The sequence below is a fragment of the Secundilactobacillus mixtipabuli genome, from assembly GCF_002217925.1.
In the GTDB taxonomy this organism is placed as follows: domain Bacteria; phylum Bacillota; class Bacilli; order Lactobacillales; family Lactobacillaceae; genus Secundilactobacillus; species Secundilactobacillus mixtipabuli.
In genome coordinates this window covers 1-230,686 of the sequence record NZ_BCMF01000001.1, presented here as the reverse complement: position 1 = coordinate 230,686, position 230,686 = coordinate 1, and the positions used below count along the sequence as shown (strand labels likewise).

Sequence of the window (230,686 nt, the reverse complement as noted above, 5' to 3'; positions counted from 1 at the left end):
ATGACTTCCTCATGTGGCCAGGGTTACCTGAAAGCAAACAGGTTTTTGAGACGTTAAAGAAAACAATGCAAAAAAACGACCAGTAATCACTGGCCGTGTTTGCTTATTTACGGTCCCGTTCAGCCACTTTTTCACTGCGGGCAATTAAGTCAGCAAAAAGGGCTTTGGAATCCGCGTGGTGTTTGTACATGTTTTCAGGATGCCACTGAACGGCTAAAATCTGATCGTTATCAACAGATTCAAAGGCTTCAATCACATCGTCATCCGCACGGGCAGTCACTTTAAGGCTGTCCGCCACTTTATCAACGGCTTGGTGGTGACGGGAATTAACGTAAGGCCTGCCACCGACGAGTTTGAAGAGCCGACTGCTTGGATCAACAGAGATGTGATGGGAGGGCATGTTGCCTGCAGCCTCTTGGTTATGCTTCAGCGTGGCCTCAGGATTCTCTGATAAATCTTGATAGATGGTGCCGCCCAAACCGATATTAATGAGTTGCATGCCACGACAGATACCAAAAATAGCTTTCCCTTTTGCAAGCGCCTGTTTGAGTAACTCAATCTCAAAAAGATCGCGTTTGCGGTAGGTTAAGCCCAGCTTTTCGTGGGGTTCCTCACCAAAAAAGGTGGGATCGACATCAGCACCCCCAAGAAAGGCGACACCATCGAAAAGCGGCAGGTAATCAACAACGTCTTCAGGATCGACGCTGGGAAAAATAACGGGAACACCGCCGGCCTTCACGACGGCCTCAATGGCGGGACGAGGGGCAAAAGCAGCGTTACGTTCGTTAATAATGTTAGTGGCTTCTTCTAAAGTATCAGCTGGCAGAGCAATTCGTGGGCGCAAGGCGGCGCCTCCTTTTCGATTAATAGGTTGGCACTAATTTAGCAGATAGGAAAGAAAAATGCAAGCAAGGTGCGGAAGTGGGGATTTCGATACAGCATAACGCTGTTAAACCTTAATTTACGACTGAAATTATTTAACATTCCCCTCAAATAGGGTTACATTAGTAGTGTAACTAAAATTAGACGAGGTAAATGAAGATGGCAATGACAGAACGACAAATGATTCAAGAAATTTTGAATACGGTAGATGTAATCTACGCATTTGAAAACGTTGATGAAGACGCTAAAGAATATACCCTATTGGTTACGCAACAGGATAACGATAACCGTCCGATCGAAAAGGTCAACGCGGAAATCAAGAAGTACTTCCAAGAAGCAGATTTTAACTATAAAGAAGAACTGAACCCAACGAATACTGACAAACCTGCTGATATTCGTGTCGTCATTAAACGATAATTAAGTCAAACAAATAACCCTCGCGCAGCTGATGCTGTGTGGGGGCTATCTTTTTTTGGTTAAAATAAAAACCATTCCGCTAACTTTGACGAGTCCCGGAATGGTTTTTACATTCTAAACATGTCACCGTCATTAACGGCTCTGCAAGGAAGTCCTATGTCTAGTAGGGCTTCTTTTTATATTGTCATTATACCATGCCACCACGTTGACATGGTCGTTTAAGCATGAAAATATGACTTAGAAAGATTAATAATTGTCTGAGATTACGTCATAATGAATGACATGAACTTTGTGAATGTGATACAGTAAGACTAGTTTTGAAACCGTTTACTTATCACAAAGTTGGAGGGATGAGTTGCTATGGCAATGAAGCAGCCGGAACATTATATACTCGCAATCGATCAGGGGACTTCCGTGACCCGTGCCATGTTATTTGACCACACAGGTCGGAAAGTCATTGAAAGTCAAAAGTCATTTCCACAATACTACCCGCATAATGGCTGGGTTGAGGTTGACGCTAACGAACTTTGGAACTCTGTTCAATCGGTGATTGCGACTGCCTTGATTGATGCTGGGGTCCACCCGGAGTACATTGATGGCATTGGGATTTCAAGCCAACGTGAAACCACTGTTATCTGGGATAAGGCAACCGGTCAGCCCATTTATCACGCGATTGGCTGGCTGTCGAAGCAAACAGCACCGATTGCCAAACAGATGGTGGCGGATGGCTATTCTGATATGATTCATGAGCATACCGGTCTGGTGATTGATTCGTACTTCTCTGCGACGAAGGTTCGCTGGCTGCTGGATCACGTTCCTGGTGCTCAAGAACGGGCTGAAAAGGGCGAATTGCTCATGGGGACCGTGGATAGCTGGTTAGTTTGGAAGCTGTCAGACGGCCAGTTGCACATTACTGACTATACCAACGCCAGTCGAACGATGATGTTTAACATTCATGATTTAAAATGGGATGATGAAATCCTGAAAATCTTGAATATCCCAAAGCAGATGTTACCGGAAATTCACTCCTGTTCTGAAGTGTATGGGACCACTAAAAATTATCAATTCTATGGTGTTGAAGTCCCTATTTGCGGGTTAGTTGGTGACCAACAGGCTGCCTTGATCGGTCAAATGGCGTTCAAGCCCGGCGAGGTCAAGAACACGTATGGTGATGGTGCCTTCATCGTGATGAATACCGGCGATAAGCCACAGTTGTCGAAGCATAAGCTGCTGACAACGATTGCTTACGATTTAGATGGCAAATTAACCTATGCCCTTGAAGGGTCAATTTTCGTGGCGGGGACAGCGCTGAACTGGTTGCAAGAAACCATGAAGATCATTGATAACGTCCCTCAATCTCGGCAGGTTGCCATGGAATCTACCAATGATGACGAAGTCTATGTTGTCCCGGCTTTTAACGGATTAGGGGCGCCATACTGGGATCAGGATGCCCGTGGCGCGGTCTTTGGACTGACCCGCGGAACGAACCGCAGTGACTTTGTGAAGGCCACTTTACAATCCATTGCCTATCAGACCCGGGATATTATCGAGACCATGCGCCAAGATACCGAAATGCCAGTAGTGGAAGTGCTAGCCGATGGTGGTGCATCGCGTAACCGTTACTTGATGCAGTTCCAAGCGGACATCTTAAACTTGCCGATCGTGCGTTCCAGTGAGGAAGAAACGACAGCGCTGGGTGCAGCGATTTGTGCCGGCTTAGCGATAGGCTACTGGAAAGATCTAGACGAAGTCAGCAAGATTCACGCGGCTGGCAGAACCTTTACACCGGAAATGGCAGAGGAGCGCCGTGCCCACCTCTATGATGGTTGGCAGATTGCGATCAATGCTACCCGGGCGTTTAAACCGCGGCATTAAAAACAGAACAGAAACTTTAAAAGACCTATCACTGGCAAATTCAGTGATAGGTCTTATTACTTCAAATCAAATGTGATTTTGTTAGTCATGCAATCATGTAGCTATAAGCTGCTAAATTGGTTGCTCGTTTTCGTTTTTAAGTCGTAGCGCTGCTTCCCACAAACAAACGAGGACGGCCATGAACACCGTTAGGGTGAGCGGAATAGCGGACAGTCCCATGCCAATCAACAGGATGCCGGGCGCATCGTCTAGTTGGGTAATGGTGTAGATGAAAGGCAGCCACAGCCAAAAGCCCACCGTGACAACGGCTAGCGACCATTCTATTCGCTTAAGGTTGGTGACTGCTTCTAAACTAAAAGCTTGGTTACGGTCGATGTTGCCTAATAATCGTTCGACAAAGACTGCTGCAGCTAAAAAGCCAAGAATGGCAAGATAGAGTCCAATTCCTAAAATCACAACCACGGGGGCTAAATGGTGGGGAGCTTGTTCAAACATTTCTTTTAACATAATCGAGAAGGGAAATACACCGACAGCAACTGCTAAGAGGGCTAAACCGCCAATCAACAGTCGCAAAAACCAGGTCCATTTACGCATGAGAAATGCCTCCAGACGTTTATATATTGGCATTAGTATAGCAGATGCGTCATCAACCAACGATAAAGAATTGAATAAGGTTTTCAGGTCAAAGCAGAGAATATAAAAAAACGTCATCCCGAAAAATTGCGGGATGGCGCTTGTCTTTACTTTGCTGCTTTTTCTTTAGGTAAATAGCCGCTTTTTTCCAATAGATCCTTTGAGCGCTGTGTTGCGGGCTTAAAACCACGGTTGAATAAGTGGCGGAAGTACATCAGATTGTACAGGTAACCCCAAACAAAGCTCAGGGCAAACTGAAGGATACTGGTGACGGTACTAAAGGTTTGTATGGAGGTAAAGTGAATGGAGTAGAGTCCTAAGACGATTCCTAAGTTCACACCAATCATACAGAGAAAGTTGTACCAATCCCCTCGAAAAATGGGAACCAGGAAGGAAAAGAGAAAGGTTGTGTATGAAAAACCGACTTTGCCGATTCTAAGGTCGCCATTATCCTCTTTTACAACGGTGGCGTAGTTAGGTGGTAATGGAAGGCCGTTTGGTCCTTCGTTATTATCATTCTCGCCTTGATCGTCGTTTCCAAATGGATTTTGCATTTAACCCCTCTTTTCTACACTAAATCTTTTAAAAGTCAAAATTGGTCAAACTGTTTATTCCACTATGATAAGCCTAAATGCCAATTTTGGCTACCACTAAGCACGGGTAAATTTCACAACGGCTTCGCAACGGGCGGTTTGTGGCATCATATCCACTGATTGAATGTAGTCCACGTGATACTGCTCGGTTAATTTTACTAAATCACGAGCCAGAGTGGAAGGGTTGCAGGAAATATAAACAAATTGCTTTGGCTTAGCACTTAAAATGGCGTTGATCAGGCCGTCATCTAAGCCGGTCCGTGGCGGATCGACAATCAGTGCGTCCGGTCTGAAACCTTCACTGAGCCATTTAGGAATAATGGTTTCGGCAGTCCCGGTTTCGTAGTGCACATTGTCGATGCCGTTAATGCGTGCGTTCTCGTTGGCATCGTCCACTGCATCAGCAATGACATCCATCCCGCGGACTTCTTTAGCAGCGTGGGCAATTGACAAACCGATAGTCCCCACACCTGAGTAAGCGTCAATCACGGTTTCATTATCCGACAGGTTGAGTGCTTTCAGGGCTTCATCATAAAGCCGAACGGTCTGGTAAGGGTTCAACTGTAAGAAAGCGCGGGCAGACAGGTTAAACTGCAGACCGTTGAGTACTTCTCTGATTTGCGGTTTACCGGCTAATAATTGGGTCTTCTCGCCCCAGATCAGTGACGTTTTGTCGTTGTTGATGTTTTGCATAATCGAAACGATTTCGGGGAACTTCGTCAGCAGTTGGTCGACCATGTCAGCTTCTTGAGGGAAGGGTGCTTTTGCTGTGACAAAGACAACTTGGACTTCACCAGTGCCTTCAGCAACTCGCACGACAACCGTCCGCACGAGGCCAGTTCCACTTTTTTCGTCATAGGTGTTGACGTCCAGTTCTTCCATTAAGTCGACAACGCCACGCATGACACGCATGGTCGCTGGCATTTGAACGGAACAAGTTTTTAAATCAACGAGATCATGGCTGCGTTCGCGGTAAAGGCCGGCGATCACATGGCCGTCAGCATCACGGCGAACTTGGAACTGTGCCTTATTCCGGTATTCGTAGGGGTTATCCATGCCAATCGTGGGCTTTAATTCGAAATGGCGATAACCTTTAGGCTGAAATTTTTCCAGTGACTGTAAAACCACGTCACGCTTAAAATCAAGCTGGGCAGGATAAGCTAAATGTTCCAGCTCAAAACCACCGACCTCGGCGGCATAATCATCACGAGGCTTGACCCGGTCTGGACTAGGTGTTTTAAGCCGATGAATTTTGGCTGTCAGAAACGAAGGCTTGATGCCGGTGACTTCAGCAACGATGACTTCTTCTGGCAGGGCACCCTTAACGAAGACCAGCTTACGTTTGAAGTAGCCGATTCCTTCACCATTGATTCCTAAACGTTTGATGGTGAGTGGGAAACGCTGGCCCAGGGTGACTTGAACGCCGGCCTGTTGTTGGGGGCGGGGTCGGTGATTATTTGAATGGTGATAACGGTGTTGCGATTGATTTGTATTCAATGATTTTTATCCTATCTATATTGTGTTGAGTAATCTCACGTCTTCCGTATTGTAGCTTAAAAGAGCGGTCCAGCACAAGCTGAACCGCTCTTTTATCATTGAAACTTAGTTTTATGCTTCATAATAGTGGTACTTGATCGTGTAAGACTTCAAGTCACCTGGATGTAACGTGATGTCACCGAAGCCATCGTGATTAATGGCATCAGGCAACGTTTGTGCCTCAGTAGCTAAGGCATTGTATGGCTTGCTGTCATCAAATGGGTTAGCGGTAAAAACAACCAAGGCGTTACGGTCTGAGTAGATAGCAACGTGACGATTGCTTGCTTTGTCACTCAAAACAGCGATTGGATCACTGTCGCTTGGCTTAACTTCGTAAATATCATCGATTTCTTTCTTATCGTACTGTGACTTAATGTCGGCGAGGGCGCTAGGCACATCGCGAGCTTCTGAGAAGTCGTAGCCGGTACCTGCGAGTTTGGTGAACTTGCCCGTTGGGACTTTATCAGGTGCTAAGTCCAAACGACGGGTACTGTTGATCTTCAGCAGCTGATTGTCCAAAGTCTTTTGACCCTCTGTGAGATTCCAGTAAATGTGGCAGGTTGGGTTGAATAAGGTGGTTGCTGTCGAAGCTGCACTGAAGTTGATCGACACATCGTTGTCGTCGTTAAAGGTGTAGGTGATCCGGGCATCTAAATCGCCAGGGAAGTGGTCTTCGGAACTGGCAATGTTACGTGAAAATGTCACGCTGGCATCGTGTTCGCGAACGGATTGTTCAGCTTTCCAAACTAGGTTAGCGAAGCCGTGAGGACCACCGTGTAAGGTGTTGTCGTTTTCGTTAGCGTCAAAGTGGTATTCTTTTCCATCAATAGTGGCTTTGGCTTTAGTAATCCGGCCGGCGACCCGTCCAATTGACATACCTAGGCAAAATGGCGTTGTTTCGTAGTCTGACAGTTTATCGAAATGAGCGACCAGCGGGTGATCGTTGACGTTGTAGTTCGTCCAAGTTGCACCAAGTTCACTGACCTGGATGAAGTTACCAGCAGCATTGGTAATGGTGTAACGATTAATATTTTGACCGTTATGTTGACCAAAAACATCGGCTGTAATTTGCATAAATAAATCCTCCTTGTGTAAACGCTTTATCAACTAGTATTATACGCTTTCTGGCCGGAAAAATTTAGTAAATATTTTTTGAAAATGGGTGAAAGCTAGTTCTTAACCTTTTCCCAACAATTTCTTCACAGTTTCGAGATATTTAACTGATATTCTTATTATCGTAATAGCAAGGTTGCTATTTTCGAAAGGATTGATAGAAATGTTACTTGATAATTCAGAGGTTGAGACCATTGCCGTTCAGTTAGTGGACGTGAGTGAGTCTAAGATGACCGCCAAAACCGAAAACAACGAAATGATTCAAATTAAACCCAGCGCTATTGCTAAGAACGATAAATCTTTCTGGCAAAGTATGAAAGATATCGCTAAGGCTAAAATTTGGCTGCCTGTTACTAAAGGCACCCATCAATTGCTGCAATACGATTGGTTAAGTGCAACACCCAGTCTTTAAATTTGAAGTTTATAGGTCTAGGCCATCTTCAAGTCAGTTGACTTGAAGGTGGTTTTTTTAGTCTTGATTTTAAAATTAAATTTGAGACTTAAAACCGTTTGAAAAGTGTTTAAGGGCAACCCCAATCTTTCGCCACTTATAGAACGGCTTAACGAGTCAAAAAAATGATTGAGTAGACACATAATCCCTTGTCGGAGTAACAGTTGTAATTTGCTCAATTATGTGCATGACACTGATTCTTTGTAAGTATGGAATTTTATAATTAATGGGGGTAACTAACTCGTGAAAGCCCTTAATATAAGGAACTTATCAGAATAATATCATTAACATTATATTGACTATTTTTATAAATGAAGCTATATTTGATACCTTGTATCTATTGGGGATTTAATTTAATTAACTTAAAGGAGGACTTAATTATATGACTAGTTTAAAAAAGTTTAGTACAGTGCTCATGAGTGCGGGGATTCTGCTAGGTGTTCTGGCAGCGCCTGTTGTAGGGCATGCTGATTCACAGAATTCCCCCGTAACCGCGAATGTTGCGCAAGATCCTAAACACGGCTCACTGAGCATAACACAGGTACCAGATTTCACTTTTCAATCTAACATTGTCAATGATGGTACAGCTGCTGGGTCTGCCGATAAAGATTTAACCATCAATGACGCAACAGACTCTGCATCTGGGTGGACGCTTTCAGCTCAGCTAAATGCGTTTAAAGCAAACAAGGAAGGCGCACTGTTTAATATCAGTGGTGCTTACATGGGACTATCACCTAAGATAACTGCAACAGGTAATTCTACAGTAGGGACGGCACCAACGCCTGCTTCAGCAACTTTGAATGGCGGTGCGACTAATGCACCTATTGTTGCTTCTGCTCTAAGCGCTGAACAACATAAAAACGCTAATGGAACTGCTGACGGCATTGGTGAAGGCATTGGTACGTGGAATATTGCATTTGCCCCGACGACACTACATGCGACCTTTCCAATGATTGCAGCCACTTACAGTTCTACAATCACTTGGACGTTAACTTCTGGCCCAACTTCCGATGTAGCGGCAACGCCAACTAAGTAATATGAAAAAAGGACTTAAATTAGTTTTCATTACACTGATGTTTGTTGCAGGTATCTTCAGTTTTACTCATGTTCCAGCTAAGGCTGCGGTCAATGACTTTCAGGTGAAAGCCATTCTGCCAGCTAACAATAATCCGCAGGCAAGTTACTTTGATTTAAAAGTGAAGCCGAAAGCTGAACAGACGTTGCGTATCCGGATCACTAACAATAGCAGTAAACGCCAATTGTTTAACGTGAAATCTAATAACGCAACGACGAATTCCAACGGGGTCATTGATTATTCCCTGCAAACGAAAAAGGATGCTTCAGCAACTACCTCGTTTTCTGAAATGCTGGGTGATCAAACGGGCAAACAGGTTTCGGTTGCCGGTAAAAGTAGTGCAATCGTTTCATTTAAACTGACAACACCCAAGCAGCCGTTTGATGGAACGGTTCTTGGCGGGTTCGTCGTTTACTCAGCGAGTGCTGCTGAACAAGCTCAAAAGAGCAATCAAAGCAGCAATTTAGCACACTACGTTATTGCAGCCCGGCTAGTGGAGTCGACTAAGCAGGTCACACCAGACTTGGCTTACCATGGGACTAAGTACGTGGGCGCCAATGGTTTGCCAAGGATTCAGGTTAATTTACAGAACACGCAGCCGACTATTATTGGTGATGTTCATCTTAAAGCCACGGTGACTGGTGAAGGTCATCAGACGGTGGCTAAAGTGAACCAAAAAATGCTTAATTTCGCGCCCAATTCAAGTTTTGGCTATCAAATGCAAACCCTGAATAATAAGGCCCTTAAGCCTGGTCAATACCGGCTTAACATGACGGTTAAGGGTGATAATGGTTCTTGGAAATTTGATAAGCTATTCACGGTTTCTGACAAAGATGGCAAAGCAGCTAAGATTGTTCAGCCAGCCACTAACTGGAAACAGATTATCATGTGGATCATCGAAGGCCTAGCTATTCTAATCGTGTTAGGCTACATCATTAATAAATTCCGCAAGTGGATGAAGAAAGATTAACCATTTTACGTAAGCCTAATCGCTTGCGTCTAACTTTAAAAAAACGGTAAACTCAGGGTTGTTAAGACTTGAGTTTACCGTTTTTTAGCATAAAGGAGGTTAATTATGGCTCTAACAGACACTTATACACTTAGTAACGGCACCAAGATTCCGGTTGTCGGTTTCGGTACTTGGCAGACACCAGATGGTGAGGTTGCTTATCAATCCGTATTGACCGCTTTGAAGGCTGGTTATCGCCACATTGATACGGCTGAGGGTTACGGCAATGAAGCGAGTGTTGGCCGTGCCATTCATGATTCTGGCATTAAACGAGAAGATCTTTTTGTCACCACCAAACTTGATAATTCCGCACATGGTTATGAAGAAACGAAGCAGGCACTGGGCGAGTCATTATCAAAACTAGGTCTGGAATACGTTGATCTCTTCTTGATTCATTGGCCTAATCCGATTGCCTATCGTGACCAGTGGGAAGAAAAGAATGCTGAAACTTGGAAGGCCATGGAAGAGGCCTATGAAGAAGGATTGGTAAAAGCAATTGGCGTTTCGAACTTCCGGCAAAAGCACCTGGATGCTTTGTTGAAAACGGCTAAAATTACGCCAATGGTCAATCAAATTTTCCTGAACCCGTCCGACTTGCAGCCAAGCGTTGTTGAATATAACGATGCCCACGATATTTTATCCGAGGCGTACAGTCCATTTGGAACGGGTAAGATCTTCCAGATCGACGGACTAAAAGCGATTGCGGAAAAGTATAACAAGTCCGTGCCGCAATTAGTGCTGCGCTGGCATTTACAGCATGGTTTCCTGCCATTGCCTAAGTCAGTGCACACTGATTATATTCAGGCCAACACTGATATTTTCGACTTTGAAATTGATGAGACTGATATGAAGACGATTGATGGCTTCCGCGGGGCTTTCGGGCTGGCGGAGGATCCGGATACGGTACCGTTTTAGAATGAAGTTTGTGGAGCTTGACCCGGTGGGTTGGGCTCTTTCCTTTTATGTAGAGTAGTTGGGTTCCAGCAAGCAGAGACTTGCACCTCACAGGTGAGCAACATAAACCCAGGCCCGGGGTTTACGTCACTCCCCTGTTAGGCTCCAGTCTCTAACCGCTTGCTTCCACACCCCTTTTCTTAGTCGGGCTACAGCAAGCAGAGACTTGCACCTAAGGCAATTCCGCCATAAATCCAAGCCCGGGATTTTTGCCGAAAGTACCTTAGGCTCCAGTCTCTAAGCGCTTGCCTTCACACCCTTTTTCTTTTACAATTAACCCAAACAACACGAGGGGTGTCCCACTATTTCTTTGGGGCTGAGATGTGCTTGCACTATCCCTTTGAACCTGTAAGTTCAGACTTGCGAAGGAACGTGTTCAATTCGGGCCGGTTTTGCCGGCACAGAGTCGAGCTAACGTTTTGATAGCTCGGCTCTTTTTTTAAGACTGACTGTTGTTTGTACTTATATTCTGGGAGGACTTTTTTCATGAAAATTGATTTACTGAATCAGATTCGCGAGACTAATCCCGTTGTCCTTAATATTTCAAACTTTGTGACCGTTCAAGATGTCGCTAATGGTATTAATGCCATTGGAGCTTCACCGATTATGTCTGAAGAAATTGCTGAAACCGATGAGATGGTTGGTATCAGTAACGCTGTTGCCTTGAATCTTGGAGCCTTTTCAAAGCCGCAAGTGGACCATATTCTTGCTATGGGTAAAGCTGCCAACGCGCAACACAAGCCTTTAGTTATTGATCCGGTGGCAGTTGGGGCTATCAGCTACCGTAAGAAAGTGGCTTTGGACCTCATGAACCAGTTCCAAGTTGACGTGATCCGTGGGAACGCCGGTGAAATTGCTGCGTTGGCAGGTGTTGCTTGGGATGCCAAGGGTATTGATGCTGGTTCAGGTAACCAAGACGTGGTGGAAGTCGCTAAAGCTGCTGCTAAAAAGCAAAACTGCGTGGTCATTCTCAGTGGTGAAACGGATGTGATTACCGACGGCGAACACGTCGCTCGGGTTTTCAACGGGACCCCGTTATTCCAGTTGCACGTTGGGTCTGGCGACATGCTCAGCAGTATCGTGGGTGCCTTCTGTGCGGTCAGTGATGGTGATTACTTTGAAGCTGCTCAAACGGCTTGCTTGGTGTTTGCTTCAATCGGTCAGATTGTTGCCGACCAGTTGAAAGAAGAACGGCCCGGTACATTTGCTGCTCGTTTAATGGACGAACTGCATCTGGCAAGCGTCGCTGACATTGAAAAAATTGCTCAATTTGACTGAAAGGTGTGACATTTAAAATGGCTGAGGAAGTTAATTCATTTCCACAAACGTTAACCATCGCGGGGACTGATTCAGGCGGTGGTGCCGGTGTGATGGCAGATTTGAAGACCATGCAGGAACGCCACGTGTTTAGTGCAGCGGTCATTGTTGCTGTAACGGCACAAAATACGATTGGCGTGCAGGACTTCGCTGCGTTATCCAAGAAACTCATTGACGAACAGTTCGCTTCAGTAGCTGGCGATTTGGCAATTAAAGCCTGCAAGACGGGGATGCTGGCGGATGCTGAACACGTTGAAATTGTCGTCGAGAACTTAAAAAAGTATGACTTGGGGCCACTGATTGTGGATCCCGTCATGATTGCGAAAGGCGGCGCGCCATTACTGGCTGATGATGCCATTGACGTGGTTAAGCGTGATTTATTACCGTTAGCAACCGTAGTCACACCCAATTTGCCAGAAGCAGAACGGCTGACGGACATGACAATCAAAACACCAGAAGACATGCAAGCGGCTGCTCAAAAACTGCGGGAAACGGGCGCCAAAAACGTGATGATCAAGGGTGGCCACGGTGATACGGAAAAGGTAACTGATTACGTTTTACTGGAAGATGGCAAAGAATTCTGGCTCAGCGCGCCACGGGTTGACACCGTGCGCACCCACGGAACTGGTGACACTTTATCCAGTGCTATGACTGCTGAAATCGCAAAGGGTAACGATATTGAATCGTCCATTCGAGTCGCCAAAGACTTTGTGGAAGCTGCTATTCGCAACACGATTCAAGTCGGCCATGGTCATGGGCCTTTGAACCATTGGGCATATGGAGAGGAGCATCCTGGCAAATGAAATTTAAACCAGAAATGTTAAAAGCTTACTTTGTCTGCGGTTCTCAAGATGTGCCTGAAGGCCAGTATGAAACGATTGTAGATGCTGCTATTGAGGCTGGCATTACCGCTTTTCAATTCCGCGATAAAGGTCAGGACTCAACACTTAGCCCAATTGACCGCGCTGCAATGGCAATGAAACTGCGTGGGCGTTGTGCCGAAGCAGGCATTCCCTTTATTGTGGACGACAACGTTGAGTTAGCTAAGCAAGTCAACGCTGACGGCATTCACGTGGGACAGTCGGATGAAAAAATTCAACAGGTGGTTGCTGAAGTCGGTGACCAGATGATTGTTGGCCTGTCTTGCTCCAACGCGGAGGAAGTTAATGCGGCTAATGCCATTGAGGGTATCGACTACTACGGTAGTGGTCCGATTCACCCAACAGGATCCAAAGCGGATGCTGATCCAGTCATTGGTTTTGATGGGCTAAAGCAGCTTGTTAATTTGACTGAGCGGCCAATTGTTGCTATCGGTGGTATCACTGTTGATGATTTGGGTGAGATCGTTAAGACTGGTGCTGCTGGCTCAGCCGTGATTTCACTGATTGCCCAAAGTCATGATATTCCGGGTGTTGTGAAAGCAATGTTGCAAGCATAATGATGATTAGAGAGTGTGATACAACTCTAAAGTCTAGAGTTGCATGGCACTCTTTTTATTGGATTGACAAGTTCTCCCGTTAGATTTAAGCTTTCCCCAACAAATAGAGACTTTAGTAAGGGGTGTGTAAAAATGGCAAAACCAATCATTGGAATCCCGGCTGAGTACCAGCTGGTGCGCGACTTATACCGGAATACGGTAAATCAGGGTGAAGTAGCGGCAATTATTAAAGCTGGCGGTGTGCCGGTATTGATTCCCACCCGTGAACCCGATTTGGCTGTGGCCTATAGTGAGCTGATCGATGGGTTGCTGTTGCCCGGCGGTCCAGATGTAGCACCACGCTTCTTTGGTGAAGAACCGTTGCCAGAGATGGGAGAGGCTGACGACCGGTTGGATGAGACCGAAATAGAATTGATTAATTTGGCGTTTGCGGCTAGAAAACCAATGTTGGGCATTTGTCGCGGGGCACAGGTGATTAATATCGCGCTGGGTGGCGACATTTATCAGGATATTGGTACGCAAATCGATCATCAAACTTATCAGCACCACCAAAAAGCACCCCTCGATCAAGGATCGCACTACGTTGATTTTGCGGAAGGTTCCAAGTTGCAGCAGATCTTTCGCGGTCAGCGGCACGTGTTGGTCAATAGTTGGCACCATCAAGCCGTCAGAAAGTTAGCACCGCAGTTAAAGTTAACGGCCAAGGCTGGCGATGGCGTGGCGGAAGCTGTGGAGAGCAAGGATAATGATTTGATTCTAGCCGTTCAATGGCATCCGGAGTTGATGTACAGGAAAAATGCGGATGAGTTCGCGATTTTTGAAGACTTTATTAGACGGGTTCGTGAAGCATAAGCTATTAAAGCAGCTTGGAATTATTGATTCTAGGCTGCTGTTATTAAATTTGCCGTTAATAATCTACGTAGTTAATGTAATAACCTTAGTTAACGGTAATAACTAAGGGATAAATTATTAGAGTAATTTATCCCATAATGATATACTGAACCTTTAGAAAGGACTGAGTACTATGGTAAACATTATGCCAGTTTCAGAGCTGAAAAATTATGGTAAAGTACTAGACACAGTGGGACCAGAAAATCCTGTGTTTTTGACTAAAAATGGTTATGGAAAATACGTTGTTATTGATTTGGCAGATTACGAAGCTTTTGAAAAATTCACGAAAAGTAAGCAATTAGCCCAAATTTTAAATCAAGCTGAAAAAAGTGGTACTCGGCCGTTGAGTGAGGTTGCGGCGGAATTGTTAAAGTAGTGAGCTATAAGTTAGCTATTACAAATGATGCTGCATCAGATTTACATTCAATACAGGAATATCTGACGGAATATTTTGGACAAAAGACTGCTGAAAAAAGTATTTCGAAAATGATTGCGCAATTACAAAAGTTGGAAGCTTATCCTAAAATGGGGACTAATGCTGGGTCTATTGATCATCAATTAGAGCCGTTTCGCTACCTGCGTGACAAAAGAAATACGGTATTTTACAAAATTGATGAGGGACAGCAAAGAATCATCATTGAACGGATATTTGACAATCGAGAAAATATTATTCGTGAATTGAATGATTATTTTGACATTAATATCTCTTTTGACGATATGTAGCGCTTTAAGTAACCTGTTGAATGGCTAATAATCTACTCTTAAAATAGTTGACTAAGTGTTGGAAGAAAGACTGTGTATAAACAATCGCAGTCTTTTAATTTTTCGGTAAATTAAGACTAACTTATATTTCATTCATTTCACAAAATTGCACTCCTAGGCTTTTTGCGAGATAATGAAAGCGGTAACAAAAATACAGGAGGCCTTGATTATGACTAAAGTCTATTTATCAGCTCAATTACCAGAAGTGGCTACTCAACAACTGCAAAAAGCAGGGTTGGATGTTAGTGCCTATGAAGGTGAAGGTTTGATTTCTCACGACGAGTTACTGAAGAACGTCAGTGATATCGATTTCTTGATCACCCCATTGTCAACAAAGGTTGATAAGGAAATCATTGATGCTGCACCAAAGCTGAAGTTAATCGCGAACTTCGGTGCTGGGTTCAACAACATTGACACTGCCTATGCCAAGGAAAAGGGCATTCCAGTAACCAACACACCAGCGGTTTCAACGAACGCTGTTGCTGAAGTGACGATCGGCCTGATGCTGGCACTGAGCCACCGGATGGTTGAAGGTGATCAAAAGATGCGTAACGAGGGCTTCCCTGGCTGGGCACCACTCTACTTCTTAGGTCATGAAATTGCCGGGAAGACACTTGGTATCTTCGGTCTAGGTAACATTGGTAGTGATGTTGCTCGGAAGGCTAACGCACTGGGCATGAACGTTCAGTACTACAAGCCAAACCGTCTTTCTGACCCAGAAGAGCGTTCAATGAAGGTCACCTACAAACCATTGGATGAATTAATTAAGACCAGTGATTTCATCACCATTAACGCACCGCAAACACCTGAAACTACGCACAAATTTGATGCAGCGGCCTTTAAAGCAATGAAGAAGACAGCTTACATCGTTAACGTTGGCCGTGGCCCAATCATTGATGAAGCTGCTTTGCTGGAAGCTTTGAAGTCTGGCGAAATTGCCGGGGCTGCTTTGGATGTTTACGAAAAGGAACCAAAGGTCGACGATGGCTTCAAGTCATTGAAGAACGTTGTTTTGACGCCTCACGTGGGTAATGCCACCGTTGAAGCACGTGACGCCATGGCTAATATTGTTGCTGGCAACGTTCTGTTGGTCAACAGCGGTAAAGACGCTAAATTTATCGTTAATAAATAAAAACTTTTCCCACCACTCTGCGATTTGAACGCGACCGCCAAGAAAAAGACTTGTATTTTAGCAAGATTAAAGTACAATGAGATTATAAAAATGCTTCACAGAGAACCGGAGAAGGCTGAAAACCGGTAGCATTAATATGGCAGAAACACTTGGTTGCGCAACCAATATCAGCGATTAGAGGCAGTTCGATACGAACTGTGAACTTGGGTGGAACAGCGTTACGACGCCCCTTGGACCTCAGATAATGAGGTACTAAGGGGCGTCGTTTTTGCGTTCAGAAGAGGAGTTTGTTATGAAAAATAAGGATCAAAAGCTATCGCGCTCGTTGCAAAGCAGGCATATTCAGATGATTGCGATTGGTGGGGCGATTGGAACTGGGCTGTTTTTGGGTTCTGGTAATGCCATCCACACATCCGGTCCGTCAATTATTCTCGCTTATTTGGTCGTCGGCCTATTCTGTTTCTTCATGATGCGGGCCATTGGTGAACTTTTATTGTCCGACCCAAGCAAGCATTCTTTTTTGGATTTTGTCAGTGAATATTTAGGGGATCGAATGGAGTTTGTGACTGGCTGGCTGTACTGGTTTTGCTGGATCAGTCTGGCCATGGCGGATCTGACCGCAACCGGGATCTACATCAAGTTTTGGTTCCCGTCGATTCCGCAATGGGTGGCACCGTTCGTGATCCTCATTTTCCTTTACCTCACCAACCGAATCAACGTCAAAGCGTTTGGTGAAATGGAATCCTGGTTCTCAATGATCAAAGTGGCCGCCATTATTATCTTGGTGGTTGTCGGTTTCGCATTGGCTATTCTGCACACTGAAGTGGATGGTCAAACGGCGTCCTTCAGCAACTTAGTCAGTCATGGTGGCTTCTTTCCAACTGGCGGGTACGGTTTCTTGATGGCGTTTCAGATGGTTGTCTTCGCCTTTGTCGGCATTGAAATGGTGGGGCTGACTGCTGGTGAAACCAATGACCCGGTAGCTAATTTACCTAAAGCCATCAATAGTTTACCAATCCGAATCGGTTTGTTCTATGTAGGTTCAATGATTGCCATTATGAGTGTTTATCCCTGGAACAAGATCACGACCACTGCCAGTCCCTTCGTTCAGGTGTTCTCTGGTATTGGAATTGCCGGTGCTGCTGGTATTTTGAACTTCGTTGTGTTGACCGCTGCTTTGTCCGCTACTAACAGTTGCCTGTTCAGTACCAGCCGGACGTTGCACGCGCTGAGCTGGGGTGGCAACGCGCCAAAGAAACTAGCCACCCTCAATAAAAGTGGCGTGCCAACTAATTCGTTGAATTTTTCAGCGTTAGTCCTGTTGGTTATTGTGGTGCTGAACTACTTGATGCCAGCGAGCGTCTTCGTTATGATCTCCGGGGTTTCAACGATCAATTTTGTACTAGTTTGGGTCATCTTGATTTGGTGCCATATTCGCTACCGGCAGGTCCATCCGGAAGGCGCTCAGACGTTTCAGATGCCAGGTTACCCGTTCACGGATTGGCTCAGTTTGATTTTCTTCATCGGTGTGCTGGTCTTCTTGCTCATTAATGGTTCGACCCGAATCTCCATGATTATTTCACTGGTCGTGTTCCTCGTTATGCTGGGCGTTTACGAACTCATTTACCGGCCACGGCGGCAGAATAGCACTAAGTCCGCAAAGTAGTCAGTTGCAAATCTCCTCCAAAAATGACACTATATTAAAGTGATTCAGTCAGTTTTAAAGGTATAAATGAAGGAGAATTGATTTTGATTAAACATATTTTTTCCGATATGGATGGCACATTGCTGAATCAGCATGGCAGAGTTTCGGCTGGCAACAAGGCGGCTATCCAAAACGCGGGTATCCCGTTCACCTTGGTATCCGCCCGGTCACCAAGACAGATGATGGACGCCATTGACACTCTGGCGTTATCCGCACCGCAGATTGGCTTTAATGGCGGCTTGATCTACCGGGTCAAAGACGGGCAGCTTCAAGTCATTGAAGATACCCCCATAGATGGCAACGTAGTTAAACGCGTTGTGGATCTAATGGCAGCCAATTTTCCCACCACTGCACTTAGCCTGTTTGGTCTCTCTAACTGGCAAGTGACCCGTGTGGATGACGGCGTGGCCTTCTTTGAAAAAGATATGCCGCAAAAGCCAACGTTACTTGATCAGGACGCTTTTTGGCAAGCGCCGGAATCAATCTATAAAATGACTTTTTGTGTTCTCAAACCAGATGTGATGGACGGCATCGTTAAAATGCTGGCAGCAGCGGACTTACCAGGCGTTGCCATGCAGAAATCCAGTGATATTTACCTGGATATTACCGCGATGGCAGCTAAAAAATCACGCGGTGTCGAATACATTGCCAAACGTGAGCAGTTAGATTTAAACGAAACCGCGGCCTTTGGTGATGGTCCAAACGATATCCCAATGCTGAAACTAGTTGGTATGCCAATCGTCATGGCGAACGGCTTACCAAACGTCAAAAAAGTTGCCCGCTACCTGACCACTGATAATGAGCATGATGGTGTAGGTCAGGGAATCGAAAAATTCGTGCTGGCTAACTAAAGTTACTTGTATAAAATTAAAAGCACTACCAGTGCTCAACAAGAGTGATGGTAGTGCTTTTAGTTTGGCGAAATGATCAGTCTAATTTGAGGAAGACGCTTGATTATACGAGTGATTTGGTCAATGTGATTGCTGGCACACCGTCTTCTTCATAAGGTTCCGAAGCCACTTGATAACCCTGACGTTCATAGAAACCCTGAGCTGTCATTTCACTGTGAATGACGGACTTGGTGTAACCATGCGCCATTCCGTAATCTTCCAGCGCTTTGATGACTTTTGCACCTAAGTGTTGGCCACGGTAGTCTTTAAGGGTGGCAATTCGACCTGGTCGCATGGTGGTATCGTCAATCGTCTGGAATCGGCCAGTAGCGGCTGGCTGACCATCATCGGTATAGGCAACCACGTAAACTCGGTCAGGTTCATCGTTATCATCGAACTCATCTTGCATAGCGATAGTCCGTTCCAAGACAAAAACGTTCATGCGGATGTAGAGTGCAGCAGCATGATTCCAAGGTTCTGATCCAGTATGAATTTCCATAATAAGGACTCCTTACAGTTTTTTATTGGTTTAAGTATACCCTTAAACTTAAGTCAGATTAAGGGGCATTTCGTTGCGTAAAACAGACCACTCGTCGTGGGGTCGCTCCGGAACTATTTTTTCGGGAACCGCCGAAAAAAGGATTTCCTGCGTCTCCCGTAGTAGTAAGTGAGCCAAGGACACTCACTAACTACTACTCGCACCACGAGTGGTCTGTTTTACTCCACTGCATTTGAATTTGAGCTCTATTGGCTACTGCACTGTTTGGTTGCTGTCGCAAATTCTGAAACATAACTGTAAGAAAATAAGGGCTTCACATGTAATATTACTGGTAAGTAATATCCGAGTTAGTTGTCAGAATGAATTGCAGTACAGAAGCGGAGCCGGGCGGGCAATTCGTGGTGTCGATGTCACTTGACTACCGTTCTTTGGTAGTTTAGTGACATGGGAGATGGTGGAGATCCGCCCCAAGCGTAGCGCAGGTGCTAGCTTCACCACGACCCACTACGGGTTGCCCGCCCGGCGAAGCGAAATGACATTTTTAGTGATTCAACCCCTAACAAATAATGCACGGCACTCATTTGAGGGTTAGAAGTTTCTTATGATTTGCGTATTTCGTACCATAACGGCTAATAATTCGGTAAACTTAACTATGGGTGAGAGGGAGCACACTTGCCCCCACCCCTTAAATTATGATTAAATACCAGTAAACCACTATTCTCAAGTATGGAGGCAAAGATGAGCAGTATTTTATCTGTGCAAAATTTAAATAAAAGTTTTGGCAACAAGCACGTCTTGCATGATGTCTCGTTTGACTTAAAAAAAGGCCATATTGTTGGCTTAATTGGTCCCAACGGTGCGGGGAAGTCAACCTTGATGAAGACGATGCTTGGCCTGTTTAATTATGATTCAGGCAGCGTCAAGATTGCGGGTGAAACGGTCACACCGCAAAAACATGAATCATTGTCAAAAGTTGGTGCACTGATCGAATACCCCGGTATTTACCCGTTCTTAACCGGTTGGGATCATCTGCAGCTGTTTGCGGATGGTGACCATCAGCTGATTCACATTCAAAAAATCATTTCCCAGTTAAATATGGATAGTTATATTAAGCGAAAAGCAAAAGGCTATTCATTGGGCATGAAACAAAAGTTAGGAATTGCTTTGGCGCTCGTTAACTTTCCTGATCTAGTGATTCTGGATGAACCGATGAATGGGCTGGATCCGCAAGCTACCAAAGATTTGCGTGACTTGATCATCTCGGAATCCCAAAAGGGAACGACCTTCTTAATTTCGTCACATATTCTGAGCGAATTACAACGGCTGGCGCAGGACCTGTTGATCATTGATGAAGGCAGTATTGTCCAGCAGACCACGATGCATGAATTGTTGGCGTCGCAGGGAAAGCAGACGATTATGCTGATGACCAGTGATGACAAAAAGGCGCGCGAGCTGCTGAAGAAAGCCAAATTTCAAACGACACCCGACCCCCGAGTGGAAGTGGTGGCTAAGGATGATGAAACGATGCCGGAGGTTTTGCGACTGCTGATCGAGGGCGGGGTCGATGTGTTAGATGTCACCCGGCTGGAAGGCAATCTGGAAAGCTCATTGCTGGAAGTTTTGAAGCAGAGCCGCATCAAGAAGAGACTAGCCGAAGAACAGGCAGAATAGGAGGGGCGCACCTTTGTACACATTAGTAAAACAAGAAAGTTTTAAATTAACCAAGAAAGTTAGTACGTGGATCAGCACGGGATTCTTAGTGGGTGTTGAAATTTTATTTGCCTTTTTGTCGCGCATTTATCCGCAAACCTTTGTTCCGGCTAACATGTTTGAATCGTTGTATTTTGCGCGGCCAATCATCATTTTCTACATGATTGCGGCGGCTGCGACGATCATTACCATGGAATTTCAGTATGGCACCATGAAACAGGTCCTTTATCGACGGTATTCGCGTGGCCAGATATTGGTCAGCAAGTGGTTAGCTATTTTTCTATACACCCTTTATTGGTATGTGATCAGTACCGGCGTGGCACTATTGTTGAAGGCAATGCTGTTTCATCATACGTTGAGTATCCACCAGGGAGCTGGCGACGGGATGTCGATTTTTACCAGGGGACTGGCAATTTCAGCAGCTAGTTTTGTGAGCCTCTGGCTGTTACTGAGCGTGGTCTTTCTGCTAGCCAATTTGTTTAGAAATTCCGCGGCGGCTGTTTCTGTTGGGATCATCGGCTACTTTGCCGCGTACATCGTGACCCAGCTGTTAACCATCCTGATTCAAAAGTGGGATTGGGCAAAATGGAACCCTGTCACGATGACGCTGTACCCAAGCATGCTGGCACGACCGGGTTACTATCAGCCACTGCTGAACATGCAGGGGTGGCAGATGCTGCTAGGCAATTTAATTTACATCGCGCTCTTTTTAGGTATTGGGTATTACGTCTTTAATCGCCGGAACGTTTAGAGTCGTTAAGATTGATTGAAAAGAAGCCTCCGTATATAATGTGTGTATACATTATATACGGGGGTTTTTGATATGACAGTTAAAAGTCGAAAAGTTGGGAATGCTTTAGTACTAACAATTCCGGCCGAATTAAAAGTACCACAGAATACAGAATTTGAACCTTACGTTGATGAAGCTGGTAATGTGATTTTTAAAAAAGTAAAATCGCCATTAACTGCGGATGAAGCTGAGGATATTCATACTTTTATGGATCAATTCCAACCGCTACTACAAAAACTTAAGGATCGTTAAGAATGAATTATTTGACTCGTAATCAGTTGCAAGAAATTAACAAATATGCGGTTATTTCTGTAGGTGGTTTTAATTATGGCGTTCAATCCGAAGCCGCCTTGGAAGTGATTATTAATCAACCTGCCCAAGTGGTTTTTGGTCATGAACTTTATGCATCTATTTGGCTTAAAGCAGCTTTCATTTTGCAAAAAATTACTAAAAAGCATGTTTTTGTTGATGGTAATAAGCGAACTGCTATTATGGCTGCTTTATTTTTCCTACACATTAATGGTTATCGACCAAAAGATTTAGAGCTCATTAATCATTCTGATGATTTTGTTTTGGCAATCACGAATTCACCGGACAATGAGGATACGATGCTTGAAATTGCAACATGGCTTAAAGCCTGTCATCGTCGATCTTAAATACAGATCCTATTAATATCAACACACTAAGAAGCCCCGCAATCATCAGCTCAATGGATGATTGCGGGGCTTTAGTGGTTTATTTACTGAAACAGACTATAATTTGGCCTTTTCCACATCGCTTTCCATCTGGTAAACGACCTTTTCGAACACCCGCCGTAATGGCATGATGAGCGTGAAGAAGAGAACGAAGAAGAACAGGAACAGCAGGTCATGGCCGATTACGCCCCAATTTGGCGTGGTCATAACCTCGCGGAAGAGCTGCATTGCGTAGGTGAACGGCATGAACGGCGCTACCGCTGCCAAGTCTTTTGGCACGACTTCCAGTGGATACATGCCGCCAGTTCCGAACAGTTGGACGAGCATCATCAAAACGATGACCACTTTCCCAGCGTTTCCCAGCATAAAGACCAGGTTGAACATGATGATGGCAAAGGTGAAACTGGCTACGTAAAACGCTAGCAGGAACAAGAACCAGTGCTCAGGTCGGACACCTAGCAGAATTTCACCGATCCAAGCGAAGGTCGCCTGCGCGAAGCCCATTCCCAGATAGAGGGGCAGTTTGCCAAGATAAGATTCCAAATGATTTGGTCGCTTGAGGCCGTTCTTATCTTCTGGCAAAATGTACTCCCAAGCCAAAATGGTCGACATCAATAGCATCCCAACCCATAATGCCAGCACCGTGTAGAACGGTGTGACTTGCCAGCCGAAGTGTTTCATTGGGTAGACTTCTTTAGTTTGCAACTTGATGGGTGACGAGAGGATCGATGATAGGCTTGGGTCTGTGCCAAGCAGTTTGATCAAGGCATCCAAGTTCTTGCTGTTTAGGAAGCTCATCTGTTTATCCAGCGACTGCAACTTCCCTTTGATTTTATCTAAGCGACTGCTAATATCACTGGTCTGTGAGGCCGTTATGGAACCGGCATCCGCCATTGCTCGCAGTTCCGGAATCACTGAGCGCATGGATTGAACCACTTGGCTGTTGCCATTCAGATTCGCATTTAGTGAATTATTGAGGCTGTTTAAGGCGGGGCTAGTAGTAGCATTAAAGTTCGTATAGGCAGTATCTAGGGCAGTATTTAACGTGTTGGCGCCTGCCTGCAGTTCTCGGATCAGCGATTGCTGTTTCGAGGTTGAATGGGTGCCACGTAAACGGCTAACCAACGCCTTTTGACGGTCAACGCTCTGTTTGGCTTTGGCCACTGAACTGATCAGCGCGTTAGTCCGGTTGTTTGGCACGAAGTTATTAATAATATCCAGCATGCGCAGGGTATCACTCAAACTGTCGTTGATCCCATTCAGCAGTGACGTGGCTGAACTAGTGGTACTCCGCAGCGTGGTCGACGAGATGTGACCGGAAGGCAGTCCGTTGAAGCTATTTTGCAGCCGGGTACCTTGAGTTTGCAGCCGGTTGATACCACTGCCGAGATTCGACTGCAGTGATTGATTCAATTGCTGGGTCGCGTTATTTAATCCCTTGGTGTTATTGACGACAGACTGTAAATCATCGATTTGTGACGAGATCTTTGGTAAATCCGATTTCATCGTCTGCAAAGCAGCTCGAGTCTTTTGATTGGTCTGGTTAACATCGTTAAGCGTGCTTTCCGTCTTATTGATGGTATTGATGGCATCGGTTAACGACGAGCTGATCTGCAGAATCTCAGGCTTTTTGGTTGCGATGGTAGCGCCAGCGGAATTGGCTGCTTGGAGCGCAGTTTTGCTGGCAGTCTTGATGAAGTTTTGCCGGATGTTATCCGTTAAGCTGTTCTTCGCCTGGCCGATGATCTTGGTGGCGGCTGGGTTTAATTTTTCGTTAGACTTATAAATAATTGACGGTTTTTGCGGGTCAGATGTGGCAAAGGTGGTTAGCTTAGAAGAGAAATCGTCTGGGATCTCAATCATGGCGTAATATTTCCCGTTTTCCAAACCGTTGTTAGCTGACCAGTCATTGGTAAAAATCCAGTGAATATCATGGTTCTTGTGCAGCTGTTTGGTGATCTGGTTACCAACGTTTAGGGGCTGTCCCTTCAACGAAGCTCCTTCATCATTATTGACCACGGCAATCTGCAGCCGGCTCGTATTCTTGGGTGAATAAGGGTTCCACGACACCTGAATGTTTAGGACCGCGTAAAGCATTGGAATGAGGGCAAATGCCAGTAAGGTCACCCAAATAGACTGGGTATGAAAGATATTATGGAAGTCTTTTTTTATCAGGTTAAAAATGTTGCGCAGCATATTGTCCTCCGATAGTTAGTTGATCAGTAAAGTCATAATGTTTCTATATTATAGCGCTTAACGCTAAACCAACAAAGTACATAAGGAGACTCTGATGAAAATCCCTAGGTTAGGGCACATCAGAGTCTCTTTTGGAATCACTAGGCGTTGGTATGAGTCAGTAAACCGGCAATCAGGGGTGATAATTTACTATTCAAATTATTCAAAGCCTGCACCGTGTTGTAGAGATTGTTGACGCTGGTGGAGAAGTTATTTTGAAGCATGACAATGATTTGGTTTAATTTCGCAATATCTGAACTGTTGTTGATCTTGTTTTGCAGCTCAATTAGGTTGTTGATCAGTGTTGGTAACGTGGTGTTGCTGTTAACGGCCGTCAACAACGCCATGATTTGATTATGTGTCTTAGTGGAAGTTGAGTCGATCAGGTCAACAAGCTGGTTGATTTGGCTCAGCTGCTTTTGCGTATCCACTACCCGGACAAGGTGACCGCGCCAGATCCAGCCTTTCACCTTACCGTTGCCGTTTCTAACGTAGTAGTAAACGGCTTTGTTGCCGTTGGCTTTCCGAACGGTGTCAGATTTATAAGTGTAGAAGATGGTAAATGGATAATTATCAGCGTTGTGCGCCTTCTTGGTCAGGCTTGTGCTGGTGTAAAGATAACCGCTTACCGCGTGGTAGGGTTTAGTCGACAGCGTCCGCGAGGATAATACCTTGGCGCCTTTGCTCTTAGCTGCTGCGGGGGTGCTGAAACTAAAGACGGTCAACAGACCTGCGAATAATGCGATGATCAAAAATGGTTTCTTCATTATAGGGGATGCTCCTTTATATCAATTAATCATTTCAGTTTGGCTGGTGGCCGTTGAACAGTCAGCCAGCAACGTTATATTTGAAAATAGTATAACATCATTTATCCGAAATTCCTGTAATCTCCTTGAAACAAGCTCCTGAAAAGGGGTAAAGATTGAAATTTCACTCGTTTACTTGTCGCTTATTTCGATATATTTTAGTACAATTTACGATAGAATGTATTGTTTCTCGAAACTGTAGTGATGTTCAGTATAGTTCCGCCAATGCTTGAAATCCGCCAGTTTGTCCCCTAGAATATGTAACAGTATGCTAAGTTGGTCCATTTGGCCGAAACGCAACGAATAGAAGGATGGTTTAAATGGAAAACATCAAAGCAATCTATCAACGTGACTTAAAGGCGATGCTCACGTCACCGCTCGTGATCGTCATGATTCTGGCGCTGTGCATCTTGCCAAGTCTTTATACGCTGATCAACGTCCGGGCCATGTGGAACCCGTATGACGTTTCCGAAATTAAAAATATTCCCGTTGCGGTGGTGAACCACGATACCGGGGCCAGTATTGCAGGGAAAAACCTCAATGTTGGTAAAACCGTTGTTAAGACGCTTAAAGAAAAACCGGGGCTGGACTGGCAGTTTACTTCGGCTGAAAAAGCGGATGCCCGTGTAAAAGAAGGCAAATACTATGCGGAAATCATTATTCCTAGCAATTTCTCCCAATCGCTTGCCAGCATCGCTAGTGACAATCCGCACCGGGCTAAGCTCATTTATAAAGCGAATAGCCGGGATGCACCTATGGGTGGTAAGATCACTGAAACGGCTGCTAAAACACTGGTTAGCCAAGTTCAAACAAACTTCCTGGAAACGGTGAATACCACCTTGTTTTCGAAGCTGAACGTTTTGGGCGATAAAGCTAAGAGTCAGCAAGGGCAGATCCTTGCTTTGAAAGACTGGATCATTTCCCTCAGTGATTCCATGGATCTTGCAACCGGCGCCTTAGGCGAAATCAACCACACGTCAACCAACATGCAGGCAATTTTGACCGGGTTAAAACCCGTGATGTCAGCCTCACAGAACGTGGACGTGTTGCAACAGAGTAATTCGGCCACCATGGCGTCACTGCACAGTGTTCAAGGTTCCGTTAATAAGGCGTTTAGTAGCCTGAACACGAATTTGAACAGCGCCACCGCTAGCGCTAACCGCTTGAACAGTATCGTTAAGCAGTTGAACCGCTCGGCCAGTTCTACCAATAAGAGTGCCGTTAACGACATGCTGAACCGTGCCATTTCGCAGGTTGATTTGCTAAAGGGGCAAGTGACGCCGTTACAGTCATTCTTAAAGAGTATCAACGGGCAATCTCATTTGGCAGCGATTAGTGGCCTGAATGATAACTTGGGTAACGTTGTCTCCCTATTAAACACCGAGAAGTCGCAGCTACGATCACTGAAAGGGACCTTGGATCGTCAGGGACGGCTGACATCCGGTGATATCGCCAGTGCGGCTAACAATACCCACCGGATTACTATTGGCATGAATTCAGCGCTGAGTCAGTATAACAGTTCCGTTAAAACCCACTTGGATGGGATCAGCGGCAGCTTGATCTCAGCTGTTTCCAAGTCACAGTCAATTCTGGGTGAGTTGAGACAGGCTAAGGGAATTAACGAAGATTATCTGAACAATGCGATTCAGGGTAATCAGTTAATTTCGCAAAGCAGCTCCAACCTCGAAAGTAAGCTGACCAGTTATCAGGATGATATTCAAAACATCGCTAATCAGTTGAAATTGACCAGCAACAACGACATTGTGAGTGTCATCACGGTGCTGCAGAATAATCCGAAGACCATGGGCAATACGCTGGTCTCGTTATTCAATGTGAAAAATCAAAGTATCTATCGTGTGGGCACCTTTGGGGCGGCCTTCCTGCCAACCTACGTCTGCCTGTCGATTTGGATCGGCTGTACCATGCTGGTCATGATTCTTCACACCACCATTCCCCGTGAACAGCGCCGGTTCCACAACATGACCGTTCACGAAGAGTTCTGCGGCAAGTTTCTGACCTTCCTGACGTTATCGCTGATTCAGACTATGATTATTATTTTTAGCTCGATTCTCTTCTTACGTGTACAAGTGGAAAGCGTCTTTATCATGGTGCTTTTCGGGGTGCTTTCTTCACTGCTGTTTACGGCCATCATCTACGGATTGGCCGCGACCTTTGGCAACCTTGGGAAAGCCATCGTCATCTTCCTGGTGGCACTTCAGCTGGCAGGGTCTGGCGCGCTGTATCCCGTTCAGCTTGATCCAGCCTTCTACCGTGTTGCTTACCGGCTGGCACCATTTGCTTATAGTGTTGGCGGTTTCCGTGAAGCGGTTGGTGGACCGAATATGCAGACGGTCTTTATTGATGCCATCGTGTTGATCATGATGTTTATCGTCACCTTTATGCTGGGGTATTTCCTGAAAATTAAAGCGCAGGACTTTACCAAACGGATTCTGTCGGACTTTAGTCGGACTGGGATTGGACAGTAAAATTAATTTTAGATCGATTTAGATGAGTCTTAGGATGAATTTCCTAGGGCTCTTTTTGATGTCCTTTGGGTGTCAAGTGGTTTGTGGGTCCGCCTTCGGCCGCCCGTGGGTTGCTCTGCTGTGAAGGTGCTGTAAGGGCTAAAGCCCTAACAGCACCTTCACAGCAGAGCAACCCACGGGCGGCCTGCGGCTACAGTCAGTTAAATCAGTTAAATTGAGAACAATTATATTTTGTAACCGCTACCATCACTGAAATGCTATACTTTAAACATAAGAGAGGTCTACGGAAAGGAAGTATGATGATGACGGATCGTTTGAAGGATAAAGTGGCTATTATTACTGGTGCTGGTTCAGGGATGGGAGCTGCCATGGCACAGTTATTTACCCAAGAAGGGGCCAAGGTGGTGGCCGTCGATTTGAATCTCGAACGGCTGAATGGTGTTGTCGATGGTATTAACCAGAAAGCACCTGCTGCAACAGCGGTGGAGGCTGACGTTTCGAAGTTGGCAGACGTCCAAAACTTCTTCAAAGTTGCTTTGGATACTTACGGGAAAGTCGATATTGTTGTCAATAACGCCGGTGTGATGGACAATATGGCACCAGCTGGCGACGTTACCGATGAGATGTATCATAAGGTGATGGCCATTAATACAGACAGTGTTCTCTATGCAACGCGAGAAGCGATTAAACTCTTCCAGCCGCAGCATTCTGGGACTATCTTGAATATTGCTTCCGTTGGCGGCACGAACGGCGCACGAGCCGGAATTGCCTATACAGCCTCGAAACACGCGGTTGTCGGGATGACCAAAAACACGGCTTATATGTATGAAAATGATGGGATTCGGGTAAATGCCATCGCCCCTGGTGGCATCAAGACCAACATTGCTGAGTCTATGAAAGGAATCGATAAGGCTGGTTATGAACGACAAGCAGCTGGTATGGGAACGTCGCCAGAGCTTGGAGAAGCTTCGGAAATTGCTCAAGCTGCCTTATTCCTGGTTTCAGATGAAGCTTCTTATGTCAATGGCGCAATTTTGCCGGTGGATGGCGGCTGGACCGCATACTAGGTTAAATTTAATAGCATAAAGCGTTTAGGCTTCGCAGTTTTGAGTCGATTGACTTGATTCTGTGAAGCTTTTTTATGTTTGACGGGGAAGCTCAGAAACTGATAAAAATCAAGTGTTTTCGGGCATATTTTAATACAAAATAGTTATTGAAATGCATATTATCGTATAGTAATATTGAACCTTGAGATAACTAAAACCCCGTTAAATTGGCGTTTAAATGAGAAGCTTGTTAGAGACAACTAATATTATAAATGAATAATGAATATAAAATACCCATTTCTAGTGTCTAAAATGAGAGCGCTTTTCTTAGTTTCTCATGAAGGTTATGAGGGGTTACTTGATATAGTCAGTCTTTATTAAAAAGTATCACATATAAGACAGACAAAGTTGGGGAAAACTCATTGTCTTTTTACTTGACTGGTTAAGGGTTCATTTAGGGGGATCTGAACGTTATCTCGTACCATTGGTGTTGATGTTTGTCGGCATAAGAGAGGAAGGCAGGTGATGATAGGTGAAGCAATGGCGGTTACTGATAGGTTGCATTTTACTGCTACTCACGGGTTGGGGGAGTTTAATGAGCGAACCCAAAACTGGCGTTGCGGCGGTATTAGTTAGTGTCCAGCTACCCGAAACGAGTCGCGTAAGTAATCAGTCCGTCACGATGAACGTTTATGGGGTCGATAAGCGAGTTTATCGCGGAAGGGATTGGCAGCAGCTGCAGAAAAATGTCGCTGGAAAGCCACCGTTAGCGATTAACCAATTTGTCAGGCAAAAGAAGTTGAAAGCCATGACGGTGGTAAGCGGTCAATCGACGATTCAGTTTAGGGGTCAGCCTAGCCAAGCATATTTACTGGTCCAAAAGACCAAGTTAACACCGTTTGTGGCGCAAGGCTGGGTCCAACCGCTAATGCTGAGAGCCAATGATCAGATGGAAACGATTGAAGCAAAAGGAACCACGGTTGTCGAGCAGCCTTATTTTTATAAGTACGGAACGGGAAATGATGGTACCAAACGGCCTTTAGCCGGCGCCCAATTTGTGTTGACTCAGGTGGTTGCTGGCCAGCGGTTGTATCTGACTGAGAGTGGCGACTGGAGCGGTGTTCAAACCGCAACAGTTCAGCGGTTTAGTTCAGATAAGGCGGGATGCGTTCGCTATGATGGCCCAACGCTTTCACCCGGTGATTATGAATTTCAAGAGGTTGAGGCACCAACGGGCTATGCTATCGATCAGGCGGCACAACATGTTAGCGTCCACGTGCCAGCTAGTGGACAAATTCAGGTGCAAGCCACAGCTTTAGAGCCGCTAGTAGTAGATCGTGTCCCAGCCATTTCAGCTTCACAAGAAGCACTTCGGGTCTATAACCATCAGCTGCCAACCACTGATACATCAGCAACTGAAGACCAGCGCGTTAATGGTGGCACAAATAAGGGTCAAGTCACCGTTTCGCAAAAACAGCATGATCAAAAAGCGCGGTCGGCGAAACGAAACACACCGTTTTGGCTACCGCAGACAAATGAAGAACGAACAAGTTTAGCTGTTGCTGGCGGGCTTATCATCCTCGTCGCAGCAGGGTTGCTACGTCACTATAAGCACACATACACTTCCAAGAAGGAGCGTTAAGTTAATGAATAAATTAAAACATATCATGGCGGCATTATTATTGGTATTACCACTGGCGTTTACTGGCCTAACCAGTGTTCCCAGTGCTAAAGCGGCTAGTCGTCAAGACACGACTTATATTCGGTTGCACAAGCTCGCTTTTAGTGCAGACAAGCCTTTACCAGAGTTACCAGCAGGCGAAGCGTTATCTGACGAAAAGCTTCAGGGTGGTACGCCACTGAAGGGGGTTGAGTTTACTGTTTACGATATCACCAGGAGCTATAACCTGTTATCCGGTGATTCAGCAACCCGTCAAAGTAAGATTCAGAAGAATGCAGTTAAAGCTGCAGCTAGTGGGTATCAATTTGGCGATCCCAAAATAACCAACGTTAGCGGAACGGCTGACTTTGCTTTACCCGTGAAAAGTGAGCATGAAGCGGGTAAAAATGCCGTGTATTTGATTCGCGAAACTAGATCAATGACTGAGGAATTCAATGGTAATCAGTCAGTTGTTAAGACTGCTGATCCAATCGTTTTGGTGATGCCACTTAATCAAACCAGTACTAAAGATGATCCGTTGCACATCTATCCTAAAAACCAGACTAAGAAGACACTGACTAAAGATTTAAACAAGCTGGATAGTCTCAGCAAAATTACTGATGCAAAAGACTCAGCCGTTACAGATGCTGTTTTGGGTTATGGGGATCTAGTGAGTTATACAGTCAGCGTTGTTGTGCCAACTGACATTAAGTCTTTGAGTCGATTTGATATTACCGATACCCCAGATGCTGGGCTGAATATTAATACTGCTACTATCAAGGTTGTTGATGAACAAAAGACACCTGTGTTTGGTTTGCAATCTCCTACACTGAATCATGATGGTTCGTTTACGCTTCATTTTGACCCAGAATCACTCGCCAAATACGCCGGGAAAACGCTCCTGATCACTTACGACGCAACGGTTAATCAAAAGTTGGTACCGGGTAACACGATTAACAACGCTATTAGCTTAAACAACCAGCCTAAAGTTCATGGGACTACCCCAATCACCACGGGCGGTGCGAAGTTTGAAAAGACGGATGCTGATACGGGTGATGGGTTAAAAGGTGCCGAATTCTTAGTAACCGACAAGGACGGTAAACAATATCTGACGGATTCGGGTAAAGGTTATGAATGGAAAGCCCTGCCTGCTGGTTTTGATAATGAAAATTACGACCCTGAAGCTTTAGCGAAGAATGCCGTCATCCTGACTTCAGGAGACAATGGTCAGTTTGAAATTACGGGGTTAAGTTTCGGTGATTATTCATTGACCGAAGTAAAAGCGCCCAACGGCTATAAGCTGTTAACCGAACCACAAAATTTTAGGGTCGACAAGGATTCATACCAGGAAAGTAACGTCTTAAAAATTACCAATACTGTGGCGAATAATGGCTTACCGCACACCGGTGGTATGGGGATCTATATCGTTATTCTCGTCGGTGCGGCCATCATTGGTGCTGGCATTTTCTTCCTCAAACGCAGCAAACGCCACGAAGAAATTTAAACTATTATTTTAGTTAAAAGGGGGATTTCACGTGCATGAATCAAAGCCGCAGCGACCACGAGTTACCATTACGCATCTTATTGGCAGCATATTGCTGATCGTGGGCGTGGCTATTGCGCTGTACCCCTTTTACGTCGGTTCACTAAACGATCTGCTGGATCAGCAACGGATGGAGCGGGTTCAGCGGCAAAATGAAACGAATGCTAAACAACGTCTGGCTGCCTTGAAGCATGATAATACCAGGGGAGAACTGGCGAATGATACCAGTCGTGATCCATTCTCTGGGTTAAGCAAGAAAACCGCCGTGAATCTAAAACGGGACATGGTTGGTACGGTCACGGTCCCCAAGTTAGCACTCACTGTCCCAGTGTTTAAGACGCTGAATGATGCTTCATTAGAAGTTGGTTCTGCTGTGGTACCAGGGACATCGATGCCCACGGGCGGACGTGGCACGCATACCGTTGTTGCGGGTCATCGCGGCCTAGTTGATCGCCGACTTTTTTCTGATTTAAACCGGGTCAAATCAGGGGACCTCTTTGTTTTCAAAATCTACGGTAAACATTTAGCCTATCGCGTGTTTCAGATTCAAGTCGTTGAGCCTACTAATACCAGTACTTTGAAACGCAAACCAGGGCAAGACATTGCGACTTTATTGACCTGCACACCGTATATGATTAACTCACACCGGTTGCTCATCACGGGTAAACGAGTGTCGTATACACCAGCAGTTGCCAAGGATGTTAGTCAAGCTAAACTGACGGAAAAATGGCAGCAGATTGCCATTTTACTTGCCTGTATCCTAGCCATTCTTGCGGTATTGAGATTGATTTGGCGTCAAATTTACCGTTCGATGTTGAAGCGGCGCAATTTTACATTGCAATTTCAATGCCTCGATACGGCTGGTCAACCGGTAGCCGGTGCGACGTTTGAGTTGCGAAAGCGAAATGGCAAGGTGCTTTACCGTGATGGCAGACCGCTGACAGTGACGTCTGATAGCACCGGTCATTGTTTGATTGAGCATTTGCCGGGAGCTATTTACCGCTTAGTTTGGCATGATCCATTGACTACTTATCTGCGAGTAGGTGTTAAGCGGCTTAAACAATCAGAGATGGCGTTTTATCCCCGCAAAAAGCAGTCTCATCTTGTAAATACGCAAGAAGGGCAGTGGCAGGTTTTAGTTGAGCGTTAAGGATTAATAATGAAGGGCTTCGGAGAATTTTTCTTCGGGGCTCTTTTTGTGTGATTATCGCCTACATCCGTCAGCGAGTTCACCACTGTGGGGACCGGTGAAAGCCTGAGAAGCGGTCTTTCACCTCGCATTCAAGCCACGCCAAACCCGCGCGTCTTGAATGTCGCCCCGTGGTGTAAGGGCAGAAGCCCTAACACCACCTTCACAGCAGGTGAACTCGCTGACGGTTTCCGGCTAACGAAGCTAAAAAAGGACCGCAACCCCTTAAAGGTCGAAGTCCTGATCAGCATCTTTAATATTTTGTTCGTTTAATGCTAGCGTCTTAATACGATTATTTAATGCTTCCACACTATAGTTAGCAATGATATTTTCGAACTGAGAAGCATCATGGGAAATCCGTGAAGTTTCCAATGCGTTCATATAAGCGGTACGTTCTTTTGCGTTTGGCTGGATGTTAACGATTGGGTACCCAGCTTGAGGAAGTGCCATATTCATGAGTAATCGTGCGGTTCGACCATTACCATCTTCAAAGGGATGAATTGAGACAAATCTTTGGTGTAAGTCGGCAGCATACTGAACGGGATGTAATTGCTTCTGAGCAGTTCGTGACCAAGTAATTAAATCATCCATTGCCGGTTGGATTTCAAATGGCTCAACATACGGATGATTTTGTAACCCATTCGGCCAGACAAGAATTGCACGATAACGGGCAGCAGCACTCAAATCTTTAGCCGTTTTTGCGGTGACAAAACGGTTTAAGTCACGAATGACTTGTTGGGTAAGAGGTTGCTTGCGACTAACTAAATCCATCATGTAATTATAGGCATCGTTTAAATCTAACGTTTCTAGAACATCTTTTATCGGTGTTCCCTGAGAAGTTAGGCCAGTTTGTAAAATTGAAGTTGTTTCGTAACGTTTTAAGGTGTTACCTTCAATGGCATTTGAAGACCATACATGTTCATATCGAATCTGCGCTTCTAAAATTTCGTCTTGCTTCTTAGATAGAGATTTATAACTATCCATCTTTTTCTTTAAGACAGTTAGGTCACTTTGAATTACCTGAGAGAAGGTCAAAAATATCACCAGCTTCTTGTCTTTGATATCTATACTCTACTGAATGCTGAGGGTGAAAGCAATTCAAAAGTAGTTGTGCCTACACCCGTCAGCGAGTTCACCGCTGTGGAGACCGGTGAAAGCCTGAGGAACGGTCTTTCACCTCGCATTCAAGCCACGCCAAACCCGCGTGTCTCGAATGTCGCCCCGTGGTGTAAGGGCAGAAGCCCTAACACCACCTTCGCAGCAGGTGAACTCGCTGACGGTCTCCGACTAATGTAGTTATTAAAAAGGTACCTGAAGGAAAATTTCCCTCAGGTACCCTTATGGTTATTAAATTAAACTTCCTGTTTAACAGCTGGCAGGGTTTCAAACTTTTCACGGATGAAGCCGGCTGATTCAGCTAATTTTTGTTCCTCTGCGTCTGTGATTGGTAGGCGGAGTGCTTCAACAATACCGTCTTTGCCAACGATGGCTGGATGGCCAACGTACGTGTTGTACTTGTCGCTGTAGCATGAGCAAGGGCAGGCCAAGTTAGCATCATCTAAAACGGCACGGCTTAATTTAACGGCACAGGTCGCAATCGCATAGCTGGTATAACCTTTGCCGGAGTGAACAGCCCAGCCACCGCCACGAGCCTGACGTTCTAAGTCTTCAAGGTCGAGATGACGTTCTTCGGCTAATTGTTCGATCGGTAGGCCATTGACGGAAACGGTGGACCAGACAACAAATTGTGATTCACCATGTTCGCCTAGGGTGTAGCCAGACACGTTCTTCGGATCCACGTTGAAGTTTTCACCAACAACTTTTTGCATTCTGGCGGTATCGAGGAAAGTTCCCGTTCCCAAAACGCGGTTAGCAGGTAGGCCAGTGGCTTGTTGCAGGTAGTAAGTGATGCAGTCACAAGGATTCATGACATCGATCAGGACACCATGGAAGCCAGAAGCTTTAATTTTTGGTGCGATGTCTTGGACAATTTCACGGGTGTATTCAAATTCAGCCCAACGGTTGCCACTAGCATGGTCCAAGGCGTGAATATTACCGGAAGTGACGAATAAGATGTTGGTGTCGGCTAATTCTGAGTAGTCGTTGATCTTGATCGTGGTGTGGGAATCTAGTCGTGCTTGTGTATCCTGTAAATCTAATTGCTCAGCACGAGCCTTTTTCTCATTTTTATCGATTAAAATTAATTCATCAGCTATTCCTTGACAGACAAGGGTATAAGCGACTGTTGCACCAACGTGACCGACACCGATAATTGCGTATTTTCTCATATGTATTGCCTTCTTCTAATTAAAATTTAATATGTGTTAATGCTATTAAGATACCAGTCGATTGTTGCGTTGTCAACAACACATTCATGAATAATGAATGACAAAATGAAAAGAGCCTTGAAATATCAAGGCTCAGCAGGGGTGATTTCTTTATAAAAAGCCACCCTGCAATAAACTTTGGCGAGTTTAGGGTGACTTCGTGTCGTCTGTAACTTACCACCGTTCTTGAAGCGGCTGTAAGGGGATCAGTGTGCAATCACTGATCCTTTTTACGTGTAAAGTATAGCATATTCTGATTACTCTGGTAAAATAATCAGGTTCAATCGAACAAAAAAGCCGCCTGATCAACAGATCAGACGACTTTTTATCTTAGGGCGGTATGTGGGACTCGAACCCACGCGTGCCGGAACCACAATCCGGTGTGTTAACCAAACTTCACCAATACCGCCATCACAACAATAACCATGATACCATAAATCGGGTGAAGTTGAAAAGTTAATTTTAATTATTTTGCAGAAGTATCGCCGTTTTTGTCAGTCTCGTCGTTTTGAATCATGCGTAAAGCCCGTTGATATTCGCTTACGGACTGAGAAAATGGTTCCCAGAACTGCGGCGTAACAGCGTCTGCTTTACGAATCTCAACTCCTAGGGCAGTTGGGACGAGATCAACATCATCGCCTTCACTGAGTTCGAGCTGCTTCAAAAGTTCATCGGGGATTTTCAAATAGAGGTCCCCGTTTGCGTTACGTTGAATTTTGCCTGATTGAGCGTCCATTACTGCCAGCCCCTTTTCATCCGGTGGATTTTAGCTACATTATACGGCAAAATGCGGGTGGTGGGTATAGCTGGCGAGAATTGTTTTAATAATCTGGAGCGCAAAAATGCTAGGCGCTAACCAGCACTCAATTTTGACTGACCATTAACCATTTTCATTTTGAAACTATCTTTCTTGGAAACTTGTCAGCAACCAGTTCTTCCCCAATCACCCTAGCTATTTACGCAGATAAACAGCAGTTATTCTCATTGCAGTCTGCTTGCTTTCACAGGTTCTTGTGTTACACTATGGCTATCCTGAAAGTGAACGAGTACGATACCGAGTTGTGGAACTTCCTTTGGTTTGAGAAGGGGGCAATGGTCGTGGCTAAACGCTACGTTGTTACCAAGCCAGACGAGCACATTGTACACCGGACAGATAGCCTACAAATGGTTACCCAAATTACTAAGCGCCCGAAATGGGTCGTGGAACAGTATGTAAATAGTGACAAGTTGCTTGATGGCTGGAAAATAGTCGATCAAAATCGAGCGGCAAGTTAAACGGAAACGACTACCAGTATTTTTGCTGGTGGTCGTTTTTTTGTGTTTGAAGTCCTTGTCAGTGGTGGGTATAATAAGATAAAAGTAAAATTAACGAACAATTTAGTATAAAAATATATTGTAGTTCGTGATTATTCAACACACATTAAGCGAGGTGGACCACTATTTCATATTCAACAGTCATCGAAGGGGCAAGTTTCTCGCCATCTTCGCAAACCGAAATTAGTTATCAGGCACGGCAACTCATCTGTTTAGACAATAACGGGTATATCGCTAGAGTGATTGCGCACACTGACCCAGATTATGCGACGGTGAAGCAGACGGCACAGGCAAATGATACCTTGACGACGCTGCAGCCGAATCAGTATGTTTTACCCGGCTTTATTGACCTGCATATTCACGCTCCGCAGTGGCCCAACGCTGGACTGGCGTTAGACCGGCCGCTAAATGAATGGCTGGATACCTACACGTTCCCGTTAGAAGCCAAGTATCAAGACACCGACTTTGCAAAATTAGTTTATGATGGTCTGATTCAGGAACTACTGGCAAATGGCACGACCACCGCACTCTACTTTGGCACGATTCATAATGCCGCAAACTTGGAACTGGCTAAGGCCTGCATTCAGTATGGCCAGCGTGGCTTTATTGGCAAGGTAGCCATGGACAATCCGGAGCAGACACCCGATTATTATCAGGACGCCTCAGCGCAAGTGGCCGTTGATCAGACCGAACAATTCATCCACCAGTTAAACGAACTCAATCAAACGACTGACCTGAAACAAACGCCGGTCATCACACCACGGTTCGTTCCTAGTTGCACGCCAGCCAGCCTTCAGGGGTTGGGTGACTTAGCCCGCAAATATGATTTGCCGGTTCAATCACATTGCAGTGAAAGTGATTGGGAAAATGGCTACGCGCTGGAACACTACCACATGCGCGACGCCGATGTTTTAGATCACTACGGTTTACTAACGGATAAAGCGGTTATGGCGCATGGCACACTGCTGAATGACCATGACTACGACCTGTTCTCTCAAAAACAGGTGGCTATCGCGCACTGTCCCATTTCAAACGTTTACTTCGGTAACGCGGTGTTGCCCGTTAACCGGGTGTTAGCTCATCACATCAAAACGGGATTGGGTACGGACATTTCTGGCGGTTATTCGCCAAGTCTCTACCAAAATATCCGGCAGGCGGTGATGTCGTCACGGATGCTTCAAGATGGCGTGGATAATCAGTTGCTGCCTGATAAGCGTGGGGTAGATGGGAGCGCCATTAGCGTTAAAACCGCCTTTTACCTTGCCACACTAGGTGGCGCTGAGAGTCTGCACCTTCAAACGGGTAAGATTGCTGAAGGCTATTTGGCGGATCTACAGGTGGTTTCAATGCAAAATGATTTTCAAACTGAGACCACTGATAATATCTTCGAGAAGTTGATGTATCAAACTTCAAAGGCAGATATTAATCAGGTGTACGTGCAGGGGACACGGGTTAAATAGCAATGCAGGGTTTCAAAAAAGGCCATCTCAAGTCGAGATGGCCTTTTCATATACTATTTTGAAACGTGTTCAGGTGAGCAGAGACTTGCACGTAAGCCACTCATGGCAAAAATCCCAAGTTCAGGATTTTCACCATAAGTAACTTACGCTCCAGTCTCTATCCGCTCACCCTCTATTTCTTATACTCATCCAAATCCAACACAATAAAACTAACCGTTTGTCCTGGCTTGGTTTTAAGTTCGCCTGGTGTGCTTGGAACCGGTAGTTCATCATCTGATTTTGCCAGCTTAGTGCCGACTGCTTCAGCTGCCTTTTGCGCTGCGTCATCGTTTGCTGTGCCCATTACCTTAACGCCGGGCACGTCTGGAACCGTGACTTGAACACGGTTGATCATTACTGTTGGGTCGAAGATTGCTGGATATACAAGCCGTTGAGCCATGAGATAGCCTCCTGAATTTGAGTTACAATTTAAATCAACTCCTCTATTCTACCGAAGATTACACGTGATTTCAAAGTTTTCGTGAATTCGGGTTGACACTTTTGCCCGCTGATTTGTTTGTATAAGTGTAGGGCGTTGGCCAACACTTACAAAACTAACTAACTGGAGTGATTTAAATGAATACTATCTGGAATAAAACTAACTTGGTTCTGATTATGATTGACGAAAATGACAAGAAGATTCGCTACACTTACAACAACTTGATTGAAAAACCTTCTGATGATCAAATTACGAAGTTTGCTGCTGTGATTGAAAAGTTAACTGGCATGTCATTCTTTACTGCCTACGTCACCACTACTGACAACAAAACTCAAGCCGCTTAAGCCACTTACTCAAAGGAGATTAGCTCATGAATAACGAAGAAAAGACAGTTTTACAATTACGTTTTACAGGTTCAGACGAAAAGGTGCACACCTTTAGTTTTCCAAAGGCGGTTTCTGGTTTAACGAGTGAAACAATTGCTGAGGCAATGAACACGATCGCAACTCTTGACCTCTTTCACCGGAAGGGTGTAACCCTCTACGTGACTGCCGTCAGCGGTGCATACGTCAAAACCACTACGCAAGAACTCTACACGGTCTAACCAGTACCGCCCCCAATTTATTCTCTACAACATGAACGGTCGGGGGGCGATATTGATGAAGCGACAATTGATTATCGCAGCGCTGGTCTTTTACGCGGCGCTGCACCTGAAAAATACTGAATTGATCATGTTGGCGTTAAGCCTCTGGTCGATCCACTAAATAAGATTGGTCAACTGGCGTGAATTTGACGCTGGCTGGCCAATCTTTTTGGTTACATTCAGCCCGTAAAATCAGTGTTGAGAAAATTATTTTCACAAAACCGAGGGACTTTGATAGCTTTAATTCAAAATTCAGTCTACAATGGAAGAAGTTTTAACGGTGTGTCGTAAGACTACCGTTAATATTGTCTGGCGCGTTTTACCCATAAAAAACGTTTCAGACTGAGTCACAATCCCCAACAATATATACATCAAGCACTGGGCGTGGAACCGAAAGATAGACGCCTATGCAGGTGGCGATAGGCAGTGCCGGCGTTATGGGTATATTATCCTCCCTTAAAGATATATAGGCCTCATGCCTTGCCAACGGTCAAAACCGTTTCTGCTGTATAGGTAGATCTCGTGCATCCAAGCGATGACACACTTTTAATTTTGCGGGCTTCAGGCCACTATGGTGGTGCTGAGGTTGTTACCCAACTAAGAGACCTTTTCTCTTATTCATGTAGGGAAGGTCTTTTTTGATGTCTAAGTGCTACACTAATAGCGAAAGACTTTAGATTGGGGATATATAAATGAGTCAGAAAAAGATGCTCACGTTGTTGGTCGCTGTTGTGTCACTTGGTACAGGATTGTCGTTTCACCAGACGACTGCTCATGCACTTGCCAGTCATTGGGCACATAATCATTGGGTGACAATCAAGAAAACGGTTAAGGTTCAGAAGATTAAGATTGTGAGCCCGATGTACAAAAGTCGGGCGGTGAAGTCTTATAAACTCCATCGTGGCGCACACTACAAGTTAGGCCACTACGATACCAACTACTCATGGGTACTTAATTCTGGGCGATTTAATTCCAATTCACATTACACGTATATCGTTCAGCGTGGCTGGAACGACGCTAGCTGGTTCAAATTTAGATAAACTAAATTAAAGGTCATTGCATAGTTATCCCTGTAACAATTAAACGAAAACGGGGTAACACGATGGCTTTTTTTGATCCAATTGATTCTTTAGCACCAATGTATCTCACGTATTCCGGCTTAATTCGCCACGACGAGCGCGAAGAACAGCCGTACCAGATGTACATGCCAGTCGTTGATCAGACGGTGGCTGGTAAATCAGTGTATGATGTGCTGACTCGAGGGCGAGAAATGATCGGCACACTGCTGATGGAACGGATCATGAATCACGAAGATCTGCCCGAACCAGAAGACACGTTGCCAATTGGTGATGCGGATGAAATGCCGACTTTCATCAATGTGGAGTTGGACCGATTCAAGCATTTGATTGCGCCAAAAGAAACCGTCATTCGCCCAATGAATGCGCTGAAGCAGCCTAAACAAGTCTTGTCCCAAGTGTACGATTTCCAACCCGTCTTCATTACGGAAGATGGTATCGGCCGCTACGTTGTGATCAGCATGAAGGATTATGACATGTTCCAGAATACGATTGGCATGGTGCTGGATAAGCAGGATATTGCGGATGCGATGGAAGATTAGAGTGCGAAGGGGAGCGGTTTGAGACTGGAGTCTAAGGCGCTTCTGACGGAAGGCACGTTGGTCTTTGACGTGGGTTCTGTCGGAAGTGACTTAGATGCAAGTCGCTGCTCTCCTGAACATGTTTCAACAAAGTAGAATTAAAAAACAATCAAAAAGAGCTAGAGGCAATTCGTCTCCAGCTCTTTTGTCATACATACAATCTTACTTCTGATCCATAATCAACAGTTGCTTATTCCCAGTAATATAACGTCCATTAGTGAGCTCGAACCGAGTCGCACGACCCCAGTTCACGACACGTTTTACTCTTAACTTAGTGCCTTTCTTGTAAGAACGGACCTTCTTATTCGAGGAAAGTTTTACATCTTTGTAGCTGTTCACACGGTTACTCAACACCCGCACTTGGCGGACTTTGTTAGAACGGAAATGACTATCCGCTACATAAGATGAGCCTGCAGTGATGTAACCGCCATCAACCTTGTAACGCTTCTTGCCGTTATTGTCGTAGGCAATCCCACGTACCCGGAAACTTGCTGCCTTAGCCCGGCTTTGTTTCTTGTATGAGCGAATCGGACTAGTCAGGGAAACGTTTCGGTGCAGCCTCATACCACGTTTAGCGTAGACAGTGTGAGGGCGCTTTTCTTCTGGTTTAGGCTTAGTTTGGTTACTGTTCCCATTATTATTCGAGTTATTATTGTCTGGCTGAGTACTATTATCGGTGTTTCCATTGTCTGTGTTATTCTCATTTCCATCAACGTTGTTATTTCCATCTGTACTTTCTTTGAATGGATTAATAGTTAAAGAGTATCTCTCAATTGAATAGTCACCTGGTAGTGAATTTCCATTATTTAATTCAGTATTTATAAAAAGTGAGATACGGCTTGTATTAGTAGCACCGGTAATTTTTTTCTTCGTATTATCGGCATGCAAGGTGATATTGTTTACTGGGTAGGAATCGCTTCCTTCATCAAAGAGTATTTTTGTTAGTACAGAATGTTCATCATCAGTTCCTTCAAAAAATTTTGGGCTTAAATCATCAAACTGAATCTCGCCTTGTTCATTAGGCTTAATTTCGTGTGAAATTCTTTGATCCTTAAATGCTTCTGTATGAACAGTAGTATCTGGGTCTAAATGAATTTCCATCAAGGAATTATATTTAAATGCTCCGGATCCAATACTATCGATTTGTGGCAGATTTAGTGTTTTTAATTTACTGTACAGAAAAGCGGACTCGCCAATAGTTTTGATTTTGGGGAGTTCTAAATTTTCAATGCTGTTCACACTAAAGGCGCGTTCATCAAGAGTAACAGCTTTTGGAAGTTTTAATTCTTTGATGTTATTGGTATTAAAGGCACGTTCACCAATAGTAATGGCACTTGGAAGAATCACATCTGTAATATTGTTGTTAGCAAATGCCTGTTTACTAATATTAGTAGCACTTTGAAGTTCCACCTTATCTAGATTATTTGACTGAAAGGCATTTTCGCCAATATTGGTAGCGCTTGGGAGTTCCAACTTTTCAATGCAATTGCCATAGAAAGCGTCTCTACCAATTGCGGTGGTGTTTGGTAGCTCTACTTCTGTAATCATGTTTCCAAAGAAGGCGAAAGCACCAACATAGTCAATGTTTTGAGGCGACATAAACTTGATCCCTTTTATTCCAGAAGCTTCACTTGGACCCCCCCAAGGCATAGTCTGAAAAAATACCTGCTGCTGCGTATTCTGCGCTGGCAATTCCCTTTATGGTATTGCCATTACTATCATTGGCTGGGATTACTAGTGTGCCACCATTTAATAAGTCTTGCTTCTGGTTATCTTTCCATTCAACAGCTGAAATATAATGGTTGTCATCAAGTGTAATCTGGTTTGCTCCTAAGACAACCTCCACACCGCGTACGCTTGTTTTTTTAGCTATACCGCTTATAGTTAAACTTGATGTCGGTGTTGTATCAGATGCTTCCTGAGCTACAGCCGACAGAGAACTAACATTGGTTCCAAGTATCATTCCAATAGCTAACGCGCTACTGAATAGTTTAAGACTCTTTTTCATAATAGGTAGGTCCTCCTTCATGGGGGGCTTAGCAATCCAACATTTAGTTTCTAAAACCAGCATATCAAATCAACAATACCACTCACCACTAAAACACCATGACTTCACAGAAGTTTGCGGGTTTGTACAAAGTTTGGTCACAGACTGATTTTCAGTGGAGCACACGAAAAGCCAGAAGCAGGAGATCTGTTTCTGGCTTTTAAGATTCTTATGCCTAATCGTTTAATTCTGATCCATAATCAACAGTTGCTTATTACCCGTAATATAACGCCCGTTAGTTAATTCGAACCGAGTCGCACGACCCCAGTTTACAACACGTTTCACTCTTAATTTAGTGCCTTTCTTGTAAGAACGGACTTTCTTATTCGAGGAAAGTTTCACGTCCTTGTAGCTATTCACACGGTTACTCAGCACGCGTACTTGGCGTACCTTGTTAGAACGGAAATGACTATCCGCTACATAAGAGGAACCAGCAGTGATATAACCACCGTCAACTTTGTAGCGCTTCTTGCCGTTCTTGTCGTATTCAATACCACGTACTCGGAAGCTGGCTGCTTTAGCCCGACTTTGCTTCTTGTATGACCGGATCGGGCTAGTCAATGAAACATTCCGGTGCAGCCTCATGCCACGCTTAGCGTAAACAGTGTGAGGCCGTTTTTCTTCTGGTTTAGGAGCCGGTTGTGGTTTAGTTTCGTTACCATTATTACCACCACCGTTGCCAGTATCTGGGTTGGTGCCGGATTCGTTACCATTATTGCCATTATCAGGTTGGCTTCCGCCATTACCACCACCGTTACCATCAGGACCAGGACCAGGGGCTGGTTGTTCGCGGGCATTTACAATTAATTTAGCCGAACCGTTAAGTGCGGATATAGGACTTGTTCCATGAAACAACTCAACAGTAGCAGTTCCACCGTTTTCCGAATTGACCTTTAACTCTTGGGAATCCTCTACAGTGATATTATCTGCATCAGGACCTAGGGAGTTTATTGCATTAACGGTAGCCATATTATGTTTATTGATACTGAATGTGAGGTTTAATTTATTAGCAAGCTCATCCACAGAAATTGTTGATTGGTAATCAAAACTTAAGTCACCCCAATTTTGGCTAAGGAACGCGTCAGAATTGATTTGAGGATTATATACAGATCCTTTAAGTGCAGTGTCATCCAATTCATAATCTTCGTTAATGACGACAGTCTTAAGTTTGTTATCAGCAAAGGCTTCTGCATAAATTAGCTTGATGTTAGGTAGTTTGACCTCCGTCAACTGATGACCCTTAAATGCTTCCTGACCAATGTATTCAATATTTTCTGGATTCTCAAAAACAACCTCTTTCATACCTTCGCTGTCTCCAGCTTCAGCGTTCAATTCTTCTTTACTAAATGCAAAATGATCAACACCTTTAATGACTTTACCTTCTTTATCTACCTCTGGGATTTCTAAGGTACCACCTTCTAATAGGGCTTCTTTTTGTCCATCGTTCCAAGCAACATCAGAGATGCAGGGAACGTTATTAAAGCCGGCAGTCGTAATCTGATTAGGATCTAACCGAACTGTTTTTTTATCCGGAACACTCGGTTCTTCCAACGCACCAAGTTTGGTCATACCGGTAGACACCGTTGTGCCTGCTTCCTGTTGCGCTGCTGCCGACAACGAACCAGCACCTGTGCCAAGCATCATGCCCAGCGCTAATAGACTACTAAATAGTTTAAGACTCTTTTTCATAACAGTAGGTCCTCCTTCATGGGGGGGGCTTAGTGATCCAACATTTAGTTTCTAAAACCAGCTTAACAAATTCCCAATACCACTCACCAGCAAAACACCACGACTTCACAGAAGTTTGCGGGTTTGCGCAAAATTTAGTCACAAATAAAAGCAGCACCCGACAATAACACAACTGTCGGGTGCTGCTTATTCAGGTTTACTATTCTCTCACCAACAACGCTTCCGGATACTTCTTCTCCACAAACGCCTTGATTGTTTCAATCATGCGCTGAGTAGACGGTGCCTTGGCCTGCACCGCCGAAGTTGCCAGCCCAATCGACCGGTAGAAGGGGTGCTCAAACGGATAAACGGCCACGTCACCCGTAATCTTCTGTAACGCCAGCTCCGGCAGAATGCCTAATCCCAGTCCGGCTTCCACCATGGCGACGATTGATTGATCATCAATGGAGAAGTGAATCAGGTTTGGCTGAATGCCGTAGTAGTCCAGCGCCGCTTTAGTATCACGGTCATAGTCACCGGACTGCAGGATGAAGTCGCGGTCTTCCAGATCCGCGTTGGTGACGGACTTCTTGTTCCTAGGGATAAAGCCCTTCGGCGCCACACAGTAGATTTCATCTTTGACCAGATTATCAACGATGAGATTCTCACTGACGGGCATCACCGCAAACCCCAGATCTAGCGTCCCGTTCTTCACGTTTTGCACGATCTCGTTGAACCCTGATTGGCTCACCGCAATGTCGATATTAGGGTATTGCTTCTTAAATGACTGAATGATGGGTGGCAGCCAGTTGATGCAGACGGATGAGAACGCACCAATCCGAATTGAACCAGCATTCAACCCGTTAATATCGGCGGCCTCCTGTTCCAATCGCGCCTGACTGTTCAAAATCTCTTGGATGATGGGTAAAATCGTCCGGCCGTTGGCAGTGAGCTCAGCACCGGATCGGGAACGGATGAAGATGGGGAAGCCCAGTTCAGTTTCAAGTTGGGTAATCGAATGGCTGACCGCACTGGGCGTGACGTTCAGCTTCAAAGCAGCTTTTTGAAAGGTACCTTCTTGGATCACGGTACTAAAAACTTGGTAAGCAAAAGGAATCATGAAACGGCCTCCATTAAATCAAATCAACGACCAATTAAAGTTTGCTCATACATTAACAACATGGGTGAACTATTTTCACCTAAAAGTGAACAGCTTGAGCTATACGAACACTAACAAGAAGTATACCATAAAGGCAAATCAGTAAAATAACAAGTCTCACAATATGAAAGTTGAGGGTTTTAATATGGATAATAAACTATTTGCAACACGTGTTCAGCCTGAGGTGCCATCACGGTTAGCCGGACTGTTCCCAGTCATGAATTACGAGGACGCGATCAAGTTTACTGCTGGTGCGCCAGCGGAGAGTTTATTTCCTGCAAAAGCCATGCAGCAGGCTTACTTAGATGCCATGGCAGCAGAAGGCAACCACACCTTTCAATACCACACGGTAGATGGCCCCGTAGAACTCCGTGAGCGGTTAGCTCAACGTGCCATGGATAAGATGCAGATTGAAAATGTCACTGCTGAAAACGTCATGTTGACAGCTGGCGGCCAGCAGGGAATCGACCTCGTGGCTAAAGCACTGCTGAACAAGGGTGACGCCATGGTGGTTGAAGCACCAACCTATGTCGGTGCCTTATCTTCCTTTGATATGTACGAACCTACCTATTATGAAGTCGAATTAGAAAACGACGGTTTAAACACTGATCAGCTGGAAGCCACCTTGAAACAGCACCCTGAGATCAAGTTCCTCTACACCGTTTCTGACTTCCATAATCCAGGCGGTGTCACCATGTCACTGGAAAAACGGCAAAAAGTCGTCGAACTTGCCAACAAGTATAACTTTATCGTACTGGAAGATACCCCGTACCGTGACCTGCGCTATACGGGCAAATCACTGCCAAGTATCAAGCACTTTGATACCGAAGGCCGCGTTATCTTCCTATCAAGTTTTTCTAAAGTGCTAATGCCAACGTTGCGGACTGGCTGGTTAGTGGCTGATAAGACGATTATCCAACAGCTCTATAAGTTGAAGGAAGCCGCGGATCTGGAAGTTCCAAACATCACGGCACAGGCAATCAATCACTTCTTGGCGAATAACAGTCTGGATGATCATATCACTAACCTGAATAAGGAGTACCTGGTGCGGATGCAAGCCATGATCGACGCTTGCCAGAAGTACCTGCCAGAAGGCGTGTCTGCTACTAAGCCAGAAGGGGGCTTCTTCACCTGGGTAACGGTGAACGACGCCATCAACACCACGGATCTCCTATATAACGAGGCAACGCCTAAGCAGCATATTGCTTACGTGCCTTCCAAGAACTTCTATGCCTACAAGGATCACACCAACGGCATGCGGTTGAACTTTACCGGTCTCACACCAGCCGAAATCGATGATGGGATGAAACGATTGGGCACATTATTGGCACATGCGGGACAATTAATATAGAAGCAACTGGTAAATACAGAAGAAAATTTTAGAAATTTAGTCAATCACAAAAATAAATTAAATTATTTTTAAGCAGTAATTTCAGCTTTTCTTGCATAAACTTTCGCCCCCAATTCTTAAGAATAATTTGTAATATTAATGTTACAGATTATGACACCATAATATGTTAAAGGGTCGCAAAACCATGCATGTATGGGCTTTCATAGCGATTTATCATTTTGCACTTATGTGAAAATATTACAAGCTGGCTACAAATCAAGCAGAATTCTTGAAGACAGTAGGGTGATGAGTTAGACTCATTTATAGAGTTAAGCAACTCTTATACAACCTTCAAATACAAGTGTGAGTATTATTTTACTTAACATTTGTTTGAATATTGTGTATACTGTTTATGCTTGATGAGTTACATAAATATATGTTTGGAGGAATTTCACATGCAATCTAGTTTAAAGAAGTCTCTTTATTTAGGTTTAGCTGCAGTTTCATTTGTTGCCGCTGCTGGCGCAACAACTGCTAACGCTTCAGCTAAAGCTGCTACAGTGAAGTCAGATACTACTATGACCACTGCTGCAACATCACGTAACGTTACATTAACAGGTACTAACGCTGTTTACACTAAGCCAGGTACTGTTAAGGGTGCTAAGGTTGTTGCTTCTACTGTTACTGCTAAGAAGCTTGCAGAATCAAACAAGGGTGCTGCTAACTTCCGTGCATACCGTGTAGCTGTTACTGATCGTGGATCAGTTTACTACAAGGTTGTTTCATTCGACGGTGCATACCGTGGATATGTTTACGGTGGTAAGGCTACAGACAAATTTGCCGGTGGTGTAGCTGCTTACAACACTACTAAGGATGCTACTGCTCCTAAAGCTACTGACACATTCAACTTAACTGCTACTACTAGCAAGGATGCTAACACATTGTTCTATGCTCAACCAGCATACGCACAATACAAGATTGGCCGCGCTACTGTTAACGGTTCTGTATTAGCTGCTACTGACAAGTATGCCGGTGCTTCATTCACTTTTGACAAGGCCGTCACTACTTCACGCGAAGGCGAAACTTGGTACGAAATTGCTTCTACTAAGTTAAGCAATGGTACTACCACTACTGAACTTAATGGCGCATGGGTAAAGGCTTCTAACGTTAAGAACCCACAAGCTGACCCAGAAGCTACTAACGATAACAGCATCAAGGTTGTTTACCAAGGTTCAAACGGTAACGTTGTTGCTGGTGCAGACAAGACATTCGTTACTACTGCAAACACTAAGGCTAACCAAAAATACACCCACGAAACTAATGGTGCTGGCTTAAGCCTTGATAAATTTGCTGAAGCCAACGTTCCTGCTGGTTATGCATACAAGGGTCTTGTTCCTGATGCTTCATACTTTGGCGGTACTGCTCGTGCCTTAGTTGCCCAAGCAGCTACTTCAAAAGTTGATTTGTATGTTATGGATGGTAATGTAGCAGTTCCATTTACTACTACTACCACCAGCAAATTAACATTAACTCCAACTCAACAAAAGGAATACCTCTACGGTGCAACTGCTGATACTGTTCCTGCAGAACATCTTGCTGGTGCATTTGCTGGGCAAAAGCTTTACTCAGCAGCTAAGAATGCTGATGGCAAGTATGATGTTTATACTGTAAGTGCTCAAGACACAAAGGATGCTAACAACAACGTTAAGTTTGGTCAAAACGTTCGCTTAGTTCTTGTTAAGGGTACTGCCGTTGACAGCATTCCTTCAACTACTCCATCAGAACAAGGTAACTCTGATTTCTTAAACTAATTAGTTAGTTTAAGCTAATTAAGTTCTTTGTTAGCAAAGGAACCGACTCACTTATGAGTTGGTTTCTTTTTTGTCTTAGTAATTTTTTGTGTCATTTTAAAATCGTATTGGTGATTCGTATGCACAGTCGCAATTTTGTGGCTGTGCTTTTTACTATTTCTAGATTACATAATTACAACTAAATCAACTTATGGTATTACGAGCATCGTGGAAGTTACGACTTAGCACCTAGTATTAAGGTCAACACTTAGTTACGCTTTTTGGAGTACTATGTTGACAAGTATTTAAACTAACTCGACCTTAAATTGATAGTGTATATGACATACAATGTTCGGGCTAACGCGCTACCTAGAAGTCTGATATTTTTTGCCTTGGTGATTTTGTATATTATTTTGGGGTCCATTTAAAGAAAAATCCAAAAAATTTCTGGTATGGAGACTTGCCCACACTTGTAGTTTAAGTGGATATAATAGACATTAGAAAGTAATTTTCCAGTTAGTAAAATGGATAACAGAAAGTTTCATGAAATCGATTGATTCTGCTGTTTCAATGATAGAATATAAATAAATGGGTTTCAGGAGGGAAAAACATGGGTATTCGAGATTTATTTCACGGGAAATCGAATTCAGAAATTATCAAACGTAATGAAAAAGAGAATAGTAATGTAGAGGAAACACAAGTTAATCAATCCGCAAGTCAAAATCAGACTAGTGTTGAGGCCAGTGACCTTGAAACAGAAGAGCAGAAAGACTCAGAGGAAACTTCCATTTCAACATTTAAGGATGAACTAACTAAGGTAGCTCAACAATATAACGGCCAGCGTGAATCTTTACAAAGCTTACTATTTGACAAACAAACGAGCATTCAAAAAGAGGCTGATCAGCTTAACACTGAGAAGGCCAATGCTCAGAAGTTAGTTGATGATGCTGGTACCCAGGTAACTAAGATTCAAAACGAAATGGAGAAGGAAACTCAGGATGCGTCTGCTCCGCTAGTTAAAAAGCAAAGTGAGCTGAGTGCCAAAATTAAAGAAAATCAGGACCAGGCGGGTTCGTTAATTGATCAAGTGCAGGAAATTAATGAAGAATTAGCTGGTCTTAACAAGAAGCAACAGCAACTGGTTCAATCCGAAAAGGATATTTCAGCTAAGTTTGAAAGTGAAAAGGATCCGGCTGTGATTGTGACCTTAGCGGATCAGTATCGGGATGATATTGAGAACAATAAAGATGAACGCGAAAAGAATGCGACCACTATTTCTGCAGTAGAAGAGAAACAGCAGGATTTGAAGAGCCAGCTGCAGACAGTGCGCGATAAATTGACGACTGACCAAAAAGAACTCCGGGATGTTAATAATCAGTTGGAAGAAGTTCAGCTTAAAATAGCCTCTGACGATGAGGGACGTTCTAAGCATCTGGATGCTTTAACGCAAGAATTAACCAAGAACCAAGATGAATTAGCTAAGCTACAAGGTCATTTAGACGAAAAGAACAAAGAACTGGCGGCTGCTAATCAAGAAATCGCTGGTTGGTTGGGTGTGTCAGTTCCAGTTAAGCAGCTGAAGTTTGGTGAAGATTCCGAGATTATCGTGGATATGGATGGTGTGGACGATGAGCAGTTTGCCCAACTCAAGTCAGCGATAAAGGTGATAACTGACCGTGGCGCTGGTCGGATTGGCTTATATACCAGTCAATTTAAACTGAACTTAACCAGCCAGATTGCGAAATGGACGACTGAATTACAAGTTAAGGGTGGCGTGGTCTCGGTCTACAACCCACTGTATAGTCTGCAGCATCAAGGCGAGTTAGGCGCTAAGTATCAGTTGCCGGATAACGCCGTTACTGACGAGTGGAACGATGATCACACGGAGCGGACGCTGGTATTGGATAATGGCTGGACACTTAAGGCGCACTATTTTGATCAGAGTGATGCCGTTTCTACGGTTGATTCATATAAGGGTGACCACCTAGCAGAAAGCAGTACGCTGACTAGGGAAGGTCAACTGACCGCTAACCGCTTTTATAATGATGATGGCACTAAGAATCGCGATGAGTATTACAGCCAAAGTGGACTAGGTATTTTGAACGTGCGGTACGAACAAGATGAACTGATCCAAGTGGAGCTGTTAAACGCGGTGGGCATGCAGGTGCAGGCATTTGATAGTATTGATGGCTTTGCTGATTGGTGGCTGAAGACTCAATTCAATCAGAGCGGTCTACTGTTGGGTACACTCAATAACGAACACTATCGTGAACTGTTGCGTGTGACGCATGGCGAGCCGATTGCTCTGGTTACTGGTTCAGATATGAAGCGTGATGAATTTACGGACTGGACGAAGGCGTTATCAAAGCAGCAGTATCTGGCTGATAACTATGCTACTAAGATGAAGCTGATTCAGGCGTTGAATCAACCGCTGACGATTAGTTTGATGGATCCGCGGAATTTACCAGTGTCGTTGGGTGTTCCGGTTGGTGAATAGCGGCTGTTAAGGTTGTATAAGTTGTGTGTAGAAAGTCATTCTATTGGATGGCTTTTTTTGTTGTGAACAGATTATGACCAAACCGGCAACTCTTTGTGAAGTCATGGTATATTGCTGGCGTTTGTTTTAGCGGAATTGTTATATTGGAATTACAGAAAGTTGTTGAGATTCACCACAGACCCCCCACAGGAGGATTCATGATGAAGAAAAAAATTAAGTTGTTTAGTAGTGCGCTGGCGATTGGGATGTTACTGGGAGCAGCAGTGCCAGCGATAACTGGTGCTAATACACCCGCTACATCTGTTCAAGCAAAGGATAAGAACAGCAGAATTGAGTCAGTTAAAAACACTACGAACAGTAGAAATAACCGAGCAGTGCCAGTAAATATTACAGCAAGTGATGTAACTATTGATGCAGATACAGGCCGGATTACAGATTTTACCAATGCCGAAAAAGCTGCTTTATTATTGGCTGGGGGAGAGTTAGTTATTCCTAAATCAATCACAAAAGATAGCCAAAACATTCCAATTACAGGAATTGCTGATGCTCAGAGTAAGGAAGGAGGACCAGGTTATGAACTAGGCGTATTCGACCAGGCATACTTGAGTTATCTCACTGACAAAAACGGGCCAGGAATTAGCAAGATAACTTTTGAAGAACCTAATCATATTAGATATATTGGCGAATATGCTTTCTGGGGTAATCAATTAACTAAACTCACTCTGCCAGTAGCTACTGAGATTGGCGAAGGGGCGTTCGCGAATAACCAATTAACTACACTCAATTTGCCAGCAGCTACTGAGATTGGCGAAGGGGCATTCGGGGGTAACCAATTAACTACACTTAATTTGCCGGAAACTACTGAGATTGGCAAAGAGGCGTTCCGGGAAAACGCACTAATTAGTATCAATTTGAACAAAGATGTAAATGTTAATCCATTTGCATTTACAAACCAGGATATCTCGCATGAGGTAATGCCCAACAAAGATGGTGAAATTGGATTTGCTGCTTTGAAGCCGACGTTATTAAAAAGAACCGACGATCAGATTAAGGCAGTATCCAGGGTTGCTTTTGATGGCGAAGAATCAATTGAACTCGAGAATGGTGTTACTTTACAGGCAGATAATGATAACAAAAAAATAACCGGTGCTAGTCATCCCGTTCAATATTCAGCTGGTCTAGATATGGACTTGGAATCTGAGGGTCCGCTACCGGGTGACTACTCTATTAGCTCGTATAGTCTTACCGTTAATCCGTTTAAAGAAAATCCTGGCGGAAATGGCGGTCTACCTGGCAATGGGAATAGCGGCAACGACACCGACACTAATCCAGATACTGGCAATGGTGGCGGCAACGATGGTAATGAAACGAAACCGCAGCCAGTTCCTAAGCCAGAAGAAAGACGGCCTCACACCGTTTATGCTAAACGGGGCATGAGACTGCACCGGAACGTTTCATTGACTAGCCCGATTCGATCATATAAGAAACAAAGTCGGGCTAAAGCAGCCAGTTTCCGAGTACGTGGGATTGCCTACGACAGGAACGGCAAGAAACGTTACAAAGTTGACGGTGGCTATATTACTGCAGGTTCCTCTTATGTAGCAGATAGTCATTTCCGTTCTAACAAGGTGCGCCAAGTACGAGTGCTGAGTAACCGGGTGAATAGTTATAAGGACGTGAAGCTTTCTTCGAATAAGAAGGTGCGTTCCTACAAGAAGGGTACCAAGTTACGAGTGAAGCGCGTGGTGAACTGGGGTCGTGCGACTCGGTTCGAACTGACTAACGGACGTTATATTACGGGGAACAAGCAACTGCTGATTATGGATCAGAAGTAATTTAAACAACAAATCACTCTGTACTTGGGTGGTTTGTTTTTTATGAACAGATTATGACCAAATCGGTAACTCTTTGTGAAGTCATGGTATATTGCTGGTGTTTGTTTTAGCGGAATTGTTATATTAGGATTACAGAAAGTTGTTGTGACTCACCACAGACCCCCCGCAGGAGGATTATGATGAAGAAAAGAATTAAGTTATTTAGTAGTGCGTTGGCGATTGGGATGTTGCTGGGAACGGGCGTTGGTGCTATGTCATCTGTAGCACAGCATGTTCCAGGAACGACGGTGACGGCTAAAGCGTCCACCTCAAGAGCACAGTTAACGGCAGATCAGCTAAAAGTTAACAGTGACGGAAAAATTACTGGTCTTAAAAATGATGACCCAGATGCTAATGCTGAGTTTATTGCAGCTTTAAAAGAGGGGCATTTAACTATTCCAAAACAGGTTGAAGGCCCTGATGGAGAACCCGTTATCATCAAAGAGATTGATGTTTTCCGGGATCCTGATAGCTATGAATATACCGGTGTATTTTCAAAAGATAACTTGATAGACGTATTTAACCTTGAAAATTTTGATGGCCTAAAAACAGTCACGTTTGATGACGATAGCCAGATAAACTACATTGGAACCTATGCTTTTGCAAACAATCAACTTACAGATGTGGTACTTCCTGAAAGCTTGGACACAATTAGCGTTGGTGCATTCCAAAATAATCGGCTTACAAATGTTAATTTTCCTGATTCAATTAAATCAATTGAGGATGAGGCCTTTATAAATAATCAGCTACAAAGTGTAGAGCTAAAGGCTATTGAAAATATTTATAATGAGGCTTTTGCGGAAAATCAAATTAAAACTGTTTCTGTCAATAAAGACTATGAATCTAGCTCAGAGATATTAGGTTCAGTGAATAACCCCCGTATTTTAGCAAGCGCATTTACAAACCAAGACTGGGATAGCTTAACAATGGATTACAACACGACAATTTCGAATGAAAGTCTGGTTGGCGGGCTTGGCCTTACCTATGAAGTAAATAATCGTGAATATAAGTACCTCGGGTCAGTGGAAGATATCAATGACGCCAATAATATTGATTGGCATGATGATGGATTAACCGTGACATCTAATGGTGGTGGAAACGCGGTTATTGATTTTTCACTTAGTGGAGTAACATCGGATTCTTGGAGAACTCTTATGACAGGCGCTTTCAAACTAAACGTTAATCCGAAATCTACCCAAGGAGGCGGAAGCCAACCGGACAATGGGAATAACAGTAACGAAACTGACACTAACCCAGATAACGGAACGGGCGGTGAATCCGGAAACAACAACGGTAATGAAACTAAACCGCAGCCAGCACCTAAACCAGAAGAAAGACGCCCTCACACCGTTTACGCTAAACGGGGCATGAGACTGCACCGGAATGTTTCCCTGACTAGTCCAATCCGGTCATACAAGAAACAAAGTCGGGCTAAAGCAGCCAACTTCCGGGTACGTGGGATTGCTTATGACAAGAATGGTAAGAAGCGTTACAAAGTTGACGGTGGCTATATTACTGCAGGTTCCTCTTATGTAGCAGATAGTCATTTCCGTTCTAACAAGGTGCGCCAAGTGCGGGTACTGAGCAACCGTGTGAACAGCTACAAAGATGTAAAACTTTCCTCGAATAAGAAAGTCCGTTCTTACAAGAAAGGTACAAAGTTAAGAGTAAAGCGCGTGGTGAATTGGGGTCGCGCGACTCGGTTCGAATTAACTAACGGACGCTATATTACAGGTAACAAGCAACTGTTGATTATGGATCAAAAGTAATTTAGCTAAGACAACTACTCAGTAATTGGGTGGTTGTTTTTGTATGAACAGATTATGACCAAATCAGCAACACTTTGTGAAGTCATGGTATATTGCTGGTGTTTGTTTTGGCGAAATTGTTATATTGGAATTACGAAGAATTATTGATGTGACTCACCACAGACCCCCACAGGAGGTTCATGATGAAGAAAAGAATCAAGTTGTTTAGTAGTGTGTTGGCGATTGGGATGTTGCTTGGTACTGGAGTTGGCTCCTTATCAGCTGTTACACAGCAAGAACCGTGGACAACGGCGGTGGCTAAAGCAAGTATCAAGGCATCAGACACACGAGCTGGCGAATCAGTTACCCTGGAGAATAACGAAATGATGGTCGCAGATGGTATTATTACAGACGCTAATTTAAGTAAAGGGCAAAAAGAAAATTTACTTGATGGAGGCATACTGATTATTCCAGAAAGTTACGATAATGGGTCCGGGGCACCAGTACCTATTACAGGAGTTGGTCATGCGGTATTTTCAAAAGACAATTTAGGAGGGACTAGGGAGAATGAAGGAATCAAAAAGGTGATTTTTGAAAATCCTCAAGGAATTGACTATATTGGTGATCGCGCTTTTTATGACAATGAAATAACAGATATTAATTTACCTAATGTTGAAACGATTGGTGATTACGCTTTTTATAACAATGAAATAACAGATATTAATTTACCTAATGTTGAAACGATTGGTGATTACGCTTTTTATAACAATGAAATAACAGATATTAATTTACCTAATGTTGAAACGATTGGGAATTCTGCTTTTTATAAAAATGAATTGACAAATGTTAATTTACCAAACATTAAAACGATTGGCTATGCTGCATTTACAGAAAACAAGATTAAGAGGATCTTAATTAACGAAGGACATCCTCATAACAGCGATGCAGACATAGGCACCGTTGAAAATCCTCAAATTCAAAATGAAGCGTTTGGCAACCAGTTTTGGCATGGAGAAGTAATGCAGTTTACTTATCAGCCAACTATTTCGTACCAGAATCTCGTTAAAGAATTAGGCTTGGTTTTTAAGGTGAATGGGAACGACTATTTAAATGAAACACGTTTTAAAGGCAGTGTTGTGATTGAGCATGCAGATAATATCGATTACTCAGACGACGATCAACAAATTATTGTCACCTCAGAAGAAGGTGGAATTGCATATGTCTGGATGGATATACTTGATAAATCTCAGGAGGATAGCTCCACTTATTATCTATATGGGTTACTCGGTTTAGCCGTCAGCGCTAAAAATGGTGGTATTGATCCTAATCCACCAGTACCAGGTCCAGAAGACAACAATAAACCAGATACCAGCAACCCCGACACTGGTGACAACGAGTCCGGCAATAACAACGGCAATGAAACGAAACCGCAGCCTGCTCCTAAGCCAGAAGAAAAACGGCCTCATACCGTTTACGCTAAACGTGGGATGAGATTACATCGGAACGTTTCACTGACGAGTCCGATTCGCTCATACAAGAAACAAAGCCGGGCTAAAGCAGCAAACTTCCGAGTACGTGGGATTGCATATGACAAGAACGGTAAGAAGCGTTACAAAGTTGATGGTGGTTACATTACTGCAGGTTCATCCTACGTGGCAGACAGCCATTTCCGGAGTAACAAGGTGCGCCAAGTACGGGTGCTGAGCAACCGGATCAATAGCTACAAGGATGTGAAGCTTTCTTCGAACAAGAAGGTCCGTTCTTACAAGAAAGGCACTAAGTTACGTGTGAAGCGTGTGGTGAACTGGGGTCGTGCGACACGGTTCGAATTGACTAACGGGCGTTATATCACGGGTAACAAGCAACTGTTGATTATGGACCAGAAGTAAATTAGCTGGAACGCAAGCAAGTCGCTCAACTCATAAGAGGGTTGTGTGGCTTGCTTTAATGTTTAAACTGATTCACACTTATGGATCTACAAGAGTCATAGTTTTCTTAAAATTAGAATATAACATAGCAACAATGTGTGTGACGGCAACTGTATTGATCATGGCAGAATCAGGGAACTATGGAAGCTTACTTCGATTTTAGCGTATATTAAAAACATGGGAATGATGATAAAATGAAAGTGCATTTTAAAATTACAGTAGGAAAAGGGATCTGTAGGATACTGCATGGAATTACTTTTGGGAAAGATGCTTAGATCAAGGGCAGAGACGATAAGTTAAGGGATGATATGTACATATTTACAGTGTCAATAGCACCTTTTACATTATTTGTCAATATATTCGAAATGGATTTGATTTTCTCGAAATTTAATTATGAATAGGGGCCTGATTCTCCTAACCACGCAGGTTTCAGACATAAAAAATAAATTCGAATATATTCGAAATATATTCGAAAACATTTAAAAGGATGTGTACATGGTGTCGAAATTTCCGTTTACTGACTTTCGTTCCGAAACGTTTTCAGTACCCCGAGAAGGTATTACACTTGAATATAAAACTGCTGAGTTTAGCCTTCCAAAGGCTTTCTGGGAAACATATAGCGCATTTGCAAACACCGATGGCGGTGTAATTTTCTTGGGTATAGCTGAGGATAAGTCAAAGGGTCAATATAATATTACAGGTGTTTCCAACCCAAATGATGTAATAAAGACACTTTGGAACGAATTAGCAAATAAACAGATCGTAAATCATAACATCTTACATTCCGATGATGTTTTTCGTCTAAAAGTTTTTAAGAAAGATATTATTGAAATTCGAGTTCCCAAAGCTAGTTACGATTTAAGACCAATTTATTATAAAAATCGTGATAATACTTATGTGAGAACTGACGATGGTGACAGGATTGCCACACCTGAACAATTTAAATATATGGTGGTTGACTCTCAGGAGCAAATAGATACAGAGTTGTTGAACAACTATGATATGGATGATATCAATGAAGAGACTGTCAAAGAATACAAACAATTATATGCTAAAAATAAGAACGACCCCAGTGTACTAACTCAAGATAACTATCAATTTTTGATTGATAAGGGTGTTTTTAGAAGAGACCGTTCCACAAGTGACAAAACATATAAGTTAACTGCTGGTGGCTTGTTGTTTTTTGGCAAGTTAAATGCCATCATTAACCGATTTCCTGGTTTTCAAGTTGACTATGTGAAAAAGAAGAATGTAAGTTCTGTAGATTGGATTGATCGGGTCTCTACAGGTGATATGAACTTTGAAGACTTAAATCTCTTCTCTTTTTATCAAATTGTAGAAAAGAAAATCGCTAATGGTATCCCTGACAAGTATCAACAAGATGAAAATCAGACTCGGGGCTCATACTTCAGTGATATGAAGGAATCTGTAAAGGAAGCAGTTGTCAACTCATTGATGCATGCTTACTATGATGCTGATTTTCCTGTGAAAATTACTGACTATGATGATTACTTTGAGTTCTTTAATCCTGGAGAGATGAGAGTTACCAAGGAAGAATTTTTACGTGGTAGCGTTTCTAGGGTTAGGAATTCAGTTATAGCTACGTTATTTCGACGCGTAGGTATTGCAGAACGAGAAGCAAAAGGCGGACGAACTATTGCTGAAACTGCTATCAATCATCATCTTAAATCTCCAGAGATTACGACAAAAGCTGATTCGACAAAAATCGTTCTTTGGAAAACGGATTTGCAATCAAGTCTACATGGCTTAAACAGTCTTGAAAAAGCAATTACAGAATTTGCCATTGAGCACCCCGCATTCTCCATCCCAGAGATGGCAAAAGAAATGAAGAAAAAGAGTGCCTATAAAGATTTCAGTACTTATAAGTTCAGATCAGCCACTAACAGTTTGACAGACAAACAGATCCTCGTCTTCTTTGGAAATGGAAAGGCGAGAAAATATTACTTAAAAACTGGAACATCAGCAGCTGATTTAAGTAGAATAAAATTAATTAAGTTTTTGGAGAATATGCCACATTAGGTTTGCCACCAGAAATAGTGCTTATGTAACCTTTATAGGTGGACTAATATTTTCGCTTGTTAAACTAAGTTAACCTAATTGACTACTTTCATTACAGGAACCTTGCATATTAATTAAGAGTTCTCAATATCTTCTCATTATAGATTTTAAGTGGTAGAATGAATTTAGTTAATCAAGGGGATTAACTGAAGGGTATTGTAACTACAAAGGAGTGTATTAAACTAATGAAATCAAGTTTGAAGAAATCATTGTATGTTGGTTTAGCCGCTGTTTCTGTACTTGCCGCTTCGGGCTTTGCTGCTCAAAACGCTAGTGCTAAGTCTTATGCTTATGTTACTAAGCCAGAATACTTCACTACTGCACCAGAATCACGTAACGTTGTGCCTACTGGTGGCAACGCATTGTACACTAAGCCAGGTACCACCAAGGGTGCCCGTGTGATTGCTTCTACAACCACTATGGGTAACTTAGCTAAATCAGTTAAGTCAACTGACTTCTTCCGTGCATATTCAATCGTCAAGACTAACCGTGGTTCCGTCTACTACAAGGTTGTTTCATTTGACGGTCGTTACCGTGGCTGGATCTATGGTGGTAAAGATGACACCAAGTTCGGCGGTGGTATCACACCTGCAACCACTACTAAGTCAGCTACAATGCCAAGTGTAACTACTGGCTACACCATTGCTGATGCTTCTAAGAACACTATCTGGACTGCTCCTAAGAACACCCAGTACAAGGCTGCGAAGATCACTGGCTTTGATTCAACCGATACCTTTACGGTTACCGGTGCTGAAACTAAGGCTCGTGAAGGTTCACTTTACTACCAAGTAAAGGATGACCAGAAGCCTTCAGTTACTGGCTGGATCTACTACTCAGGCCTTAAAGCACCACAAGGCAACACAGTTAAGGTTAACTACGTTGATAAGACTACTGGTAACAGTGTTGGTACCAGCTCACTTTCATTCGATAAGAATGCAAGTTACACCAACGCTACGACTACTGATAACTTGAAGAGCATCCTTAGTGGTGTACCTTCAGGTTATGTTCCTTACAGCAACGATTACGGCGGTTCAGCTTCATTTGATAACCGTGATGCAGCTGCTATCGCTAAGAACGGCGACACGGTCACCTTTAACGTTAAGCCTGTAGCTACTAACACCACCAAGGCAATCAAAGTTACCCTTGTTGATCAAAGTGGTAATGCACTTAAGTTGAATCCTAATGACCAAGCTGCTGCTGATGCTTCAGGTGCTAAGGCTGCTTTCCAAGTTCCAGCTGGTAGCACGATTACTGCTAACGATATTCAAAACATCATCATTGATGCACACCTTACCAATGTGCTAGATAGTCTTAACAATAAATACCAATTTGTAAGTGGTTCAGATACACCAACGACTACGAGTGATGCTGGTAACACCATTACCGTACGTGCCACTTATCAACTTGTTAAGTAATCGTTAACTAAATTAGATTTTAAAACGTCGCCGCTTGGCGGCGTTTTTTGTCAGAAATAGATTAACGGCTGGAACTAAAATGAGGTCGTTAAAAAAGGAGTGTTATTGATATGAAATCAAGTTTGAAAAAAACAGTAACCATTGGGTTAGCTGCTGTTTCAGTCCTGGCTGCATCTGGTTTTGCTGCAACCACTGCTAGTGCTAAGTCATATGCTTATGTCACTAAGCCAGCTTACTTTACCTCTGCACCAGAATCACGTAATGTGGTGCCTACTGGTGCCAAAGCTTTGTATTCTAAGCCAGGGACCATTAAGGGTGCTCGGGTGATTGCTTCAAAGACAACAATGGGTAAGTTAACGATCACGCCTCGTTCGACCGATTACTTCCGTGCCTACGCCATCGTTTCCACTAACCGTGGCTCAGTCTACTACAAGGTGGTTTCGTTTGATGGCCATTACCGTGGCTGGATCTATGGTGGTAAAGATACCACTCAGTTCGGTGGCGGGATCAAATCCACTGACACCACGAGACAGCGGGGGTTACCAAGTCAGACAACGGGTTATACTATCGTTGACCCATCCAAGAATACGCTCTGGACGGCACCGAAGAATACGCAGTATAAGGCTGCTAAAATCACTGGTTTCAAGTCAACGGATACGTTCACGATCATTGGTGCTGAAACTAAGGTGCGTGAAGGGTCACTTTACTACCAAGTTAGAGATGACCAGAATCCATCAGTGACTGGCTGGATCTACTACGCTGCTGTGCGAGCACCACAGGGTAACCTCATCAATATCAAATACGTTGACGAGAGCAACGGTAATCTAGTAGGTAAAGGTACGGTTCCGTTTGATAACAGTACAGCGACGACTGATTTGTCGACGCCTGCTAATATGAAGAGCATCATCGACGGCTTGCCTTCAGGCTTTATTCCTAATGACAGTAGCGATGGCGGTGCTGCTTCACTGTTCACTAAAGTCGTTAAGAATGGCTCAACCGTTATTTTCTATGTGAAGGATGATGGCAGTCACAGTACTAAAGCAATCAAAGTTGTTCTTGCTGACGAAGGTAACCATGCTATTACGCTGAATAGCCATGATCAAGCTGCACTGGATGCTGCGGGTGCTAAGGCTGCCTTCCAAGTTAAAGCTGGCCAAGAAATTAACTTTACGGATGTTGAAAACATCATCAATGACGCTGGTCTGGCCCACTTAGTTGATAACTCGGGCACACATTACAACTTCGTTAGTGCTGCAAATACGCCAACAACGACTAACGATGCTGAGCAGACGATCACTGTCCGTGCAACATATCGTGCTGCAAACTAATCGCACAATGATTAGCATTTGAAACGTTGCCTTCGGGCGACGTTTTTTTATTGTCTAAAAAAGGACACTTAATATTATGTGTCCTAAAAATAGGGCTAATATTTTGAAAACGGATGAAAAAGATTATTACTTTTTAGCATGTCAAATGTAATTGAAACTGTTTACATTTGAACGTAAATATTTCACAATATCCGTGTATCCCTGATATATTAGGCTTTCAAGCTTAACGGAGAATGTTACAGTAAACTGAAAATTGGTTTTCATAAAATAAATTAATTTTGAAAAAGTGTTGTATTCACCAAATGGGGGTGCTATAGTCATCCTCGTTGCGTTGGTTATTGGGGGTCAATAATCAACATGGGAACAACGATTTAATTTTCACCGTAACATGGTTTAGCAATTTTATATATGACGCAAACACGACTCTCTCTCGTGTGTTATATTTTTGGAGAATTTTGATAGAAAAAGCTGATTGTCGAGACACTTTAGAATATAAGGAGACTTTCAGTTTATATGAATAATCGTTTAATGGGTACTTTGTTGACATTTGTTGCTGTCGTTGCAGGTTTGAGTTTTGCTACACCAAGTCACGCCAGCGCAAAGGTTGTTACTGATGCCGATGCTACAGAAGCTGTTAAAACAGCCGTTTCATTTGGCACTGCCAAAGCTGATGGCGGCGCTGCCACTGGTAAAGCCAGTTTGACACCTGCTGCTAAGCGTTGGGCAACCACCACAATCACCTATAAAATCGCCAGCGGATCAAGTTATTACAAGTCCGTTTGGAGTTCAGCTGTTAAGACCTGGAACCGTAGCGGCGTGGTTAAATTAGTTGCCACTTCCGGTAAAGCAGACATTACCTTGTCAAATGCAAACTCACCAATGGGTAAAAATGATTCAACCGTTGGGATCACTTATTCGTCATACTTTAACGATAAAACAATGAACGGCCTGGCTGTGATGGCCAGCGCCAAATCATACGTTTACACCAACGTTGCCAACCGTTATCACTATTCAAAGGGTGAACGGACCAACGTTGCCGAACATGAATTAGGCCATGCTTTAGGCTTAGAACATAACGTCGGCAAGCACAGTGTGATGTATTACGCTACCAGAGATCAATCCGTATCAAAGCCTGATGTTAATGGTTTGATTCACAGTTACCGTTAATAAACAATTTAAATTAGAAATGAAATATCCATTCCGGGGGGGATGGGTATTTTTTTGTATAAGGCTGTGGCACAACTCGGTAGATTCCAGAATATAATAGCAAACGACGTTATTCCGATGGGCTTTATCGGGATGGCGTCGTTTGGTGTTATATGGCCGGAATCTGAGTTGTAGAGCAGGCTAAGGCTATATTGACGTAATGGACTAAAGTAAATTTTAGAATGTGTGTGCATCAAGAAATGATATTAAATCCTTGTCGTTATAGACCTATGGCGCAACGATTTAATTCATCCTCAAATTGAGCCGGAGTTGATAGCTTCATAAGCGCCAGAATATGGTATACTTCAGGTAAATCCAATTGAGGAGTTTACATATGATGAAAGTGAAACACGCAATTGCAGCACTGCTGCTTGGCCTTTCCGTCGGTGCCGGTACACTGGTTACCAGTGCTAACGGTGCCAGCGCTGCTACTTATGCCCAGGTCACCAAGCTGACCAAGGTAAGCTACTACACGACATTGGGGCCCAATAGCTCGCAGAACTACGGCGTATACGCTACTGGCGGTTATCAGACGTCAGCTAAGAACATGACGCCGATGAGCTACGGCCGTAACTTTGCTGGTAAAACCATTCATATTACCCGTGAGGAGAATGCGAATGGCACGACTTGGCTGAAGTTTACCTACAACCATAATCAGACTGGCTGGATCAATCAAAAGGCTACCGATACGTCAACGTATAAACTATATGCGCCACTGATCGGTCAGCGTCCGGAATTACCAACCGGCTGTGAGATCACGGCTACGGCAATGATGCTGCAGTTCGGCGGGGCCAAGGTCACGAAGACGAGCCTTGCTAAAGAGATGCCACGCAGCAGCAATCCCAACAAGGGGTTTGTCGGCAGTCCTTACAAGACGAGTGGCTGGTACGTTTATCCCGGCGGTCTCATGGGCGTTGTGAAAGCCCACATGGGCACCGCCAAGAACATGACGGGTTACAGCCTGACCAGCATTAAGAAACAGGTCCGCCACAATCATTTGGTCGTGGTCTGGGTCGGTCATTTTGACGGCTTCAGCAACCACGCACTGACGGTGACGGGGTACTCTAAATCCCGGATCTACTACAACGATCCGTGGACGAAGAAACGAACCAGTATGACCAACAGTACGATGACGTCACACCGTAAACTAGATGCAAATCGCGCACTGAGTTATTAATTTTAAATTAGTGGGGGGATTATGAGTATGAAGTGGAAATGGATTTTTGCGTTAAGTCTAGGAGCTGCCGTGGGGATGGCAGGAGCTACCACTCAAGCGTCAGCTTACCAGAACCCAAAGGGCTACTATCAGGTTCAAGACAAGCAGATCAAGCCTTACGGCAAGGTCGGCTACACGGTCAAACGGGGCTATGAAGGTATCAAGACCTGGAAGATCATGAAGAAGATGCATACCTTTGGTGGCTACGATAAGTACAATACGGCGACCTATTATCAGGTGAAGAATTTCCAGCGTAAGCATCATTTGAAAGCGACTGGGGACGTGGATGAAGCCACCTGGGTCAAGATGGGCTTTTCGAAGTCCTCTTGGACCAGCATTGACAGCTACGTCGCACCGCTGAAAGTGACGACTAAGAGCAGCCGTAAAGCTCACGTTGAGGCAATGATTAAGCAAGCCTACAAGTATAAGGGCCGCCCTTATCTGGTTGGGTCATCATCCAGTCCTAGCTACGGGGTGGACTGCTCCGGCTTAGCCATGCAGGCACTGTATGCTGGCGGCATCAACCCAGCACCCATCAGTTCCATCAACCATGCTCACCCAGGTAACGAGTGGAATTCTCGTAACCTGTGGGCTTCAAAGAAACTGAAGCGGGTAGCTTATAAGCACCGTGAACGCGGCGACTTGATCTTCTACTATGAACCAGGGACGCATGTCATCTGGCACGTCGCGATTTATCTTGGCGGTAACCGCGTCATCGAGTCATGGCCACCACGTGTTATGGTTCAACCAATCCGCAACGGTCAGCGGTCAGATATTGCTGGCGTTAAGCGGCCATTTCTATAGACGATAAGTGAAGGGTTCCCTGTTGGGGAGCTCTTTTTTTGTCGTTTGATGGAGGTGGCTTTTAGGGGAAAATGAGTGTTCTTTTAAAAATGAAACGGTATGGCAAATCTGAATTAATTTCAGGAATGTTATACTGGCGATTTTGAAATGGTATATGCCACTATTTGGACGCAAAAAAAGATCAGCAACGGGATAGGCTGCTGATCCTTTTTTTGAGGTAATTTCTGTCATAGCAATCACTTTAGGGGTGGTGATTACGAATGACTTGAACGTGTTCGATGAGCATTCATCAACCGAACAACCTAAGGTTATCATATTTAATTTCAAAATACAAGAACATTTGTTCGATTTTATCTTTTATGATATTAGGTAGAATAACAGTTGTCCAAGGCATTCGCCTGACACTTTCTGTCGATCATAAACGACGCACACAACCAACAGGAGGATTCCCGCATTGAAACAAGCACAGAACATTTTTGACAAACCAGCATTTGCTAAGAAATTCCACCAAAGCAGTATTCGTTACAAGTACGCCGTTGAGATCCAAGCCTTGCGAGCAGAGGCCGGTTTGACGCAAAGCCAGCTCGGTGAACTGATGAAGGTCCCGCAATCATCAATCGCCCGCTGGGAAAACGGCGGCACGAATATCACGATTGAAACGCTGGCTAAAATTGCCACCGCGATGAACAAAGAATTAACCATCAATTTCCAATAATCTTTGCGCATATCAAGCAACATATCGGGTAAATATGGTAGAATGACCCTAGATAGATTGAGGAGTATTGCATAAAAGTAATACGTTGTTCAAGGGGGCCTTCTAGGTATGAAAAAACTGGGTATTATGATGGTTGCAGCGATGTCGTTTATGGGTGTAATCGCCGCTGCACCTGCGGTAACAACGCCGACTGCACAAGCGAAAACGAAAATAGCGATTGTTTCGAAAAAGTCAATGAGTACGCAAAAGTACCAGATTGACCAATCGAAAGCAAAGAAAGCTTATGCTTATAAGAGTGACATGAAGAAAAAGGCATTCAAGCTTTCTAGCGGCCACAATACGGTTTTTTATGCGAAGGCTCAAGAGACGGTAAAAGCTGGCAAATCAAGCCGGGTTTACTATTACATTAAATCTTCAACCAACAGCAAGATGGCGGGCTGGGTCTGGCACGGTTATTTGATGAAGCCCTTGATGGCGAAGTCATCCTTAGAAAAGTTAGTGGCAGCAGGTCAGGATCTGAATCCATCATCGACGATCTTGAAACAGCCAGCTGCATTTTACAGTGCTAACCGGGCTTATCTCCGCAAAGAGTTCAATATGACCGGCCAGTTGACCAACTTTAAGAATCATCAAGCGCGGGTCTATGTTGCTAATTCAGCATTGAAGACGTATACCCAAAAGGCCATGAGTGTTTGGAACAAAGCACTCGGCCGCACAGTCTTTGTCAACGGCAGTTCCTCCAAACACGATTTAGTTGTCACAACTAAGGCTTCTAAACAATGGGATGGATTGAACGATGGCGAACATCTTTACATCAGCTCAACTGAATTGAAGGACAAGTCCTACATGGACAGCGTGGCTGATACGCCAGAAATTCGGGCACTGTATAATCAGTATGAAAACGTGGCGGATGCTTATAAGCGCGCGCCAAGTGACTCTGCTGAAAAGGATGCTTACTTGGCTCAAGGCCACACCCTGTATGACCAGTTAGTTGCCGCCCAAAAGGCTGCTGCACCAAGTGCTACCGCTTATTGGGAAGGTGTGATCATGCATGAACTAGGCCATTCACTTGGCTTGGATCATACGCCATACCTGACGGACATTATGTACGCTGAAACCAGCGATGATGGCTTTAGTTCTAGCGTGAACGGCAAGTACGGCTGGGATACCCCTAAGGATCCTAACGATTCACGGCTTGAATCACCATCATTATCCAGCCGCGATATTAACCGGGCAAAGTTAGGCATGGAACTGGGTTACTGGTAAAATTTGAATATGAGATGAATAAACCTGATAATCAGCAAGTTAGCTGATTATCAGGTTTTTTGATTTTACGTAACCTTTACACAACCAAAACGGATTCAACACACTAAGGGCGTATACCTAAGTTGAATCATTAGAAAGGCTAGTGGAGGCGATCGTGATGGTGTTAGGGAAGATAATCGTTGTTGGATTGTTATTATTGGGGTTAAGTTTGCCAGTCACTGTCGGTGCCTCTACGACTAATCAAACGGCTGAACCGGTTATCACAAAGATGAACGCACAGATTCAAGTCGGTAATCGAGAGAGCCAAATTAAGTTTTGGCAGACCAATAATCCCCGTGAGCGGCAGGCAACGATTGACGGTCTCGCCGCGTTAATCGGGGTTGGCTTGGCGGCCACTTGGGCACGCCGACGGTTCTACTAATTAAAAATGGCTCACTATGAAGGATGCGCCTCTTTCATAGTGGGCCATTTCGTATTTGTGAGTGCTGGTTGATTGGTTATTCACCGACTAGCCACTTGTAAAGTCGTTGCAGGCCACTTGGCCGTTCATTGTGCGGCAGCTTGACCACGATCAGATTAACCGAGTCACCTAACCGAACGTTTTTGAGAGCTTTGATATTCCTCAAATCCGTTTGGTCAAACGAGTAATCTAACGGGATGTGATCGTTCACGCCACTGCCGGCTTCAATAATGTCGCTATTGAAAATGTCCGTGACATCAGATCCATAACCGGAAGCGTGACTAGTAGACCAGTAGTAGGTTCTCAGTCGATGACCTCGCGGAGTCACAAAGTGGACGGTAACGTGCTTATTCAGCATTTGATGCGTCCGTGGCAATAATTCCCCAGACTGAAGATTGCGACCCCTGGTCAAAAGCGATAGTCCAAACACGGCTGACAGACAAACGATAATCAGGGCAACAGCAGTATGTCTCTTAGAAATTCTGGGTGTCACGCTGCACCTGCTACTGATAAACTTATAATAAGTTATCAATTATTCTTGCTTCTCCCTATCCTGCCTCGCATTGAATTCGCTAATACAGTTGATGTGATAGTCCACAAGCGTTAATTCCCGGCTAGCCACCGGTACATGCTTTGAGGCCCGTGTTAGTAAGCTAATTCAAAGTTTTCAGTATCCCTGATATTCAGGGCCGCATTAATATCGCGATCTGCGGTATAACTACATTTAGGACATTGATAGGTTCGCTCACTTAGCTTTAAATCAACTTTTTTATAGCCACATTGATGACATAACTTAGAAGTTGGTTCAAACCGGCCAGTTAAGTGTACTGGAATGCCTAATTGCTGGCACTTAGCAATTAATTTAACCCGAAAATTATAGAATCCTTGATAACTAACAGCTTTAGCTAAATGCCGATTTTTCATCATACCCTTAACATTCAAGTCTTCTAAGGCTACCCACCGCGGTTTGGTTCTCACCACGGTGGCAATAATCTTATTTTGATAGTCTGACTGAATGTTGGTTAAACGTTGATACAAGCGTTGCACCTTCCGCTGAGTTTTAGCTAGATTTAAATCAGTAGCAGATTTCCCTTCTTTCTGTCTTCTAGCTTTCAGTGCTTGATACTGACGGGACATTTTTCTTTGCATCCTTCGTAGACATTTTCTGATGCGCCTTACCCGACTGCTTTTATTCTGATTAGGATACAAAGTACCATCATTTAGAATGGCAAACTCTTTTAGACCAAGATCAATGCCAATTGGTTCACCAGTTAATTCTAACTTTGGTAATTCAGCTTGTTCCACTAAACAGGTCAAGTAATACCGGCCAGCTTTGAATTTAATCCGACCTTGTTTAATCACAAAATGTTCGGCATTGGTGGGAATATAGCCGAATTCTTTGAGACGGACCCAGCCGAGCTTGGGTAACTTGATCCGATGACGTTCGCAGGCAATGATTTGCGTTTTGCTGTTTTTAACAAAGTAGTAACTGCCCTGACCGCGTTTAAACGAGCGCCAATGTGGAAAACCACTCAGCTTCTTAAAGAACCGTTTCATAGCCATATCCGCATCAATAAAGGCCTGTTTAACTGATTTGGCATATAAATCCTTGATCCACATGTCATCGGGATTGGCTTCAAGGTATTCATGGTTAAACCACTTACTAAAGGCATACGCGTTCAAATAATAATAACCTTGTTCGTAGCGTTGTTTATTGATGTCTAAAAATAAATTGTAAGCCCAGCGACTTCCGCTAATGTGGTTGTCAATCTGCCAGGCTTGCTTTTTTGTTGGCTTAATTTCGACTTTATAGGTGAGTAACATCAGTGGTTCCGCCTTATTGAATTTAATCACCAAGGTAAGGTGTTATTCATATTATACGGGATGGCTTTATCTCAAAAAGCCTTTTAATGAAATTCCTATAAATCACTACATATAAGCTATCAGCTAATACAGAAAATATACCGCCTAACTTTAACCTTGATATATCTTTTACCAGACTCATAAGAATACGTATAATAAAGAAGCACCACTTTACAAAGATTGATATCCTTTTACAGCAAAACAGTTACTATTCACACCTCCTTTGCGTTCTACACTATTAATTCTTAGTATCGCAAATAAATGTAGTCAAACTAAGGTTAATGTTTGAAGAATTCATGAAGAGGTCGTGACGGTTATTAATAATTAAATGAGAATTATTCAATTTCGAGTGTTTCCAGTATAGAACGGAAAAATAATATGTTATTCTACCCTGGCATCACCAATACAATATTAAAGGAGTTATATTGATGATTAGATTTCCAGATGTTTTTGGCACCACCGATGAGTTCAGAAACCGGGTGTATGAGCAGGGCTACATGGACATTGAAACGGTTCGGCCAGAAGATGTGCTTGATGCTGAGTATGACCGAAAATGGTTGCCGGACTTTCGACAGGTATTTGCGATTATCAACATTGCAGGTGAGCAGGGGGACTTTAATTCCATTTTACTGATGGCCAATAAGCGGTTGGTTAAGTGCCGGCTGTCACCTAATGTGCTGATCAAGCGATTAAAGCTGCAGTTCGTATTGGACGCGCATGCGGATGTTGGTGGCGTGGCAAAAATCGTCGGCGTCAAAAAATTCGTGCCGTACGTGTGCGGTGATTTCCTGCTGGTCCCGGTTGGTAAGCGCAATGCAAGTAACAATAGTTGGGTTCGGGTGTACACATCTGGAGAAATATGGGAGTATATTGATCTTAAATCTCTCATTCATTATCCTTCGATTTCAGTCGTGCGAATACCGCATAGCGAACAAGCGATGATCAAACGACGAGGCAAATGTCTGGATATTTTGAGATACTATCAGAAAACGGCCGCGTGTATTTCCACCACAATTGCGTTACCAGATGAGCTGTCAGAAAAAGAAGTCCGGGATTTTGTGACGCGTAAAAATGCCCTTAATTTAGAACAGTTAAGTCGCAAACTGGCGGGATGATGCTACCCCATGACGCGAAGATTAACGAATGAGTTTTTGAACAAACAAAATGGCTGCTGAGTTACAAATTGGCCTAGGTCATTTACGATATGAACAGATAGGGTGAAGTGTTTAACATCTTCAGAAAATTTGCGTTGAACGGATACTGTTATGAGATGAGTGATAAAAAGCGCTGTTAGCGCTTTTTTTGGTGGCTTGTGATTTTGCTATTCTATCCTCGACCATAGCGCTATGGATCACTTTTAAAAAGGGGTTCATATAATGGATAGAACAGCACAAGCAGCTTTTGACTTTTTAGCAGAGGACGACCACCAGCTCATCATTTACAGTGCGTTAAAGAAACTGGGGATTCGTCAAAATGACGCCCGCTTTGAGGACTTGGTTCAGGAAGGCTGGTTGCTCTTTGTCGCAATTTATCAGAAGTACCCGCAAGAGCCGACTGAATTACCGAAACAGTTTCTGGCGTATGCTCACCAGGCGTTATATCGGCGATTTTTGAATCAGCTGCAGGCTAAGCAACGTGAAGCCAGTCATCTGGAGAGTGGTGAAGTTGATTTATCCGGCGTACCGCAAACCCTGGACGTGGTAGCAGACACTATCGATACCGATTTGTTAAAGGGCTGGCTTGGCCAATGCAACGAGGCCGAACGCCGCTTCTTGATCGACCGGATCTATTATCAGCTGACACCTAGTGAAATTAGTCAGAAATGGGGCGTTTCCCGCCAAACCATTTACAAGTGGCAGAAACGGATTCGGAGTAAATTAATGGATCGCTAACACGAACGGTACCGTCATTTCAAGAAAAATGCTCTTCATAATAATGTTACAAAAAGTGCAAAACGTGTACACAACTATTTGGTATGTTGAATATATTGAATAGGTCAGCGCTTATGCACAGGAAACGGAGGCATTCTTATGAAGAAAGTACTGATCCAAGTGGTTTCAGTGATCACGCTTGTGTTCGGAACTTGTTATCAAAGCGTGCTGGCACTGGCAGATGATAGGTCTAGGACCGAATTATCTGGCGTCCAGCTTAGCGATTCAGAAGGTAATAAGTTGCACCAAGTGAAGGTCAACGAAACCAGTGAGCTGGAAATGACGGTGACGGTGAACAATAAGGATGGCGAAAACGCGAAGGGTGGCGCAGCAATGTGGCTGCCCGAAGACCAACTGGAAGTCCTTAAAGATGAGGTGAAGGCGGAGTCTGCCGTGGCGGATACTAACGCGACCCTGATCTACGAACGCCGCAAGAAGGAACAACCGCAGCTGAAGTGGAAGAACGTGGAAACCACCGCGACTTTCAAGCTGAAGCTGCCGGTTCAGTTCAAGGAAACGATGACGAAGATGATCCTGCCAGTAGCTTTGGGTACGCAACGTGCTTACCTGCAGCCGCTGACAGTGGTCAAAGAAAATACCAATGAAGAAGATATGGCACAAGCTGGCAAAGCAACTGAACTGCCAGCGAACCTATTACAATCTCTAACGTCATTTATTGCCTCGCAGGAGGCTCAGCAAGCAGCCCAAGCTGAAGCACCTGTGAAGGACGTTGCTAAAGATGATGCTGAAGATCAACGGCAGGCCGATAAAAAGGCTGAACAGGATGCCGAAGATCAGAAGAAAGAAACTGCCAAGACTGAAGACGCGCTGAAGAAGAACAGTAAATCTGTGACGGCTGAAAGTAAGTCGGATGGTGCGGAACGGGAAGGGCAGAGTAAGAAGGCGACTCGCGCTGGCACAGACTTAGGAAAACTGCTTAAGGAAAACGCGGGCGAGGGTGTCAAAAGTAGTTTGTTTGATTCAGTATCGATTGAAGCTAATGGCGAAACTCACAAATTAACTCCCGGTGAGCCGCTAGACGTTAGCAGCCTAAAAGATTTTAAAATCTACTATAACTGGGATTCAGAATCACTTTTAAAGAAACTGGGCGGTTATCAAGTTAAAAACCAAGACTTCTACACTTTCTACATTAAAGGGATGGCAGAAGTTAAAGGTAGCAAAGGCGGATCACTTGCTCATGATGGTGAAGTTTTCGCCACTTGGGCACTTGAACCTGGTGATGATAGTGAAAGCCAAAAAGTGACCATTACCTTTGTTAACGAAAAAATGAATGCAACGGCAGTTGACTATGAGTTAATGCTGGAACAAACATACACGGGTACTGGTCCAATTGATTTTGAATACAATGGTGAATCAAACTGGACAATCGATCCGATAGAAACCAAAGCACTGCTATCAAAGGAAGGCAAGTTTATTGGCAATCGGCAAATCGAGTGGACAGTTGAATTAGCAGTTAAGGGAGAAAAGGTCAAGTATAGCGATCTCGTGCTGGAGGATTTGATTAACCCTAAAGGCGATAAACATAGCTTTGTAAAAGGCGGCTGGCAAGCTTTTAATGACGATGGCGAAGATATTTCTGACAAGTTCATAGAAGCTGACAGCAATAACGCTAATAAGCTGATTCTCAAGGGTAACGATAATTTAGAGGTCGACACGAACATTACGTTCAAGGTGCTCACAACTTACGATAAGATTGCGAATGGCACATTTTGGAACGAAGTTGGCGGTCAAATTAGTAAGGACATCGAGCTAGAAAAAGATACTGCTTCTGTATCAACTACTCGCTTAGGTAAAACCGCTACAAATTATAATCCTGATACGGATACTTACTCATGGGAAGCAAAAATTGATTTCAATATGGATCAGTTTGGCAACGAAGAGCAAGCTATTGAAGCTATCAGAGAAATGGTATTAACGGATACATTGAGTGGTTCGCATGAATTTGCGAAAGGCTCGATGCCAGTGATTATGATTGGTGGTAACGATGTTACTACTAGTTTTGTTAAGGATCCCCAAAGCAGCAGTACGCAACTAATTCTCAAACCAGCAAAACCAGCTGAAGATTCAGACGAAGATCCAGCTAAAGAATTGTATGAACTGCTGAAGGACAATAAAACAATTACTCTGGCGTACGACACAAAAGAAGTTGCTGGTAAAGTTGGCGATGTAAAGAATCAATTCACGCTTGAACTTTTTGGTAAAACTTCTAATGTGGAAATTCCGAGTAACGATGGCGGATTAATCGTGAAGGAAGGTGAACTTTCACGAGAAGTTCATCAAGATGGTAAAGCGCACATTAACTGGAAGGTAACGGCCAATGCTGGAGGGCGTGCATTCACCACACTTACGGTTGTGGACCTACTGCCAGAAGGTGTTGATTACACCGACGTTCATAACATTAAAGTATTACCATCAGGTGGTAGTGTAACCATGACTGAGGGTACCGTTAAAGATACCAGTGAAGTTGGCGGTAATAATCCGTTTAATTTTAGTTCAGACAAAAATGATACTGATCGAAAGGCAATTCGATTTGTGTTTGATAGCAGTTTCTCTAAAAAACAAATTGAAATCACCTTCGATACGGCTCATGAATGGGGCAGCTTATCACATACCAATCGTGTAGGTGCTGCAACTGATGAGGGCCATTATGATTATGGTCAAAAAGAAGCCTTTATCGATGGAAAGATCCGCGATGGTTCAGAGAAGAGCGGCGCCTTAAACCTTGATAAAGAAAACGGTATTAAAGGTAATAACTCTGTGACCTGGAATGTTAAATTTGGGAGTCACTTAAACCATTACTTTGGTAAGGGTGCGGGACAAGTTGACAAGGTTACGATCACAGATACTTTGAATACTAAGAGTCCTCAATACCTGAAGTTTATTGATTCAGGCTACAAGTTGTATGCCCTGAATGAAAAGGGCGAGGACAGAGCTCAACTGACAGAAGATGAAGACTATGTATTGACATGGACAGATGACAATGCTGATCAACGAACATTTACCATTGAATTTACGGATAAGGTTTCAGATCAGAAATATGCTAACTTTAGGCTCGAATTTGATACACCAATTGACATTGACGCGTGGAAGAAGGGTGATGAAAAGCCATCCTCAATTCCTAAGAATCATGAGTTCTGGAACAAAGCGCAAGTCAGTTATGGAGACGTCGACCTAAAGGCAGTTGAAGCGCATGAGTCTGTAAGTTCCGATGGTATTTATGGTCAAAAGAGCAGCCAAAAAGGCAAAGATACCAACACGATTGATTGGGAAGTTGTGCTGAATGCATTTGGCGAAGATATTGGTTATCCAGTTATTACTGATCAATTGTCGGATGATCAGATGCACTCAACCAAAGAATCAGATCTGGAACTTGCCTTTGTGGAACCACTGTTTACAGCGAACGGTGACGGCTTTAACGTTGGGGTAGTTCCTAATGGGAACGAAATCAAGTTGGTAAAAGATAGGGACTATGAGGTCGCTTATAACTCCAACACCAAGTTTACTATCCAGTTAAAGATCAAGGTTGACCGGCCACTAGCTGTGAGATACAAGTCGATTATGCTGGAACAGGCGACTCAATATAAGAACCACGTCAGTATCGAAGCCGGTAGTCACTCTTCTGACTACGAAGGAGATATCGATGGAACAGGTAATGCCTTCATGAAGAGTTGGGGCCTCCGGTTCCGTAAAATTGACGGGGTTACCGGCGAGCCTCTCCCAGGCGCAACCTTCCAATTGCAACAACGGATTGGTAACCATGGCGAATGGGAAAATGCAGTCGGAATGGACGGTAAAACCATTGATCCAATGACCTCTAATCCAGAGGGATATATTTACTACTATCTACTGGGTACATTGGCAAATTATAGAATTGTCGAAGTATCGCCACCGGATAACTACTCTGGTCAAATGGCACCGCTAGATTTTAACGAAAAATCAGCTAAAGAAGATGGATGGGATAAGCAAGCCTATGAATTTAAGAACTATCCAACATTACCAGCTAATTTGACAATTAGTAAAGCCACTCAGAATCTCGATGAGGATAAAGAATTTGACTTTGAGGTTCGCACAGTTGATGAAAATGGTAATGTGGATACTCAGCTTCAAGGCACTTACAAGCTTTTCGAAGGTGGCGAAGTAACCTTCCGGAATGGTGTTAGTGAAACAATCACAGTACCTGCTAATGATAAGCTGACAATTATTGGCTTACCACTTGAAAAGTTTGATGCTAACGGTCAGGAGTCACCTCAGTATTACGATGTACGTGAAACCAGTGATCGAGATGACTTTACAACTCAGATTACCGTCAACAAAGGAGATCCAATTTGGGGTAAGAAGACTGAACCATTTAAGCTGAACCCAACAACAGCATCTCCAGTGACAGTTTACTTTAAGAACACGGCTGCCAAAGGTGACCTGGTTGTTAACAAGACGGTTAGCAGCGAAACTGAAGGTGAATTGGATAAAACCTATAAGTTCACGATTGTAGCTGATCCAACCGATAAAGTTAAAGGGAACACGTACAGGAATGAAGGTAGTAGACCAGGCGACCTGAAGTTTAACGATGCAGGTGAAGCTACCTTTAGCCTACGAAATAACGAACAGCTCAGGTTAGTTGGCTTGCCAGAAGGCGTTAAGCTTACGGTAACTGAAGAAGATACTGGGATGACCACGACTTGGTCGATCAATGGTGAGGACTACACTGAGGGTAATTCTGGCTCAGCTGTGATCAACACTAATAACCCCCAAACCATCGACGTGAAGAACAGTACGCTCAAGTCAGGCCAGCTGCAAATTACCAAGGGAATTGCTGGTAATATTAAAGCAGATGAAGAGTTCGAGTTTGAAATCAAAACCGATTCTAAAAACGATGGCACATACCCAGCTATGAAGTACACCGTTTCCGGCGGACAATCTGGATTACCTGAAAAGGTTAGATTTACTAATGGTGTAGCTACAGTAAAATTAACCGGTGATCAGGGTATTAGAATAAGAAACTTACCGCTGGGTGAAAAATTTACTATTGCGGAAAACTTATCTGATGATTCAGATCCAAACATTGAAACTTCTTGGAAGACAGCTACTTCTAGTAGCGAAACAGAGAAGATTCCTACTATCACATTGACGGATCCTGATGATATCGAGAGTGTAAAGTACACTAATGCGTTGCCGCATGGTTCATTAGAGTTAAACAAGCGGGTATTGAACCAGTTACCTGGTGATCAGGCGACTGAATTTAAGTTTACTATTCAGGCGGCTGAGGACTCTATAGACAAAGTCAAAGAGCAGACATATGCGGTTGATTCGAATATTGCGGGGTTAAACAAACTTCGCTTTAATGACAAAGGTCAAGCAACCGTTCATATGAGTGACAAGGATAACGTGAAGATTCTCGGCTTACCAGTAGGTATTAAGCTACAGGTATTTGAAGAGAAACATCCTGACTTCAATGTCAGCCATAACATTGACAAAGAAGACGAAAAGGAAGATGCAGATACCGATGATATTAAGATCCTGGATGGCGAAGAAACCGCTGTGAACTACACGAACACTCGCTCCGACAACGGTAACCTGGTGCTAGAGAAACGGGCGCAAGGCTCATATCCAACAGATGAGAACGTTAACTTTACCATCAGAGCACTTGAATTAGATGAAGACGGCAAGAATGCTGAAGAGCTGACTGGTAAATTCAACGCTACTCTGCGAGACACAAATGGTGAAACGCGTGACATCAAGGTAACCTTTACAGATGGCAAAGCACCGGTTTCAATCAAGCCGGGTGAAAAGCTCGAAGTGAAGAACTTACCAACTGGTAAATATCGGGTTATTGAACATGAAGATGAGACAGTAACTACCACTTGGGAAGTTGGCAACGATACAGGCACTAGCAAAACTTCCGGTAAGATTACCGTTGATAAAGATGCTACTGCACACGTACGTTTCACTAACAAGTTAGCTACCGGTAAAATTGAGTTGAACAAGTTGGTTGCTTCTCATGACGAAGCGGATAAGGACAAAGAATATGAGTTCAAAATCCAAGGCATCAATGCTTCTAAAGACACGGTAGCTAACAAGGAATACGATATTGATATTAGCGGAACAACCGAAAAGAAGATTGAATTTGACGAAAACGGTGTTGCTCTAGTTTCTCTGAAAGCTGACGATAAGGTAACAATCTCTGGTTTACCAGAAGGCGTTGAGTTAACGATTAGTGAAACAGAGAAACATGGTTTAACGGCGACATGGAAAGTAAACAATATCGGTGGTTTCCAGGAAGAGACTGATGATAATCTTCCAGAAGTCACTATTGTAGAAGATAAGACTCAAGTTGTTCAGTATCGGAACGTTCGTAAAGTTGGTAGTCTTCGAGTAGATAAGGTCGTTAAGGGCGCTTACACTGATGACCACCACAAGTTCAAATTTAATGTGGCTGCTCAGAAAGAGGATAAGAATCCGGGTACTGATACTGACGGTAACGAAGGCGAAGATACTGATGGTAATGAAGATGGTGACACTGAAGGCGGTGACACTGATGGTGAAGATGACGCCGATAAGTGGATCACTAATACGGGCTTCAATGGCGAGTATGATTTGAAGATCTACGACAGTAATGGCCAAGTGACTGCTACCAAAGTTCAGTTTACTGACGGTGTTGCTAAACTTGAACTTAGAGCAGGTCAGTACGCTGTGATCGATAACTTACCGTTGAATGATGAGGAACGGTTCCAAGTTAATGAAGTCGATCCTGAAATTACCAACATGTCTACAACTTGGGCTATCAATAGCGAAAAACCAGAAAATGGCTTAGTAGCTGACCCAGTTGTGTTGGATGAAATTAACCAGCAAAAGGTGGTCTTTACTAACAGTGTTGAAACGGGCAACGTGGTTCTTGGCAAGAAGCTGACGGGTGCCATTACTGACGCTGACAAGAACCAACAGTTCGAATTCACGCTGGACGTACAGACTGAGGATACAGATAATGACGGTGAATGGAAGACGGATGAGGCGTTTGCGGGTACCTACACTGCAACCAGAACTGATGCTGATGGGCATCAGATTACGAGTAACGTGACCTTTGTGGAAGGTCAGCTCAAGGTTCAGTTGAAGGGCGGCGAACGGCTGCAAATCAGCAACTTACCGACAGGTACGCGCATGATGATTAGTGAAACTGTTGACGGCGACTACGAAACAAGTCATCAGATTGACAATGACAGCATCGTGCAGGGTACTATGACTGAGCAGATGACGATTGGCAACGGTCAGATGCATTCAGTAACCTTCATCAACGATCGACCAGTTGTTCCTCAAATGGCTTGGTTATCCTTAACTAAGTCAGTATTGGGTGAAAACGGCGAACGTGATCGCGAGTTCGAATTCAGCATTCGGTTCCTTGACGATCAGATGAATCCGTTGACTCAGACGATTGAATACGTGAAGACTTCCGCGATTGGCGGGATCGAAACGGGTCAGTTGATGCTTGAAGCGGATGGCAGCAGCACGTTTACTCTGAAGGATGGCGAAACAATTCGCTGGAACGTACCGAACGGGACTCACTATCAGATTACTGAAAGTGACTACACGGCGGATGGTTACCAGACAGGAATTAGTCAAGGCCAAGCACCAGAACGGGAAGGCTTAACGGCAACTGGAGTGGCAATGACTAACGACCCAGTGAGCGCTAAGGTGGTTTACTACAACCGCAGCATCACACCTCCTGAAGAAGAACCGCATACGCCAGAAGAACCAGATACAACTGATCCAGACTTTGTGCCACCAGCACCAGAATCAGGCATTACGACTGATTCAAGCACCCAAACCGGCGCTACACCGCAGGCCCATACAAGTAACGTTGGTACCACGGGTAGCAAAGGGTTCTTACCTCAAACTGGTGAATGGTTGGCAAAGAACTGGTTAGCGTTATTAGGCCTTGTCATTTTGCTGAGCATTGTGGGCTTAATGGCTAAATCACAACGCAAAAACGATTGATCAGGTTTCTAAGAATAGCTAACTGACGTATTTCAGTGAGTCAGATCAGCAGGGACCCCAGCATCGGTAAATGATGCTGGGGTTTCTTGTATACCAGAGCAGTTATACTTCGCTCTTGACCGCCCCCTAACAAACGCATAGAATAACATCTGGAATTCAAGTTAATAAAACTGTTTTACTAACTCAGGAGGAAACGTATGAAGACTCAAGATGAACTCAAAAAAATCGCTGGCTACAAGGCCGCAGAACTGGTTGAAGACGGCATGACTGTCGGCCTTGGAACTGGTAGCACGGTGCGTTACTTATTGGATGCGTTAGGCGAACGGATTAAAAAGGACGGCGTACATTTTACTGGTGTACCAACTTCTAACCGGACGGCTGAATACGGCCGCAACCTTGGTATGGAAATTAAGTCATTGGACGACGTTGATACCATCGACATTACCATTGACGGTGCCGACGAAGTTGACCCACAAATCAACGGTATTAAGGGTGGCGGCGGTGCCCAGACTTGGGAAAAGCTGGTTGCTACGAACTCGAAACAGTGTGCCTGGATCGTTGACGAAAGCAAAGTTGTTGACCAATTAGGCAAGTTCCCACTACCCGTTGAAGTGCTGGCATACGGTCATCACCAACTGGTTAAGCGGTTGGCTGACTTGGGCTACAAGCCAGAAGTTCGTCAAAAAGATGGCCAATTGTTCCACACGGATGAAGGCAACATCATCATTGACCTTCACTTGGGTAAGATTGCTGCACCTTATGATTTGGCGGATGAATTAAGCAATATGACCGGTGTTGTTGAACACGGATTGTTCTTGGATATGACCAAGACGGTCGTTATCGGTACTCAGGATGGCGCGGTCGTTAAGACAAAATAAGTTAAAAATATTGGGGCAATGATGGTTTCCGTCCCAACAGGATTTTAAGCAGCTCAATGGCTGGTCAATCATGACTGGCTGTTGGGCTGCTTTACTGTTATATCGGGCTTTATTGGCCCTCAATAATGGGTGTATATTTCGCTAAAAAATTTGGTGTTTTTGTGTTGTAACCGGTTACATTTCATGTTATTATATAACCGTGGAAGAGATAAGAAGCCGGTACCAGGACGTTCCAAGTTGTAGAGTTTTACCGATTATGTATTGATCCCGTTTTGTAGATCGAAACAAATGATTGGCAACAAACAGCAAAGACGTTTGGTTCCAACTGTTTAAAGTTTCAGAAACAACGAAACAAGGTTCAAGAGTTTCACAGGATTCACAAGGTTCATAGTTTTAAAGGTTTCAAGGTAACATGATTCATCAAGTACCATGTTTCACGCGAGGATTTCTAACGAACGCTAGCCACCTAAGGTTTTTGTTCCACCACTAATTGAATATGAGTCATATGCTTAGCGTTTCTGCTAAAACGTGCGAATATCTTAGATGTAGTGATATTTTCTTAGGGGTTACAAAGGGTTCGAATGTGATGTAGGCTGGGTCTATACGATGGTTATGTAATAACCTCCTGAGTGTAGAGAGTCGAGTTCATGAGATTCAAAAAGTTTCAAAGTTTCATCTCATCTAGTTAAACGGTAATTGAAACTGATATGTCATTGACAAGACTATTACGGCAGTTGGCTAGAAATAAGTATATGAGGCGATAGATTATCAATTTAATGTTTACGAAGCGGGTAAGCTGGTTAAACGGTTTCGTCTCTTCCAACAAAGTTTCATAAGGGCTCAAGGATGAATGAACCAATAATTTCAACCTTGAGTCTACTTTTTTTGGCTCATTTTCGATACGACCTATTTAGTAATCATGGTATAATGTAATTCCTTGGCAGGGGCAACATTCAAGGGGATCATTCCACTTGGAAAAAGGATTTACTAACCACGTTCTGGATAGTAAATCCTTTTTAAATTCCCCTTTAATTGAGCTATACCACGCTTTTTAGAGGGCTAATAAGGCTAGTTTTACTCATCAAGTTTTAACTTATACCGTTTTACTTGATAGATTTTTCGAATGTGTGTTTACGGAAACCCTTAAACAGGGTAAAATGAGTTTTGCTTACTTGTTTATTTTAAAGAGGTAAGTGGTGGTTACTACTGAAGTTGTGTGGATCTGTCCGAATGTTTATGAAAGCGCTGAACTTTTCTGTCGTTTGGTACGAAGTATTGTGCCATTATTCTGATTTTAAGTAACGGGCGATTTGAACGGTTGCGTTTCTTTCATAAAAGGTTGGGCGGTTGCGCACAGCAAAAATACGAAAGAAGGTTTATTTTAATGTCGATGTACTTAATCGTCAACATTATTGGGGTTTTAGTTTATCTAGGTATCGCTTTCTTGTTCTCAAAGAGCAAAAAGACGATCAACTGGAAATCAACTGCAATTGTCCTCGTTCTTAACTTGGTCATTGCTTGGATCTTAACGAGTTTCTCTTGGGGCCGTGACGCCGTTCAGGCTGCAGCCAACGGATTCAACTGGTTAGTCCAAGTGGCTTACCAAGGTATCGTGTTCGCCTTACCTAACTGGGTAACGCCACAGTTCGGCGGGACTGCTAAGTCAATGAACTTCGTTACAAGTGCATTGCTTCCTATCCTACTGATCGTGCCAATGTTTGATATCTTAACTTACATTGGTTTCCTGCCTTGGATCATCAAATGGATCGGCCGCGGTTTATCAGCTATCACTGGTCAACCAAAGTTCGAATCATTCTTCTCAGTTGAAATGATGTTCCTTGGTAACACTGAAGCCCTAGCCGTTTCACGTCTTCAAATTCAATCAATGCGTGCAGAACGTAACGTCACATTGGCTATGATGTCGATGTCATGTATTACTGCTTCCATTGTGGGTGCTTATACTCAAATGGTTCCTGGTAACTACGTTTTGACTGCGATTCCTTTGAACATTTTGAACGCTATCATTGTGACTAACATCTTGAACCCAGTTAAGGTGACCGATGAAGAAGATACCATTGCCAAAATTGGTGGCGGTTCTGATGCTGAAGAAGCTGAAATGGAAGGCGGCAAGAAGGAACCATTCTTCTCATTCTTGGGTGATTCTATCTTGGGTGCCGGCCGTTTGATCTTGATCATCGCCGCAAACGTTATCGCCTTCGTTGCCTTAGCTGCATTGATCGATAAGTTGTTAGGCCTGATCAACCCATGGTTATCACTTGAACATATCTTGGGGATCATCATGTTCCCATTTGCATGGTTGATGGGTCTGAACGTACACGATGCGTTCCAATTCGCTCAATACATGGGGACGAAGTTAGTCACCAACGAATTCGTTGTTATGGGTAAGATTGCCCCAACAATTCACAACGTACAAATGTACGGTGCTCACTATCAAGCACAATTGACAGTCTTCTTGACTTCATTTGCTAACTTCAGTACGACTGGTATGATTATCGGTGCTTTCAAGGGCTTGGCCGACAAACAAACTAACGGTTTGATTTCTAAGAACGTTGGTTACATGTTATTGTCTGGTATCTTGGTATCACTCTTATCTGCTGGTATCGTGGGCTTATTTGTTTGGTAATCACCACTCACGCATAAGTCGATTAATTTAGTTTTAAAACCACAAACAGCCCGGATCGATGAATATTTCGGTCTGGGCTGTTGTGGCCTAGGGTGTCGAAACTGGCCTAGGTCAGCTGAAACCCATCGTTTGGAATAACGATGCAACCCCGATCACAACCGTCTCAACGACGAAAGGATAGGGATTATTTAACATGAAACAAGCGCAACAACTTGAAGCGAAGAATCGATTATCGCTCTTACAAGTGTGGCAGAATAAGACACTACTGAAGCAAGAAATCATTGCGGGTTTGACGGGTTTCTTCGCCATCTCGTACATCATTATTGTGAACCCAGTGATTTTAAAGGACGCCGGCATTCCCACTGACCTCAGTGTGTTTGCGACAATTATCAGTTCAGTCATTGGCTGTTTGATCATGGGCTTCTATGCGAATGCCCCAGTGATTTTAACGCCGGGGATGGGGGTCAACGCCTTTTTCACCTATACGATCTGTGCCACCATGGGCATGTCTTGGCAGGTAGCGGTGGCAATTTCAATTGTGGCCAGTGCCATTTACGTCATCGTTGCCTTTACCAGTTTGAGTTCAGTACTGGCCAAGGCGATTCCCGCTTCACTAAAAAGTGGGATCACTGCTGGGATCGGGTTATTCTTAGTTGAAATTGGTCTGGAAAAAGCCGGGCTGATCGTTGCTGGGAAGAATTCATTGATTGTATTGGGTAATATGACCTCGCCCGCAACGTTATTAGCCATCTTCGGCATTTTGCTGAGTGTGGTGTTATACCTACGGCAGATACCTGGCAGTTTTTTGATTGGAATCGTCGTGACCACCGTTCTTGGTGTCGTGTTAGGCATTCGTGATGATGAAAGCGTCTCGGTTCATTTATCACGGTTAGCCGACTATCATCAAATCGTGATGCACGGTGACTTTTCCAAGGTACTGACCATTCCGTTTATTTTGGCAGCTTTCTCGATGACCATGATCCTCGTGTTTGAATCCATGGGGCTCTTGCAGGGAATCCTGCCTGATAGCCGGAAGTTCAAGAAGGCCTTTCGAGCCAGCTCCATTACCGCACTGATTTCCGGTGGTCTTGGTACCAGCCCAACTGTGGCTGCCGCCGAGAGTGCTTCGGGGATTGAATCCGGTGGTCGGACTGGTGTCATGGCAATCACTGCTGGTGTTTTATTCGCCATTTCTATGTTCTTCGTTCCGTTGTTGGCGTACGTCCCGCAAGCCGCAATCGCACCCGTGATCATCATCACCGGCGCACTCATGATGGAATCCATTGGTTCTATTGACATGAACGACTTTGCTGCTTGGTTCCCGGCGTTTCTGATTATTGTGCTGATTCCGCTAACCAACAGTATTTCAACTGGTTTGGCTTTCGGATTCGTCTTCTACCCAATTTTAAGATTGGCTAGCGGCGATGGCAGAAATGTCAGTCCAGCAATGTATTTGTTAGGCGGATTGTTTCTCATTGATTTGGTTTTAAGTGCTTTACTACATTAAAAAAATTTAGTACGGAGGCTTATTATTATGACAATCAAAATTATCATGGATACCGATCCTGGTATCGACGATGCAGCTGCAATTACCATGGCTATCAACGATGACAACATCGATTTGAAGCTGATCACTACTGTTGCCGGTAACGTTACGGTGGACAAGACCACGAAGAACGCGCTTAAGTTAGTTCGGTTCTTTAACTCCGACATTCCAGTGGCAGCCGGTGCCAAGCAACCATTGATCAAGCCATTCGAAGATGCTGCTCGGATCCATGGTGAATCAGGAATGCCGGGATACGATTTCCCAGAAGATTTGCCAAAGCCAATGAATAAGAGTGCCGTTGAAGCACTTCACGACGCCATTATGGCCAGTGACGAAAAAATCACGCTGGTACCAACGGGTTCGTACACTAACATCGCTTTACTATTCTCTGAATACCCAGAAGTTAAGGACAACATCGAACGGATCGTTGCCATGGGTGGTTCATTAGGTAAAGGTAACATGACCAGTGCCGCTGAATTCAACGTCTTCACTGATCCTCATGCTGCCCGCATCGTTTACAACTCAGGTGTGCCAATCGTGATGGTTGGTTTGGACATTACCATGAAGGCCTTGTTAACACCTGCAAGCCTTGCAAAGTTACCTGAATTAAACGAGACTGGCCGCATGTTGCACGATATCATCATTCATGATGGTGATAACTCAGACAGCGGTATTGCCATGCACGATGTCAACACCATCTTCTACCTGCTTCACCCAGAAGCAATCACCACTGAAGACATGTGGGTTGATGTTCAAACCGAAGGCCCAGCAATGGGTGAAACGGTTGGTGACATTCGTGGTGCTTACCACGATGGCAAGATCAACGCCTCTGTATGTGTCGACATCGATGCTGCAGCCTTTAACAAATGGTTTATTAACGAAGTTTCAAACATTTCAAAGTAATTTAATTTAGTTTTTACGCTGTTTATACCACTATACAAATAATGAACCGCACTAAGCTGTAAGGGGCTTGGGGCGGTTTATTTGATTAGAAATTTGGTGGACCGTTTCCAATGACGGGAATTGTCTAGTATAATGAAACAGTATGTGGATAGTTAATAACCCTCGAGCTTTCGCTCCACTTCAGGCGCTTTGGGGCTGGAACGCGGTGGCTCGCTCCGGAGCTAATTTGAGGCTATTCGCCTCAAATGGATCTCCTCCGTCTCGCGTGATACTAGGGTATCTGCCAGGGCTTCGCCACTGTCAGCTACCCAGTATCACCGACACCGCTGAGCCCCAGCGCCTTCCGTTGCGCTGATATTGTGAGGGGACTGTTCTGCAGAAGCGTATTTGCGTCAGCAACCCTGCAGTTTGGTTGCAGAAGGTCAGCTGTGTAAATGCAGTGGAGCGTTCAGGGTAAATCGTGGTGTCGATGATGTTAGCGAGCGTTTCGTGCTCGGTTACATCATCAGGCGACGGAGGAGATCCGCCCCAAGCGAAGCGCAGGTGCTAGCTCCGTAGCGCCTGCACGACGAGTTACCCTGAACGTGAAACGGAATGGGCAGAAGCACAACTCAACACAGTAGAATTGCATGTGATGATTAGCTCCAGAACGCCTGCATAATGAGTTACTCTGAACACAGAATGGAATGGACTAATAACTTATCCCAAATTACCCACTAAAAAGTTCGAAAAAGCAAGCAATAACCACGTGTAAGAGCTTGCGTACATACCATAATTAATGTAAAGTATACTAGAGCGTGAAACAAAGTGTTTCACAGAATCCATTAGGAGATTTCAATGAATAATAACCAGTTTATTGCTGCGTTAAAAGCTCAGGGGATTACGGTTTCTGAGCAACAAATGCAACAGTTTGACCAGTATTTTAAAATCCTGGTCGACACTAATCAGCATCTTAATTTAACAACCATTACCGAACGAGGCGACGTTTATCTGAAGCACTTTTATGATTCAATAACGCCCGCCTTTTATGTGCCTGAGTTACGCACTGAAGCATTGACCCTTTGTGACGTCGGTGCGGGAGCCGGGTTCCCATCACTACCGATGAAGATCCTGTTTCCCAATCTGAAAGTCACCATCGTTGATTCATTAAATAAGCGGATCAACTTTTTGAAGGATTTAATTGCTGATTTAGGCCTTGAAGGTGTGAGTGTCTATCATGCCCGAGCTGAAGAGTTTGGTGGCAAGCGGTCCGAACATCGTGAAGCTTATGATGTTGTTACCGCACGGGCAGTAGCACGGATGAGCGTGTTGAGTGAACTATGCCTGCCACTCGTTAAGCTGCACGGTCAGTTTATCGCGCTGAAAGCACAGCAGACCGAAAACGAGCTGGCACAATCTAAGTCGGCCATTGCTACACTTGGTGGCAAATTAAACTTGGACCAATCGTTTACGTTGCCTGAGTCTGGGGATGAACGCCACATTGTGGTCGTAGATAAGGTTAAGCCAACGCCCAAGCGCTATCCACGGAAGGCTGGGACGCCTAACAAGGAGCCGCTCGGTAATTAGTTAGAAAGGGGGACGATTAGGATGGCGTTTTCATTATTTGGTCACGATAAAAGCAACCAGCAAAATAATGAAAGTATCAAGCAAAAAGTAGTTATGGTACCGATTGATGCCATTGTACCCAACCGGTTCCAACCGCGGCACGTCTTTAACAAACGCAGTATAGACGAACTGGCGCAAACCATTTCTGATCATGGCTTACTGCAACCAATCGTTCTACGGGAATATGAACCGCATCAGTACGAGATCATTGCCGGTGAGCGGCGCTTTCGGGCAGTCAAAACGTTAAACTGGCGTGAAGTGCCAGCAATCATTCAATCGTTATCTGATGATGAAACGGCTTCACTAGCACTGATTGAAAACTTGCAACGAGAGGGATTAACCCCGATTGAAGAAGCGCAGGCTTATCAGTCCTTGATGAAACTGAATAAGCTGACGCAAAGCCAGCTGGCCGAAAACGTGGGTAAGAGTCAGTCCTTTATTGCTAATAAGCTGCGGTTATTGAAGTTAAGTGCGCCCGTTCAAGACGCGATTATGAACGAAGAAATTAGCGAACGTCATGGTCGTGCGTTACTTGCAGTTACGCCTAAGCAACAGGTGCAGCTGCTGAAACGAATCGTTAGTGATCATTTGACCGTTCGTGACGCAGAACGGCTGATTCAGCGGCACCGTGCAAAGGCCAAGCCAAAGCCGAAAATTAAATCCGTTTCGGCTGATACCCGAGTGGCGGTCAACACCATCAAGAAGTCATTGAAGATGGTCACCAACGCTGGTTTAAAGATCAAAACAACGGAAGAAGACAACGACGATAGTTACCGAATTACTATCGATATCATAAAAAAATCATAAAGGAGTGACGAAAACTGATGGCAGATATCATTGCGCTTGCAAACCAAAAGGGCGGTGTCGGTAAGACAACGACTTCCGTAAACCTAGGTGCCGGATTAGCTAATCTGGGTAACCGAGTTTTGTTAATCGATATTGATGCACAAGGGAACGCAACTAGTGGAGTTGGGATTGCCAAGTCCTCCATTTCAAAGGATATTTACGATGTTCTGGTCAATGAAGAGCCGATTACTGATGTGATCTTACATACAAGTCATAAAGATTTAGACATTGTGCCAGCAACGATTCAGCTCTCTGGTGCAGAGATTGAGCTGACGGCTCAAATTGCCCGTGAGACCCGTTTATTAGATGCCGTTAAAACCATTGAGGACCAATACGATTTCATTTTGGTGGATTGTCCGCCTTCGTTAGGCCTATTAACCATCAATGCCTTTACGGCCAGCAACTCGATTTTGATTCCCGTTCAAAGCGAGTACTACGCGCTGGAAGGCCTGAGTCAATTGCTGAATACCATTCAGCTCGTGCGGAAGCATTTCAACCCCAGTCTTAAGATCGAGGGTGTGTTGCTGACCATGTATGATGCCCGTACCAATCTGGGCCATCAAGTTAATGAAGAAGTGAAAAAGTACTTTAAGGACAACGTTTACGAGACGATTATTCCACGTAACGTCAGGTTATCCGAGGCGCCTAGCCACGGCTTGCCAATTATGGATTATGACCCGAAGTCAACCGGTGCACTCGTTTATTCGCAACTCGCAAAGGAAGTGGCAGCTGCTCATGGCAAACAAAAATAACAAGGGGCTTGGACGCGGCATTGAAGCATTGTTCGCGGATAATAGCGTTGACCCAGAAGTAGAAACAGTGATCGATATCAAACTCGATCAGATTCGGCCGAACCCGTATCAACCACGGCAGAAGTTTGACCAGACGGCCTTGAAGGACCTTGCCCGTTCGATTGAAAAATCGGGTGTGTTCCAGCCCATCATTGTCCGTCAGCCAGATCCCGAAGTCTCTCGCTATGAGATTCTTGCAGGTGAAAGACGTGTTCGGGCATCTCGTTTGATCAAAAACGAAACGATTCCGGCAATTGTTCGTGAAGTGACAGAACCCCAGATGATGGAGATCGCTGTCATGGAAAACTTGCAGCGTGAAGATTTGACTCCGTTGGAAGAGGCCGAAGCTTATGAAATGCTCATGAGCAATTTGAACATGACGCAGGCCCAGGTTTCGTCACGGTTGGGTAAGAGCCGGCCATACATTGCTAACTACTTGCGGTTATTGGGCTTGCCAAAGCAAGTCAAAGAACTGCTGCAAAAGAAGCGGCTTTCAATGGGGCAGGCGAGAACCCTGCTTTCGCTGAAGGACCGTTCACAGATGGTCAGTCTTGCTAATCGGGCAGCGGATGGTAAAATGACCGTGCGTGCTTTGGAAGGCGTCGTCAATAAGATGAACGGCCAGGCTGCGGCTAAGCCAAAGAAGCGGATCAAGCAGAAGTCACCTTACCTGCGTGCAGGTGAAAACGTCCTTCAAGAGAAGTTCGGGACTCAAGTGACGATCAGCGAGGCTAAAGAAGCAGGCCAAGGTAAGATTGAGATCGAGTATTTGTCAGATGACGACTTAAGCCGTATCTTAGACATTCTCGACGTACATTTAGATTAGGAGTGATTCGATGTACGATTTAGGTGATTTAGTTGAAATGAAAAAACCGCACCCATGTGGCGTAAACCGCTGGGAGATCATTCGGATGGGCGCTGATATTAAAATCAAGTGCACCGGTTGCGGCCACATCGTGATGCTGAGCCGTCGCGAGTTCGAAAAAAAGCTGAAAAAGGTTTTAGAAAAGAAACCACAAACTGACTAAAAAGGAAGAGTGAGACTTTACTATGTCATTAACAGCAGGAATTGTCGGCTTACCAAACGTTGGTAAGTCAACCTTATTTAACGCGATTACCAAGGCAGGGGCAGAAATGGCGAACTATCCATTTGCCACCATCGACCCTAACGTTGGGATGGTTGAAGTGCCAGATTCACGGTTAGACCGGATTCAAGAACTGATTCCGGCTAAAAAAGTCGTGCCAACCACCTTTGAATTTACCGATATTGCCGGCATTGTTAAGGGTGCCAGCAAGGGTGAAGGTTTAGGGAATAAATTCTTGGAAAACATTCGTCAGGTGGATGCTATCGTGCACGTTGTGCGGGCATTTGACGACGATAACATTACCCACGTTTCTGGTAAGATCGACCCAATCGATGATATTGAAACCATCAACTTGGAATTAGGTTTATCAGACCTTGAAGCCGTTGATAAGCGGTTGGCTAAGGTTCAACGGGCAGCTAAGGGTAGCGATAAAGAAGCTAAGGCTGAATTGGCTGTTCTGGAACGCATCAAGCCAGTTCTCGAAGCCGGCAAGGGTGTTCGGACGATGGACTTCAACGAAGACGAAGCGCCAATCGTGAAGGGCTTATTCCTGCTGACCAGCAAACCAGTCCTCTACGTTGCCAACATTGCTGAAGATGATATGGCTGATCCAGAAAACTCGAAGTACTTTAAGGATATTGAAGCCTACGCTGCTAAGGAAGGCGCACAAGCCATTGCCGTTGCTGCGGAAGCTGAAGAAGAAATCGCCGAATTGGATGATGATGAAAAGGCAGACTTCCTAGAAGCTGAAGGCGTCACAGAACCAGGCTTAAACCGTCTGATCCGTGCCTCATACAAGCTCTTAGGCCTAGAAACCTTTTTCACGGCTGGTGGTAAGGAAACCAGAGCTTGGACCTTTAAGAAGGGCACCAAGGCACCACAAGCGGCCGGAATCATTCACTCTGACTTCGAACGTGGTTTTATTCGCGCAGAAGTGATGGCTTTTGATGATTTGGATAAATACGAATCAGAATCAGCGGTTAAGGATGCCGGTAAATTAAGAGTTGAAGGTAAAGATTACGTGATGCAAGATGGGGATATTGTGGAGTTTAGGTTCAACGTCTAGAGTGTGGAACGAGACGTTTAGAGAGCGGCGTGTAAGTTAATGCTGGCAAAAATCCCGGTTTTTGGATTTATGCCAGCATTGGCTTACACATAGCTCTCTGTCTCGTGGAACACGTTTCGGCTATGTAAAAAGTCCACGTAGTCCCCCCAAAAAAAAACAACTAAAAAAGGAGATCCCAAATTGAGCGAAAACGAAAATGAAAAGCGCAATGCAGGCGTTCAGCAGCGTAAACGGAATGCAGCTGTTCACCAGGATCGGAATAGTACGGTCAAAAACGAGCGGGCTGCTTTCGATAACATCGGTTTGACGAAGCGGAACGCGGACTATATGTTCCGATTCAATCAAGCACTGCAAGCCACTAAGTTAAATCCTGAAAAAAAGGCCGAAATCGTTAAGACAACGACAGCGGAACTTTTAGCGGGCCAAAAAAAGGGTAAAACCGCACGTAACCTATATGGTAGCGATGTGAATGCCCGGATCAAAGAGATTATTGAAGGCCCTAAGCGCCCAGCTGGAACACCAGATCCATACTGGCCAAGTACGTTGTATAACGGGCTGAACTTCTTTACGATCTTTAGTTTCATGTTTGGGATTATGTTCCTACTTACCCCAGCACAAAAGGGTGCTCAACCAGTCGGCATTTTGTCGATTCTGTTGTCATCTGTCATCGCTGGCTTAGCATTGCCATTGATCCCACGGATTTTCGATTCAAAGCGGGAACACCGTTTTTCACTTTGGATTCGAATCGCTGGTTCAGTTGCCTTTCTGGTTGTTTGGTTAGGCCTGTTCTCAATGATGGCCTTATTACCAGGCTATTTGAACCCAATGATCGGCGCATGGCCAATGATCGTCCTTGGTGTCGTCAGTGGTTTGGCCTCAATTTTGGTCAAACGGCAATGGAAATTAACGCAAGGCTTTTTCGGCAGCACCCCTCAGCGCCGTCGTTAAAATGAAATCGTAAGCTGCAACCAGTTTGATGGGTAATCCATCGGACTGGTTTTTTATGTTTTTTGAGGCAGCACTGGGGCATTCAAACCATCATGAACGAAGATCAAACAATAATTATAATTAGTCCCAAATCATTGAGAAAATCAGACTAAAACCCGAACATTTCAGCCGAATTGATGAGATTTTACGCTAAAATCTTACAAGTTCATGAGAATCCTTGCATTTTCTGAAAGTCGCTGGTATATTACCAAACAATACAAAAAAAATAATAAGGGGCGTTCATTTCAATGACTACTAATTGGGATTCGAAGTTTCAAAAACAAGGGATTACTTTTGATGACGTATTACTTATACCTGCAGAGAGCCATGTTTTGCCAAACGATGTCGATTTGAGGGTCCAGTTAGCTGATAATTTGAAATTAAACGTGCCGTTCCTCAGTGCCAGTATGGATACTGTAACGGAATCTAAGATGGCGATTGCCATGGCCAATAACGGTGGCTTAGGTGTGATTCACAAGAACATGTCTAAAGAAGCCCAGGCTGGTGAAGTGGCTAAAGTAAAGGCTGTTACTAGCGATAAGATTCGTAAGAACGCAGCACTAGATGACCAGGGCCGTCTATTGGTTGCCGCAGCAGTTGGGGTGACCTCAGACACCTTCGAACGGGCTGAAGGTTTACTGGCTGCCGGTGCGGATGCTATCATCATTGACACGGCTCATGGCCACTCAGCGGGTGTTCTTCGCAAGGTTGCTCAGATTCGTGACCAATTCCCAGATGCCACTTTGATTGCTGGTAACGTTGCTACTGGTTCAGGTACCCGAGCATTATTTGAAGCCGGTGTTGACGTTGTGAAAGTGGGTATCGGTCCCGGCTCTATCTGCACCACCCGGGTCGTTGCCGGTGTCGGTGTTCCTCAATTGACAGCCATTTACGATGCTGCCGAAGTTGCGCAAGAGTTCAACAAGCCAATCATTGCTGATGGCGGGATCAAGTACTCAGGTGATATCGTTAAGGCCTTAGCCGCCGGTGGTAACGCCGTGATGCTTGGTTCGATGCTTTCAGGAACTGATGAAGCTCCTGGCGAAGTCTTCGAAGACAACGGCAAGAAGTACAAGACATACCGTGGTATGGGTTCATTGGCAGCCATGGAACATGGTTCAGCCGACCGTTACTTCCAAGGTGGCGTGAACGAAGCCAACAAGCTGGTGCCAGAAGGCATTGAAGCCCGGGTTGAATACAAGGGCAGCGTCGACGACATCATTTTCCAAATGGTTGGTGGTCTACGTTCCGGCATGGGTTACACCGGTTGTGAGACCGTTCAAGACCTCATCAACGATGCACAGTTTGTTCGCATCTCAAACGCCGGTTTAGTTGAATCACATCCACATGATGTGCAATTAACCAAAGCAGCACCTAACTACAAATAATTAAGTCTAAAACTTTCGGAAGCCCAAGCGGTCGTCATCAAGACGCCTCTTAGGGCTTCTTTTGTTTATTCTCGAAATCTGCTGTAAAATTTAATGAGAACCTTAAGTTACTGGAATAATAATGAATGCCGGCCTATCTTTTGGTAAGATAGACCTAAGCAAACGGGGAAGCTGCACGCTGCTCACGGATTGCGCATGAATAAATGGTGCGGCCATTTTAGTTGATCGATCGAATGATAAGGAGAACGTAAAAATCATGAAAATTTTAGTTGTTGATGACGATAAAGAAATTGCCCAATTACTGGAAATCTACATTAAAAACGAAGGCTACGAGCCCATTACCGCGTACAACGGTAAAGAAGCACTGACGAAGCTGCACACGACACCGGACATCGGTTTGATGATTTTGGACATCATGATGCCTGAAATGAGCGGTATCGAAGTGATCAAGGAAGTTCGTAAGGATTCAGAACTGCCTATCTTGATCCTGTCAGCCAAAACGGATGATATGGATAAGATTCAAGGGTTAGTTAGCGGCGGTGATGATTACGTCACCAAGCCATTTAACCCACTAGAAGTCATGGCCCGAGTTAAATCGTTGCTGCGGCGAGCTTCAGATCACGTGACTGATGAAAAGCCGGATGTGTTAGACATTGGCTCACTGACCATCAATAAGGACTCCCATGAAGTGAAAACGTTATCCGGTAAGCTGGTTAACCTGACCGCTTTGGAATTTGGTATCCTTTACTTATTGGCTAGTCATCCTAACCGGGTCTTTTCAGCGGATGAAATCTTCGAACGGGTTTGGCGCCAGGAATCGATTGTTTCGGCCAAGACGGTCATGGTGCATGTTTCGCATCTGAGAGATAAGATCGAAGAAGCCACTGGCGGCGAGAAGGTCATTCAGACGGTTTGGGGTGTCGGCTACAAGATTGAAACACACTAGGGGAACTATGAATACAGATAGCAAAGGTATGAAACTCACAGCAAGAGAAAAAAGCGCGCTGATCATGGAAGGTATCGTGACCGTCGTGCTTTTGCTGTTGCTTAATCTTTCGGTGATCGTTCTATTAAATGAAATGATTCAAACCAATCCGGGGTTACAGGATGGGATTTTCATTATTAAACGGTCGATTATTATCGGCCCATCGCATTATCAACTCTGGAGCTGGGAAAACATCTTTATCGTGCTGATGGTCGTATTTGACGCCGGCGTTGTCTACTGGCGGCTGATTCGGCGTTATCATCAAATGCAACTGCGGCACATTATTGCTGAACTGCACTATATCGCGAACGGCCACTTTGATCACCGAATCCCGTTTACGATTAAGGGTGAAACGCAACGCGTAATCACATCAGTCAACGCGCTGGTTGATTCCGTCATCGCCTCAATGGATGAGGAACGGCGGATTGAAAAGTCTAAAGATGAACTGATCACAAACGTCAGTCACGATTTACGGACGCCACTGACCTCCATTATTGGTTACCTGGGCTTAGTCGAAGATCGTCAGTATCATTCTGAAGACGAATTATTAAAGTACACTAATACGGCTTTCAATAAGGCCAAACAGATGAAATCCTTAGTGGACGACCTGTTTGTTTATACCAAAATGCGCCAGACCGATACACCGCTGTCGATTGCAACGCTGGATATTGGTCAAATGTTAGAGCAGTTAGCTGCCAGCTACGAACTGGAAGCTGGCGAGAAGGGCATGACGATCAATAGTGAGGTGCCTGATGAACCTATGCAAATTGAAGCTGATGGCGAAAAGCTCGGCCGGGTCTTCAATAATTTGATCACCAACGCCCTGAAATACGGCGAAGGCGGTAAGCAGATTAATTTGCGTGCTGAGCAGCCCAATGACGAAGAAGTGGTGATCAGCGTTGAAAACGACGGGAAGAAAATTCCCGAAGCAGCGTTATCACAGGTGTTTGAACGATTTTACCGGGTTGAAGGTTCCCGTTCAAAAGCGACTGGCGGTACTGGGCTAGGCTTGGCCATTGCCCAGAGTATTATTAGCCGTCACGGCGGTTATATCTACGTGACCTCAACGGATGAATTAACGCGCTTCATTATTCATTTACCTGTTAAAAACGGCACTCAGCTAAAAGATACGCATCAAAAATGAAACATTGGAGGAAGTTATGACAGTCAAATCTGCCAAAAGTAGCCTGCAATTCGGGCTATTTTTGTGTGTTTTTATAGTGACGTTAATGGTCGGCGGGATCAGTGTGAGAGCTGCAGCACCCAATTTACAGGTCAAGTCAGCAATTGCGGTTGATGCTCAAACCGGGCAGGTGCTTTATCAGAAAAACGACCAGCAGCCTTTGCCCATCGCGTCCATGACCAAACTATTATCAACGTACATTGTTTTAAATGAAATCAAGGCTGGCCGCATGCATTGGAATCAGCGGGTCACCGTTAGCCCTGAAATTGCTAAAATGAGTCGGAATAAGGATCTAACTAACGTGCCACTTAGTGCTAACCGAAAGTACACGGTTCGTGATTTGTTTCAGGCGAGTCTGATCTCATCGGCTAACGGTGCCATTTCTGCACTGGGAAACGCCGTGGCCGGTAATCCGCACCGCTTTATTGATAAGATGCGGGCCACTGCCAAACAATTACATTTGACCAGTGCCCATCTGATAACAGCGTCTGGCGTGACAAACGGTCAAGCGGGGAAGTTAGGCTATTCAACCTTAGCCAAAAACGATGAGAACACGATGTCCGCTAGAGACGTGGCGCGCTTATCGCAGATTATTTTAAAGCAGTACCCAGAAATTCTGCAGACTACCCGATTGAGCAAATCGTGGTTTGATAAGGGTCACAGCGATGAGACCCGGATGAATACCTGGAATTTGATGCTGAAGGGTCAGAGTCAAGCCGATGCTCATTTGCCGGTGGATGGTTTGAAGACTGGGACGTCAAAGGCTGCGGGCGGTAACTTTGCCGGCACCGTTGATCGTAATGGTCACCGTATCATTACCATTGTGATGCACGCACAGAATAAAAAGACGGGTGATCCAGCCCGTTTTGTTCAAACGCGCCACTTGATGAACTGGGTGTATGCAAATTATCGGCCTGTTACCCTAAACGCACAGACGTATCAGTTAAGCAACGTTAAGGTCCCAATGGGTAAAAGTACCACCGCTGAAACAACCGTCGCGGCCCCAACCACGATTTGGCTTGGCAAACAGCAGTCAAAGGATCAACTTAGCTCCAAAGTGGTGATTGACGCTGAGCACCGGCAAAAAGGTGGGCTGAAGGCACCACTAGCCGCGAACACGCAAGTCGGTCACGTGCAGCTAATGTTAGCGTGCAGACCGATTTCACAACTGAATGATAACGGGACTTTGAAACTGCCAATTAAAACGATTTACAGCATTAAAGAAGCAAATTGGATCGTTCGGACTTGGCGTAATTTTGTATCTCTGTTTTAAGGTATAATTGATTGCCTGGCTTACTAACGAACTTTATAATATATTGTACCAATATTGTTCTAATATTCCTTAATGGGCTGGAAAATGTAAGCGGCATTTATTGTTTTTTTGTCCAGTTAACTTGTGAAAACACCGTAGGAAAACAGAATGAAACATGGTAAAATGACGTTGTATTGTGTAATTGTCGATTTATGGAGCGGATGCGCGACTTCGATGTGGAAGGGTTCCGGTATGGCCGACTTTTCTTAGTTTAAGCGTGCTTCGGCAGATTGGAAGTTGTTAATTAGACGTTGCTCCCTAATCGTCTGCTTTGCCACTCTACCTTTTATGGAGGCATCATTCTTGACAAAACAAGTGCCAAACCCTAACGAGCCCAAATGGCGTTCAACACTCAACGTTGCAATGCCATTGAACTTAAGCTACATACCAATCGGATTGGCTTGTGGTGTGCTTTTGCATGCTGCGGGATTCAATACGATTTTAACCGGGCTTGTGTCAATTTTTATTTTTTCAGGCGGTGCGCAATTCATGATTGCGTCCATGCTGACGATTAATGCACCATTGCTATCCATCGTATTAATGCTGTTCTTCTTGGAGTTGCGGTATGCGTTACTCGGCTCAAGTTTATCTAAATACCTGATGGGCACATCAGAACGGTTTAAGTTCATTTTTGCAGTGTCGATGAATGATGAAAACTACGCGGTCAACTATTTGAAGTTTGCAACTGATAAAAAATGGACGCCGCGAGAAGCCTTGATGGTTGAACATTATTCACTGCTCTTTTGGACGGTCAGCAACCTCATCGGCAGTTTAGTGGGCAGCGCGCTAAAAATCGATTTAACCGTTGTTCACTTTGCCCTTACCGCGCTGTTCCTCTATATGATCATCATGCAGGTCAAGAACCGCCTGACGATTTTTATCGGGTTGATTGCGGCAGTGCTGGCGGTATTCTTCCTAGTGTTGACAAAGAGCACGTTGGGACTGGTTATTTCAACACTGATCTCCTCGTTTATCGGGTTTTCTTTGGAGCATTACTTACGGCACAAAAAGCCGGGCAGTCATTTCCTATATAAGGTGAGAAACCCCGGTAGTAAGGAAGCATCAGCTGAAGAAGAGTCGGACGAGGGTTAGTTAATTAGGAGACAGATATGGCAGCAGTAAATCACTGGAACACAACGCAACATCTTGTATTAGTTATCTTGGGGTTCTTCGTGGCCTTTGCACCACGTTATCTTCCCATCAAGATTTTTACCCAGCGTAAAATTCCGGAATGGTTCAACGAATGGATGAAATTTATTCCGGTATCGCTGTTTACCGCACTGGTCGTGAAGGACGTGTTTGTGACGCCAACTTATCAGTTCGATATTGTGCATCACACACCAGAAATCATTGCCTCAGTTATTGTGGGCTTAATTGCCTACTTTACGCGGTCAATGGCACTTTCAGTAGTGGTGGGGCTCGTCAGTGTCTTCTTACTGGCAGTCGTCTTGTAAACAAATCTAAAGTTAAAATTTTTCGGCTTTAAAGCCATATGAAGCGTGAAGCAGTGCAGTCATTTAGTTGACTGGACTGCTTTTTTACGTTTTGGATAATCTTATCAATCGCTACTGCCGTGGGAATTGCAACATGTTATAATGAGAAATAAGATACCTGAAAGCGGGAGGAATTACTTTGAAAAAGTGGATCTGGACCATCGTGGCAGTTGTCGTCATTTTAGTTATTGGCGGGGTGACATTTACCAGTCATCATATTACCCAAAAAGCCTATACAGCGGCCATGACGACTGGTAAGACGGCGGTCAGCAAAAAAAACTATTCAGTTGCTGAATCGTCATTCCAAGAAGCTTTGCGTCATCGGACCAACGATAAGGTGGCCAAAGGCTATTTGACGCAGACACAAAACTTCGTGTCTGCAGAATCGGCTATGACCGACCATGAATTTAATGTGGCTAAGGCCAATTATACGAAAGTTAAAAAAGCCAAAACAGGACTTTCAACTTTGAGTAACCGTGCGAAAACAGCATTGAAGATCTTAAAGACCGTTCAACTGAAGGCCGAAACGTTCCAAGATGTTTACGACCAAGCTTTAACTCAGAATCAGGGGCAATCTTACGAAGCTTCTAACGCTACGTTGGACCGAATCTTTAAGGATACCGCAGCACAAGAAGTCTACTATACTGACATTTACAATAAAGCGGTTGAACTCCGTAGCGCCAACAATAAAGCCATTAAAAATGGCGGTGACGGTACTGGCGATGGCAGTGCCGTCGATAGTTCAAGCTCGACTAGTGATCATTCAAGTAGCTCCACACCTGGATTGACGGATGCCGAAAAGGCCGCAGTCAAAAACTATAAGGGGTCGAACGAATACACCGTTAAAAAATCACAAACTGAGATTAATGGTAAACCTATCACCGCAGCTCAAATTTCAAACGCTCGGAAAATCTTGTCTTCAATCGGTGTGCCATCGGGCAGTTTTTCGGATCAAGATATTAGAAGTGGTTTGATTGCTGCGCACAAGGCAGGTATTTCGTTTAAAGCCTATGCAGAGAAAAATTACAAGTAACGAAATGGTCCTTGTTTGACCACGTTTGTATGTGGTGGACGGGGCTATTTTAATTGATTGACTAGAGGGGAGGGGCGCTATGAGCTTATATCAGCGGTTTATTAAAAATGTTGTTCTAAGGCGTTGGGTCGTCTTGGGGATCTTGATCAGCGTGCTTTGGCTGGTGAGGTCCGAAATGAGTAAGATTTTGCTGACGTTTATCTTTACGTATTTAATCGTTAGCTTGATCAGGACTATCCAGCAACGCGTTAAGATTCCGTACCAGTTCATCGTCATTGTGGTTTACGTCTTACTGATTGTTGGCCTCTATTTGGGGATCACCATTTATATTCCTAAGATTACCGCACAGGTGGTTTCATCTGTTCAGTCGATCTACACGTTTTACCAAAATTCAGCTAATGACACTAACCAGACAGTTAGACTGGTGTCAGACTGGATCGGTAAATCCAATCTTTTGCCACAGGTGCGAGGCAGCTTGAAATTACTGGTTGATTACATTACCAGTATTGGTTCATTTGGTGTCACCATCGTGCTTTCCATCATTTTGAGCTTCTTTTATACGATTGAGCTCAAACCAATGAACGCCTTTTCCAAGTTATTCCTCAGCAGCGATTATGGCTGGTTCTTTCAGGATGTTTCCTATTTCGGCCATAAGTTTGCCGATACCTTTGGGGTGGTTTTGGAAGCGCAATTTCTGATTGCCTTGTTCAACACAGCGGTCACAACGATTGGTTTGGCGTTCCTGCATATTCCACAATTACTGGCCGTGGCTATCATGATTTTCATTTTGAGCCTGATTCCCGTGGCTGGGGTCATTATTTCAGCTATTCCCCTCAGTATTCTCGGTTATGCGGTCGGCGGATTTCGGGATGTGATCACGATTTTGATTCTGTTGCTGGTCGTTCATACCCTTGAGGCCTACGTTTTAAATCCTAAGCTCATGTCCAGTAAAACCGAACTGCCAATTTTTTATACGTTCGTGGTATTATTGGCTGGTGAAGCCATGTGGGGCACTTGGGGATTGATTGTCAGTGTGCCGATCTTCACTTTCTTCCTGGATATTCTGGGCGTTAAAAAGGCGCATGGTTTATACGTTGCGCCACAAGAGTTAAAAGAAAAAATCAAAGAACAACGGAAACGCTGGAAGTCGGATGACTAACAGTGCAAACGTTGACTAACAAATTGGAGGCTTTATTTTGAAAAAGACACTTTCATGGTTGATACCCGTTGCGGTTGGCCTATTACTAGCTCTCGGTATTCGTTTCTTATGGCTGGTGCCCATCAATGTTTCTGGTGCGTCAATGGAACCTAATTTAAAGAACAACCAACACGTTGTGGCGGTTAAAACCGCTCCCGTTAAGCGTTACTCCGTGATTGTTTTTGATGCTTCAGGGGTGGATGCAAACGCGGCACCAAAGGAAAATTACGTTAAGCGTGTGATTGGTCTGCCAGGCGATTCGATTCGTTACAGCAAGACTGGTAAATTGTACGTGAACGGCAAGTATCAAGCTCAAAACTACATTTCAAAGTATCAGCAGCAAGCCGGCACGGTTGCCAGCTATAAAAACGGTTTTAACCTAGTTTCTGCAGCTCGTCAAAACGACTGGAGCAATAAGTGGAGCCTCGCCATTGGTAATAACCGGATCAACAAAGTGCCAAAGAACTGCTACTTCGTACTAGGTGATCATCGGAGCGTTTCAGAAGATAGCCGAGTATACGGGTTCGTGCCAAAGAGTAAGTTGGTCGGTGTTGTGAAGGTTGGTTTCTGGAAGAGTAACCATAAAATCATTAACAATTACCAGAATTAATCGGCCAAAATATTTCACAAATAATTAATCTGTTTAAGCGGGTTCAATCTACGAAAGGATTGGACCCGCTTTTCTAATGTGAAAAGCGAATTGGTACTGGAATTACCGTTCATTTGGTGTAAAATAGTTTGGGTAATTAAAAGAAGAAAGAGGTATTTAACTAATGGCTAAATTAGTATTGATTCGTCATGGTCAAAGTGAATGGAACTTATCTAACCAATTTACTGGTTGGGTTGACGTTGACCTTAGTGATGAAGGTGTTAAGCAAGCTATCAACGCTGGTAAGTTAATCAAGGAAGCAGGCATTGAATTTGACTATGCTTACACTTCTGTCTTAACTCGTGCCATCAAGACTTTGCATTATGCTTTGGAATACTCAGACCAACTCTGGATTCCAGAAACCAAGACTTGGCGTTTGAACGAACGTCACTACGGTGCATTGCAAGGCCAAAACAAGGCTGAAGCAGCTAAGAAGTTCGGTGACGAACAAGTCCACATCTGGCGTCGTTCATACGATGTTTTGCCTCCATTGCTGAGTGCTGATGATGAAGGATCAGCAGCTAACGATCGTCGTTATGCTAACTTGGATCCTAACATCGTACCTGGTGGTGAAAACTTGAAGGTTACCTTGGAACGGGTTATGCCTTTCTGGGAAGACGAAGTTGCACCTAAGTTGTTAGATGGCAAGAACGTCATCATTGCAGCCCATGGTAACTCATTACGTGCCTTGAGCAAGTACATTGAAGGTATCTCAGATGAAGATATCATCAACTTGGAAATGAAGACGGGCCAACCAGTTATCTATGACTTCGACGAAAAGTTGAAGGTTTTGGGTAAGAGTAAACTCGGCTAGAGTGTGGAAGCAGGCGGTTAAGGAGCGGCGTGTAAGATGATATTGGCAAAAATCCCGGTTTTGGATTTATGCCAATATTGACTTACACATAGCTCCTTGCCTGCTGGAACACGTTTCAGCAACACAAATTTAAAATTAACCAAAAGTGGTCACTAACGGGCGTTTCGTCTGTCCCGTGGGTGATCATTTTTCTGCGCTAAATTGCGTAAAACTGGTTAATGATGGTAAGAATAATTAAAAGTCACAGAACGGGAGAGAAATTAAGTCTTGAATAACGAAACAGAAGTCAGTCAACGAGAAATGTTAAAAATCATTGGTATCTTTAGAAAAAATGGGTTTAAGGGTGAATACGAAACCTTTACCCGGTCTGAAGAGAGTGAAGACGAATTTTTAGTTGTCGTCACGGATGAGAATACCCATATTAAGGGGTTATTCAAAGCTGATATTGCGAAGGGCTTAGTTTCGTTCCAACACGTTTTAACTGATTCAGATACGGTTGCGTAGTCAATAACGACAGAGTTAACAATCCTCTGAAGTTCGCCAGTCAACGAGTTCAGAGGACTTTTTTTGTCGCAAAATAACTGTTACAAACAAATCAACTATAAGAATGGGATGGCATAAAAGAGATGCATCAATTAATGGCAGAGTTTATGGGCACAGCACTAATGATTTTATTCGGGGTGGGTGTCCATGCTGGCACAGTTTTACACGATACAAAGTACCATGGTTCAGGGCATCTATTTGCGATCACCACTTGGGCATTCGGTATTTCAATCGCCTTATTTATTTTTGGTAACGTTACGATCAATCCAGCAATGGCCTTCTGCATGTATTTATTAGGCAAAATGAGCTTTATTACATTTATCGAAACTTCTATTTTTCAAATTGCAGGCGGCATTGTTGGTGCTGTGATCGTGTACATTATGTACGCAGATTCATTTAAAAACTCTTACGATAAAATCGATCCAGTGACGATCCGTAACATTTTCTCAACGTCACCGGCTGTCCGGAACTTACCCCGGAATTTCTTTGTGGAATTTATCGACACATTCATCTTTTTGACTTCAATCCTAGCAATTTCTCGCGCTAACTCACCAGAAGTTGTGCCAATCGGTGTTGGTCTGCTGGTTTGGGCAATTGGTATGGGTCTCGGTGGTCCTACTGGTTTCGCAATGAACCAAGCACGTGATCTTGGTCCACGGATCGCCCACGCCATTTTACCAATCCAGAACAAGGCTGAAAGCGACTGGCAATACGGGTTACTGGTACCAGGGATTGCACCATTCTTTGGCGCTGTGGCAACAGCATTGTTTGCTAAGTTTTATTTAGGTATTTAATTTCATTCAATGTCTATCAGATATCAAAAAGAAGCTCAATTCATGACGAATTGAGCTTCTTTTGCGTTATTTTGAAACGATTATTTTTACGTTTAGTGGAACTGCATCCCGCCATCAACTTCGATGGTTTGACCAGTAATGTAATTTGAATCTGGACCAGCCAAGAAGGAAACGGCGTTAGCAACATCTTCTGGTTCGGACAAGCGCTTCAAAGCGATGTCCTTTGCGAAGGTCTGCATGCCCCATTCATCGTCTTTGCCGGCATTCTTACCAACTTGGTGAGCAATGTCAAACATCATTGGCGTCTTAACGATACCTGGTGCGTAGGCGTTAACCGTGATGTTTTCTTCGGCTAAGTCACGGGCAACAACTTGTGTGATCCCACGAACGGCAAACTTAGTACCACTGTAAAGGGCCAAGTTAGGGTTACCGACAACACCGGCTTGAGAGGTGGCGTTGATGATCTTGCCACCCTTGCCGTTCTTCTTAAACTGTTCATGAGCGGCTTGGATGCCCCAAATATCACCGGCAACGTTAACGTGATAAACTTTGTCGAATTGTTCTGGTGTGATGGTATCGATTGGCGTAGTTGGGCCAAGGCCAGCGTTGTTAACCAAAACATCGAATCCGCCTAATTTTTCAGCAGCTTCTTTAACTGCTGCAAAGAAGCTGTCACGGTCACTAACATCAACCTTGACGCCAATGGCTTTGCCACCGCCGTCATTAACTTCTTTGGCAACTTCGTTAGCTGTATCAGTGTTTAAATCAGCAACTGCAACTGCGAATCCATCTGATGATAAACGCTTAACAATGGCTTTACCAATACCTTGTCCGCCACCTGTAACAAAAGCAACTTTACCGTTAAGTTCTGTCATTCGAAACGCCTCCTAAAAGTAGTTGTATCACAACACTATTAGAATAGCATAATTACCAGAGTATTGAAAACGATTACACTTCTTTGATGAAAAGAGCTCAAATTAGTTATTTCGGCCATCGGGGGGTGACAAATTGCTGGAAAATGGGATGTAAAACCAACTCTTTAATTGGTCGAGACTTTTTAGTTTGAACTGTTGATAAAAATCAGGTAAACTACAATTGATTTATTGATATTAGTATTTTGAATAGTGGAGTTAGGTATGGATTATACCAGTAGGGGGGCTTTAAAATGAACCAGCCAAAGATGATCAAGCAGCTTTTAATTTCCAGTACAGTTTTGGGCAGTTTGCTGATGGTAGGGGTTACACAGGCTAAAGCAGACGAGGGACAGACTGATACAGCCAGCGCAGCGACAACTGAATCAACCACTGATTCAACGAGTATCAGTGATAGTTCGGTTACGTTACAGTCTTCAACTGAACGTACAACTAAGGTAAGCACTGAATCGAACCCAGTGACGAAAACGACTGAAACAGATGCTGATCAGACGACGGTGGAGGAACAACCGCAATCTGAGCAGTCTAATGATGCGACCAATCCGGCAGTTAGCCAGAAGAGCGCTGAACAGTTACCAGCGCCTGAGCAGGTTACTGCACCAGTTGCGCAAAGCAGGATGACCACCTTTAAGGCGGTTAAGTCAGACGTTTCTGCCAGTGTTGTAAAGGCCGATATCGACTTAACGGCTCAAGAACCGGAGATTCAAGCGGGTGAGTCAGCTAATTTTAATTTGAAATTATCAGTGAGTGGTATTAATCAAACCATGAATGAGCAGCGTTTGGTGATTGATTTGCCACAGGATTTTAAACTGAGCGATGGCCTCGACTTAGCAATTGATGGGATTACGCCAACGCTTAGCACAGACGGTACGCAGCTGATTTATTCCTTTACAGCACCCATTAATGGTTTGTCAGTTGCCAAGAAATTCGTCTTTTCGACAGCTAACCAAGCGATTATAAATGGCACGCAGATTACTATGGGGGCTACTTATTTTGATGGAGATACCCAACTAGTCCAAGCGGATAAACAAAGCGTGACCGTGCAATCAACTGCGCAATACGGGGTGACTAACCGGATGATTGGGACGCTCGCCCAAGATGAAGACGGGAACATCTTGCTGGACGAAGACGGTAACGCCGTTATTAATACAAAGATGTTAACCGGATTGCCTGGCGATCTACTGGTTTATCGGGTGGGTATTTCGGCACCAAAGAGCACGTTGGGACAAGCGTATTTCAAACCAGGGTCAACAACGAGCCTCAAATATTTGATTCCGGCTGGATTATCATTCGTAAGCGTGGATAACTCAACAGTAACACCAGTGGTCCAAACTTCCGGCGGTGGTCAAACATTACTGACCTTTAATATGACAGCGCCAAGTTTAGAGGATCAGCTGGCCGCTACCGACAACTTGTTTAACGCTTATTTCAACATTGTGCTTCGAATCAATAAAGACACCAAAGCACTGACTAAGTTAACAACTCAGAGTCAGGTAAATGCAACTTCAATCAATGGCGAAAGTACAACTTCAAAAATTGCTAACAGTACCATTCAGGTTTCGGCTAATGCGAAGACGCCAATTACGCCAACGGATGGTTCTGTATTTGTTCAGTATCACTGGGGTCCTGCAGATGGTGAGGGAAATCTAACCAAAAAAATTGGCAATGTTGACCCAACGGTTTATCCCAATGCCCAACTGGCATTTTTGATGCAAACTGGACCAGAAGACTTTGATTACCTTGATACTGAGTTTCCTATTTATGGTAGAGCCATTACCAAGTATATTGCGACTTATAATGTTGACCCACATTTAAACGTTGATTTGATGCAAGTGACCGCGCCAAGTTCGTATGTCGAAATTCCTGAACAGTCAATTTATGGGATTCAGGTTCCGCTGGTTGAACAACCAGTAGCGGATGTTTACGTTCGTTATCAAGACGAGAGTGATTTTGAAACGACCCCAATTATGACTGATCTGACAACGACCAATGGCGACGTTGATATGTCGCAATACGTGGACAACAATCGTGGTGTGGCGCAAATTCAGTTTGTTTATAAAGTCCATCCTCAAGGTCTACAAACTAACACGTATTTTAAGATGTCGCCTAAGGCCGGCTACTTTGGTAAAGTATCCAACGACTTCACGGTTGAAATTGCCGGCGGTAATAGTGCTGCTTGGGAAGATGTGATTTATTCTAAAGATGGCGCTATTGTTCAAGGAAAAATTGATGGCAATAACGTTATTACACCGAGTCGTCGAACTGGTACGGATGTTCATCAGTATGATGACCACGGATATTTGGTAGCAGAAGGTTCCGCGGATGATACGCGAGCAATCTATAATCAATACATGGCGCCCCAAACGGCAGAAATCGTAGCTCCTGCCGAGAACATGCCACGGGTGCTCAATGAGAGCCTGAACTTGCTGAATCAGCAGAACGGATTGGCGACCTCTGGTGACAATACCTTACAAGTCATGGTGGAAAATAACCAAGCTTCCGTTCAAGACTTTAGTGGTTTGAAGTCTTACGTTTTCCTACCAAAAGGGATGACCTACACCGGAACGGACAGCAACGTGACGGCCAAGCAAGTCGATAACGGCACGATGCTGACTATCAACTGGGATGCCACCAGTTTGGCACCAAATGATCAAAATAAGCTTGATTTAGCTGTCAATATCGCTCCTGAATTGAAATTACAGTCGGTAACGCCTGCTGTATATTCAACCGTGACTGAAAAGGATACGGTGGCGCCCGCTAACCTAGATCCAGATAGTCCTTCCGCAGTGCAAATGGTACCGGATAGCAGTGATATTGATGGCAACTCTGATACAGCAAACGTCTTTGTGTTACAGCAACGCCTATTGTTAGCAACGGATTCTAACCAAATTCACGTGGCCGCCACCGCTACTAATAATGCTGGTGAAACCAGCATGGTAGTCTCCACTGAAATTGGTCAAGATGCGCAATATGGGCTTTCGTTCACACCACAGTCAGATGGCGGTTTAACTGACGTGACCATTATCGGCACACTGCCAACTGTTGGCGATACCGCTGTAACGGATCCGGATCAATCCCGTGAAACGACCACTGCAGTCACCATGACTGGACCAGTTGTGTTGCCGGATGCTTGGCAAGGTTTGGCAACGGTTCAGTACGCGCTGGCTGCTGCTCCTGATACGTACGTTGACGAATCAGCAGTGAGTGATTTTAGCCAAGTAGTTGGTTTCAAGTTGTCATATGACGGTGATAGCTATCTGCCAACGACAGATACATCACAGCTAAAGGTTCCAGTGAAAATGTCACTTTCAGCTCAGAAAGATCAAGTAGCCTACATGAGTTTCTCAGTGGCTGCCAATGGACTGGCTGCCACTGAAGGAACGAAGGCTGGGTTAATTAGCCTAGGTACTGGACAGACCGGACCTGGAATCTGGGTGAAGTCGAATACGGTGACCCGGACGATTGAATATCGGGATCGGTCAACGAATGAAATCATCGCGCCTTCCGTTACTCAACAAGCAGTCGTGACTCAAACGAGTGTCATTGATCCAGAAACTGGTGAGGTTGTACCAGGTGAATGGGTATTAACCGATGGCGGTTGGATTGCCGTTAAGTCGCCAGACCTTTCTGCACAGGGGTACGGGTTCGCTAGCCAGGATGTTGATGCGGGCACGGTTGATGGGGATACCGAGAACACCACCGTTACCGTCTTTTACGATAAGACGACGGGGCCATCAACCCCAACTAACCCGACGAGTCCAACAGGTCCAACCAACCCAAACAATCCAACTAATCCGACACCCCCAACGACACCGCAACAACCGGAAGTCTTACCGGGGCGTCCGGATAACAACGTGGTAACGGGTGAGCAAACCACTGACCCCGAGCAGGTTACCTCAAATCGTGAACAAGTGAATGGTAGCGTTGATAACGGTAGTCAGGCTGGAACGGCTACGGTTAGTGAAGCTGGCCAAGCCACTAATGCGACTGCTAAAACGGCAGTAACCTTACCTCAAACGGATGAACAGCAAACACCACTTGGTTTATTAGGACTATTAATGGCGACAATCCTTGGTGTGTTTGGGGTTGAACGTAATAAGCGACGTGAACGTTAAATTGCGGTAGATGCCAGAAAAATTTAATCGTCCAGATTACAGAAATGCAGTCTGGACGATTTTTAGGTCATTTAGGACATTTAGTATGACTTCTAAAACTTCAATGTGATTAGTTGATACAATGCCAATATCTGACCTACTTTCGGTATACTACTTTAGTAGAGCAATTTAGTGACGGTTGGCAAATCTAATTGAAAAGGTCTGATGCCTATGAGTGTAAGCACTTGTAACGCACATTCTGGAGAAAGGATAAGCCATTTTGTCTTGGATTGGTTTTCTCATTGTTTTGGTTGGCAAAATTACGGGATTGATTTTAGCGGTTACCGCGCTAGTCTATGCTGTAATTAAACTGATTGATGCAATAAGGAAACTCAAAAATAGACTAAAATAAAAAACCGTTCCTACAACTTTGACAGGTTCGAACGGTTTTTGTATAAAACTGCCACCGTCAATAACGGCTCTGCAGGAAGTCCCACGCCAATGGGACTTCTTTTTATATCCTGATTATAACATGTCGATAGTGAGGCTGAAAGCAAAATCCTCTGCAAGCAAAAAGGACAACGCTACCGGCTAGCAGGCATTGTCCTTTTACACTTGATTAGTCAACTCGCGGAGGCTGATCATCAGGGGTCACCTTGTCCACTCCGGTTGAAACGGCTGCCTTGGTTTTTCGTGCGCCTTTATTAACGGCGTTTTTGGTCTTATTGCCAACTTCGCCGACCTTATCTTGCAGGCTAACAGAATCACGTTCATATTCTTCTCGGGTTTTAACGTCAACAACGGTAACATTGACTTCAATCACATCTAGACCAGTCATGTCATTAACGTGTTTAACAACGTCCTGTTTAATTTTTTCGTATAGATCAGGAATATCAATGCCGTATTCGGCAACGATGTCCAAATCAACAGCAACTTGCTTCTTACCAACTTCTACGTCGACGCCGGACGTCTTGTCATTGGTATTCACTAATTTGTCAGCAACGTTAGCGAAGAAACCACCATCGACAGTGAGCAAGCCATCAATATGCTCTAAGCAAATGCCAACGATCTTTTGTAAGACCTTGTCCTCATAGGTTAATTCGCCTTTGATTTCTGGTTTGAGGTTTTTGCCTTCAGTGCTTTTAAGAGTTCCTGGTTTGTTGAGTGTTGTGGTTGGCATTAAACGTCCTCCTTTAACGTGAGCTAATTAAAATAATCATCTAGTAGACCGGTTTGTGAAAGATACAGTCCGGCAGCTGTGCCGATACCGATTAGCAGTAGCAAAATCAGTGTCTTCCAAAAACCAATCGTGAGTAACAACATGGCGAGTACTAAACCGGTGACGCCACCGATAATGGGCCAGCGGTAAAGCTTGAGCAGTTCAGGCACGGGCAACGCCTCCTTTAAACGACACGGGGCTGATTAGACTTGCGGTTGCGTTTGTAATCCGTCAAATGAATCTCGATTTTACGGTCGTGATCAATTCCCAATAGCTGTTTGAGATCTTCTTCCAGCCGTTTTGCATATAATGTGGCTTGCAATTTAGCATTAGAAGAAGGGCGCAACGCACCATTGATCTTGACCTTGATACGATTCTTTGAAAGCTTAGTGGTAACTTTTGGATCGCTGATGAAAGGTTCATGCTGTAGTGAGGAAAGGGTAAAATTATCAATGGCCTTTTTCGTTACCCGCAGCTGGCCATTATTGTGACTTGTGCGGTATAACTGAAAGGTTTTGGGCCAAAGCGTAATGACGAAGAGACCGACAATCAGCACAACGGTTAGCACTAAGCCACCCCAGAAGAGGTAATTTTGACTAATCGCCTGCATCGTACCAGAGTCTAGGAAGCCTAAGTGTAACGGCTCACCGACCACGGACCAATTGAGCAACATCAAGCCTAAAGACAACGGTATTGCGAGAACAATTAGGATCGCAAGTCCCGTTTTAGTTAAGGTCTGCAAGTTATCACCACCTTTCTTAGTAAATCCATCATAACAAGGGTTGATAGCTGATTTCTAGGAAGATACTAATTTATTTATTATAATAACGATAATATATTTTTATGATATCATGGATAATACATTTGGAATATTTTGTCGCGTTTTCAGACAATTTGGGGTTTAATTTGTCACTTTAGGTTTGGGGTCGCCAACGGCTGGATCAAGTTTCAGACGGAAGAGGGTATCACTCTTCTCTGAGAATGGCAGGCCGTCCAAGTACAGTTCACGATAGGTGTCCAAATGGGCCCGTTGAAAACCAGCCTCTTCAATCGCTGCGTTAAGAGCCTGCAGTGTTTTGGCATGCGGGCCAATCTCACCGTGACCAGTTGCTTGAATTTCAGTGCCTTCAGCCAGTTGTTCAAAGTGAATTTGGTCTGAAATGGCCTTTTCCCAGTTAGCATATTTTTTAGCGGTTTCGAAAATATCCTGGTGGATGAACAGGGGCTGTTTGAGCCAAATTTTAAATTGTTCTTCGGTGCCGCCAACTGTCCAAACCGCTTGAATAGGGTACGGTCGATAAGGTTTAAAACCAGTGACCTCAATACCGATATCTTGGCTATCAGCAATGAGAGCCGCCACTTTTTCCACTGCTTCAGCTAAGAGAATGAAGTTGTCATCTGCAGTGTGCTGCGTTGCCTTACCCTCAGCGGTAATGTAGCTACGGGTGGTTAATTCAACGAGTGTTGGTTCTTCTGAGCGCTGATACTCAGCGGTTTCATACGTTTCCCAGTTAAACATGTTGCGCCTCCTTATTTGTGTACAATAACGGTATAGGATAGTTTTAATGTGTCGTCATTTTAGTTCAATTGGGGAGGATGCACCACTAACTAGGCTTGTTTCGGACAAACTGTGACATTATTATTCGTTTGTCTGATCAAGTGATTTTTTTGACGTTACTGGCCGTGCCCCCTATACTTGAAGTGAAGACTATGTAAGCGCTTTATTTAAGGGGGTGATACATTGACTTTATATAATCCATTAACAGCTAATCTGACCCACTACCTCTTTTTTACGGGCAAGGGCGGTGTCGGCAAAACGACGATGGCCACTGCCACTGCGGTGCAGTTGGCGGATGCTGGTAAGCGAGTGATGATTGTTTCCACCGATCCAGCCAGTAACTTACAGGATGTTTTTGAGACTAAATTGAGTAATCAGCCTCAATCAGTCCCTGGTGTTAGTGGGTTGGATGCCGCTAATTTTGATCCAATCGTGGCCGCTAATGAATACCGGGAGAGCGTGGTGGCACCGTATCGTGGCGTCTTACCTGAAGCTGCCATTCAAAATATGTCTGAACAGCTATCGGGATCGTGTACGGTTGAAATTGCGTCTTTTAACGAATTCGCTAAGTTTTTGACAGATCCGACCATCGATCAGAAATACGATGTCATTATTTTTGATACCGCACCAACCGGGCACGCTTTGCGGATGCTGCAGTTGCCATCGGCTTGGAGCAATTATCTGGACCAGAATCAGGAAGGGGCTTCCTGTTTAGGACAACTAGCTGGTTTGGGTGAGCAGAAGGCAACGTATCAGAAGGCGGTCGACACTTTAAATGATGCCAACCTTACCACTTTATTGCTGGTTTCAAGACCGCAGTGGGCTTCACTCGTTGAAACTGAGCGTGCTGCTGAAGAATTAGCACAGATTGGTATGACCAACCAGCAGTTAATTATGAATGGTGTTTTGGAACACCCTACCGATGAGCCATCGCAGGTAATCTTTGATCAGCAGCAAGCCGATTTACGGAATATGCCGACTAGCTTACAATCATTGCCAAGTGCGGAAGTACCGTTGCGTGCTTATAACGTGACTGGGATAGCCAATATTCGTAAAGTCTTACAAACGCAGCAGCCGTCTGTGACTGCCGAATCAAGTCCCCAGACGCAGTTTCCTTCTATTGATAAAATCGTTGATGATCTGATTAAACAGAATAAGAAAATCGTCTTTACCATGGGCAAGGGCGGTGTCGGTAAAACCACGGTTGCCATTCAGCTGGCTAAGAAATTGGCAGCTCATCACAAAAAGGTTCACCTTGCCACGACGGATCCTGCTGATCATTTATCACTATTCAAAATCGACGATCCGGCAATTACTGTGAGCCATATCGATGAAAAACAAGTTTTAAAACATTATCAGGATGAAGTATTGGCTAAGGCCAAGCAAACCATGTCGGCGGACGACGTTGACTACATTGCTGAAGATTTACGTTCGCCTTGTACCCAAGAAATCGCGGTGTTCAGAGCATTTGCGGACGTGGTGGCGCAAAACGACAGCGACATTGTTGTCATTGATACTGCACCGACCGGGCATACCCTGTTACTGCTGAATTCCACCGAAAATTACGCTGAAGAAGTTAAACGTACGACGGGTGAGGTGCCGCAAAACGTGTTGGATCTTCTGCCTCGTTTGCAGGATCCTAAACAGACTGAAATCATCACCGTGACACTGCCGGAAACAACTCCGGTCTATGAATCCCTGCGATTAAACGCTGACCTTGACCGGGCTAAGATGCCGCATAAATGGTGGCTTGTCAATCAAAGCCTATTAGCAACTCAGACCACCGATCCGGTATTACAAGCTCGGGCAAGCAGTGAATTGAAATGGATCAACCAAGTTAAGGCTGTTTCAAACAGCTACTATGCCGTTGAAAAGTGGCAGCCAAATTTTGAGCAGGTAAATTTAACCTTTTAAGTAAGGTCGTGAATATAATGAAGAAAGTTGAAATCTTTGAACCGGCGCTGTGTTGTCCAACAGGGTTGTGCGGTCCGACCGTGGATCAGAATTTGGTTCGGTTAACTGCCATCCAGCGGTCGGTCAATCACAGTGGCAAAGCGATGATCGTTCGTCGAAACTTAGCTCAGAACCCGAATGCCTTCGTGCGCAACAAACAGGTGGCTGAGTTATTGAAGACGGATGATATGGCCTGTCTGCCAATTACCCTGGTAGACGGGGTGGTAAAGAAAACGGGTGCTTACCCGACTAATGAAGAATTGATCGGCTACACTGGTGTTGCCACTGAGCAAGTAAAGACACAATAGGTTTAAAACTCCCTCTCGTAAGTCATATTACGACGGGGAGTTTTTGGGTAACTGGGGATCAAGAATCGTGTTGTCTTGAAGGGTGAAAGTGATTGAGTTTCGCCCTTTTTATCGATAAACTAGGGATATAATAAGAAGCCGATAGTCACGTTAACCGATAACCACTCTGCCATACAACAGAAAGGATGTTACCGATGAAGCCTAAATTGATCTTTGCCACGGTGCTGGCATCATTATTACTGGTTGGCTGCAGTTCTAATAGAAACTCACAGTCGAGCCAGAGCAGTCAAACATCGTCTAACCAAACGAGTCATAGCCAATCGGCCGCAAGCAGTCAGTCCTCATTGCAGGCTGATGTGAGTGAGGTTAAAGTCCCGGTGGCAACGGCCATCAAAACGTACCAGCAAACTTTTGCGGATACTCAAATTACGGATCTTTCAGTTGAACGGGAACTGGGTCGCTACCAGTACGAAATCGACGGTGTTGACGATAACCAGGAACACACGTTGAAGCTAGATGCTAACAGTGGCAATGTTATTTCTAAGAAGAGTGAGCGGCTGGACACGGATGAGGCCAATGGCGTAGAACGCCGGGAAGCTTTGAATCTAGATCATTTAATCAGTCTTAAACGGGCTGTGAAAATGGCTCAGTCACAGGCAAAGGGGCAAACGGCAACGGAGGTTTCCATTGATAAAGAAAATCAGCAAACCTATTGGGAGATTCAGTTCGACCATCAAGGACGCGAAACCAGTGTTAAACTCAATGCGCAGACGGGTCACTTATTAGAGGTAGAACATGATGACTAGTTTTTTTCTGAAAGCGCTTGCTCGGATGGGCCTGAAAGCGTATATTAATTTTGAATAGGGGGCATGACTGATGAAAAAAAGGTTAATGACTGCTGGCGTATTATTTGCTGGCTTGGGTATGACAGGCGTTGGAGCTAGTGCAAGTAGTTATGGCACAACTGCAAAATCTGTTAGAGGGACTTGGTATTGGACCACTGGACATTATCGAGGGGTGACTGCCGGTCAGCAAGTGACCTTTACGACGAACAAGGTCTATTGGCATCCATTTCCCAGTGGTACCGGTAATTTTGGTTATTTACCTAAGATCAGCAAAGTCCATGGCTGGTATCGAATTAATCTTGGTACAGCAGCAAAGCTCTCTAAGAACAAGAACCAGGCCCTCCGAGCTAGTGGCTGGACTAAATCAGACTACATGTATTTTCGCAAGGCAACGCATAAAGTTAACGGCAAAACGCAAGCCGTTCTCTTATGGAATGTAACTGGTTCGAAACTGAAGTCAGCGATGATTATGACACACCACAAAACAATGTTGCATAAAGGGCAGCAAACCGTTTCTGTAAAAGCAAACGGTAGCTACCACTATTAGAAGTAAATTTAAAAAAAGGTCGCAAAGCAGAAGCTTGCGACCTTTTTTTACCGCTTATCTCACTAAATAGACCAGTTATTTCCACGGACTAGCTATCAGCAAAGAATGCGAATAAACTGATTTTGAAAGGAGAGGAAAAACGTGGATGTCCTCTTTAATCTAGCCAAGAAATTTGTTACACCATCGATTAGTATCAACGCCCAAAAAGAGAGCCGCGAGTTAATTCAATTGTCGATTGAAATTGATCGGCTGGTCAATAAAATGACCATTGTCGGCTACCAGGATAATCGGTAAATCGTGGTGCCGTTTTACCGTATTATTCGGTTCTACACGCAAGATAAGCACGTGGTTTGCGAAACGACAGCTGGGACGTACCGGGTTCGCCAACGGATGTATGAGTTAAGAATGCAGCTTTCTGAGGCAACGTTCATTTCCGTTTCCAATGCCGAGGTTATTAGTAAGTCAGCTATTGAGTCGTTTTCATTGACTGGCAGCGGCAGTTATCAGATTAACCTAACGAGTGGAGCTAGTACCTATACGTCCAGGCGCTATGTGAAGCAAATCAAGGAGGCCTTTTTAAAATGAAAGTTATCGCACACGTTATTTCAGGAGCGGTAATCGGTATCACCGTTGGGTTTATGATTGCGCTGGGCTTTTCGGTGCTGAATCACACGGCAACCTTTATGCCGTCAACACCAGAGTTTGTGGCGCGGTTCAGTAATAATTTAGCGGCAACCGTTGCTTCCACTGGTTTGTGGGCACTGATAGGCATCGTTTTTGAAGTTGCCAGTTATTTGGTCTTTGTCAGAAGTCAGTGGAGCATCACCCATCAGACAATCGTGCATTTTATCGTGACCTATGCCTGTTTTACACCATTAGCCATTATTGCTGACTGGTTCCCAGTTCAAGATTACCTGATTTCATATACGATTGCATTTGTGATTATCTACCTGATTGCGTGGTTCAGTTCCATGCAGATCGCTAAAGCCAAGGTTCGTCGTTTGAATCAGTTACTGAACAACAATCAATCGCAACATGATTGAAAATAAAATAAGAAAGAAAAAATTGAAATTAATTGAAAATTAACTACCACATTTCTTCCATACATAGTATGCTTTAAGCACGAGAAAACAGATCAGTTTCAGATTCTCGGATATTGCTTGAAAATGCGAGTTTCATTGCACTTTTATTAATTGGACCGTATCAATTTAAAAAGTTGTTGACTTTTTGGTAAAAATTGGTATTATTAATAAAGCAAATGGACCATAACGATTTTTCGTTAATTGTCAGAAGTACAGCTATTTAAATGAAGGAGTGTATAATTTCATGGCAGTAGATTATGATTCCAAGTCATACTTGGAAAAAGTTGACGCCTGGTGGCGTGCCACAACGTATCTTTCAGGTGGAATGATCTTCCTGAAGAACAACCCATTGTTCTCAGTTACTAACACACCAATCCAAGCGGACGACGTAAAAGTTAAACCAATTGGTCACTGGGGTACTATCTCAGGACAAACGTTCCTGTATGCCCATGCCAACCGTTTGATCAACAAGTACGGTTTGAACATGTTCTATATTGGTGGCCCTGGTCATGGTGGCCAAGTTATGGTTACTAACTCATACTTGGACGGTACTTACACCGACGCTTACCCTGAAATTACTCAGGATCTTGAAGGTATGTCACGTCTTTACAAGCGGTTCTCATTCCCTGGTGGAATTGGTTCCCACATGACTGCTCAAACTCCTGGCTCACTTCATGAAGGTGGCGAACTTGGTTACTCACTTTCACACGCAACTGGTGCTATTCTGGATAACCCAGACCAAATCGCCTTTACTGTTGTTGGTGATGGTGAAGTTGAAACCGGTCCTGCTATGACTGCTTGGAACTCAATCAAGTTCATCAACCCTAAGAACGACGGTGCCGTTTTACCAATTCTTGACTTAAACGGCTTCAAGATTTCCAACCCAACTCTCTTCAGTCGGATGAGCGACGAAAACATCGCTAAGTTCTTCGAAGGCCTTGGCTGGTCACCTCGTTTCCTTGAAAACGATGATATCCACGATTACATGACTTACCACGAAAAAGCTGCTAAGTTATTTGATCAAGCTATTGCTGATATCCAACAAATTCAAAAAGATGCCCGCGAAAACGGCAAGTACGAAGATGGTACTATTCCAGCTTGGCCTGTTGTTATCGCTCGCTTACCAAAAGGTTGGGGCGGTCCTACACACAACCCAGCTGGCGAACCAATCGAAAACTCATTCCGTGCTCACCAAGTTCCACTTGGCTTGAGCCAAAAGAACCTTGCTGAATTACCAGAATTCGAAGCTTGGATGAACTCATACAAGCCAGAAGAATTATTCAATACTGATGGTTCATTGAAGGCTGAAGTTGCTGACTTTGCACCTAAGGGTGACAAGCGGATGGCAGCTAACCCAGTTGCTAACGGTGGCCGTCGTCGTGGCGAAAAGCCTGCTATGCTTGACTTGCCTGACTGGAAGAGCTTAGCTAACGACATCACTGCTGACAACCGCGGTACTCAATTACCAGATGGCAACCGTAACATGGATATGAATGTTCTTTCTTCATTCTTTGCTGGTGTTGCTACCAAGAACCCAACTTCATTCCGTGTATTCGGCCCTGACGAAACCATGTCAAACCGTCTCTGGGATATGTTCAAGATGACTAACCGTCAATGGATGAGCAAGGTCAAGGAACCTAATGACCAATACGAAGCCCCAGAAGGCCGTATTTTAGATGCTCAATTGTCAGAACACCAAGCTGAAGGTTGGCTTGAAGGTTACACTCTGACTGGTCGTCAAGGTATCTTTGCTTCTTACGAATCATTCTTGCGAGTAGTTGACTCAATGACGACTCAACACTTCAAGTGGATCCGCCAAGCAGCTGCAGAACCATGGCGCAATGATTATCCATCATTGAACTTGATCTCAACTTCAACTGTATTCCAACAAGACCACAACGGTTATACCCACCAAGATCCAGGTATGTTGACCCACTTGGCTGAAAAGAAGTCTGACTTTATCCGTCAATATCTTCCAGCCGATGGTAACACGTTGTTAGCTGTCTTTGACCGTGCCTTCCGTGACCGTCAAAAGGTTAACCACATTGTTGCTTCTAAGCAACCTCGTCAACAATGGTTCTCAATCGACGAAGCTGAAGAATTAGCTACTGAAGGTATCAAGGCTATTGATTGGGCTTCAACTGTTGCTGAAGGTGAAGATGCTGATATCGTCTTTGCTTCTGCTGGTGTTGAACCAACGATTGAAACTTTAGCTGCTATTGACTTGATCAACGATGCATTCCCATCAGTTAAGATGCGTTATGTCAACGTTGTTGAACTTGGACGTCTTCAAAAGAAGAACGGCCCTCTGAACGCAGAACGTTCATTGTCAGATGAGAAGTTCACTTCACTCTTCGGTCAATCAGGCACACCAGTTCTCTTTGGTTTCCACGGTTACGAAGACTTGATCGAATCAATCTTCTACGAACGTCAACATGCTGGTGCACACGTCCATGGTTACCGTGAAGATGGTGATATCACCACCGCTTACGACATGCGTGTATACTCACAACTTGATCGTTTCAACCAAGCTAAAGATGCTGTTAACACCTTGATTGCTAATGGTGCTATCGACGAAGCTGCCGGTAAAGCCTTTGACAAGAAGATGGATGACATCTTAGCAAAACACTTCAAGGTTACTCGTGACGAAGGTCGCGACATTGAAGAATTCACTAAATGGGAATGGACTCCTTTGAAGAAGTAATTTCTTCTACGGATGACTGAACATTTAAAAAAGCACCGACTCAGAAATGGGTCGGTGCTTTTTTGCGTAAAAATCCAACTTGAATTTCTACTTCAGTCAAGGGATACTCAGTAGTAGAAGAACCAAATGGGGAGGGTGCATATGAGCTACATTGAAGTGCAAAATGAATCAAAAATCTATCAAACGGGTGAAACTAAAATTATTGCCAATAACCAACTAAGTTTTACCTGTGAGCAGGGACAGTTAACGGTGATCTTAGGCCCTAGCGGTGCTGGTAAATCAACGGTACTGAATATTTTAGGCGGCATGGATACGCCCACCAGCGGTGCCGTTTTAATTGACGGTGTTGATATTGCTAAGTTTAATGACCGTCAATTAACGGCGTACCGGCGTAGTGATGTCGGGTTTGTTTTCCAATTCTATAACCTGATTCCGAACCTAACGACTCGAGAAAACGTGGAGCTTGCCAACTCCATCGTTGATGATGCATTGGACGCTGAAGAAACGTTACGGGAGGTTGGACTAGGCAATCGATTAGATAATTTTCCCTCCCAACTTTCTGGTGGGGAACAGCAGCGGGTGGCGATTGCTCGGGCATTAGCTAAAAATCCCAAATTACTACTATGCGATGAACCTACTGGTGCTTTGGATTATCAGACTGGGAAGCAAGTTTTGAGTTTACTTCAAACAGCAAGCCAGCGGGATAATAAAACGGTACTGATCATCACACATAACGCTGCGATTGCTAAAATGGCCGACCGAATTATTCGGATTAATGATGCCCAAGTTCGCTCCGTTGAAGATAACCCGTCACCAGTTCCTGTTGAACAGATTGAGTGGTGACCATGATGACACCCATGACAAAAAATATGTGGCGGGAGATTGCCGCCAACAAGGGCCGGTTCATCGCCATCATTTTGATTATTTTATTGGGAACGCTGATTTTTGTTGGTGTGAAGGCTGCTGGTCCCGGTTTGAACGATTCAATGGCTACGACGGTTGAAGCCCAGCATTTGAGCGATGTTCAGTTGTTTTCGACCACTGGTTTTACGGCCAAAGACGTTGACACTGCCGAGCAAGTCAGTGGTGCGCAAGCGGAAATCAGCAAGTTTAAGTACGTGACGGGTGGCAAGAACGAAGATGTAGTTGCCCTTTACGGATATCAACCTCATGCGCAACAGAATCAGCTGAAATTGCGCAGCGGGCATTTTCCACACGCCAACAATCAAATCGTGCTGGATGAATGGGCTAAACGTGAATATGGTTATCGGATAGGTGATATGTATCGCTTTAATCAGCAAGCTAAACTCAGACAACGGACCTATCGCATCGTCGGTTTTGCCGATTCACCTCGCTATATTGATTACAGCACTCGTGGTTCAGCCAACGTTGGTGACGGCACGGTTCGCTATTTTGCTTATCTTCAACCTAAGCAACTGAACCTACCGACAGCGACCCTTCTCACAGTCCGGTTTAAGTCATTGCAGTCACTAAATACGTTTAACGATGATTACCAGACTGCCGTGAATAAAAAGGTGACGGCTTTAAAGCGGGCTTTTAAACCCCAGGCTAGAGAACGCCAACAGCAACTGTCAGCAAAGATCAATCGTTCTTTTGAACCGCAACAGAAAAAGTTAACGCAAGCGGTCAAACAGTTAGCGCAGCTAAAACAGGCGGCTGGCAATTCGGCAGTTCTTCAGCAGCAACAGCAGATATTAGAGAAAAATCAAGCTAAGTTAACCGCGGCGATGAAAGCAGCAGCTGCTAAAACGCACACCGTTTATACCTGGCAGACGCGTGAAGATTTACCCGGCTTTACGTCCTTTGGGGATACGTCGAATCGGATTGCTGCCATTGCTAATGTATTTCCAGTCTTCTTTTTCCTGATTGCGGCGCTGATTACGTTTACCACAATCACGCGAATGGTGGAAGAAGCGCGGCGGCAAATTGGGACTTTCAAGGCGCTAGGTTATACGAAGTGGGCAATTGCCCGCAACTATTTGAGCTATGCCTTAATGGCGGGTTTAATTGGCGCTGTTCTTGGGAGCGTGATTGGCAATATCACGCTGCCGCGACTGGTTATTTCCATGTATCACATGAGCATTCCCATGATGACAACAGTGCCTGTGATGTGGGGAGTGATTGCATTAGCCGTTGCCTTTTCACTAATTGCAACGGTGGGGGCAGCTGTTATTGTGGTTCGGCGTGAATTAGCTGAAAAGCCGGCTGACTTAATGTTGCCGCGGACACCGAAATCAGCAAAACGCATTTTGATGGAACGAATGACGCCGTTGTGGCGCAGACTCTCCTTTAATCAGAAAGTTTCATATCGAAACCTGTTTCGGTATAAGAGTCGCATGTGGATGACCATTATTGGGATTGCCGGTGGTACTGCGCTGATTTTAACCGGATTTGGACTGAATGATTCGATCGGGTCAACCGCCAGTCAACAATACGGCCAAATTTTTCATTATTCAGCGACGGTCTCATTGGCTCACGATAATCAAAGTCAAAAAGCAATGCGGGTTTTGGAGGGCACTAATCATTATCGGGGTGCCGCAAAGGTGCACATGACAGCAGGTAAGGTAAAGGCCAACGGCGATCAATTGAGTGACGTTAATCTTGTAACGCCGAAGGATCAGCAGCAGTTCAAAAAATACGTCACTCTGAGCCATCCGCTAACGGGAAATGGATTGGTGATCAGTCAAAAAATTGCTTCTGAGTTGAAGGTTAAGGCAGGGGATAAGGTTGACTTCATCACTGCAGCGGGTCAAAAAGTAACTTTGAAAGTCACCGCAGTTACGCCAAACTACATGGGCGTGTTTGCGTATATGACTGCCAGTGCTTACCGGCATGCTTTCAATGCACCGCCCGCGGTGAATACCTTATTGGTGAAGCTAGACCGTCAGTCCAGTCAACAGCAAAATCAACTGGCACGGCAGCTGATGGAACACGGCGATGCGTTAGGGACCAGTTTTGCTTCTGATCAGGAAACGACGATTAAAACCATGAGCAGCTCGATGAACGTAATTGTATTGATCATGATTTTGCTTTCCGGTGTTTTGTCGTTTGTCGTTCTCTACAACCTGACTAATATCAATATTTCGGAACGGATTCGTGAGTTATCAACCGTGAAAGTACTGGGGTTCTTTGATGGTGAAGTAACGATGTACGTTGCACGGGAAAATATCTTACTGACCGTCTTCGGCATTATTTTGGGCTACGGCGCTGGATGGGGGTTACTCAGCTTTATCCTCAATCAGGCGACAACTTCACAAGTGGTCTTCCCAGTCATTATTCGCTGGCCGGGCTACGTGGTGGCAACGTTATTAATGGTGCTGTTTACACTGATCGTGATGTGGGTCACCCATCAAAAGTTAAAGCATGTAGACATGGTGGAGGCCTTGAAGGAAAATTAATTTTAATGAGAAATAAAAAACGTCAGCTCGATTAAGAGCTGGCGTTTTGCGGTATTGAATTAGTTTTCGGATTGCGGCGAACGGGCCTTCACAATTTCGGATGCCACGACGCTCAGAAACATGATGGCAGCGCCAAGGTACTGCTGTGGTGATAAGATTTCGCCAAGGGTGAAGAAGGCAAAGATGGCAGAGAAAATGGGCTCCAACGAATAAATCAAACTGACGGTGTCTGGCGCCAAGTAATTTTGAACCTGGGTTTGAGCCACAAAGCCAAAGGCGCTGCAGATGAGTCCGAGTGCTAAAACGGCGCCCCACTGAGAAGCGGACTTCGGGAGCGTAATGCCGTTCATCATGCCACCGAACAGTAGTCCTTCCACACCGGCGACGCCCAGTTGCCAGATGCTCACACTAAACGTGACCAGGTGTTTTTTGGCTAGAATATCTGAAGCCATAATGTAAACAGCGTAGATTGCTGCACAAATCACACATAGCAGCGCGTTGAGATCCAGCTGCAGGTCAGCGCCGTTGGCCACCAGTAAGTATAATCCCAGTACCACTAGGATGGTGGTGATGATTGTGCTTAGGCGAGGGAACCGCTTTTTAAGTACCGCTTCAAAGAAGGCCACAAAAACGGTGGTGGTACTTAACAGGAAGCCGGCAGTGGAAGCTGCGGTATGCCGGAGACTGATCATGACAAATGTAAAAGCACAGAATAATAGGGTTCCTAAGATAAAACTGGCCAGCAGTTCACCGCGGGAAGGGCGTTTCAAAATCCGCGCAAAAATTAACAGGGTTGCTAAAAAGGCAACCGTAAAGCGTAAGCCAACCAGAAACAGCGGGGCGACACTGATCAGTGCAATCTTCATCCACATATAGGATGCCCCCCAAGAAGCAGTGACCAGAAACATGAGCCAAAAAGCGCGTTGACGATTCATATGTAACATCCTTTAATATAGATTTTATGTCATAACAATTTTACACTAGTTGACAGGTCGATGGTATGAGTATTCTCAGGTGTGATTGAAGGTCATCAAGGTTATCGTGGATTCTGAAAAGTGGCATAATATCTTATGAAAGAGATTTTTTACGGTGTTTAGCGTTTAGGAGTAAATGATAAGGTGAGAGATATGAAAAAATTAATTATCGGTTTGCTGGTGGTAGTTGGTCTTACGATTGGCTTGAGTACACCGATTACGCAATCCTTTTCTGGGGTGGAAAACGTACGGGCTAGTCATCAAATTAAACTGCACGGGGCTAATAATGTGCGTGACCTCGGGGGGTATCAAACTGCGACGAAACAGAAAGTTAAATCCCGATTGCTGCTTCGTTCGGCCAAGTTAGCTGACTTAACGGGTAAGGATGAACAGTTGCTGGTAAGGCGATATCGGCTTAAAACGGTTGTTGATCTGCGCACACCCGCAGTCATTAAGCACACACCGGATGCCAAGATTCCAGGTGTTCAGCTTTTGAAAGATCCAGTGGTCTCTGACAAAACCATGGCCAGTGTTAATCGCATTGCGACGGTGAGCGGCTCAAAATCAATGGTGAAGTTGTATCAATCATTTGTCACAACGTCACAGGCACGACATGCTTATCGTCAGTTATTTTTGCAATTGTTAAAGGCACCAAGCAATCGGGCTATTTTATGGCACTGCAGCGCGGGTAAAGACCGTACTGGATTTGGGACAGCGTTGGTTTTGACCGCACTTGGCGTACCACAAAAGACGGTTTATCAAGATTACCTCGCTTCTAATACCTACAACAAGGCACTAATCAGCCATCAACTGTCAGCGCTGAAACAGCAAGGCGTTTCAAGGCAGGCGATTGAGAGGAAAAAAGAGACGCTGGTGGTCAAAAAAGTCTATTTGGATGCTGCATATGAAGCGGCTGATAAAAAGTATGGCTCTATTCAGGACTATCTGACTAAGGGATTGGGTTTGTCAAAGCAAAATATTGCCCAGTTAAGGCAGCACTATTTAAAGTAGAAACTGTCAAAGTAATGAGTGGGTGCTGGTTAGGGCTTGTCGATAAGTAAATTAATATCAGCCAGTGATGAACTCTGTTACTGGACTAGCTAAGAATGTGACCATGTTTGCAATGTTATTTGGTTCAACCGTCCGACCTAGAGGAATAGTACCAACGTAGATTGTAAAAAGCGATGAACTGGGAATAGAAGTAGTTCATCGCTTTTTAAATATAAATCGTCAAACAAGCAGATTTAGCGTAATTTGATATCGCCGCCGTCGACCATCAGTGTCTGTCCAGTCATGTAAGAACTAGCGCTGCTAGCAAGAAATAGTGCAACTGATCCAATATCAGTTTCAGGATCTCCCAGACGATGTAGTGGAATACTGTTAACTAAGTGCTGATACTGCTCTGGCGCAGCTTGTTTCCACTGTTTCACGCCTTCTGTTTCGGCAATTGGTGAAATAATGTTGACGCGGATGCCATCAGCAGCCCATTCGTTTGCGGCTACTCGCGATAAACCACGGATGGCCTCTTTGGCAGCTGCGTACGCGGCTTGAGTTGGCTGGCCATTGAGACCGGCACCAGAAGCAAAGTTGATTACGCAGCCTTTGACTTCTTTTAAGTGGGGATAGGCCAGCTGCATCAAATGCCAGGTTGGATAGAAACCGGTGTTCATCGACAACGCCAGATCGTCGTCTGTTAAAGAAGTAAATGGTTTTTGTTTTGAAGCATGTGCATTATTGATTAGAACATCCAGTCCGCCAAACGTATCAAGTGCAGTTTGAATGATTTTCTGATCTTTTTGTGGCGAAGAAATATCAGCATTGAGGGTTTTAATGGTGCCTAATGACGACAAAGCTTTTTCTGCCTTTTGAAGCGCATCATCGTGAATGTCAACAATTAAGACTTTCGCACCGGCTTTGACGAATGCTGTTGCCATCCCAAAACCGATTCCACCAGCGCCACCGGTAATAATGACACTCTTGTCTTGCACATCCCATTGAACTGTCATAGTTTATGCCTCCATAATATAATGTTTTGCATAAAGCACCATACCATAAAGTTGGTTCAATTGTAAGCGTTTTCTTTGAAAGCTTTTGTACCTGTCAATATAGATGCCTTTGAATATAATCAGTCATTAACATAAATAATGATTTTTGGAAGAAAATTACAGTAGAAAAAAATAATAAGGGTTATGTTGAACCAAATCCGTTTGGTCCTTTTGGTTTTTGAATGTCACTGTAAATAACCAATTGTGCACAAATTAAATAAAACACAAGTATATTTTTTAACACTGGTGAATGAGTATGTTATATTAAGCTTAGCGTGTGGATAAAAAATACGTCTTCTAATTGCATTTAAACAGGTTATCCAAGGAGGATATCTCAATGAAATTACAACTTACCGATGCCGCAGTTAAGTGGTTTGAAGATGAAATGAATGTGGGTCCTGATAAAAACGCAGCGATTCGCTTTCATGGTAAATTATATGGCCGTACTAAGGTTCACCAAGGCTTTTCGATTGCCTTGGCAAGAGAGCTCGACCCACACAATTTTGGTGTGAAAGTCGTTAAAGACGGTGTGACCTTCTATATTGAAGAAGACGACCTTTGGTTCTTTAAGGGTTACGATCTTGATGTGGACTATGATGCAGAGAAAGATCCTAACAACGTTCAGTATACTTGGAAAGAAAATGGCGAACTGTAACGGTTGAGCCATAACTGTTGAATTAAATATCGATTAAAAATGGACCAATTTAGAGGATGGCGGGAAGTCGCCAACTTTAGATTGGTTTTTAGTGTTTGAAAAAATTGGATTAATCATTATCAGCCTAAGGGGCAGGACTAGTACTTTGCTAGCATTCCCTGTATAATCTGTGGCAAGACAAAACAGCGGGGTGGCATCAATGAAACGTGTTTACTTTTTGTGTACCGGTAATTCCTGTCGCAGCCAAATGGCGGAGGGCTTTGCCCGAACGTTGCTTGGCTCTGAATGGGAAGTTCAGAGCGCCGGCGTTGAAACCCATGGTCTCAATCCGATGGCTGTGCAGGTAATGAGTGAGGTTGGCATCGATATTTCGAACCAGTATTCCAAGCTGATTGACACTGACTATCTGAACAGTTGCGATGTGGTTGTCACGCTCTGCGGTGATGCTCGGGATAAGTGTCCAATGACACCACCTCAAGTGAAACGGGTTCACTGGCCGTTAGCAGATCCGGCTCAAGCTACGGGTAGCGAGGCGGATAAGCTACGGGCATTCCGTGATGTTCGCGATGACATTCAGCAACGGATCCAGAACAGCGAATTATTGAAATAAGGTACGAAAATAGCGCTTGCTACCGGTTAGATGACTGGCAGCAGGCGCTATTTATATTATTCAGTGAAGCCAAACCAATTTCTCGTGGTACGAGTAGCCGTTAGCGAGTGTTCTTTGCTCGGTTACGACTACGGGAGACGGAGAAGATCCGCCCCAAGCGAAGCGCAGGTGCTAGCTTCGGAGCGACCCCACTTCGAGAAATTGGTTTGGCGGAACGGGATATTAGCACTGAGTAGATAAAAGGCACCCTCTAGGTTTAGTTTCTACCTTGAGGGTACCATTTTGCTGACACTGTTTTGATTTTATCTGGCCGAAACGTGCTGCAGCAGGCAGAGAGCTGCACCTAAAGCCAATTACGGTATAAATCCAAACCCGGGATTTTTACCGCAATCAGCTTAGGCTCCGCTCTCTAACCGCCTGCTTCCGCACTCTAATGCTACATAGCCGAAACGTGCTGCAGCAAGCAGAGACTTGCACCTAAGTCACTTCCGACATAAATCCAAGACCGGGATTTTTGTCGAAAGCGCCTTAGACTCCAGTCTCTAACCGCTTGCTTCCGCACTCTACAACAGATGAATCCCCGCCGCTTCACACTTATCAATCATTTCTTGAGGCCACAGAGATGCTTGCACTTCACCAACGTGAGCTTTACCCAATAGCAGCATGCACAGCCGTGATTGGCCGATCCCGCCACCAATGGTGTATGGAACTTCTTCGTTTAAGACCATTTGGTGATATGGCAACTTCAAACGATCTTCCGCACCAGCAATCTTTAATTGCTTCTTCATGGATTCGGCATCGACCCGGATACCCATGCTGGAGATTTCAATCTTTTGGTCTAGTGGTTCATACCAGAAGATGATATCGCCGTTCAATTCCCAGTCATCATAGTCAGGTGCCCGGCCATCATGACGTTTGCCACTCTTCAAGGCGCCACCGATCTTCATGATGAAGACGCAACGAAGTTCTTTAGCAATTAAATCTTCACGCTCCATAGGGGTCTTGTCTGGCCAACGGTCTTCAAGCTCCTGGGTCGTAACAAAGTGAATTTCATCAGGTAAATGATAAACGGATTGTGGGAACTTGTACCAAACTTCGTGTTCCATGTGCTTGATGACTTTGAAGATTTGACGAACAGTATGCTTCAAGGTCTCAACGGTACGTTCTTCTTTGGTGATCACTTTTTCCCAGTCCCATTGGTCCACATAGGCAGAGTGGAAGTTGTCCAGATCTTCGTCTTTACGGATGGCGTTCATGTTGGTGTAGAGGCCTTCATGAAGTTTGAAACCGTAACGCTTCAAAGCGACACGCTTCCACTTAGCCAGTGAGTGGACGATTTCGATTTGTTCGTCGCCCATGTCTTTCATGGTAAATGAAACAGGTTTTTCAACACCGTTTAAGTTATCGTTTAAACCCGTTTTCTTTTCAACAAACATTGGTGTCGAAACACGAGAGAGGTTTAATTCTTTACGGAATTCATCTTGGAAAGTTTCCCGGATGTAACGAATAGCGTCCTGTGTTTCGTGCAGGTCTAACTTTGAGTCATAAGATTTTGGAATAATTAAATGCATGGTACTCGCTCCTCTATAATAGATTTGGAATAAAATAAAAGAAGCCTTTTATCCCTAAACCAAGGGACGAAAGACTTCATTTCGCGGTACCACCCAAGTTGCCTATCTATAGATAAGCCACCTCAATATGCATACTAACATACGCTCCGATGGTAACGTTTCGGTGACGGCGAAGCTTACTGCTAAGTGGTTCAGCCCGCAACTAAGAAAGTGTTATTCGGTAAAGCCGATTACTGATTGGGTTCGCACCATTTCCCAACTCACTGATAGTTCGACTAAACGTACTTGTCTTTCCTACGTTTTTTAATCTCTAATCAGTATCTTACCATCTTTTCATAATTTGTAAACAAAATTCCTAAGATTTTCTTGAGCGCAATCAAATTGTCCCTTTGCCATTAGTAGAAGAAAATCAATTAAAAAGGGCAAAAATATTTTTAGCCGGTGATATCAATTTGACGAATTCTCATCATCATTGGCTTGTATTTCCGCCTATTTCGCTTTAAAGTTGCTTTAACAATGAACGATAACTCATAAAGGGGACCTGACAATGACAAAACGAGTGATCTTGATTACCGGTGCATCCAGTGGCATGGGATATGCCGCAACTGAACTGTTTGCCAAACATGGCTGGCACGTCTATGCGGGAGCACGGAGAGTTGAAAAGATACCGACTGGTCCGAGTATCCAGCCATTACATTTAGATGTGACGGATGCTGATTCGCGTCAGCAGTTTGTTGAGGACGCTTTAGCCGATGGGTTACGCATTGATGTGTTGCTTAACAACGCTGGTTACGGCGAGTTTGGCCCAATTGAGGAAGTCGGCCTAGATAAAGTTCACAAACAATTAGAAACCAACCTCGTCGGTGCGTCGGAGTTAACCAAGCTGGTACTGCCGCAAATGCGCCAACAGGGTTCTGGCCGGATCATCAATAACTCCTCAATCGGTGGCGATGTCTACTCGCCGCTTGGTGGTTGGTACTATGTCACTAAGCGTGGTCTGAACGTCTGGTCCGACGTGTTAGATACCGAAATTCGGCAATTTGGACTTCGGTCAATCATTATTGAACCCGGCGGTACCGAATCGTCTTGGTTAGATATTGCCATGAGCAATGCGCTTGATAATTTAACGGCTGGTTCACCGTATACACCATTAGCTGAAGGAACGCGAAAGTTGCTGGGCGGCATGCTGAAGACTGCCGAAGCGACCTCCGAGGATCTTGCCAAAGTCTTCTATCGCGCTGCAACGGAACGTCATCCTAAGCGCCGCTATTACTTTGGTTTAACGGACAGAATGCTGGCGCGTTTTGCTCGTAATCACCCAGGCATGTTCCATGAAGGGATGAGTTTGATTGTCGGTCGGCTCACCCGAAATAAGTCATAATTTGAGATTTTAATGAAGTTCCGTAAACGCAAGGCTATTTGTCTGGTGGTTGCGGAACTTTTATTTTGGTAAATGACACACTCATTTAACGGTCATAGAAGGCTTGTGAGACACATTTGGAACAGCGTCATATCAGTAAAGAAAGCGTTAACATTTACTATTGCTTTTTCCCATAGTTGACCGTATGATTAAATTGTGAATCAATAGTTGTTGTTGTCAATTGTTCAAGGAGGCCACAAGCATGAAAGCAGTTCGAATTTATGGCGAGAAGGATATTCGCGTTGAAGACGTTGCAATTGCAGACCCAAAGGATGACGAAGTTCAAGTTAAGGTAGCTTATTGTGGAATTTGCGGCAGTGATCTACATGCTTATCTGGAAGGCTGGGGATTACCTACAGTTCCCAACCCATTAACGGGTAAGACTGTACCGATCACATTAGGCCATGAATTTTCAGGTGAAGTGGTCAAAGTTGGTCAGGATGTCTCAGACTTGAAGATTGGCGACAAGGTTGCTATTGAGCCATTACTTGCTTGCGGCAAATGTGAGAACTGTCGTAAAGGGGACTACAACTTCTGTAATAACGCCGTTGGGCCAGATGGCTCAGGGAACTTCCTGGGCTTCTCACAAGATGGCGGTTTTGCTGAATTTGCCAACGTACAAGGTGTCTTTGCACACAAGTTACCAGAAGGCCTGGATATTAAATTAGGGGCAGTGGCTGAACCAACGGCTGTGGTTTACGAAGCCGTTAAACGCAGCGGCTTGCGCGAAGGCCAAAACGTGGCTGTCATGGGTGCCGGCCCAATTGGCCTACTGATGGCATTATTGGCTAAAATCAGTGGGGCCAACAACATTTACATTGTCGATGTTTCCGAAGTTCGTCTTCAAAAGGCCAAAGAATTAGGCATTGAAAAGACGCTGAATCCTAAAGAAGTTGACGTTAACGAAGAAATTCGCAAGGAATTGCCAAACGGTGTTGATATCACCTTTGAATGTGCCGGCGCCCAAGCAACCTTTGATACGGCTTTAAAGGTCACTAAACGGACGGGTACGTTACAAGTTGTCGCGTTATTTGGTCAAGACGTTTCCATGAACATGACCGATGACGTGATCATGCAAGGTATCAACATCATCACGACACTTTGTTACAACAATAGCTTCCCAGCAGTATTGGGAATCATTAACAATAATCAAGCTGATTTCAGAAAGATTATTACCAAAGAAATCGGACTGGATCAAGCCCTTGATGAAGGGATTAAGGCATTAGCTGAAGACAAATCACAAGTTAAGATTTTAGTTTCACCAGACCTTTAATCGGGTTTAAATAGCCAGCAGTCAAGAAACCAATTCGTCGCGAATTGGTTTCTTTTTTGATGCAGAAGGTCTTGTAACTGAACGCTAGTACAATTTCAAAACTGAAAATTTTTCTGTTGCTAACTGCTCATAAGGTTGTATCATAAATACATCACTTCCTAACCATTAGGAAGTAAGATTGTTAGACAATCTAAAGTATTAAAACTAAAATATAGCTATTAGATAAGAATTGAGAAGGTAAACAATGTGAAAGAAATCAACCAACAAGTATTTGAAGGCGAACGGGCCTTATTTAAAGCGCACGACCTCAACATTAAAAATAGCACGTTCCAAAATGGCGAATCACCACTGAAACACAGCCGCCATTTGACTATTGAACACAATATTTTCAAGTGGAAATACCCACTGTGGTATGCGGATGATATTAGCGTTTCGCAAAGCACGTTAAAGCTGGAAGCCCACGCAGGCATCTGGTACACCAAGAACTTAAAAATGGATAACGTGATGGTGGAAGCCACTAAGACCTTCCGGCACGTTGACCATGCGGAATTATCCAATATCACCATGAGTAACGCTGCGGAAACTCTTTGGTGGTGTCAAAACGTTAAGTTGGATCATATTACAGCAACTGGCGATTATTTTGGCAAAAACTGCGAAAACGTGGTGGTGGATCACCTGAAGTTGAGCGGCAACTACGCGTTTGACGGTAGTAAAAACATTGAGGTGCATCACTCAACCTTTGAAACGCATGACGCGTTTTGGAATTGTGATAACGTGACGGTTTATGATTCAACCCTGATTGGTGAATACCTTGCTTGGAATTCCAAGCATATTCGGTTTGTAAACTGCTGGATTGAAAGCGACCAGGGGCTTTGCTACGTTGATGATCTGACCTTGGAGAATTGTTCACTGGTGAATACTGATTTAGCGTTTGAATATTGTACGGATGTTAATGCTGATGTGATTACCACTATTGATAGTGTCAAGAATCCAATAAACGGTGTGATCAATGCGCCAGCAATCGGTGAAGTGATTCTTGATGATCCAGAAATTGATAAATCAGCGATAAAAATTAACGTTAGGAGAAAAACGGCATGACGGATTTTTCAGAACTTATTGATCGGCGTCACACCAATTCAGTCAAGTGGGACGTCAAGGATAACGAACTGCCGATGTGGGTAGCGGATATGGACTTTCGGACCTTACCAGCCATTGTTGAGGCCATTCAGGAGCGGTCTAAAAGCGGAATCTTTGGCTATGAAGAAGTGCCTCAAGCTTACTTTGATGCCGTTCAAAGCTGGTATGAAAAAGAACATAATTGGCGGCCAGAAACGGCTTGGATGATATTTGCGACTGGTGTTGTACCAACGATTTCGTCAGCTGTTAGACGATTGACCAACGTTGGCGATAACGTGTTAATTCAAGCACCAGTGTATAACATCTTTTATAATTCAATTTTGAATAATGGCCGGCATGTTCTTTCCAGTGATTTGGTGTTAGATAATCAAGGTCGCTATCATATCGATTGGGATGACTTGGAAAGCAAGATGGCTGAACCATTGACTACGATGATGATTTTATGTAATCCCCATAATCCGGTGGGCATGATCTGGCCAGTAGAAACGTTAGCTAGAATTGGTGAGCTGGCTGCTAAGCACCATGTGGTGGTTTTATCAGATGAAATTCACGGTGATATTACTGCACCGGATAAGGGTTATACGCCGTTTGCCTCCGTTAATCGGATTAACGAACAAAACAGTGTGACCGCGGTATCGCCAAGCAAGACATTCAATGTGGCGGCGTTGCATGCTGCCACTGTGATCGTGCCAAGCGAAGCCTTACGTGCAATTGTTAATCGCGGCTTGAATACGGATGAATTGGCAGAACCCAATTCCTTTGCAATTCCAGCGACGATTGCGGCCTACACGTCTGGGCATCAATGGGTCCATGATTTACGAGCCTATATTGAGAAAAATAAGCAAACTGTCGCGAAGTTTGTGGCGGAGAATATTCCTAGTGTAAAAGTCATTTCTGGTGATGCAACGTATCTTGTTTGGCTGGATACCAGTAAAGTGGGGATGCCATCTGACAAGTTAGAACAGTTTATTCGTCAAGAAACCGGCCTGTATCTTTCTGATGGTACGGTGTATGGTGGCGATGGCCAGCAATTTCTGCGGATGAACGTTGCCTGTCCTGAAGAACGGTTAATGGATGGGCTAAACCGCTTGAAAAAAGGCATTGCCGCGGCTAAATCACTTTAAGCGATAACGTAAATCTATTAACTATTGCATAGATGCTAGAACCCAAAAAATAACCCTCATCCTGATTGATGTTTTCGGGATGAGGGTTATTCGTTTTCAATTAACAGTTACCGATATTGGCAAAAATACCCTGTTTAAAGGCAGCCAAAATATCTTTTCCGTTTGCAATGAGAACGTTATTGTCCAGTAATTGACCATTATTAGTCAAGCTGATCATGGCTTTTTGGTAATCCAGTTTTAAGCCCTGACCAAGAAAATAGACGTCATAATCAGAGGTGTAAAGCGATAGGCCAGCGTTATTCTTCAGCTGTACAGTGTATTCATCGTCTGGCTGGTCTAACACCACGATGGTGAACTTAGTGCCGATACTGCAAGCACCGCCTTGAAGTGAATATTTGCCGCCAGCGTCATCAGTGATCAGCAGCAATGTTTTATCAGCGATTTGTTTTTGTTTTAATACCTCAATAACTGCAGGGGTAAGCGTAATTTCGTTCATTATCAACACTTCCTTTAGCTAGCAGTTTACGCTGAAAAACAGGTAAAATCAATTGTGCACGGTTAAATTTTGTCGCGACTATTTAATGTACCAACCCAAAATAGAAAATGACGGCCAGGCCTAAGATGATTCGGTACCAGCCAAATGCCTTAAAGTCGTTTTGTTTGATGTAGTTCAAAAGAAATTTAATTGATAAGTAGGCCACCACAAAGGAGACAAGCATCCCAGTGATCAAAACCGCCGCTTGCATGCCCGTGAAAGTATTGCCATGAATCAGGTACTTAGTGATTTTTAGCAAGGAAGCACCAAACATGGTCGGTATCGCCAAGAAGAAAGAGAATTCCGTTGCCACGTACCTTGAACTGCCAACGAGCATTGCGCCAAGAATAGTCGCACCAGAGCGTGAGGTACCGGGAACCAGTGACAAGATCTGAAAACAGCCAATCAAAATGGCAATTTTAATGGGTAGCTGATTTAAATTGGCAAAATGCGGCGAACGGTGATGATTAAAGGTCTCAATCAGAATGAACAGCACACCATAGAGAATCAACGTTGCCGAAATGACCTGCCAGCTGGTGAGATGGGCATCCATCCAGTCATTTAGTGGTAAGCCGATAATGACGGAAGGCAGAACAGCTAGAATCACCTTCGCCCACAAAATCCAAGTTTGCTGTTTGGCCAACTGATCTTTGTTGCGGGCTACCGGGTTCAATTTATTGAAATATAGGGCAATTACTGCCATAATGGCCCCGAATTGTATGACGACCATAAACATATTGATGAATGCCGTTGATTCATCGAGTTTGATAAATGCGTCTGCCAGATAAAGGTGACCGGTTGAACTGATGGGGAGAAATTCGGTTATCCCTTCGATCACGCCTAAAATAATCGCTTTAAAAAGTTCAATCAAGATGAAAACCTCTTCCGTTATAATTTGTGCTCTGACTAAGTTTACTGAAACAATGTAAACTTACCCCTTGGAATGTGTAAAAGTTGTGTAAAGGTTATAAAAGCCTGTTTTCACCCTGTTTATATTTTTTTAGTAAAAGATACATAAACAATTTGGTGTTCGATTTGATGGCATATATTAGGGTATGTTCCAATATAATAGTAATTTAGGAGTCGTTTGCATTTACAGCCTTGCATAGCTTGTTATAAAATTTAATTATTAGGTAAATCCACCCAGGGGGGGTTAAATAATGGCCTCATATGCACGCTTAAGAACCCGGAACCAGATAACGACAGCAATGCTGACCTTATTAAAAACTCACCGGATTGAAAACATTGAAGTTACTCAGATTTGTGAAGCCGCATTTATAAAACGCAGCACATTTTACCGATATTTTCATGATAAAATCGATTTGACCGAGGGCGTCCTTGATAAAATCCTCGAAGACTGGTTAAGTGATGGTAAAAAAGAGCATACGCCTGCTGAAATTGCTGACTTTTTTATGGATAATTATGATGTGCTCTCTCATTTGAGAGTCGATCCGAACAACCGTCATTACGCAGAAAATCACCAAATTTTACAAAAATGGCTGATGACGCATATTACAGCGGAAAATCAAGATTCACCAGCGGTCATTTATCGGATTAGAAAATCACACGATCCGATGTTATTAAGTACGTTCATGTTAGAGGGCGTTTTTGGTGTGCTAGGGCAGGCTGATTTGTCCAACCAGCGCGACCGTTTACGGCTTAAAGCATTTTTAGTTGAAATGATCGAAAAAATCGTTCAAGTTCAATAATTAAGCAAAAAGAAACCTGGTGTCCAGTCGCTGACTGTTCACCAGGTTTTTTTGATTAGTTTGTTTTAGGTGCCCAAAAGGTGGTCATTCCTTGTTTATACGTGATGGCATCCTCAATCAAATGATGAAGTAAGGTTGCATCAATCTCGGTTCCCCAAGCAACGTGGAACTGACGCTTTGTTGCCCGATAGCCTAACACTTTAATTTGCGTCAGATATTTCTCGAAAATTGGGGCTTCTACTGAAACGGCCATGTCTTTGCTGGCAGCCGAGAAACCAATGATAAAGGTATCGTGGTCGGTAAACATCGGCTGATTCCACGCGATGCGCAACGCTAACTGTGGGTATTGCGTTTTGATACTATCAAGCAGTGCGCTTAACTGTTGTGCGTTTTCTGGTTTACTGATTGAAGCCAAGTATTCGGCTAACGTTTCATACTTTGCCATAGACTCATCCCCCGTAATTTTTCATCAGTATAGCGAGTTCTCATTTAACTTGCAACAGCGAGTCTGGCAACGCTAAAGGCTCACGATTTTGGTGCTGACCGACTGGATGAAATCGCGGTCATGTTCTGTTATGAGCATTGTGGGCTGGACGGTTTGAATGAGCGTTGTGAGCTGTTCTTGGTTGAACACGTCTAGGTAATTCAAAGGTTCATCCCACAGGTAAAGACTAGTGGGGGTCGCTAAGCTGGCCGCCAGTTCCACCTTTTTTTGCTGGCCGGCTGATAGCTGTTGAATGGGGGTGTTGAAGGTTGTACGAGGCATCCCCAATTTTTTCAGGTTGTTCAATAGGGCTTGATAACTCAGTCCGCGCTTTTCAGCAAACTGAGTTAGCGTTCCCACATTATCCGGGTAATGCTGACGGACTAGGCTCCGCTTCGCATTTTCCGTGAGTTGAATTTCACCGGTGACCTCACCCTTGAACTGCCCCAAGATAGCAGCAATCAAAGATGATTTACCACTGCCGTTTGGCCCAATTAGAGCTAGCCGGTCGCCACGATTGAGTTCAAAGCTAATTGGTTTTGAGAATAACGGCTGACCATCATAGCTGAGTTGAACGTTTCTGACCCAGAGTAAGGTTTCATGGTGGTCTGGCTGATAATTCATGGTCAACGGGTCAACGGGTCAACGAACTCGACGTTTTGCAGTAATGATTCTTTATCAGTGATTGCTTTATCCATCCGGTGTTCCAGATTCTTGGCCTTTTGCATGACCCGCGCAGAACGCGCGCCAATAAAGCCGGTGTCATAGACAGCACCGCTGCCTTTTTTATGGGGGTTGCCGTATTTGTCAGCTTCGCGGGAATGGCTCCATTGCCGTTTACTAGCGGCAGTTTGTTTTAGCCGGTCGATATCACGCCGCAACTTTGCCTGTTCAGCGTATTCCGATTGGTCTTTTAACTGTTTGGCTTGAGCATATGCTGAATAATTACCCTGAGTCAAAACCAGCTGCTGCTTTTCAATCGTCAGGGTATGGTCAGTGGCAACATCTAGGAAATGCCGGTCATGTGAAATGGCGATGAAACCTTGCTGGGCCTGCTTTAAATAAACCGCAATCTGATCGCGGCCCCGGATATCCAGATGGTTCGTTGGTTCATCCAATAGTGGAAAACCAGTCTGGCTAGCAAAGGTTGCCGCCAATAAGACCTTGGTCTGTTCGCCACCCGAAAGGCTTTCGTATGGCCGGTACAACAGGTCATCATCCACATGCATGAGAGACAGCTCACGTTGAATTTCCCATAATTCAGCTGTGCTTGCTTCGGTAGCAACGACCCAAGCTTCTTTCGTGGGATCTTTAACCGGCTGCGGAAAATAGAGCGGTGTCAGTGGCATCGTGATGCTGCCTTGACCGCTGAGTTTTCCGCGAATCAGATTCAGTAGGGTGGTTTTACCACGGCCATTACGGCCAGTCAGGCCTAATTTCCAACCACTGTCAAAGGTTAAATTCTGGTTGGTAAACAGGTTATCCTGCCCAGGATAAGCGAAGGTTAAATGAGTGATTTGAATAGTCGACATATGATGTCCTCCAGTTTCTTAACGGGCACCGCGGCAGTTTTTGGGCATTAAAAAAACACCTGAGAACAATTCTCCAGGTGCTTTGCGCATAACGATGATGCGTTTAGGCTCGCTAGAGAAGGTCTAGGTCAATGCCAGAACTGCACAGTATTCCCCTTTAACGGAAATCGCGGTGCTAGGTTCTAACGGTTGACTTAGATCTTCAATGGGCGAGGCCTCCTTTGTTGTGTATGAAGCTAAATTAACATGCTTAGTGAGCTGCTGTCAACTGATTGAAAAATTTAGATGACAAACAAATAGTAATTTTCCGTTTTAATCAGCTTACTAGTTGGTCTGACGTTAACAGTTCATTATGCGGACTTGTTGGTCGAAGAATTATCCAATCTAGTAAAGGTTGTTCGGGAACTTTTAAAAACCATCAAAAAAGACCGCTGACAAAACTTTTGGCAGAAAGTTAAGCGGTCTTTTTGACTAAATAACAGCTAGCCGTCATTAACGGCTCTACAGTGAGAGACGTTTGAACGTCTTTCACTTACATAATGAGTTTATCATCAATTAGACGACATAGTCAATTAAGTGAATATGTCAAAACAAAATTAATTTTCGGGCTTGCCGAATTTCTGCCAATGCTTTGCCAAATATTCGGTGGTCAAGCTAGTTGGCTTTTTCACCAGTTCTAGCGGTTGCCCAGCAGCCACAATTCTCCCGCCAGCAGCGCCACCGCGAGGCCCCATATCGATGAGATAATCGGCGTTTAGCATCAAGTCCACGTCATGGGTGATGATGAGGATCGTGGCACCATTGATGCGTAGGCGGTCAATGATTTGCAACAGGGTTTGTACGTCTAGCGGATGCAGGCCGATCGATGGTTCATCGAAAACGAATAGGGTACCAGCCTGCTTCTTGGTCAGGTGAGAGACCAGCTTCAACCGCTGGGCTTCACCGCCAGATAACGTTGGGGTGCTTTCACCCAAGTGAAGGTAAGCGAGGCCGACTTCCTTGAGTTGCTTCAACTGATGTTCAATTCGCGGCACGTCCTTAAAGACGGGGATGGCTTCTTCAACGGATAAATTCAATAAATCGACGATAGAATAACCATGCCATTTAATCTGCTGAATCTCGTCCTTATACCGAGTGCCATGGCAAACGGGGCAGACTTCTTCCATATCTGGCAGGTACTGGATATCCAAAGTAATATTTCCCAGGCCTCCGCAGTTTGGGCAGGCACCCTGCTTATTGTTGTAAGAAAAGTAAGCAATGCCGTACCCCTTAGCTTTTGATTCAGGCAGGTCGGCAAACATATGCCGCAGGGCGTTCATGATATTGGTGTAAGTTGCTAGCGTTGAGCGGGCGTTTTTACCGACTGGGCTAGCATCCACGCTGACAACATCCTGCAGATCCGTGGTCAAGGCACTTACTTGCTGCGGTAATTGCTGGTGCTGTTTTTGTGCTCGAATGGCGGGTACTAGCGAATCGATGATCAAACTGGTTTTACCAGCACCAGAAAAACCAGTAATGGCAGTCACTTTATTATCCGGAAAAGTAGCTTCAACGTGATGCAAGTTGAAATGGTCACTGATTTTAACGTGAGTAGACTGGCCCGTCGGCTTCTTAGCCGAGTGCTTGGTTTGCAAAATGTTCGCTCGTCCGGAGATGAATGGCCCAATGAGCGATTTGGGATTGGCCACTAATTGATTTGGCGTACCTTGCGCGATGACTTGGCCGCCTTCATCACCAGACCCAGGACCGATTTCAATCACCCAATCGGCGGCTGAAATGATATCGACTTCATGATCGACAACCACCAGAGAGTTACCTTGAGCGATCAGCTGACGGAAAACGTTGATCAATCCCTTAATATTATCGGGATGCAGACCAATGGAGGGTTCGTCCAATACATAGAGTACCCCAGTGGTTTCGGTCCGCAACGTCCGTGCTAGCTGGATTCGTTGTAATTCACCGGTAGACAAAGTGTTACCGCTACGAGAAAGGCTAAGGTATTCCAAACCTAACTCAAGTAATGGGCGTAAATTATCATCCAGTTCAGTAAAAAGAATTTTGGCTAATGAAGCCATGTCAGCGGGTAAAGCTGCCTTAGTGTCAGCTTCCCATTTGGCTAAATCACTGAGTTGCATGTCAGCGACTTCAGCGATGTTTTTGCCACCGACTAACTGCTTCAAACGTTCCGGATTCATCCGGGAGCCGTGGCAGGTCGGACAGGTTGAGAAGTGGTAAAACTGGTTGATTCGAGCAATTGAACGTTCACTAGTGACTGACTCCAGCGAATCTTCAACAGCAGCATAGGCATTTTCGTACAGTGCATTGTCCATGTGGAACACTCGGCCAGTACCAGAACTGATATTGACCGGATGGGTTTCTTTTTTACCGTGAAGCACGATTTCTTTTTCCTTATCTGACAGTTCTTTGTAAGGCACATCAGTCCGGACACCCAAAGTAGCCACGACCTTGGGCATGAAATTTCGGCCGGGCAAGTGCCATGAACCCACTACCCCTTGGTCAATGGTAAGGTTCTCGTCACCAATCAGTTTAGATTCGTCTAATTCCCTGACAACGCCCAGTCCGTGACAAGTGGGACAGGCGCCAGTGGAATTGAATGAAAAATCCTCGGCACCGTTAGCCATAAACCGGACGCCACACGTTGGACAGGTGATCATGCCCATGTCATCGCCGGCCAAATCCATCTTTTGGGCGATTTCGATTGTCGGTGGCAGTCGGTGACCGTTGGGACACACGACAGAGCCTAGTCGAGAAAAGATTAGACGAACGACGTTAAAGGCCTCTGTTAGGGAGCCTACCGTAGAGCGTTCTGAAGGAATGGTCGGCCGTTGTCGCAGTGCTAGTGCTGATGGTATATGTTTGACTGATTGAACCTGAGATTTTTTGTTTTGCGCGATTCGGCGCCGTGTGTAAGTGGATAGGGCGTCTAAGTATCGTCTGGAGCCTTCAGCGTAAAGAATTCCCATAGCAAGCGAACTCTTACCGGAACCGGAAGGGCCAGAGATGGCAACAAATTTATTTAACGGGATATCAACGTCGATGTTTTTCAGGTTATTGACGTTCCCGCCGCGAACTTCGATATGATCAATTGGTTGGACCACGTGAGCACCTGACTTTCTGTCTATTGAATGGTTCTATTCTAACGTAAAATTGATTCTGATTAAAATAGACAGGTTAAAAATAAGTAACATAAATCAATAATGATGATTAACATAAAAAAATAATTATCATATTTGTAGCGTTCAATACACAGTATTTGCTATGCTGGGATTATAGAAAATTGATGGTCAGTTAAGTCGATAAGGAGGTATTACTATGGGTTTATTATGGTCACTCATTGTTGGCGCGATTATTGGCGCAATTGCAGGAGCAATCACGAACCACGGTGCCGCCATGGGCTGGATCTCGAATATTATTGCCGGACTATTAGGTGCGTGGCTAGGTCAGGCATTACTGGGTACTTGGGGTCCAAGCTTAGCGGGGATGGCACTGATTCCTTCGATAATCGGCGCTGTCATCCTGGTTGTAATCGTATCGATCGTTTTAGGACTACGAAAAGATAAGGCCTAATGAAAGGTGGCTGATAGCATGGATGCCATTCAATCCGTATTTAAATTTATGGTTGCCAGTACTCTGATCGTCGGCGGCGTTCTCGTTGGCGGAACGGTATTTGCAGCTAAGAAAGTTGATTCGATCGGTGACGCGATTCAAAAGAAATTGCACCGGTAATCAACAATCAAAAACCGTACTTAGTTAGTACGGTTTTTTATTTTGACAGGGTTAGGTGGTAAAATGGAAGAGAAATCAAAACCGCTAACAACTTACTTGATAAATCGAGTAAAGTTATTAATACAACTAAATGAACAATCTGTCTCAGAAATCTAGAAAGATTCTAATTTACCCTTTAAATTAGAATCATTACATTGTACAATGAACTTGTAGCAAATTCTAAGGAGGTTTTCGAACATGAGTTTAGTAGGAAAACAGATTGAAGAATTTAAAGCACAGGCTTATCAAAAGGGCGAGTTTATCGATGTTACCGATGCAGATCTAAAGGGACACTGGAGCGTTGTGATGTTTTATCCAGCTGACTTTTCATTTGTCTGCCCAACCGAATTGGAAGATTTACAAGATCAATATCAAACCTTACAAAGTTTAGGCGTTGAAGTTTACTCAGTGTCTGAAGATACTCATTTTGTCCACAAGGCATGGCATGATGAATCGGATGCTGTGGGTAAATTGCAATACGCCATGATTGGTGATCCATCTCATCAATTAGCTAAGATGTTCGACGTCTTCGATGAAGAAGCCGGTCTCGCACAACGTGGGACATTCATCTTGGACAAAGACGGGGTTGTTCAGTCACTAGAAATCAATGCTGACGGCATTGGTCGGAACGCTGCTGAATACATCGACCGCATTAAAGCGGGTCAGTACGTTGAATCCCACCCAGGTGAAGTATGTCCTGCTAAGTGGAAGGAAGGTTCAGAAACCTTAACCCCAGGCCTCGATCTTGTTGGTAAGATTTAATGTTAGATGACAAATTAAAACAACAGCTGAGCAGTTATTTACAGTTGCTTCAGCAACCAGTGGTCTTTACGTTAGACGCTGGTAACTCGGCAAATGGTACTAAGGTCCGCGACTTCTTGAATGAAGTGGCGGCCTTGTCACCTAAGCTGTCGATCGCTGAAGGTTCACTGAAACGCCAGCCCAGCTTCACGTTGGACGCTCAGGGCGCAGCACCTTCTGGGATTACCTTTGCGGGGATTCCACTAGGCCACGAATTCGAGTCCTTCGTATTGGCACTCTTGCAGGTTTCCGGTCACGCACCGAAGATTTCAGAGAAAGTCCGTCAACAAATCGAGGCAATTGACCAGGACCTCCACTTTGAAACCTTTGCCAGCTTGAGCTGTCATAACTGTCCAGACGTGGTACAAGCGTTAGATATTATGAGTTTGCTGAATCCGCACATTACCCACACCATGATCGAAGGCGGCATGTTCCAGGATGAAGCAGAAGCTAACGATATTATGGCCGTGCCAACCGTTTTCTTGAACGGTGAAGAATGGCACAACGGCCGCGCAACGTTGGAACAGCTGGTTAACAAGGCACAGGGGAAAGCCGCCGTTGCTGCAGTTAACGATGATGTTTCTGACAAGACTTATGATGTTTTGATCATTGGCGGCGGTCCCGCTGCCGGTTCAGCCGCAATCTATTCAGCCCGTAAAGGCTTATCCACTGCGGTAGTCGCTGATCATATTGGCGGCCAGCCCCTTGAAACCGTTGGTATTGAGAATTTGATCGGTACCGACTACATCGAGGGTGAGCAGCTGATGCAAAACATTCAAGCGCAAATGACGAAGTACAACGTTACGCTGATCGACGGTCAAACGGTCACTGGTCTGACTGAAGGTTCACCCGTTCAGGTTCAATTAAAGGGTGATACCACGCTGAAAGGGCGAACGGTCATTATCGCAACTGGTGCGCACTGGAAGAATATCGGTGTGCCAGGTGAAAAAGAATTTCGCAATAAAGGCGTTGCTTACTGCCCTCACTGTGATGGACCGCTATACAAGGGCAAAAACGTTGCCGTTATTGGTGGCGGTAATTCCGGTGTTGAAGCCGCAATCGACTTAGCTGGGATTGCTAAACACGTTTCCGTGCTAGAGTTCGGACCGAAGATTGCTGCGGATGCTGTGCTGGTTGAAAAGGCTGAGTCCATGGCTAACGTTGAGCTTATCACCAACGCCCAAACTACCAGTATTGAAGGCGATGGCCGGGTCAATGGTTTAGTTTACACGGATCGTTCAACCGGTGATTCCAAGTCATTAACCGTTGACGGTATCTTTGTTCAAATTGGTTTGGTTCCTAACACAGGCTGGTTATCCGAATGCATGGATATGGATAAGCAAGGGCAGATCATCGTTAACGATAAGGGCGCTACCAGTTTAGCTAACGTCTTTGCTGCCGGTGACTGCACCAACTCTGCTTACAAGCAGATCATCATTTCCATGGGTTCCGGCGCTACCGCAGCCCTCGGCGCTTTTGATGCGCTTGCACGTGAGGTTTCGGTTAACGCTTAATGATGTTATTTAAGTCATGATTTACTTTCCTTGGAAGTAGACCATGACTTTTTTAATGCCACCTTCGGGACCCGTGCTTCAGTCTGTTGTGGGGACCGGCAAAAGCCACTGTCTTTTGCCTCGCATTTAAGCCACGCCCAGCCCGCGTGTCTTAAATGTCGTCCCGTGCTGTAAGGGCTAAAGCCCTAACACCACTTTCACAACTAACTGAAGCACAGGCACCTACGGTTAATGGTGAATTCTAAACTAAAAATTTAATTCGTTGGCTACTTCCGCTGGCAGTAGACGGTCATCTCGGCGTCCGGGTTTCGGTCTGCTGTTGGGGACCGCTGAAAGCCTGAAAAGCGGTCTTTCACCTCGCATTCAAGCCACGCGCAGCCCGCGTGTCTTAAATGTCGTCCCGTGCAGCCCTAACACCACCTTCACAGCCAGCTCAATCGCGGACGCCTACGGTTACTGAGTGGGTGACGCATCCAAAAATGCCGGTCACGGAGTTATCCGCGATCGGCATTTCGATTGTCTTGATTGATTTGAGTTTACAATGATTTAAGCTGGGCCATTACTTTTTGGGGGAGTTTCAGTTCAGCAGCTTGAATTGCATCGTCAATGTAGCTGGTTTTGCTGGCGCCTAGCAGTGCTGTGGTGATACCTGGTACTGAAAGGACACCCGCAAATGCTAATTGTGACATTGGCGTGCCGGTTTGATCTGAAATTGCCTTTAATTTTTCTACGGCTTGCTGATCGTCGTCGTTGAAGTACTCTTTAATCAACGGTTCGCCATGTGCGGCCCGGCTGTTACTTGGCATGGCACCGTTTAGGTACTTACCTGTGAGAACGCCACGAGCCAGTGGACTGTATGCTAAGAAGCCCACGTGGGAGCGCTGAGCCAGTTTTAATACATCCTGATCATCGTGTTTGCTGAGAATATTGTAGCGGTTCTGCAGAGAAGTCAGCGGATTCAAACGACGGTCTTTGATAATGGCCAGTGCTTGTGTCAGTTGATACTCAGTGTAATTAGAAACGCCGTAGCTGCGAATTTTACCTTCATCGACCAGCCCGCTTAACGTGGTTAAAGTTTCGGCTAACGGGGTGTTGTTATCGAATAAATGTGCTTGATATAAGTCAATGTAGTTGGTTTGCAGACGCTCCAAAGATGAGTCGACCTGTTGGAGAATGTGGTCACGTGATAATGACGGATTACTCATGACTGGGTTCGTATTCGACCCCACCTTAGTTGCCAGCACGATTTTTGAACGGATGCTTGGGTTGCGTTTAAGCCAGTTACCAATGATGGTTTCGGAGGTGCCGTCCCCGTAAGCCGGTTTTTCGTCTTGACCGGGTCCATAGTAATCGGCGGTGTCAATTAAATTAATCCCACTGTTTACAGCATGGTCCAAAATTGCATCTGAGTCTGCTTCTGAGATCCACCGACCAAACGCCATGGTCCCTAAGCCGATTTGAGAAACGTTTAAATTACTGTTACCTAATTTGACTGTTTTCATATATACACTCCTATTTTTCTGGTTGATCAGCAGAGACCGAAATATCCCGCACTTGTTTGAAGCCTGCTAAGGACTTGGTGTACTTATCGATGGCCATGTCGGAAGCAAATTTACCCAAAGGTAAGCGCAATGGTAATTGTGCGTAGTTGTTAGTGACTTGATCGTAAATGATTTCGGCAGCTGCATCCGGATCGCCAGCTTCATGATGCGCGTTGGCGTTATTCTGTTCAATTGATTCAGCAAATTGCTGGTAGTCGGTTGTGGTTGGCAGGGCTTTTTGTGAAGAACGGCCAGCCCAATCAGTCCGGAAACCGCTTGGTTCGATCAGTAGGACTTTGATATTTAAATCCTTCACTTCCTGTGCCAGTGATTCGCTCATTCCCTCAACAGCGTACTTGGTGCCGTTATAGAAGGAAAGGGTTGGAAATGAGAAGAGGCCCGCAATCGATGAGAAGTTGACGATGACACCGCTGCGTTGCTGACGCATAGTGGGTAATACTGCCCGAGTCATATCAGCTAAGCCCCAAACGTTAACATTGAACATGTATTCAACGGCGTCGCGGTCACTTTCTTCAAAGGTGCCAAAGTAACCTAAGCCAGCGTTGTTGACAAGCACGTCAATGCTACCAAAACGGTCGTTAACTTGTTTGACGACTTGGTTGATTTCATCTTGGTTAGTGACATCTAGTGTCAGTTTTTGAATCTGCCCATGATCATATTGATCTAAGTAATCAAGCTGATCTGTGTGACGGGCAGTCGCTACCAGGTTGAGATTAGGCTTTTGTGCCAGTAAAGTAGCTAGTGAGCGACCAAAACCAGTCGAGGTTCCCGTGATGAGCCATGTTTTATTTGCCATATGATTTACTCCTTTTAAGTTGCTAACTCCATTTTAGTTCATTTGATCACTTTTTGAGTCATTCATCATCTAATTTTGACAATTCAGCTAGAAGTGATGCCTTGATTGGCTGAATTACGTTCGGATTGTAGACATCATAGAAGATGCAGTTGTGAAAATGCGTGGCGGGTTCGATCCCCACGTAGCGGAAAGTGACGGTCAACGGTCTCAGTAAATCTGAGACGGTCAGTCCTTCAGTGAGCGGATTACCTGGCGCGTAAGTGTCAGCGACTGCCGCCAGCGTGGTGACGTAGCCAAACTGCTTGCCAGGCATTAGCGCCACTGGCTGACCGTTTTCGTCAGTATCGTAAAATTGGTGCAGAGCGAAGACGTCATCGATGTAACGCTTCAATCCCCACGGTATGGCATACCAGTAAAGCGGAAAGTACAGCAGAATTAAGTCTGCCCAGCGAAACTTGTCGGCTTCTTCGCTGGCTTTATAAGTTGTGATTGCCGTGACTTTCACTTCGTTTTGCGGAGAGAGTTTTTCTCGACTGATATCAACTAGGGTTTGGGTCAACTTACCGCCAGCATCGGGGTGCGGCGTGTATCCATTGATCAGTAAAATGCGCATCAAGTCCCACTTCCTTTACAATTATCATATCATTTATACCGGGTTGATTGATGGTCAATAACTTGCAATTAAGCGGTGGTCGTTAGATTAATTTTACCGTACGGCTTGCATTCTCCAAAATTATGGTTATAATTTTAATTAATATTTAATGTTGGACTTACAAACAAGTAGCGCTTTATCTGGGTGTCAGAAAGTTGGCGGTTGCTGCGAGCCAATCAGGGTAAAGTTGACGAAATACGTAGACGTCGACGATGGTTACCGCTAGAATCCATTATCTTCTGGTGAGTGGTGTACGATAACGTACACAATTTGGGTGGTACCACGGTAGAGTCTGATCGTCCCTGTTGCAATGATGCAATGGGGGCGATTTTTTATTTGGGAGGAGCATTCTTATGAGAACAACTAGCGGTGGCATGACACGATATTGATCGACCAGGTCGGATGTCATAACGAACAACTAAAAGGGAGATCAATATTATGCAAAAAATCAAATTAAGTTTAAGAGAAGCCATTATTATGCTGGTCATTATCCTAGCCATCATGGGGTTAGGGGTGATTCGGTTAGGTCTGTCACCACAAGTGCCTGTTTTACTGGCCATTACAGTAACGATTTTCTGGGCCAAGTTTAAGGGCCTATCCTGGGATGATATCAATCACGGGATTAAAGACGGGATTGATAAGGGGATCATTCCCATCGTGATTTTTATCTTGATTGGTGCGATGATCAGTACCTGGATCGCTGCTGGGACGATTCCAACATTGATGGTGATTGGCTTTAAAGCAATTAGTGCCCAATGGTTCTTACCAACCGTTTTTCTGGTTTGTTCATTGGTGGGTGCTGCGGTTGGCAGCTGTTTCACCGTTGTTTCCACCGTGGGAATTGCCTTCTTTGGTATCGGTGTAACGATGAACTTCAGCCCCGCCTTAGTTGCTGGCGCGGTTATTTCCGGTGGTATCTTCGGTGATAAATGTTCACCGTTGTCAGAAACCAATAACCTGGCCGCTGCCGTGGTGGATACGGATTTATTCGATCACATGAAAACTATTTTGTGGTCCACGTTACCCGCAGCAGCCATCTCAACCGTGGTTTTTGCCTTACTTGGCTTTGGTCATAATCAGGCTAATTTCGCAAAAATTAATACGACGGTTGCCGCACTGACACAGGATTTCCATATTTCGTGGGTTGCCCTTATTCCAATCGTCCTAGTGTTTGTCTGCGCCGGCTTCAAGATGGCTGCTATTCCAACCATGTTATTAAACGTACTGGTATCAGCTGTTATGATGTTTATCAATAATCCTGCGTTAAACGTCACTAAAGCCAGCAATATCATCACCAACGGTTTCGTAGCCAAGACGTCAAACGCTGAAGTTAATCTGCTGTTGTCACGGGGCGGCATTGTTAGTATGATGCCAACGGTAGCGTTGATCGTCCTGACACTTTCGTTAGGTGGTCTACTGGTCAACTTCGGGTTAGTCAGTGCCGTGATGACACCGCTAGCTGCTCATTTGAATTCACACGCTAAGCTAGTGACTGCGGCGTTAGCCACCTGCATTGGTATCAACATCTTTGTTGGGGAACAATTCTTATCCATCATTTTACCTGGCCGTTCATTTAAACAGACCTTTAATAACGGTGGTTTGGAAAGTTCAGCTCTTGGCCGAACATTGGAAGATGGCGGGACGGTTCTCAACTACTTGGTGCCTTGGGGTGTCGGCGGTGTCTTCCTCGCTAACACGCTGGGTGTACCAACGATGTCATACCTGCCATTCGTGTTCTTCAGCTTACTTTGTCCAGTGATGTCATTGCTCAGCGGCATTACCGGTATTGGGCTTCACGTGAAGGCCGAAGGTGCGGAAGTACAGGCATAATGATGACGATTTAACTGACTATTTAGATGATAAATGGTACACTTACGGTAGATAAACGAAAGGACGGATGACTCATGGCAGAGAACTTAACTAAAGAGGAACTCAAGCAATATGATGGTAAAGATGGTCATAAGGCATATGTTGCAATTGATGGCACGATTTATGATGTAACGAATGTGGCTGCATGGCCAAACGGCGAACATCATGGAAATGGTGCTGGTAAGGACTTGTCTGAGGCCATCATGGCTTCACCACACAAGAAGAGTGTGCTGGCCAAGTTACCGGTTGTGGGGAAATTAATTTAGAGCAGAGCGTGTAACAACTCGGGTTGATTCCAGAGTGTAATACAAATAAAGCGTGGTTCCTGGGTTTGGGAACCACGCTTTATTTGTATTACACGGCCGGAATCAGAGTTGTGGAACGCGTTTCGGCAATGTAGCCGCAACGAAATGGCCGAAATCAGAGTTGTGGAACGCGTTTCGGCAATGTAACAATCACCAATCATTGCAGAAATTTCTGTCTAAATAAGGTAAACTAGAAGTAATTAAATGGCTTATGGAGGTGCTAAATGACCATATCTAAGAAATCATTTGTATGGGGTACTGTTGTGGTCGCCCTTTTCTTAGCTTGTCTGGTTTATCCGGGACAGATTTTCGGAGCGATTGGGAATCTCATATCAGTGCTGAATCCATTGATATTAGGCGGTGTCATGGCCTATGCTGTGAATCTGCTGTCCCGTGAATTGGAGAAGTGGTTGTGGCCGCATGCCGGTCAGAAGTGGGCGCAAGGGTTACGTCGGCCACTGGCGATTTTATTTGCGCTATTGATCATTGTGCTGATTATAGCTGGTGTCATGCGGTTGGTTATCCCGCAATTTATCGAGGCTATCAATAGTTTCTTTAAAACGGTGCCAAGTACCGTCAACGATTTGACACACTGGCTTAATCGAATTGACCAGGAGCACACCATTAGCAAGCGTATTACGGATGCCACGTCTTCTTTTAATTGGAAATCAATTGAGGCTAAAGCAACTAAGTTTTTGACGGCTGGCGCTTCTGGTCTCTTCAGTTCGACAGTGAATATCTTCAGCAGTATTTTTTCCGGTCTATTTAACTTTGTTTTAGCATTTGTCTTCTCAATTTATCTCATTAGCGGTAAGGAAAAGATCGGCGGTTGGCTCAATCGGTTGATGGATGACTTTTTACCTGCAAAATTGGTGGCTAAAACTCATTACGTTCTGAGTGTGACCGATAAAATGTTTTCCAGCTTCATTGCCGGACAAGTTTTGGAAGGCTTTATTCTGGGGACGTTATGCACGTTGGGGATGCTGTTATTCCAATTTCCAGATGCACTGTCAATTGGTGCGTTAGTCGGTGTGAGCGCCTTAATTCCAATGATTGGTGCCTGGATCGGTGGCGTGGTCGGTTTTGTGTTGATCGCTGTTACTTCACCGATTAAAGCCATCTTGTTTGTGGTGTTCATCATCATTTTGCAGCAGATCGAAGGTAATCTCATTTATCCTCGAGTGGTTGGTGGCACCATTGGCCTACCCGGAATTCTTGTGTTAGCAGCGATTACCGTCGGCAGCGGATTAGCTGGCATCGTCGGTATGATGCTGGCAGTTCCCATTACGGCGACCCTATATAAATTAATGCGCAATGCAACGTTTAAAAAAGAGGGTATTTTGAAGGAATGACCTCAAACTAAAACCGCTAGAATGATTTCTATGATCATTCTAGCGCTTTTTTTGTTGGTTCATTACTTTTATATAGACTAATCGCGTTCCACAACTCAGATACCGGCCGTGTAAGTAAATTATAGGCCGTATCCCCCAAAGGACGGGGGATACAACCTATAACTCACTTACACTCTGGTATCTAAACGAGTTGTTCCACGCACTGGTATCTAAACGAGTTGTTTCACGCACTAATCAAAGTGTCGCCAATCTTTATCCAACAGGTATCTGGCAACGAACAAGCCTAGTGGTAAGAACAGAATAATTAGGGCTGCCCGAGTTAGCCATAGGGCGCCATTACCAATTTCATTGAGTCCAATATCATAGATCCCACGATAGATAAACAAGCCGGGGACCATGATCACAATCGAAGGGACCGTCAAAGAAATTCTTGGATAACCGTTTGTTCGGTTGATGATTGAAGCCAATAGGCCAGCGACCAACGCACCGCAGAAAGCGGCGGCAGGAGCGGGAATCGTATTAAAGTCGACTAATTCCAGACGCAACGTATTTGCCACCGCGCCGATTAACCCAGAAGTGATGGCCAGTTTTTGCGAGCTGTTAAACATCATGGAGAAACCGTACACCCCGAAGAAACTTGCTGGCAAACGCAGCAGTAGGAGGATGATAGGGCTTAAACCGAGTGGCACAAAGTTTTCTGGTTGGAAATTAACGATGAGGGCAATTAACCACCCACAAAGGGTAGCGACACTCGTGATCATAATGGCATATGTCAGCCGTTCAAGGCCAGAACGCATATCTAATTTTGATAAATCCAAGAAACTGGTGATAAAGGGGAACCCTGGAATCACAAACAGCATGGCGCCGATGTATCCTGCCTCGTGGTTACCTGATATGGGATAAAAGAACTGTAACCCCTTAAAAGCGAGGAAGTACGTAATTTCAGCAATGCCCACACTGACAGCAATACCTGAAATGGTGGTGAGCTTTCGCTTGCCCATTTCACCACGGACCCAGTTCCCAATGCCAGCGCCAATAAAGGTACAGAACATTTCAATCCAGCCGCCGCCCAGCAAGAAAATAAAGGAAGCACAGGCAATCGCGGCTGCTAGGCCTTTAACGATAGGAGAATAATGGCCGGGTGTCTGCTGAATTTTATCCAATTTACGGTGCAGTTGATTAAGTGTCAAATCGCCGTATTTTTGATCAAACTGACTCACAAATGTTTCGAGGACAAACAGCCGATCCGTATTTACGCCGGTATTAGGCAGCGCCAAAATTTGGGAGTAGCTGTGTCCTGTATCAAAACAGGTGTAGTTGATGGTCGTTAAGCCAATATCTGCAGAACAGGTCAGATTCAGCACGCGGGCAACGGTGTTCATTGCGTCACGGACACGCCAGGCCCCAGTACCACAGGAAAGCATCATGATCCCAATTCGGCCAACGATGGATGCGCGGGCTTTGACGCGTGCCTGCTTGATTGGCGTGTCCTGGTTTGGTGCGAAATTCTGCCAGGGAATCGCCATATGATGCTGATCTGATGGCACGTAGCGCTCAGATTGTTTTCCTTCTTCAGTCACCTTAATAAAAACCTCCAATAAATAAACTTCTTACATTATAGACATGAGTGACCCATTATCACAAGCTAACGCTGATATGTTATTGTAGTGTTGTGTCAGGTGAAAGGAGAAATGTCATGACAACTGAAGAAAAGATAATGGCAGCAACGAAAGAACTGGTTGTTTCCCAGCCGTTTGACAAGATAACGGTGACAACCATCATGGCGGTTACTGGGATGCGACGGCAGTCATTTTATGATCATTTCCGTGATAAATATGATGTTTTGGCCAAAATCTATTCTACTGAAGTTAAAGCAGCGGTGAAGTACTGCGGTAATTATCGATTTTGGCCGCAAACGTTGTTGTCGATGCTGACTTACTTCGACCATAACCGCTCCTTTTACCAAAACGTTTTAAAACTGGATGTCCAAAATGCACCAGAAGAGGTTATCATTGACCATTTAAGGACAATGGTCGGCCAAATCTTTACGAGTCTGGGTAAAAATGAACGGGTTAGTATTGATACTCGCTATTGTGAATTTCTGCAAAAAACGCTGGGCGGTACGCTATTCCTTTCCTTAAAGGACTGGCTTTATTACCAAGGCAACGTTGATTTACAGCAGGAGTATCACTATTTGAAAGCGTACTTAGAGGACGGCATCAACGGTTTTCTGTTACGAACAAAACGAATCGACCGTTATCAAAAAAGAACCGAAATCGCTTAATACTAGCGTTCAGTATTAACAAATACTAATTGATCATCGGTAGAACGGCTAGTATCAAAGCGCCAGTCGGGATGATCGAATTGAGTCACGCCAGCGACATCATTAATGTCATTTTCTGCTAAATAGCGTACCATTTCACCACGTGCCATTTTGGCTAACGTGGCTTTTATTTTGAGTTTACCAGCGACTTCTGAACCGAAAACGACGTCTATTAGGTGTTCATTCGGCTGGATAAAGGGAATGATGGCTTTCGCGTATTCTTGTGAAGCCAAATTTAGGACTGATCCCTGACTAAATTGAAGGGCCTGATATAATTTGTCGCCCCAAAACTCATATAGATTATGAGTGCCAGAAACTTGCAGTGCTGATTGCATTTCCAGCCGGTAGGGAATAATGCCGTCAAACGGTCGGAGGATACCATAGAACCCGGAAAGAATGCGTAAGTGTTTTTGAACGTAATTTAATGCGGGCGCAGTGAAAAGATCGGGTGCCATATACTGGTACTGAATACCGGTGTAACTTAAGATGGCGGGTGTTAGTTGATTATCCAGGTGCATTTGCTGCAACCAGTCGTAATTCTCCCGTGCTAATTTATCGCTGCAGCGCCACATTTTCTGGGCTTGGTCATAAGTTAAGCGTTGCATCGCCTTAAGAATTTGACGAGTTTTTCCTATATATACAGGAATATTCTGAATGTCAAAGTCGTTCGTATTGACGACCATCTTTTTGGTTGGCGCAATTATAATTTGCATATCAGTCTCCTAGTAGGTGAATTAAACACTGTTAAAATAGCGTTAGCTCAAGCTTAATGGAGTTGAGGGAAAGATGCAATATCAAGTGAATTTGTCTATTTATTGAGAAAAATAAAAAAAATTGGAAAAAGGACTTGCACAAACTAAATAGATTATGTATAATAACTCTTGTCTTAAAAAAAGCGAAATATTAATTAAATAAAAATGCTCAGCACTAGGGATTCTTTTCTAGTGACACGACCCGGACAGGAGAGAGACCTGACCGGGTTTTTGTGCTTTCTGGGACTTTTTCTTGATTAGGTTTCGGTTTAGTTGACCTTTTCGGTTTGAAGCTTTTCAAACCCCTGCTAAGTTAATTCCCCCCAATTAACTTATTCTGATGAAAACATCAGTTGACCCCCAGTAATATAGATTATTACAAGTGAGATGGTACAAGCATGTATCGTCGAGCGAATCCAGGTCATGTTCGTATCAGGTAAACGAGTAACCAGGAGCTTGTTGATGTCTCCTTCAAGCCTTTGATGAAAATATAACAGTGATATGGCATTGAAAAGGTTAGGATATTTCATTTCTAATTAAAAAACGTCCAATAATTGATTATTGGACGTTTTTTTGTGGCTAAATTTTGGTTTCGACTCAAAAATCAAATGGAACATCTCGTGATCAAGTGTCTATAAAATTCACAATTATTCGAAAATTTTAAAAAAAGCCATCTATTTTCGGAAATAAATTATTGCAAATGAAACTGTTTACATCTATTTGTTATTAAATAAACAAAGTCGGTAAAAGCCTATTCAGACAGTCATTTTGAGTATAACACCCAACGTTATAATGATTTCATATTTTCATTTTCATAAAGTTTCTGTAATAAATTTGTCATTGTATTCTAGAAAGCTTGATGGTATAGTCATTCAGTCGCATTAATTATTGGGGGTCAATAAGTGACACGATGAAATAATGGTTTTATTTTTATAGCAACAGGTTTAGTAATTTTATGAATGACAAACACGACTCTCTCTCGTGTGTTATTTTTTGGAGAATTTTTAAGAAAAAGCTGATAGTCGAGACACTCTAGAATTTAAGGAGACTTATCAGTATATATGAATAATCGTTTAATGGGTACTTTGTTAACATTTGTTGCCGTCGCTGCAGGTTTGAGTTTCGCTACTCCAAGTCATCATGATACGCATTTAAAGACTGACGCCGATACCACAGAAGGTGTTAAGACGGTTCAGTCCCTGGGTACTGTAAAAGCTGATGGCGGCTCAGCCACAGGATCAGCTAGTGTGACACCAGCTGCAAAGCGTTGGCAATCAAAAACAGTCACTTATAAAATCGCTAGCGGCACTTCTTACTACAAGTCCGTTTGGGGTTCAGCTGTTAAAACCTGGAACCGCAGTGGTGTTGTCCACCTTGTCCCTACATCTGGTAAGGCTGACATCACATTGTCTAACAGTAATTCACCACAGGGTAGCAACTCTTCAACTGTTGGGATTACTTATTCGTCATATTATAATAATAAGACTTTAAATGGTTTGGCCGTTTTAGCTAGTGCTAAATCTTACGTTTATACCAACGTTGCCAATCATTACCACTATTCTAAAACTGAACGGACCAATGTTGCTGAACATGAACTTGGTCACGCATTAGGTTTAGAACATAATGTAGGTAAAAAAAGCGTGATGTACTACGCAACCAGAAGTCAATCTGTATCAAAGCCTGATATTAAAGGTTTGCAACATAGTTATCGCTAAATTTTAAATTAAATTAGAGATGAAATATCCATTCCGGGGGGAATGGATATTTTTGTCTTTTAGATCATGCCCATAAAATGAAAGTAACGTTTTCATATAAAAATCAACTAATGAATATGGGGCTATTTTCCAAACAAACGTGCTTTGATAGAAAAGGACACTTATAATAATCCGTTCCAAAAACAGCCAATATTTTGCTTTTTTTTTAAATAATAAAATAATTCAAAATGAATGATATGTAAATGTAACTGTTTTCAACCGCACTTTTACGATTTAAATAGGGGGTATAAAGCCTTATATGATGGGGTTATGGTTCTTGTTTTTAATGTTATAACAGTTTCACATAATTATTTTCACCGCTTCCTTTGTAATATAACTGTAATGGTAATTACTGAAAGGGGGTGCTATAGTCATCCTCGTTGCGTTGGTTATTGGGGGTCAATAATCAACATGGGAACAACGATTTAATTTTCACCGTAACATGGTTTAGTAATTTTATGTATGACGCAAACACGACTCTCTCTCGTGTGTTATATTTTTTGGAGAATTTTGATAGAAAAAGCTGATTGTCGAGACACTTTAGAATATAAGGAGACTTTCAGTTTATATGAATAATCGTTTAATGGGTACTTTGTTGACATTTGTTGCTGTCGTTGCAGGTTTGAGTTTTGCTACACCAAGTCACGCCAGCGCAAAGGTTGTTACTGATGCCGATGCTACAGAAGCTGTTAAAACAGCCGTTTCATTTGGCACTGCCAAAGCTGATGGCGGCGCTGCCACTGGTAAAGCCAGTTTGACACCTGCTGCTAAGCGTTGGGCAACCACCACAATCACCTATAAAATCGCCAGCGGATCAAGTTATTACAAGTCCGTTTGGAGTTCAGCTGTTAAGACCTGGAACCGTAGCGGCGTGGTTAAATTAGTTGCGACTTCCGGTAAAGCAGACATTACCTTGTCAAATGCAAACTCACCAATGGGTAAAAATGATTCAACCGTTGGGATCACTTATTCGTCATACTTTAACGATAAAACAATGAACGGCCTGGCTGTGATGGCCAGCGCCAAATCTTACGTCTACACCAACGTTGCCAACCGTTACCACTATTCAAAAGGTGAACGGACCAACGTTGCCGAACATGAATTAGGCCATGCTTTAGGCTTAGAACATAACGTCGGCAAGCACAGTGTGATGTATTACGCTACCAGAGATCAATCCGTATCAAAGCCTGATGTTAATGGTTTGGTACACAGTTACCGTTAATAACCAATTTAAATTAGAAATGAAATATCCATTCCGGGGGGAATGGATATTTTTTATTTCTGGATTAAAATGTCATTAATCGTTTTCGAAAGCTGCTAGCCAAGCAAATAAGGTATCAAGGCTATCTTTAAAGTCTGTTAGCAGTTCGTCAGCTTCAAAAGCGTTTGCCGTCCATGCGGATACGGCGAGGGCCACTTGATCAGGATACAACTTATAGCTGATGGCATAACCATTCGGACTAGTTGGTGGAAAAATGAAGTTGAAATCTAACTGTTCAGAAAGATTGATTGTTGAGAAATAGTCGGTCAAAAATTTGGTTAAAAAAGGCGACTGAAAGAAGGTGGCTGCTGCTGGGAAAACTGATGGGCCACCATACTGAGCCATTAACAGTTTTAAACTCGCTAGGTGGGAGTCAATTCCCAATCCCTTTTGAACGTTTTTTAGCCGGTCTTGATGTGCATGGAGAGCATGATCAAATAATTGCTTTGTGGCGGCATCACGCTGGCCAGCGGTAAAGGCACTCATAAATTGTTTACTTGCCTGGCTGATTGAGCTAAACTTTTCAGCTCGCCCTTGATAGAACTGACGCAAAGAAGCGGATTCAGCAACCGTTCGCCATTCACCAGTTGTATGATATTCGGTGAGAGCAAGGGCAATTTGAATGAAGGCATCAGGATCAACGCCTAATTTCTGAAGCTGCTGGGTCCCAAACGCCATTTCAGTAGTAGAAGCAAAGGTTAATTGGTCAGCGAGTTGCACATTTTGATTTTCAGCTGCGGCCAATGCTTCTTTGATGTCGTGATCGAGCTGCCAATCGAGTTGTTGAAAATGCGGTTTGCCCTTGCTATCCCACTGATCAGCCGGTTGGCTCAGGTGATTCACAACTTTGTCTGCTAAGCTTATAGCTGGTTGGACATTAATCTGACTATGTTCAAAGGCAAAGCCGATTTGTCCGTCAGAAGCAACAATAACCTGCGTCGTTTTATCGAATAATCGATCCAGAGGGCCGAGAAGGGCTGATGGTGCCGTTATAGCCTGAGACGAATCTAGTAGTGTCAACACCAGTAAGCTGCCACTAACCCGCCTTAGATTAGCTTGATTGCGTTCGCTAATAGCCAGCAACTGCCGTAATTTGGCAGCCTCATTGCGGGGTAAGCCAGTATATGAGCCGACAAAGAATGTGTCAGTATCGGGGTTCTCGATGATTTGATTGAGCGCTTCGGTCAGTGAGTGCAGGGTTGAGACTCTCCCGGCGTGATCAATTAAGCGTATCTGGTATAGCGTATGGTGATAAATGACGGTTGCTTCAACGTTTTTGGTTGCTTGTCGAGTCATTTGCAGATGGTCGCGGCCAATTCCTGGGTGTCGCTGTGTCCGAAAGAAGTATTGGTAGCTGCTCATGTCAAGAGGCTTACTCGTCTCATCAGTATCAACAGGAACCTCTTCTGCGATATAGGCCAAGTATTCATCGGCAAAGTTTTGCAGCAGTTTAGCCGCCATGGTGACTTGATCCAAATTTGGCAGTCGAGCTGGTTCAACAGTCAATGCAAAGTTAGACGTCGCCTGTAAAGGGGTTCTTGTCATGAGCGTTTGCTGACGCCAAAAAGGAACCAGCCAATTAGCATTAGTTTCCGTCCAGCGTTGCTTTAACAACGCTTGCAGTGCGGGACCATCGTCCTTTTTAAACGCGGCGGTTTGATCCGCTAATTTTTTTTGCTCAGAAACTCCCAGGAAGGGCTGAGACCATTCGGTGAGAAGAGCAAGCGTTTCTTCAAGTTTGGGGAGTGGTTGTTTCGGTAAAGACCGTAATAAATCAAGGGTATATTTTTCACTCATTTGCAGATGTCCTTTCATTGACGTTCAAACAAAGTAATCCGACATATATAATAGAAAGAAAATTCACAATTTGTGTTTGTGAGCCATATTATGACATATTAATACAGGTTCGTCATGGAACTAAACTTTCTCTTACTCGTTAAACGGGTGAGGTGTTATTCTGGTTTTAAGAGGGTGAGGAAATAGTGGTATTGATAACTGCATCAAAATATTTACTGCTCACTGAAGCAATTGGTAAGAAACCGATGCTACGAACGCGGTTTACTAGCCAATCTTACTTTGTCCTGGCAGCCTTTTTGGATTTGATGGCTCAAAAAGTGATTCGAATGAGCAAGGATCAGGTGAGGATTGATGAAACGGCTGAATTGCCAGCGTATCTGTCGATCTTTACTAAGGAATTGACTGCAGCTTTAGCCGAGGATGATAGCTTGGAAAACGCGTTGAAGCCGATTACTAGTTGGGATATTGCTAATCAAATCTATGATGGCATTGGTCATGAGCTACTGGCTAGCAATCAGGTTCAGCGGGTCGTTTTCCAAAATAATTTAAAGCCGCACATTATTTATGAGCCAACAGACAGTGCACGTTCTGAGGCGAAAGGTTGGCTAATTGAAAATATCAGTGCAAGTTCTACTGATTTAGCTGCCTTGAACTTATTTGAAATTATGTCGAGCATGGATGCCTTAAAGTGGGTGATTGACGATCAGGGTCAACGAGCTGAGCTTGTCAAACAAGTAGAACGAAATGCTCACGCTAAGGACATCCATCGGATCGGTGCCACAGCTGCGGAAGTGATTACTCAAAAACGGTTTTGGTTAGATTCCTGGCTGAGCTAAAGAATTGTTATAACTAAAAACAAACAAATTGCATTTTCATCATATAAGAATGTAATTTTTTATAAAAAAGTAAACTAATAATTGCTTAATTTTAACGAATTGAATCCACTAGTATCTGGTATGCAAGTGTTGTGGGACATAATTAATCATCCAACCACTTTCCAAATATTTTATAAGAATCAGGTGAAAATGTTTGACTTAGGCAATCGTTATCGCTATATTAAAGCATAAGCTAGACGATTCCAATTAGGATATCAAGCAAGGGGGCTTTGCTTGATTAAATCTGCCTGGCTATGTGAGGAGGGATAAAGTAAGCCTTGGAATCTAATGAACGTCGCAATTCATCATCGTTTGTCTGTAAGTCAAGACACTTGTGTAGAGTTGTTAAATAGGTTTGATTGTGGAGGAAGTAGCTTTGAAAAAGCAGGGTGTACCCCGACACGTAATGGTTGAACCAGGGGAGGGTTTAAACACGACTAGTTTGTGTACTGTTTAACTATTACGACACCCAAGAAACAAATAGCGGCATGAGCATCATGAACAATTGAATTGATTGAGGCAGTTGCCACATCGGGTAGCTGCTTTTTGCTACTTTTAGAGTGGCTTATTCGCTTGATAAGTGCATTTATAGCGCAAGGTTAATCGTTTTACCTCAAGCCAGAGTTCCTTTGAGCCACTCAGTGAGGTGTTAAGCGGTCAGCTCAAAAACTGCTTTTATTTCAAAGAATATGTTGCTAAATGGTTGCTATTATATCAACTATGTGATAGTTTATATGTATACTTAAGAACGAAAATCAAATGTAACTGCTCAGTTCTAGCGTTGGCTAGGACACGACCCGTTCTCGGAGGCGTAATTGCTGGCCGAATGAATGGGTCTTTTTTGTTCTTAACACGACTTATTAACTTCGGGGGATTCATGATTTAATAAGTCTGTGAGGAGATGAAAAAGCCTGCTGTGATCGTTGCAAGTGCTGCTCTTGATTAATGCATTATCTGCGAGAAAGCCCGCTAATCATTAATGTTAATCATAACGTGGGGTTATGATTAAGGCTCTGGACGCCTGGTAAGCAGTACTCTCCTAAGTGTGGTTGGAGGCCGCACAGTTTTGACGGTGTGCTTCTGGGGAGAAGCATGTTGTTTACTGGTTTCTTATTCTTGGCGCATATGTAAAGTTCGGTTAGATGATCGAGTACTCTCACTTTGATATGTCAGTGGTGGAAACCAGATTGCCATATAGGCAGCTTGATTCAAAATAAAAGATTCGCTTGATAGTCCTTCTAGACTTATCAAGCGAATCTTTTTTGCGTAAAAAAAAGACCACCCGGGGGAGGGTGATCTTATAGGAGTAGGCATTTTCGTGATGGGGTTCACGGAAATATAAATTTTACTTTGGAGGAGTAAAATGAAAAAGCTCACTTAATACCTTTATTAAGATATTAGGCTATGGTCATAAGATAACTCGTAAATGTGAAGAAAGTGTGAAGATGACATAACAATTTTTGAAATGTTACAAAAAAATTAATTGTTAATGGGACTGATCATCATCATTTTTCAAATGTACATAAGAGAAAAAAGAGCAGTTTTAATAGCACGATAGTTGTTGATGTTGCCCATCTGTAGGCGCTTTCTTCACTTAATAATAATTGGACGTTTTACCGCTTCTGTCTTATTAAAATATCTCGCTAATCTAACGCTAAATTTAATTGTTACAATTTTATTACAAAATGTTTTTGGCTTAACTGCCACAAATTTGGTTGAATTATTTTGTGTTAGTGATATAGTGTAATAGAAAGCTAGTACACATGAAGGAGGCTCTAAGATGGAATTTGACGACAAGGTACCCATTTATTATCAAATCAAAACGGTTATCTATGATCGAATTATTGCGGGCGAGTTGGCACCAGGCGATAAGCTCCCTGCGGTACGGCAGCTTGCCGTTTCGTTAACTGTTAATGTTAATACCGTTCAGCGGGCATTACGTGAAATGATAGCCGAAGGAGTAGTGATTTCACAACGTGGCCGTGGCAACTTCGTGACTGACGATCCGCAAATTATTGAGCGGTTAAGGGAACGGCTGATTACTCAATATTTAAAACAACTCTACGATCAGCTTCATCGCTTACGGATCAGTGATGAACAGATGATTGATGAGCTAACGGCATATATTGAAGGGCAGGGGGATTCAAATGACAACAACGCTAAAAATTGAAAATTTGACCTATCGCAGGAACCTGAAAAAGATTTTAACAGATGTTTCTTTAACGCTTTCCGGTGATAAAATCGTTGGACTATTGGGAGAAAATGGTGCCGGTAAGACCACACTAATGCGGTTGATTGCTGGTGTTGCAAAAAACGCCAAGGGGATGGTTTCAGTTAATGAGGAAACGGCTCTGCCAACGCGCAAAAGGTTGATTAGTTTTAGTAATCCGTTAGGGGGCTTGTCAGCGAGCTTAAAGATCACGGAAGTTAAAAGCTTCTGTCAACGTGTTTATCCAGATTTTGATGAGCAGAAGTATGATCAAATGAGTTCGTTTTTAAACCTGGATGAATCGCAACGGCTATCTGCTTTATCAAAAGGGACTCGGGAAAAATTAGTTATCAGTTTAACATTAGCTCGCCAGGCAAGTGTTTATTTACTTGATGAACCATTTAGTGGGATCGATAGTATGAGTCGAAAGAAAATCATTAATAGTATTATCCAGTGGAAACCGGCTGACTCACTGATGATCATCAGCGATCACTATGTTTCTGAGATTGCACCGATTTTGGATGAAATCGTGGTGATTAAGGATAATACCGTGGCGGTCCACAAGGCTGCTGATGCGATTCGTGAAGAAAGTGGTCAGAGTATTGAGGACTACTACGAAAGCTTGTATGGGGAGGCTGATTCGAATGACTAAGTTTACATCGTTGGTTCCCGCATTCTTACGGGATCGATTTAAATCATTAAACCGAATTATTTTATTAATGCTCATTGCAATCGTTGCAACTGAAATCTACACGGTCGTTTTAAATAGGGAGTACCGCGCAGCTGATCTGCAGTCTTTCGCCAGTCTTTGGAGTTCATTGGCATTTTTGGTGGCCTTTATTAGGCTGTCAAAGTTTAACGAAGACGTTTATCAAAATGATGCTATCCGCTTGATACCAGCTAGCGATACTAAAATATATTTAAGCAACCTCTGCACCACCTTAATTGGTCTCCTATACTTTATGGCTGTTCAGCTAGTTCTGAAGCTGGTTGTTAGCTGGATAACTGGTAATCGTTTTATGGGTGTAACGGGATTTGGCACGAGTTCTAATCGGATTGCTACTACCATCGTCGTCGCATTTGGAATTGTACTAGCTACAATCATAATGGCTTGGGCGACGATTTCCTTGATTCATTTGATTATGCTCAGCATCGACGCGTTCTTGCCAATTGGCCGTCAAAAAATTATTCGGGGCATCTTATATATCGTCATCAGTTTTGCCATTATTCGTTTGGGAGCGGTCTTTTTCCAAATCTATGGCACATTGATGAACGGCCTCTCACTAGGATGGGGAGCAATACTTGCGCTTTTAGGTGTCCTTGTTTTAGTAGCTGCGCTTGAAATTGTTGCCAACATTCTATTAATGCATAAGTTCGTTGAAACTGCTCAATAGTTTTTAAAGTGCAAAATGATAGGTAAAGAAAAGGAATCAATTATCAGTCAATTGTTGACGGGTAATCGATCCTTTTTGGTGTGATTCATTAATATTAATCAGCGTGATGATTTAAATTCGAATTGTATATCAAATCAGATATAAATTATGAGATAAGTACACCAGATACTAGGATTAATTTTTCCGTATTCCCATAGCCCTTTCATAATGATTTAGTATTCTGATAAAATACAGATTTAACTTTTGGGGAGAATTGCACATGAACAATCAAAACCACGTTACACGAGGAATTCTGTTAGCCTTGCTTGCTTCAATTATGTGGGGCATTTCTGGCACAGTCCTGCAATATATTTCGCAAAACCAGCATATTCCAGCTGCCTGGTTTTTATCAGCACGGACTTTAGGGGCGGGTGTTCTACTGATGCTTATTGGGACGTTTACATCTCGAGGCCACGTTTTTGAAGTCTTTAAATCATGGCGGTTAGCTGGCTCATTGTTCGCCTACGCTGTATTGGGATTAAGTGCGAACTTACTGACGTTTTACATGTCCGTGCAGAAGGGCAACGCTGCGTCGGCGACTATTCTGCAATATCTCAGTCCCTTATTTATTGTGGTTGGCGGTTTGGCTTTTAAACATCAGATCCCATATCGCAGTGACTTGATTGCCTTTGCAGTTTCAATGCTGGGTGTTTTCTTAGCCATTACGAAGGGCAACGTGTCGCAACTTGCGATCCCAGCAAACGCACTGATCTGGGGGATTGGTTCCGGTATCACCGCAGCCCTTTACGTGACGTTACCCCGGCCAATCGTTAAAGCCGGTGGGTCACCCATTTTGATACTGGGTTGGGGGACACTGATTGCTGGTATATTATTTAATCTCCATCAGCCGGTTTGGGTCAATACGCCGCCAATGACAACACCCCTGATATTGTCGATGCTTACTGTCATTGTTTTTGGCACTATTTTACCATTCGGCTTGTTACTCATCAGCAGTCATTATGCACCGTCAGATGTGATCAGTATCGTGGATGCCGCTCAGCCAGTGATGACCTTTATTTTAAGTGTGGTTTTTCTAGGACTGCAAATCAGCTGGGTAGAAGTGTTAGGCTCAATACTCGTGATCGTCGCTATTTACTTGTTACAGCGAGGACGGGCAAAGAGCGTCGCGGCCAGTACACTGAAAATCAATGAAAAAGTTGTCCAGGATTAATAATTTAGCGAGATTTTCTCAGTATCTTACAACTTTTCCTTGCATATCTCTCATTATATTGTTAAAATACCCTCATAAACAACGAAGGGAGTGCCATATAATGCTGATCAATCGTTTAAGTTCAACTTCACAGCGATTTTTCTTCTTCTTTAACCAGCCTGGCTATCAACCAGTTAGTTAGAGAAGTTGCTATTAGCATGGCACTTATCACTAATGGTCAGACAGCTAGGCGAAACGCTTGGGCTGTCTGGCTGGTTAAAACACCAGCGGACAACGTGGTCCCTGGTGTTTTTTGTTTGTCTGACCAGTAGTGCTCACCTGTTGATGAGAAATAAGGAGGAATAGTTATGGAGAACACAGCGGTCACAAGGTTAGTCGGTCGACTAACAAAAAAGGAAAGCCTTGATCGATATTTGGATAAGGACAGTCTATTAGAGAAATCGATGGATGCAAAAGATTTACTGTTATTAGGGGTTGGTACCGTTATTGGAACGGGGATCTTCATCCTTCCAGGAACGGTAGCTGCGTTATACAGCGGTCCCGGCATCGTGATTTCGTTCGTTTTGGCGGCACTTGTGTGTGCTACTGCAGCAATGTGTTACGCAGAATTTTCATCAGCCTTACCCGTTGCGGGGAGTGCCTATTCGTACGGTAATATTGTTTTCGGCGAGTTTATTGGCTGGGTGATTGGCTGGGCACTGATTCTAGAATATATGTTATCAGTGGCAGCCGTCTCCACTGGTTGGTCAGCCTATCTTGTTTCATTTTTAAAGGGACTCGGCATTACGATTCCCAAGGCAATCACGGGAAGCTTTGACCCGGCCCATGGCACTTACATTAACATTTTCGCCGTATTGATCGTCTTGGCTATTAGTTTACTGCTGACTCAGGGCGTGAAGACGTCTACCCGAATCAATAATGTGATTGTGGTGACAAAAATTGCCATTATTATCTTGTTCGTTGTAGTTGGCCTTTTCTACGTGAAGCCAAGTAATTGGACACCATTTTCACCTTATGGTTCTCACGGGATTATGCGTGGTGCTTCACTGGTATTCTACGCTTATCTTGGTTTTGACTGTGTTTCAGCATCCGCAGCAGAAGTCAAGAATCCCAAACGAAATATGCCAATTGGCATTATTGGGACGCTGATAATCTGTACCGTGTTGTATATGGCCGTTGCTGCAGTTTTGACTGGTATGGTTTCATACACGAAACTAAACGTGGCTGCCCCAGTTTCCTTTGCTTTACAATTAGTTAACCAAAACTGGGTTGCCGGCATTATCTCAATTGGTGCGTTGGCTGGAATGTTTACCATGATGTTATCCATGATCTATAGCTCCTCACGACTCATTTATTCGATTGGTCGGGATGGCTTGTTGCCAAAGGGGTTAGGGAAAATTGAAATGAAACATCAAGTCCCTAGCCATAGTTTACTGGCTGTTACCGTTGTCATCGCAATTATGGGTGGCCTCGTATCATTGGATCGCTTAACTCAGTTGGTTAACATTGGGACTTTGATTGCCTTTACCATGATGTCACTGGGGGTCTTACCATTACGGAAACGACAAGATCTTGAAAATACTGGCTTTAAAGTACCGCTATATCCTTTTCTACCCATCATCTCTGCTGGCTTATGTATCTGGATGTTGCTTCAGTTGCCATTAGAGACTTGGATCGTATCTGGTATCTGGTTTGCCATCGGTGTTGTCGTTTACGCGACGTATGGTGTTCGCCACAGTTTATTAAATAAAAGGGGTTAGTGAAAATTGTAGTTGTGCCATAAGTTTATATCGACAAATATTTCAATTAATTTTTTAATTAAAATTCGTTAGGATTATCCTTTGGTTCGATACTTCAATATAGCCTAATCATGCATCAAAACTCAGATTCCGGCCATTTAACGCAAAAATATGCCTACCCCGACAAAGTTCGCCGGGATAGGCATATTTTGCGTTAAATTCTGGAATCTACCGAGTTTTGTCGCACACTCTTTTTTATTAGTTGCTAACTGCTTGAGAATCGCCACTATCATATACCGTGTAAACGGGGTTGTTACCTGATTTCCAGTCAAAACCGTTCTTCGTGTTTTGCTGGTTTTCCTTGGTGTTAAAGTTAGCCAGCGTTTGGGTGGATAAGCCCAGCGATTTTCTCAGGAGGTCGGATGTGGTCTGAAGCGTTTGGGTGTTTGGTACTTGGAAGGCTTCGTCGTTAATGTAAGCGCCAAGGCCCTTCAAGCTAGACTTTTTAACGTTTTTAACCGAATCCTTGTCGTGTTCAGCAAGACTGATCATATCGTTAAACGCCATGTTAGTTTTCATGTTGTTCGAGAGTAAGTTAAGTAATTTTTGATACATTGAGATATCAGCGGATTTCGATACCTTTTTCACGATTTGCTGAATGACTTGCTGTTGACGCTGCTGGCGACCATAGTCACCGTTAGGATCTTCATAACGCATTCTGGCAAATGCTAAGGCCTGTTTACCATTTAAATGAGCTTTACCCTTTTCAAATGACATGTGCGTGTGTGAATCAGACCAAGAAAACGGCACTTTGACATCAATTCCACCGATTGCATTGACGACTTTTTCGAGGCCACCCATATTGAGCAACACGTAGTAATTAAGCGGGACGTTCAACAGGTTTTCAACGGTCTTCATTGAAGTTGAAGCACCACCGACCGTATAAGCAGCGTTAATTTTTTCGGTATTATTCGTACCGGAAACTTTAACCAGAGTGTCACGGGGGATGCTGACCATGGTCGCTTTCTTGGTTTTGGGATTGATGGTGACCACCATCATGGTATCGGTTCGACCCTTATCCGTCCGGCCTAGCGCACCCGTGTCAGTCCCCATGAGCAAAATACTGACTGGTTTCGAATTGGCAACCTTGGCAGTGTGAGCCCCATGAGCCGCAGAATAGGTTTTATCAAGGCTAGTTTTAGTTTGATAGGCAGCGTATGCCCCAGCTGAACCCAGGAGAATGACGATAATAGCTAGTGTCCAAAGAATGAAAGCGCGAGTTTTTGAGTGCCTCTTTGAAATGGCGTGTTTTGGTTTTTGTGTTGGCATACGTGACTCCTTAGTTTTATGATGTTCGAATGACAAAATTCATATAAGTATTAAGGATAGCCGATAACGGGAGGTATTGAAAGTTAAATTGATGAATGTAAATAAAACTTAAAGTTGAGATCGTTCGATATAAGTGTAAATCATTTTATCCATTAAATGATTGCACTATACTATTACCCAAAGCATTTAGCTTAGAAAGGACTTGATAGTAGTGACAGTTTTTAGTGCATTTAGTCATGACCAAATCATTGAATTTTTAAAAGCACAGGTATCTGACGGCGATGTTTTTACCGATGTAGATACGCTGAAAAAACAATCGTTTAGTTCAAAGATGACCAGTGACGATAGCGGCCTTGCATTAGCTTATATCGAAGCAAAATCAACTCAAGATATTCAGGGCGTGATGCGCGCTGCCCGGAAATTTCACATATCAGTGATTCCGCAAGACCAGTATACCAGTACAGTGGTCGGTGCGGATGGTTTAGCAGGTAGCTTCGTTCTTTCAACTAAGCAAATGAACCACATCAAGGAAATTAGTAAGGCTGATTCATTGGCGGTCGTAGAACCGGGAGTCATTAACGGTGACTTGGATAAGGCTGCTCGTGAACAGGGCATGTTTTACGCACCAGATCCAGGCTCAAAGCCAATTTCAGGTATCGGTGGTAACGTGGCTACCAATGCTGGTGGGATGAGTACGGTGAAGTATGGTGCGACTAAGGATAATGTGCTGGGACTCAAAGTCGTTTTGGCAGATGGCCGTGAGATCAAGGTTGGTGGCCGGACATTAAAGCAGGCCTTCGGTTATAACCTGACACAATTATTTGTTGGCTCCGAAGGGACTTTAGGTATCATCACGGAAATTATCGTCAAGTTAATGCCAATTCCAATCGGTCAACCGACAATGGGCATAGCCTTTTTTGAGAACATGACCAAGTTAGCTCAGGCGGTTGCTGAAATTCGCATTTCAGGTGTTTATCCGACAATGCTTGAGGCCTTAGATAATGCCACCATTGAAGCTCTTGATCAATACGAAGGAACGCATTATAGCGATAACAGTGGGGCGATGCTGATCTTTAAAGTCGACAACAGTGTGCCAGAAGTGGTTGATAAGCTGAAAGAACTGATGGCTAAGTACGGGGCAGTGAACGCCACTGTGACAACGGATCCTAAGAAACAAGCTGACCTGGAAAAACTGCGTCGCGATATGTTACCAGCCGTCTTTGCTGGTCAAAATCATATCATGGAAGACATGGCAATGCCACTGTCGAAGCTTGCACCAATGATGGATTATATTCATGATATTGGTGAACAAAAACACTTGAAGATTTACGTCGCGGGCCATGCTGGTGACGGTAATGTGCACCCAACAATCGTTTGGCCAAAGGAAGAAACGGAGACGCCACAAGCAGTCGTGGAAGCATTGCAGCTGATGTTCCATAAGACGCTGGAACTGGGCGGTACGATTTCCGGTGAACACGCCGTTGGTACGTTGAAGAATCAATGGAACAACGAAGAATTGGGTGAAGATGTGGACCAAATCCAGCATCAGATCAAGGCGCTGTTTGATCCGATGGGGTTGTTGAATCCGAAGAGGAAAATTAATTAGAGCGTGAAGAAAGTCGGGTTGCTCCCAGAACCTAAGGGGCCTCAGCATGAAATCCTGGTCTTGGATTTTGTGCTGAGGCCCCTTAGGTGGCAGGGAGCAGACTTTCTGAACGCGTTTAGTCAATATAAAAATAAAAGCACCGAGAAAAATTTCTCAGTGCTTTTCTTCTTATATTCTGGAATCAACCCGAGTTACTCTGCGCTCTGATCTAAATCAAAATTCCGTTCGTATGATCAACCTCATGCTGAATAATTTGAGCAGTAAAATCTTTAAAAGTCTGCGTATGCGACTTAAAACTTTGATCCTGGTAGGTGACTTCGATGGTTTTATAACGGGTGGTTGTCCGCTGGCCTTCCAGTGATAAACAGCCTTCAGTAGCTTCGTAAGGGCTACTTTTCTTGGTAATTTCCGGATTGATCATGGGGATGGAAAGGACCCCAAGCTGAATCACGATGATCCGTTTATTAACGCCAATCATGTTTGCAGCTAAGCCCACGGCTCGATTGGTGTTTGCCTTTAAAGTATCAACGAGATCGGTTACGGCAGCAGCGTCCGCTTCAGTGGCCCGAGTTGCCTTCCGGGAGAGGAACGCTTGGTTATGGTTAATTTCTTTGATCATAAAATAGGAAACTCCTTCTTAAAATAAGTCTTCGATAATGGTTGGAACGCCTTTAGCCAGCTCAGTGACAATGGCCTTTGCGGGGCGAATTTCGTGAATTGCACCGGCAATCTGGCCAGCCATGAAACTGCCACGATCCACATCACCCTCAATGGCACGTTGCAGTGAGCCCCTTGATAATTGCTCAAACGTTGCGGGATCAGTAGTGGCCAGTAGTTTTTCAGTGAGCGCGTTTTTTAAACCGCGCACCCGATCGCCACCAGTTCCGGTAACTACTGTACCATTATCATCGGCTTGAATCACCATTTGTTTGTAATTATTATGGACGGGTGTTTGCTCGGCAGCTAAAAAGGCAGTCCCAACCTGCACACCACTGGCACCTAAAGCAAAGGCAGCCTTTACCCCAGCAGCAGTCCCAATACCACCAGCAGCAATGACTGGAATAGTGACCGCTGCAACAACTTGCGGTACCAACGCCATCGTGGTTTCAGTCCCGATATGACCACCGGATTCTAAACCTTCCGCAACAATTGCGGATGCACCAAGGGCCATCATCTTTTTAGCAATTTTAACGTTTGGAATGACGGGAATCACTTTAGTGCCAAGGCCCAGCAGCTCTTTCATAAACGGGGCGGGGTTGCCAGCACTCGTAAAGACAACGGGAACTGGATCAGCTTGCAGTACGGGCAGGAGTTCAGCGATGTTGGGTTGCTGCAGCATCAAATTAACACCAAAGGACTTTTTAGTTGCAGCCCGAATCGTTTTCAAGTCCTGTTGAAGTGATTCGGCAGTGGCACCAGTGGTAGTGAGAACGCCTAACCCGCCAGCTTCACTTACGGCAATAACCAAGGCTGGCGTGGAGATCCTAGCCATTGAGCCTTGAATGATGGGATTTTGAATGTGCAGTAATCTCGTTAAATGCATTTAAGTTCCTCCTTTATTCCGGAAATAACCGTGCTAATTCACCTAAAAGAATACCACGGAAAACAGGCTGATTTATACTGAAGGCACAAAAAAAGATGAATCCGCTCGTTAGGATTCATCTTTTTTGATGATTAACTATCTCCCAGCAACCCGCTGGTTTTCAACAACTGTTTCAGGAGCAGCTTCTTCTTCACGCATCTGCTTAAGTTCACGTTGCTTACCAAGTTCTGCCAAATGAACTTCGTGAGTGAGGAAGGCATGGGTCTTGGCGTTGTAGTTGTGCTTTTGACCCATTTTAACGAGGTAGCCGTTGATGTAATCAACTTCAGTTGGCCGGTAGTTATGCATGTCTTGATACATTGATGGGTAGTGAAGTGGGTTAGCCACTTTAGAAACGTAGTTGATGCTGTCCAGTTCTTCCTTACGCGTATTGAGCATCTGGACACCATCGCGTTCACACACATCATAGGCTTCATCAATGAGTTGTTGGCTCATTTCATCGGCGCCATCGTAGGCAGCATATTCACCCATCGTCATTTCAAACATGGTGCAAAGGGTGTTAACAACAGAGTTAAAGACCACTTTGGCCATCAAAGTCCCACGGAAATTAGTGGTGAGGTTGGGATGGAACTGGGCTTTATCAAGTTGTTCAACCAGCTTGTGTGTGAAATCATCTGGTTTTTCGGTGTAGTTAGCTAAGTTCATTGACCCAGCACCACGTTTACCGATAAAGTCCACGTCGCCAGGACCGTTTAAAACGGTGGCAACGAGGGCAGTACCAGCAACCAGTTTTTCAGGCTTGAAGTACTTCAGCAGCTTTTCAACGTGGCCCATGCCGTTCATGCAAGTGAAGGCGTATTGATTAGGCTTGAAGAAGTGTTCGCAACGCTTCAACATATCAGTTAACTGCATCTGCTTGAGGAAGAAGATGTAGCAATCAGGGTTGCCATCATATTCTTCTGGATAGTAGACGTTTACGGGTACGAGATGTTTGTCTTCGTGATCCCGAGAGACATAAACGCCGCCTTGTTCACGCATTTTTTCAACGTGGGGCTTCCAGCCATCAACAAAATCAACTTCATTACCAGCATCCTGTAGCAAAACACCATAACGTAAACCCATTGCACCTGAACCAACAACTGTGAATTTCATATGTATTACCCCTTTAGATATGTATTTTTAATTTGAAAGCAAAAAAGCCCTTTAAGCCATCTCTGACTTAAAGGGCACGTATGCGATACCACCTTTATGTTTTCTACTCGTCACCAAGTAGAACTTACGATCTGCAAGCACAGATCCAAGTTGATATCGGAGATTGACTCCGCTTTTGATTACTAGTCACCGTTCATCAAAAATGCCTGGAGGTGATTTGCCGGTACGATTGTTCGCTTACACCAAACCGAACTCGCTGAAGGTGTACCAACGTTGTCCTCGTTAACGCATTTGCTTATCAAGTTGACCCTATAATATCACGTAAATGTGAATTGTCAAATCAAATTCTAATTTTAGCTTAATTATATTGACCGTGGCTATGACCGATTGCCGGTGTTAATTGCGGCTGCTATGTGCTACGCTTAATTGAGAAAGATTAATTTGACTAATGGCAAATAACAACCATGATTTTATTAAGAAGGATGAAGCATATGGCAAGTAATGTTGAAACGTTAACAATCCCAATTATTAAGCATCAAAAGGGTTATAAGTTTGCAAAAATTATTGATCGAACTGAACCATCTAAAGCGACCTTTGCTAAGCGGTTAAGTGATGTTCAAGATATTGACTTGGACGGTACTTTTCGGATGCCTTATGACGACAGTGAAATATTTGTTGCTCACGATAAAAAACGGGCGACGAGTGTTTCCATTGATTTTGATGTGGGTTCCGGTTTCTCCGCTGATTTTTTTGATGATCAAATCAATTTATCCACCGGTTCATACGAAAATCTTCGCAACTTTACGTTACATGAAGGTAACGTCTTGAAGACAAAAGCCGGCAAAAGCGAGTACGTTTTCATTTATAAGGGGACGCAGTTTGAAGCCTTCCAGCGGACAAAACGAGAACTCTATCATTTCGTGCTCCGTCAGAATGGTATCTATGATTTTTCCAGAATGAAAATCGTGAAAAATAAACTGAAGTTTGAAACGTTAAAATATAACGCCGTCAAAGACGAAAAGTTGGCAACGGGGTTGAGCAATAGTGAAGCTGCACTGCAATTGTTGAATCAATTATTTGTTCAAGTTATTGATTTTACGAAGGCAGAAGTTCGTGACCGCTTTGTTACTGCTGGCCGCGCTAAACTCATTAAAAAGGGAATCAAGCTTGAATTGATTGACAGTGAAAACGTTACGTCTCAGGTTAAATTTGATGATAAACTTCATTCGTAAACTGCGGATGATAATAAATTGTTTTGTCTAATTGAATACTAACTTGTATTAGCACCCAGATGATCATCATCTGGGTGCTTTTTGCGTTCCAAAGCAGAGTTAAAACCGTAACTATTTATTTTTAGCCAGTGAACCAGATAATTATGCAATAACCCTTGACACAAAACCAGTGTGACGTTAGATTAAATATAAATGAGAATATCATTAAAATAAAATAAGCTGCTAACAATCTAATTGGAGATATGGAAAATATTCGGATTTTACTAATGGCTAATTAACAATTTGTTTGCATGTGTGAAGGACGGTGGCTCGTTGATGAATAAATCATACCGGCAACAGCTTAGTTTAGATGCTGGTTCATACTGGTTTTACAATATTGACGCATATTTGAAAGATCATGGGGGAAGTGTTGAATCGCTTCCTTACACTATTCGAATTTTGCTGGAAGAAGCGTTACGACATGCGGATCAGAAACCTGAGCGAGAGAAGGTTCTCGCGGCATTTAAAAATTGGGATCAGCATCATGATGTTGACATTCCCCACCAGCCGGAAAGAGTGATTCTGCAAGATCTCACGGGTGTTCCAGCGCTAGTCGATTTGGCTGCAATGCGTGATGAAGTTGCCAAACAAGGCGGCAATGTGAACGCAATTAATCCAGAAGTACCGGTCCATCTGGTGATCGATCATTCGGTTCAAGTTGACCGTGCTGGCAATGCGGCGGCATTCGCTTTTAATATCCAACAGGAATTCAAACGCAACCGTGAACGGTACACTTTCCTAAAGTGGGCACAAAACAGCTTTGAAAATTTAACCGTTATTCCGCCTGACACCGGGATCATTCACCAGGTCAACTTGGAGTACCTAGCAGACGTCATTCACGCTAAAAAATTAACGGATGGCAGTTACCTGGCTTTTCCAGATACATTGGTGGGGACCGATTCTCACACGACGATGATTAACGGACTAGGTGTTCTCGGCTGGGGGGTTGGCGGCATTGAAGCTGAATCCAGCATGTTAGGCGAGGCTACTTATATGCCGATGCCAAAAGTAGTTGGTGTGAAGCTTACTGGCAGATTAGGTGAAGGCATTACAGCTACTGATCTAGCATTGACACTGACCCATCTCTTACGCGAACACAACGTGGTTGGTAAATTTGTGGAATTTTACGGTGAAGGTGCTCAAAGTTTGCCGCTTGCCTATCGGGCAACAATTGCCAACATGGCACCAGAGTATGGTGCAACGTGCGGTTTCTTCCCAATCGATCAGCAAACCATTGATTATTTAAAATTAACCAATCGGTCAGCGTCACAAATTGATTTAGTGGAAAATTATTCAAGAACGAATCACTTATTTTATAACGCTCAGGTGGTGCCTGATTATAGTGAAAATGAATCGCTGGATTTGAGCAGTGTGCAAAGCAGTCTAGCGGGGCCTAACCGACCACAGGACACGGTTTACCTGAAAGATATGCCCAAACAGTTTGACGATCGGCGAGAACTGCCTGATTATCCGGTAGCAGTTGACGGTCAGCAATTCAATATTCGTGCTGGCTCGATTGGCATTGCGGCAATTACGAGCTGTACCAATACCTCTAATCCTAAAGTGCTGTTAGCGGCCGGATTAATTGCCAAAAAGGCGGTTGAATTAGGGCTAAAAGTACCCGGTTACGTCAAAACGTCGTTGGCTCCTGGTTCTCGGGTGGTGACGCAGTATTTGGCTGCTGCCGGCCTGCAGCCTTATTTAGATCAGTTAGGCTTCAACTTGGTCGGATACGGCTGTACCACTTGCATTGGTAATTCAGGTCAGCTAAAAGAAGATCTGCAAACACGGCTGACTAAAGACCCATACCCGATTGCGGCAGTGGAAAGCGGCAACCGGAACTTTGAAGGCCGGGTCAATCCACTCATTAAAGATACGTATTTAGCGTCGCCACCGCTGGTCGTCATTTATGCGTTAGCAGGGACGTGTGATATTGATCTCACAAAGCAGCCAGTGGGAACTTCTAAGGATGGTTCCCCAGTTTATTTGAAAGACTTGTGGCCCAAAGATGCTGAAGTTACGCAACTTGAACAGCAGTATTTAAAACCGAAAGAGTTTCAAAAGAACTATCAATCCATTTTGAGTCAAAATATGACCTGGGACAAATTACCGGCACCTGAATCACCAACGTATCAATGGGATAGCAACTCAACTTATATTGCTTCGCCACCATTTTTCGATGATCAGGCGGGCAGTCAAAAGCTTACTGGTTTGCGGGTGCTGGCTAAACTAGGTGATTCGATCACCACGGACCATATTTCTCCAGCTGGATTTATTGGGTCGCAAACACCTGCTGGCCGGTATCTAACCTCCAAGGGCATTGCTACAAAAGACTTTAATTCATACGGTTCAAGGCGTGGTAATCATGAAGTGATGATGCGTGGGACACTGGCGAACATCCGGCTACGAAACCAGCTGACCCCTGATAAAACGGGTGGTTTTACCCGCTACTTACCGACTAACGAAGAAACCACCATTTTTGAGGCAGCTCAAAAATATCATGCTGACCATACAGGACTTGTCGTACTGGCTGGTAAGGATTACGGGATGGGTTCCTCTCGCGACTGGGCAGCTAAGGGCGTTAAACTTCTGGGCGTTAAAGCCATCATTGCGGAAAGCTTTGAACGGATTCACCGCGCTAATTTAGCCATGATGGGGGTTGTCCCGTTGCAGTATCAACCGGGTCAGACCGCAGAATCGCTTGGCTTAGATGGCACCGAAGTTTTCACAATTGAGCTCGACGGACAGGTTGCTCACGTAACCGCTGAGAAGAATGGGCAACAAACTCAATTTGATACCACCGTTCGTTTCGATACCCCAACAGATTGGACCTATTACAAGAATGGCGGCATCATGCCGATGATCGTCACCAATAAAGTATCAGCTGAAAGTAGCGATTGAGTTTGGAAATCAGAGGTGATTAAATGAAATTACCAAAAGGGTTAGCTGGCGTCGTTGTCGATCAGACTAAAGTCAGTTCAACCAAAAATGCAGTTTTAACTTACGCAGGCTACCCCATTAAAGAGTTGAAAGACGCCTCATTTGAAGAAGTGGTTTTCCTACTTTGGCATACGCGGCTGCCCAGCTCCGACGAACTGACTGCTTTTCGAAAACGGTTGGTCTCTGAAATGGTTTTGCCTGATCATACCGTTCAATTGATTGCTAGGATCGCCAAGGAGCCGCAACACCCAATGAGTATTTTGAGAACGACGGTTTCGCTTCTGGGGACGACTAATGATGTTAAGCGCGATGATCCGCCACGAATTTTAGCCAAGATGCTGACGGCGATTGCCGCAATTATCCGAATTCGGGATGGCAAGCCAATTGAACAGGCCAATCAAAACTGGGGTGTTGTTAAAAACTTTGTCTACTTATTTTCTGGTGAGCAGCCGACAGCTGAACGCGTTAAAATGTTTAATACGGTCATGGTGCTGCATGCTGATCACGAATTTAATGCATCAACTTTCACCGCCCGGGTGGTTGCTTCTACCAAATCTGATGACTATTCATGTCTTACCGCAGCGGTTTGTGCCTTAAAAGGGCCGCTGCATGGTGGCGCCAATGAAAGGGTTTTTGAAATGCTTGAGGCCATTCGCGAAACCGGCCAGGATCCGGTTGGCTATGTTAATGAGCAAATGGCACGCGGCCGAAAAATCATGGGCTTTGGTCACCGAATCTATAAGGATGGCGATCCCCGTGCCGTCATTTTGCGGGTAATTGCCCAAAAAATCTCACAGGAAACGGGTAATGATGAGTATTTCGCTTTGCAGGAACAAATCCGCGAGTACATGTTTAAGAAAACCCATCTTCATCCTAACGTTGACTACTACACAGCCCTGATTTATCACTGCTTTAATCTTGATAAAAAGACGTTCACCATGATGTTTGCGGCCTGTCGGACAGCCGGCTGGCTGGCTCATGTGATTGAACAGCAGACAGAGGGCTGCTTGATTAGGCCATCTTCTGAGTACGTAGGTGAGACCAACCGTCATTATCCGAATAAGGAGGGATGAACAGTAACTGTTTTGCTATAAAGGATATAAATCCTTGTAAAGTGGTCTTCTCTATACTATTCCGTATTCTTATAAGTCTGATAATAGATTTAACAAATTTAAAGTTTGACGTTAAATTTTCCGTATCATCTTATAGCTTATAAGTAGTGATTTATATGAATTTCATTAAAAGGCTTTTGAGGATAAAGCCATCCCGTATAATATGGGGACACCTCACCTTGGTGATTAAATTCAGTAAGGCGGAACAGTTGATGTTACTCACCTATAAAGTCGAAATTGAGCCGACTGAAAAACAAGCCTGGCAGATTGATTGTCATATTGGTGGCAGTCGTTGGGCCTATAACCTGTTTTTGGATATCAACCGGCAGCGTTATGAACTAAGGTTATTATTATTTGAATGCGTATTCCTTTAGTAAGTGGTTTAACCATGAGTACCTTGAAAGCAATTCTGATGACCTTTGGATTAAGAATTTATTTGCTAAATCGGTTAAACAGGCTTTTATTGATGCTGATATGGCTATGAAACGATTTTTTAAGAAGCTGAGCGGTTGCCCACGCTGGCGCTCGTTTAAGCGCGGTCAGGGCAGTTACTACTTTGTTAAGAACAGCAAAACGCAAATTATTACTTGTCAGCGCCACCGGATTAAGTTACCCAAGCTTGGCTGGGTACGTTTGAAAGAGTTTGGCTACATTCCTACAGACTCAGAACACTTCGTTATCAAACAAGGCCGAATCAAATTTAAAGCTGGCCGGTATTACCTGACCTGTTTAGTAGAACAGGCTGAACTACCAAAGTTAGAACTGACTGGTAAGCCCATTGGCATTGACCTTGGCCTAAAAGAGTTTGTCATCTTAAATGATGGTACTTTGTATCCTAATCAGAATAAATGTAGTCGCGTAAAGCGTATCAGGAAACGCCTACGCAGACTGCAAAGAAAAATGTCCCGTCAGTATCACGCACTGAAAGCTAGAAGACAGAAAGAAGGGAAATCTGCTACTGATTTGAATCTAGCCAAAACTCAGCGGAAGGTGCAACGCTTATATCAACGTCTAGCTCACATTCAAGCTGATTATCAGAGTAAGCTGATTGCTGCTGTGGTGAGAACCAAGCCACGGTGGTTAGCCTTAGAAGACTTGAATGTTAAGGGTATGATGAAAAACCGGCATTTAGCTAAAGCCATTAGTCACCAAGGCTTCTATAATTTCAGAATTAAACTGATTGCTAAATGTCAGCAGTTAGGCATTCCGGTACACTTAACTGGCCGTTTTGAACCAACTTCTAAGTTATGCCATCAATGTGGCTATAAAAAAGTTGATTTAAAGCTCAGTGAGCGGACCTATCAATGTCCTAAATGTTGTTATACCGAAGATCGAGATATTAATGCGGCCCTGAATATCAGGGATACTGAAAACTTTGAATTCGCCTACTAACGCAGACTTCAAAGAATGTACCGGTGGCTAGCCGGGAATTAACGCTTGTGGACTATCATATCAACTGTATTAGCGAGCTTCGTGCGAGGCAGGATAGGGAGAAGCAAGAATAATCTATAACTTTTTATAAGTTATCAGTAGCAGGAACAATGAATTGACAGAACAAAAAATAACGCTGAATAATGGGCAGCTTCAAGTACCCAATCAGCCAACAATTCCCTTTATTGAGGGTGATGGGATTGGACCAGAAATCTGGCAAGCTGCGCAAACGGTTTTTGATGCAGCAGTTCAAAAAGCCTATGCTGGTGAAAAGCAGGTTCATTGGTTACCACTATTGGCTGGTGAGAAAGCCTATAAAGAAACCGGTCAGTGGTTGCCCGATGAAACACTGTCAACTTTGCGCGAGTATCTGGTTGGTATTAAAGGACCACTAACGACGCCAATCGGAGTTGGTCACCGGTCAATTAACGTGACGTTGCGACAGAAGCTGGATTTATACGCCTGCTTCCGCCCGGTGACGTATTATCCGGGATCGCCATCCCCAGTCGTTCATCCAGAGAAGGTCAACATTGATGTTTTTCGGGAAAATACCGAGGACATTTACGCTGGTATCGAAAGTGACGTTGGCACCGAAGACGCCGAAGAATGGAAAAAATTACTGGCTAAACAGGGCAAGTTGAGCAAAGTGCGTTTCCCTGATTCGTCAGCTTTTGCGATAAAGCCAATTTCCAAGGCGGGTTCGACTCGGCTGGTAAAAGCAGCAATCGATTACGCGTTCGCCAATCAGCGCCACACGTTAACTTTGGTTCATAAAGGTAACATTATGAAGAAAACGGAAGGCAGTTTTAAGAAATGGGGCTATGAAGCCGCTGAACAATACGGTGACAAAGTGTTCACGTGGCATCAATATGACCGAATTAAGGCTGATCAGGGCACAAAAGCAGCTGACAAAGCTTTTCAAGCTGCCCGTGATGCGCAAAAACTGGTCGTCAATGATGTCATCACCGATAACTTTTTCCAGCAGTCGTTATTACACCCAGAGCATTTTGAAGTTGTTGCGACCATGAATTTGAACGGTGACTATCTGTCGGATGCACTGGCGGCACAGGTGGGCGGTATTGGGATCGCTCCTGGCGGCAACATTAACTACCAGACGGGTCACGCGATTTTTGAAGCAACCCATGGCACAGCACCGCAGTTTGCCGGTCAAAACAAATTAAACCCAACATCAATTATTTTGTCAGGGGCAATGATGTTTGATTATCTGGGATGGAACAAGGTAGCTGATTTGATTCGTCATGGTATCAAGCAAGGAATCAAATCACACCATGTTACGATGGATTTTGCTAAGACACCTGATGCGACGGTGTTAAGTACCAGCGAGTTTGGCGACTATGTTGCGCAGCTAATCAAAAGTGGTCACTAATTAGCTATAAAAACAGGGCTTATTTCGGTGAATGCCGAGATAAGCCCTGTTGATGTTTAGAAGGAATTTCGTTGGATAAGCTTAAAAAATTAACGATTATAACCTTAAAAATTTGCCAGTTGCACTCATATTTTCCAAGAACTCTGGGACGGTATCCGTTCGGTTCCAATCGCGCTGCAGCTCGCAAGCTAACTGGGCATAGGAGGTTGGGCGGGCACCGGCCTGTTCGATTCGCCGCAACGCAGCTTCGTGTGCTTCGAGGCTAGTCCCACCAACGGCATCCACAACTGGATAAACATCATATCCTTCGGCCAGTGCATCTAGTGCCGGGAAGGTCAGGCAGGCTTCTGTCCACAGAGCGGCCATGATAATGTTGTGGCGATTAGTACCCGTGATCGCTTCGTTAAATTCCTTATCTTCCCAGGCATTGATCGTTGTCCGGTCGAAAGAAGGAATATCACCTAAGACGTCTTTTAGAGCGGCAATGGTATCTTGATTACGGCCGGTGGCCACGTTGACTGTTGAGAGAATAATCGGTACGTGGAAGTCTTTAAGCAACTTGGCAGTCGCAACAATATTTTTTACCAGTTGATAACGGTTCATAGATTCGATGGACTGAATTTGGGTCGATTGATAGTCAATAATAGCAAATACACTATTTTCTGGTGCCAGTAGACGGTCAGTTTTAGGATCTCTGGGTGCATAACTTGTCATGTGAAATCAATCCTCTCCTTTAAATTACGCACATTATAATCAGAGACGCCGCAGTTTCAAAGTATCTCAACTTATTTAAGACATTATTGTTTAAATGTCAAAAAGCTGGCGATTTGAAAGACTAAATGCCCACCCCGGTGAATTGACCGGAATGGGCATTGTTTGAAATGGAACGGTTATTTGAAAATGGCATATAGCAGAATCGGGATGAAGGGTGCCAGCAATAAATTGGCAACTTTGATCTGAGTTAGCTTCAGCATGTTTAGACCGATAATTAAGATTAGCAAAGATCCCACGCAGGTCATTTCGTTAATGACGGTGTGAGTCAGCAATGGTGCCACCCATTTTGCCAGTAACGTTAAGGTTGATTCATAAATCACAACTGAAATGGATGAGAAGGCGACACCCAGGCCAAGTGTTGTTGCCAGTATCAGAACAAAAATACCGTCGATCATTGATTTCGTGTACAGCACGGAATTATTGTTAGCCATCCCGCTTTGCAGGGAACCAACGATTGCCATGGCACCGACACAGATGAAAAGGGTCGCGGTGACAAAGCCTTCAGAAAAATGATTATCGCCTTTCATCCCCAACTTCATTTCTAACCAGTCACCAAAACGGTTGAATTGGTGATCGAAGTCGAGCAATTCGCCAGCGATGGCACCCAGCACCATTGAGATCACCACAAAAATGGTGTTGTTGCCCTTCAGTGAACCACTAATACCAACGTACACAACACAAATGCCTAAACTTTGCATGACCAGCGTTTTGACCCGCTCGGAAATGCCTTGTTTAAAAGCGAGTCCAATACTGCCGCCGATGATAACTGCTAGGCCATTTGCTAACGCACCAAATAGCATCATATTCAGTTCTCCTTATTAATAAAATAATAACTATGTATATCTGCTTATCTTAAAGGTTTTAGAAACGGCTTGCAAGGGGCTTTAAACCGAAAATAACGGGGTGTTTTTCTTCAACCGATTTTGGGATTTTGCTATAATTAAGCTTGTAGATGTCGCTCGATCTGAATTGGAGGGAACTATATGACACAGTATCCGAAGACCCAGGACCAGTTGAACCAGCTGATTGCCGACTTAAGCCAGCTGCATACCAATATTCAGCAGACTCATTGGTATATGCGCGGTTCGGAATTTTATAAACTTCACCCGCTGATGGACGACTACAACGATATTTTGGACGAGCAGTTGGACGCGGTGGCTGAACGGCTAATTGCTATCGGCGGCAGTCCAATTGCGACGACTCATGAGTTCATTGAGAATACCGGGTTGCCTGATAATAAAATTACCTTTGATCAACTATCGTTAACACAGCTCATGAACCGTTTAGATGATCAGCTAAAATACTTACGTGATCAATATCAAAACGGGATCGATATCACTGATGACGAAAAGGATTATTCCACTCAGGACATGCTGATTGCTAACCATACTGAAATTGAAAAATTAATTTGGATGGTGTCAGCATATCTGGGTAAGGGACCGTTAGATTAAAGCTGAAAGCGTGCGATGAAACGCTGTAAAAGGCCATAATTGAACAGCAATCAGGCTTATTTCGGCAAAACTTGCCGGCATAAGCCTGATTGACGTTTAATAGCCAAAATCTGTGCTTGAGCATGATGAGGCGAGATTGAATTGTCACGTTAAAGTGTTAGGCTATAATCAAAAATGAGCTAGGGGGTGTCGGCGTGACAGTATTTGACCAATTTCAGTTAACGGGTAATCCTGCTTTGCGTGAACCAATGGCCCACTACATGCGAGACCAATTTATCTTTGCCGGTTTAAAAACACCAGAACGAAAATTGCAGGCAAGAGAACTGATCAAACAAAGTAAAGGGGTAACGACTTCTGAACTGCTGGGCGGGGTCAACACGCTTTATCAGCGCCCTGAGCGGGAGTATCAATACGTTGCCATTGATGTCATGGTGGCTAACGTGAAGCGGCTGTCATTCGCTGATCTTCAAGAACTGGCACAGCTAGTGACTCAAAAAGCTTGGTGGGATTCAGTAGATGCTTTACGGAAAGGCTTTGGTGATTACATCCAAGTCCATCCCGATGAAAAACGCCAAGTCTTTGCGCTCTTTAACGGTAAAAAGAACTTCTGGCTGCGCCGGGTCGCCATCACGCTGCAGCTCATGGAAAAGGAGCGGACCGATACACAAATGTTGACGGCGGCCATTTTACCGGATCTGGCAACACGGGAATTTTTTATTCAAAAAGCGATTGGCTGGGCCTTGCGGAACTACAGTAAAGTGAATCCACAATGGGTGACGACTTTTATTGTGGCGCATGAGTTGAGCCGGTTAGCAGCTAGCGAGGGCAGTAAATACCTGAATCGAGTCGCTAATCGGAAAGCTTGAAGTGTTTTCACAAAATTCTAATGAAAATATAACCGCCATGCTGGTAAATCAGTGCTATTCTAAATCATTGGAAAGGACTGACTTAAATTGCCTGAAAGTGCAATAGCAACAAAAGCGCCGGTCGTACCAATGGCTCATTGGCAGGATTTGGCTCATCAATACGGTTTAAATACTCTTCCAGACACTTGGAGAACAGCGAGCGAGAGCCTGCGTCACCACAAAAATATCGATTTTCTGGAGACTTTTAATGATCTTGAGGAACTCTACTTTACCTTGATTGGCAACGAATTTTTGCAGGATATCGTTTGTTATCATCCAGAGCAAGTTCACACTTACTGGCTAGAAGATTTGGGACAGTACGTTTTTATCGCTGAATAAATCAAATAAGCGTTCATTTGACATTATGTCAAATGGACGCTTTTATTATTGGCTGTGACGTCAGTCTATGTCGACAAGGATCTAATTTAATTTTTCGACACACACATGGCCTAAAAGTTACTTTTATTCATGACTTGTATATAGCCCTAACCTGTTCCACAACTCAGATTCCGACCATATAACCGCAAACAACGCCATCCCGATAAAGCCCATCGGAATGACGTTATTTGCGGTTATATTCTGGAATCTACCGAGTTGTTTCACAGCCTCTTACAAGTGCCACAGCCATTGTGCCAGTCCCATGAAGAGCGGAATCGTGATCAATGAGAAAAGGGTGGTTAAACCCACCACGGTCGTGCTAAAAATTGAGTTTTTATGGAAAGTGTTACTGAAGATGGCCATTAAAGCGGCTACTGGTGTTGCCTGTCCCAGAAGCACCACTTCTTTGACCATCATGAACTGATTAGGAACAAACTGCAGAATAACGAGAACGATGAGCGGTGCAATGATGAGTCGAGCGCCGACAGCTTGATAGAGTGCCTTGCTCTTGAGCGCGCCGCGAATATCGCCTTCGGCTAAGTAGCAGCCCATAGCGATCATGACCAGAGGTAAATTCATGTTAGCTAAGTCGGAAACGGCGGTGCCAAGAATTCTTGGTAACTGGATCCCGGTTAACGCGAATAAGAGTCCGAATACCAGCGCTAAAATAGCCGGATTGACTGCCAGCCGCTTTAGCTGGATGGTTCGCTTATCCCCAGAAATCATATAGATCCCATACGTCCATAGTGAGAAGTTGGAGACGCCAACAAAGATACTCATGTAGAAGATACTGCCATCCCCAAGGACGGCTTTAGACAATGGCAACCCAATAAAGCCAAGGTTAGCGAATATCAGCGCAAAACGAATCAGCATCTGCTCTGGTTTTCGGAAAATCAGTTTCGCCATGGCAATGGTGATCAGCATCATCACCGTCAAAATAATGAGGGCGTAGAGGCCGTCAATCAACTGCGAGGCTTTCAGTTTGCCGATAAATGAATTTAACAGTAATGCGGGATTCGATATGTAGATGACGATATTAGAAATTTGCTGACTGCCTGATTCGTCCACGAGGCCGACTCGAAAACAGAGGAAGCCCACCAGCATGATCAGAAACATGATGGCGGTTTGACCAAAAATAACCCTTACGATAGTCACGAGAGTGCCTTCTTTCACTTACAAATAATGATCATTATAGAACGAATCGCTTAAATACGTAAGGTGACCTTACAAATGAGGCCATCAAGAAGTGATCAGGTAAAAGGCAACGACGGCTAAAACCACTCCGACGAGGTTCCTCAGTGTTAAACTTTCCTGGAGAAAAATCAGACCGATTGGAATTAGCAAAAGAGTCAAGCCAATGTTCACAGTCATTGGGGTGGAGCCGATTGGCGCGCCAGACTTATACGTCAGCATGTAGCCAAACTCCACGAAGATAATGGACAGGCCCATGGTGACGGAAGCCCAGTTGAGCTGGTGGAAATTATAGTTGAGTGACTGATGGCTGCCACTGATCAAAAACATCACTAATGACCCCAATAGGGCGGCACTATAGGTAATAATCAATGAGAAAAACGGATCGATCGTGTGAGAAACACTGCGAGCTGAAAGCTGGTAAAGCACATTAGCGCAGATTGTTAGGATGAGGGGCCAAAAATAAGTTGGCATAGTGAAGCGCTCCTTTACATAGAATCGTTAGTCTAATTATACCTTAACCGGCTATGATTCTGTACGAGTAGTCATTATTTAAGCTGAGAAGGCTCATTAGCACCGAATATATTTGGCTAAACGAGATTAATGACGTTTGAATCATAAAATTATCAGTAAAATTTTAGTTAAAGAGGCTGTTATCTAAAATCAAAATCATTTATGATAGTTCTGTAAGCGCTTCAGAAAGTGTTTTAGCATTAGGAGGGATTCATGATGAAACCAGAATTAAGCTGGTTGGACGACCCGCAAACGTTCCGGGTCAACCAGTTACCAGCTCATAGTGACCACCGCTTCTATCAGAGCGAAGCTGATTTAGCCACTGGTCAGAGTCGGTTTACACAGTCGCTTGACGGCACGTGGCAGTTCAAGTTTGCTAAGCAGCCAAGTGAACGGCCGATTGGTTTTTATGCGCCTGATTATGACCGCAGTGGTTTTGATACCATTACGGTACCGGAGCACATTGAAATCGCGGGTTATGGTCGATTGAAGTATATCAATACGACTTATCCGTGGGAAGGTAAAATTTACCGTCGTCCAGCCTACGCTTTAGGCAAGGATCAAAAGGGCGAAGGAATGTTCAGTGATGGTGAGGATAACTACGTTGGGGCTTATTTAAGAACCTTTACGCTAAATTCGGAACTGCAGAATAAACGCGTTGTGATTCAATTTGATGGTGTCGAACAAGCCATGTATCTTTGGTTGAACGGTCAGTTCGTCGGTTACGCGGAGGACAGTTTTTCCCAGTCGGAGTTTGATTTGACGCCCTACCTGAAAGATGGGGAGAACCTGATTGCGGTGGAAGTCTTTAAACGCAGTACGGCGGCCTTCATTGAAGACCAGGATATGTTCCGCTTTTCCGGTATTTTCCGCAGTGTCCGGTTAGTCGGTGAACCAAAGAGCCACGTCCAGGACATGCGGATCATCGGCAACTTAGCGGATAACATGACTACGGGTGATTTTAGCCTCAAACTAAAGCTCAACCGGCAGGCCAACGCTAAGGGCAATGTCAAAATCGGTATCACGGATGCAGATGGGGAAAGTTTATTTAATACGACTCAAGCCGTTAACGATGATATTGAAATCAATCACCAAATGTTCCCTAACGTGCACCTGTGGCAACACACGGATCCTTACTTGTATCAACTGAAAGTAACTGTGCAAGATGAACAAGGAAAAGTGATTGAAATTGTGCCTTATAAGTTCGGCTTCAGACGAGTTGAAATGAAAAATAAAATCATGTTGCTAAATGGCAAGCGAATCATTTTGAACGGTGTTAACCGTCACGAATGGGACGCAAAATCAGGCCGGGTGATTTCTCTTGACGATATGAAACAAGATATCAAGACGTTTAAAGAAAATCATATTAACGCTGTCCGAACCTGCCACTATCCAGATCGGATCGAGTGGTATTACCTGTGTGACCAAGCCGGCATTTACATGATGGCTGAAAATAATTTGGAGTCTCATGGGACTTGGCAGAAGATGGGGGCAGTCGAGCCTTCGTATAACGTACCAGGTTCATTACCGGAATGGCGGGAAGCCGTCGTTGACCGGGCACGTAGTAACTACGAAGTCTTCAAGAACCACACCGCAATTTTGTTCTGGTCACTGGGTAACGAGTCCTATGCCGGTGATGATATTGCGGCTATGAATGCTTTTTATAAGGAACACGATGATACTCGGCTAGTTCACTATGAAGGGGTCTGCCGCAACCGCGCTTATGAAGACCAGATTTCAGACATGGAAAGTATGATGTACGATCCGCCAAAGGAAATTGAGAAATACTTGACCAATGATCCCAAGAAACCGTTTGTTGATTGTGAATTCATGCATGACATGGGGAATTCACTGGGTGGTATGTCATCTTATAATGATTTGATCGATAAGTACCCCATGTATCAAGGCGGTTTCATTTGGGACTTCATCGACCAAGCCATTGAAACTAAAGACGAAGTGACAGGACAGACAGTGTTACGGTATGGTGGCGACTTTGACGATCGTCATTCGGACTATGAATTTTCTGGCGACGGCCTGATGTTTGCTGACCGGACACCAAAACCAGCTCTTCAGGAGGTGAAGTATTATTATGGCAAACACATCAACTAAGCAAGTTCAAATCATCTATGGTGACGCAACGCTAGGATTGCGTGGCGAGGGCTTCGGCTACATTTTCAGTTACGAACGTGGCGGGATGGAGTCATTGGTGCAGCATGGTAAAGAGTGGCTGTACCGGACACCGAAACCCACTTTCTGGCGAGCCACGACTGATAATGACCGTGGTAATGGGTTCTCCGTTAAGTCGGCCATGTGGTTAGGCACAGATCTGTTCTTGAAGTGCACGGCAGTCGCGGTGGCTGTTAATGATCAGCCCATTGAATTGCCGATCTCACCCGCAAACAATCAGTACAGCGATCATGAATTTGCTGACCACGTGACGATCACCTTTACGTATGAGACCTTAACGGTACCAGCAACAACGGTCACGGTTGCTTATACGGTGAACGGCAGTGGTGAAATTAACGTCAGTGTTGATTATCACGGCAAGGCTGGCTTGCCGCAGTTACCGGCATTTGGGCTACGATTCATGATGCCAACGCCCGCTGTTCGATTTAACTATGACGGACTGTCAGGCGAAACGTACCCTGACCGGATGGCTGGTGGCGTTGACGGCAGCTATACGGTCGACGGTCTGCCAGTGACAAAGTATTTGGTTCCGCAAGAGTGCGGCATGCATATGCAAACGAAGCAGGTCACAGTGGTTCGTAACCGCACGCTAGATAATACTGATCACGCCAATCATGACTTCAATTTGACTTTTAAACAGGATGGTCAGCCATTTGCCTTCAGCTGTTTACCATACACCGCTGAAGAATTGGAAAACGCTACTCACATTGAAGAATTACCAGCACCACGGCGGACGGTATTCACGATTTTTGGCGCCGTTCGCGGTGTCGGCGGTATTGATAGCTGGGGCGCGGATGTTGAGGAGCAATACCATATTTCCGCGGAAACCGATCATTCGTTTTCATTTACGATTCAAGGCGTGTAGATCATTTCTGAATAAAAAAAGGTTTGACCTCGAGTACACTCTAACTTTTATAATAGAACCTGTTAAGAAGGGGGTATTTTACTAAAATGAAAAATGTTGCGTTAGGTAATACGAGCTTAAAGGCCTCTGCAGTTGCTTTAGGCATCATGCGGATGGCCAGTTTAAACGTTGACGATGCCGCTAAGGTTTTGGACACTGTCGCGGATAACGGCGTTAACTTTATTGATTCCGCCGATATTTACGGTAATGGCAAGTCGGAAGAAATTTTCGGCCAAGCTTTGAAAAAAGCGAGTGTCAAACGTGAAGATTTGATTATTCAATCCAAGGGCGGTATTGTGCTGGATCCGAAACGGAGTCACGGCGACTTAGTCTTTGGTCAACGTTACGACTTCGATAAACAGCACTTGCTTGATGCCGTTGATGGTATTTTGCAGCGGATGGGGATCGACTATCTGGACTTTTTCTTGCTGCACCGACCAGATCCACTGATGGAACCAGATCAAGTGGCTGCCGCTTTTGATGAACTTCAGGCCGCTGGTAAGGTCCGTCATTTTGGGGTCTCAAACTGCAACCCGATGCAAGTTGATCTGATTCAATCAGCTGTTAGTCAGCGATTAATGGTCAACCAGCTGCAGTTCGGTGTGATGCATACGGGTGCGATCGACTTTGGTCTGCACGTCAACATGAGTGATGCAGGCAGTGTTAACCATGATGGTGAAATGATTGAATATTCTCGGTTGCACAACATGACGATTCAAGCATGGTCACCCTACCAATATGGCATGTTCGAAGGGCCATTCATCGATAATCTAAAGTTCCCCGAATTGAACGCTAAGCTGCAGGAACTCGCTGATGCTAAAGGTGTCACGAAGAATGCCATTGCAACGGCGTGGATCCTACGCCACCCAGCAAACATGCAAGTTATTTTGGGTTCCATGAACCAGGATCACCTGAAAGAAAGCATTGCTGGTGCCGATGTTAAATTAACTAAGCAGGAATGGTACGATACTTACTTTGCAGCGGGCAATACGTTACCATAAAAAATTTTAATTTAATCAAAAAGAAGCATTAGCCGATCTTCTTAACGGAAAAGGGGCTAATGCTTCTTTTATTTTGGGATTATTCTGCCTTAACTTTTTTGACTCTTAATTGGTTATCGATAATGATCGGCTGTCCTGGCAATTCACAGTCACCGGAAACTGCGGCTTCAGTACCGGCATCACAGGCCGCGGTGTAGTAGCGAACCTTATAGTCAAGCTTGGCCAAGTGCTGTTTTGCTTGCTTGATTTGATTGCAAACAGCCTGTTGCTGGCGCTTGAAAATATTTAGGCGGGTTTCTAGAGTAGCATCACCTTGCATCGCTAATTCCACGAAGTGACGAATTTCGGCCAGCTGCATACCCGTATCTTTCAGGCAAGTAATTAAGTCAATAAAATCAAGATTAGCATCCGTGAATTCACGTCTACCTGCCTGATTACGTTTAACAAACGGCATGAGGCCTTCTCGGTCATAGTAGCGGAGGGTGTAGGTCGTTAGGCCCGTTTTTTCAGCGACCTGTCCAATTGAGTATGTCATCAAATGAATCTCCTTTGTCTTTTTAGTTAGTATAACAGTTAGAGTATACTCTAACTCAATCGAAATTATTCTTGTCTTCATAATCCGTCATTTAAAGCTGAAATACTCTTGGAATATTGGTCGTTACAAATGATGACTAAACGGGTATTCTGATTTTTAATTTTCACAAAAACACCTTAACAAATATTAAGTTTTGTACCAATAATTATAAAGATAACATTTTAAGTAATTTCACTCCAAATAGTCATGATTTAATGATACAATAACCACATTGAATACAATGATAATGCGGTCGTTTAGTTGATGACGCTCAACAAGGGGGCCGGAGTTTCCACAAAAGGGGTATAACTTTTATGTGAAAACGTTATCATTAAAAAGTAATACTTAATCAGTTGCTACTTGTCCTTAGATATCATTGGCAGGTTAAACGGTAATTTGCCAATTGGGGGGATATTCTAATATTAGATTAGTCAGCAAAATTAGAATATTTAAAGGATGGCGTTAAGAAATGAGCAAGAGAATCGACTTAACCAACCAGCGTTTTGGCCGGCTGGTTGTCACTAAGTATTATGGCAATAACGCTGCAAATTCCAATGCAATGTGGTTATGTCAGTGTGATTGCGGCAATAAAACGGTCGTTGATGGTGTGCGGTTGCGTTCAGGCATCACCAAAAGCTGTGGCTGTCTAAGAAGAGACCTTTCAAGTAAACGGGTTTATAAAAATCCTAAATTCGTTGACTATATGGGACGTTCAGATCAGCTACGGGACGAAAACGGCGTCTCATTGAGTTCAATCTCAGAGTCAGCTCGCAATAAGAGCGGTGTGATCGGTGTTTCCTATGACCGGCAGACGGGTAAGTGGTTTGCACGTTTGATGATCGATCACAAGTATGTTCTGCTTAAGAGTTTTAAAACCATTACCGAGGCCATTGAGGCTCGACGTGAAGCTGAAGAAACTTATCTTGGGATTAAACGGGAAACTAAGCGTGTTTATAAAGCTGAAGAACCAGAAAAAGTTTAACGTACAAAAAGGATAAATCAGAGATTTATTAAGTTTTTCTAAAGGACGTGATTGCCGGGAAAGTAGCGGTAATCACGTCCTTTTGTCGTTCAAATTAATGGGGTTAATATCACCAGAAGTTGCTTGACTTATACCCCACTCTAACTTCTATAATTAAACTGAGCTTAAGAATAAATCGGGTAATGGAGGGAAGTTAACTATGAATTATCGAACTTTAGGAAAAACTGGCTTTAACATTAGTGATATTTCTTTAGGAACGTGGCAGCTTGGTGGTAAGTGGGGTGCCCCATTTGACATTAAGGATGCTACGGCTACCTTAGAGGAAGCCTACGAACAGGGCGTTAATTTCTTTGATACTGCAGACGGCTACCAGGACGGTAACAGTGAAAAAGCCGTTGGGGCCTTCGTGAAAGCCCACCCAGACGTACACTTTACGACTAAGATCGGGCGTAAGGAAGAACCGTTGAGTACTGAACACTTCAACCCTGAACATCTGGAACGTTACGTTGACGAATCATTGGAGAATATGGGCTTAGAGGCTTTGGACCTTGTTTTACTCCACTGCCCGCCAATGTCAATTTACTACACACCAGAAACCTTCTTCACGATGGATAAGCTGAAAAAGGCCGGTAAAATCAAGAACTATGGTGTGAGTGTTGAACGGGTGGAAGAAGCCATCAAAGCCATGGATTACGATATTTCAGCTGTTGAAATTATCTTTAATATGTTCCGCTTACGGCCAGCAAAACTCTTCTTTGAGTTGGCAAAGAAAAACAATATCGGTATTTTAGCCCGGGTGCCATTAGCAAGTGGTCTGTTAACCGGTAAATTTACTGCTGATACCAAGTTTGGCAAGAACGATCACCGGACGACTAACCGAAACGGTGAACTGTTCGATAAGGGTGAAACCTTCTCTGGTGTTGACTATATGACCGGTGTAAAGGCTGCTCAAGAATTGAAGCAACGCCTCGGCACGGATAACTTAGCCGCTATGGCACTGCGTTATATCTTGATGTTTGATGCCGTCAGCGCAGCTATTCCAGGTGCCAGCACCCCTGATCAAATCGAACGGAACACGGTTGCCTCTGACCTACCAGCTTTAAAGCCTGAACAAATGCAGATCGTTCAAGATGTTTACGATAAATACATCAAGAACCCCGTTGATTATCTCTGGTAAGCAAACCGCATTTAAAAAATAAAGTCGTCAATTAAGCCTCAAGAACAGCAATGAATGTTGCTGACTTGGGCTTTTTTGGTAGGCAAGAATTGAATCTAAAAAAGCAATGGATCATTATCTGGTAATATCACGTCATATTAGTGATATAATTTGGTCATAATGAGTTGAGGATGGAATGGGGATGACTGAATGGAATTCACGGAGCGGCAGGAAGCCATTATTCAAATGTTGAAAGCAAAAAGTCCACTCACCGGCGAGGAAATCGCTAATCAGCTGAAACTGAGTGTGCCGACTATTCGCGCGGATCTGCGTCTGTTAACAGCGATTGAAGTCCTGTCAGCACGGCCCAAAGTAGGGTATGTTTATCAGGGCAATGGTCAAACTGGGGTTGATTACGCGGCTTTGTATGACCAACCCATTTCAGCGATCATGCAACCAGCACCGACTATCAAAGATGATGCCACCCTTCAAGAAGCAATCAGTAAACTATTTTTGGAGGATGTCGGTACGCTGTTCGTTGTGGATCAAAAAGGGCTGCTGGTTGGCTTAATTTCACGCAAAGATCTATTGCGGGCAAGCTTTAATAACTCGAATCCGGCATCGGTACTGGCCAGCATTATCATGACACGGATGCCCAATATTGTGACGGTGACAGCTGATATGACAGTTAAACAGGCAGGACAGCTGCTGTTAAAGCACAAGATTGATTCGGCACCGGTTGTGGATGCTAACGCACCGCAGCGGGTTGTTGGCAGGCTAACCAAAAACCGGCTCTTTCAGCATTTTATTGAAAAAGCGTAGTGGTTTTGAACGGGCGCTATTGCCCGATAAATGTTAATCCCTTCAAAGTTGGTAACGACTTTGAGGGGATTTTTTTGCGTTAAACGGAGATCTTTTGGAAATTAAGGTGTTACTTTTCAGGTTAAATTGAACTATGACGTGATTAAATTAATGTTTCATGATATTTAAAACGAGATAAAACGCTGTTTAAAATTTTCAAATGCTGATATAGCACTATTTAGAACGCTAATTCAGTGAAAACGCTTGAAATTAAAATCAGTTTAATATACATTATAAATCGAGCAAATATGACGTTTTATTAACGAGAAAGAGTGATTATATGACAAAACTAATCTATGAATTTTCGGAAGGTAACATGTCAATGCGCGATCTATTGGGCGGCAAGGGTGCTAATTTAGCAGAAATGACTAACTTAGGCCTGCCTGTCCCGCATGGTTTTACACTGACGACGGTGGCCTGCCATGACTACCAGCAGACCCAAACACTCAGTCAAGCTTTGTTGACGGAACTTGATCAGGCACTGGCGCGTTTAAGCCAAATTACGGGAAAACAGTTTAACGGCACGGAACACCCCTTATTAGTGTCGGTTCGTTCTGGTGCCGCGATTTCAATGCCCGGGATGATGGATACCATTTTAAACATTGGGTTGAATGACCAGACTGTAATGGCCTTAGCCAACTTAACGCACAATGAACGGTTTGCTTATGACAGTTATCGCCGGTTGTTAGCGATGTTTGGCAACGTTGTTTATGGCATTGAAGAAGACACCTTTGACCGGGTTTTAACTGAGGTGAAGCAAGCCCACGGCTATCAAAGTGATTTAGAACTGACAGCGGCTGATCTGAAACAGATTGTGACTGATTTTAAAGCTATTTATCAGCAAGCTGGCAAAGGGGAGTTCCCCCAATCACCAAAAGAGCAGTTACTCGCCGCGGTGAACGCTGTTTTTGAATCCTGGAATAATCACCGAGCTCAGGTTTATCGGCAGCAAAACCACATTCCCGAATCCTTGGGAACCGCGGTAAACGTCCAAGAGATGGTGTTTGGTAACGCGGGTGACCAGTCGGGGACTGGGGTCGCCTTTACCAGAAACCCCGCCACCGGTGAGAAGAAGGTCTTCGGTGAATACCTGCTCAACGCTCAAGGAGAGGACGTTGTTGCCGGCATTCGGACGCCGCAGTCGATTGAGATACTGCATGATGACATGCCAGTGATTTACGATCAGCTCATGGGCATTGCCGAAAAGTTGGAGACTCATTACAAAGATATGCAGGACCTGGAATTCACGATTGAAAACGGCGAGTTATTCCTGCTTCAGGCACGGGATGGCAAACGGACACCGTACGCGGCCGTCAAAATCGCGGTGGATCTTGTTGGGGGAGGTTTAATCACTAAGGAACAAGCCGTTCAACGCGTCAGTCCAGAGTCAGTGTCAGCAATGCTTCATCCGGAATTTGACGCCAACGCGATTGCCCAACAGACACCGCTGACCACCGGGTTGCCGGCCTCACCTGGCGCGGCAACTGGTCAGGCTTACTTTACGGCTGAAGATGCAAAAAAAGCGGCCGATAGCGGCGTCAAAGTCATTCTGATTCGTCAGGATACTTCACCGGAAGATATCGATGGGATGATCGTCAGCCAAGCCATCGTGACTTCCCGTGGCGGAATGACGTCTCACGCCGCGGTGGTTGCCCGGGGAATGGGGGCTACCGGGGTGGTTGGTGCCCATGAGATCAACGTGGATTACGCTGCTAAAGTTGCCAGGGTTGGCGAGCAGAAAATCCATGAAGGTGACTGGGTTTCCGTTGATGGGACTTCCGGTGAGCTGTATTTAGGCAAAATTGAAACGACACCAGCTGGGGTTAAAGGCGAGCTTTCCGTGTTGTTAGATTGGGCTAAAGCAATTGCTCAGATGGGGGTCTACACCAACGCTGATACCCCGCAAGATTTCCAAAAGGCACTGGATTTTGGGGCCGATGGGATTGGCCTAACCCGAACGGAGCACATGTTCTTCAAACCGGAACGATTGATTCAGATGCGACGGTTAATCTTAGCGACGGATGCTGCCGGTCGGGCAGAGCCACTGGAACAGCTGTTAAAAATGCAGCAGGAAGATTTTTACCAGCTCTACAAACTCGCAGGTGATAAAGAAGTGACGATTCGGTTACTCGATCCGCCGCTGCATGAATTTTTACCGCATGATGAAGAGGAAATTCAGGCGGTTTCTCAGCAAATTCATTTAGCACCTGAAAAATTGCGGGAGCGTACCAATTCGCTGAAGGAATTAAACCCAATGCTGGGACACCGGGGCGACCGGCTGGCCGTTACCTTCCCAGACATTTATCAAATGCAGGTCAAAGCCATCATGAGCGCAGTGATTCGGCTTCACGGTGAGGGGCTTGAAGTGCATCCTCATATCATGATTCCGTTAACTGATTCAAAGAGCGAGATGGCGTGGGTTCGTCAGTTAGTCACTGACCAAATCAAGGTCATGACAGCGGACACGGATCTGCAGTTAACTTACACCGTGGGTACCATGATGGAAATGCCTAGAGCGTGTGTGACGGCCGATCAAGTCGCTGAAGAGTCTGATTTCTTTAGCTTTGGCACCAATGATTTGACCCAGCTGACCTTCGGCTATTCCCGCGATGATGTGGGATCCTTCATGCCAGAATATATCAAACAGGGAATTTTACCGGCTGATCCATTTCAGACTATCGACACGGAAGGCGTCGGCGCTTTGATGGCAATCGCCATCAACAAGGGTCGCCAGACAAAACCTGATTTGCCAATTGGGGTCTGCGGTGAGGTCGGCGGCGACCCAGCTTCAATTAATTTCTTTAACCAAATTGGCATTACTTATGTGTCATGTTCACCTTATCGGGTGCCAGTAGCACGGCTGGCAGCCGCACAGGCAACTTTGAATCAGAAATCTTAGCGGTTAGTTATCGGGTAGCAGCCCGATTGAAATTATTTATTTTAACGATATTGAAACCGCTTACGATTTTCTGATAGATATTAAAATAACTAGCGCGCAACGGCCAGCGGGCTTCGCACGCTTTATTAAAGGAGTATTACCATGCAAGAAAAGAAAGAATCTGTGTTAACTTCACGGCTATCATACGCCTTTGGTGCCTTTGGGCATGATATGTTTTACGCAACGTTATCTACTTATTTCATTATGTTTGTCACTTCCCATTTGTTCGATAAGAGCAGTGGTGGGATGAACGCCAAAATGATCAGTTACATCACGCTGATTATTTTCATTCTCCGGTTCGTGGAACTCGCCATTGACCCCTTTATTGGGAATACGATTGATAATACGTCCACTCGGTGGGGAAATTTTAAGCCGTGGATCGTCGGTGGTGGGTTGATCAGTGCGGTTATTATTGCCATTCTGTTCACTAATATGGGTGGCTTGAACACTTCTAATCCCTACCTATATCTGATTGTCTTTGCGATCTTGTACATCACGATGGATATTTTCTATTCGTTCAAAGATGTGGGCTTCTGGTCGATGATTCCAGCCCTTTCCTTTGATTCACGGGAACGTGAAAAAACCGCGACCTTTGCGCGTGTCGGGTCAAACATTGGGGCCAATATCGTTGGGGTCATGGTGATGCCGATCGTGCTGATGTTTTCACAAGTCTCTAATAACGGTCAAGGAGATAATCGGGGCTGGTTTGCCTTTGCGTTAGTTGTTGCGGGTACCTCCTTCATTTCTGCTGTGGTTGTTGGTTTGGGGACCAAGGAAAAGAATTCTGAACTGCGGAAGAATAAGGAAAAAACGACTTTTCGCGGGGTATTAAAAGTACTGACTCGAAATGACCAGTTGATGTGGTTATCACTGACCTACGCCCTTTATACGGCCGGGATGCAAATTACTAACGCCCTTGAGCTATATTATTTCACTTATATTTTGGGCGATGCATCAAAATTTAGTATTCTAGCTTCAATTAACGCGATTATTGGGGTGTTTGCCGTTATTGCGTTTCCACCAATGGCGAAGAAGTTTAGCCGGCGGAATGTGTTCTTTATTTCCATCGCAGTCATGATCATTGCGTTACTGCTCTTCTTGGTTGCTGGTAGTTCATTATCATTGGTTATCACTGCAGCGGTACTCTTCTACATTCCGCAACCTTTGATTTTCTTGGTGGTTTTGATGATTATTACCGATTCCGTTGAATACGGTCAGTTGAAGTTTGGTCACCGTGATGAATCCTTAACACTGTCCGTACGGCCGTTGCTGGATAAAATGGGCGGTGCCATTTCAAACGGGGTCGTTGGGCTGACTGCTGTTTGGGCCGGTATGACTGCCGGTGCGTCAGCTTCCGACATTACGGCACATGGTCACATGGTCTTCAAACTGATGATGTTCGGTTTCCCAGCAGCACTCATTTTGATTGGGACGTTTATCTTCTTCAGAAAGGTAACCCTAGACGAAAAGGAACACGCTGAAATTGTTGAGGAACTGGAAAAAACCTGGGGCAAGACCTTGGGTGAAGACGTTGACTTTATTGATGCAAATGGCGATATGGGCTATGAATACCCAGCACCCATTGACGGTGAAATTGAACCGTTGAGCTCAGTAGCAGATCAAAACTTCGCGTCTGGCCAAATGGGACAAGGATTCGCCATTAAACCTACGGATGGTCGGATTTATGCACCATTTAGCGGTACGGTAAAGGTCACATTCCCAACTAAACACGCGATCGGTCTAGTTTCGGATCAAGGGATTGCAACATTAATCCACATCGGAATTGGCACGGTCAACATGCGAGGAACCGGTTTTGTTCAATATGTTGAACAAGGGCAAAAGGTGGAGAAGGGCGATCTACTGATTGAATTTTGGCAACCGGCGATTCAAAAGGCGGGCTATGATGATACGGTCATTGTGGTAGTCACGGATAAGCAGGCTCAAGTTGAGCTGCAAGTTGAAAGTGGTAAAGTTAACCATGGAGATGAGGTGGCAAAGGTGAAGAGTGAGAGCCAAGGCGTTTAGAGACCGGAGTGTAAGGGACTAGCCCCATAAGCCCTGGTCTTGGGGCTTGTGGGCCTAGTCCCTTACATGCAGGTCTCTGCCTTGGGGAACACGTTTAGGCTATGTAAAATTCCCAACCACTTTGTTCTTAATCCAGCAGAATAATAACAACAATATTTGAAAGGAGTTACCCACTTTGGCAATCCACGTTGACGAAACGAACCGCACATTTCATTTACAAACAGATCATACGAGTTATATTTTTCAAGTATTGGCACACGGTATTTTAGGTCAGGTTTATTATGGCAAGAAAATCCACGTTAAACCGCAGTACAACGAGTTATTAAAGCGAGAAATGAAAACGGATACACCGGCCTATTCGCTTGATGAACCAGCCTTTCAGCTGGGGGATATTAAGCAGGAGTATTCAGATACGGGGACTGGTGATTTTCGACGGCCAGCGTATCAAGTAACGCAATCAAACGGCAGCCGGATTACTGACCTTAAGTATGATCATTATGAAGTTGAGCAAGGAAAACAAAGGCTGGCGGGCTTACCTTCAACGTTTGATGATAATGATGACGGCGCCGAAACGCTGATTGTGCATCTTACGGATGAACTGATTCAATTAGATCTGGAGCTCAGTTATACCGTCTTCCCACACCAAGATGTGATTGTGCGCAGTGCCAACTTCAAGAACCATGGGTTAGAAACGGTGACGTTAAATGTTGCTCATAGTGCTCAGCTGGATCTGCCAGATGACCGGTATGACTTGATTCAGTTTGCTGGCACTTGGGCGCGTGAACGTCATCTTATCCGGACGCCGCTGCGGTCTGGCATTCAAGCAATTGATTCCGTTCGGACCACTTCTAGTCCCCAGCAAAATCCGTTTATGATGCTGGCTCGGCCCAATACAACTGATGACAGTGGTGACGTGTTTGGGTTTAATCTCGTTTATTCAGGTAGCTTCTTAGATCAGGTTGAGGTTGATCAATGGAACGTCAGCCGAGTACTGGTCGGGATCAACCCGTCAGAGTTTGACTGGCAGTTGGCGCCCGATAAAGAATTTCAAACGCCCGAAGCTATCCTTTCTTATACGGCTGACGGCATGAATCAGCTAAGTCAGCAGCTAGCGGCCTTTTACAGTGAACATTTGGTCAATGCCAAGTACCGCCGCATGGAACGGCCAATTCTGGTGAACAACTGGGAAGCAACTTACTTTGATTTTAACGATGACAAACTGTTGGCCATTGCTAAGCAGGCTAAGCAACTGGGAATTGAAATGTTTGTTTTGGATGATGGCTGGTTTGGTCACCGAAACGATGATCACACGTCACTGGGCGACTGGTTTGTTGACCCGAAGAAACTGCCTAAGGGCATCGGTTCATTTGCCGACGAAGTCCATGGTTTAGGGCTAGAGTTTGGCCTTTGGTTCGAACCTGAAATGATTTCAATCGACAGTGAGCTTTATCAACAGCACCCAGAGTGGCTGATCCACACGCCAGAGCGACGAGCCACCCCTGGACGTAATCAATATGTATTGGACTTTAGTCGTCCAGAAGTGGTGGATTACATCTACGGCTTAATGAGCCAGGTTATTCAGGAAACAAAGCTGGATTATATTAAATGGGATATGAATCGTTATATCACAGAAATGTTTAGTCCAGCATTACCAGCAGACCGGCAGTTGGAAATGCCACACCGTTACATTCTGGGTGTTTATAGCCTCTATGAGCGTTTAACTCAGGCATATCCAGATGTGCTGTTTGAGTCGTGTGCTTCTGGTGGCGGCCGGTTTGATCTTGGAATGATGTATTACGCACCGCAAGCCTGGACCAGTGACGATACCGACGCAGTTGAACGGCTGAAAATCCAGTTTGGAACCAGTTACGGGTATCCGCAATCGATGATGGGCGCACACGTTTCCGCTGTGCCAAATGAACAAACGGGTCGAGTGACTTCCTTGGATACACGGGCCAACGTTGCGTTCTACGGTGCGTTTGGTTACGAATTAGATATTTCCAAGATGCCTGAAGCGGAATCTGAGGAAGTTAAGCAGCAGGTTGCTTTTTACAAAGAGCACCGCGCCCTTTATCAATTCGGCAAACTATTCAGATTAGATAGTCCATTTGACGGTGATGGTAACGTGATGAGCTGGGTAGTGGTTGATGATGAGCAAAACCACGCCATTGCGACCCGGTACCAGTTACTGAATCACCCCAACGCACCTTATGATCGGCTACATTTGAGGGGATTAGACCCCGATAAGCAGTACCGGGTTAACAATGGTACGGCAACTTATTATGGCGATGAGCTGATGAATGCCGGCATCTTCATTGGCAGTGAATTTGATGACACTGCAGCAGTGAAGCAATCAGCAGATTTTAGTTCACGGCGATTCATCATTGATGCCGTTAATAAGTAGATTTCTTTCACTTAATACAAATAAGCGCTGCCCCGATATTCAGGACGGCGCTTATTTGTATTAAAAGATTTAAATTAAGCCCAATCAATTGCAGGTTGTTGACTCAAAATATAATCAATCGTGGCGAGTTCATTTTCAGTGAAATCTAAATGATTAAGTGCTTTCACGTTATCAACCAGCTGCTGCGGCCAGCTAGCGCCGACGAGCACGCAGGCGAGCTCAGGCTTTCGTAAATTCCAAGCCAGTGCCATTTCGGCTAATGTTTGGTGTCGAGATTCAGCAACTTGGTTGAGTGCTTTGACCGTTTTTAAAGTTTGCTCAACTTGACTTGGTTCGAGGAAGGGGCTGGTTGATTTGGCAGCCCGTGAATCTTTCGGAATGCCATTTAAATATTTATCAGTTAAGAGTCCCTGACACAGTGAACTAAAGCCAGCTGCGGCTTTATGATACTTCTTCAAAACTGGGAACAAGTCCGATTCGACGCCACGGTTAAACATGTTGTAACGCGGCTGATGAACGACGAACGGCGTATGCATATCTTCAAAGCACTTAATAATCGCTTCAGTTTGGGCTCCACTGTAGTTTGAAATGCCAACGTAGAGTGCTTTTCCTTCACGGACTAGCGTATCCAGTGCTTGAGCTGTTTCATAGACGTTGGTTTCGGGATCGGCACGGTGACTGTAGAAAATGTCAACGTAATCCAGTCCCAGCCGCTTCAGGCTTTGATTGGCACTGGCAATGATGCTTTTGCGTGAGCCCCAGTTACCATAGGGGCCAGCCCACATTTCATAACCAGCTTTACTAGCGATAACCATTTGATCGCGGTAGGGCTTCATATCAGTTGCCATGAGCCGGCCAAAATTTTCTTCGGCGCTACCAGGTTCAGGCCCATAATTATTAGCCAAATCAAAGTATGTGATTCCTAGATCAAAGGCTTGGTGCACGATTGCCCGTTGGTTTTCGTAAGCATCAACGCTGCCAAAATTATGCCAGAAGCCTAAACCAATGGCTGATAACTTTAAACCACTGTCGCCAAGTCGGTTGTAAACCATGCTGTCATAGCGATTTGAGTTCGCTTCATACATTTAAAAACCCCCTCAATTCAATCAGTAAACGGTTACATTATACCGCATTTTGACCTTGCAAATAAAAATGGTATTAAATCAATGAAAACTGTGAAACCGGTTATTGACACAGATATCACCCACCTATATGATAGTTCTTGCAGTGTAAAGTGAAAGGATGATGAGAATGACAGGAGACTTGGATACGAAGTCTGCACTGAAAGAGACCTTACCCACCGTTTTTGGTTACATAGGAATTGCCTTAGCTTTCGGAATCACTGCTCGAGCTAACGGGTTGAGTATTTTAGAAATCTTTTTAATGTCTTTAATTACATATGCGGGTTCAGCTGAATTTGTAATCGTGAGTCTGGTCGCGCTCCACGCTGGTATTGGCTCCATTGTGCTATCGGTATTTCTAGTGAACGCACGGATGATTTTAATGAGCATGGTTGTTGCACCGTATTTATCACATGAATCGATGTGGAAGAATATCTGGGCAGGAACGTTACTGACGGATGAAACGTTTGCCCTGAGTATGAATAAACTGAACTATACCGGCCGCAAGCTGAATTTTAGGTGGTTAGATACAGCGAACTTGTTTGCCTATCTTGTTTGGGGATTCTCCTCCGCAATTGGCGGGATGTTAGGTAATCTCATCAGTGATCCTGAGAAATTTGGCTTCAGTTTTGCTTTAGTGGCCATGTTTATTGGTCTCCTTTATTTACAGATGGTCTCGGATCGAACAATCAAACTCATGGTTCAATTCATCGTTGTTTTATTTGTGATCGTAGCGATGTACCTAGGCATGAGATGGTTACCGCAAAACGGCCTTCTATTAGTTGTAACGTTACTTGGTTGCGGATTTGGGGTGGTGTTAAAACATGGCACTAAGTAGTTATGTCTTATTAGTGATTTTAGGGAGTGGCCTAGTGACCTGGTTGTCCCGAGTGATCCCGTTCATTCTTTTGAAGCAGTTTAAGCTACCGAAAATAATCGTCAATTTCTTGGGCTTTGTGCCGATTTGCATCATGACCGCTCTTTGGATGGAAAGCTTGTTTATTCAGCATTTAGGCCAGTTTCCTAGTCTTAACGTTCCTAACGCGCTGGCGAGCATCCCAACGCTGATCAGTGCCGTCATCAGTAAAAACCTGCTGATTATTGTGGTGGTGGGTGTGATTTCCCTTGGCATTGTTAATTTATTGGTATAATACTAAATTGACACATTTTTGTAATATTAGTATACTCATCTCAGGATGTCCGGTCAGTATGAATACTTTTGTGCGATGGGCAATTTCGAGAGGGGTAGTTGAATGATGGAAGAGGAAACAATGGCAAGTCGGCGTCACCGGTTTAAAAGTGACGCTCGGGGATTTCTAGATACACACTTTATGTTTTATTTGCTCTTATTCTTACCAGTCTATATTTTGGGCTTAGCAGTTGGTTTTGGTCAGATCGGGTTTAATTTGTCCGATAATTATGCTGGCGGTAACTGGCTCAGCTTATTAAGTCTCGTGTCATCATTGCTGGTCATCGGTATTTCGTTTGTTATGATTGACTTACAGCGTGGTGTCGGTGATTTTTCAGCACCCGTTAGCAAGTCGTTTACGATTTTTAACCGGGGCAGTTATTTTCTGGGATCGTTAGCTCTGATTGTATTAGTCGGTATTTTTACTTTTCTCTGGAGTCTGTTATTGCTCATTCCCGGTATAATTAAGGGACTGGCTTATTCACAGGCGATTTTTATCTATCGTGACTACCTTGATCAAGGTAAGAAAATCGGTTTTCTAGAAGCCATTACCCTGAGCCGTAAAATGATGGATGGTCACAAATGGGAATACTTTGTGATGAACCTGAGTTTTATTGGTTGGGGTTTAGCCTGCATTATCATTATTCCGATTATTTGGGTTTATCCTTATATGAATCAGACGTTTGCCAATTTTTATGTCAGCCTTGCAGCTGAAGAGACACAGGAACCTGATGGCGAAAACGATGGCCCAACGGTGGTTACACCAAGTGATGGCAACCAGGAGCCTTATTCAAAGCCAACCGAAACGTTCTATCCTGATTCCAAGCCGCATTCAGATGATGATCAAACTAAATAGGACTTAAGAAGGTGCCGTTAGGGGCGCCTTTTTTATTGCCTTGAAGTGCTAAAATAATACTATGTCACTAAAAACAGATTGAGGAATGATTTAAATGTTAAAAACAAAAAAGCGCGCGCAGTGGCAGCGAAATCTGTATGCGCTGTGGTTAGGAAACTTTATTACGGGGGCTGGCTCAAGTATGAGTTTGCCGTTTTTACCGTTATTCATCAGTGAAATGGGAAATTTTCCTAAGTGGGAATTGACCCTGTACGCCGGTTTGGCGTTTTCAGGGACCTTCTTAAGCCAAGCCATTGTGTCACCGTTTTGGGGGAAGTTAGCGGACAAGACCGGCCGCAAGCCTATGTTGATGCGGGCAGCCATCGGGATGACGATTACCGCAACGTTGACTGGTTTTTCGCCGAATGTCTGGATACTGATCATGTTACGGGTCATTCAAGGTGGCTTTTCCGGTTACATTAACAATGCGTATGCGTTAATGGCAAGTGAGGTTCCAGCGGATAAGAGTGGGCAAACCATGGGAACCTTGACGACTGGTAGCGTTGGCGGGATGCTAGTGGGCCCTGTTATTGGGGGTTACATTGCCGGAATGCTGGGTTACCGGATCCCGTTCTACCTGTTTGGTGGGATGATGCTGATTGCTTCAATAATCACATTAGTTTACGTGAAAGAAGACTTTCACCCGTTGGCTGATCCAAAGTATGCGCAACGGAGTGCCTTTGCAGGTATCAAACATGTTCGGGTGGTTTGGGCCATGATCCTGTCTTCGATGTTGATTCAAGCAGCGACTACCTCGATTAACCCGATTATCAGTTTGTTTGTCAAAGAACTGATGCATAACCAGGGGAACATTGCCATGGCCAGCGGTATTATTGCGGCATTGCCAGGGATTGCGACTTTGCTGGCAGCGCCACGGTTAGGGGCTTTGGGCGATCACATTGGACCGCGAAAAGTACTGATAGCAGGTTTGATTTTCTGTGCCGTGATGTTTTTACCAATGTTCTTCGTTCAAAGTGTAACCAGCCTAGGTGTTTTTCGCTTCCTAGTCGGTATTTCTGACGCGGCACTGCTACCCATTACGCAAACGGTGATGACGTTAGCAACGCCTAAGGAATCGATTAGTCGCATTTTCAGTTATAACCAATCTGCTCAAGCGATTGGTTCAGTGATTGGGCCAATGCTGGCTGCTGGAGTGGCTGGTATTTTGGATTACCGGTACGTCTTTTTAATGACAACTGGTCTAGTTCTAATTAACCTTGGCATCGTCATTTGGGCTTACAGAATGGATTATAAAATGGTTAGGAATGCCCATAACTAAGGGCTTTTTCTTGAATATTGGTGATGAAATTAGTACAATCCTCCTAGAATTGATTGATAATGGCAAATAATTTTAAGAGAGAATTGGAGAATTGATCATGGGTAAAGCACAAGAAAGAACCCGGCAGCAAATTTTAAGTGCGTTTTTAGAGTTACTGAGAAACAAACCTTACGACATGATTAGTGTCTCGGAGATTTCAGCGGCGAGTCTAATCACTCGAAGTACGTTCTACCGTTATTTTGATGATAAGAAAGACCTATTGATGGCTGAGATTGAAGCTACTGTCCAAAAGCAGGCGCCAGACCAGCCCTTACTCGTTCAGTTTGTCGAGTATGTTGAGGAATACTGGGCAATTTTACGTCACCTGACGCCAACACGCCAAAGCCGTTCAGATTTGCATGAGATTCTGAACCAAATTCTATGGGAACTAATCCACCGCCGTGTTATTAGCGATTCATCAGAGGACCCAGTGATTGAAACGATTAAGCAATCCCGTAATAAGGACATTATGATCAGCGCTATCGAGGGGATGCTGATGGGCATCCTCGAACGATACGTGGTTGAAGGCTCCAAGAAAATCAACAACCGGCAGCTTGAAACAGCTGTTCGCGAAATTGAAGGCTTGTTTCAGCAACAGGTGTGATAGAGCGACTAAAGCTCAGATCATTTAACGCAAAATAGGGCTATCCCGGCAACGTTCGCTGGGGTAGTCCTATTTTGGTTGATTTCTTAATAACAAATGAGAAATTGCACAAACAATGTCGCATTCTTGCATAATCGTATACAAGTCAAACATTAAATGATATTATGGAAACGGTTACAAAAATTAATCACAACCATAATATTAAATGAGAAGGAGTATCTATCATGAAATTAGCTAAATACATCGATCACACCATTTTAAACGCGGATGCTACTCAGACAGACGTTGATAAAGTTATTGAAGAAGCGATCAAATACGACTTTGCTTCAGTTTGTATCAACCCCTATTGGGTGAAACATACGCATGCAGCGCTAAAGGGTTCAGACGTGAATACCTGCACGGTGATTGGCTTCCCTCTGGGTGCTACTTCAACTGAAAGCAAGGTCTTCGAAGCCCAACAAGCTATCAAAGATGGCGCCGATGAGTTGGATATGGTGATCAATATCGGTGAACTTAAAGCTCATCATGATGATGCTGTTTTGGCAGATATTAAAGCATTGGCGGATGCAGTACACGCTGAAAATAAACTGCTTAAAGTCATTATTGAAACTTCACTACTTAATCACGAAGAAAAAGTTCGGGCTTGCCAATTATCAGAAAAAGCAGGTGCAGACTTTGTGAAGACTTCTACAGGGTTCTCAACTGCTGGTGCTAAGGTCGAAGACGTTAAGTTAATGCGTGAGACCGTTGGTGACCGTTTAGGCGTGAAAGCATCCGGCGGTGTGCATTCTAAAGCAGAAGCAGAGGCAATGATCGATGCCGGTGCTACCCGGATCGGTGCCAGTGCCAGTGTCAAGATTGTAACGGAAGACTAAGGAGGTCACAGTAATGGCTTTTAAACGGGTATTTGGAATCGTGATTGACTCCGTTGGAATCGGCGAAGCCAGCGATGCCAATAAGTTCGGTGATGTTGGTGCCGATACGCTTGGTCATATCGGCGAGTTTTATAAGGGTAAGTTAAAGCTTCCTAATTTAGCCAAAATGGGCTTATCAAACATTCGACCAGGAAATCCAATTGAAGGTGTTTCTCCGGCCAATAATCCAATCGGTTACTTCGGCAAAATGCACGAAGTTTCAGTTGGAAAAGATAGTATGGACGGTCACTGGGAAATGATGGGGTTACCCGTCACGGAGCCACTAGGATTCTTCCCTCAGGGTTTTCCAGCTGAATTGATCAAACAGATTGAGGATTTCAGTGGCCGTCATGTCATTGTTAACAAGCCGTACTCCGGTACCGATGTGATTCACGACTACGGTGAACATCAGATGAAAACTGGCGATTTAATCGTCTACACTTCCGGTGATTCAGTGTTGCAGATTGCGGCGCACACGGATGTGATTCCGCTTGAAGAACTCTATAAGATCTGTGAATTCGCACGGTCGATTACCATTGACAAGCCATATCGAATTGGCCGGATCATTGCGCGGCCGTACGTTGGACCCGACAAGGATCATTTTACCCGGACCTCAGATCGGCATGACTACGCACTGGCACCAACCAGTGAAACTGACTTAGATCGATTGAAAGCTGCCGGATTAGACGTTTTGGCGGTTGGTAAGATCAACGATATTTTCTCTGGTCAAGGCATCACATCCGGGGTTCACACCACCAGTAACGATGATGGTATGAAGAAGACCCTGGAAAATGCTGGCAAAGATTTCACGGGCTTCAGTTTCACTAACCTAGTTGATTTTGATGCCATGTACGGTCACCGCCGTAATCCTGAAGGCTACGGTCAGGCTTTGATGGCTTTTGATGAACAGTTAGGTGATTTATTGGCAACGCTGCAAGATAGCGACCTCTTGATGATCACGGCTGACCATGGTAATGACCCAGGCTATAAGGGCACTGATCACACGCGTGAATACGTCCCTCTATTAGTTTACTCACCACAGTTTAAACAAAGTGGTTCGTTGGGAATTCGTCGCACGTATGCTGATATGGGCGCGACCATTTTGGATAACTTCAACGTTAGCGGTAATCCAACTGGGACCTCATTCTTAAAGTCATTGAAATAGGAGGGCAAACGATGAGTACACACATTGGCGCTAAAATGGGTGACATTGCTGACACGGTATTAATGCCGGGAGACCCACTACGCGCAAAGTACGTGGCAGATAACTTCTTGGAAAACGTTGTACAGTATAATTCGGTGAGAAATGCTTTTGGCTATACCGGAACTTACAAGGGACACAAGGTCTCTGTCCAAGGCACTGGTATGGGGATCCCATCGATTTCAATCTATACCAATGAATTGATCCGTTTCTTCGGTGTGAAGCACTTAATGCGGATCGGTAGTATTGGCGGTTTCGGTGAATCAGTCAAGATTCGCGATATTTTAATTGCGGAATCTGCCAGCACTGATTCAGCGATTATTCAAAACACCTTTAAAGCGGGCGTGATCTACGCGCCGACAGCTGACTTTGACATGCTGCTGAAGGCTTACGAATCAGCTAAAGAAGCAGGCGTTGCCGTTAAAGTGGGTAATATCTTTAGCGCGGACCGGTTCTATAACGACGAAATCGACTATCAGCAATTGATTGATTACGGTGTCTTAGGGACAGAAATGGAGACGGCCGCATTGTACATGCTGGCTGCTAAATATGGTGTTCAGGCACTTTCAATCAATACCGTGAGTGACAACCTCACGACTGGTGAAGCACTGTCAGCGCAAGAGCGTCAGAGTTCATTTAGTGAAATGATGACGGTGGCCCTAGAAACGGCCATTAAATTATAGTGTTTTAGTCATGATCAACTGGGGGCAGCAGTGGATGACCAAGGATATTTCCTGGTTTTCAGATTGCCGCCCTTTTAGTTTATTCAACGAATGTCAGGAGGAATTATACGATGAGAATGGTAGACGTAATCGATCATAAGCGAAATGGTGGCACATTAACTAACGAAGAAATTAAATTTTTTGTTGATGGCGTGGTAGATGGCAGTATTCCTGATTATCAGACCAGTGCGTTACTCATGGCCATCTATTTCAACGGCATGGCGGATGGTGAACAGGCTGAACTGGCCTTGCAAATGCTAAAGTCGGGCGACCAGCTTGATTTATCGGCTATTCCGGGCATTAAAGTGGATAAGCACTCCACTGGCGGTGTTGGTGATAAGACGAGTTTGCCATTAGCGCCTATGATTGCGGCCTTAGGCATTCCAATTCCAATGATCTCTGGCCGTGGTTTAGGCCATACCGGCGGCACGCTGGATAAACTAGAAGCGATCCCAGGATTCAAGGTTGAACTATCCGAAGAACAGTTCAAGCAGCAAGTGAAGGATATTCATTTAGCAATCGTCGGCGCTACGGGGAACATTGCCCCTGCTGATAAAAAGATCTATGCACTAAGAGACGTTACCGACACGGTTGACTCCATTCCGTTAATTGCCGGTTCGATTATGAGTAAGAAGATTGCTTCTGGCACGGATGCGCTGGTCTTAGACGTTAAGACTGGGTCAGGCGCTTTCATGAAGACCGAAGACCAAGCACGGGCGTTAGCTAAAGCGTTAGTATCGATTGGTAAGAGTGCTGGCATGGACTGTATGGCACTGATTTCTGATATGAACCAGCCGTTGGGACGGATGATTGGTAATGCGTTGGAAATCCAAGAAACGATTGCTATCTTAAAGGGTGAAGGGCCAGAAGATATTACTGATTTGGTTTTGACTCTAGGTAGCCAGATGGTCGTATTGGCTAAGAAGGCTGAAACACTGTCAGAGGCCCGCAAGATGCTTCAAGAAGTTGTTGCCAACGGGAAAGCTTTAGAGAGCTTCCGTCAAATGGTGAGTGCTCAAGGCGGTGATCCTCGCGTAGTGGATGATCCAACAATCATGCCACAGGCGAAATACAAAGTTGATTTACCAGCCAAGTCTAGCGGTGTCATTTCTAAAATGACTGCCGATGAGATTGGGGTTGCCAGCATGTTGCTTGGCGGTGGCCGTCAAAAAGCGGATGACAAACTGGATTATGCGGTTGGCATCGAACTTAAAAAGAAGGTTGGCGATTCAGTGAAGAAGGGCGAACCTTTACTGACGATTTATGCCGACCGTGAAGAGATTGATAACGTTAAGACCTTGCTGTATGACAATATTGAAATTGCTGATTCAGCAGAACCAATCAAACTGATTCACGAGATTATTAAATGAACGTGTGACGGGGAAATCGCCTTAGCAACACGTATTGACACCACGTATTGACACCATTAAGACTTAAGTCGTACATTATGATTATGACGACATTTTCGGGGGATAGGAATAATGGTGTACTTGTTTGACATTCGGATGGCCATGCTGACGTTTCCATTAGTGGCATTGGTGATTACTTTTCCGATTTTATTATGGCATTATCACCGGTTTGGCGCGATTTCGCGCTGGTCGATTTTGATGCTTTACAGTTTCGTTTTTTATCTGCTATGCGCGTACTTCTTGATTATGCTGCCACTGCCAAGTATTGCTTCGGTGGCGAAGTTGACGACACCACGGTATAATTTGCAGCCGTTGCTGTTTATTCAGAAATTTATGGCGGATAATCCGTTACAGCTGACCGATCCGCATACCTGGGTGGCTGCTATGAAAGCCCCGACAATGATTCAGCCACTGTTCAACGTGGTCTTGACGATTCCGTTTGGCTTTTATCTCCGCAGTTATTTTCGTAAATCTTGGTGGCAGACGATTTTGTTATCGTTTGGCTTATCGTTATTTTTCGAATTGACGCAACTAACGGGCGACTATGGCGTTTACCCACGGTCCTATCGGTTGTTTGACGTGGATGATTTACTACTGAATACGATTGGCGGGTTGATTGGCTTTGGGTTAACACGGCTGGTTTTACCGCTTTTGCCAAGTTCCGCGCATATCAAAGAGCGGTTGCAGATTCAGGCTCGACAGGTTTCCGTGTTTCGCCACGCCACCGCTTTTGTCGTTGACTGGCTAGCCTTTTCGTTACTCACCGCATTAGGTAACGGTTTCTTGGGAAAAATCAAAGTTTGGGAACAGCCGGTGGCATTAGCTAGCTTGATCATAGCCGTTTTAATGCCGCAGCTGATCTGGCGCAAAACGCTGGGCATGCGGCTGGTTCATTTGAAGGTGTTTTCTAGCAGGGGTGAGGAACCATCTGGTGGGCAAGTTTGGCAGCGTTGGCTAGCGGGATACAGCCTGTTTTGGATGCCCATGCTAGTGGGTGGCGGATTAGTTTTTCTCGATCCTAATGGACAAGCATACATGTACGGCAGTATTGCGATGATTTTGCTGTTAACCGTTATGGTGATCGTGCTTGGACTTGATATGATGATCGATGCTTTTCGGCCACAGCACGCGTTATTGTTTGAACGGTGGAGCCACACGGAATTGATGTCAGATTATCAATCGTGACAAAATAGAATCGTTTTTAGAAATAAATAAGGTCTATTCCGAAAGAGTCGGAGTAGACCTTATTTATTTCTAAAAACCGAGAAACATAGACTAATGGATCTTTCAAACCCTAATAGAATGAAGGCTTATCGCCATCAGTTCCCGGTTGATCGACGCCAACTGAATGGCCGATTTCCTTGGTTGGATCATTGATCAGGGACACAACGAAGTCGGCAATGCTCTTGCGGGAGACCTCGGTACCCTTGAAGGGTTCGCCTTTTTGGGTGGTTTCGTAGCTGACGATGTCCTTGTTGGATAGCCAAGCAGGACGGACAATGGTGTAGTCCAGACCAGAAGCCTCAATGACTTTAGCCGCAGCCGCGTAAGTTTCCAGATAGCCGCCGTCCAGCATTTGGTGGTTCCATTGGCCATATTTGCCGGGTACTTCATCGTAAATCCCCAGAGTAGAGATCCAGATCAAGCGCTTTAAGCCAGTGGTCTTCATGGCTGCAACCACCGTTTTAGCCTGCAGTTCAATATCGTGGTTACCGAGGTTAGCGTAGACGATATCTTGGCCTTTCATCGCTTTTTCCAGGCTAGCTTGATCAGTTGCATCACCCTCAACCACCGTTTCTCGTGCGGAATCTTGAACTTCTAGACGATCTGCATGACGCAGGAACAGGGTCAGTTGGTGATCCGTTTGCGCCAATAGCTGAGCCTGTGCCAGTTTTGCGATTTTACCATTTGCACCTAAGATTAAAACTTTTGTCATCCTTAGTCACTCCTATCTGATTTACAAGCTCTATTATAATGAGTTAAAAATGGAATTGAACGGACAGATGCTGGTGGGATGTCCGCCACTTGTTTTTGAATAGCGAAGTAAGGTAGAATGAGACTTATAGAAAAAGTAGTTAACGGCATGACTTATTTTTAAAATTTAAGTAAAAGAGGTATGATCATGAGTGGCATTTTAACGGGTAAAAAAATTCTGATCATGGGGGTTGCTAATAAACGCAGTCTGGCCTATGGGTGCTTTCAAGCCTTACAGGAACAGGGAGCGGAAATCATTTTAACGTATCAAAATGACCGGATGTTAAAGAGTTTGAACCGGTTCATCGATGAAGACGTGTTAAAGGTTGAATGTGATGTGAGTGAACCTGATAACGTTGAGGCGGCCTTTAAAACAATTGACAAACAAGTTGGTAAGATTGACGGCATTATCCACGCCATTGCCTATGCTGATCCGGAAGACTTGAAGGGTGAAACGACGGATGCCAGTTTGGAAAGCTTTAATAAGGCGCAGAGCATTAGTGTCTACTCGTTGATTGCAGTGGCTAAATACGGGCGCCAGATCATGAACGAGGGTGGCTCAATCGTGACCCTGACATACATGGGCTCCGAACGGGCGATTCCTAATTACAATATCATGGGCATTGCCAAGGCAGGATTGGAGGCAGCGGTGCGCTACCTTGCCCGGGATCTGGCGAGCCAGAATATTCGCGTCAACGCCATTTCTGCCGGGGCGGTGAAGACGCTGGCCGTTACTGGCGTTAAGGATTACAGCAAATTAATTAACTTGTCTAATGAACGTGCCGTTAATGGTGTGGGTGTTACGACTCGCGAAGTTGGCGGAGCTGCGGCATTCTTGATGAGTGATTTAAGCATGGGACTCGTTGGGGACACGATCTACGTGGATAAGGGGACCCATCTCATTTGAGTGCTTGATTTTATTTGGCGTATTGTGTTCACGTGACTGTGCTTTGTTTTCAGCCGTTTATATAGCTCATTACGCTCCAAAGCTCAGATTTCGGCCATTTAACGTGAATAATGCCCATTTCGCGGTTTTTGCGGAATGGGCATTATTCACATTAAATTCTGGTATCTACCGAGTTTTGTCACAGCTTCTTTCACAACTAAAAAATCCAGCGAAACGGAGAGATTTCGCCAGACGAGAAACTACTCAAAACCTATGTGAGTAGGAGAGTCAGCGTACCAAGCGGGAGTCACTGCGCAACTTTTAAGTTGAAGGGTAGGGGGAGCAGTACTCAATACGTTCACTCTATAACGAATTATAATCGGAAATGAGAAAAATCAAAGAATTTACACTTCAAAATGTCATGTTTTTTAAAAGTTCGTCCTGTGACGTATAATAAAGGTAACAGATTGGAGGAGTTTTACCATGACTGAAAAAAAGGTTTTTCACGTTAACGGTTATCTCGGACTCATTGTAGCAATTTTGCTGGTGCTGGGTGGTGCTTGGCTGCTTTTGCTCCAAACTTTTGCGGGGATCGGTTTGGGTGTCATTTTAATTTTAGTGGCCCTCGTTGGTGGCAGCTCATTGACGATTATTGCACCAAACGAGGCCAAGGCGCTGACGTTCTTTGGTAAGTATATTGGGACGATTCGAACTGCCGGTCTCTTTATGACAGTCCCATTAACGAATAAACAGTCGGTTTCGTTACGGGTACGCAACTTTAATAGTAATTTATTGAAGGTCAACGACTCTCGCGGGAACCCCGTTGAGATTGCGGCCGTCATCGTGTTCAAAGTGGTCGATACCAGCAAAGCCTTGTTTGATGTTGACGAATACGAACAATTCGTTGAGATTCAAAGTGAATCAGCCATTAGACACGTTGCTTCAGAGTTCCCCTATGATGCTTTTAATGATCAGGAAACGCTGACCTTACGCAGCAATCCAACTGAGGTTTCTGATAAATTAACTGAGGAACTTCAGTCACGGTTACAGATTGCGGGTGTGCAGGTTATGGAAACCCGTTTGACCCACTTGGCTTACGCGACTGAAATTGCCAGTGCAATGTTGCAACGACAGCAGTCTTCAGCCATTTTATCCGCTCGGAAGATCATTGTGGATGGTGCCGTTTCAATTACTGAAGATGCTATCGCTAAACTAGAAGCTGACACGGATCTTAAACTTTCGGACGATCGTAAGTTGCAGCTGATCAATAACGTGATGGTCACCATTATTTCTGAACGGGGTACCCAACCGGTCATTAATACTAATGATACGGGTGAAACGAAATAGCAGTCTCGGATTAATTCAAATAAAGCCTATTCCACATTTTGCGGAGTAGGCTTTGTTTGTCTTGGATTCGGAATTTGCAGCGTGTTCCATCCGCTTTTGATTTACAACACATCTAGCGGTAATTTTTTAGTTGGGGCAGGATAAGCTTCATCCAAAAGTTTTAGATCCGCAGCTGAGAGCTGAATATTACCCGCAAGCACATTTTCTTTCGTGTGAACAGCGTTACTGCTTTGTGGAATTGCCAGTACCTGTTGATGCGAGACGACCCAAGCTAAGAGAACTTGATAAGCGGAGGCATGATGCCGCTGAGCCACCGTGAGGACGTTTGGGTTGCTAGCCAGGTTGGTGGGTAGTTGGTCGGGTGCGCCGACTGGGCTGTAGGCAATGAACGGTAACTGATGATCAGCTTGCCAGCCTAACAGACTGTATTCAACCCCCCGACTGCCTAAATTAAATAGGTCTTCGTTTGCGGCTGCTTGAGGCCCGTTAGGCAGTTGCCAGAGTTCTTTAAGATCAGCAACGTCAAAGTTGGAAATCCCCCATGCCTTGGTTTTACCAGCCTCGGTTAGACGTTGTAATTCATCAACCGTTTCAACCAGTGGTGTTTGCCCGCGCCAGTGGTAGAGATAAAGGTCAACGTGATCGACACCCAGTCGTTTTAAGCTGGCGTCTAAACTTTGCTCCATGCGGGCTTTGGAAGCATTCGTTGGCAGAACCTTTGAAATCAAGTACAGCTGGTCGCGCGACACATCCTTAATTGCTTTGCCGACCAGTGTTTCGGCACGCCCGGAACCGTACATTTCTGCCGTATCGATGACTTTGGCACCAGCAGCAAGGCCAGCGTGAATGGCTTCAATTTCCTGTGCTTGTAACGCTGGATCATCGCCCATATGCCATGTTCCCAGGCCGATAGCGGGTACTTGAGCCCCTGCAATGGTGACTGTTTGCATAAGATCGTCTCCTTATTAGTTAGAAATCATACATTCAATATCCATTGTAGAATTTTTAGCTGAATTATACCAACTCGGCAGCAACTAAAATTTGCCGTGAAAAATTGGTGATTTGGGTTGGTAGGTGATCGAGGTCAAAGAAGGCCACTTTGTCAGTTTCCCCAGCTTGAGGGATCAGCTGATGATCTTGAGTAAAGGCTTGGTAAACTGCAATGACAGCATCGATTTGATCGCCATTTGGATATGTAAACTGCATCGAAGGACCGCTTAACAGGGTAATAAATTTAAAGTTTACCGCGTGAATGCCTGTCTCTTCTGTGATTTCTCGACTGGCAGTGGCGGCCAGCGACTCGCCAATTTCTTTTGAACCAGACGGCAATCCCCATAGATGGGTATCGCTGCGATAAACAAATAGTAATTGAGCGCTGGCATTGTAGACGAGTCCAGCAGCACCTGTGGAAATCAGCGGTTCGTGACCAACTCGTTTTCTTAAATTTAAAATGTACCCCACGTGATCACCTCATTAAAATTATGACGTTAATATTAATCTGATTATGTTTGGAAACGGACGTCAATTAAAGCGCCCTCTAAGGTATTATAGTGCATTTAGCCACTTGAAAACCTTGCACATGATTAAAAAAATTGTTAAACTGTACTCATTGATTTCTAATGTTCTTTGAGAACAAGGTTACAAGTGTTAAATACATAAGTGGGTCAAAACCGCTACAGGAGGAATTTTATGAGCTTGAAAAGTACATTCTTACGTCAAGAGGATCCCGCCGTCTATCAAGACAAGGATTCCCATTTGGCTCGGGTTTTAGGGGTCAAAGATATCCTAGCACTTGGGGTTGGGACAATCGTTTCTACTTCAATCTTTACGTTACCTGGAGTTGTGGCCGCTCAACATGCCGGTCCAGCCGTTGCGCTATCATTCTTAGCAGCTGCAATCGTTGCCGGGCTTGTGGCCTTTGCATACGCTGAAATGTCGGCTGCGATGCCATTCGCTGGTTCAGCGTATTCATGGATCAACGTTGTTTTCGGAGAGGGGTTTGGCTGGATCGCTGGCTGGGCTTTACTAGCTGAATACTTTATTGCCGTAGCGTTTGTTGGCTCCGGTCTTTCTGCTAACTTTCGGGGACTGATTGAGCCGTTGGGGATCACTTTTCCAAAGGCGTTAGCCAATCCATTTGGCACCGATGGTGGGATTATTGACATCACTTCCGTTGTGGTGATTTTAATGGTTGCCTATTTGCTGTCACGCGGGGCCTCAACAGCTGCCCGTGTTCAAAATACACTGGTTGTGCTGAAGGTGCTGGCAGTTTTGCTGTTTATCGTTGTGGGCGCTACCGCGTTGCACATGCAAAACTACGTGCCTTTCATTCCTGCACATAAAGTCGTTAATGGTAATCAGTTCGGTGGGTGGCAAGGAATCTATGCCGGTGTTTCAATGATTTTTCTGTCCTACATCGGTTTCGATTCGGTTGCCGCTAACTCAGCTGAAGCTAAAGACCCGCAAAAAACAATGCCTCGTGGGATCATGGGTTCTTTGGTCATCGCCGTTGTACTGTTCGTTGCCGTTGCGTTAGTTCTTGTCGGCATGTTTCACTACAGTGATTACGCTAATAACGCTGAACCCGTTGGTTGGGCACTGCGTCACAGTGGTCATACAGTGGTAGCAAGTATCGTGCAATCCATCGCGGTTGTTGGAATGTTTACGGCTTTAATTGGAATGATGCTGGCTGGTTCACGCCTAGTTTATTCCTTTGGCCGTGATGGCTTACTTCCCAAGTGGTTAGGCGTTTTGAGTAAGGATCAGTTACCCAATCATGCGTTGACAACCATTACCGTTGTTGGTGTGATCATTGGGTCGTTATTCCCATTTGCCTTTCTTTCCCAGTTGATTTCAGCAGGGACTTTAATCGCCTTTATGTTTGTTTCACTTGGCATCTATAAGCTGCGTCCCCGTGAAGGAAAGGATATTCCGGATCCTTCATTTAAGATGCCGCTTTACCCAGTTTTGCCATTCGTTGCCTTTTTAGGTGCCTTGGGCGTGTTCTGGGGGCTTGATAACGATGCCAAAATTTACGCTTTAGTTTGGTTCATCTTTGGCTTATTAGTTTACTTAGTCTATGGCGCCAAACATTCATCATTAAATAAAACTCAAAAATAGTTGAATGGATACCCCAGAGCGTAGTGTTTTGGGGTATTCGTTTAAGTAATTATAGCTGGAGGAAAACACATTGAGTGAGAATGAACGGATATTAAAGAACGAAGCGGCAGCCTTTTCGAAAGCTGCGCGAGTGAAGTATTTTAACATTGTGATTGAATCAGGTAAGGGTGCTACTGTCACTGATGCTGACGGTAAGACTTATATCGATTTACTAGCGAGTGCCTCTGCAACTAACACGGGCCACTCACATCCGCACGTCGTTAAAGCGGTTCAAGATCAGGCGGCTAAGCTGTTGCAGTACACACCGGCTTATTTCGCAAATGACAACGCCGCAAAGTTAGCACCGCGCTTGGCTGCCTTGGCTCCCTTTAGTGGCCCGGCAGCGTTAGCTTGGGGCAATTCCGGCTCGGATGCCAACGACGCCATTATTAAATTCTCACGGGCTTACACCGGCCGGCCGTATGTGGTCAGCTTCACCGGCGCCTATCACGGTTCAACATACGGGTCTATCAGTGTTTCATCTGTCAGCTTGAATATGAGCCGTAAAATCGGCCCATTGCTGCCAGACGTTGTAAAAGTACCGTTCCCAGATCCCTGGAAACGATTAGATGGCGAATCAGAGGAAGCTTTTGTCGACCGGATGTTTGCGGCGTTTAAATTACCGTTTGAAACGTATTTGCCGGCAGAAGAAGTGGCTGTCATTCTTATCGAACCGATCCAAGGGGACGGTGGAATCGTAAAAACACCTGACGCCTACATGCACAAGATCTATGACTTTGCCAAAGAACATGGTATCCTATTTGCCGTTGATGAAGTTAATCAAGGAATGGGCCGAACGGGTAAATGGTGGTCAATTGAACATTTTGGTATCGAACCCGATTTGATGTCCGTTGGTAAGTCGATTGCTTCAGGACTGCCATTAAGTGCGGTGATCGGCCGTCAGGACATCATGAATTCGCTGGGTGCCCCCGCTAACGTCTACACGACAGCAGGGAACCCAGTGACTACAGCAGCGGCAATGGCAACGCTCGATGTCATTGAAGATGAACACTTACTGGAACGCAGTACTCGCCTGGGCAAAAAAGCAGCGGCTTTCTTTGCTCAAGAAAAGCAGCAGTTTAAGTTCATTGGCGATGCTCGCATGTACGGTTTGGATGGCGGGATTGATATTGTTGATCCTGAAACGGGCCAACCCGACCCAGATGCGACGACGAAGATCATCTACCGGGCTTTTGAACTCGGTGTGATTATGATCAGTTTGAAGACTAACGTGCTGAGATTCCAGCCGCCGTTGGTGATCACAGACGAACAGCTTCAATCTGCTTTTGATATTCTTCACCAGACTTTCAGTGAACTGGCAGCGGGTAAGCTTTCATTACCCGATAACGCTGATGAAATTGGTTGGTAGTCAGACTTAGTTAGAAAAAGAGAACCTCTTTGAGGCACACATTGCACTCATTTTTGCTTGCAATGGTGTTTTATAAGGGTTCTCTTTTTTCATCCTTAACTTTTTCATCGTATTTTGAGGTGACTTTCACGGTTAAATTCAAAACCTTTACGCTGTTGAAAACGCTGCTGTATAGGTATTTAAATGAATTTACTCGATAATTGACTAAAAATTAGGTAAAATTTTATTGAAATTAAAGTAAGCGTTTACAATAGTTGTACAGTTGTGCTAGAATGTTCCTAGGCTATCGAGGAAGGGTAGCATAATGATTATTGGAAGCGCTTGCCAAACAAACGACGATTGTTGAATTTGAAATATATTCTGATTATTAATTTTATCGTTTGCTTTAGTAGGCACCTCCAAAATACAGGAGGCATGAGTAATGGCTAGTAAGAATAGTGATAAGATTACGCTAAAGCCGGAAGCATTTGCCGAAGCAGTTCTTGGCGGTAATCCTAAGCGCGATGACGAAGAAGATAAAGTTTATATCAAACGTCAGTTAACGCTTTATCTTGAAGCATTGTTGTTGGCACAAGACTTTAATGATCTTGAGGAAACACGGTTCGATGTTGCTAAATCAGAACAGCGAAGCAAGATTCTTTCCAAGATCATTGAGCATCGTTACGAAGGTTCGGGAAGTGGCGAATAATAATGGAAGAAAAAACAGAGAGTCATGTTAAACAGTATACGTCATACGCATTAGGGGCTTTCGGTCATGATGCGTTCTACGCAACTTTAAGTACGTATTTAATGTTGTTCATTACCAGTGAGTTGTTTAATTCATCTGCTAAAGCCGTTAAGTCACACATGATTTTAACGATTACCACGATGATGATGATCATTCGGTTAGTTGAAATTGTATTTGACCCAATCATTGGTGGTATTATCGATAACACCCAGACTAAATATGGTAAGTTTAAGCCATGGTTGCTGGTTGGTGCCGGAGTTAGTGCCATTTTCTTAGTTCTCATTTTTACGGACTTTGGTGGGTTAACTAATTCAAACCCAATGCTTTACATTGTTTTATTTGGTATTTGCTATGTCATCATGGATATTTTCTATTCGTTTAAAGATATTGCGCTTTGGTCAATGCTCCCAGCTTTGAGTGTTGATGAAAAAGTTCGTAATAACTTTGGTACCACTGGTCGTTTAGGTTCAACGATCGGTGCCCAAGCGGTTCCAATTATCATTTTCCCACTGATTGTGTTCTTCTCACACGTATTTTCAGGAACAAGTGGTCAGACTAAGACGCAAGCCGGTTGGATTGGTTTTGCCGTTGTTATAGCAATCTTCTCATTCGGTGGTGCTTTATGCACAGCATTGGGAACGCATGAAAATACCAGCTTGATTCGTCAAAACACTGAGCGGACTGGTGTTATCGGTATCTTCAAAGCTTTAGGTAAGAACGACCAGTTAATGTGGTTGGCTGCTTCATACTTCCTATTTGCTTTAGGTTACGTTGTGACCAACTCACTATTGGCTTACTACTTCACTTACGTATTGGGTCAGTCAAACAAGTTTACCTTTGCTGGCTGGATCATGGCGGTCTTAGGTGTGATCTCCGTTTCACTCTTCCCAGTGATTGTTGAGAAAGTTCACCGTAAAGCCATTTATGTTGGTGGTATTTGCATGATGCTAGTTGGTTATATTTTGTTCTTGTTTGCGGGACACAGTTTACTCGGCGTCTTAGTTTCCGTTGCCGTCTTCTTCTTCCCATACCCAATGATCTTCTTGGCCGCATTGATGACCATCACTGATAGTGTTGAATATGGTCAATGGAAGAACGGTACCCGGAACGAATCCGTTACGCTTTCGATTCGGCCTTTGATTGATAAATTGGCTGGTGCGGTTGCTAACGGGGTTGTTGGTATCGCCGCTGTTCACTCTGGTATGACTGGTAATGCTTCTCCAAGCAGTATTAGTGCAGCCCAATTAACGAACTTTAAGATGTACATGTTCTATGGGCCAATGATTTTGGTTGCAGTTGCTGCTATCGTCTACTACACCAAGGTTAAGTTGAGTGAATCTCGTCATGAACAAATTGTTAAAGAACTTGAAACTAAGTTAAGAGCTGAAAAAGATGCAAAAGAAGCATCTGACGCACAATAAGCTTTGACTGAAAAGTCGTAATGGTCACTACTGAGATAGTGCCGTTACGGCTTTTTTGGTCTTATCCCTGTTTGATCTAAAGACGTACAAATGTTCGCTTTACTTGCTCGACTTAACGAGTAATCTATAAGCATAACTTGAATTTTCGGAGTAGGCGTGTTGTAATGTGATAAGTAGATTAAAATTTGTTAAGAAAGAGAGCAAAGCAGAATGGAAAATAAACGGCATATTTCGACTCGAGAAGTAGTTTACTTGGCAATGCTGATTGCGGTTACAGTAGTGATTTCAAGATTCTTCTTAATTCCGGTTCCGATGACCCACGGGAACGTTAACCTTTGTGATGCAGGCATTTTTATCGCCGCAATTTTACTGGGACGGACTCAGGGAGCCATTGTAGGCGCCTTTAGCGGGTTACTTCTGGATTTGATTTCAGGCTACACGCAGTACATGATTTTCTCATTTATTGTCCATGGCTTAGAAGGTTTCGTTGCTGGCTGGATCGGTTCTAAAAAGTCGAAATCAACGAAGGTTATTGCTATGACTGCAGGTGTGCTGGTGATGGTAGCCGGCTATTGGGCAACCGATAGTTTACTGTATGGCTTCAAAGTCGGTCTGATTGGAGTCCCAACCAACTTTATTCAGGGAATTGTTGGCGGGGTGGTTGCTTACGTGGTCTCTGTACCACTGGAAAATCGGTTACCCCGATTGATTGGTTAATCCATGTCAGGACAGACACTGCAAAATCGGCCGTTTCTAGTTGCTGAAGATCTTTCTGCCATTGGTACCATGTCCCTGGGGGTTGCCATACCAATATTAGCGGTTTTTGGTGTACCTACGGCGATCCTTCCCACTCAAGTGTTATCTACTCAGACGGAGGGCTTTGGGACACCAGCCAAGCTGTCTTCATCTGACTGGCTTAATGAAGCCATGGCTCACTGGCGAAACGAACAGATTCAGTTTTCAGGTGTCTTGATTGGTTATGTGGGACAGGGTAAGCTATTGAATCAATTAACTCAGGCGGTGACATCTCAATCATTGAATCAGCTGATCGTGGATCCAGTCATGGGTGATGATGGTGCATTGTATCCGGGCCTTTCAGTGGCATATGTCAGCGCTATGCGTCAATTGGCCACTAAGGCTGACGTGATTACACCGAACTGGACTGAAGCACATTTACTCCTGGGTAGGCCGATGACCGATGAGCTACCGAATCAGGCAGCACTGGCAGCAATGCTAGCTGACCTGAAGTCAATTTGCGGGCAGCACACCCGTATTGTTATTACGGGTATCCCTGCAGCTGATGCTGTGTTAACGGCCTATTCTGACCAGCATCAGCAAAAAACCATTTCCACAGTTTTACGGCCTGGCCATTTTTATGGCAGCGGAGATGTTTTTTCCGCTTTGCTAAGCGCTGCACTCATGCGAAACGTTGATTTTAAAACTGCAATTGAGCTTGCAGTCAAAGGTGACGCAATTTCACTTGATCAGACGTCAGAAGTGGGTAATCAAAGGCGGTATGGGATGCAGCTTAGCCAAGTGCTGAAGTGGCTAACACTGGAAGTTCTGCCACGCCTTGATTCAGCCAAGTAAATGATTCAAACTGTTCTTAAACCAACACTCACTAGAGAAGAGGAACTGAAGATGATCGATACTAACGTAAATCGACGGCAGGACAGTAACGTGAAGTGGTCAGTGGCTAAAAATGACGATCAACTGTTGCCAATGACCGTTGCGGATATGGATATCGCCACGCCTCAGTTTATTCGTGAAGCGATGCAAAGCGTCTTAGATCAGAAAGTATTAGGTTACACGATGCCTAGCACAGCTTTCTATGATGCCATTATTCGTTGGCAAAAGAAGTATCATGATGTCAGTTTGAAACGGGATCAGTTAATCATTGTGCCAAGTATCGCGGTTGGGCTATCGTTTGTGATTCGTCACTTAACGCAGGTCAACGATGGCATTATTGTGATGTCACCATATTACCCGCCATATCGGCGTTTAGTGGTCGATAATCAGCGCCAATTTATTGAATTTCCGTTGATTCAGCGAGAAGGCCAATACGTGATTGATCTTGAACGGTTAGATAAAGTCATGGCTGAAGGACAAGCCAAGGCCATCATTGTCTGCAATCCGCACAATCCGGGCGGCTGTGTTTGGACGACGGCTGAATTGCAACGCATTCAAGACATCGCTTATGCTCATCACGTTTTAGTACTGGCAGATGAAATCCACGATGACGTGGCTTTCTCTGATAATATTCCCGTTTCTATGATGTCTGACTTAATGGGTGATGAAGCTTCAGAACAAACGATTTTACTGAAATCAGCCACTAAAGCGTTCAATTTAGCGGGAGTGAAATGTGCTTACTTAGCGGTCAAGAATCCGAAACTATTAGCCATTTTAAAGCAGGCTGCAGAAGCTGAAGCAATCGAAGAAGTGAATACTTTGGGACTGGTTGCAACGCGGACCGCTTACGAGCAAGGTGAACAGTGGCTGACAGAGGTCAACGCCTATTTGGAAGAAAACCGTAACTTGGCTTATGAATATCTGCGCGAGGAAGTACCGCTGATTCGACCCATGTATCCGGAAGGGACTTACCTGATGTGGTTAGATTTCATGGCTTACGGCCTGACGGATGCTGAACTGGATGCTAAACTCCGGACGCTTGGTCATCTTTGCCTGAATCCAGGAATCGATTATGGACAGACGGGCAGCGGCTTTATGCGGTTAAACTTTGCTGTGGATCGCGAAGTCCTAAAAGATGCGTTGCACCGATTAAAAACATTTGATAAAGCTATTAGTAATAAATAATTCTGTATATAAATTAAACGTAGTAATGGAAATGTCTGATAAACAACCAAATTAGTTGTTTATCAGATATTTTTTGATTATTGTATAGTCTCTGTTACTAAATTGTAAAACGATTTCAAAAAATATTCATCATTTGGTCAAAACTCTTTCTTATTGGTTTGATAACTTATACACATAAAGAAAAAGGAGGCGGCGTGAATGAGTGAAGCACCTGAAATTGTACCCGGCCGACTAGTGAGATGTCAGCATGCACAAATGAGCAGGCCTTTTATTGCTCGAGTCTATCAAGTGTTCGGCAGTCGGCTAGTCGTTGAGGTGATGAACTTTCACTTTCATGATCGCCGAGTCGTTGAACAAAACCAATACAAAATGGTGGTTGAGGCGTGTGATGCCCAGCCCATGACGATTATTCAGTGCCAACAGCGGAAAGGATGATTAAAATGATTAGAATTAACGATATCGTGACTTGCCAACCAAACGGGAACTTAACTTGTGCATTTGTCGGCCGGGTAGAACACATCTATGAACGGACAGTAATGGTAACGGTAATGGATCATCATCCTAAAGACCGCTTCAAGGTAGCTGAACTAATGGGGCGGGTTATCGTTGCTAAGAGCAAGGTTAAAACGCAAGCACAGACAGCTTCAAAACTTAAAGTCGCTGAAGCATAAATTCTTAAAAGGAAGACCCGCTAGTTAGTAAAGCTGACTAGCGGGTCTTTCTGATGATTTAATTTAGTTCGCTATTTAGCAACGAAATCAGTTCGATTAAAGAAGTCCACCTTGATATCGTCATCGGTAATGGTCAGCTTTGAGATGCTGCCATTAATAGTTGGCACACCTTCGTCAAGTTCTGGGGCATAACGATCGATGATGGAACGGATGGTCATTCCGTGTGAAACCACCAAGACCCGGTCACCATCATTGGTATTGGCACGCAGTTTATTGAAACCTCGGTCTAGTCGATCCCAGAACATCGCGTTACTTTCGGCTTCACCGTACAAATCGGCTTTATGAATTAAGTCGCGGGCCTTTTCCAAACCGTACTTACCTAACACTGCTGACTCGGAGGTAAGCTGGACTTGTTCGCCAACGAATTGCCACATCTGATTGGCGTCATTGCCTTCAAAGTAACCGTGGCACTGCTCACGAAATTCGGGGTATTGGTAACTGATAATATTAATATTTTCAGGATTAGCTTTCAAAATATAGGAAGCTGTTTCTATCGCCCGACCTGAATCACTACTGTATGCGGCGTTGAAGTCGATTTTTTTCAACTGCTCGCCGGCACGTTTGGCATCGGCGATCCCCTTTTCAGTTAATGGAGAATCGATCCAGCCCTGAATCTTATTATAATGGTTCAGCATTGTTTGGCCGTGCCGAACAAAGTACGCAGTAAATGTTTTCACAGTAAACCCTCCTGTAATGAAAAGTAAGTTAACGCTACGTTCATTATATCAACTTAGGCCATTGTTTTCCAAGCGACGGCTAGGCTTTAGGCAGAGTGGCTGAGTGACGAGACTGTTTTGAGGCAACGCTGCGACGAGTTCGATAAGAAACGAGCAGCCAGACGCCGGATATAACCGCTAAAATAACGCCGATGATCGTTAGCCAGAGGCCGGTTTTTAGTCCTGGCGTCTGATAAATTAATTTAATTTGGTGGGTGCCGCTTGGAATAACTGCGCCGACAAAACCGGTATTAACGACCTGTGTTTTTCGCCGCTGGCCGTCAATCGTTAATTGCCAGCCTTTGCTATAAGGAATACTGGTGGTTAGGATTCGTTTACTGTTACCGGAAGAAACCCCAATGACTTGATTATTAGTTACTCGTTGGTGGCTTAAGCCGGTTTTTTGCAGCCGGGAAGTCTGCTGACGATATTGCTGACCGTACGGCACGGCGATGACCTTGACGTGTTTAAAATGAATCCTTTCCGCATTCGTAAACGAGAGCTTGATCGTTTTTCTCAGTTTATTGGAATACCCCAGATTGATCAGTAAGTGATCTTTGGGTTCGTAGTCGGACAAGTTATTGATTCCAAATTGATTGTAGACGGTTTTGCCACGGCTGGTTTTGATCGTCATGGTATAAGCATTAAATAGCGGATGATTGATGATAGTTCGCCAATTATTCTTCTGTTCACCCTTAGAGAGCGGTGTACCCGCTAGTTTAGATTCAGTAGCAGCGTTTGCCAGCCGCTTAGCGGTATCAGGGAAATGGGTTGAAATGCCGGAGAGGTCTAAATAGAGCTCGGTTCCCCTGACTTGTTTGGGGTGCTTTAATTTAAGCGCGTAGGTTTGCTGCTGACCTAACATATCACTGGTCATGTCGTGGAGGCCGTGTTGGTTAGCCTCGGCGTTATTATCAACAATGGTTTGATTCTGGGCCAATAAGCGATCGATTTCTGGCGAAGGCTTGGCTAGCCCCGTTGCGGCTGCGTAATTTTCGGTTTCTTTAGGTGATAACGGTTTGCGACTAACGGCGGCAGATTGAGAATGTTTAATATTATGTTGCAACCGATAGTTGATTAAGTCTGGCACCTTAAGAATTGGCTCGCTGGTTAATTGAACCGTGTAGCCCATATGCTTGGTTCCAGTGTGAAGCTGAGCTGTCGCAACACCAGGTACTTTTTTGGTGACGCTGGCGCCCTCTAGCAGGGCTTCCTGTCGCTGCAGGGCAGTTAACTGATTAAAGGCGGTTGGTAAAATCTGCGTATTTTGAGTGTAGACCAATGGTAAAGCATAGCGATTTTTAAGAATGGCAGTACCAGTGCCGTTACCAAGGGAATATACGGGATGATCATCAATGATAACCGGTTGCCCCGCCTTAGTCTTTAGCGGTTGGAAACCGTATGGCACTGCTTGTTGATTTAAAACGTCGTCTTCGCGGGCAAACAGGTACTTGACATTCAGTAATGATAAGATCGATCCGCGGGTGTCCGCACTGCTCGTTGGATTGTTCATACTATTTTGAACGTTAGCCAGTTGCTGATTAAAGCGGTTCACGTCACCGTTTTGAACGGAGTAATATGAGCTAATGCTGTGGGTGTTGAGCAGCATGGGAATATTATTACCCACGGTGAGCATGGTGTAATAGTTGTTAGTGGTAGAAGTGCGGTAGAAACGATGGTCATGTTGATTCAAGTACTGATCAGCACCATCAAAATACCATTTGGACCATTGACCGGCAGTCTGAGTAGGTAACTCGTTTTCAGGGGAGCCACTGTAATTATTATCGTAAAAACTGAGTCCCGTTGTGATTGCGTTTAGCATCACCAACCCTAATAGGCCCAATTTTAAAGGCTGTACGAGTTGAGGCTTCAATAGCAAGATACTAAAGAGCCACACGAACAACATGAAGACGAGGTAGGTCAGCACTTGAATCTGCCGGAACTTGAATAAATAGCCGTTAGCCAACCAGATGAGCAGGATCAAGCCGGCGATCACACCCGTTAACCAGAAAAAGTCGCGTGGCGTAAAGGCGGTTAGATGATCGACTAAGGTAGCGGCTGTTAACGCAAAGACCAGTTGAGCCATCATTAGCCAGCGGTTGGAAGGGGTACTCATGACGTTTAGCGTTGCCGCCACAGCAGGGAAAAGCAGGCCTATCGCAATTAGAATCAGCGTGATGTTAAGCGCCAGATACCGTTTAAAGCGGCGCATCGTCCAAATCATTGCAATTAAGGTGAGCCCACTGGTGGCAATTAATGCCCAGTAATAGATATTACCGTTTGAGGTCAACAGGTTGCCTGGTAAAGTGCGGTAATAAATTTCAGGGTACCAGCGCAGGTTATTGGCGAAAATGGACCCGCCCATCCGTGAACTATTCGTCATGGCCATGACGTTAGGCAATAAAATAACGGCGGCAATCAGCAGTGCCATCAGCATAGCAGTCATGAGTTTGATAAATAACTGCAAGAGATTTGGTAAATCAGCGCCTTTTTGTTTCAGATCAAAGAATCTGATGATCAAAAATACCAGTGCACCAAAGGCCATTAAATAGGCAAAGTAGACGTTGCAAATTAAAATTGCGGCTGTGATGAGTCCGAGCCACCACCAGGTTTTACGCTGCAAGACTAAGTCAATGCTTAAGCAGAGCAGTGGGAAGAAGATCATGGGCAGCAAAAAGAACGGATGATGATAACTGACGTAGAAGGCAAAACCGTTAAACGTGTAGATCAAGGCACCCATAACGCTGCCAGCAGCCTTAAAGTGAAAGTGTTTGGCAAGTGCGATGAACGCTAGTCCAACAACGTACAATCGCAGGATGGTCAGTAACGTGTAGCCCAGTTCAATTTGATGTGCTGGAAATAGTGCAATGAGGTAGCTGAACGGATCGCCAACGAGGTAGTAGGCAAAGGTTGTCATTTGATCAGCACCCAACCCTAGATTCCACGACCAGCTAAATAGTGATTGATGGGCAGTACCATGGAGAATCCGATAGAACTCTTTTAGGATCGGATAATGCTGGGCAATCCCATCTAAACTCCAAATAGTGGAGTGGCCAGTAGCGTGTAAGGCGCCAAATGTAACAAAGGTAATGACGATGAAAGCCGCTGAGTAGGCTAGCCACACCGATAATTGATTCGTTTTATGTTTCAATTTTAATTCGCTCCAGTTTGTTGTGATAATTCATTATCGCATATTCAATCTGATGTTGCGAAAATTAAAAAGGCCACGCATCAGCGTGACCTTTTCATCGTTAGTTTAAAGTTTAGTTTTTGTCCATTGCGTGGCCACCGAATTCGTTACGGAGGGCAGCAACAACTTTACCATTAAAGGTATCGTCTTGTAATGAACGGAAACGGGTCATAACAGCATCGGCAATAACTGGGGTTGGAACGCCATGAGCCATGGCGTCTTCAACAGTCCATTGGCCTTCACCGTTAGAATGCATACGACCCTTGATAGCATCAAGCTTAGGATCTTTGCTGAAGGCGTCTTGGATTAATTCCATCAGCCAGCTACGGATAACTGAACCGTGGTTCCAAACCTTAGCAACGGCTTCGTAGTCATAGTCAAAGTCTGAAGCATCAAGCACTTCAAAACCTTCACCCATAGCAGCCATCATACCGTATTCGATACCATTGTGGACCATCTTCAAGTAGTGACCTGAACCGGCCTTACCAGTGTAAAGGTAACCGTCTGGTAATGAGATGCCTTCAAATAATGGACGGATAACTTCGAAGGTTGCGGCATCGTCGCCACCGATCATGAAGTTACCACCATTGAGGGCACCACGCCAGCCGCCTGAAGAACCGCAGTCAAAGTAGTGAATACCCTTTTCGCCAAGCAGACGGTTGTGACGGAGTGAGTCTTTCCAGAAAGTGTTACCGCCATCGATGAGGATGTCATCCTTGTTTAAGAGTTCAGCCAAAGAATCAATCGTAGCATCAGTTGGCTTGCCGGCAGGAACCATTACCCAAACAATCTTTGGTGATGGTAATTGGCTAACCATGTCTTCCAAACTCGTAGATTTAGCAGCACCATAAGTGGCTGCTTCTTCAACTAACTTTGTGTCTAAGTCGAAACCAACAACTTCATTGTTGTTACGGATCATGTTTTGGGCTAAGTTAATACCCATTTTTCCTAAACCGATTAAACCTAATTTCATTAGAAAAACTCCTCACGTTTTTTTCGCTGATTTTTACAACAGAATCAGTATATAAGATTCTTTTCCCAGACGCAAGAGGAAATGTAAAAAAATTTCAGATTAATTTTCAAATGTGAAAATATTCTTAATACATGACAGCTTGCACTAAAATCGATAACAGCATCCACATAATGATCAACGGCTATTTTAAGAGCAGCAACAGAGCGGCTATTTCACGTAGCATAGCGGCCATTAAACTTTCAGTTGTGGTCCACGAACCAAGCAAGCTGACCGGTAAATGCTGCTGCTTAGCCAGCAATTGGCTGCGAACGAGGTGGTAGTCGCTGGTGACAACCAGAATTTTTGGCTGCCAATCGCCGTGCCAGTCCTGAGTAATGAGTTGCTTTGAAAATTTAAAATTAGTGGCGGTTGAAGTCGCAGATTGCTCCAATAGCAAGTGCTGCGGGTCAACGTGGTGACGTTTCAAGTAAGCTGCCATCACGGCTGCTTCACTCTGAGGCTCGTCGTTACCTTGACCACCGGTAAGCACTATTTTAGGTCGGGGTGATTGTGAATGATAAAAAGCGAGAGCTGTTTGCAACCGTCTGGCTAACGTTTTGGATGGCCCGTCAGCATGGACGTGTGCGCCCAATACAATCAGGTAATCGGCGGTGATTGACGGGGGTGTTTGATGATACCACCAGGTGAGCCAGAGGTAGATGCTAGCAGTCAGATACCAAGTTGTGAAACCAAGACTGATAGCCGTTGTGATCAGGTGACCTGGCCAGATCGTTATTGGTAATGCAATCAGGAGGTCAGCCATTACTAATAGACAGACCAATGGCAGCCACACCAGCCGCTGGTTGTCCTGGCCCTTCACGAGAGGACGAACCGCGAGTAAATTTAAGGCTGTCACAAGGATTAAAATGATGAGCAGTGAAATCACCTGGAACCACCTCCTTAGTGCTTCTATTATAGGATAAAATTCGTGACGACTGCAGCTTGACTTTTGCCGGTAGTATTTGTAGTATTAATGAGAGCTGAGAAGCACCGAAGTAGGTGATGGGCAACGATTTAGAAACTTGACGGTAGCTGCAAGTCAAGCGTCCCGGCAAACCGAATTACAGTGTGGAGCTATCTGGTCAATCAGCCAGCGGGTCATGCCGATATCGATGTCGAGCGACGTTGTCATAATACAACGTAACTTGGGTGGTAACGCGGAATTAATTTCGTCCCTATTAGTCAATGCGACTAGTGGGGACTTTTTTTATATCTTAAGGAGGTTTCTTTGTGACAATTTTAGATGAGCTTAAATGGCGTGGCGCTATTAACCAGCAAACGGATGAAGAAGGACTGACAGACCTTGTTAAGAGTAAGTCAGTTGGACTATATGTCGGTATCGATCCCACTGGTGATTCGATGCATATCGGTCATTTAATTCCCTTTATGATTTTAAAACGGTTCCAGTTAGCTGGTCACCGTCCTTACATCGTTATTGGGGGCGGAACCGGATCAATTGGTGACCCAAGCGGTAAAAAATCTGAACGGGTCCTGCAATCGATGGAACAAGTTCATCATAACGAAGCAGCGATTACAGCTCAAATGGAACACTTATTTGGCCAAGATGGCAGCTTCAAGATCGTTAACAACTATGACTGGCTATCAAAAATGAAGCTGTTAGATTTCCTGCGTGATTTCGGTAAGCTGTTTAATGTTAATAACATGCTGGCCAAGGAAGTGGTTGCTTCACGGCTAGAAGTTGGTATTTCGTTCACCGAGTTTACTTATCAGATTCTGCAGTCAGTCGATTTTCTTCATCTATATCAAGCTGAAGATGTTCAGCTGCAAGTCGGTGGTGCAGATCAATGGGGAAACATTACTGCCGGTATCGATCTGATTCATAAGATCGAAGGGGCGGATGCTAAGGCGTTTGGATTAACCATTCCATTAATGTTGAAGGCTGATGGTACCAAGTTTGGTAAAACTGCGGGAGGAGCTGTTTGGCTTGATCCCGAAAAGACGACGCCATACGAATTCTATCAGTTCTGGTTAAATCAAGACGATCGTGACGTTGTTAAATATTTGAAGTACTTTACGTTCTTAAGCCAAGCTGACATTGCTGAATTGGCTAAGAAAGTGGAGACCCAGCCTGAGAAGCGTGAAGCACAACGCCGGTTGGCTGAAGAAGTCACAGAATTTGTTCACGGTAAAGAGGCTGTCACTGAAGCTGAGAATATTTCGAAAGCACTTTTCTCTGGCGAAGTTGCCAACTTGTCCGTAAATGAAATCGAACAAGGCTTTAAGAATATGCCGTCGGTTGATGTCACTAGCGAGAAGCGTAACATTGTGGAATGGTTAGTGGATGTCACTGCCATTGAACCATCTCGTCGTCAAGCGCGTGAGGATGTCAATAATGGGGCTATTCGGATCAATGGTGAAAAGGTAACGGATGTCGAAGCTGAAATTGACCCAAGCAACCATTTTGATGGCAAGTTTGTCATTGTGCGCCGTGGTAAGAAGCGTTATTTCTTAGCTAGAGTAAAATAGATAATCAGATTGTGAGTGCCGGTTCGTGAAAACGAGCTGGCACTTTTTATCTATTCTTATATGAAGAGTTTTCAGAAAGTAGGACTATTTTGAAATTATAGCAGAGCTATTTTTCATTTTTTTGAAAAAGTGATTGACCAAGCCGGGAATACTTGGTATGATAGTTTCTGTTGTCGCGAGGAAAGACAGACACATGTACCGATTTAAAATTTTAAAAGTTATGTGTTGACAATTTCGAGCGATGATGATATTATTAATAAAGTTGCCTCAGCAAGGGACATTCCGATAAGGAACGTTGATATAGAAAGTTTTAGTTGACTTTCTTGAGGCAATCAGATACAATGTAAAAGCTGATTCGAAAAAAGAATTTGCTTGGTAGACCTTTGAAAACTGAACAAAGTTTTGTTTCACAAATGTGCAGGGTATATCAGTTTCGGCTGATATCAAATGTAATTTGCGAAGTCAATTTCGCTAGTAATATTAATGAGTCACAAACAAT

At 44.3% G+C, this 230,686-nt stretch carries 202 protein-coding genes, 1 tRNA gene, 1 pseudogene, 1 riboswitch and 2 other annotated features (1 of these 207 cut by a window edge); of the genes and pseudogenes, 149 read left to right on the top strand and 55 right to left on the bottom strand.

Features of this window, described 5'->3' with window-relative positions; translation table 11 throughout:
• A protein-coding gene (locus tag IWT5_RS01010) for an alpha/beta hydrolase fold domain-containing protein (protein WP_089108094.1) crosses the window boundary here: on the top strand, nt 1–86 show its end. Its footprint begins 799 nt before the window's first position; only the last 86 of its 885 coding nucleotides appear in the window; the start codon falls outside the window, past its left edge; it ends in the stop codon at nt 84–86.
• Between the two features lie 17 nt (nt 87–103).
• On the opposite strand, the gene IWT5_RS01005 is transcribed toward IWT5_RS01010, so the two are convergent.
• A complete protein-coding gene (locus tag IWT5_RS01005) occupies nt 104–844 on the bottom strand; it encodes a gamma-glutamyl-gamma-aminobutyrate hydrolase family protein (RefSeq protein ID WP_089108093.1) in 741 nt (246 codons plus the stop codon).
• A gap of 203 nt (nt 845–1,047) precedes the next feature.
• Between IWT5_RS01005 and IWT5_RS01000 the strand changes: the two genes are divergently transcribed.
• A complete protein-coding gene (locus tag IWT5_RS01000; protein WP_089108167.1) occupies nt 1,048–1,299 on the top strand; it encodes a hypothetical protein in 252 nt (83 codons plus the stop codon).
• Nucleotides 1,300–1,659: 360 nt separating this feature from the next.
• Nucleotides 1,660–3,174 carry a glycerol kinase GlpK gene (gene glpK / locus IWT5_RS00995; RefSeq protein WP_089108092.1) on the top strand — a complete coding sequence of 505 codons (1,515 nt, stop codon included), beginning with the start codon at nt 1,660–1,662 and terminating at the stop codon, nt 3,172–3,174.
• A gap of 111 nt (nt 3,175–3,285) precedes the next feature.
• Here the strand turns inward: glpK and IWT5_RS00990 are convergent, their stop codons facing one another.
• From IWT5_RS00990 to IWT5_RS00975, 4 genes are all read right to left on the bottom strand, one after another.
• Nucleotides 3,286–3,768: a DUF2975 domain-containing protein gene (locus IWT5_RS00990; protein WP_159459253.1), complete on the bottom strand. Its 483-nt coding sequence runs from the start codon at nt 3,766–3,768 to the stop codon at nt 3,286–3,288.
• Between the two features lie 146 nt (nt 3,769–3,914).
• Nucleotides 3,915–4,361: a hypothetical protein gene (locus tag IWT5_RS00985; protein ID WP_089108090.1), complete on the bottom strand. Its 447-nt coding sequence runs from the start codon at nt 4,359–4,361 to the stop codon at nt 3,915–3,917.
• 96 nt (nt 4,362–4,457) lie between these two features.
• Entirely contained in the window at nt 4,458–5,897 is a 1,440-nt protein-coding gene (gene rlmD, locus IWT5_RS00980) for a 23S rRNA (uracil(1939)-C(5))-methyltransferase RlmD (RefSeq protein WP_089108089.1), read from the bottom strand.
• Nucleotides 5,898–6,008: 111 nt separating this feature from the next.
• A complete protein-coding gene (locus IWT5_RS00975; RefSeq protein ID WP_089108088.1) occupies nt 6,009–7,010 on the bottom strand; it encodes an aldose epimerase family protein in 1,002 nt (333 codons plus the stop codon).
• A gap of 202 nt (nt 7,011–7,212) precedes the next feature.
• Between IWT5_RS00975 and IWT5_RS00970 the strand changes: the two genes are divergently transcribed.
• From IWT5_RS00970 to IWT5_RS00910, 13 genes are all read left to right on the top strand, one after another.
• Nucleotides 7,213–7,461, top strand: coding sequence for a hypothetical protein (locus IWT5_RS00970; RefSeq protein ID WP_089108087.1), 249 nt, complete (start codon nt 7,213–7,215; stop codon nt 7,459–7,461).
• A gap of 421 nt (nt 7,462–7,882) precedes the next feature.
• Nucleotides 7,883–8,536: a WxL domain-containing protein gene (locus tag IWT5_RS00965; protein WP_089108086.1), complete on the top strand. Its 654-nt coding sequence runs from the start codon at nt 7,883–7,885 to the stop codon at nt 8,534–8,536.
• Between the two features lies 1 nt (nt 8,537).
• On the top strand, nt 8,538–9,545 hold the full coding sequence (locus IWT5_RS00960) for a WxLIP family cell surface protein (protein WP_089108085.1): 1,008 nt from the start codon (nt 8,538–8,540) through the stop codon (nt 9,543–9,545).
• Between the two features lie 105 nt (nt 9,546–9,650).
• Complete coding sequence (locus tag IWT5_RS00955; RefSeq protein ID WP_089108084.1) at nt 9,651–10,499, top strand: aldo/keto reductase; 849 nt, start codon at nt 9,651–9,653, stop codon at nt 10,497–10,499.
• Nucleotides 10,500–10,818: 319 nt separating this feature from the next.
• Nucleotides 10,819–10,926: riboswitch (TPP riboswitch) on the top strand.
• 98 nt (nt 10,927–11,024) lie between these two features.
• Nucleotides 11,025–11,816 (top strand): hydroxyethylthiazole kinase, encoded by a 792-nt coding sequence (thiM, locus tag IWT5_RS00950; protein WP_089108083.1) that lies wholly within the window; start codon nt 11,025–11,027, stop codon nt 11,814–11,816.
• Between the two features lie 17 nt (nt 11,817–11,833).
• Nucleotides 11,834–12,658: a bifunctional hydroxymethylpyrimidine kinase/phosphomethylpyrimidine kinase gene (gene thiD / locus IWT5_RS00945; RefSeq protein ID WP_089108082.1), complete on the top strand. Its 825-nt coding sequence runs from the start codon at nt 11,834–11,836 to the stop codon at nt 12,656–12,658.
• Nucleotides 12,655–13,293, top strand: coding sequence for a thiamine phosphate synthase (gene thiE / locus IWT5_RS00940; RefSeq protein WP_089108081.1), 639 nt, complete (start codon nt 12,655–12,657; stop codon nt 13,291–13,293). The genes thiD and thiE overlap by 4 nt, the downstream gene beginning before the upstream one ends.
• Before the next feature lie 132 nt (nt 13,294–13,425).
• Complete coding sequence (locus tag IWT5_RS00935; protein WP_089108080.1) at nt 13,426–14,145, top strand: gamma-glutamyl-gamma-aminobutyrate hydrolase family protein; 720 nt, start codon at nt 13,426–13,428, stop codon at nt 14,143–14,145.
• A 172-nt stretch (nt 14,146–14,317) separates the two neighbouring features.
• The gene (locus IWT5_RS00930) at nt 14,318–14,560 is read left to right on the top strand and encodes a type II toxin-antitoxin system prevent-host-death family antitoxin (RefSeq protein WP_089108079.1); all 243 of its coding nucleotides are present in this window, start codon (nt 14,318–14,320) and stop codon (nt 14,558–14,560) included.
• Nucleotides 14,560–14,907: a type II toxin-antitoxin system RelE/ParE family toxin gene (locus IWT5_RS00925; RefSeq protein ID WP_159459252.1), complete on the top strand. Its 348-nt coding sequence runs from the start codon at nt 14,560–14,562 to the stop codon at nt 14,905–14,907. Before IWT5_RS00930 ends, IWT5_RS00925 begins: the two co-directional genes overlap by 1 nt.
• A 208-nt stretch (nt 14,908–15,115) precedes the next feature.
• Nucleotides 15,116–16,078, top strand: a complete 963-nt coding sequence (locus IWT5_RS00920; RefSeq protein WP_089108077.1) for a 2-hydroxyacid dehydrogenase family protein — start codon at nt 15,116–15,118, stop codon at nt 16,076–16,078.
• 292 nt (nt 16,079–16,370) lie between these two features.
• Nucleotides 16,371–17,744, top strand: coding sequence for an amino acid permease (locus tag IWT5_RS00915; protein WP_089108076.1), 1,374 nt, complete (start codon nt 16,371–16,373; stop codon nt 17,742–17,744).
• An 83-nt stretch (nt 17,745–17,827) separates the two neighbouring features.
• The gene (locus IWT5_RS00910; protein ID WP_089108075.1) at nt 17,828–18,634 is read left to right on the top strand and encodes an HAD family hydrolase; all 807 of its coding nucleotides are present in this window, start codon (nt 17,828–17,830) and stop codon (nt 18,632–18,634) included.
• Nucleotides 18,635–18,737: 103 nt separating this feature from the next.
• Here IWT5_RS00910 and IWT5_RS00905 read toward each other — a convergent pair whose 3' ends face one another.
• The gene (locus tag IWT5_RS00905) at nt 18,738–19,172 is read right to left on the bottom strand and encodes a GNAT family N-acetyltransferase (RefSeq protein WP_089108074.1); all 435 of its coding nucleotides are present in this window, start codon (nt 19,170–19,172) and stop codon (nt 18,738–18,740) included.
• A gap of 738 nt (nt 19,173–19,910) precedes the next feature.
• Here IWT5_RS00905 and IWT5_RS00900 point away from each other — a divergent pair.
• The 4 genes from IWT5_RS00900 to IWT5_RS00885 all read left to right on the top strand — a co-directional run bounded on the left by IWT5_RS00900 (nt 19,911) and on the right by IWT5_RS00885 (nt 22,328).
• Nucleotides 19,911–20,843, top strand: coding sequence for an ABC transporter ATP-binding protein (locus IWT5_RS00900; RefSeq protein ID WP_089108073.1), 933 nt, complete (start codon nt 19,911–19,913; stop codon nt 20,841–20,843).
• A gap of 13 nt (nt 20,844–20,856) precedes the next feature.
• Nucleotides 20,857–21,633 carry a DUF2705 family protein gene (locus IWT5_RS00895; protein WP_089108072.1) on the top strand — a complete coding sequence of 259 codons (777 nt, stop codon included), beginning with the start codon at nt 20,857–20,859 and terminating at the stop codon, nt 21,631–21,633.
• Nucleotides 21,634–21,705: 72 nt separating this feature from the next.
• Entirely contained in the window at nt 21,706–21,924 is a 219-nt protein-coding gene (locus IWT5_RS00890) for a hypothetical protein (protein ID WP_089108071.1), read from the top strand.
• A gap of 2 nt (nt 21,925–21,926) precedes the next feature.
• Nucleotides 21,927–22,328 (top strand): type II toxin-antitoxin system death-on-curing family toxin, encoded by a 402-nt coding sequence (locus IWT5_RS00885; protein WP_089108070.1) that lies wholly within the window; start codon nt 21,927–21,929, stop codon nt 22,326–22,328.
• A gap of 96 nt (nt 22,329–22,424) precedes the next feature.
• On the opposite strand, the gene IWT5_RS00880 is transcribed toward IWT5_RS00885, so the two are convergent.
• Both IWT5_RS00880 and IWT5_RS00875 read right to left on the bottom strand, forming a co-directional pair.
• Nucleotides 22,425–24,563, bottom strand: coding sequence for a YhgE/Pip domain-containing protein (locus tag IWT5_RS00880; RefSeq protein ID WP_089108069.1), 2,139 nt, complete (start codon nt 24,561–24,563; stop codon nt 22,425–22,427).
• Nucleotides 24,564–24,703: 140 nt separating this feature from the next.
• The gene (locus tag IWT5_RS00875; protein ID WP_089108068.1) at nt 24,704–25,369 is read right to left on the bottom strand and encodes a D-alanyl-D-alanine carboxypeptidase; all 666 of its coding nucleotides are present in this window, start codon (nt 25,367–25,369) and stop codon (nt 24,704–24,706) included.
• A 359-nt stretch (nt 25,370–25,728) separates the two neighbouring features.
• On the opposite strand from IWT5_RS00875, the gene IWT5_RS00870 reads away from it, so the two are divergent.
• From IWT5_RS00870 to IWT5_RS00850, 5 genes are all read left to right on the top strand, one after another.
• On the top strand, nt 25,729–27,894 hold the full coding sequence (locus IWT5_RS00870; RefSeq protein WP_089108067.1) for a YhgE/Pip domain-containing protein: 2,166 nt from the start codon (nt 25,729–25,731) through the stop codon (nt 27,892–27,894).
• A 302-nt stretch (nt 27,895–28,196) separates the two neighbouring features.
• Nucleotides 28,197–28,961: a glucose 1-dehydrogenase gene (locus IWT5_RS00865; RefSeq protein WP_089108066.1), complete on the top strand. Its 765-nt coding sequence runs from the start codon at nt 28,197–28,199 to the stop codon at nt 28,959–28,961.
• Between the two features lie 574 nt (nt 28,962–29,535).
• Nucleotides 29,536–30,582 (top strand): prealbumin-like fold domain-containing protein, encoded by a 1,047-nt coding sequence (locus tag IWT5_RS00860; RefSeq protein WP_089108065.1) that lies wholly within the window; start codon nt 29,536–29,538, stop codon nt 30,580–30,582.
• Between the two features lie 4 nt (nt 30,583–30,586).
• Nucleotides 30,587–32,104, top strand: coding sequence for a SpaH/EbpB family LPXTG-anchored major pilin (locus tag IWT5_RS00855; protein ID WP_089108064.1), 1,518 nt, complete (start codon nt 30,587–30,589; stop codon nt 32,102–32,104).
• Between the two features lie 31 nt (nt 32,105–32,135).
• The gene (locus IWT5_RS00850; protein WP_089108063.1) at nt 32,136–33,293 is read left to right on the top strand and encodes a class C sortase; all 1,158 of its coding nucleotides are present in this window, start codon (nt 32,136–32,138) and stop codon (nt 33,291–33,293) included.
• Nucleotides 33,294–33,557: 264 nt separating this feature from the next.
• Here IWT5_RS00850 and IWT5_RS00845 read toward each other — a convergent pair whose 3' ends face one another.
• The 4 genes from IWT5_RS00845 to IWT5_RS00830 form a co-directional block, all read right to left on the bottom strand.
• On the bottom strand, nt 33,558–34,316 hold the full coding sequence (locus tag IWT5_RS00845) for a Fic family protein (RefSeq protein ID WP_089108166.1): 759 nt from the start codon (nt 34,314–34,316) through the stop codon (nt 33,558–33,560).
• 368 nt (nt 34,317–34,684) lie between these two features.
• Nucleotides 34,685–35,620, bottom strand: a complete 936-nt coding sequence (locus IWT5_RS00840) for an L-lactate dehydrogenase (protein WP_089108062.1) — start codon at nt 35,618–35,620, stop codon at nt 34,685–34,687.
• Between the two features lie 373 nt (nt 35,621–35,993).
• Nucleotides 35,994–36,068: transfer RNA gene (locus tag IWT5_RS00835), tRNA-His, on the bottom strand.
• Nucleotides 36,069–36,125: 57 nt separating this feature from the next.
• Entirely contained in the window at nt 36,126–36,395 is a 270-nt protein-coding gene (locus IWT5_RS00830; protein WP_089108061.1) for a hypothetical protein, read from the bottom strand.
• A gap of 287 nt (nt 36,396–36,682) precedes the next feature.
• On the opposite strand from IWT5_RS00830, the gene IWT5_RS00825 reads away from it, so the two are divergent.
• Together IWT5_RS00825 and guaD are read left to right on the top strand one after the other, a co-directional pair.
• Entirely contained in the window at nt 36,683–36,934 is a 252-nt protein-coding gene (locus IWT5_RS00825) for a hypothetical protein (RefSeq protein WP_089108060.1), read from the top strand.
• Nucleotides 36,935–37,098: 164 nt separating this feature from the next.
• The gene (gene guaD / locus IWT5_RS00820) at nt 37,099–38,433 is read left to right on the top strand and encodes a guanine deaminase (protein WP_439959071.1); all 1,335 of its coding nucleotides are present in this window, start codon (nt 37,099–37,101) and stop codon (nt 38,431–38,433) included.
• A gap of 172 nt (nt 38,434–38,605) precedes the next feature.
• On the opposite strand, the gene IWT5_RS00815 is transcribed toward guaD, so the two are convergent.
• Entirely contained in the window at nt 38,606–38,872 is a 267-nt protein-coding gene (locus IWT5_RS00815) for a type II toxin-antitoxin system HicB family antitoxin (RefSeq protein ID WP_089108058.1), read from the bottom strand.
• A 176-nt stretch (nt 38,873–39,048) separates the two neighbouring features.
• Between IWT5_RS00815 and IWT5_RS00810 the strand changes: the two genes are divergently transcribed.
• The 4 genes from IWT5_RS00810 (at nt 39,049) to IWT5_RS00795 (ending at nt 41,172) form a co-directional block, all read left to right on the top strand.
• Entirely contained in the window at nt 39,049–39,255 is a 207-nt protein-coding gene (locus IWT5_RS00810) for a DUF1659 domain-containing protein (protein WP_089108057.1), read from the top strand.
• A gap of 26 nt (nt 39,256–39,281) precedes the next feature.
• Nucleotides 39,282–39,515, top strand: a complete 234-nt coding sequence (locus IWT5_RS00805) for a DUF2922 domain-containing protein (RefSeq protein ID WP_089108056.1) — start codon at nt 39,282–39,284, stop codon at nt 39,513–39,515.
• Between the two features lie 731 nt (nt 39,516–40,246).
• Complete coding sequence (locus IWT5_RS00800; protein WP_089108055.1) at nt 40,247–40,594, top strand: hypothetical protein; 348 nt, start codon at nt 40,247–40,249, stop codon at nt 40,592–40,594.
• Nucleotides 40,595–40,656: 62 nt separating this feature from the next.
• Entirely contained in the window at nt 40,657–41,172 is a 516-nt protein-coding gene (locus IWT5_RS00795; protein WP_089108054.1) for a type II toxin-antitoxin system Phd/YefM family antitoxin, read from the top strand.
• Nucleotides 41,173–41,373: 201 nt separating this feature from the next.
• Here IWT5_RS00795 and IWT5_RS00790 read toward each other — a convergent pair whose 3' ends face one another.
• From IWT5_RS00790 to IWT5_RS00775, 4 genes are all read right to left on the bottom strand, one after another.
• The gene (locus IWT5_RS00790; RefSeq protein ID WP_143443064.1) at nt 41,374–42,903 is read right to left on the bottom strand and encodes a leucine-rich repeat domain-containing protein; all 1,530 of its coding nucleotides are present in this window, start codon (nt 42,901–42,903) and stop codon (nt 41,374–41,376) included.
• The gene (locus tag IWT5_RS00785) at nt 42,839–43,219 is read right to left on the bottom strand and encodes a hypothetical protein (protein ID WP_089108052.1); all 381 of its coding nucleotides are present in this window, start codon (nt 43,217–43,219) and stop codon (nt 42,839–42,841) included. Before IWT5_RS00785 ends, IWT5_RS00790 begins: the two co-directional genes overlap by 65 nt.
• A gap of 222 nt (nt 43,220–43,441) precedes the next feature.
• Nucleotides 43,442–44,947 (bottom strand): DUF5776 domain-containing protein, encoded by a 1,506-nt coding sequence (locus tag IWT5_RS00780; RefSeq protein WP_089108051.1) that lies wholly within the window; start codon nt 44,945–44,947, stop codon nt 43,442–43,444.
• 199 nt (nt 44,948–45,146) lie between these two features.
• Entirely contained in the window at nt 45,147–46,046 is a 900-nt protein-coding gene (locus IWT5_RS00775) for a LysR family transcriptional regulator (RefSeq protein WP_089108050.1), read from the bottom strand.
• A 184-nt stretch (nt 46,047–46,230) separates the two neighbouring features.
• On the opposite strand from IWT5_RS00775, the gene IWT5_RS00770 reads away from it, so the two are divergent.
• The 15 genes from IWT5_RS00770 (at nt 46,231) to IWT5_RS00700 (ending at nt 67,702) form a co-directional block, all read left to right on the top strand.
• A complete protein-coding gene (locus IWT5_RS00770) occupies nt 46,231–47,436 on the top strand; it encodes an aminotransferase-like domain-containing protein (protein ID WP_089108049.1) in 1,206 nt (401 codons plus the stop codon).
• 434 nt (nt 47,437–47,870) lie between these two features.
• Nucleotides 47,871–49,226, top strand: coding sequence for an S-layer protein (locus tag IWT5_RS00765; RefSeq protein WP_089108048.1), 1,356 nt, complete (start codon nt 47,871–47,873; stop codon nt 49,224–49,226).
• Nucleotides 49,227–49,815: 589 nt separating this feature from the next.
• A complete protein-coding gene (locus IWT5_RS00760) occupies nt 49,816–51,702 on the top strand; it encodes a coiled-coil domain-containing protein (RefSeq protein WP_089108047.1) in 1,887 nt (628 codons plus the stop codon).
• A 200-nt stretch (nt 51,703–51,902) separates the two neighbouring features.
• Nucleotides 51,903–53,537 carry a leucine-rich repeat domain-containing protein gene (locus tag IWT5_RS00755; protein ID WP_159459251.1) on the top strand — a complete coding sequence of 545 codons (1,635 nt, stop codon included), beginning with the start codon at nt 51,903–51,905 and terminating at the stop codon, nt 53,535–53,537.
• 179 nt (nt 53,538–53,716) lie between these two features.
• Nucleotides 53,717–55,345: a leucine-rich repeat domain-containing protein gene (locus tag IWT5_RS00750; RefSeq protein ID WP_159459250.1), complete on the top strand. Its 1,629-nt coding sequence runs from the start codon at nt 53,717–53,719 to the stop codon at nt 55,343–55,345.
• Between the two features lie 182 nt (nt 55,346–55,527).
• A complete protein-coding gene (locus tag IWT5_RS00745; protein WP_159459249.1) occupies nt 55,528–57,213 on the top strand; it encodes a leucine-rich repeat domain-containing protein in 1,686 nt (561 codons plus the stop codon).
• 537 nt (nt 57,214–57,750) lie between these two features.
• Nucleotides 57,751–59,292, top strand: a complete 1,542-nt coding sequence (locus IWT5_RS00740) for an RNA/DNA-binding domain-containing protein (RefSeq protein ID WP_159459248.1) — start codon at nt 57,751–57,753, stop codon at nt 59,290–59,292.
• A gap of 224 nt (nt 59,293–59,516) precedes the next feature.
• Nucleotides 59,517–60,746, top strand: coding sequence for an S-layer protein (locus IWT5_RS12435; RefSeq protein WP_089108042.1), 1,230 nt, complete (start codon nt 59,517–59,519; stop codon nt 60,744–60,746).
• Nucleotides 60,747–60,856: 110 nt separating this feature from the next.
• Nucleotides 60,857–62,074: an S-layer protein gene (locus IWT5_RS00730; RefSeq protein WP_089108041.1), complete on the top strand. Its 1,218-nt coding sequence runs from the start codon at nt 60,857–60,859 to the stop codon at nt 62,072–62,074.
• Nucleotides 62,075–62,587: 513 nt separating this feature from the next.
• The gene (locus IWT5_RS00725) at nt 62,588–63,241 is read left to right on the top strand and encodes a matrixin family metalloprotease (RefSeq protein WP_089108040.1); all 654 of its coding nucleotides are present in this window, start codon (nt 62,588–62,590) and stop codon (nt 63,239–63,241) included.
• A gap of 373 nt (nt 63,242–63,614) precedes the next feature.
• Nucleotides 63,615–64,457 carry a C39 family peptidase gene (locus tag IWT5_RS00720; RefSeq protein WP_089108039.1) on the top strand — a complete coding sequence of 281 codons (843 nt, stop codon included), beginning with the start codon at nt 63,615–63,617 and terminating at the stop codon, nt 64,455–64,457.
• A gap of 75 nt (nt 64,458–64,532) precedes the next feature.
• Nucleotides 64,533–65,300 carry a C40 family peptidase gene (locus IWT5_RS00715; protein ID WP_369688563.1) on the top strand — a complete coding sequence of 256 codons (768 nt, stop codon included), beginning with the start codon at nt 64,533–64,535 and terminating at the stop codon, nt 65,298–65,300.
• A gap of 454 nt (nt 65,301–65,754) precedes the next feature.
• On the top strand, nt 65,755–66,015 hold the full coding sequence (locus IWT5_RS00710; protein WP_159459247.1) for a helix-turn-helix domain-containing protein: 261 nt from the start codon (nt 65,755–65,757) through the stop codon (nt 66,013–66,015).
• 108 nt (nt 66,016–66,123) lie between these two features.
• On the top strand, nt 66,124–67,281 hold the full coding sequence (locus IWT5_RS00705) for a matrixin family metalloprotease (RefSeq protein WP_089108036.1): 1,158 nt from the start codon (nt 66,124–66,126) through the stop codon (nt 67,279–67,281).
• A 157-nt stretch (nt 67,282–67,438) separates the two neighbouring features.
• Entirely contained in the window at nt 67,439–67,702 is a 264-nt protein-coding gene (locus IWT5_RS00700; RefSeq protein WP_089108035.1) for a hypothetical protein, read from the top strand.
• Nucleotides 67,703–67,778: 76 nt separating this feature from the next.
• Here IWT5_RS00700 and IWT5_RS00695 read toward each other — a convergent pair whose 3' ends face one another.
• Together IWT5_RS00695 and IWT5_RS00690 are read right to left on the bottom strand one after the other, a co-directional pair.
• Nucleotides 67,779–68,234, bottom strand: a complete 456-nt coding sequence (locus tag IWT5_RS00695; RefSeq protein WP_143443062.1) for a hypothetical protein — start codon at nt 68,232–68,234, stop codon at nt 67,779–67,781.
• A 152-nt stretch (nt 68,235–68,386) separates the two neighbouring features.
• Nucleotides 68,387–69,565 carry an RNA-guided endonuclease InsQ/TnpB family protein gene (locus tag IWT5_RS00690; protein ID WP_089108033.1) on the bottom strand — a complete coding sequence of 393 codons (1,179 nt, stop codon included), beginning with the start codon at nt 69,563–69,565 and terminating at the stop codon, nt 68,387–68,389.
• A 467-nt stretch (nt 69,566–70,032) separates the two neighbouring features.
• Here IWT5_RS00690 and IWT5_RS00685 point away from each other — a divergent pair, with 467 nt between their 5' ends.
• The 26 genes from IWT5_RS00685 (at nt 70,033) to larD (ending at nt 103,285) form a co-directional block, all read left to right on the top strand.
• Complete coding sequence (locus IWT5_RS00685) at nt 70,033–70,719, top strand: hypothetical protein (RefSeq protein ID WP_089108032.1); 687 nt, start codon at nt 70,033–70,035, stop codon at nt 70,717–70,719.
• A 261-nt stretch (nt 70,720–70,980) separates the two neighbouring features.
• Nucleotides 70,981–71,496, top strand: coding sequence for a sigma-70 family RNA polymerase sigma factor (locus IWT5_RS00680; protein ID WP_089108031.1), 516 nt, complete (start codon nt 70,981–70,983; stop codon nt 71,494–71,496).
• A 138-nt stretch (nt 71,497–71,634) separates the two neighbouring features.
• A complete protein-coding gene (locus tag IWT5_RS00675) occupies nt 71,635–79,542 on the top strand; it encodes a DUF7601 domain-containing protein (RefSeq protein ID WP_089108030.1) in 7,908 nt (2,635 codons plus the stop codon).
• 197 nt (nt 79,543–79,739) lie between these two features.
• Nucleotides 79,740–80,420 carry a ribose-5-phosphate isomerase RpiA gene (rpiA, locus tag IWT5_RS00670; protein ID WP_089108029.1) on the top strand — a complete coding sequence of 227 codons (681 nt, stop codon included), beginning with the start codon at nt 79,740–79,742 and terminating at the stop codon, nt 80,418–80,420.
• A gap of 1,390 nt (nt 80,421–81,810) precedes the next feature.
• A complete protein-coding gene (locus tag IWT5_RS00665; protein ID WP_089108165.1) occupies nt 81,811–83,064 on the top strand; it encodes a NupC/NupG family nucleoside CNT transporter in 1,254 nt (417 codons plus the stop codon).
• A gap of 193 nt (nt 83,065–83,257) precedes the next feature.
• Entirely contained in the window at nt 83,258–84,571 is a 1,314-nt protein-coding gene (locus IWT5_RS00660) for an NCS2 family permease (protein WP_089108028.1), read from the top strand.
• A 27-nt stretch (nt 84,572–84,598) separates the two neighbouring features.
• Nucleotides 84,599–85,513 carry a ribonucleoside hydrolase RihC gene (gene rihC / locus IWT5_RS00655; RefSeq protein WP_089108027.1) on the top strand — a complete coding sequence of 305 codons (915 nt, stop codon included), beginning with the start codon at nt 84,599–84,601 and terminating at the stop codon, nt 85,511–85,513.
• An 837-nt stretch (nt 85,514–86,350) separates the two neighbouring features.
• Complete coding sequence (gene rsmG, locus IWT5_RS00650; RefSeq protein WP_089108026.1) at nt 86,351–87,079, top strand: 16S rRNA (guanine(527)-N(7))-methyltransferase RsmG; 729 nt, start codon at nt 86,351–86,353, stop codon at nt 87,077–87,079.
• Nucleotides 87,080–87,100: 21 nt separating this feature from the next.
• Entirely contained in the window at nt 87,101–87,925 is an 825-nt protein-coding gene (gene noc, locus IWT5_RS00645; protein WP_089108025.1) for a nucleoid occlusion protein, read from the top strand.
• A 17-nt stretch (nt 87,926–87,942) separates the two neighbouring features.
• Nucleotides 87,943–88,716 carry a ParA family protein gene (locus IWT5_RS00640; RefSeq protein WP_089108024.1) on the top strand — a complete coding sequence of 258 codons (774 nt, stop codon included), beginning with the start codon at nt 87,943–87,945 and terminating at the stop codon, nt 88,714–88,716.
• Nucleotides 88,700–89,581, top strand: coding sequence for a ParB/RepB/Spo0J family partition protein (locus tag IWT5_RS00635; protein WP_089108023.1), 882 nt, complete (start codon nt 88,700–88,702; stop codon nt 89,579–89,581). The genes IWT5_RS00640 and IWT5_RS00635 overlap by 17 nt, the downstream gene beginning before the upstream one ends.
• A gap of 10 nt (nt 89,582–89,591) precedes the next feature.
• The gene (locus tag IWT5_RS00630) at nt 89,592–89,783 is read left to right on the top strand and encodes a DUF951 domain-containing protein (RefSeq protein ID WP_089108022.1); all 192 of its coding nucleotides are present in this window, start codon (nt 89,592–89,594) and stop codon (nt 89,781–89,783) included.
• Nucleotides 89,784–89,805: 22 nt separating this feature from the next.
• Nucleotides 89,806–90,906: a redox-regulated ATPase YchF gene (ychF, locus tag IWT5_RS00625; protein WP_089108021.1), complete on the top strand. Its 1,101-nt coding sequence runs from the start codon at nt 89,806–89,808 to the stop codon at nt 90,904–90,906.
• Nucleotides 90,907–91,086: 180 nt separating this feature from the next.
• Nucleotides 91,087–91,854 (top strand): DUF1129 family protein, encoded by a 768-nt coding sequence (locus IWT5_RS00620; RefSeq protein ID WP_089108020.1) that lies wholly within the window; start codon nt 91,087–91,089, stop codon nt 91,852–91,854.
• A gap of 287 nt (nt 91,855–92,141) precedes the next feature.
• Nucleotides 92,142–93,281, top strand: a complete 1,140-nt coding sequence (gene guaB / locus IWT5_RS00615; protein WP_089108019.1) for an IMP dehydrogenase — start codon at nt 92,142–92,144, stop codon at nt 93,279–93,281.
• Between the two features lie 256 nt (nt 93,282–93,537).
• Nucleotides 93,538–94,227: a response regulator transcription factor CroR gene (gene croR, locus IWT5_RS00610; protein ID WP_089108018.1), complete on the top strand. Its 690-nt coding sequence runs from the start codon at nt 93,538–93,540 to the stop codon at nt 94,225–94,227.
• A gap of 28 nt (nt 94,228–94,255) precedes the next feature.
• Complete coding sequence (locus IWT5_RS00605; RefSeq protein ID WP_089108164.1) at nt 94,256–95,410, top strand: sensor histidine kinase; 1,155 nt, start codon at nt 94,256–94,258, stop codon at nt 95,408–95,410.
• Between the two features lie 16 nt (nt 95,411–95,426).
• Nucleotides 95,427–96,722 (top strand): serine hydrolase, encoded by a 1,296-nt coding sequence (locus tag IWT5_RS00600; RefSeq protein ID WP_089108017.1) that lies wholly within the window; start codon nt 95,427–95,429, stop codon nt 96,720–96,722.
• A 327-nt stretch (nt 96,723–97,049) separates the two neighbouring features.
• A complete protein-coding gene (locus tag IWT5_RS00595) occupies nt 97,050–97,853 on the top strand; it encodes an AzlC family ABC transporter permease (RefSeq protein ID WP_089108016.1) in 804 nt (267 codons plus the stop codon).
• Nucleotides 97,854–97,870: 17 nt separating this feature from the next.
• Nucleotides 97,871–98,215 (top strand): AzlD domain-containing protein, encoded by a 345-nt coding sequence (locus tag IWT5_RS00590; protein ID WP_089108015.1) that lies wholly within the window; start codon nt 97,871–97,873, stop codon nt 98,213–98,215.
• Between the two features lie 178 nt (nt 98,216–98,393).
• The gene (locus IWT5_RS00585) at nt 98,394–99,287 is read left to right on the top strand and encodes a hypothetical protein (protein WP_089108014.1); all 894 of its coding nucleotides are present in this window, start codon (nt 98,394–98,396) and stop codon (nt 99,285–99,287) included.
• Between the two features lie 79 nt (nt 99,288–99,366).
• Nucleotides 99,367–100,446: an AI-2E family transporter gene (locus IWT5_RS00580; protein WP_089108013.1), complete on the top strand. Its 1,080-nt coding sequence runs from the start codon at nt 99,367–99,369 to the stop codon at nt 100,444–100,446.
• A 37-nt stretch (nt 100,447–100,483) separates the two neighbouring features.
• Complete coding sequence (gene lepB, locus IWT5_RS00575; protein WP_225360173.1) at nt 100,484–101,095, top strand: signal peptidase I; 612 nt, start codon at nt 100,484–100,486, stop codon at nt 101,093–101,095.
• Between the two features lie 163 nt (nt 101,096–101,258).
• Nucleotides 101,259–101,948 (top strand): 2,3-diphosphoglycerate-dependent phosphoglycerate mutase, encoded by a 690-nt coding sequence (locus IWT5_RS00570; RefSeq protein WP_089108011.1) that lies wholly within the window; start codon nt 101,259–101,261, stop codon nt 101,946–101,948.
• 267 nt (nt 101,949–102,215) lie between these two features.
• Nucleotides 102,216–102,452, top strand: a complete 237-nt coding sequence (locus IWT5_RS00565) for a hypothetical protein (protein ID WP_225360172.1) — start codon at nt 102,216–102,218, stop codon at nt 102,450–102,452.
• Nucleotides 102,453–102,574: 122 nt separating this feature from the next.
• Nucleotides 102,575–103,285: a D/L-lactic acid transporter LarD gene (gene larD, locus IWT5_RS00560; RefSeq protein WP_089108010.1), complete on the top strand. Its 711-nt coding sequence runs from the start codon at nt 102,575–102,577 to the stop codon at nt 103,283–103,285.
• A gap of 92 nt (nt 103,286–103,377) precedes the next feature.
• Here larD and IWT5_RS00555 read toward each other — a convergent pair whose 3' ends face one another.
• Nucleotides 103,378–104,160: a (S)-acetoin forming diacetyl reductase gene (locus IWT5_RS00555; RefSeq protein WP_089108009.1), complete on the bottom strand. Its 783-nt coding sequence runs from the start codon at nt 104,158–104,160 to the stop codon at nt 103,378–103,380.
• 290 nt (nt 104,161–104,450) lie between these two features.
• On the opposite strand from IWT5_RS00555, the gene IWT5_RS00550 reads away from it, so the two are divergent.
• The gene (locus tag IWT5_RS00550; RefSeq protein WP_089108008.1) at nt 104,451–108,332 is read left to right on the top strand and encodes a mucin-binding protein; all 3,882 of its coding nucleotides are present in this window, start codon (nt 104,451–104,453) and stop codon (nt 108,330–108,332) included.
• Between the two features lie 598 nt (nt 108,333–108,930).
• On the opposite strand, the gene IWT5_RS00545 is transcribed toward IWT5_RS00550, so the two are convergent.
• The 4 genes from IWT5_RS00545 to IWT5_RS00530 all read right to left on the bottom strand — a co-directional run bounded on the left by IWT5_RS00545 (nt 108,931) and on the right by IWT5_RS00530 (nt 111,049).
• A complete protein-coding gene (locus tag IWT5_RS00545) occupies nt 108,931–109,491 on the bottom strand; it encodes an Asp23/Gls24 family envelope stress response protein (protein ID WP_089108007.1) in 561 nt (186 codons plus the stop codon).
• Nucleotides 109,492–109,514: 23 nt separating this feature from the next.
• A complete protein-coding gene (locus IWT5_RS00540; RefSeq protein ID WP_089108006.1) occupies nt 109,515–109,700 on the bottom strand; it encodes a DUF2273 domain-containing protein in 186 nt (61 codons plus the stop codon).
• A 14-nt stretch (nt 109,701–109,714) separates the two neighbouring features.
• On the bottom strand, nt 109,715–110,272 hold the full coding sequence (gene amaP, locus IWT5_RS00535) for an alkaline shock response membrane anchor protein AmaP (RefSeq protein WP_089108005.1): 558 nt from the start codon (nt 110,270–110,272) through the stop codon (nt 109,715–109,717).
• 159 nt (nt 110,273–110,431) lie between these two features.
• Nucleotides 110,432–111,049, bottom strand: a complete 618-nt coding sequence (locus IWT5_RS00530) for a hypothetical protein (protein WP_089108004.1) — start codon at nt 111,047–111,049, stop codon at nt 110,432–110,434.
• 222 nt (nt 111,050–111,271) lie between these two features.
• Here IWT5_RS00530 and arsA point away from each other — a divergent pair, with 222 nt between their 5' ends.
• The 10 genes from arsA to IWT5_RS00485 all read left to right on the top strand — a co-directional run bounded on the left by arsA (nt 111,272) and on the right by IWT5_RS00485 (nt 121,946).
• Nucleotides 111,272–113,002 carry an arsenical pump-driving ATPase gene (gene arsA, locus IWT5_RS00525; RefSeq protein ID WP_089108003.1) on the top strand — a complete coding sequence of 577 codons (1,731 nt, stop codon included), beginning with the start codon at nt 111,272–111,274 and terminating at the stop codon, nt 113,000–113,002.
• Between the two features lie 17 nt (nt 113,003–113,019).
• Entirely contained in the window at nt 113,020–113,349 is a 330-nt protein-coding gene (gene arsD, locus IWT5_RS00520; protein WP_089108002.1) for an arsenite efflux transporter metallochaperone ArsD, read from the top strand.
• 194 nt (nt 113,350–113,543) lie between these two features.
• A complete protein-coding gene (locus tag IWT5_RS00515) occupies nt 113,544–114,155 on the top strand; it encodes a PepSY domain-containing protein (protein WP_159459246.1) in 612 nt (203 codons plus the stop codon).
• Between the two features lie 70 nt (nt 114,156–114,225).
• The gene (locus IWT5_RS00510; protein ID WP_089108000.1) at nt 114,226–114,741 is read left to right on the top strand and encodes a hypothetical protein; all 516 of its coding nucleotides are present in this window, start codon (nt 114,226–114,228) and stop codon (nt 114,739–114,741) included.
• 141 nt (nt 114,742–114,882) lie between these two features.
• A complete protein-coding gene (locus IWT5_RS12155; protein ID WP_159459245.1) occupies nt 114,883–115,035 on the top strand; it encodes a hypothetical protein in 153 nt (50 codons plus the stop codon).
• 3 nt (nt 115,036–115,038) lie between these two features.
• Nucleotides 115,039–115,326, top strand: coding sequence for a LytTR family DNA-binding domain-containing protein (locus IWT5_RS00505; RefSeq protein WP_159459244.1), 288 nt, complete (start codon nt 115,039–115,041; stop codon nt 115,324–115,326).
• Complete coding sequence (locus tag IWT5_RS00500) at nt 115,323–115,784, top strand: DUF3021 domain-containing protein (RefSeq protein ID WP_089107998.1); 462 nt, start codon at nt 115,323–115,325, stop codon at nt 115,782–115,784. The genes IWT5_RS00505 and IWT5_RS00500 overlap by 4 nt, the downstream gene beginning before the upstream one ends.
• Before the next feature lie 283 nt (nt 115,785–116,067).
• Nucleotides 116,068–118,527, top strand: coding sequence for a phosphoketolase family protein (locus tag IWT5_RS00495; RefSeq protein WP_089107997.1), 2,460 nt, complete (start codon nt 116,068–116,070; stop codon nt 118,525–118,527).
• A gap of 141 nt (nt 118,528–118,668) precedes the next feature.
• The gene (locus IWT5_RS00490) at nt 118,669–119,370 is read left to right on the top strand and encodes an ABC transporter ATP-binding protein (protein ID WP_089107996.1); all 702 of its coding nucleotides are present in this window, start codon (nt 118,669–118,671) and stop codon (nt 119,368–119,370) included.
• A gap of 5 nt (nt 119,371–119,375) precedes the next feature.
• Nucleotides 119,376–121,946 (top strand): ABC transporter permease, encoded by a 2,571-nt coding sequence (locus IWT5_RS00485; RefSeq protein ID WP_089108162.1) that lies wholly within the window; start codon nt 119,376–119,378, stop codon nt 121,944–121,946.
• A gap of 59 nt (nt 121,947–122,005) precedes the next feature.
• Here the strand turns inward: IWT5_RS00485 and IWT5_RS00480 are convergent, their stop codons facing one another.
• Nucleotides 122,006–122,881: a DMT family transporter gene (locus IWT5_RS00480; protein ID WP_159459243.1), complete on the bottom strand. Its 876-nt coding sequence runs from the start codon at nt 122,879–122,881 to the stop codon at nt 122,006–122,008.
• Nucleotides 122,882–123,073: 192 nt separating this feature from the next.
• On the opposite strand from IWT5_RS00480, the gene IWT5_RS00475 reads away from it, so the two are divergent.
• Nucleotides 123,074–123,931, top strand: coding sequence for a tyrosine-protein phosphatase (locus tag IWT5_RS00475; RefSeq protein WP_089107994.1), 858 nt, complete (start codon nt 123,074–123,076; stop codon nt 123,929–123,931).
• Nucleotides 123,932–124,164: 233 nt separating this feature from the next.
• Here the strand turns inward: IWT5_RS00475 and IWT5_RS00470 are convergent, their stop codons facing one another.
• A complete protein-coding gene (locus IWT5_RS00470; RefSeq protein ID WP_089107993.1) occupies nt 124,165–124,926 on the bottom strand; it encodes an SDR family NAD(P)-dependent oxidoreductase in 762 nt (253 codons plus the stop codon).
• Nucleotides 124,927–125,302: 376 nt separating this feature from the next.
• Between IWT5_RS00470 and IWT5_RS00465 the strand changes: the two genes are divergently transcribed.
• Nucleotides 125,303–125,620, top strand: a complete 318-nt coding sequence (locus IWT5_RS00465; protein ID WP_089107992.1) for a HesB/YadR/YfhF family protein — start codon at nt 125,303–125,305, stop codon at nt 125,618–125,620.
• 199 nt (nt 125,621–125,819) lie between these two features.
• A complete protein-coding gene (arsC, locus tag IWT5_RS00460; protein WP_089107991.1) occupies nt 125,820–126,230 on the top strand; it encodes an arsenate reductase (thioredoxin) in 411 nt (136 codons plus the stop codon).
• Between the two features lie 563 nt (nt 126,231–126,793).
• Here arsC and asnA read toward each other — a convergent pair.
• Nucleotides 126,794–127,801, bottom strand: coding sequence for an aspartate--ammonia ligase (gene asnA, locus IWT5_RS00455; protein WP_089107990.1), 1,008 nt, complete (start codon nt 127,799–127,801; stop codon nt 126,794–126,796).
• Between the two features lie 59 nt (nt 127,802–127,860).
• Nucleotides 127,861–128,107 (bottom strand) — a binding site (T-box leader).
• A 241-nt stretch (nt 128,108–128,348) separates the two neighbouring features.
• On the opposite strand from asnA, the gene IWT5_RS00450 reads away from it, so the two are divergent.
• The 4 genes from IWT5_RS00450 (at nt 128,349) to IWT5_RS00435 (ending at nt 132,755) form a co-directional block, all read left to right on the top strand.
• Nucleotides 128,349–129,182 carry an SDR family NAD(P)-dependent oxidoreductase gene (locus IWT5_RS00450; RefSeq protein ID WP_089107989.1) on the top strand — a complete coding sequence of 278 codons (834 nt, stop codon included), beginning with the start codon at nt 128,349–128,351 and terminating at the stop codon, nt 129,180–129,182.
• A gap of 241 nt (nt 129,183–129,423) precedes the next feature.
• Nucleotides 129,424–130,494: a 2,3-butanediol dehydrogenase gene (locus IWT5_RS00445; protein WP_089107988.1), complete on the top strand. Its 1,071-nt coding sequence runs from the start codon at nt 129,424–129,426 to the stop codon at nt 130,492–130,494.
• 246 nt (nt 130,495–130,740) lie between these two features.
• Nucleotides 130,741–131,592, top strand: a complete 852-nt coding sequence (locus IWT5_RS00440; RefSeq protein ID WP_089107987.1) for a DUF3737 family protein — start codon at nt 130,741–130,743, stop codon at nt 131,590–131,592.
• Nucleotides 131,589–132,755, top strand: a complete 1,167-nt coding sequence (locus tag IWT5_RS00435; RefSeq protein WP_089107986.1) for a MalY/PatB family protein — start codon at nt 131,589–131,591, stop codon at nt 132,753–132,755. The genes IWT5_RS00440 and IWT5_RS00435 overlap by 4 nt, the downstream gene beginning before the upstream one ends.
• A 100-nt stretch (nt 132,756–132,855) precedes the next feature.
• Here IWT5_RS00435 and IWT5_RS00430 read toward each other — a convergent pair whose 3' ends face one another.
• Nucleotides 132,856–133,251 (bottom strand): iron-sulfur cluster biosynthesis family protein, encoded by a 396-nt coding sequence (locus IWT5_RS00430; RefSeq protein ID WP_089107985.1) that lies wholly within the window; start codon nt 133,249–133,251, stop codon nt 132,856–132,858.
• 82 nt (nt 133,252–133,333) lie between these two features.
• Nucleotides 133,334–134,161, bottom strand: a complete 828-nt coding sequence (locus IWT5_RS00425) for an undecaprenyl-diphosphate phosphatase (RefSeq protein WP_089107984.1) — start codon at nt 134,159–134,161, stop codon at nt 133,334–133,336.
• Between the two features lie 289 nt (nt 134,162–134,450).
• Between IWT5_RS00425 and IWT5_RS00420 the strand changes: the two genes are divergently transcribed.
• A complete protein-coding gene (locus IWT5_RS00420; RefSeq protein ID WP_089107983.1) occupies nt 134,451–134,999 on the top strand; it encodes a TetR/AcrR family transcriptional regulator in 549 nt (182 codons plus the stop codon).
• 55 nt (nt 135,000–135,054) lie between these two features.
• Here IWT5_RS00420 and IWT5_RS00415 read toward each other — a convergent pair whose 3' ends face one another.
• Together IWT5_RS00415 and abc-f are read right to left on the bottom strand one after the other, a co-directional pair.
• Nucleotides 135,055–135,444, bottom strand: a complete 390-nt coding sequence (locus tag IWT5_RS00415) for an iron chaperone (RefSeq protein ID WP_089107982.1) — start codon at nt 135,442–135,444, stop codon at nt 135,055–135,057.
• 72 nt (nt 135,445–135,516) lie between these two features.
• Nucleotides 135,517–137,015: pseudogene (gene abc-f, locus IWT5_RS00410) on the bottom strand (ribosomal protection-like ABC-F family protein).
• Between the two features lie 272 nt (nt 137,016–137,287).
• Here abc-f and IWT5_RS12150 point away from each other — a divergent pair.
• Nucleotides 137,288–137,473 (top strand): hypothetical protein, encoded by a 186-nt coding sequence (locus IWT5_RS12150; protein ID WP_159459242.1) that lies wholly within the window; start codon nt 137,288–137,290, stop codon nt 137,471–137,473.
• Between the two features lie 138 nt (nt 137,474–137,611).
• Here IWT5_RS12150 and IWT5_RS00405 read toward each other — a convergent pair whose 3' ends face one another.
• Nucleotides 137,612–140,134 carry an AAA family ATPase gene (locus IWT5_RS00405; protein ID WP_089107981.1) on the bottom strand — a complete coding sequence of 841 codons (2,523 nt, stop codon included), beginning with the start codon at nt 140,132–140,134 and terminating at the stop codon, nt 137,612–137,614.
• Between the two features lie 214 nt (nt 140,135–140,348).
• Here IWT5_RS00405 and IWT5_RS00400 point away from each other — a divergent pair, with 214 nt between their 5' ends.
• The 4 genes from IWT5_RS00400 (at nt 140,349) to ahpF (ending at nt 143,116) form a co-directional block, all read left to right on the top strand.
• Entirely contained in the window at nt 140,349–140,603 is a 255-nt protein-coding gene (locus tag IWT5_RS00400; protein ID WP_089107980.1) for a GlsB/YeaQ/YmgE family stress response membrane protein, read from the top strand.
• A 6-nt stretch (nt 140,604–140,609) separates the two neighbouring features.
• On the top strand, nt 140,610–140,762 hold the full coding sequence (locus tag IWT5_RS00395; protein WP_191981268.1) for a hypothetical protein: 153 nt from the start codon (nt 140,610–140,612) through the stop codon (nt 140,760–140,762).
• A gap of 237 nt (nt 140,763–140,999) precedes the next feature.
• On the top strand, nt 141,000–141,563 hold the full coding sequence (ahpC, locus tag IWT5_RS00390; protein WP_089107978.1) for an alkyl hydroperoxide reductase subunit C: 564 nt from the start codon (nt 141,000–141,002) through the stop codon (nt 141,561–141,563).
• Nucleotides 141,563–143,116 (top strand): alkyl hydroperoxide reductase subunit F, encoded by a 1,554-nt coding sequence (gene ahpF / locus IWT5_RS00385; RefSeq protein ID WP_089107977.1) that lies wholly within the window; start codon nt 141,563–141,565, stop codon nt 143,114–143,116. Before ahpC ends, ahpF begins: the two co-directional genes overlap by 1 nt.
• A 536-nt stretch (nt 143,117–143,652) precedes the next feature.
• Here ahpF and IWT5_RS00380 read toward each other — a convergent pair.
• The 3 genes from IWT5_RS00380 to IWT5_RS00370 are packed head-to-tail and all read right to left on the bottom strand — an operon-like array spanning nt 143,653 to nt 146,087.
• Nucleotides 143,653–144,618 carry an aldo/keto reductase gene (locus IWT5_RS00380; protein WP_089107976.1) on the bottom strand — a complete coding sequence of 322 codons (966 nt, stop codon included), beginning with the start codon at nt 144,616–144,618 and terminating at the stop codon, nt 143,653–143,655.
• A 10-nt stretch (nt 144,619–144,628) separates the two neighbouring features.
• The gene (locus IWT5_RS00375; RefSeq protein WP_089107975.1) at nt 144,629–145,474 is read right to left on the bottom strand and encodes an oxidoreductase; all 846 of its coding nucleotides are present in this window, start codon (nt 145,472–145,474) and stop codon (nt 144,629–144,631) included.
• 58 nt (nt 145,475–145,532) lie between these two features.
• Nucleotides 145,533–146,087 carry an NAD(P)H-dependent oxidoreductase gene (locus IWT5_RS00370; RefSeq protein WP_089107974.1) on the bottom strand — a complete coding sequence of 185 codons (555 nt, stop codon included), beginning with the start codon at nt 146,085–146,087 and terminating at the stop codon, nt 145,533–145,535.
• Between the two features lie 477 nt (nt 146,088–146,564).
• Here IWT5_RS00370 and nhaC point away from each other — a divergent pair, with 477 nt between their 5' ends.
• The 3 genes from nhaC (at nt 146,565) to IWT5_RS00355 (ending at nt 149,652) form a co-directional block, all read left to right on the top strand.
• Nucleotides 146,565–147,956 (top strand): Na+/H+ antiporter NhaC, encoded by a 1,392-nt coding sequence (gene nhaC / locus IWT5_RS00365; RefSeq protein ID WP_191981265.1) that lies wholly within the window; start codon nt 146,565–146,567, stop codon nt 147,954–147,956.
• Nucleotides 147,957–148,030: 74 nt separating this feature from the next.
• Nucleotides 148,031–148,261, top strand: coding sequence for a cytochrome b5 domain-containing protein (locus IWT5_RS00360; protein ID WP_089107972.1), 231 nt, complete (start codon nt 148,031–148,033; stop codon nt 148,259–148,261).
• 263 nt (nt 148,262–148,524) lie between these two features.
• The gene (locus tag IWT5_RS00355) at nt 148,525–149,652 is read left to right on the top strand and encodes an AI-2E family transporter (RefSeq protein ID WP_089107971.1); all 1,128 of its coding nucleotides are present in this window, start codon (nt 148,525–148,527) and stop codon (nt 149,650–149,652) included.
• Between the two features lie 230 nt (nt 149,653–149,882).
• On the opposite strand, the gene IWT5_RS00350 is transcribed toward IWT5_RS00355, so the two are convergent.
• A complete protein-coding gene (locus tag IWT5_RS00350) occupies nt 149,883–151,178 on the bottom strand; it encodes a threonine/serine exporter family protein (protein WP_089108161.1) in 1,296 nt (431 codons plus the stop codon).
• Between the two features lie 170 nt (nt 151,179–151,348).
• On the opposite strand from IWT5_RS00350, the gene IWT5_RS00345 reads away from it, so the two are divergent.
• Nucleotides 151,349–151,936 (top strand): TetR/AcrR family transcriptional regulator C-terminal domain-containing protein, encoded by a 588-nt coding sequence (locus IWT5_RS00345; protein WP_089107970.1) that lies wholly within the window; start codon nt 151,349–151,351, stop codon nt 151,934–151,936.
• 2 nt (nt 151,937–151,938) lie between these two features.
• On the opposite strand, the gene yaaA is transcribed toward IWT5_RS00345, so the two are convergent.
• Nucleotides 151,939–152,688, bottom strand: a complete 750-nt coding sequence (gene yaaA, locus IWT5_RS00340) for a peroxide stress protein YaaA (RefSeq protein ID WP_089107969.1) — start codon at nt 152,686–152,688, stop codon at nt 151,939–151,941.
• A 1,100-nt stretch (nt 152,689–153,788) separates the two neighbouring features.
• Here yaaA and IWT5_RS00335 point away from each other — a divergent pair.
• Together IWT5_RS00335 and IWT5_RS00330 are read left to right on the top strand one after the other, a co-directional pair.
• Nucleotides 153,789–154,442, top strand: coding sequence for a matrixin family metalloprotease (locus tag IWT5_RS00335; protein ID WP_089107968.1), 654 nt, complete (start codon nt 153,789–153,791; stop codon nt 154,440–154,442).
• 607 nt (nt 154,443–155,049) lie between these two features.
• Nucleotides 155,050–155,703 (top strand): matrixin family metalloprotease, encoded by a 654-nt coding sequence (locus tag IWT5_RS00330; protein WP_089107967.1) that lies wholly within the window; start codon nt 155,050–155,052, stop codon nt 155,701–155,703.
• A 75-nt stretch (nt 155,704–155,778) separates the two neighbouring features.
• Here IWT5_RS00330 and IWT5_RS00325 read toward each other — a convergent pair whose 3' ends face one another.
• The gene (locus tag IWT5_RS00325; RefSeq protein ID WP_159459241.1) at nt 155,779–157,539 is read right to left on the bottom strand and encodes a choline/carnitine O-acyltransferase; all 1,761 of its coding nucleotides are present in this window, start codon (nt 157,537–157,539) and stop codon (nt 155,779–155,781) included.
• 245 nt (nt 157,540–157,784) lie between these two features.
• On the opposite strand from IWT5_RS00325, the gene IWT5_RS00320 reads away from it, so the two are divergent.
• The 6 genes from IWT5_RS00320 (at nt 157,785) to IWT5_RS00295 (ending at nt 164,987) form a co-directional block, all read left to right on the top strand.
• Complete coding sequence (locus tag IWT5_RS00320) at nt 157,785–158,375, top strand: hypothetical protein (protein ID WP_159459240.1); 591 nt, start codon at nt 157,785–157,787, stop codon at nt 158,373–158,375.
• A 1,819-nt stretch (nt 158,376–160,194) separates the two neighbouring features.
• Nucleotides 160,195–160,584, top strand: coding sequence for a GntR family transcriptional regulator (locus IWT5_RS00315; protein WP_089107964.1), 390 nt, complete (start codon nt 160,195–160,197; stop codon nt 160,582–160,584).
• Nucleotides 160,562–161,275 carry an ATP-binding cassette domain-containing protein gene (locus IWT5_RS00310; protein WP_089107963.1) on the top strand — a complete coding sequence of 238 codons (714 nt, stop codon included), beginning with the start codon at nt 160,562–160,564 and terminating at the stop codon, nt 161,273–161,275. The genes IWT5_RS00315 and IWT5_RS00310 overlap by 23 nt, the downstream gene beginning before the upstream one ends.
• The gene (locus IWT5_RS00305; protein WP_089107962.1) at nt 161,268–162,017 is read left to right on the top strand and encodes a hypothetical protein; all 750 of its coding nucleotides are present in this window, start codon (nt 161,268–161,270) and stop codon (nt 162,015–162,017) included. The genes IWT5_RS00310 and IWT5_RS00305 overlap by 8 nt, the downstream gene beginning before the upstream one ends.
• A 259-nt stretch (nt 162,018–162,276) precedes the next feature.
• A complete protein-coding gene (locus IWT5_RS00300) occupies nt 162,277–163,227 on the top strand; it encodes a DMT family transporter (RefSeq protein WP_089107961.1) in 951 nt (316 codons plus the stop codon).
• 347 nt (nt 163,228–163,574) lie between these two features.
• On the top strand, nt 163,575–164,987 hold the full coding sequence (locus IWT5_RS00295) for an amino acid permease (RefSeq protein ID WP_089107960.1): 1,413 nt from the start codon (nt 163,575–163,577) through the stop codon (nt 164,985–164,987).
• Between the two features lie 237 nt (nt 164,988–165,224).
• Here IWT5_RS00295 and IWT5_RS00290 read toward each other — a convergent pair whose 3' ends face one another.
• On the bottom strand, nt 165,225–166,295 hold the full coding sequence (locus IWT5_RS00290) for an LCP family protein (RefSeq protein ID WP_089107959.1): 1,071 nt from the start codon (nt 166,293–166,295) through the stop codon (nt 165,225–165,227).
• Between the two features lie 211 nt (nt 166,296–166,506).
• On the opposite strand from IWT5_RS00290, the gene IWT5_RS00285 reads away from it, so the two are divergent.
• The gene (locus IWT5_RS00285; protein ID WP_089107958.1) at nt 166,507–167,901 is read left to right on the top strand and encodes an FAD-binding oxidoreductase; all 1,395 of its coding nucleotides are present in this window, start codon (nt 166,507–166,509) and stop codon (nt 167,899–167,901) included.
• 208 nt (nt 167,902–168,109) lie between these two features.
• On the opposite strand, the gene IWT5_RS00275 is transcribed toward IWT5_RS00285, so the two are convergent.
• From IWT5_RS00275 to IWT5_RS00265, 3 genes are all read right to left on the bottom strand, one after another.
• Nucleotides 168,110–168,520: a peptide deformylase gene (locus tag IWT5_RS00275; RefSeq protein WP_089107956.1), complete on the bottom strand. Its 411-nt coding sequence runs from the start codon at nt 168,518–168,520 to the stop codon at nt 168,110–168,112.
• Nucleotides 168,521–168,538: 18 nt separating this feature from the next.
• Nucleotides 168,539–169,444 (bottom strand): DUF561 domain-containing protein, encoded by a 906-nt coding sequence (locus IWT5_RS00270; protein ID WP_089107955.1) that lies wholly within the window; start codon nt 169,442–169,444, stop codon nt 168,539–168,541.
• Nucleotides 169,445–169,579: 135 nt separating this feature from the next.
• Complete coding sequence (locus IWT5_RS00265) at nt 169,580–170,596, bottom strand: ketopantoate reductase family protein (protein WP_089107954.1); 1,017 nt, start codon at nt 170,594–170,596, stop codon at nt 169,580–169,582.
• A 491-nt stretch (nt 170,597–171,087) separates the two neighbouring features.
• Between IWT5_RS00265 and IWT5_RS00260 the strand changes: the two genes are divergently transcribed.
• The 6 genes from IWT5_RS00260 (at nt 171,088) to icd (ending at nt 178,737) form a co-directional block, all read left to right on the top strand.
• Entirely contained in the window at nt 171,088–171,828 is a 741-nt protein-coding gene (locus IWT5_RS00260) for a hypothetical protein (RefSeq protein WP_089107953.1), read from the top strand.
• A 315-nt stretch (nt 171,829–172,143) separates the two neighbouring features.
• On the top strand, nt 172,144–174,768 hold the full coding sequence (gene acnA / locus IWT5_RS00255) for an aconitate hydratase AcnA (RefSeq protein ID WP_089107952.1): 2,625 nt from the start codon (nt 172,144–172,146) through the stop codon (nt 174,766–174,768).
• 23 nt (nt 174,769–174,791) lie between these two features.
• Nucleotides 174,792–175,880, top strand: a complete 1,089-nt coding sequence (locus IWT5_RS00250) for a citrate/2-methylcitrate synthase (protein WP_089107951.1) — start codon at nt 174,792–174,794, stop codon at nt 175,878–175,880.
• A gap of 221 nt (nt 175,881–176,101) precedes the next feature.
• A complete protein-coding gene (locus IWT5_RS12340; RefSeq protein WP_225360176.1) occupies nt 176,102–176,293 on the top strand; it encodes a helix-turn-helix domain-containing protein in 192 nt (63 codons plus the stop codon).
• A complete protein-coding gene (locus IWT5_RS00245) occupies nt 176,274–177,311 on the top strand; it encodes an RNA-guided endonuclease InsQ/TnpB family protein (RefSeq protein WP_225360171.1) in 1,038 nt (345 codons plus the stop codon). The genes IWT5_RS12340 and IWT5_RS00245 overlap by 20 nt, the downstream gene beginning before the upstream one ends.
• A gap of 154 nt (nt 177,312–177,465) precedes the next feature.
• Nucleotides 177,466–178,737, top strand: a complete 1,272-nt coding sequence (gene icd / locus IWT5_RS00240; RefSeq protein ID WP_089107950.1) for an NADP-dependent isocitrate dehydrogenase — start codon at nt 177,466–177,468, stop codon at nt 178,735–178,737.
• A 96-nt stretch (nt 178,738–178,833) separates the two neighbouring features.
• Here icd and IWT5_RS00235 read toward each other — a convergent pair whose 3' ends face one another.
• Together IWT5_RS00235 and IWT5_RS00230 are read right to left on the bottom strand one after the other, a co-directional pair.
• Nucleotides 178,834–179,451, bottom strand: coding sequence for a hydrolase (locus tag IWT5_RS00235; RefSeq protein ID WP_089107949.1), 618 nt, complete (start codon nt 179,449–179,451; stop codon nt 178,834–178,836).
• A 176-nt stretch (nt 179,452–179,627) separates the two neighbouring features.
• Nucleotides 179,628–180,314: a DUF554 domain-containing protein gene (locus IWT5_RS00230; RefSeq protein ID WP_089107948.1), complete on the bottom strand. Its 687-nt coding sequence runs from the start codon at nt 180,312–180,314 to the stop codon at nt 179,628–179,630.
• A gap of 180 nt (nt 180,315–180,494) precedes the next feature.
• Between IWT5_RS00230 and IWT5_RS00225 the strand changes: the two genes are divergently transcribed.
• The 3 genes from IWT5_RS00225 to IWT5_RS00215 all read left to right on the top strand — a co-directional run bounded on the left by IWT5_RS00225 (nt 180,495) and on the right by IWT5_RS00215 (nt 182,206).
• Nucleotides 180,495–180,962, top strand: coding sequence for a Dps family protein (locus IWT5_RS00225; RefSeq protein ID WP_089107947.1), 468 nt, complete (start codon nt 180,495–180,497; stop codon nt 180,960–180,962).
• A 194-nt stretch (nt 180,963–181,156) separates the two neighbouring features.
• A complete protein-coding gene (locus IWT5_RS00220) occupies nt 181,157–181,828 on the top strand; it encodes a DNA alkylation repair protein (protein ID WP_089107946.1) in 672 nt (223 codons plus the stop codon).
• Between the two features lie 87 nt (nt 181,829–181,915).
• On the top strand, nt 181,916–182,206 hold the full coding sequence (locus IWT5_RS00215; protein WP_089107945.1) for a hypothetical protein: 291 nt from the start codon (nt 181,916–181,918) through the stop codon (nt 182,204–182,206).
• A 270-nt stretch (nt 182,207–182,476) separates the two neighbouring features.
• On the opposite strand, the gene IWT5_RS00210 is transcribed toward IWT5_RS00215, so the two are convergent.
• Complete coding sequence (locus tag IWT5_RS00210) at nt 182,477–183,400, bottom strand: AEC family transporter (RefSeq protein ID WP_089107944.1); 924 nt, start codon at nt 183,398–183,400, stop codon at nt 182,477–182,479.
• Nucleotides 183,401–183,484: 84 nt separating this feature from the next.
• Entirely contained in the window at nt 183,485–183,910 is a 426-nt protein-coding gene (locus IWT5_RS00205; protein ID WP_089107943.1) for a hypothetical protein, read from the bottom strand.
• 255 nt (nt 183,911–184,165) lie between these two features.
• Here IWT5_RS00205 and IWT5_RS00200 point away from each other — a divergent pair, with 255 nt between their 5' ends.
• The 3 genes from IWT5_RS00200 to IWT5_RS00190 all read left to right on the top strand — a co-directional run bounded on the left by IWT5_RS00200 (nt 184,166) and on the right by IWT5_RS00190 (nt 188,041).
• Nucleotides 184,166–186,058 carry a glycoside hydrolase family 2 TIM barrel-domain containing protein gene (locus IWT5_RS00200; RefSeq protein WP_089107942.1) on the top strand — a complete coding sequence of 631 codons (1,893 nt, stop codon included), beginning with the start codon at nt 184,166–184,168 and terminating at the stop codon, nt 186,056–186,058.
• Nucleotides 186,039–187,001, top strand: a complete 963-nt coding sequence (locus tag IWT5_RS00195) for a beta-galactosidase small subunit (protein WP_089107941.1) — start codon at nt 186,039–186,041, stop codon at nt 186,999–187,001. Before IWT5_RS00200 ends, IWT5_RS00195 begins: the two co-directional genes overlap by 20 nt.
• Nucleotides 187,002–187,087: 86 nt before the next feature.
• The gene (locus tag IWT5_RS00190; protein ID WP_089107940.1) at nt 187,088–188,041 is read left to right on the top strand and encodes an aldo/keto reductase; all 954 of its coding nucleotides are present in this window, start codon (nt 187,088–187,090) and stop codon (nt 188,039–188,041) included.
• 79 nt (nt 188,042–188,120) lie between these two features.
• Here IWT5_RS00190 and IWT5_RS00185 read toward each other — a convergent pair whose 3' ends face one another.
• A complete protein-coding gene (locus tag IWT5_RS00185; RefSeq protein ID WP_089107939.1) occupies nt 188,121–188,576 on the bottom strand; it encodes a MerR family transcriptional regulator in 456 nt (151 codons plus the stop codon).
• Nucleotides 188,577–189,084: 508 nt separating this feature from the next.
• On the opposite strand from IWT5_RS00185, the gene IWT5_RS00180 reads away from it, so the two are divergent.
• The 6 genes from IWT5_RS00180 to IWT5_RS00155 all read left to right on the top strand — a co-directional run bounded on the left by IWT5_RS00180 (nt 189,085) and on the right by IWT5_RS00155 (nt 198,981).
• Nucleotides 189,085–189,597, top strand: a complete 513-nt coding sequence (locus IWT5_RS00180; protein ID WP_089107938.1) for an AP2 domain-containing protein — start codon at nt 189,085–189,087, stop codon at nt 189,595–189,597.
• 199 nt (nt 189,598–189,796) lie between these two features.
• Nucleotides 189,797–190,774 (top strand): aldo/keto reductase, encoded by a 978-nt coding sequence (locus IWT5_RS00175; RefSeq protein WP_089107937.1) that lies wholly within the window; start codon nt 189,797–189,799, stop codon nt 190,772–190,774.
• A gap of 189 nt (nt 190,775–190,963) precedes the next feature.
• Nucleotides 190,964–191,575: a helix-turn-helix transcriptional regulator gene (locus IWT5_RS00170; protein WP_089107936.1), complete on the top strand. Its 612-nt coding sequence runs from the start codon at nt 190,964–190,966 to the stop codon at nt 191,573–191,575.
• Nucleotides 191,576–191,894: 319 nt separating this feature from the next.
• On the top strand, nt 191,895–194,513 hold the full coding sequence (gene ppdK / locus IWT5_RS00165; RefSeq protein WP_089107935.1) for a pyruvate, phosphate dikinase: 2,619 nt from the start codon (nt 191,895–191,897) through the stop codon (nt 194,511–194,513).
• Nucleotides 194,514–194,654: 141 nt separating this feature from the next.
• Complete coding sequence (locus IWT5_RS00160; RefSeq protein WP_089107934.1) at nt 194,655–196,577, top strand: sugar MFS transporter; 1,923 nt, start codon at nt 194,655–194,657, stop codon at nt 196,575–196,577.
• Nucleotides 196,578–196,752: 175 nt separating this feature from the next.
• A complete protein-coding gene (locus tag IWT5_RS00155) occupies nt 196,753–198,981 on the top strand; it encodes an alpha-galactosidase (RefSeq protein ID WP_089107933.1) in 2,229 nt (742 codons plus the stop codon).
• 74 nt (nt 198,982–199,055) lie between these two features.
• Here the strand turns inward: IWT5_RS00155 and IWT5_RS00150 are convergent, their stop codons facing one another.
• A complete protein-coding gene (locus IWT5_RS00150) occupies nt 199,056–200,066 on the bottom strand; it encodes an aldo/keto reductase (protein ID WP_089107932.1) in 1,011 nt (336 codons plus the stop codon).
• 166 nt (nt 200,067–200,232) lie between these two features.
• Between IWT5_RS00150 and IWT5_RS00145 the strand changes: the two genes are divergently transcribed.
• The 10 genes from IWT5_RS00145 to IWT5_RS00100 all read left to right on the top strand — a co-directional run bounded on the left by IWT5_RS00145 (nt 200,233) and on the right by IWT5_RS00100 (nt 209,539).
• Nucleotides 200,233–200,940, top strand: a complete 708-nt coding sequence (locus IWT5_RS00145) for an AzlC family ABC transporter permease (RefSeq protein WP_089107931.1) — start codon at nt 200,233–200,235, stop codon at nt 200,938–200,940.
• Complete coding sequence (locus tag IWT5_RS00140; protein ID WP_089107930.1) at nt 200,927–201,253, top strand: AzlD domain-containing protein; 327 nt, start codon at nt 200,927–200,929, stop codon at nt 201,251–201,253. Before IWT5_RS00145 ends, IWT5_RS00140 begins: the two co-directional genes overlap by 14 nt.
• A 102-nt stretch (nt 201,254–201,355) precedes the next feature.
• Nucleotides 201,356–202,147 carry a DUF975 family protein gene (locus IWT5_RS00135; protein WP_225360170.1) on the top strand — a complete coding sequence of 264 codons (792 nt, stop codon included), beginning with the start codon at nt 201,356–201,358 and terminating at the stop codon, nt 202,145–202,147.
• Nucleotides 202,148–202,241: 94 nt separating this feature from the next.
• On the top strand, nt 202,242–203,465 hold the full coding sequence (locus IWT5_RS00130) for an MFS transporter (protein WP_089107929.1): 1,224 nt from the start codon (nt 202,242–202,244) through the stop codon (nt 203,463–203,465).
• Between the two features lie 97 nt (nt 203,466–203,562).
• Nucleotides 203,563–204,108, top strand: a complete 546-nt coding sequence (locus IWT5_RS00125; RefSeq protein WP_089107928.1) for a TetR/AcrR family transcriptional regulator — start codon at nt 203,563–203,565, stop codon at nt 204,106–204,108.
• 224 nt (nt 204,109–204,332) lie between these two features.
• Nucleotides 204,333–204,983 (top strand): deoxyribose-phosphate aldolase, encoded by a 651-nt coding sequence (gene deoC / locus IWT5_RS00120; RefSeq protein ID WP_089107927.1) that lies wholly within the window; start codon nt 204,333–204,335, stop codon nt 204,981–204,983.
• Between the two features lie 13 nt (nt 204,984–204,996).
• The gene (locus IWT5_RS00115) at nt 204,997–206,187 is read left to right on the top strand and encodes a phosphopentomutase (protein ID WP_089107926.1); all 1,191 of its coding nucleotides are present in this window, start codon (nt 204,997–204,999) and stop codon (nt 206,185–206,187) included.
• Between the two features lie 11 nt (nt 206,188–206,198).
• A complete protein-coding gene (gene deoD, locus IWT5_RS00110; protein WP_089107925.1) occupies nt 206,199–206,906 on the top strand; it encodes a purine-nucleoside phosphorylase in 708 nt (235 codons plus the stop codon).
• 110 nt (nt 206,907–207,016) lie between these two features.
• Entirely contained in the window at nt 207,017–208,315 is a 1,299-nt protein-coding gene (locus IWT5_RS00105; protein ID WP_089107924.1) for a pyrimidine-nucleoside phosphorylase, read from the top strand.
• A 111-nt stretch (nt 208,316–208,426) separates the two neighbouring features.
• A complete protein-coding gene (locus IWT5_RS00100) occupies nt 208,427–209,539 on the top strand; it encodes a VanZ family protein (protein WP_089107923.1) in 1,113 nt (370 codons plus the stop codon).
• Between the two features lie 109 nt (nt 209,540–209,648).
• Here the strand turns inward: IWT5_RS00100 and IWT5_RS00095 are convergent, their stop codons facing one another.
• Nucleotides 209,649–210,290 (bottom strand): SDR family oxidoreductase, encoded by a 642-nt coding sequence (locus IWT5_RS00095; protein WP_089107922.1) that lies wholly within the window; start codon nt 210,288–210,290, stop codon nt 209,649–209,651.
• A gap of 186 nt (nt 210,291–210,476) precedes the next feature.
• Between IWT5_RS00095 and fabI the strand changes: the two genes are divergently transcribed.
• On the top strand, nt 210,477–211,235 hold the full coding sequence (gene fabI, locus IWT5_RS00090) for an enoyl-ACP reductase FabI (RefSeq protein WP_089107921.1): 759 nt from the start codon (nt 210,477–210,479) through the stop codon (nt 211,233–211,235).
• Between the two features lie 462 nt (nt 211,236–211,697).
• Nucleotides 211,698–212,561 (top strand): SPFH domain-containing protein, encoded by an 864-nt coding sequence (locus tag IWT5_RS00085; protein ID WP_089107920.1) that lies wholly within the window; start codon nt 211,698–211,700, stop codon nt 212,559–212,561.
• Between the two features lie 101 nt (nt 212,562–212,662).
• Here IWT5_RS00085 and IWT5_RS00080 read toward each other — a convergent pair whose 3' ends face one another.
• Both IWT5_RS00080 and IWT5_RS00075 read right to left on the bottom strand, forming a co-directional pair.
• On the bottom strand, nt 212,663–213,511 hold the full coding sequence (locus tag IWT5_RS00080) for an aldo/keto reductase (protein ID WP_089107919.1): 849 nt from the start codon (nt 213,509–213,511) through the stop codon (nt 212,663–212,665).
• 64 nt (nt 213,512–213,575) lie between these two features.
• Nucleotides 213,576–214,022: an NUDIX hydrolase gene (locus tag IWT5_RS00075; protein WP_089107918.1), complete on the bottom strand. Its 447-nt coding sequence runs from the start codon at nt 214,020–214,022 to the stop codon at nt 213,576–213,578.
• 228 nt (nt 214,023–214,250) lie between these two features.
• Between IWT5_RS00075 and IWT5_RS00070 the strand changes: the two genes are divergently transcribed.
• From IWT5_RS00070 to IWT5_RS00030, 9 genes are all read left to right on the top strand, one after another.
• Entirely contained in the window at nt 214,251–215,681 is a 1,431-nt protein-coding gene (locus IWT5_RS00070) for an APC family permease (RefSeq protein WP_089107917.1), read from the top strand.
• A gap of 70 nt (nt 215,682–215,751) precedes the next feature.
• Entirely contained in the window at nt 215,752–217,089 is a 1,338-nt protein-coding gene (locus tag IWT5_RS00065) for an aspartate aminotransferase family protein (RefSeq protein WP_089107916.1), read from the top strand.
• A gap of 421 nt (nt 217,090–217,510) precedes the next feature.
• Nucleotides 217,511–217,777, top strand: a complete 267-nt coding sequence (locus tag IWT5_RS00060) for a hypothetical protein (RefSeq protein WP_089107915.1) — start codon at nt 217,511–217,513, stop codon at nt 217,775–217,777.
• Between the two features lie 2 nt (nt 217,778–217,779).
• Nucleotides 217,780–219,237: a glycoside-pentoside-hexuronide (GPH):cation symporter gene (locus IWT5_RS00055; RefSeq protein ID WP_089107914.1), complete on the top strand. Its 1,458-nt coding sequence runs from the start codon at nt 217,780–217,782 to the stop codon at nt 219,235–219,237.
• Between the two features lie 210 nt (nt 219,238–219,447).
• The gene (locus IWT5_RS00050) at nt 219,448–219,954 is read left to right on the top strand and encodes an ECF transporter S component (protein WP_089107913.1); all 507 of its coding nucleotides are present in this window, start codon (nt 219,448–219,450) and stop codon (nt 219,952–219,954) included.
• Between the two features lie 3 nt (nt 219,955–219,957).
• Entirely contained in the window at nt 219,958–220,827 is an 870-nt protein-coding gene (locus tag IWT5_RS00045) for a PfkB family carbohydrate kinase (RefSeq protein ID WP_089107912.1), read from the top strand.
• A 51-nt stretch (nt 220,828–220,878) separates the two neighbouring features.
• A complete protein-coding gene (locus tag IWT5_RS00040; RefSeq protein WP_159459239.1) occupies nt 220,879–222,051 on the top strand; it encodes a MalY/PatB family protein in 1,173 nt (390 codons plus the stop codon).
• 198 nt (nt 222,052–222,249) lie between these two features.
• Complete coding sequence (locus IWT5_RS00035; protein WP_089107910.1) at nt 222,250–222,486, top strand: hypothetical protein; 237 nt, start codon at nt 222,250–222,252, stop codon at nt 222,484–222,486.
• A 5-nt stretch (nt 222,487–222,491) separates the two neighbouring features.
• Nucleotides 222,492–222,722 carry a hypothetical protein gene (locus IWT5_RS00030; protein ID WP_089107909.1) on the top strand — a complete coding sequence of 77 codons (231 nt, stop codon included), beginning with the start codon at nt 222,492–222,494 and terminating at the stop codon, nt 222,720–222,722.
• Between the two features lie 71 nt (nt 222,723–222,793).
• On the opposite strand, the gene IWT5_RS00025 is transcribed toward IWT5_RS00030, so the two are convergent.
• The 4 genes from IWT5_RS00025 to IWT5_RS00010 all read right to left on the bottom strand — a co-directional run bounded on the left by IWT5_RS00025 (nt 222,794) and on the right by IWT5_RS00010 (nt 228,586).
• Nucleotides 222,794–223,459, bottom strand: a complete 666-nt coding sequence (locus IWT5_RS00025) for a histidine phosphatase family protein (RefSeq protein WP_089107908.1) — start codon at nt 223,457–223,459, stop codon at nt 222,794–222,796.
• A gap of 79 nt (nt 223,460–223,538) precedes the next feature.
• On the bottom strand, nt 223,539–226,649 hold the full coding sequence (locus IWT5_RS00020) for a YfhO family protein (RefSeq protein WP_159459238.1): 3,111 nt from the start codon (nt 226,647–226,649) through the stop codon (nt 223,539–223,541).
• 112 nt (nt 226,650–226,761) lie between these two features.
• Nucleotides 226,762–227,661, bottom strand: coding sequence for a phosphogluconate dehydrogenase (NAD(+)-dependent, decarboxylating) (gene gnd, locus IWT5_RS00015; RefSeq protein ID WP_089107906.1), 900 nt, complete (start codon nt 227,659–227,661; stop codon nt 226,762–226,764).
• A 181-nt stretch (nt 227,662–227,842) separates the two neighbouring features.
• Entirely contained in the window at nt 227,843–228,586 is a 744-nt protein-coding gene (locus IWT5_RS00010) for a YdcF family protein (protein ID WP_089107905.1), read from the bottom strand.
• Between the two features lie 87 nt (nt 228,587–228,673).
• Nucleotides 228,674–228,880, top strand: a binding site (T-box leader).
• Nucleotides 228,881–228,930: 50 nt separating this feature from the next.
• Here IWT5_RS00010 and tyrS point away from each other — a divergent pair.
• Entirely contained in the window at nt 228,931–230,187 is a 1,257-nt protein-coding gene (tyrS, locus tag IWT5_RS00005) for a tyrosine--tRNA ligase (protein WP_089107904.1), read from the top strand.
• The last annotated feature ends 499 nt before the right edge of the window (nt 230,188–230,686 follow it).

Bases quoted from the DNA above. Each gene is read 5' to 3' on its own strand.
- rsmG (WP_089108026.1), top strand. From the start codon at position 86,351: ATGAATAATAACCAGTTTATTGCTGCGTTAAAAGCTCAGGGGATTACG.
- IWT5_RS00970 (WP_089108087.1), top strand. From the start codon at position 7,213: ATGTTACTTGATAATTCAGAGGTTGAGACCATTGCCGTTCAGTTAGTG.
- IWT5_RS00175 (WP_089107937.1), top strand. From the start codon at position 189,797: ATGAATTATCGAACTTTAGGAAAAACTGGCTTTAACATTAGTGATATT.
- IWT5_RS12435 (WP_089108042.1), top strand. From the start codon at position 59,517: ATGAAATCAAGTTTGAAGAAATCATTGTATGTTGGTTTAGCCGCTGTT.
- IWT5_RS00830 (WP_089108061.1), bottom strand. From the start codon at position 36,395: ATGGACGCTCAATCAGGCAAAATTCAACGTAACGCAAACGGGGACCTC.
- IWT5_RS01000 (WP_089108167.1), top strand. From the start codon at position 1,048: ATGACAGAACGACAAATGATTCAAGAAATTTTGAATACGGTAGATGTA.
- larD (WP_089108010.1), top strand. From the start codon at position 102,575: ATGCATCAATTAATGGCAGAGTTTATGGGCACAGCACTAATGATTTTA.
- deoD (WP_089107925.1), top strand. From the start codon at position 206,199: ATGAGTACACACATTGGCGCTAAAATGGGTGACATTGCTGACACGGTA.
- IWT5_RS00300 (WP_089107961.1), top strand. From the start codon at position 162,277: ATGAACAATCAAAACCACGTTACACGAGGAATTCTGTTAGCCTTGCTT.
- IWT5_RS00140 (WP_089107930.1), top strand. From the start codon at position 200,927: ATGGCACTAAGTAGTTATGTCTTATTAGTGATTTTAGGGAGTGGCCTA.
- IWT5_RS00815 (WP_089108058.1), bottom strand. From the start codon at position 38,872: ATGGCTCAACGGCTTGTATATCCAGCAATCTTCGACCCAACAGTAATG.
- ahpF (WP_089107977.1), top strand. From the start codon at position 141,563: ATGTTAGATGACAAATTAAAACAACAGCTGAGCAGTTATTTACAGTTG.
- IWT5_RS00335 (WP_089107968.1), top strand. From the start codon at position 153,789: ATGAATAATCGTTTAATGGGTACTTTGTTAACATTTGTTGCCGTCGCT.
- IWT5_RS00270 (WP_089107955.1), bottom strand. From the start codon at position 169,444: ATGCATTTAACGAGATTACTGCACATTCAAAATCCCATCATTCAAGGC.
- IWT5_RS00840 (WP_089108062.1), bottom strand. From the start codon at position 35,620: ATGAGAAAATACGCAATTATCGGTGTCGGTCACGTTGGTGCAACAGTC.
- fabI (WP_089107921.1), top strand. From the start codon at position 210,477: ATGAGTGGCATTTTAACGGGTAAAAAAATTCTGATCATGGGGGTTGCT.
- IWT5_RS00170 (WP_089107936.1), top strand. From the start codon at position 190,964: ATGGAATTCACGGAGCGGCAGGAAGCCATTATTCAAATGTTGAAAGCA.
- gnd (WP_089107906.1), bottom strand. From the start codon at position 227,661: ATGAAATTAGGTTTAATCGGTTTAGGAAAAATGGGTATTAACTTAGCC.
- IWT5_RS00080 (WP_089107919.1), bottom strand. From the start codon at position 213,511: ATGCAAACAGTCACCATTGCAGGGGCTCAAGTACCCGCTATCGGCCTG.
- rihC (WP_089108027.1), top strand. From the start codon at position 84,599: ATGACAATCAAAATTATCATGGATACCGATCCTGGTATCGACGATGCA.
- IWT5_RS00045 (WP_089107912.1), top strand. From the start codon at position 219,958: ATGTCAGGACAGACACTGCAAAATCGGCCGTTTCTAGTTGCTGAAGAT.
- IWT5_RS00490 (WP_089107996.1), top strand. From the start codon at position 118,669: ATGAGCTACATTGAAGTGCAAAATGAATCAAAAATCTATCAAACGGGT.
- IWT5_RS00060 (WP_089107915.1), top strand. From the start codon at position 217,511: ATGGCTAGTAAGAATAGTGATAAGATTACGCTAAAGCCGGAAGCATTT.
- IWT5_RS00690 (WP_089108033.1), bottom strand. From the start codon at position 69,565: ATGTTACTCACCTATAAAGTCGAAATTAAGCCAACAAAAAAGCAAGCC.
- IWT5_RS00235 (WP_089107949.1), bottom strand. From the start codon at position 179,451: ATGACAAGTTATGCACCCAGAGATCCTAAAACTGACCGTCTACTGGCA.
- IWT5_RS00590 (WP_089108015.1), top strand. From the start codon at position 97,871: ATGGCAGCAGTAAATCACTGGAACACAACGCAACATCTTGTATTAGTT.
- IWT5_RS00430 (WP_089107985.1), bottom strand. From the start codon at position 133,251: ATGAACGAAATTACGCTTACCCCTGCAGTTATTGAGGTATTAAAACAA.
- thiM (WP_089108083.1), top strand. From the start codon at position 11,025: ATGAAAATTGATTTACTGAATCAGATTCGCGAGACTAATCCCGTTGTC.
- IWT5_RS00375 (WP_089107975.1), bottom strand. From the start codon at position 145,474: ATGGCAAATAAAACATGGCTCATCACGGGAACCTCGACTGGTTTTGGT.
- IWT5_RS00920 (WP_089108077.1), top strand. From the start codon at position 15,116: ATGACTAAAGTCTATTTATCAGCTCAATTACCAGAAGTGGCTACTCAA.
- IWT5_RS00265 (WP_089107954.1), bottom strand. From the start codon at position 170,596: ATGAAATTCACAGTTGTTGGTTCAGGTGCAATGGGTTTACGTTATGGT.
- IWT5_RS00130 (WP_089107929.1), top strand. From the start codon at position 202,242: ATGTTAAAAACAAAAAAGCGCGCGCAGTGGCAGCGAAATCTGTATGCG.
- IWT5_RS00555 (WP_089108009.1), bottom strand. From the start codon at position 104,160: ATGACAGAACTTAACGGTAAAGTTGCTTTTGTTACAGGTGGCGGACAA.
- IWT5_RS00085 (WP_089107920.1), top strand. From the start codon at position 211,698: ATGACTGAAAAAAAGGTTTTTCACGTTAACGGTTATCTCGGACTCATT.
- IWT5_RS00700 (WP_089108035.1), top strand. From the start codon at position 67,439: ATGGTGTTAGGGAAGATAATCGTTGTTGGATTGTTATTATTGGGGTTA.
- IWT5_RS00600 (WP_089108017.1), top strand. From the start codon at position 95,427: ATGACAGTCAAATCTGCCAAAAGTAGCCTGCAATTCGGGCTATTTTTG.
- thiE (WP_089108081.1), top strand. From the start codon at position 12,655: ATGAAATTTAAACCAGAAATGTTAAAAGCTTACTTTGTCTGCGGTTCT.
- IWT5_RS00845 (WP_089108166.1), bottom strand. From the start codon at position 34,316: ATGGATAGTTATAAATCTCTATCTAAGAAGCAAGACGAAATTTTAGAA.
- IWT5_RS00975 (WP_089108088.1), bottom strand. From the start codon at position 7,010: ATGCAAATTACAGCCGATGTTTTTGGTCAACATAACGGTCAAAATATT.
- ychF (WP_089108021.1), top strand. From the start codon at position 89,806: ATGTCATTAACAGCAGGAATTGTCGGCTTACCAAACGTTGGTAAGTCA.
- IWT5_RS00445 (WP_089107988.1), top strand. From the start codon at position 129,424: ATGAAAGCAGTTCGAATTTATGGCGAGAAGGATATTCGCGTTGAAGAC.
- IWT5_RS00485 (WP_089108162.1), top strand. From the start codon at position 119,376: ATGACACCCATGACAAAAAATATGTGGCGGGAGATTGCCGCCAACAAG.
- IWT5_RS00150 (WP_089107932.1), bottom strand. From the start codon at position 200,066: ATGTATGAAGCGAACTCAAATCGCTATGACAGCATGGTTTACAACCGA.
- IWT5_RS00665 (WP_089108165.1), top strand. From the start codon at position 81,811: ATGTACTTAATCGTCAACATTATTGGGGTTTTAGTTTATCTAGGTATC.
- IWT5_RS00660 (WP_089108028.1), top strand. From the start codon at position 83,258: ATGAAACAAGCGCAACAACTTGAAGCGAAGAATCGATTATCGCTCTTA.
- IWT5_RS00960 (WP_089108085.1), top strand. From the start codon at position 8,538: ATGAAAAAAGGACTTAAATTAGTTTTCATTACACTGATGTTTGTTGCA.
- IWT5_RS00470 (WP_089107993.1), bottom strand. From the start codon at position 124,926: ATGACAGTTCAATGGGATGTGCAAGACAAGAGTGTCATTATTACCGGT.
- IWT5_RS00865 (WP_089108066.1), top strand. From the start codon at position 28,197: ATGACGGATCGTTTGAAGGATAAAGTGGCTATTATTACTGGTGCTGGT.
- IWT5_RS00800 (WP_089108055.1), top strand. From the start codon at position 40,247: ATGAGTCAGAAAAAGATGCTCACGTTGTTGGTCGCTGTTGTGTCACTT.
- IWT5_RS00580 (WP_089108013.1), top strand. From the start codon at position 99,367: ATGAGCTTATATCAGCGGTTTATTAAAAATGTTGTTCTAAGGCGTTGG.
- IWT5_RS00125 (WP_089107928.1), top strand. From the start codon at position 203,563: ATGGGTAAAGCACAAGAAAGAACCCGGCAGCAAATTTTAAGTGCGTTT.
- IWT5_RS00095 (WP_089107922.1), bottom strand. From the start codon at position 210,290: ATGACAAAAGTTTTAATCTTAGGTGCAAATGGTAAAATCGCAAAACTG.
- IWT5_RS00755 (WP_159459251.1), top strand. From the start codon at position 51,903: ATGAAGAAAAAAATTAAGTTGTTTAGTAGTGCGCTGGCGATTGGGATG.
- IWT5_RS00805 (WP_089108056.1), top strand. From the start codon at position 39,282: ATGAATAACGAAGAAAAGACAGTTTTACAATTACGTTTTACAGGTTCA.
- IWT5_RS00935 (WP_089108080.1), top strand. From the start codon at position 13,426: ATGGCAAAACCAATCATTGGAATCCCGGCTGAGTACCAGCTGGTGCGC.
- IWT5_RS00875 (WP_089108068.1), bottom strand. From the start codon at position 25,369: ATGAAGAAACCATTTTTGATCATCGCATTATTCGCAGGTCTGTTGACC.
- IWT5_RS00415 (WP_089107982.1), bottom strand. From the start codon at position 135,444: ATGGCAAAGTATGAAACGTTAGCCGAATACTTGGCTTCAATCAGTAAA.
- yaaA (WP_089107969.1), bottom strand. From the start codon at position 152,688: ATGCAAATTATAATTGCGCCAACCAAAAAGATGGTCGTCAATACGAAC.
- croR (WP_089108018.1), top strand. From the start codon at position 93,538: ATGAAAATTTTAGTTGTTGATGACGATAAAGAAATTGCCCAATTACTG.
- IWT5_RS00495 (WP_089107997.1), top strand. From the start codon at position 116,068: ATGGCAGTAGATTATGATTCCAAGTCATACTTGGAAAAAGTTGACGCC.
- IWT5_RS00290 (WP_089107959.1), bottom strand. From the start codon at position 166,295: ATGCCAACACAAAAACCAAAACACGCCATTTCAAAGAGGCACTCAAAA.
- IWT5_RS00475 (WP_089107994.1), top strand. From the start codon at position 123,074: ATGAAAAAATTAATTATCGGTTTGCTGGTGGTAGTTGGTCTTACGATT.
- IWT5_RS00530 (WP_089108004.1), bottom strand. From the start codon at position 111,049: ATGTTTAACTGGGAAACGTATGAAACCGCTGAGTATCAGCGCTCAGAA.
- IWT5_RS00750 (WP_159459250.1), top strand. From the start codon at position 53,717: ATGAAGAAAAGAATTAAGTTATTTAGTAGTGCGTTGGCGATTGGGATG.
- IWT5_RS00510 (WP_089108000.1), top strand. From the start codon at position 114,226: ATGAAAAAAAGGTTAATGACTGCTGGCGTATTATTTGCTGGCTTGGGT.
- IWT5_RS00915 (WP_089108076.1), top strand. From the start codon at position 16,371: ATGAAAAATAAGGATCAAAAGCTATCGCGCTCGTTGCAAAGCAGGCAT.
- IWT5_RS00810 (WP_089108057.1), top strand. From the start codon at position 39,049: ATGAATACTATCTGGAATAAAACTAACTTGGTTCTGATTATGATTGAC.
- IWT5_RS00760 (WP_089108047.1), top strand. From the start codon at position 49,816: ATGGGTATTCGAGATTTATTTCACGGGAAATCGAATTCAGAAATTATC.
- IWT5_RS00855 (WP_089108064.1), top strand. From the start codon at position 30,587: ATGAATAAATTAAAACATATCATGGCGGCATTATTATTGGTATTACCA.
- IWT5_RS00730 (WP_089108041.1), top strand. From the start codon at position 60,857: ATGAAATCAAGTTTGAAAAAAACAGTAACCATTGGGTTAGCTGCTGTT.
- IWT5_RS00315 (WP_089107964.1), top strand. From the start codon at position 160,195: ATGGAATTTGACGACAAGGTACCCATTTATTATCAAATCAAAACGGTT.
- IWT5_RS00955 (WP_089108084.1), top strand. From the start codon at position 9,651: ATGGCTCTAACAGACACTTATACACTTAGTAACGGCACCAAGATTCCG.
- IWT5_RS00450 (WP_089107989.1), top strand. From the start codon at position 128,349: ATGACAAAACGAGTGATCTTGATTACCGGTGCATCCAGTGGCATGGGA.
- thiD (WP_089108082.1), top strand. From the start codon at position 11,834: ATGGCTGAGGAAGTTAATTCATTTCCACAAACGTTAACCATCGCGGGG.
- IWT5_RS00550 (WP_089108008.1), top strand. From the start codon at position 104,451: ATGAACCAGCCAAAGATGATCAAGCAGCTTTTAATTTCCAGTACAGTT.
- IWT5_RS00050 (WP_089107913.1), top strand. From the start codon at position 219,448: ATGGAAAATAAACGGCATATTTCGACTCGAGAAGTAGTTTACTTGGCA.
- IWT5_RS00705 (WP_089108036.1), top strand. From the start codon at position 66,124: ATGAAAAAACTGGGTATTATGATGGTTGCAGCGATGTCGTTTATGGGT.
- IWT5_RS00880 (WP_089108069.1), bottom strand. From the start codon at position 24,563: ATGCTGCGCAACATTTTTAACCTGATAAAAAAAGACTTCCATAATATC.
- IWT5_RS00320 (WP_159459240.1), top strand. From the start codon at position 157,785: ATGCTACGAACGCGGTTTACTAGCCAATCTTACTTTGTCCTGGCAGCC.
- IWT5_RS00205 (WP_089107943.1), bottom strand. From the start codon at position 183,910: ATGCCAACTTATTTTTGGCCCCTCATCCTAACAATCTGCGCTAATGTG.
- IWT5_RS00035 (WP_089107910.1), top strand. From the start codon at position 222,250: ATGAGTGAAGCACCTGAAATTGTACCCGGCCGACTAGTGAGATGTCAG.
- IWT5_RS00635 (WP_089108023.1), top strand. From the start codon at position 88,700: ATGGCAAACAAAAATAACAAGGGGCTTGGACGCGGCATTGAAGCATTG.
- IWT5_RS00685 (WP_089108032.1), top strand. From the start codon at position 70,033: ATGATTAGATTTCCAGATGTTTTTGGCACCACCGATGAGTTCAGAAAC.
- IWT5_RS00055 (WP_089107914.1), top strand. From the start codon at position 217,780: ATGGAAGAAAAAACAGAGAGTCATGTTAAACAGTATACGTCATACGCA.
- IWT5_RS00145 (WP_089107931.1), top strand. From the start codon at position 200,233: ATGACAGGAGACTTGGATACGAAGTCTGCACTGAAAGAGACCTTACCC.
- IWT5_RS00250 (WP_089107951.1), top strand. From the start codon at position 174,792: ATGAAATTACCAAAAGGGTTAGCTGGCGTCGTTGTCGATCAGACTAAA.
- IWT5_RS00160 (WP_089107934.1), top strand. From the start codon at position 194,655: ATGCAAGAAAAGAAAGAATCTGTGTTAACTTCACGGCTATCATACGCC.
- asnA (WP_089107990.1), bottom strand. From the start codon at position 127,801: ATGCATTTAATTATTCCAAAATCTTATGACTCAAAGTTAGACCTGCAC.
- IWT5_RS00380 (WP_089107976.1), bottom strand. From the start codon at position 144,618: ATGAAAACAGTCAAATTAGGTAACAGTAATTTAAACGTTTCTCAAATC.
- guaB (WP_089108019.1), top strand. From the start codon at position 92,142: ATGACTACTAATTGGGATTCGAAGTTTCAAAAACAAGGGATTACTTTT.
- nhaC (WP_191981265.1), top strand. From the start codon at position 146,565: ATGCAAAAAATCAAATTAAGTTTAAGAGAAGCCATTATTATGCTGGTC.
- IWT5_RS00630 (WP_089108022.1), top strand. From the start codon at position 89,592: ATGTACGATTTAGGTGATTTAGTTGAAATGAAAAAACCGCACCCATGT.
- IWT5_RS00595 (WP_089108016.1), top strand. From the start codon at position 97,050: ATGGAGGCATCATTCTTGACAAAACAAGTGCCAAACCCTAACGAGCCC.
- IWT5_RS00115 (WP_089107926.1), top strand. From the start codon at position 204,997: ATGGCTTTTAAACGGGTATTTGGAATCGTGATTGACTCCGTTGGAATC.
- IWT5_RS00420 (WP_089107983.1), top strand. From the start codon at position 134,451: ATGGCCTCATATGCACGCTTAAGAACCCGGAACCAGATAACGACAGCA.
- IWT5_RS00355 (WP_089107971.1), top strand. From the start codon at position 148,525: ATGACCATATCTAAGAAATCATTTGTATGGGGTACTGTTGTGGTCGCC.
- IWT5_RS00905 (WP_089108074.1), bottom strand. From the start codon at position 19,172: ATGGAAATTCATACTGGATCAGAACCTTGGAATCATGCTGCTGCACTC.
- IWT5_RS00180 (WP_089107938.1), top strand. From the start codon at position 189,085: ATGAGCAAGAGAATCGACTTAACCAACCAGCGTTTTGGCCGGCTGGTT.
- IWT5_RS00310 (WP_089107963.1), top strand. From the start codon at position 160,562: ATGACAACAACGCTAAAAATTGAAAATTTGACCTATCGCAGGAACCTG.
- IWT5_RS00765 (WP_089108048.1), top strand. From the start codon at position 47,871: ATGCAATCTAGTTTAAAGAAGTCTCTTTATTTAGGTTTAGCTGCAGTT.
- IWT5_RS00720 (WP_089108039.1), top strand. From the start codon at position 63,615: ATGATGAAAGTGAAACACGCAATTGCAGCACTGCTGCTTGGCCTTTCC.
- IWT5_RS00870 (WP_089108067.1), top strand. From the start codon at position 25,729: ATGGAAAACATCAAAGCAATCTATCAACGTGACTTAAAGGCGATGCTC.
- IWT5_RS00135 (WP_225360170.1), top strand. From the start codon at position 201,356: ATGATGGAAGAGGAAACAATGGCAAGTCGGCGTCACCGGTTTAAAAGT.
- IWT5_RS00715 (WP_369688563.1), top strand. From the start codon at position 64,533: ATGGCAGGAGCTACCACTCAAGCGTCAGCTTACCAGAACCCAAAGGGC.
- IWT5_RS00795 (WP_089108054.1), top strand. From the start codon at position 40,657: ATGGCTTTTTTTGATCCAATTGATTCTTTAGCACCAATGTATCTCACG.
- noc (WP_089108025.1), top strand. From the start codon at position 87,101: ATGGCGTTTTCATTATTTGGTCACGATAAAAGCAACCAGCAAAATAAT.
- IWT5_RS00275 (WP_089107956.1), bottom strand. From the start codon at position 168,520: ATGATCAAAGAAATTAACCATAACCAAGCGTTCCTCTCCCGGAAGGCA.
- IWT5_RS00305 (WP_089107962.1), top strand. From the start codon at position 161,268: ATGACTAAGTTTACATCGTTGGTTCCCGCATTCTTACGGGATCGATTT.
- IWT5_RS00295 (WP_089107960.1), top strand. From the start codon at position 163,575: ATGGAGAACACAGCGGTCACAAGGTTAGTCGGTCGACTAACAAAAAAG.
- IWT5_RS00105 (WP_089107924.1), top strand. From the start codon at position 207,017: ATGAGAATGGTAGACGTAATCGATCATAAGCGAAATGGTGGCACATTA.
- IWT5_RS00545 (WP_089108007.1), bottom strand. From the start codon at position 109,491: ATGCCAACCACAACACTCAACAAACCAGGAACTCTTAAAAGCACTGAA.
- rpiA (WP_089108029.1), top strand. From the start codon at position 79,740: ATGAAGACTCAAGATGAACTCAAAAAAATCGCTGGCTACAAGGCCGCA.
- IWT5_RS00985 (WP_089108090.1), bottom strand. From the start codon at position 4,361: ATGCAAAATCCATTTGGAAACGACGATCAAGGCGAGAATGATAATAAC.
- IWT5_RS00195 (WP_089107941.1), top strand. From the start codon at position 186,039: ATGGCAAACACATCAACTAAGCAAGTTCAAATCATCTATGGTGACGCA.
- IWT5_RS00500 (WP_089107998.1), top strand. From the start codon at position 115,323: ATGAAAGTTATCGCACACGTTATTTCAGGAGCGGTAATCGGTATCACC.
- arsC (WP_089107991.1), top strand. From the start codon at position 125,820: ATGAAACGTGTTTACTTTTTGTGTACCGGTAATTCCTGTCGCAGCCAA.
- IWT5_RS00185 (WP_089107939.1), bottom strand. From the start codon at position 188,576: ATGACATACTCAATTGGACAGGTCGCTGAAAAAACGGGCCTAACGACC.
- IWT5_RS00515 (WP_159459246.1), top strand. From the start codon at position 113,544: ATGAAGCCTAAATTGATCTTTGCCACGGTGCTGGCATCATTATTACTG.
- IWT5_RS00860 (WP_089108065.1), top strand. From the start codon at position 29,536: ATGAGCGAACCCAAAACTGGCGTTGCGGCGGTATTAGTTAGTGTCCAG.
- IWT5_RS00780 (WP_089108051.1), bottom strand. From the start codon at position 44,947: ATGAAAAAGAGTCTTAAACTATTTAGTAGTCTATTAGCGCTGGGCATG.
- IWT5_RS00745 (WP_159459249.1), top strand. From the start codon at position 55,528: ATGAAGAAAAGAATCAAGTTGTTTAGTAGTGTGTTGGCGATTGGGATG.
- IWT5_RS00190 (WP_089107940.1), top strand. From the start codon at position 187,088: ATGAAAAATGTTGCGTTAGGTAATACGAGCTTAAAGGCCTCTGCAGTT.
- IWT5_RS00435 (WP_089107986.1), top strand. From the start codon at position 131,589: ATGACGGATTTTTCAGAACTTATTGATCGGCGTCACACCAATTCAGTC.
- IWT5_RS00260 (WP_089107953.1), top strand. From the start codon at position 171,088: ATGGCAAGTAATGTTGAAACGTTAACAATCCCAATTATTAAGCATCAA.
- IWT5_RS00990 (WP_159459253.1), bottom strand. From the start codon at position 3,768: ATGCGTAAATGGACCTGGTTTTTGCGACTGTTGATTGGCGGTTTAGCC.
- IWT5_RS00900 (WP_089108073.1), top strand. From the start codon at position 19,911: ATGAGCAGTATTTTATCTGTGCAAAATTTAAATAAAAGTTTTGGCAAC.
- IWT5_RS00030 (WP_089107909.1), top strand. From the start codon at position 222,492: ATGATTAGAATTAACGATATCGTGACTTGCCAACCAAACGGGAACTTA.
- IWT5_RS00675 (WP_089108030.1), top strand. From the start codon at position 71,635: ATGAAGAAAGTACTGATCCAAGTGGTTTCAGTGATCACGCTTGTGTTC.
- IWT5_RS00330 (WP_089107967.1), top strand. From the start codon at position 155,050: ATGAATAATCGTTTAATGGGTACTTTGTTGACATTTGTTGCTGTCGTT.
- IWT5_RS00345 (WP_089107970.1), top strand. From the start codon at position 151,349: ATGACAACTGAAGAAAAGATAATGGCAGCAACGAAAGAACTGGTTGTT.
- IWT5_RS00225 (WP_089107947.1), top strand. From the start codon at position 180,495: ATGACACAGTATCCGAAGACCCAGGACCAGTTGAACCAGCTGATTGCC.
- IWT5_RS00890 (WP_089108071.1), top strand. From the start codon at position 21,706: ATGACAGTTAAAAGTCGAAAAGTTGGGAATGCTTTAGTACTAACAATT.
- IWT5_RS00640 (WP_089108024.1), top strand. From the start codon at position 87,943: ATGGCAGATATCATTGCGCTTGCAAACCAAAAGGGCGGTGTCGGTAAG.
- IWT5_RS00930 (WP_089108079.1), top strand. From the start codon at position 14,318: ATGGTAAACATTATGCCAGTTTCAGAGCTGAAAAATTATGGTAAAGTA.
- IWT5_RS00350 (WP_089108161.1), bottom strand. From the start codon at position 151,178: ATGGCGATTCCCTGGCAGAATTTCGCACCAAACCAGGACACGCCAATC.
- arsD (WP_089108002.1), top strand. From the start codon at position 113,020: ATGAAGAAAGTTGAAATCTTTGAACCGGCGCTGTGTTGTCCAACAGGG.
- IWT5_RS00040 (WP_159459239.1), top strand. From the start codon at position 220,879: ATGATCGATACTAACGTAAATCGACGGCAGGACAGTAACGTGAAGTGG.
- IWT5_RS00325 (WP_159459241.1), bottom strand. From the start codon at position 157,539: ATGAGTGAAAAATATACCCTTGATTTATTACGGTCTTTACCGAAACAA.
- acnA (WP_089107952.1), top strand. From the start codon at position 172,144: ATGAATAAATCATACCGGCAACAGCTTAGTTTAGATGCTGGTTCATAC.
- IWT5_RS00480 (WP_159459243.1), bottom strand. From the start codon at position 122,881: ATGAATCGTCAACGCGCTTTTTGGCTCATGTTTCTGGTCACTGCTTCT.
- ahpC (WP_089107978.1), top strand. From the start codon at position 141,000: ATGAGTTTAGTAGGAAAACAGATTGAAGAATTTAAAGCACAGGCTTAT.
- IWT5_RS00885 (WP_089108070.1), top strand. From the start codon at position 21,927: ATGAATTATTTGACTCGTAATCAGTTGCAAGAAATTAACAAATATGCG.
- IWT5_RS00785 (WP_089108052.1), bottom strand. From the start codon at position 43,219: ATGAAAAAGAGTCTTAAACTATTCAGTAGCGCGTTAGCTATTGGAATG.
- IWT5_RS00570 (WP_089108011.1), top strand. From the start codon at position 101,259: ATGGCTAAATTAGTATTGATTCGTCATGGTCAAAGTGAATGGAACTTA.
- IWT5_RS00100 (WP_089107923.1), top strand. From the start codon at position 208,427: ATGGTGTACTTGTTTGACATTCGGATGGCCATGCTGACGTTTCCATTA.
- IWT5_RS00825 (WP_089108060.1), top strand. From the start codon at position 36,683: ATGGCTATCCTGAAAGTGAACGAGTACGATACCGAGTTGTGGAACTTC.
- IWT5_RS00370 (WP_089107974.1), bottom strand. From the start codon at position 146,087: ATGCGCATTTTACTGATCAATGGATACACGCCGCACCCCGATGCTGGC.
- IWT5_RS00680 (WP_089108031.1), top strand. From the start codon at position 70,981: ATGGATAGAACAGCACAAGCAGCTTTTGACTTTTTAGCAGAGGACGAC.
- IWT5_RS00200 (WP_089107942.1), top strand. From the start codon at position 184,166: ATGAAACCAGAATTAAGCTGGTTGGACGACCCGCAAACGTTCCGGGTC.
- IWT5_RS00230 (WP_089107948.1), bottom strand. From the start codon at position 180,314: ATGATGCTATTTGGTGCGTTAGCAAATGGCCTAGCAGTTATCATCGGC.
- deoC (WP_089107927.1), top strand. From the start codon at position 204,333: ATGAAATTAGCTAAATACATCGATCACACCATTTTAAACGCGGATGCT.
- IWT5_RS00070 (WP_089107917.1), top strand. From the start codon at position 214,251: ATGAGCTTGAAAAGTACATTCTTACGTCAAGAGGATCCCGCCGTCTAT.
- IWT5_RS00465 (WP_089107992.1), top strand. From the start codon at position 125,303: ATGAAATTACAACTTACCGATGCCGCAGTTAAGTGGTTTGAAGATGAA.
- IWT5_RS00965 (WP_089108086.1), top strand. From the start codon at position 7,883: ATGACTAGTTTAAAAAAGTTTAGTACAGTGCTCATGAGTGCGGGGATT.
- IWT5_RS00770 (WP_089108049.1), top strand. From the start codon at position 46,231: ATGGATAATAAACTATTTGCAACACGTGTTCAGCCTGAGGTGCCATCA.
- IWT5_RS00360 (WP_089107972.1), top strand. From the start codon at position 148,031: ATGGCAGAGAACTTAACTAAAGAGGAACTCAAGCAATATGATGGTAAA.
- glpK (WP_089108092.1), top strand. From the start codon at position 1,660: ATGGCAATGAAGCAGCCGGAACATTATATACTCGCAATCGATCAGGGG.
- ppdK (WP_089107935.1), top strand. From the start codon at position 191,895: ATGACAAAACTAATCTATGAATTTTCGGAAGGTAACATGTCAATGCGC.
- IWT5_RS00605 (WP_089108164.1), top strand. From the start codon at position 94,256: ATGAAACTCACAGCAAGAGAAAAAAGCGCGCTGATCATGGAAGGTATC.
- IWT5_RS00725 (WP_089108040.1), top strand. From the start codon at position 62,588: ATGAATAATCGTTTAATGGGTACTTTGTTGACATTTGTTGCTGTCGTT.
- IWT5_RS00400 (WP_089107980.1), top strand. From the start codon at position 140,349: ATGGGTTTATTATGGTCACTCATTGTTGGCGCGATTATTGGCGCAATT.
- IWT5_RS00775 (WP_089108050.1), bottom strand. From the start codon at position 46,046: ATGATTCCTTTTGCTTACCAAGTTTTTAGTACCGTGATCCAAGAAGGT.